Genomic DNA, 226,678 nt, shown 5'->3' on the forward strand with positions numbered 1-226,678 from the left:
ATCGGCTGATCGAGGAGCGGGGCAAGCAGGATTGGGATTCCGAATACGGCCGTTTCCCACGCCTGTTCCAGGACGCGCAGAGCATTCCCGGCCTGACCTGGCCGACGCTGACCTTCGAAGGCGAGATGTCGATTTATCTCGGCAAGCGCGAAGTGCGGCTGATGCAGCTTGGCGCCGGCCACACCTCCGGCGATATCGTCGCCTGGGTGCCGGACGCCGAAGTCATGTTTTCCGGCGACCTCATCGAGTATCACTCGGCCTGCTACTGTGGCGATGCACATTTGCGCGAATGGCCGTTGACGCTGAACGAGATCCGCAACTTCAATCCCAAGGCGATCGCGCCGGGCCGCGGCGATGCGCTGAAGGGCACTGCTACCGTGCGCGAAGCCATCGCGATGACGCGCGACTTCGTCACCTCGCTCTATGGCGCCGCCGAAATCTCGGTCGCCAAGGGCCGCACGCTGAAGGAATCGATGGCGGCGACGCGCGAGGTGATGGATCCGAAGTTCCACAGCTTCGCCATTTACGAGCACTGCCTGCCGTTCAACGTCTCGCGCGCCTATGACGAGGCGTCGGGGATCGACGATCCCGTGATCTGGACCGACAAACGCGACCAGGAAATGTGGGCGGCCCTGCAAGGAGGAGGGTAGTCATGAACATCAGTACCTCGCCTGATCAGATCGTCAGGAGCTCGGCGCAGGTGACGCCGGGCTACATGTCCGGCTTCGGCAACAGTTTCGAGACCGAGGCGCTGCCCGGCGCGCTGCCGATCGGGCGCAACTCGCCGCAGCGCTGCGCTTACGGGCTTTACGCCGAGCAGCTCTCGGGCTCGCCCTTCACCGCGCCGCGCGGCGCCAATGAGCGTTCCTGGCTCTATCGCATCCGCCCTTCGGTGAAGCATTCCGGCCGCTTCGAGAAGGTCGATGCCGGCCTGTGGCGCTCGGCGCCGTGCCACGAATATGATCTGCCGATCGCCCAGCTGCGCTGGGATCCGACGCCGCTGCCGAAGGAGGAGGTCACCTTCCTTCAAGGCGTGCAGACCATGACCACGGCCGGCGATGTCAACACGCAGGCCGGCATGGCCGCGCATGTCTATCTCATCACCAAGTCGATGGTGGACCAGCACTTCTACAATGCCGACGGCGAATTGATGTTCGTGCTGCAGCAAGGAAACTTGCGCCTCGTCACCGAATTCGGCCGCATCGACGCCGAGCCAGGCGAGATCGTGGTGATCCCGCGCGGCGTCAAATTCCGCGTCGAGATCCCGAACGGTCCGGCGCGCGGCTATCTCTGCGAGAACTACGGCGGTGCCTTCACGCTGCCCGAGCGCGGGCCGATCGGCGCCAACTGCCTCGCCAACGCGCGCGACTTCCTGACGCCGGTCGCGAACTATGAGGACAAGGACATCCCGACCGAGCTCTACGTGAAATGGGGCGGCTCGCTGTTCAAGACCAATTTGCCACATTCGCCGATCGATGTCGCCGCCTGGCACGGCAATTACGCGCCCTACAAATACGATCTGCGCACCTTCTCTCCCGTCGGCGCGATCGGCTTCGATCACCCCGATCCATCGATCTTCACGGTGCTGACCTCGCCGTCGGAAACCGCAGGTACCGCGAATATCGACTTCGTGATCTTCCCCGAGCGCTGGATGGTGGCCGATAACACCTTCCGCCCGCCCTGGTATCACATGAACATCATGAGCGAGTTCATGGGCCTGATCTACGGCGTCTACGACGCCAAGCCGCAAGGCTTCGTCCCCGGCGGCATCTCCTTGCACAATTGCATGCTGCCGCACGGCCCCGACCGCGATGCCTTCGAGCACGCCAGCAATGGCGAATTGAAGCCGGTGAAGCTGACCGGCACCATGGCCTTCATGTTCGAAACCCGCTACCCGCAGCGCGTGACAGCGCATGCCGCGAAGTCCTCGACCTTGCAGGACGACTATGCGGATTGTTGGAAGGGCCTCGAGAAGCGGTTTGATCCGAATAGGCCGTAACTTTTCTCGCCGACCATCCTCCGTCATGCCCGGGCTTGTCCCGGGCATCCACGTGTTGAAGCAAAGAAAGATCGTGGATGGCCGGGACGAGCCCGGCCATGACGGTCGCAAGCTCGGAGAGCCATGTGCCCCACTCCAACGACCCCAGCCCCCGCTCCTTCATCGAGGTCGATCCCGCTTCCGACTTCCCGATCCAGAACCTGCCTTACGGCGTGTTCTCGACCGCGGCCAATCCGACGCCGCGGGTCGGCGTGGCGATCGGTAGCTACATCCTCGACCTCTGGGAGCTCGAGCAGGACTCGCGGCTCGATGTCGGCCCGCTCGGCGTGTTCTCCGGACCCTCGCTCAATTCCTTTATGGCACTCGGGCCAACGGTCTGGACGAAGACCCGCGCCAGAATCAGCGAATTGCTGCGTCATGATCATCCTGAGCTGCGCGACAACGAGGAATTACGCAAACAGGCGCTCGTGCCGATGCGCGATGCAAAGCTGCACATGCCGTTCGCGGTCTCCGGCTACACCGACTTCTACTCGTCGAAAGAGCACGCCACCAATGTCGGCGTGATGTTCCGTGGCAAGGACAATGCGCTGCAGCCGAACTGGCTGCACATGCCGATCGCCTATAACGGCCGCGCCTCCACCGTCGTGGTGTCAGGCACCAAAGTGAAGCGGCCGCGCGGGCAGCTGAAGCCGCCGAGCGTGGATGTGCCGAGCTTTGCGCCGTGCAAGCGGCTCGATTTCGAGCTGGAGATGGGCGTGGTGATCGGCCAGCCGTCGCCGATGGGCGGCATGCTCACCGAAGCTCAGGCCGAGGAGATGATCTTCGGCTTCGTGCTGCTCAACGACTGGAGCGCGCGCGACATCCAGCAATGGGAATATGTGCCGCTCGGCCCGTTCCTCGCCAAGGCATTCGCGACCTCGATCAGCCCGTGGGTGGTGACGCGCGAGGCGCTGGAGCCGTTCCGGCTCAACGGGCCGGAGCAGGAGCCGGCGCCGCTGGATTATCTGAAGCAGAGCCGGCCGCAGAACTACGATATCGCGCTCGACGTGTCCTTGCGCGCGGCCGGCGCCAACGCGCCCGCCAGCATCAGCCGCACCAGCTTCAAATACATGTACTGGTCCTCGGTGCAGCAGCTGATGCACCACGCCTCCTCGGGCTGCGCCATGAATGTCGGGGATCTCTTAGGCAGCGGCACCATTTCCGGCCCTGAGAAGAACCAGCGCGGCAGTCTCTTGGAGATCAGCTGGAACGGCACCGAACCGGTCGAGTTGCCTGGCGGCATCAAGCGGTCGTTCCTGGAAGACGGCGACAGTCTCGTGATGCGCGGCTGGTGCCAGGGCAACGGTTATCGCGTCGGTTTCGGCGAGGTCGAAGGCACGATTCTGCCGGCGGAGTAGGCTCCGCCGTTGCCACGACCTCCGTCATTGCGAGGAGCAAAGCGACGAAGCAATCCAGACTGTCAACGCGACGACAGTCTGGATTGCTTCGCTGCGCTCGCAATGACGGCGCGGAGAGAGCCTACCGCCTCTCCGGCGGCACGTCGCGCACCCGCGCGCAATGCGCGGCGACGTCCTCCCGGCTGTACTTCAGATGCACCCGCTTGTCGGACGGCGCCTGCTTGCTCGTGCACACGCCTAGCCGCCATTCCTGCGCCGGCCGGATCGGGCGCGGCGCAAAGCCGCCGCCGCAGTTCGGGCAGACGTTGAAGAGCTTTGTCTCGACGCACTCCGCGCAGAACGTGCATTCGTAGGAGCAGATCCGCGCATTCGTGGCCTCAGGCGGCAGGTCGCAATCGCAATATTCGCAGTTCGGTCGAAGCTGCAGGGCCATGGTCGAATCTCCCGGACTAGCCGGATCATCGCAGAGAGCGCGCGAAGGGCGAATGGCGGAATTCCCTCGATTTCAGCCAGCCTTCAAATCCTTCAGCGGCAGCTTCGAGCTTTCCTTCAGACGATCTAGCACGATCGAGGAGCGCACATGCGCCACGCTCGGATGCGGCATCAGGACGTCATTGACGAGATTGGAGAGCCCCTTGAGGTCGCGCAGCACGGCTTTCAGCACGTAATCGGCATCGCCCGTCAGCGAATAGGCCTCCTGGATCTCGTCGATCCGGTTCACCAGCGCGCGAAACCGCTTTGAATTATCCGGCGAGTGGGTCGCAAGCCCGACCTGGATGAAGGCGATGACGCCGAAGCCGAGCGCCTCGCTGGAGAGATCGGCATGATAGCCCGCGATCACCTTCTCCTCCTCCAGCCGCATCCGCCGCCGCGAGCATTGCGAGGCCGAGAGCCCTGCCAGTTCGGCGAGCTCCTGGTTGGTGAGGCGGCCGTCATCCTGGAGCGCGCCCAGGATCTTGAGGTCGAAGGCATCCACCGGAATCATGCGCATTTTGTCCAATTGGTGCACGGATCGTGCATAGGATAGCAAAAACGCGTCTCGTTTGCACGCCCATTGCGCGCTCCATGAAGGATAGTTCTTGCCAGCAGCAACCGCCAATGGGTCCGTTTCCGCACGATGCACCGCCGGCCACGATCACATCAGACAATCCGATGGGCACCGACGGGTTCGAGTTCGTGGAATATGCGCATCCCGATCCGCAACAGCTGCACGGTCTGTTCAAGCTGATGGGCTATGCGCCCGTCGCGCGCCACCGGACCAAGAAGATCACGGTCTATCGCCAGGGCGACATCAACTATCTCGTCAACGAGGAGTCCGGCACCCACGGCACTGAGTTCGTCGCCGCACACGGTCCGTGTGCGCCGTCGATGGCGTTCCGCGTGGTCGATGCCAAGGCGGCCTATGACCGCGCGATCGCGCTCGGCGCCGAGCCGGCCGATGTGTCCTCCGCGCAGAAGACGCTCGACGTGCCCGCGATCAAGGGCATCGGCGGCAGCCTGCTTTATCTGGTCGATCGCTACGGCGCCAAGGGCTCGGCCTATGAGGCCGAGTTCGAATGGCTGGGCGCGCGCGATCCCAAGCCGGTCGGCGCCGGCCTGTTCTATCTCGATCATCTCACCCACAACGTCCATCGTGGCCGCATGGATGTCTGGGCCGGCTTCTACGAAAAACTCTTCAACTTCCGCCAGATCCGCTTCTTCGACATCGAAGGCCGTGCCTCCGGCCTGTTCTCGCGCGCGCTGACCAGCCCCGACGGCAAGATCCGGATTCCGATCAACGAGGACGCCGGCGATTCCGGCCAGATCGAGGAATATCTGAAGACCTATCGCGGCGAAGGCATCCAGCACATCGCCTGCGGCTGTCGCGATATCTATCGCACGATCGAGGGCCTGCGCGCGGCCGGCTTGCCCTTCATGCCGTCGCCGCCACAGACCTATTTCGAGCGGATCGATGCGCGCCTGCCCGGGCACGGCGAGGACCTCGCGCGCCTGCAGAAGAACGGCATCCTGATCGACGGCGAAGGCGTGGTCGACGGCGGCCAGACCAAGGTGCTGCTGCAGATCTTCTCGGCCAACGCGATCGGCCCGATCTTCTTCGAATTCATCCAGCGCAAGGGCGACGACGGTTTCGGCGAGGGCAATTTCAAGGCCCTGTTCGAGTCGATCGAGGAAGACCAGATCCGCCGCGGGGTGTTGAAGGTGGAGACGGCGGCGTAGGGCTGCTTTCGGCCACACTGCAGCGTCAAACACAATTGTCGTCCCGGACAAGCGAGCGCTGATCCGAGACCCATACCCCCAGGGAGAAGTTGCGGCGCGAACTGGCAACCGCGAGTCTTCGTCAAACCACTTCCTGTGGTTATGGGTCCCGGGCTCGCGCTTCGCGCGCCCCGGGACGACAGCGGAATTTGAGGCGACAGCGTTCGTCTACCGCCCCGCCCACGCCTTCATCACCGCCCCGATCTCCGCCGCTTCCGGCTCGCGCGCCGCGGACGGCGTGCGTGAGAAGCGCGGCGCCGGTGCCGGCTGCTTCACGCCGTGGCGCTCGATGAAGACGTTGCGGGCGACCATGTGCGGATGCGCGGTCGCCTCCGACATGGTCAGAACGGGCGCGAAGCAGATGTCGGTGCCTTCCATGATCCTGCACCAGTCCTCGCGCGTCTTGCTCTTGAACACGGCCTTCAGCTTTTGCTTCAGCGCGGGCCAGGCCTTGGGGTCCATCTGCGCGTCGAAATCGGCATCAGTCAGGCCGGCATGCTGGCGCAGCAGCGCGTAGAACTGTGGCTCGATCGAGCCGATCGAGACGAAATGGCCGCAGGCGCATTCATAGACGCCGTAGAAGTGAGCGCCGCCGTCGAGGAAATTCCGGTTGCGGCCCTCGGTCCAGCGTCCCAGCGTCTTCATGTCGAAGAAGAACGACATGAGTGAGGCCGCGCCGTCGCACATTGCGGCGTCGACCACCTGGCCCTTGCCGGACCTTGAGGCCTCCAACAATGCTGCGAGCACGCCGACGACGAGATAGAGCGCGCCGCCGCCGAAATCGCCGACCAGGTTGAGCGGCGGCACCGGCGCCTCGTCGGTGCCGATGGCGGCCAGCGCGCCGGTGATGGAGATGTAGTTGATGTCATGGCCCGCGGCATTGGCCAGCGGCCCTTCCTGGCCCCAGCCGGTCATCCGGCCATAGACAAGCTTTGGATTGCGCGCGAGCACGACGTCGGGACCGAGCCCGAGCCGCTCCATCACGCCGGGCCGAAAGCCCTCGACCAAAGCGTCGGCGCTGGCGAGCAAATCGAGCACCTGCGCGATCGCCGCCTTGTCCTTGAGGTCGAGTTCGATCAGCTTGCGGCCGCGGCCGGCCACCGACTTCATGCTCTTCTTCGCGCCGACACGGTCAAGCGTGACGACATCGGCGCCCATGTCGGCCAGCATCATGCAGGCGAACGGGCCGGGTCCGATCCCGGCGAATTCGACGACGCGGAAGCCCGCGAGCGGGCCGGAGCTGCGGACGGACGGGTCTTCTGATTTTTCCTGGGCTGCTTTGTCGAGCACGTTGTTGTTTCCTCGGGTCGCGGGCGCGTGCCTGATGTCAGGCCTTCGCCTTCCGACTTTCCTCTCTGGGCGAGTTAATTGGCTGATTAACTCTTCTCGCCTTCACGCCAGCGAGGCAAGCGCTTTTCATGCATGGAGGCATCAAAAAAGCGGCGCGCATTGCTGCGCGCCGCCGAAGAATTGTGTTGAGTCGCTAGAGAAGGATCTTAGCCCGCAGCCGTCACCGCGCGCTGCGCCATCACCTTGACGAGGTTGGCGCGGTACTCCGCCGTGCCGTGGATGTCGGCCAATAGTCCGCTCGCGGGAATGCTGACGCTGTCGAGCGCCGACGGCGACCAGTTCGCCTTCAGCGCGGCTTCGATCGCGCCAACCCGCATCACGCCGCTCTGCGAGGCGCCGGTCGCGGCGACGCGGATCTCGCCAGACTTCGTCTGCGCGACGAAGACGGCGGTCAGCGCGAAGCGCGAGGCCGGATGCCGCATCTTGGCGTAGCCCGCCTTGGCCGGAACCGGGAACGACACGGCGGTGACGATCTCGCCGTCTTCAAGCGCCGTCGTGAACAGGCCCTTGAAGAAATCCTCCGCCGCGATCGACCGCTTGTTGGTCTTCACGGTGGCGCTGAGCGCGAGCAGGGCGGCCGGATAGTCCGCGGCGGGATCGTTGTTGGCGATCGAGCCGCCGATCGTGCCGCGATAGCGCACGGCAGGATCGCCGATCAGCGACGCCATATAGGCGAGCGCGGGGATCGCCTTCTTGGCGACGTCGCTGGTCGCAACGTCGTGGTGCGGCGTGGCGGCCTTGATGGTCAGCGTGTCGCCGGAGGCCTCGACGCCGATCAGCTCCTTAATCCTGGCGAGGTCGATCACGTCGGACGGCCCGGCAAGGCGCTGCTTCATGACCGGCAGCAGCGTCTGGCCGCCGGAGAGGAATTTCGCCTCGCTGCTCTTGCCGAACAGGCTGGCGGCCTCATCCACCGAGGAAGCGCGATGATAAGTGGTCTGGTACATCTTCGGTCCTCCCTCTTTAAGCCGCGTGGATCGTGCGCCACACCCGGTCAGGGGTTGCGGGCATTTCCAGATTGTTCTTGCCGATCGCGTCCGTGATCGCGTTGATCACGGCCGCGGAGGCGCCGATCGCGCCGGCCTCACCGCAACCCTTGATGCCCAAGGGATTGCCCGGGCACAGCGTCGTGGTGTGGGAGAGGTTGAAGGATGGCACGTCGTCGGCGCGCGGCATGGCGTAGTCCATGAACGAGGCCGTGACCGGCTGGCCGTTGGCGTCGTAGACCGCGTGCTCGAGCAGGGCTTGCCCGATGCCTTGAACCAGGCCGCCATGGACCTGGCCCTCGACGATCATCGGGTTGATCAGCCGGCCGAAATCATCGGCCGCGACGAAGTTGACGAAGGAGGTCTTGCCCGTACCGGGGTCGACCTCGAGCTCGCAGATATAGGCGCCGGCCGGGAAGGTGAAGTTGGTCGGGTCGTAGAAGGCGCTTTCCTTCAGGCCCGGCTCCATCCCCTCAGGCAGATTGTGCGCGGTGTAGGCCGCGAGCGCTACCATCGGCAGCGCAATCGCCTTGTCGGTGCCCGTCACCTTGAACTCGCCGTTCTCGATGACGATGTCGGCTTCGGAGGCTTCCAGCGCATGCGCGGCGATCTTCTTGGCCTTGGATTCCATCTTCTCCATGGCCTTCAGGATCGCGGTGAGGCCGACGGCCGCCGAACGCGAGCCGTAGGTGCCCATGCCGAACTGCACCTTGTCGGTGTCGCCATGGACGATCGAGACCTGGCTGATGGGAACGCCGAGGCGATCCGCAACGAGCTGGCAGAACGTCGTCTCGTGGCCCTGGCCGTGGCTGTGCGAGCCCGTGAGGATCTCGATGGTGCCGACCGGATTGACGCGCACCTCCGCGGATTCCCACAGGCCGACGCCGGCACCCAGGCTGCCGACCGCCTTCGACGGCGCGATGCCGCAGGCTTCGATGTAGCAGGACACGCCGATGCCGCGCAGCTTGCCGTCGGCTTTCGCCTTGGCCTTGCGCGCGGGGAAGCCGGCATAGTCGATCGCCTTCATGGCGGCGTCGAGCGAGGCATTAAAGTCGCCGGTGTCATAAGCCATGATCACGGGCGTCTGGTGCGGGAACTGGGTGATGAAGTTGGTCCGGCGAAGCTGCGCCGGATCGACTTTCAATTGCCGCGCCGCCGTCTCCATCAGACGTTCGATCAGATAGCTCGCCTCGGGGCGGCCCGCGCCGCGATAGGCATCGACAGGCGTGGTGTTGGTGTAGACACCGACCACCTCGGCATGGATCGCCGGGATGTTGTACTGGCCCGACAGCAGCGTCGCGTAGAGATAGGTCGGTACCGACGACGAGAACAGCGACATATAGGCGCCGAAATTGGCGTAGGTCTTCACCTTCAGTCCGGTGATCTTGTTGTTGGCGTCGAACGCCATCTCGGCATGGGTGACGTGGTCACGACCATGCGCGTCGGTGAGGAAGGCTTCGGTGCGGTCGCCGGTCCATTTCACGGGACGGCCCACCTTCTTCGAGGCCCACAGCGCCACCATCTCTTCCGGATAGATGAAGATCTTGGAGCCGAAGCCGCCGCCGACGTCGGGGGCGATCACGCGCAGCTTGTGCTCGGGGGCGATGTTGTAGAACGCCGACAGCACGAGGCGGGCGACGTGCGGGTTCTGCGAGGTCGTGTAGAGCGTGAAATGCTCTTCGGCCGCGTCATAATCGGCGATCGCCGCGCGCGGCTCCATCGCGTTCGGGGCGAGGCGGTTGTTGGTGACGTCGAGCTTGACGACATTGGCGGCCTTGGCGAAGGCCGCATCGGTCGCGCCCTCGTCGCCGATCACCCAGTCATAGACCTGGTTGCCGGGCGCTTCGGGGTGAAGCTGCGGCGCGCCTGATTTGATGGCGGCGTGGACGTCGGCGACCGCGGGAAGTTCTTCGTAGTCGACGACGACGGCTTCCGCCGCGTCACGCGCCAGGTTCTTGCTGTCGGCAATCACGACCGCGACGGCCTGACCGACGAAGCGCACCGTCTCCGGCGCCATCGCGGGCCATGCGCCCATCTTCATCGGGCTGCCGTCCTTGGAGGTGATGGCCCAGCCGCAGATCAGGTTGCCGACCTTGTCGTCGACGAGCTGCTGGCCGGTGAGGACTGCGACCACGCCCGGCATTTTCAGCGCAGCGGACGAATCGATCTTCTTCACCTTGGCGTGCGCATGCGGGCTGCGGATGAAATGGGCGTGGGTCATGCCCACCAGTTTGATGTCGTCAACGTACCGGCCCTTGCCGGTAATGAATCGCTTGTCTTCCTTGCGCACGACGCGCGCGCCGATGCCTTCAACACCCATGTCTGGTCCTCCCGACCGGAAATTTCCTTGACCGCGCTTTCCCACGAAAGCAGCGGCGGTGGTTGTTCTTTCGAGGCGAGCCGCTACTCGGCCGCCTGCGAGACCTTCATGCGTCCGGCTGCATCCAGCACGGCCTTGACGATGTTGTGATAGCCGGTGCAGCGGCAGATGTTGCCTTCGAGCTCGTGACGCACGGTCGCCTCGTCGAGCTGGCCGCCGTGGCGCTGCACGATGCCGATGGCCGACATGATCATGCCCGGCGTGCAATAGCCGCACTGCAGGCCGTGATTGTCGCGGAAGGCGGCCTGCATCGGGTGCAGCTCGTCGCCCTTGGCGATGCCTTCGATGGTGGTGACGTTGGCCCCGTCGGCCTGGCCGGCCAGCATGGTGCAGGATTTCACCGCCCTGCCGTCGACGTGCACGACGCAGGCGCCGCACTGGCTGGTGTCACAGCCGACATGGGTTCCGGTGAGGTTGAGGTGATCCCGCAGCAAATGGACCAGCAGCGTGCGGTCCTCGACGTCAACAGCAACGGCCTTGCCGTTCACTGTCAGTTTGACTGTAGACACGGTGTAGTCCTCCCGAATGTTTGTCGTTATTCCAATTAGAGACAGCGCGAACGGAACTTTGCAACTGGGATTTTCGTGGCCATGCGTCATGGAAAGGTCATCGTGGCGGCCGCCGCTGATGCGCGATTCGGTCACAATGTTTCGTGCCGCCGCCGATGTGGCGCGACCTCGCAGAGAGCATTGTAAAAAGATAGAAGCTGCGTCTGTGAGGCCGCGTGCTCGACCTGATCATCGCGCGAAGCGCCTGCCTTGTCGCGTCCTATGTGGCGCCCGGCCGCACGTCGGTTTCTCCCCTGGATGCCTGTTCGTTGCGCAAATAGGAGCACGCGCCCCTGCCGTTGTAATCGCGATCTTGGTAGTAGGCGGCTGCGGATTAAGTCATTGATTTCATTTGCGGCAATGCAGCGATCCTCTGCCGGTACGGTGTCGTTGGGCGAGCCAGGTCAGCCCCGTACTTTCGGATATTGCGATTTCTCAAGGCGGCCGGACCTCAGCAGGACTAGTACTTACTGGCAATTGATCGCAGCCGAGCGCGCCCTTAGGCGAGCCTGACAAGCAACAGCGAAAATGGGGTGGAAGCGATGCAGATGAACGACAGTCAGCGTATTCCGGCGTCCCAGGCCATTGTGTGGGCTGCGCTCAACGACCCGGACATTCTCAGGCGCTGCATTCCCGGCTGCCAATCTCTCGAGATGACGTCGCCGACGGAGATGGTTGCGACAGTGGTGCTGAAGGTCGGCCCGGTGAAGGCGACGTTCAGCGGCAAGGTGACGCTCGCCGATATCGATGCGCCCAACGGCTACCGCATCATCGGCGAAGGTGCCGGCGGCGTTGCGGGTTTTGCCAAGGGCGGCGCGACGGTCAGGCTGGAAGAAGAATCTCCCGGCGTCACCATCCTGCGCTACGAGGCGGACGCGCAGATCGGCGGCAAGCTCGCGCAGCTCGGCTCTCGCCTGATCGATTCGACGTCGCGAAAGCTGGCCGCGAATTTCTTCGAAAGCTTCGCCGCATTGGTAGCGCCATCATCGTGATTGCTGCGCAGCATCACTGATCGCGACGATACAACATCGCCACAAACTCACCTGTCGTCCCGGACAAGCGTAGGGTTATCGCGTTTGAGAGCAGATTCCCTGCGGCGCATCCTTCGAGACGCCCGCCTTTGGCGGGCCCTCAGGATGAGGGCGGAGTGCGTGGCAGTTGTTTTAGCGAGTACCATTGCTGTTTAGCCTCATCCTGAGGAGACCGCGAAGCGGTCGTCTCGAAGGACGAGGCGTGCGCACAGGAAGGCGATGCCGTCGTGCACCGCTTGGTGCGTTTTGCACTGTAGATCTAGGCAAAGACGCAAGCATCGACAACGAGATGCGCGACGAAACTTGCCGGTGATTTGCACTACTACCTTCCGCCTATACTAAGCCAGAAGCGACGATGTTGTAATTCCAAACGATGGTTCGCAGACAAACTGCGCATCGCGAGTGCATCTCGCTCGGGCGCTCAATGCGGCGCGCACAACAACATCGGAGGGAATACATGACCTTTGGAACGAAGGGCTTCTTGGCTGGCATTTCGATGATTGCGATGCTGGCTGCCGCGACATCCACCGTTCGCGCCAACGACTCGGTGATCAAGGCGCAATCCGACCAGAACCAGTGGGCCGTCACCGGTCACGACTACGGCAACACCCGTTTCAGCCCCCTCAAGCAAATCAATACCGAGAACGCCGGCAAGCTGACGCTGGCTTATTCGTTCTCGCTGGCCTCGCTGCGTTCGAACGAGTCCTCGCCGATCGTCGTCGGCAACACGCTCTACGTTTCGAGCTCCTGGGGCCCGAAATATGTCTACGCGCTCGACGCCGCCACGGGGCAGCGCAAATGGACCTATGAGCCCGATATTCCCGACGACGTGCTGCAATTCGCCTGCTGCGACGTGAACAATCGCGGCGTCTCCTATGCCGACGGCAAGATCTTCGTCGGCCGCCTCGACGGCAAGCTGACGGCGCTGGATGCGGCGACCGGCAAGGCGCTGTGGACCTCGAAGGTGGTCGACTACAAGCAGGGCTCGGTCATCACCTCGCCGCCGCTCGTGGTGCGCGACAAGGTCATCACCGGCTTTGGCGGCGGCGAGTACGGCGCCCGCGGCGCGCTGCTGGCCTTCGACATCAACACCGGCAAGCAGGTGTGGCAGACCTACACCGTTCCCAACCCGGATGAGCCCGGCGGCGACAGCTGGAAGGGCGATACCGCCCAGCATGGCGGCGGCGCAGCCTGGCTGGTCGGCTCCTACGATCCGAAGAGCGACACGGTCTATTGGGGCACCAGCAATCCCGGCCCGTGGAACACCGCGGTGCGTTCGACCGGCGACGGCAATTTCGGCAAGCTGACCAATCTCTACACGGCTTCGACCCTCGCGCTCGATCCCAACACCGGCAAGATCAAGTGGCACATCCAGACCACGCCGGCCGATGCATGGGATTATGACGGCGTCAACGAAGCCGTGCTCGCCGACCTCAAGATCGGCGGAAGCACCGTGCCGGCTCTGATGAAGGCGGATCGCAACGGCTACTTCTTCGTCGCCAATCGCGAGACCGGCAAGGTGCTCTCGGCCGAGAAGTACGTCTTCTCGAACTGGGCCAAGAAGTGGGACGTCAACACCATGCGGGCGGAAGAGGATCCGGACAAGCGTCCGGGCCCGAACCATCCGGCCAAGGACATCTGCCCGAACCTGATCGGCGGCAAGAACTGGCAACCGATGTCGTTCAACCCGCAGACCGGCCTCGTCTACATCCCGTCGAACAATGTCTGCATGGACTGGTCGGTCGGCGATGTCTCCTACAAGCGCGGCGTGTTCTATCTCGGCGCCGAATTCCCGACCAAGGAAGGTCCCGGCGGCTTCCTCGGCGAACTCATGGCCTGGGATCCGGTCGCTCAGAAGAAGGTCTGGTCGATCAAGGAAGACCTGCCTTTCAACGGCGGCACGCTGACCACCGGCGGCGGCCTGGTGTTCTCCGGCAACCTTCACGGCGACTTCCGCGCCATCGATGCGAAGAATGGCAAGGTGCTCTGGAGCAGGAATCTCGGCTCCGGCATTGGCGCCGGACCGGTGACCTATGAGGTCGGCGGTAAGCAGTATGTCGCCATCGTCGTCGGTCGCACGGCCTCGATCCCTGCGTTCCTGGGCGATATTGGCAAGAAGATGACGGCCGCTGCGCCCGAGGGCGGTTCTCTCTTCGTGTTCTCCGTCCAGTGACCACTCGCGCGCGTATCCATGAGGTGACGGATACGCGCGCGTTTTTTTAAAGACGAGAGTTGCGGCATCGGCCGATGCCTCGTGCCGCAACGCTTGATCCAAACAATTCCCAACTGCGGGAGATGAGGATGCGCCGGAATCATCTTGGAATCGGCAACAGCCGAAATCGCGCCATCGCCGGACTTGTTGCGTGCGCCGCTGCGATGATCGCTCCCCTCGCTCACGCGGACGAGGTGCAGCCGTTCCGCCTCTGCGCCGATCCTACCAACCTGCCGTTCTCGAGCGACAGCCCCTCGCAGCCGGGGTTCTATGTCGAGATCGGACAGGCGCTGGCGCAGGCGCTCGGCCGTCCCATCGCCTTTGACTGGTACAAATCCTATTTCGGCAAGCGGACCGTGCGCGTCACGCTGCTCGGCAAGCAATGCGACGCCATGATCGGACTGCCGCGCTCCGAGGATTTCATGGGACCGGCCGTGATCTTCTCCAACACCTTCGCAAAGGAGGGTTATGCGCTGGTGGCGGCGAAGGGACAGGCGATCGGCGGCATCGACGGCCTCAAGGGCAAGCGCGTCGCGGTGCAGTTCGCCAGCACGCCGCAAAACCTGCTCGCGAGCCGCGACGATGTCCAGAAGGTGACCGTGCTGTCGCCGGAGGAGGGCATGCAGGCGCTCGAGCAGGGCAAGGTGGACGTCGCCTTCATCTGGGGACCTGTCGCCGGCTGGCTGAACAAGACCAGCTACAATGATCGCTATCAGATTCAGCTGACCGAAGGCGAAGGTCTGTCATGGGATGCCGCCATCGGATTTGCGAAGACGTCGACCGAGCTCCGGGATCGTGTCGATGCCGTCTTGCCGCAGCTTGAGAAGACGATCGGCAAGCTTGCGGTGAAGTACGGCTTGCCGACAGGGCAGCCGGTGCGCTTCGGCGCGGCCCGGGCAGCGCCGGCGGGAACAACGACGGGGACGGGAACGGGGCCCGCCGTGGTGCAGATCGCCAACGTGGTGGCGACCGAGACCAAGGGCGATGCGTCTGCGCCAAATGCGGAGGCCGTCGGGGCAGGCAAGGAGATCTTCAACGGCACCTGCGCGCATTGTCACGGTCCCGACGCGATCCAGAGCGAGCGGAAGATCGACCTCCGGCTCCTGCGTCACCGCTACGGCGACGACATGCGCGACACGTTCTGGAAGACCGTGCATGAAGGCCGGCCGTCCAAGGGCATGCCGGCCTGGAAGGAAGTGTTCACCGACGAACAGTTCGACAGCATCTATTCCTTCTTGCTGACGGTTCAGGCCGAATCGAACGACTGAACGGCCTTGACCTGACGGGAGCGAGAAGATGTGCTAGCGTCGAGGCGGCATCATCCCGGGCGGGGGCAGCATGGATGTGTTGCTTCCGCTCCTGCGGTCGATGCCCGTGCCGTGCAGTCTCGCGCGGTGGAGTCTTGTACGGTGGACTCTTGGGAAGGCGCCATGACCAGCTTCCTGATCATCGATGATCATCCGCTGTTTCGCGAGGCGCTCGGCAATGCGGTGCGTCTGGCCTTGCCGGAGGCGCGGATCCTCGAGGCGATGTCGATCGAGGACGCCCTGCATATCCTCTCGGCCGAACAGGGTATCGACCTCGCGCTGCTCGACCTCTCACTGCCGGATGCGACCGGATTCTCCGGCTTCCTCCGCCTGCGTGAGACCCATCCGCGCCTGCCTGTCGCCATCGTGTCAAGCGAGGAGGACCAGCACGTGGTCCGCGAAGCGCTGGCGCTGGGCGCCGCGGGGTACCTGCCCAAGTCGACCTCCAAGCGCGAACTGGCGCAGTCGATCGAGGGCGTGCTCAGCGGATCGGTGTCGGTGCCGAAGGATTTTGTCGTCGCACCGCACCGACGACGGGCCGATGGCAACAAGGCGCTCGAGGTCAAGTTGCGCGAGCTCACGGGGCAGCAGCTTCGCGTGCTCGACCTGCTGCGTCGCGGTTTTCCGAACCGGCAGATCGCCCAGGAGCTTCGGCTCGCGGAATCCACGGTCAAGGCGCACATCACCGAGATCCTGCGCAAGCTCGGCCTGTTCAGCCGGAACAAGGCAATCGTCGAGATCGGCAAGATGGACCTGCCCGATCCCAAGAGCCGACCCAATGCGCGCGTCGATCGCGGGAGGCCGCAATAATACGGCACGTCGTCTTGACCTGGATCCATTTGACCTAGATCAATCTGGTTCGCTCTGGCTCGGACATGCTTTATATACGTCAGCGCAGGCAACGATCTGGGAATGGTCCAACGTGACACGATTTCTCATTGTCGAAGATCATCCGCTGTTTCGCGAAGCCCTGGAAGGCGCCCTGCAACTGGCGACGCCCGAGGCTGTCATCCTGCAGGCCACCTCGATTGACGGCGCGCTCGGCCTGCTGTCGTCGACAGACGGAATTGACCTCGTCCTTCTCGACCTTTCGATGCCGGGGACGACAGGCCTGTCGGGGATCATCCGCATCAGGAAGGCGTTTCCGCGGATTCCGGTCATCATCGTATCCGGGTACCAGGATCCGCAAATCATCGGCAGCGCATTATCGCTCGGCGTATCCGGCTACATCCTCAAATCCTCTTCGAAACGAGAGCTTGCGCAGGCGATCAGTGAGGTCTTGCGCGGCTCGATCTGCCTGCCGGATGCGTATCGCGGTTTGGCGCGGCCACCGCGGTCCGGAGGCCCCGCCCAGGAGCTGTTGAAGCGCCTGCACGACCTGACGTCGCAGCAATTGCGCGTCCTGGAAATGCTCCAGCGTGGCCTTCAGAACAAGCAGATCGCCTATGAGCTGAAGATTTCGGAGACCACCGTGAAGGTCCACGTCTCCGACATCCTGCGCAAGCTCAACGTGATGAGCCGCACCAAAGCCATCGTCGAAATGTCCAGAATTGATTTCGTGACGCTGGCAGCCGAGGGCTCCGCGTCAAGGCGCGAGTGTGCCCAGTCGGATCAGCCTTGAGGTGAGTCTTCCGCAGCCACGTCGCGCCAACCGAGGTGCTCGTTGGTTAAGACTATCCTTGAGGGATCATTGGCCTGGCGGAATGTAAGATATTACCCCTACTGTGCATGGGGTTGTTTTCGATATCAGCTCAGCAGGAACGACAGCAGCGCCCGCATCTCGGCGGGCTTGATCGGCTTCTTCAGCACCTCGAGGCCGACGAGGCTCGCCTCCTTCGCGGCTTGTTCGGAATAGTCGGCCGTAATGATCATGGCGGGGGTGTCGAGCTTCAGATGCTCCCGGACGTCGGCAATGGCGGACAAGCCGCTCTCGCGGTGATCGAGGTGGAGATCGGCGATGATCGCATCCGGCGCGCCGCCGAGCTCGCTGAGGCGCACCAATGCGTCCGCGGTCGACCGCGTCGTCGCGACGTCGCAGCCCCATCCCTCCAGCAGGGCGGCCATCGCTTCCGCGCCGTTCGGATCGTTCTCGATCAGCAGGATCTTGGCGCCTTCGAGTCCGCCACAGTGCCGCTCCGCGAGTTTGACCTCGTGCACCTCGCCACTGGCTTCGGTGAGGTCGGCTGACGCCAGCTCCAGGGTGAAGGTCGATCCCCGGCCGACCCGCGACGACAGCCGTACCTCGTGTCCCAGCACGGTTGCGAAACGGCGGACGATGGACAGGCCGAGCCCGAAACCAGCCTGGTCGGTGGCGCTCGCTTCGCCGCGCTGGAACTCGCGGAAGATCGCTTCCTGCTGCGCCTTCGCAATTCCCGGCCCGGTGTCGGAGACCTGGATGCAGATGTGGTCGCCTCGCGGCCGGCACCCCATGATGACGCCGCCGCTGCGGGTATAGCGAATCGCATTCGCCAGCAGGTTCTGCAGGATCCTGCGCAGCATCATGGCGTCGGAAAACACCGCGAGCGAGGAAGGACGAATGCGCAAGGAAAGACCTTGCCTCCAGACGGCCGGCTCGAACTCGTTTCGCAGCTGGTCGAACAGGGGGGCGAGCGTAATCGGCCGCACGTCGGGCCGAAGAGCGCCCGCATCGAGCTTTGCGATCTCCAGCAGCGAGCGCAGCAGATCTTCCAGCGTCACCAGCGAGCGGTCGACCTGATCGATAAGAACGCCCGCTTCCTGCGATTCCATCATCTCGGTCAGTGCCGACAGCGTCAGGCGTGCCGCGTTGAGGGGCTGCAACAAATCGTGGGTGACGGAGATCAGCACCGAGGATTTCAGCGAGCTTGCGGCCTCGGCCTGCTGCTTGGCGCGGTAGAGACCCTGATTGGCGCGCTCGACCGAATGCAGCGCCTCGCGCAGCTGATGGGTCCGGTCGCGCACCTTGTGATCGAGCGCGATGGCGGTCTCGAACAATGAAAAGGCGTTGAGCTGCTGGTCCATCGAGCGTTCGACGCGCGACATCAGCGCGGCATTGATCTTCTTCAGCTTCGCGGCTTCGCGCTGGAGCTGCTCGACGGTTTGAGTGTCCTGCCAGCTCTCCGTCACGCCGGGCGCCTTCCGATCGCAACGCCGGTGAAGGTCTGGTTCACGTGCATGGAGCCGAACTGTTCGCCATAGGTGTGGAATCCGACGACGCGGTTCTGCCGGTACAGCTCGGACATGTCGCGCGCGAGCTGATGCTGCTCGGCATCCAGCCGGCGGAGCAGGCATTCGAAACCGATATAGAGCGAGACGTCTCCGATCTGGTCGCGGATCTCGGCGAAGGTCTCGTGCGTCGCACCGACCAGACTTTTCGACGAGGCCGCCGTCAGCACCATGCCCTCGTCGATCGCGCAGAAGAAATGCAGGGAGCCGTCCGGCTCGACCCGCTGGATCGATCGCGCGTAATAGGAGCCGCCGACGCGCACCAGGACCGGATGGGATGCGAAGGAGAACGGGTCGAGCTTGGCGTCCATGATCCCGACCACGCGCGAATATTCCTTGGCCGCCGGCTCGGCATTCAGCTCCCTGACCGTTCGATTTTCGATGTCGGCCTCCGTGACCACCATCTTCTGCGCCCGCGGCTCGAAATTGTCGCATTTGAAGACCCGGAACGGCAGCGACGTGCTCAGGAGGATCAGCAGGGCGGCGTTGGTGTGGGCCTTACCGTCGAAGAACACGAAGGTCCTTTCGAAGCGCATTCCGTCGCCCGCGGACCCGCCGACCACAGGGATGTCGTCGAGCGAGGCATAGAGCGCGGACATCACCGCCTCTTCGCGGCGGCACAGGCCGTCGATCAAGACCAGGCCGAAGGGACTGCCGCGATCGATTTGCGGGCTCGCCCGCAGCAGCTCGTGCCGCAGCTCGCCGCCGATCCTGCGGCCGTCCTCTACCTGGAAGCTGTCGAGGTTGAGAATGGGCCGCACCGCGGCCGAGAAGTCCGCGCGGCTGAAGGCGAGAGCCACGACGCTGTTCTCGTCCCAGCCGTCAGGGGCAAGCTCGCCCGCGGTGGTGCAGCCGCAGACCTGGGTCTCGTCGAATTGCCGGGTGATCTCGGCGACGAAATGATGGGGGTCGTAACGCGGAGAGAGAAAGACCAGGATCAGTGCCAGCTCGTCGGACGGGAGCTGGGCCGCAAGCTCGGCCACGGCTTCATCGACGGTCGCCGCCTTCGATTTGGCAACGGCAACACCAGACGCTCCGTCAAACCGAAACTCGGTTTGCCCCACTCCGCTTCTCCCTCGAGGACTAGCTTGGTCTAACGCCAAGTGCGTGATTATTGCCCGACAAGTGCCGCAAGAATAAGGCGTTTTCCGTTTAGCCGCAACACGCGAGGTCGCCGGGGGCCGCTCTCGCTGCTCGGAGATTCTCCGCTCCAGCATGCAGATCGGAAGAATTTACCGCCCTTTATCGATTGTGCCTTAGTTTTGCGCATCCAGGTCTGGGGGCGGGGCGCCTCCCGATCGCGGCTGAAGACTAAAATGGGGGTTTGGGAATGTCCGGGCGTACCGCGTCGCCATCCAAGCGCAGCATATTTCCGACACTCCGGTTCCGCGCCAAGATCATCCTCGGTTTTGCCGCTGTGCTGGTGATCTCCGCCGGCAGCATGGCGTTTGCCTATTTCGGCTTCGAGCGAGTCTCATCCGGTGTCGGGTCCTATCGCAGCAGCGTCTCGGAGGCCGATCTCGCCCGTAACATCGACCGCGAATTGCTCGCCTACCGGTCGGCTGTCAAATACTTCGTCGTCACCGGCAAGGAAGACGACGCCAAGGCGGCGCTCGACGCCGAAGCCAGTCTGAAAAACGCCATCGAGCAGGCCGTCAAGAGTGCGAAGACAGCGCCTCGGCAGGACAGCCTCAACAAGCTCGCCAAGGAGTTTTCGAATTTTTCCGCGACCTTCGCCAAGGTCCTCAAAGCCAAGCGTGACAGCACGCTGTTGGTGCAGAACCAGCTCTCGCGCCAGGCCAATCTGCTGAAGTACAAGCTCGACGACATCGGTAACAACGCCTCCGACGCCGAGGCGCAGGCGATCGAGTTCGGCACCAAGCAGGTCAATGCCCAGTTCCAGACCGCAAGCGCGGCCGCGACCAATTTCGTGCTGACGTCGGACCAATCGATCGCAAGCAGTGCGCTGGCGCGGCTGAAATTCGTCGAGAACTCGCTCGGCGCGGTCTATTCCATGGACGACAAGATCGTCGCCGGCCTGAAGGACGCCAAGACCATCCTCGCCGCCTATCGCGATGCGCTCGAGAAGCTGATCGCCAACGCCAAGCTGGTCGACGAGCTCGTCACCGAGATGAGCGGCTCGGCCGGTGCGATCCTTCAGGGCGCCTCCGCCATGAAGGCGGATCTGGTTGCCGAGCAGCAGCGGCTGGATTTGGAATCGGAGGCGACCATCGGGAAGACCGAGCAATTGGTGCTGATGCTCGCCGTCGGCGGCACGCTGTTAGGTGCGGTCCTCGCCTTCCTGCTCGGCACCGGCATCTCGCGGCCGATGATTGCGATGTGCAAGGCGATGCGGGAGCTCGCCTCGGGCAATTTCGACGTCGTGCTGCCGGGTCTCGGGCGGAAGGACGAGATCGGCGAGATGGCCGGCGCGGTCGAGGAGTTCAAGGTTCAGGCGATCGCCAAGGCCGAACGCGATGCCGCCGCCAGCGAAGCCCAGAACAAGGAGCAGGCCGCGTCGCGGCGCTCGGAGCTGATCCGCTTTGCCGATGATTTCGAGGCGGCGGTCGGTGCTATCGTGTCGAACGTGTCGGCCTCGGCCGTCCAGCTCGAATCCTCGGCGTCCACGCTGACCCGCACCGCCGAGACCACGCAGACCCTGTCCAGCCAGGTCGCCGGCGTGTCCGAGCAAGCCTCGAACAACATGCAGTCGGTCGCGACCGCGACGGAGGAGCTGTCGGCCTCGGTCGAGGAGATCGGCCGCCAGGTCCGCGACTCCAACCGCATCGCCGAGGCCGCCGTGGTCCAGGCCAAGGAGACCGACGGCCGCATCGGAAAGCTCTCGCACGCCGCCCAGCAGATCGGCGAGGTGGTCAAGCTGATCACGGCGATCGCCGAGCAGACCAATCTCCTGGCGCTGAACGCCACGATCGAGGCGGCGCGCGCGGGTGAAGCCGGCCGCGGCTTTGCGGTCGTCGCGAGCGAGGTTAAGTCTCTGGCGAGCCAGACCGCGAAAGCCACCGACGAGATTTCCTCGCACATTGCGGGCATGCAGGGCGCGACGGCGGAGTCGGTCGTCGCGATCAAGGAGATCGGTGCGACCATCGGCAAGATCTCGTCGATCTCGACCTCGATTGCGAGCGCCGTCGAGCAGCAGGGTGCGGCGACGCAGGAGATCGCCCGCAGCGTTCAGAACGTTGCCCAGGGCACCCAGACCGCGGCGACCGACATTGGCCAGGTCAACCGCGGCGCCGCTGAGACCGGCTCGGCCTCGGAAGAAGTGCTACACTCGGCCAAGACGCTGTCGTCCGAAAGCAGCCGCCTGCGCGCTGAGCTCGACCGCTTCATGGCAAACATCCGGGCGGCTTAACAAGGCTTACGCCGCTCCACATTCCATGGTCGTCCCGGCGAAGGGAGAGAGCGGGCTTTAAATCTCCCGCCTCACCTCGCCGCGGGTTGCGGCGTCACAAATTTACCACAGCTTATTCTTTGCCCCTTACCGTGCATGTGAGTCGGGGAGCGGGCTGCTCTCGGGCTGCGCCTGGTTTTCCGCGAATGGAATGGGGTGGGGCAATGTCCGTCAAGTCGAAGCCGAGCTCTTTGAGGCTCTTCACTTTGCGTTTTAGTGCAAAAATCATTCTCGGCTTTGTGGCGGTGCTCGCCATCCTCGCCGTCAGCATGGCGTTCGCCTATTTCGGCTTCGAGCGAATTGCGGGTGCCGTCGCCTCCTATCGGGCCAGCGTGGCGGAAGCAGACCTGGCGCGAACCATCGATCGCGAATTGATTGGCTATCAGGGGCTGACCCGGGCTTACACGCTGACGGGAGCTGCGGACGATGAGACCGCGGCAAAGGCGGCCGAAGCGAATCTGAAGGCGGCGATTGCGAAGTCGATGTCCGCCACGACAGGCGCAGCGCGCCGCGAGGAGGTCGGCAAGCTGGAAGCCGAGTTCCAGCGCTTCACAAAGGTGTTCAGCGAGATCATCACGCTGACCCGCGAGAACAACAAGATCGCAACCGATGAGCTGAACAGCGTCGGCAACAAGATCCGCTTCAAGTTCGACGACCTCGCTGATACTGCGGCGCTGGCCGGTCTGAACTCGGTCCAGACCACGGCCAAGGACATCACCTCGCAATATCTCGCGGTCTCCACCTCGGTCAGCGCTTTCGTCGCCAAGCCGGAGCCGAAGACGGCCGATGGCGTCGTCGCCCGCATCAAATTCCTGGAGACGTTGCTGGTCTCGATCTACGCCAACGACCAGAAGATCACCGACCGTGTCACCGAGATCGGCAATCTGCTGAAGCAGTATCGTGCGTCCTTTGCGAAGCTGTCGGAGAATGTGAAGGTCATCGTCAAGCTGAACGGCGAGATGACCAAGACGGCTGCGTCCATCCTCAAGCTCTCGGGCGAGTTGCGGTCGGATCTGTCGGCCGATCAGCAGCGTATCGAGGAGAGTGCGAATGTGACGATTGGGGAAACCGAGCGGCTGATGCTGATGCTGGCGCTGGGTGGTCTTGCCGTCGGCGCCGCGCTGGCTCTGATGCTCGGCAATGGCATCTCGCGGCCGATGATTGCGATGTGCAAGGCGATGCGGGAGCTTGCCTCCGGCAATTTCGACGTCGTGCTGCCGGGCCTTGGGCGCAAGGACGAGATCGGCGAGATGGCCGGCGCGGTCGAGGAGTTCAAGGTCCAGGCCGTTGCCAAGGCCGAGCGCGATGCCGCTGCCAGCGAAGCCCAGAACAGGGAGCAGGCGGCAAGTCGCCGCGGCGAGCTGATCCGCTTTGCCGATGATTTTGAAAGCGCTGTTGGTGCGATCGTGTCCAACGTCTCGGCTTCCGCCGTGCAGCTTGAATCCTCAGCGTCCACACTGACCCGCACCGCCGAGACCACGCAGACCCTGTCCAGCCAGGTCGCCGGCGTGTCCGAGCAAGCCTCGAGCAACATGCAGTCGGTTGCGACCGCGACCGAAGAGCTGTCGGCCTCGGTCGAGGAGATCGGCCGCCAGGTCCGCGACTCCAACCGCATTGCCGAGGCCGCAGTGGTGCAGGCCAAGGAGACCGATGGCCGTATCGGAAAGCTCTCGCACGCCGCCCAGCAGATCGGCGAGGTGGTCAAGCTGATCACGGCGATCGCCGAGCAGACCAATCTCCTGGCGCTGAACGCCACGATCGAGGCGGCGCGCGCGGGTGAAGCCGGCCGCGGCTTTGCGGTCGTCGCGAGCGAGGTTAAGTCTCTGGCGAGCCAGACCGCGAAAGCCACCGACGAGATTTCCTCGCACATTGCGGGCATGCAGGGCGCGACGGCGGAGTCGGTCGTCGCGATCAAGGAGATCGGTGCGACCATCGGCAAGATCTCGTCGATCTCGACCTCGATTGCGAGCGCCGTCGAGCAGCAAGGTGCTGCGACCCAGGAGATCGCCCGCAGCGTTCAGAATGTTGCCCAGGGCACCCAGACCGCGGCGACCGATATCGGCCAGGTCAACCGCGGCGCCGCTGAGACCGGTTCGGCCTCGGAAGAGGTGCTACACTCGGCCAAGACGCTGTCGTCCGAAAGCACCCGCCTGCGCGCCGAGCTCGACCGCTTCATGGCGAATATCAGGGCGGCGTAGCGTCCGCCGCGGCTTAGACGCTCCGTTGGCGCCTCATACTCTCTGGTCGCCCTCGCGAAGGCGGGGACCCATAACTCCAGGGAGCAGTTGGGTGCGACAGGGCAACTCCGAGTCTTCGTTCAACCCCGTCCTGTGGTTATGGATCCCGGATCAACGCTTCGCTTGTCCGGGATGACAGCGGAGTAAGGAGTGCGCACCTTACTCCTTCCCAAATGCGCGCCTTAGTTCCACCTTCGCCTTTTCCAGCCGCGTGCGCTGTGTCTTTGGCAACGTCTTGCCGGCGCGGTTGATGTAGAAGGTCAGCATCGACAGCGCGGAGCGATAAGCGCCGCTCTTGCGGCGCGCGCTGTGCTCGGCCGAGCGCTTCAGCGAGGCTGCGATCCGCTTCGGGCTGGTGAGCTTGAAGACACCGCGCTTGAGGTCAAGCGCGTCGCTCTCCTTTGTCACACGCTGCGACCAGCGCTTTGGCGCGGCGCGCTTGTTGCTTTTGCGCGCGATGCTGCGTCGCGCGCTGGTCTTCTTGCGTGCGCCGGTTTTGCGCGAATGTGTCGTCTTTCTGACCTGAGCCATGCGTCAACTCCTTGCGGCTCCAGCGAAAACGGTCGGTATTTGCCGACGTTCCTAAGGGAACCGGCCCTTCGCGCGAGCGTTGTCGCAGGGTGGCAGGCGGAACGCCGCACCCCCAAAAGACCCAGCAACACGATGGAATTGCAGCAGAGCCCAGCGCTGAATTACGGACCTGCGATTTCGGCGGCGGCCGTGACCGATCGCATTGTCGAAACCAGCATTCCCGCGCGGCTCGACGCGCTGCCCTGGAGCGGCTTTCACACCCGCGTCGTGCTGGCGCTCGGCATTACCTGGATCCTTGATGGACTCGAAGTGACGCTCGCCGGCGCGCTCTCGGGCGCGCTGAAGCAGAGCCCGACGCTGCATTTCTCCAATCTCGATCTCGGCGTCGCGAACTCCGCCTATCTTGCGGGCGCCGTGCTCGGCGCGCTCGGATTCGGCTGGCTGACTGACCGCATCGGCCGAAAGAAGCTGTTCTTCATTACGCTGGCGCTCTATCTGTCGGCCACCGCGGCGACCGCTTTGTCGTGGGACATCGCAAGCTACGCGCTGTTTCGCTTCCTGACCGGCGCCGGCATCGGCGGCGAATACACCGCGATCAACTCGACCATACAGGAGCTGGTGCCGGCGCGCTACCGCGGCTGGACCGATCTCGTCATCAACGGCAGCTTCTGGATCGGCGCGGCGATGGGCGCGGTCGCAGCCATCGTGCTGCTCGATCCTGCCTCGGTGGGGCCCGATCTCGGCTGGCGTCTCGCCTATCTCATCGGCGCGACCATCGGCCTCGTCGTGCTGTTGATGCGGATGTGGATCCCGGAAAGCCCGCGCTGGCTGATGATCCATGGCCGCCCCGACCAGGCGCACGAGATCGTCGACGGCATCGAGCGCTCGGTGATCGGGCACGATCAGGAGACAAGCCGCGAGAGTTTCCCCAAGATGCGGCTGAAGATGCGCGATCACACGCCGATCGGCGAGGTCGTGAATACCCTCTTCTCGGCTTATCGTCAGCGTGCGCTGGTCGGCCTCGTGCTGATGGTGGCGCAGGCGTTCTTCTACAACGCGATCTTCTTCACTTTCGCGCTGGTGCTGACCGATTTCTACGGCATCAGCGCCGATCATGTCGGCTGGTATCTGTTGCCGTTCGCCGCCGGCAACTTCCTCGGCCCTTTGCTGCTCGGCCGTCTGTTCGACACCCTCGGCCGCCGCGCCATGATCATGTTCACCTATGGCATCTCCGGGCTGCTGCTGGCGCTTTCGGGCTATCTATTCTCGATCGGCGTGCTGAGCGCGCAGGGGCAGACCATCGCCTGGATGGTGATCTTCTTCTTCGCCTCGCCCGCTGCAAGCGCCGCCTATCTCACAGTGAGCGAGACCTTCCCGCTCGAGGTCCGTGCGCTGGCGATCGCGGTATTCTATGCGGTCGGCACCGGCATCGGCGGCGTCGTCGGTCCTGCGCTGTTCGGCGCGCTCATCGATACGGGGTCACGCGCCAGCGTGTTCGCCGGCTACCTGCTGGGATCCTTCCTGATGATTGCGGCTGCGATCGTGGCGTGGCGCTATGCCATCTCCGCGGAACGAAAATCGCTCGAACAAATCGCGCGGCCGCTCGCTTCCATGGAGTAGACTATGAAATCGGAACTCGCCGAACTGGATCAGAAGCGTCCCATGCTCGATGATGAAGCGCCCGATGCTGTACCGGTGCCACATGCGCTCGTCCCGCATCTCAACGAGACTGCGATCCTGCTCGACATCGACGGCACGCTGCTCGACCTGATGCCGACGCCGCGCGAGGTGTGGGTGCCGCCGGGTCTTTCGGAGACGCTGAACCGGCTGACGGAGCGGACGTCGGGTGCGCTGGCCATGGTCAGCGGTCGCTCGCTCAACGACATCGACCTGATCTTTGCACCCGATGTGTTTCGCGCCGTCGCAGGGCACGGTGCGGAGATGCGCCTCTCGGTAGGAAACGAGGCCGACGACGTCCACGCGCCGCCGATGGACAAGGAGCTGAAGCGGCGGCTGGCCGCGATCGCAAAGCTCAGCCCCGGGATTCTGCTCGAGGACAAGGGCTATTCCCTGGCGCTGCACTATCGCCTCGCACCGCACGCGGAGAAGGCGATCTACGAGGCGGTCTCGCTGATCCGGGCCGATCTGCCCAATGCGCCGATCGAGGTCTTGCCTGGGAAGTTCGTCTGCGAGATCAAGCATTCCGGTTTCACCAAGGCAACCGGCGTACGCCAGCTGATGAATCATGAGCCCTTCAAGGGGCGTCGTCCCATCTTCATCGGCGACGATGTCACCGATGAAACCGTGTTCGCGATCATGCCCGACATGAACGGCCTTTCTTTCTCGGTCGGTCGCCGTGCGATCGGCGTCAACGGCCATTTCGACGCGCCGAACGATGTACGCGCGTTCCTTGCGCGCCTGCTCGACGATACAAGGTTGGAATAAGGCACGGTCACCTCGGAGCCACATTGTCGTCAGCGTCCGCTGCCTGGCCGACGCCAATGATGTTGCGCGAAGCTGACGCCAACGCTCTTTTTCTTGAACGAAATCCCGGGGTTCCCTCTCAAGAAAACTGGTTCCAACGCACGCGCCCGACTTTGGTTTCATTTCGTGGAAATGATGACCGGAACCATATTGATGAACGGCAGTTAAACGGGGTGGAATGAACAGGAGGGGACGACCTGTGAATTTAGTCGTCGTTTCAAATCGAGTTGCGCGCGGTAAACCCAATGAGCCCATGACGGGCGGTCTCGCTGCGGCGTTGCTTCCCGTGGTGGAGCATTCGGGGGCTATCTGGGTGGGCTCCTCCGGCCGCGTGCGCGACGGTCATCAGAAGGAACCTTTCGCAGAGATCGAAGCGCTTGGCTCGGGCGCGATCGCAACGCTGGATCTGCCGGCTGCGCATTACGGCGGCTACTACGAAGGCTTTGCCAATTCGGCGCTGTGGCCGGCATTGCATTCGCGCAGCGATTTGATCCGCGTTTCGCGTGAGGACTATGTCAGCTATCGCGAGGTCAACGCGTTCATGGCGCGTGCCTTGATGCGATTCCGCAAGGCCAAGACGGCGTTCTGGGTGCAGGATTATCATTTCCTCGCGCTCGGCGCTGAGCTGCGCGATCTCGGCGTCGATGATCCCATCGGCTTCTTCCTGCACACGCCTTGGCCGGTCGCTGCGGTGATGCAGGGCGTGCCCAATCATCGCGAGTTGATCACGGCGATGCTGGCTTACGATCTGCTCGGCTTCCAGACGGAGGCGGATTGCCAGAACTTCCTCGGCTATGCCGGCGGCGAACTCGGCCTCATCATCGAGGATGGCATCGTGTTTTCGCAGCACGGCCGCACCCGCTGCGAAGTGTTTCCGATCGGCGTCGACGCAGAGAAGTTTGCGGCCTATGCCGCGAAATCGGCCTCGCATCCCGACGTCTCGCGCCTGCGCCGCAGTCTGAACGGCGAGCGGCTCGCGATTGGCGTCGACCGGCTCGACTATTCCAAGGGTCTGGTCAATCGTATCAGCGCGTTCGACCGGCTCTGGACCGAGCAGCCGCAATTCGCGCGCAGCATCTCGCTGCTCCAGATCGCCAACCCCTCGCGCGGCGGCATCGAGGCCTACGGCAATCTCCAGAACGAGGTCGCGCGCCTCGTCACCGACGTGAACGGCCGCCATGGCGAGGTCGACTGGACGCCGATCCGCTATCTCAACAAGGGTTTTAGCCAGACCGTGCTTGCGGGCCTCTATCGCACCGCGCAGGTCGGCGTGGTGACACCGTTGCACGACGGCATGAATCTCGTCGCCAAGGAGTACGTCGCCGCGCAAAACCCGGCCGATCCCGGCGTGCTGGTGCTGTCGAAATTCGCTGGTGCCGCCAACGAGCTCGACACGGCGCTGCTGGTCAATCCGCATGACATCGACGGCATCGCCCGCGCGATCGCGATTGCCGCCGCGATGCCGCTCACCGAGCGCAAGATGCGCTGGGACGCGATGATGAAGACGCTGCGCGGTCACACCATCCAGCAATGGTCGTCGGATTTCGTCGCCGAGCTGGAGAAGTGCCGCACCGAGAAGGTCGTCGCCGCCCCGCTCGCGGCGCAGCCGCCGCAGGCGTTGCGCTGGCTGAAGTCGGCGATTTCAGGAGTGCGACTGATCTGAGAGGGGCCTATTCCCTCTCCCCGTTCGCTCGGGGGAGGAGCCTCAATAGCAATACGAGACCCCATCCAGGATCGCGCATTGCCGCTTGTTCGGCGCATTCGGATCATCCATCGGCACCACGCCCTTGCCCTGGCCGACGAACACGCCGGGCCCGATATGCACCGAGCTCTTGTTGCCGATGGTCACGCTTTGATGTGGCGTCGAACTGGAGCGCGTCCCGTCCGGCCAGAGGATGGTATCACCCGACAGCACCCCGCGACGGCCGTCGTCGCAGGTCACATCGACGCCCTGGCGCGTGCAGGCCTGGGCCTGGGCGGGCGCGGTAAAGCCGGCGCCAAGGGGCAAAATCAGGCTCAGTGTGGCGATCGTCTTGCGGATGGTCATGGCGTCCCCGGTGATGTTTGGTGTCTTCGGGTGAATCGTCGCGCCAAACCCGTTTCCGGTTCAGCCAATTGCGGCTCCGGACGGCTTCGGTATACGAGAGATTTCCTTTTAAATACAATACGTTGCGGAAAATTCGTCCGATTTCCCAGCGATCCCTTGCAAAATCACCGGCGCCCCTTCAAGAGAGGGCGCTCCGGAGAGATGGCCGAGTGGCTTAAGGCGCACGCTTGGAAAGCGTGTGTGCGGGAAACCGTACCGTGGGTTCGAATCCCACTCTCTCCGCCAGCCCTCAAGATCTGGATTTACAAAAGTTTAGGGCTCGCCGAGGCGCTGTACACATCGGCGTAGTCAATGGCGTCCTATCTATGGCTGCCGGGGGCTTGCTGGTATTTCCAGCTGCGGCCGGGCTTGCTATTAGCTTCCTGCCTCGGCTGGAAGGTCGTGAGGCGGTCTGCCGCCCTGCGAACAGCAATGTGCGCGGGCTTGTGGTGACGAGAACTGATTAGAGACCACGTCGTGACAGGCCGACCGACTCACTTCCTTGCTCAGACGCTCCAGCAAGCCATGCTGGCGTTGCGGGCGAAGCAATTCGGCCAGGCGAAGCAGCTGGCCAGCGAGGTTCTGAAATCGAACCGGACGGACCGCAATGCGGTCCTCATCCTCGCACACGCCCTGATCGGGCAAGATCACGCGGATGAAGCGGTTGGACCGCTGGAACGGGCCGCGCGACGTACCGGGGATGCGGAAATCGAGACTTTGCTTGGCGCGGCACTTTGCGCCGCGAGGCGGCAGGCGGACGGCATCCTTCAGTTGCGCCGAACCGTCGCCCGGCGGCCTTGTTATCTCCCGGCTTTCCAGGAGCTGGCGGGGCAGCTCGCCAAGGCGGGACATCTCGATGAAGCAATCAGCATTATTGAGGAAGGCCTCGCGCTGGCGCCCGATAGCATAGAGCTGACCCTCGATCTCGGACGTTTGTGGATCCAGAACCATGACAGCGCAAGGGCACGCGCGGCGCTGGTGCGCGCACGCGACGCCGCTCCAGGACGGCCGGACGTCTTGACTGAGCTCGGTCGGGTTCTGATCATTGACGGAGACTATTCCAGCGCCGCTGAGGCGTATCGGCATGCACTGGCCCTACGTCCTGACGACCTGCTTTCGCGCGCCAATCTCGCAACATGCCTGCTCGAGATGGGGGACCGCAACCGCGGCGAAGCGGCGCTGCGCTCCATCCTGCGCGGCCGACCCCAGATGCTGGGCCGTGTCGCCTTCACGCTCGCCACAACGTCTCACGGCCGCTTCTTCTTCCGACCGAGCGAGGCCGCGAGCTTCCTGGAGAGAAACGAGAGCTAGACCCTGAACTGCCGTCGGTACAAATCCGGCTCGCGTCGGAGTGTGTCCTGCAACTCATGCATCCGGCGTGTGTCTTCCGCGGTGAAGGCTGACACCTCGCTTGTCCAACTCTCCCGCCTAACAGGAATGCACTGGGCTATCGGCGTTCCCTTCGGAAGCACGCCGTGGAAGTTCGTATCATGCCAGTTCGCGGGAAAATGGATCCAGTTGTCGATGTAACGGTCACAATCGACGATACCGCTGAGCGTCGTGAAAGGCAGGTCGAACCGGTTGATGGGGTGCGTGAAGTAGAGCGCGTAGCCTGCCGGGGCTTCAATCGTCCAGAGATTGTGGAACTTGACAACGAAGCGATCTTCGTCGAACAGCGGCGTGCCCGTAACCTGGCCAGGATCATGGAAGCTAATCGGCGAGCGTGGAAAATTGATCTCGCCTGTCGGCAAGTCGTTGTCCCATGTAATCTGGCCATCCTCCACCCGCAAATCGCAGATCAGCGGAATGAGAAAGCCGCTTGTCATAGCGTCGACGAAGGGTGGACAGCGCTTTACGGTCTGCTCTTCCTGGAGATTTAGCGCGCTGAAGGCCTTTGTCGGCATCGCTTTGAGCCAGCCGGGAAGGCCGAGGCTCGCGGGAACAGGATTCGGCAGCAAACCTTCAAGCGCCCGGGGGCAGCGGAATTTTATTGTCAGCTTATCTTCGGACATCGTGCGAGGTTATCCTCCCTCCTCTTATTGGGCTAGCAAACTCCCACTCTGGAACGAATGATACCAGAGTGCGCGCTGAGCGTCTTGCTTCAAACCTTTGGGCGCAATGGCGATCTCCGCCTCCTCGGCGATGTCTGGTTGTGGCCATCGCGACCTTGCTGCGGTTGCGCAAAGGCGGGCGGTATTAGGTCGAAGCGGACATCGCGAACGGCCTATAAGTACCCGTCTGAAGTTTCGAGTAGTTGAGCTCCGGCCGGCTGCTGCGTTGCTCTCCTGCCGGCGCATTCTGCTTCGGACCCTAAGGCCGGCGGCGTCGACCCTGCTTTTGCTGCCTACACTTTTCGTCGGCGTGAGCGGAGCCCACTCGTTTTAGGGGCGTGCCGCCCCAAGCCGTCGAGGCAACCCTTCGGGCGAGAACGCGCGAGCCGTCTAGTCGCTCCCGCTCCGGCCTCGCGGTTTCCGACCTGGTGACGGCTTTCCCTCGCTCATTGCCAAAGGCAAGGTACGGGAACGGGGTTCGTTACCACTCTCTCCAACGCCAAGGTCCGGGTTCTAGTCCGTTCTAGTCCCCACACTTGTCCAGATCTGCCAGCTCCAGTCCAGATGCTGTCGCTTTCATCACGATAGAGCCGCCGGTCGTCCCACCACTCGTTCCTTCATCCCTTTTGCCGGGCCGGTTGTCCCTCGATCCTTGTCCATCCGAATGACTCGATCATTGTGCCGCTCAACCGGTCGGAAAAATTCCGTCGGTCAAGCGACATCCTGACGAAGATCAACTGCAGGGGCGTGGGGCCAGATGGAAAAGCGATACATCTCCCAAATTGGACGAGGCGCCATGATCGTGCTCGCCACAGTCGTCGCCGCGTATTCCTTGCGATACTACGGCGCGCTGGGAAACGTGTGGGTCAGTATCGATCCAAAGATCAAGGCGGTCATATTGCAGGCGCCACTACCAGCTCTGATCCATATGCTCATCGCCCCTGTCGCATTGACCCTCGGTCCGCTCCAGTTTTACCCGGGGCTACGCGAGCGCCATCCGACGTGGCATCGATGGTCAGGTCGGCTTTACGTCCTGGCGTGCGTGACGGGTGGAGCAGGCGCGTTGGCTACGGCACTGTTTGCTTCGGGCGGATGGGTCGCGGGTCTCGGCTTCGGACTTCTCGCTTTATTGTGGGTCGGAACGACCACGGCTGCCTGGATCTCGGCAGTACGGAGAAAGTTTGAGTGGCACCGGCTGCTCATGCGGTTCAGCTATGCGATGACCTTCGGAGCCGTTGTCCTTCGCTTGCAGATTCCAGTCGGCTATCTGTTGGGCTATGACAGCTACTCCAGCATGTCGCCGGTTCTGGCGTTTACTTCGTGGATACCCAATGTCCTAATCGTCGCGCTGTATTCGATGCAAGAAGCGCGGTGGCGTTCTCAGTCATCGGGGCCTGCGTCCGCTTATGAGCCTACGGTCTAGTCCAATGTTTCCCGGTAGGACCAGACGGCCGCTGCGATCACGCACAGTGTGAACAGCGCGATCGGCCAAAGCTCCGGCGCGATCGTAGTCGCGCCGTTGCCCTTGAGCAGCACGCCGCGCACGATGCGGATGGCATGGGTCGTCGGAAAAATCTCGCCCAGCCATTGCGCCCATCGTGGCATGCCCTGAAACGGAAACATGAACCCGGACAGCATGAAGGACGGCAGCAGTGTGAATTGCGCAAGCTGCTGTGCCTGCATCTGACTCGTGGCGATCGTCGAAAAGGTCAGCCCAAGCGCAAGATTGCTGGCGATGAACAGGCCCAGGGCAAGCAACAGCAGCACGACCGAGCCGCGGATCGGGAGCTGGAACGCGAGCGAGGAGATGACAAGGATCAACAGCGCCTGGACGTAGCCGATAACGACGTAGGGAACGATCTTGGCAATCATGATTTCGATCGGCCGCACGGGCATAGCCATCAGGTTCTCCATCGTGCCGCGCTCGCGCTCCCGTGTGATGGAAAGCGTCGTAATCAGCAGCGTTGACATGGTCAGCACGATGCAGATCAATCCCGGCACGACGTTGAGAACCGTGAGCTGCTCCGGATTGTAGCGGGCGTGCACCACGAACTGGAACGGCGGCGCCGTCGTCGGAGTTTGACGGATCGACGGCAGGTCGCGATTGATGTCGCTGACGACGGCCGAAAGCGCTGCGGTTGCATTGCCGATGGCGGTCGGATCAGTCGCGTCGGCGTCGATCAGGATCTGCGGTTCTTCTCCGCGATCGACTGAACGGTCGAAGTTTGCCGGCACGTTGATCGTGAACAGGGCTTCGCCAGTCGCGAGCGCCCGTTCGGCCTGGGCTTCGGACGAGAACAGCTTGACATCGTAGTAGCCGGTGTTCTGCAGCGCGGTAACGATCGTCCGTTCGTATTTCGACGGCTCGGCGAGCAGGAGCCCGGTCGGCAAATGCTTCGGGTTGGTGTTGATGGCGTATCCGAACAGGAAGAGCTGCATGATCGGCAGCGCGATGATCAGACGCAACGTCATGCGATCCCGCCGCACCTGAATCCATTCCTTGCCCAGCAGGGAATAAAGCCGCTTGAGGGAGAAGTTGCTCATTGAGCCGCCTCCCTGACCGCAAGTTGGTGGATGAAGACATCCTCCAGGCGCGGCTCGGCGTCGTGCCAGTCGAAGGCCGGGAAGGCGCGCGCGGCCTGTTCCAGCGCTGCGCGGTCGACGCCAGCAACCCGCAAGGCACGCCCGAATACTGCGGCGGCTTCGACACCCCTCATGCGCCGGATGCGGCGCGCGACCTCGTCGATGCCTTCGCCCATGGTCTCGAAGACGACAATTCCCGAGCTGCGGACGACGTCATCTGCAGTGCCATGCACCACGATGCGACCGTCCGCGAGATAGACGATGCGGTTGCAGCGTTCGGCTTCGTCCATGTAGTGGGTGGAAACCAGGACCGTCAGGCCTTCGCCGGCCATGTCATGAATGAGGTCCCAGAACTCGCGGCGTGCATTGGCGTCGACACCGGCCGTGGGTTCGTCCAGCAGCAGCAATTTGGGCCGATGCAGCACGCAAGCCGCGAGCGCGAGCCGCTGTTTCCAGCCGCCGGACAAGTATCCGGCGAGCTGGCTCTCGTAGCCCGCAAGGCCCATCCGCTTGATGATGGTATCAACCGCTTGATCGCCGTCAGCCATCTCGTAGACGCCGGCGCCCAGTTCCAGATTCTCCCTGACGGTCAGGTCCTCGTAATAGGAGAATTTCTGGGTCATGTAGCCGGTCTGGCGACGGATGGCCGGTCCGTCCTTGCGGATATCGAGCCCAAGGCAGGTGCCGGCCCCGCTATCTGGAATAAGAAGGCCACACAGCAACCGAATGGTCGTGGTCTTGCCGCTGCCATTGGCCCCGAGGAAACCGCAGATCTCGCCTTGCGCGACCTGGAGCGTCAGCCCGTCGACCACATGGCGCGCGCCAAAACTCTTGTGCAGATCGTGGACATCGATGATGGCGTCGGTCATGGCTGCGCTCCCTCCGCCGCAAGCGAGACCGAGACGGGCTGGCCGGGATTGAACAGCGCTGCTTCTCCAGGGCTCGGCCGCGCCTCGATCAGGTAGACGAGCTTGGCGCGGCTCTCCTCGCTGTAGATCACCGGCGGGGTATATTCGGCCTGCGGCGAGACAAACGAGATGGTCGCAGCGATGCCCGGCCGGCATCCGTCGCAATCGAGCCTGACCGGGTCGCCGCGATGAATGCGCCCGAGCTCGACCTCGGGTACAAAAAAGCGCACGAAAATATTGCCGGGCGGCAATAGCGAGACCACCGGTGCGCCGGCGCCCATGGTTTCGCCGGGACGCGCCAGCACATCGGCCACGCGGCCCGCCACCGGTGAGCTCACGTCGCGCTGCGACAGCCGCCACTCTGCCATTTCGAGCGCGGCCTGGGCCGCTTCGACGCCAGCGCGTTGCGCCTTGATCTCTCCCGCGCGGCCCATCGGTGCGCGGGCCTGCGCCAGCGCCGCCTCCATCGCGGCGACGCGTGCGGTCGCCGACCTGAAGTCCGCCCGACGTTGATCCAGCGTCTGCATCGTGACGGCACCATCCTTGACCAGCGTCAGGGCCCGTTCGAGATCGACCTTGGTGCGCTCAACGGTCGCGCGCGCGTCGGTAAGATTGGCTTCCGCCTGATCGATCTCGGTCGGCTTGCTCTCCGATTCGAGATTGGCGAGTTGGTCCTTGGCTTGCTGGAGTTGCCGCGCAGCCTGGTCGCGCGCTGCGCGATCCGCCGTTTCGTCCTGCGCAAACAGCTTTGTCCCGACCTCGACCTCGCCGCCGCGGACGACGTTCACGGCGGTCAGGAGCCCCTGCTGGGTCGGGCCGATCTTGACGTAATCGGCCTCTGCGTAGCCTTGCCAGGCGGTGCGCGCCGGGGCTCGCGGATAGTAGACGGCGGCAATCCCAATCGCGGCGGCCATCGAGACGACAGCCAATATGATCGTTCGACCGCGCATCGGCATCACTTCGAACTCTTTGCAACGAAACGGATGCGTTGCATTATAGTCCGAAACTGTGATATGGCAAGTCCGGTGGCACGGCTGAGATGACAGAGATCGCAGAATTCAAACGTGGCCCTGGTGGGCGCCCGACGCGCGAGGAAGCCGAACGACGGCTTGGAACCTTGCTGGCAACCGCGATGCGGCTGTTTCTGGAACGCGGTTTCGAGGCGGTATCGGTCGAAGAAATCGCCAAGCAGGCGGGCGTCGCGAAGCGCTTCATTTACGCACGCTATGGCGACAAGGCCGAGCTGTTCATCGCTGCCGTTGAGCAAAGCTTCGTCGGCAGGCTGGAAGATACCTTGCACGGCATCGAGCCGTCGCGCCATGGCGTGGAACGCGGCCTGTATGAATTCGGGCAGAAGCTGATCGCGATGGCGATGCAGCCGGAGGCGATCGCGTTGCATCGTCTTTTCGTCTCGTCTGCGCCGCAATTCCCGGAGGTGGCGAAACGCTTTGTCGAACGCAACCGGGAACGCGCGTTCGCCTTGGTCGGACACGTCCTGCGGTTTTATGCCGACCGCGGCGATATCGAGCTTCGGCAGCCGCAGCTGATGATGGAGCAGTTTTTCATTTCTGTGATCGGCATTCCGCAACGCCTTGCGCTGCTCGGCATGCGCGAGAGCGCCGAGGACGAGGACCAGCGGCTGCGCTTGGCCATCCGCCTGTTCGTCAACGGTTGTCGGCCCTCGGGTAACAAAGCTTAGTTTCCCTGTTTCTGCGCTCTGCACCCGTTTGGCGCTGGCATTGTTGGGGCGACATTCCGAACGTCATACCCCCCGCGTCTCAATTATAGAACCGAGCATCCCATTCCTGGAGCTGGACAGGAATCTGGAAATCCCTTGAGTTTTTCCGCAACCGGATTTGTGCGGAGGGCAAAAGGGTGACGAACGCAGCGCAAGCAAATTCGCAAGCAAGCGTCGGCGAAGGATGCGGCTCCGGCGTCGTCGACATCAAGGCGCGCCCCGGGAGCACGTCCATTGAACGCGCATCGAGATCGGCCTGGATCGCGATCGCGCTCAGTTTCGTCGCGGTGCTGCTCGACGGGCTTGATACCAGTTCGATCGGCGTCGCGGCTCCCGCGATCGCAGTCCACTTCACAGTGCCGCCGGCAGCGCTCACGCCTGCCTTTGTGCTGACGAGCGTCGGCGCGGTTCTCGGCTATCTGGCGTCGGGGCCGCTATCCAGCCGCTGGCAGCCGCGTCCTGTCCTGATCGCAAGCGTGGCGGCGTTCGGCGCCCTCTCGCTGGCAACGCCGCTTGCGAGTTCGGTAGGGCAGCTTGCGGCGCTGCGCCTGATCACGGCGATCGGACTCGGCGTAGCCTTGCCATCGGCGATTGCCATTGCGACGTCGCAATGTCCGCCAAGACTGAAGGAGACGGCTGCCGTCATTGTCGGGACCGGGCTCGCAGCCGGCGGCATCCTGGGCGGTGTGCTGGGCGCGGTCCTGACCGCGCATCTGGGTTGGCAGTCGATCTTCATTATCGGCGGTGCCCTGCCGCTCGCGCTCTCGCTCGTCCTCCAGCTCTGGTTGCCGAGGCCAACCGCCGCGCGCGATCTGGTGCTGGCGAATCAACGCGACATGCGCCCGGGCGGTCTCAGGCTGATCGGAGATCTGCTCGGCACTGGTCCCGCGACGAGGACCATCAGTCTCTGGATATTCTCCTTCCTGATCTTTGCCGACGGTTATGCGCTGGTGTTTTGGCTGCCGACGCTGCTCATCAAGTTCGGTTTCTCGCCTGAATACGCCCAGCTTGGCATCAGCTTCTTCAGCGCCGGCGGGCTGGTCACCAACATCCTTGTGATGCTGCTCGTGAGCCGGCTTCCGATTGCGCGTATCCTGTTGTCGACGGTGGTCCTTGGGGTCATCTCTGCGGCGGGGCTTGCGACGCACGATATGATCCCGGTCGGCGTGTGGTTGCTGATTGCCGGAACGGGCGCGGGTTTGATCTCATGCAGTGTCGGTCAGTCCGCTCTCGCGGTAGCGATCTATCCCGAAGCGCTTCGCACCCATGGGGTCGGCTTCTCGGCTGCCGCCGGCCGCACCGGATCGATCGTTGGGCCCGCAGTCGCAGGCTTGCTGGTCTCGATGGGCGTGGCGCCGAAGGCGATCGTGCTTGCGGCTACAATTCCTGCGCTGCTTGCGATCCTTGCGCTGCTTCCGCACTTGCGGACGGCGACGCGGGCATGATGCAGCGTTGGGTTCGGGAAGAGCGTTGTTGGAGACGGGAATGACTGCTGTGGAGCATGTTGAGCTGGAAACGCCGTTTGGTCGGCTGCGCGGCGCGAGATCGGAGGGCGTGACGGCGTTTCGGAGAGTTCCGTATGCGGAAGCGCCCGTCGGCCGGTTGCGCTTTGAGATGCCGTCAGCGGTGCCGCGTTGGGCAGGTGTTCGCGATGCCATCGCGTCCGGGACGGTTCCTCCGCAAAATCCATCGCGTCTCGATATGGTGATGGGGACCTACGACGTCGAGCAAAGCGAGGATTGTCTCCATCTGGATATCTGGACCAGTCATACGACGGGAGATAACGCGCCGGTCCTGGTCTTCATTCATGGCGGCGCCTTCATGACCGGAGGCGGATCGCTGCCTTGCTACGACGGAGCCATTCTTGCGAAGGAGAACGGTCTCGTCGTCGTCAACGTCTCCTATCGGCTCGGCATTCTCGGCTTCTTCCCGCACCCCGGCCTTGGCGGACTGAACCTCGGCCTGCACGACCAGGTCGCTGCGCTGCGCTGGATCGCGCAGGCCATCGGCGCGTTCGGCGGAGATCCGCAGCGGATCACGGTGATCGGCCAATCGGCCGGCGCGTTCAGCATCGCGGCCTTTGCCGGTACCGAGGCCGGATCGAGTCTGTTTCAACGGGCGATCCTGATGAGTGCGCCTGTCGGCATCAAGCTGCGTACGGTCGAACAGTCGCGACCGGTCGCAAATGCGATCCTCGATGTCCTCGGGATCGCCGCCGACGAGGTCGACAAGCTGCGAACGATCCCGATCGATCGCGCCCTCGAGGGCTTGCGCGCGCTGCAAAGGCGGCCACCGGCGAGCCCGGGAGACATCACGCCGCCCTTCATGCCGGTTCTGGATGATGCGCTCGTGCAATGCGATCCCATCGAATCCATTCGCATGGGCGGAGCGCGCTGGTGCGACATGATGATCGGGGTGACGCGCGAGGAATATGCCGCGTTCTCGATCTCCAATCCCTCGCTCGACGATTTGTCCGAGGAAGCACTGGAGGACTTGATTCGATCCCACGGTGAAGGTGACGCAAGCGCGACGCTGGAAAGGCTGCGTTCCGCACGCGTGCCCGCGACACCTCGCATGCTCCTGGGCGACTTTTACAGCGAGCGGATGTTTACGCGGCAGAGTCTGGAGATCGCCGCTATCCAGTCCAGCCTCGGTCGAAAGGTGTTCACCTATTTGTTCGACTGGCAGGCGCCCGTTCCTGGACTGGGTGCCTGCCATTGTATCGATCTTCCGTTCGTGTTCGGCAATTTCGACGCCTGGCAAGGGGCTGCGATGGTCAAAGGTGCGGACCGGCGCGAGGTGCAGGACCTGAGCCGGCTCTTCAGAGGCTCGATCGCCGCGTTTGCGGCTGCAGGGGACCCGAACGCTCGCGGTCTCCCCCAATGGCCCGCTTACACAGCGGATCAAACGGTCCTGCATTTTGATCGTCGCATCGCCCCATCGCGTTACATCGCCTGACGGGTGATTATCGCGCCAGGAACGGCCGCGAGGCCTCTCAACGCTTGACCGAACTGTGCCCGCGCTTCCTGGAAGCGCGTTGCGATTTGGGCTTTGCGGCCGGCGTCGAACCCGATTGGTGCCGACCATCGGATGACCGCAGCCTGTCCTGAAGAAATTTGGCGAGACCGGTGAGGAATAACTTGCCGGCGACTGTCAGAGACCGGCGCGAGGGATAGAGCGCATAGAATGTCACCGGTGGCGGTGACCAGTCGGGAAGCGGCAGAACGAGCCTGCCATCGAGCAGATCGGCGTCGCACATCGGCATCGGCAGTCGCGCGAGGCCGAGGCCGCGCAGCGCGGCCTGGCGAATGATGTTGAGGTTGTTGGCGGAAAAGGTGAGCTTGAGGTTGATCTCGGTCGTCTCATCGTTCGCGCCGAGCAGCCGCCAACGCGCCATGAAGCCATCGGCGCCCCAGCCGATGCCCCGCAGACCCTCGAGGTCGGCGGGTCTTGTGCATGGGCCGATGCGCGCCATCAAGTCGGGTGCCGCGACCAGCCGGTAAGGCGTTGTCGCGAGTTTCTGGCAGATCAATTCGGAATCCGCCAGATCCTCGCGCACGGGATGGATCGCGAGGTCGTAGTGATCGATCTTCGGGTCGAACGTTCCCTTGGTGTTGTCCAGAGTGAGGCGCACATCCGGATACGTCTCGGCAAACTGGATGGCGAAATCGGTGACCAGAATCTCGGAGAGGACAGCGGGGCAGGAGATGCGCAGCATGCCGGACGGCCGGTTGGTACGGTCCTCGGCGAGCGCCTTGATGGCGACCAGCTCTTCCCTGATCTTCTGGCCGCGCTCGTAGATCGAGAGGCCGATTTCAGTCGGCGAAAAGTTTCGCGGGCCGCGATGGACGAGATGGACGCCGAGCTGGCTTTCGAGGTCACCGATTCTTCTGCTGAGGCTCGACTTCGGAATACCGGTCTTGCGGCTCGCAGCCGACAGGCTGCCGGCCTCGATGATTTCGACAAGGAGCGTCAGGTCATCGACTGTTCCCATAGGTGATCCCCCGCGGAGGCCTCAGACAGGAAGCCCTGTTTCGATGAGACGATCGAAAGCGCTCTTCCGTCATCGGCAGCGCTTCAGCCAAGCGCAGCATCGTTCCAATCCTGGAACGTGACTGTACCGATTGCCGGACTTTTTGTCCCGCGTCCACTGCCTATGCTGTTTCACCGAATTGAACGGGGCGGTTCGAGGGGGAAACGCGCCGGACTGCAACGGTCTGGAGTGTCTTCGACCGAGCGTAGAGAACATTGGAGGGGGAAATGAAGCGTCATATACAGCCGATATTGATCGCACTGGCCTTTGCGTCGTTCGGAAACGCGGCGGCTGTTGCGGAGGATTTGCCTGTCAAGGCCAAACCGTTGCCGTCCAGTCAGCCGTTCTTTTCGTTGATCGATGACCGCGTCACCTTCTCGTATATCCCCAAGGCGACGGATCCCGGCGTGTTCTCCAGGAATCCGGATGGGTCGCTCAACAGCACGACCGCGATGCAGGTCTATTCGTTCACGCATTTCGACATCTGGCGGTACGGCACGAACTTCCTGAACATCTCGATGTTCAAGGCGGACCATAACGATCCCGCCAGCCCCTGCACGAACGCGGGCGTTGTCTTCAATCCAGCCACCGGTGTCGCAACGCCCGCCAATTGCGCGGGTGCACTCGTCTTCACCGGCCAGAGCCGTTCGACATTTGGCTGGAATGAGATTTTCGACACCAAGGCTTTCACGGTCGGTCCGCTCCGCAACATCTCCTTCGAGGTAGGTTTCGACCTGAGCTCGTCGAACTACTATCGGGCCGCGGCCGCGCAGGCCGTCTCGGCCGGTCTGCAATTCCAGTTCGATCTTCCCTATAAGGGCTACGTCAACGTCGCGCCGCTCGCGACCTGGATCTACATGGCGCACATGGGCTTCCTGCAGTGCGGCGGCGGCTTTGCTCCTCCGGTGCCCGGCGTGAGCTGTCTTCCGGACGGCAATCGACGGTATCAGCCGACCTGGGCGATCGAGACGAATTACTACATGGATCTCGGCTTCCTGCCCGTGAGCGTGCGCTATTTCTCCATCAGCGGTCGCGCGCAGTTGCTTGGCGCGCTCGGCCCGGAGAACAGCCCGCTGCCCTATAATCCGCTGCCCGTTGCGGCGCCGGCCAATTCCATGACGAAGGTCTCCCTCAACTCCGAGCCGATCCGTCTGACCTTCGACGCCTCCAAGGCGATGTGGGGGCCGAAATTCTCGCACTATGTCGATGTCTGGGTGGCCTACCGCTACTGGCAGAACAAATACGGTCTCGATCACAATGTCAGCAAGCTCTGCACGACATCGCCGGGAGTGCGCAACAACACCTGCACTGAATCGAGCTTGTACAGCGGCATTACCATGAAGTTCTAGCTTCGCTTGCCGCCAGCAAGTCAATGATGCCGCCTGACGCGCGGCATCATGACAATTCAGGAGACGCCGAGTGGCTGCAGATGCCGAGGTCGCCCTGGTGATGCAAGCTACCGAGGGTCGCGCGCCATGCAGATTCGCACCTGTACAGGGTCGCGCGTCCTTCGTAACTTTCGCCACGTAATGTCAGGAGATGGGACGTGGCGAAGAAGACTGCAAAGAAGAAAAACGTTTCGAACAAGTCTGCGAGGACCTCGGGCAAGAAGAGCCAGGTCCGTAAGGCGGCCGTCGCCAGGACGACAATGCCGCCGGCGCGAAAATCAGCCGGATCGCGCCGCCCCAAGGGGCCGGCCTGGCAATGGTCGGCGGTGGAGACTGCGGCTGCAATCCGCTCCGGCGCAATCTCGGCGGTGGAGACCGTCGAGGCGCATCTGGCGCGAATGCATGCCGTCAATCCCCGGCTAAACGCGGTTGTCGTCGACCTCGGGGAGGAAGCACTGAAGACGGCCCATGCGGCGGACAAGCAGCGCGCCAGGGGCGGTGAACTCGGTCCCCTGCACGGCGTGCCCGTGACCATCAAGGAGAACGTCGACTACGAGGGCCGGCCGAATTTCAACGGCGTTCCCGCCAACAAGCATCTCATCGCGCCGTCGGATTCGCCTGTGGTCCGCAACCTGAAGAAATCCGGCGCGATCGTCATCGGCCTCACCAACACGCCGGAATTCTCGTTTCGCGGCTTCACCGACAATCCGCTGCATGGCCTGACGCTCAATCCCTGGGACCCTGATATTACCTGCGGCGGCTCCTCGGGCGGTGCGGGGTCGGCGGTCGCCGCCGGCATCGGCACGATCGCGCATGGCAATGACATCGGCGGCTCGCTGCGCTGGCCGGCACATTGCAATGGCGTCGCCACCATCAAGCCGACGCAGGGACGTATTCCCGCCTTCAACGCCAGCGCGACGGCGGAGCGGCCGATGCTGGCACATCTGATGTCGGCGCAGGGGCCGCTCGCCCGCCACGTCGCCGACGTCCGGCTGGCGCTTGAAGTCATGAGCCAGCGCGATCCGCGCGATCCCTGGTGGGTCCCTGCGCCGCTGACCGGCCCGAAGCCGAAGGGGCCGATCAAGGTCGCGCTGGCCAAGATTCCGCAAGACATGACGGTCGATCCGGCGGTCAGGGCGGCCCTTCGCCAGGCCGCCGATCATCTCGAGCGTTCCGGCTATCGCGTCAGCGAGGTCGAGGTGCCCGACATCAACGGCGTTTGGCAGACCTGGTGCGACATCATCACCAACGAGACCGTGGTGATGCAGGAAGCCGCCATGCTGGAGGTCACATCCGAGGATTTTCACAAGGCGTGGAGCGGCATGAAGGCCAAGGCCAACGTGCTCGATCTCAAGGCCTGGATGCAGGCGACGGCGGCGCGCAACGGTCACATCCGCGCCTGGCAATTGTTCTTCGAGCAGTACCCGGTGGTGCTGGCGCCGACCACGGTAAAGCCGACGCCGGGTCCGCGCGAGGACACCGTCAGCGCTGCGCGCGTGCAGGAAGTCTTCTGGGGCGAGATCCGCTTCATCTCCGCGATCAACGTGCTGGGCCTGCCCGGCGCCGTTGTCCCCGTGGCCGTGCATGACGGCAAGCCGATCGGCGTGCAGCTGATCGCGGGCCGCTACCGTGAGGATCTCGCGCTGGACGCTGCTGCTGCGATCGAAAAGCGCGTCGGCGTGCTGGCCCACCGGTTGTGGGAAACGATGGTCTGAGGCTGCTCTCGGGGCTCCGCGCGCCGGCGCGAAGCCCCGATGATGCATGGGATCAATTCGTCAGATGCGAGGCGGCGATCGCCTTCTGAAACAACGCATTCAGCGCGTCGCTGATGCTCGAATCGCTGGAGACTTCGTAATAATATCCGGAGGTCGCGCAGGACTGCATCGTGGTCCCGATCGAGCTGCGCCATGGCGCGATGTAGGTGTTGTACCAGCCGTTGTTGGTGATCGCGAGATAGGTCGTGTAGAGCACCGCGATCTTGACGCCGCGCGCCTTGATGGTGTCGCAGATCGTCGTCGTCAGCGGCTCCTGGCATCGTCCTGGCGAGATCACGGTTTTGCTGCAGCTCGAGGGATAGTAGTAGTCGGCAACACCGTCAGAGACGAAGAATAGCCACTTCTGCGGCGAGGAGGAGGAGCCATCGCCGGGCGTGGGGATCGTCGTATTCATCGACGACAGGATGCCGTCGAAGTCGGTGCACATGTCACTGTTGTAGTTGGTGTAGGGGATCGTCATCAGGTCGACGGCGGAAACCGCGGTCTTCACCGAGGACAGGCTCGACGTCAGGGCCGATATCGTGGTCAGTCCGATCGAGCTGCAATCGCTGCCCATGGTGTAGACCGCCATCCGGTACTGGTTGCTGACGAGCTGGCTGGCGGTGGCGGTGTCGGTCAGCGACTGCGTCGCGTCGCGCACCAGGTCGATTCGCATCTTGATCCCGAGATTCTTCGCGATCGAGTAATAGCTGTTGGTCTGGACGGTCTTCTTCGAACTCGAAGTATAGATGTCGTGACAGGCGAAGGCGCAACTGTCGGAGGTGGCGTTCTGCAGCGCTGTCATACCCGTCGTGGTCGCGGCCAGCCCCTGCGACGGCGAGTTGTCGAGCAGCACGTAGAAGTCGATGTAGGCCGGCAGGGAAGCCGCGGCGGTCGAAGTGGCCGAAATTCCCATGGTCTTGTAGCCGAGAATCCCCATGAAGTACGTCGGCACAGTCGCCGTCGCCGTTCCCGTGGCGGTTCGGGTCGTGACGCTGTCGACGACGTTGATGGTTATGGAGCTGGAGCTCATGCCCAGCGCGGACATCTGGCCGTTGAACGTGTTCAGCGCATCGCTCTGCGCTGCCGAGGTGCTCCTGGTGATCTCGCTCTTGGCGGTCGCGACCAGCACGGCGGTGTCGAGCGCAGCGGCGAGCTTCGCTCTTGCCCGCGCAGCCAGGGAATAGTCGACGGCGGCGCCGACGAAGGACAGCAACGGTAGCAGCGCGAGAGCGAAGATGACGGCGATATTGCCACGGCGATCGAAGAAGAAACGCGCGAGCAGGCGATGAGTATTCCCGGTGGTAACGATCAAACGAGCCTATCCTTGAGCGAAAAACAACGCGCAAGTCTAGTCGAATGGAACTTACGCAACGGTTGATCGCGATGTGAGTAAGCGTGTCCCTGCGTTGCTGGCGATGTCGACGCTGCATCGAGAGTCCTATGAAAATAGGTGTTTTGTGCAACAACGTCGCTGATCTCCGTAGAACTCCGGAGGACGATGTTTGGCGCGCCGCATCTGCTCTCGAGTGCGCGGATGCCGCGCTGCGCGATGGTGCATCAACTTGCAGTAAGTAGGACGCGCTGAATGAACTGCGCGATCGTTGTTCTTTCCGCGGAAGATGATGCCCGCCTCTTCCATTGGAAAGCAGAGCGATCGCATTTGCGGTGTCGCCGGGCCAGTGCGTCGAAGCGTCCGCTTCCGGCGCGCTCGTGACGGATTCCAGGCGCAGCGCTGCGGCTTAGCTTTATCCTAAGACGGCGGTTGCTGCGAAAACGCGACCCGACGGTGGACCCACTGTTGTCTCAATGGATGAGGCACGCATCAGCGCAGGGTGAAGGGACCCGCGACCGCCGGTTCGGAGCGGATCAACTCATTAATCCAATTTAACTCAAATTTTGGCCAATTCACCAACAACCATTAGGGTTACTTCCTCGATCTCTAAGCGAATTATTGTCCGCTTTACCGCCCGCCTCTAACAGAGGGACGGCGGACAACGCACATGCCTCGTACAGGCCAATAAGTGCGGCCCGCGTCCCACGCGGAGGTGGTACGATGCGCAACGAGACGATCGCTATTCACGCCGGCTACGAGCCCGAAGCCACCACGCACGCGGTTGCCGTGCCGATCTACCAGACCGCAGCCTACGCCTTCGACAGCGCTGATCATGGCGCAGCGCTCTTCAATCTCGAGGCCGAGGGTTTCCGCTACAGCCGCATCGCCAATCCGACCAGCGCCGTGCTGGAGAAGCGCATCGCCCAGCTCGAAGGCGGCGTCGGCGCACTTGCTGTTGCAACCGGCCAGGCCGCGCTGCATTTCGCTTTCGTCAACGTCGCCGACCACGGCGGCAATATCGTCTCCGTGCCGCAGCTCTACGGCACCACGCACACGCTGCTCTCCCATATCCTGCCGCGGCAGGGCATCACCGGACGCTTTGCCGAGAGCGACGCGCCTGATGCGGTCGCAAGGCTGATCGACGAGAACACCCGCGCGGTGTTCGCCGAGACGATCGGCAATCCCGCCGGCAATGTCTGCGACATCGAGGCGCTGGCGAAGATCGCGCATGTGCATGGGGTGCCGCTGATCGTTGACAATACGGTCGCGACACCCATTCTGCTCAAGCCGTTCGACTACGGCGCCGACATCGCAGTGCATTCGCTGACCAAGTTTTTGGGCGGTCACGGCACCACGCTCGGCGGCGCCATCGTCGATTCCGGAAACTTTCCCTGGGCCAAATACGCCGACCGCTTCCCGGCCTATAACAAGCCGGACGCCTCCTACCACGGCCTCGTCTATGCCGAGCGCTTTGGCCGGACCGCCTATATCGAGCGCGCGCGCAGCGTCTATCAGCGCACCATGGGTTCGGTGCTGTCGCCGTTCAATGCGTTCCTGCTGCTTCAGGGCATCGAGACCGTAGCGCTGCGCATGGAGCGCCACGTCGAGAATGCCCGCAAGGTCGCCGAATTCCTTCGGACCGATCCACGTGTCGCCTGGGTCAACTACACCGGATTTCCGGACAGCCCCTATTATCCGCTGGTCCAGAAATATCTCGACGGCAATGCGTCCTCGCTGTTCACCTTCGGCATCAAAGGCGGCATGGAGGCCGGCAAGACCTTCTATGACGCGCTGAAGCTGATCACGCGTCTCGTCAACATCGGTGACGCCAAGTCGCTGGCCTGCCATCCGGCTTCGACCACGCATCGGCAGATGTCGGCGGAGCAGCAGCGCACAGCCGGCGTGCTGCCGGAGACCATCCGCCTCTCGATCGGTATCGAGCATGCCGCCGATATCATCGAAGACATCGATCAGGCGCTGGAAAAAGCCTGTCCGGCCGCGCGTCTTCAGGCCGCGGAGTAGGCAATCGGACAGATGAGCGTCTTGATCGCCAGGGATCAAGGTATCGCGAGCCCGGCGCTGGTGCCCGCCGAGGGCGACCCCGCGCGCGATCATGCCGGCGCCGAGTTGACCATCGGTCTGATCAATAACATGCCGGATACGGCGCTGAAGGCGACCGAACGGCAGTTCATGAAGCTGCTGCAGGCCGCCGCGGGACCGCGCCGCATCCGCTTCCATTGCTTTTCGCTGCCGTCGGTGAAACGCTCGCCGGAAGCGAAGTGGCATGTGGAGAGCGAATATTCCGATCTCTCCGATCTCAGGCGGCAGTCATTCGACGGGCTGATCGTGACCGGCGCCGAGCCGGTGGCGCCCGAGCTCGATCAGGAACCATACTGGCGCGACCTCACCGAGCTGATCGACTGGGCCAAGGTCAACACCCGCTCGACGATCTGGTCATGTCTCGCTGCCCATGCGGCAGTGCTGCACCTCGACCATGTCGAACGACAGCGCCTTCCGGCCAAATGTCACGGCATCTTCGATTGCGAGGCTGTGAACCGCGATTCGCTGACGCGCGACGCGCCTGCACCGCTCAAGATCTCGCATTCGCGACTGAACGAAGTCACCGAGCGCGATCTCGCGCAAGCGGGTTATCAGGTGCTGACCCGGTCGGCTCGGGCCGGTGTCGACGTCTTCACGCGGCAATATGCCAGTCGCTTCGTGTTCTTCCAGGGTCATCCCGAATATGACGCGCTCTCCCTCCAGCGCGAATATCTGCGCGACATCGGTCGCTACCTCGCGCACGAGCGCGAGGTCTATCCGGCTCTCCCCGTGAGCTATTTTGACGCGGCGACGGAGGAGAAGCTCGCTCGTTTCGAGAAGCGGGCGAGGCACCAGCGTCATCCGGCGCTGACCAACGATCTGCCTGCGCTGACCTTGCGCGCCGATATCGCCGCAGGCACCGCCGCCGCGGCGCTTTTCCGCAATTGGCTGCAACATCTTGGGGCGGATACGGATGCTCCGCTGCTCGCGCGCTAATCGAGAACCCCAGGGTTCCCCGTTAGGATTACCCTGGTGTTAAGCTTGCCTCGGACCACGCGCAAATGTTTCTGTAGAGAAACGTGGAATCACAGGGAATGCACCCTTGCTGCCGGACCTCAACGGACGCTTGAGCAATCGACTGGCCCGGCATTTCCACGCCGCGCCGCATCGCTTGCCGACGCATGCGCCGATGGTCAGCTTTACCTTCGATGATGCGCCGGACAGTGCAGCAGGCGAGGGCGCTGCGCTGTTGGAAGCGCATGACGGGCGCGGCACGTTCTATATCGCCGGCAGCCTGATCGATCAGCCTGGAGACCACTGGCACGGCCTGTCGAACGACGCGATCATTCGGCTGCATCGCGCTGGTCACGAGATCGGTTGCCATACGTTTTCGCATCTGCGCGCAGTCGACCTTGATGAGAGCGCGATGGCGCGCGAGATCGAGCGGAACCGCAGCTATTTTCTTGGCGTCGATTCCTCGATCCGGCTTGAAAATTTCGCCTACCCCTATGGCCTTGCCTCGGTCTGGCGCAAACCGCAGCTCGCGCAAAACTTCCGCTCGTCGCGCGGTATCCTTCCTGGCGTCAACCGCGACGTCATCGATCTCCAGTTCCTGCGCGCCTCGCCGCTGGTCGATTGCGAGATTGATACTGATGGTATCGACCGCTATTTCGACGAGGCCGTCACAAGCGGGGGCTGGCTGATCTTCTATGGCCACGACGTCGTCGATGCGCCCAGCCCCTATGGCTGCACGCCGGCCCTGCTGCGCCACGCGCTGCAGGCGGCGGAGAAGCGCAACATGCCGGTCGTGACGGTCGCCGAAGCCTTGCGCCGGATCGGAGCGTAAGTGTTCTCTTCCTTCTTCCCTTGTGCGAGAAGGTGGCGCGAAGCGCCAGATGAGGGGTATGTCTCTGCAAGACGATCCCTCATCGATTTCCGCGGATAGAAACCCCTCACCCGTCTCGCCGCTGCGCGGCGATCCACCCTCTCCCTCAAGGGAAGAGGGGAAGGCGCCGCTTTGCCCCGCAAACAGTCTTGCCACGCCCGCGCCGCCGTGCGACTGGCGTTGGGACGAATCCAGCAACCCCCGACTCGCCCATGTCCGCCCCCTCCACCGCTCCGCTGCCAGCGCCGGCCGATGGCCGCGACGCGCTGTCGGTGCTGCATTCGGTGTTCGGTCTGCCGGGCTTTCGCGGCGCGCAGGGCGAGATCGTCAGGCACGTCACCGAGGGCGGCAATTGCCTGGTGCTGATGCCGACCGGCGGCGGCAAGTCGCTGTGCTATCAGTTGCCGTCGTTACTGCGCGAAGGCTGTGGCATCGTGGTCTCTCCCCTGATCGCGCTGATGCGCGACCAGGTCGCCGGCCTGATCGAAGCCGGTGTCAACGCCGCCGCGCTGAACTCGTCGCTGTCGTTCCAGGAAGCGTCCGAGATCGAGCGGCGCCTGATCGCGGGCGATCTTGACCTGCTCTATGTCGCGCCGGAACGGCTGGTGACGCCGCGCTGCCTGTTGATGTTGGCGCAGGCCAAGGTGGCGCTGTTTGCGATCGACGAGGCGCATTGCGTCTCGCAATGGGGGCACGACTTCCGTCCGGAATATGTCGGCCTCTCCGTCATCGCCGAGCGCTTTCCCGACGTGCCGCGCATCGCGCTGACTGCGACCGCGGATGAGCTGACGCGGAAAGAGATCGTCCAGCGGCTGCGGCTTGCAGACAGCCCGCAATTCGTCTCCAGCTTCGACCGGCCCAATATACGTTACGAAATTGTCGACAAGCGCAATGCAGTGTCGCAGCTGAAGGAGTTCATCCGGGAGCGCCATACCGGTGATGCCGGCGTGGTCTATTGCCTGTCCCGCAATCGCGTGGAGGAAGTTGCTGCCGCGCTCGACGAAGCCGGCATTACGGCGCTGCCCTATCATGCCGGGCTCGACGGCAGCGTGCGCTCGCGCAACCAGGACCGTTTCCTCAACGAGGACGGCATCGTCATCGTCGCGACCATCGCTTTCGGCATGGGCATCGACAAGCCCGACGTCCGCTTCGTTGCCCATCTCGACCTGCCCAAGAGCATCGAGGCCTATTATCAGGAGACCGGGCGCGCCGGGCGTGACGGCAAGCCGTCGGCCGCCTGGATGGCCTACGGCCTCTCCGACATCGTGCAGCAACGCCGGATGATCGACGAGTCCAGCGGCTCCGACGATTTCAAGCGGGTGTCGATCGGCAAGCTGGATGCGCTGGTTGGCCTCGCCGAGACCGCGCAGTGTCGGCGCAGGCGACTGCTCGCCTATTTCGGCGAGATGGTGACAACAGAGAATTGCGGCAATTGCGACAACTGCCTGACGCCGCCCAAGATGCGCGACGGCAAGGTGCTGGCGCAGAAGCTGCTGTCCTGCGTCTATCGCACCGGACAGCGTTTCGGCGCGATGCACCTGATCGACGTGCTGATCGGCCGCCTGACCGACAAGGTGACGCAGTTCGGCCACGACAAGCTGTCGGTGTTCGGCATCGGGCGCGAGCTCAACGAGAAGCAATGGCGCACCGTGCTACGGCAGCTGGTGGCCATGGGGCATTTGCAGGCCGACAGCGAAGCCTTCGGTGCAATGAAGCTGACCGAGACTGCGCGGAGCGTGCTGCGCGGTGAGACCGAAGTGTGGCTGCGTGAGGAAGCGCCTGGCACGCGCGTCCGCGCAAGTCGTGCCAAGTCGCGCCGCGGCGATCTCGCGCCGGCTGCCAGCGCCCCGCAGGGCGATGTCGATCCCGAATTGCGCGCGCGGCTACGCTCGTGGCGCTCGGATGTGGCGCGCCAGCGCGGCGTGCCGGCCTATGTCGTGCTGCACGATGCCACCATTGACGGCATCGTGCGGGCCTGGCCGACCACGCTCGACGAATTGCGCAATGTCCCCGGGATCGGCGACAAGAAGCTCGAGCACTACGGCGAAGAGCTGTTGCAGATCGTCATGACGCGGTAGGGGGAAGCCCATCTGTCCCATCATCCCGGACAAGCGCGCCTCAGCGCGCGCAGATTCGGGATCCATAACCACAGGTCGATGTGGTTATGGCAGGCTGGTCACCACGAGTTCTTCGCCAAGCGCAATCCTGTGGTTATGGGTCCCGGGTCTGCGCTGCCGCTTGCCCGGGACGACAGCGGTGTATGACGCGGTGAAGCCGGCCTGGCTAGCCGTTCCGGAAGGCGTAACCGTAGCCGTTCAGCGCCGGCGCGCCGCCGAGATGGGCGTAGAGGACCTTTGCGCCCTTCTCGAAATAGCCCTTCTTGGTCAGGTCGATCAGGCCCTGCATCGATTTGCCTTCATAGACAGGGTCGGTGATCATCGCCTCGAGCCGTGCGGTGAGGCGGATCGCTTCCTTGGTCTCTTCCGACGGCACGCCATAGGCGGGGTAGGCGTAGTCCTCGATCAGCACGACATCGTCTGCAACGATGTCCTTGCCGAGCTCGACCAGCTTGGCGGTGTTCTGGGCGATCGAGAGCACCTGCGCCTTGGTCTGTTCAGGGGTGAACGATCCATCGATGCCGATCACCTTTCGCGCGCGACCGTCGGCGGCGAAGCCGACCAGCATGCCGGCATGAGTCGAGCCGGTGACGGTGCAGACGACGATGTAGTCGAACTTGAAGCCGAGCTCTTTCTCCTGCTTGCGCACCTCTTCGGCGAAGCCGACATAACCGAGGCCACCGAATTTGTGCACGGACGCGCCGGCGGGAATAGCGTAAGGCTTGCCGCCCGCAGCCTTCACTTCCTCGACCGCCTGCTCCCAGCTCTTGCGGATGCCGATGTCGAAGCCGTCGTCCACCAGGCGCACATCGGCGCCCATGATGCGCGACAGCATGATGTTGCCGACGCGGTCATAGACGGCGTCCTCGTGCGGCACCCAAGCTTCCTGCACCAGGCGGCACTTCATGCCGATCTTGGCGGCGACGGCGGCGATCATGCGGGTGTGGTTGGACTGCACGCCGCCGATCGACACCAGCGTGTCGGCGTTCGAGGCGATCGCGTCGGGAATGATGTATTCGAGCTTGCGCAGCTTGTTGCCGCCATAGGCGAGGCCGGAATTGCAGTCCTCGCGCTTGGCGTAGATCTCGACATTGCCGCCGAGATGCTTCGACAACCGCTCCAGCTTCTCGATGGGCGTCGGGCCGAAGGTGAGCGGATAGCGCGGAAATTTGTCCAGGTTCATGGGGGCATCCCTGATGGCGTTGCGTCTGGGATATGGCTAGCATTGCGCCGCAAAAAGGTGCTCTCGAATATCGCGCCAATATTGCGCCTTATCTTGCATGAATCGGTAATTTTGCTAGGATTCCTTCCAGTATTCGCCAAATTTACGGAAGCTTCTTTCATGTCCGCTCGGCTCGACCGTGTCGACCTCAAGATGTTGAGATTGCTGCAAAATAACGGCCGGCTCAGCAATGCCGAGCTGGCCGAAACGGTCGCGATCAGCCCTGCCACCTGTCATCGCCGCACCCAGCGCCTGTTCGAGGACGGCTTTATCGCTGCGGTCCGCGCCATGGTGGCGCCGAAGAAGGTGGCCAAGGGCACGCTGGTGATGGTCGGCGTGGTGCTCGACCGCTCGACGCCTGAGAGCTTTGCCATCTTCGAGCAGGCAATCGCCAAGCTGAAATTCGTGCTCGACTGCCACCTCGTCGCCGGCGATTTCGACTATTTCCTGAAGATCCGCGTCGGCGACATGGAGGATTTCAACCGCATCCATGGCGAGCAACTGATCGCGCTGCCCGGTGTCCGCCAGACCCGCACCTTCTTCGTGATGAAGGAAGTCGTGGACAACGCGCCGCTGGAGTTTTGAGCCGCTTCACGATGCCTGTTTGACGACGCCCTCTGCGATCTGCTCACGCCCGGTATCCTCCGGCCGCATCGCGATCACCGCGATCAGCCCAAGGCCGACGCCGATCATGACATAGAAGATTGGCGCCAGAGGAGAGCCGGTGAGAGCAATCAGCCAGGTCACGAAGAACTGGGCAAAGCCGCCGAAGATCAGCACCGCAACGTTGTTGACGATCGCGAGCGCTGTCGAACGGACCCGGATCGGGAACAGCTCGACCAGCGTGGTGCAGTAGACGCCGAGGAAGAACGCACTGAAGAAGCCGATCACGACCTGGCACACCAGGAGCTTTGCGACCGACGGATCGGAGATCACCCAGGCATAGAGCGGATAGAGCGAGACGAAATAGCCGATGAGCGAGGCCAGTAGCAGCGGCTTGCGCGGGTAGCGGTCGGAGACGGCGCCGGCGAGGGGAACGACAACGACCATCACGATCGCTGCGATCATCTGGACCAGAAAGCTCTGCATCAATGGCAGTTTCAAGACCTCCTTGGCATAGGTCACGGTGTAGCCGAAGGTGACGTAGAACGAGACCGCGCTTGCGACCACCATGCCCATTCCGATCAGGAAGTTGCGGCCGGGATGTCTGAGCGCGGCAATGAACTGGTCCTTGTGCACGGTTGCCATGTTGCGTCGGGAAGCTTCGGGTTCGATGACGCTGGCGCGCATGTAGAGCAGGATCGGAACGATCACGAGGCCGACGAAGAACGGTATACGCCAGGCACCGGCCGCGAGCTGCTCCTGCGTGAACGTCAGCGTCAGGATGGCGCCGAGCACTGCGCCCAATACATTTGCCATCAGCTGTCCCGCAATCTGCCAGGAGCCGTAGAGGCCGGTGCGGCCCGGAGGCGCCGCCTCGATCAGATAGGCGGTCGAGGTGCCGAACTCGCCGCCGACGGAAAAGCCCTGGAGCAACCGCGCCAGCAGCACGATCAGCGGCGCGGCGACGCCCGCCGTCGCGTAGGTCGGGGTCAGCGCGAGCAGCGCGACCGAGAGCGCCATGATGCCCATGCCGAGCGTCATCGCGGCCTTCCGCCCCTTGTGATCGCCGAAATAGCCGAGCACGAGCCCGCCGACCGGACGCATGAAGAAGCCCGTGCCGAACAGCGCGGTGGTGAGCAGCAGAGCATTGACCTCGCTGCCCGGTACTTTCGGGTCGACTGGAAAGAACAGGTTCTTGATGACCGGTGTCATCAGCGCGAAGACCGTGAAGTCGTACCATTCCATCGCGTTGCCGGCGATCGCCGCCACAATGGCCTTTCTGTTCCTCTGCATCTCGCGCTTGCCTGTCCGTTTGCTGAATTACCCGGCGTGGTGATGAGCGGCGTCCGCGTCGATCCATTCGTCGCCGATGATCTCGGGCGTGGCGAACGCCTTGAGATTGGCGAAGTGGATCTCCCGGTCTTCGACAAAGAGGCTGCGGACGATGCCGCGCGCGAGTCGGTCGGCTCCCTCGCTGATCGCGGGGATATCGCCGGAAAGCTTTCCGTGGCTCAGCGTCGCCGGATAATTGAAACAGTGGAGTCGCGAGAGCGCCGGGCAGGCGCCCGGCACCTTCTCCTGGAACTGGAACGTGTCGCCGAGATCCGGCGAGCTCTCGAGCTCGGCATTGTCCATGCCCGCCGGCGCCGCAAAGCGATCGCGCCAGAAACGGATGTGGGGCGCGAACTCGGCGAGCTCGGGCCGCAGCGCGAGGTCGACCTTGAAGCCGGTGCCGAAGATGATGAAGTCGGTCGCGTAACGGCCCTTGGGCGTCGTCACGACGAGGTGGTCGCCGTCAACGGCGAGATCCTCGATCGGGCTTGCGAGATGGAAATGCGCCTGCGGATAGGCGGAGACGCGCAGCACGCTCCGGCGCGGCGGCGGCGTCTGCGCGTTCAGCGTGTGATCGAGGAAGCGCCATTTCCAGGCATCGGTGAGACCGGCGAAGCCGTGGACGACACCCTGACTGCCGATGCCGGTGAACTTGTTGATGCGCGGAATGTCGCCGCGACGGATGAAGAGGTCGAGCCGCGCAGCGCCGCTCTCGAGCGCCACCGCCGCATTGTCCATCGCGGATGCGCCCGCGCCGACCACGGCGACGCGCTTGCCGCAAAGACTTTCGAAGCGGATCGCATCGGAGGAATGCGCCCAGAAGCGCCGGTCGATGCGGTTCGCAAGCGGTGGCACGTAGGCGCCGCCAAGGCCGTCGCGCCCCGTCGCCAGCACGACATGGCGCGCCAGGATCTTTCGCGGGCCGTCGCGCCCACTGACATCGAGCTCGAACAATTGGTCCGCTCGCGGATGGATGCGCGCGACCGCGGTCTCGTTGCGAACCGGCAGGTCGAGCACCTTGCGGTACCAGATGAGGTAATCCATCCACATCGTGCGCGGGGCACGATCGAGCGCCTTCCAGGCCTCGCGGCCGTGTTGCGCTTCGTAGAATGCGCGGAAGGTCAGCGCCGGTAGTCCCATCGCCGGCCCGGTCAATTCCTTCGGCGACCGCAGCGTGCGCATCCGCGCGTAGGTAACCCATGGCCCCTCTTCGCCGGCCCGCGCCCGGTCGAGCACGAGATGGTTGTCGACGCCGAGCCGCTTCAGCATGGCTGAGGCGACGAGGCCGGCCATGCCGGCGCCGATGATCACGACGTCGATGACGGTCCTGTCGTCCACCACGCGACGCGGCACCCAGGATTTGGCAGGCAATTCCAGCCAGGAGAGGTCCTGCTTGAGGCGCTGCTCGAGCGCCGCGAGGCCGGCTGGAATTGGCGTCATCGTCGTCATGAATTGGCTTTCTCGAATTCGTCGGCCGCCCCGTCGGGGTCGAGGCTTGCGGCCGCGCCGCTGTGCAGCTTGGCGCCGGGCATCAGCGTCACCGCGGCGCGCAGTGCGCCGTTGACGGCCGCGACCGTCGGCGTCAGCTCGCGTCCGGTCGGAGAGAGTGCGGCAAACAGAAAGGGAATGGCGACGTCGAGACGCCGGGTGACGACGCCTTCCACCGGAAGGCTCGACGTCAGCACCGGTTCGACGATGGCGATGCCGAGCGACTGCTTGGCCATCGCGATGGCCGTCATCGACGAATTGGTGTCGATGACTTCCGCCGGCACCACGGCCACGCGCTCCAGCGCCTCGTCCACCCGGCGGCGAAGCCGGTAGGGGTTGGCCATCGTCAGCAGGCGGCCGCCGCCAATATCCTTCAGGCGGATCACCTTCTTCTTGGCGAGGGGATGATCCATCGCGAGGCATGCGACGCATGGCACTTCGCAGACCCACTGCACGTCGAGGCCGGGATGCTGAACCGGCAGGCTGGCGAGCCCAAAATCCACCGATTGCGACAGCACCGATTGCACGACATTCTCGGCCGAGAGCGCCTGCACATGCACCTGGCTCGGCAACAGCTCCCGCTCCAACGACGCCAGCGCCGCCGGCACGAAGCCCGCCGCCAGCGCCGGAATCGCGGCGAGGCTGAGCACGGGCAGGGCGCCGGCGCCGATCGCATTGGCCCGCTGCCGGATGTGTTTCAGGCCCATCAGGAGCCGCTCGACCTCAGCGTGAAACAGCACGCCCTTCGGCGTCGGGCTGATGCGCGGACCGTTGCGGGAGAACAGGGGATAGCCGACCTCGGCCTCGAGGTCCTGGATCTGCCGTGTGACGACCGGCTGCGAGCGCCCGAGCAGCCGCGCAGCCCCGGTGATGCTGCCGGCCGACATCACCGCCGCGAAGGCTTCGAGAAGCCGGATGTCGATGACGTCACTGTTCATGGCCGGCCTGCCTGCATTATTCGAATATAGAATGAACAATATTTCTTGATGCGCAAGTCGAATTATGAGAGATTTTTGCCATGCCAACGGAACGAGCCCCTTTCCGCGACCAGAACTCGACCGGGCCGGCCTACAGGCGCGGCTGGGTCGACGAGGCGGTGGCGGCAATCGAGGCGGACCAGTGCCGCACTGCGGACACGCATCTGATCCGCCTGATCGTGCCGGCGCTCTCGGGCATCGACATCTACCTGAAGGATGAATCGACCCATCCGACCGGCAGCCTGAAGCATCGGCTGGCGCGCTCGTTGTTTCTCTACGCGCTCTGCAACGGTCATATCCGCGAGGGCACGCCCGTGGTCGAGGCGTCGTCCGGCTCCACGGCGGTGTCGGAAGCCTACTTCGCGCAGATGATCGGCGTGCTGTTCTATGCGGTGATGCCACGCACGACATCGGCGGAGAAGGTCGCTGCGATCGAGCACTATGGCGGCCACTGCCACCTGATCGACGACGGCCGGGCGCTCTATGCCGAGGCGGCCGCGCTCGCCGCGCGGCTGGGCGGTCATTACATGGATCAGTTCACCTTTGCCGAACGCGCGACCGACTGGCGCGGCAACAACAACATCGCCGAGTCGATCTTCACCCAGCTCAAGGGCGAGCTTCATCCCGTGCCGGAATGGATCGTGATGGGCGCCGGGACCGGCGGCACTTCGGCGACGATTGGGCGTTACCTGCGCTACCGGCAATATCCAACGCGGCTCTGCGTCGCCGATGTCGAGCATTCCGCCTTCTTCGATTGCTTTCGCCACCAGGACTGCACGCAAGTCTGCGAGCGGCCGTCCCTGATCGAAGGGGTGGGCCGGCCGCGCTGCGAGCCCTCCTTCGTGCCCGGCGTGGTCGACCGCATGATGAAGATCCCGGACGCCGCGACGATCGCGGCAATGAACGTGTTGTCGCGCCGGCTGCGCCGCCCCGTCGGAGGTTCCACCGGCACCAACTTCCTCGCACTGTGCCGGCTCGCGGCGGAGATGCGACGGGAGCACATGACCGGGTCGCTCGTGACGCTGATCTGCGATTCCGGCGAGCGCTACCGGCAGACCTATTACGAGCCCGCCTGGTTGAATGCGCGCGGCCTCGACCCGGCGCCCGTGGAAGCCGCGCTGTCGTTGTTTCTCGCCACCGGCGAGCCGCCGACGCTCGCGGTCGAAGATGTCGCAAATCCGCAAAGCGCCAGGAGTATTGCGTGACGTTGATCGAAAGCATTGCCGGGGTCGCCGCGGACTCCCGGCTCGGCCAGGCATTGACGACGCGTGCCGAGATCCTGCGCCTGAGCGAAGCCGCGCATGACGCCGTGCTGGTGCCGCGTGAGCCCGGCGGCCTGAGCCACGGTCTGCGGGCCGCGCTCGCGGCGCGGATGTGCCGGCACCTCGACGATGCCGAGCTGACCGCGCATTACGAATCCTATCTGGCGCATTCGAGCGACATAGACCTCGCCGGTCTGGCTCATCCCGGCGGCGTCTGCGGCGATCCCGCACGTGACGCCATGGCGCGTCACGCCGATCTTCTGACGCTCGCGCCACGTAAGGCGATGCGACAGGACATCGATACGTTGAGGCAGGCCGGTATCGGAGATGCCGACATCGTGCGCCTGTCCGAGCTGGCAGCGTTCGTGAATTATCAGTTGCGCGTCGTCGCGGGCCTGAGGCTGCTGAAAGACGGTGAAGTCCGATGAGCGACGTCGTCCACGCCTTCACCACCACCGTCCCGACCTGGTCGCCTTATGTCAAGCCGGTCGAGTTCGCATCGGCAACGCCGGAGCAACTCGCGGCCATGAAGGTGACGCCGTCGAACAAGGGCGTCTCTCCTTACGTGCTCACGCTGGCACACGACCCCGAATCGCTCGCGATACGCTCACCCCTGTTCAATCTGATCATGTACGGCAAGGATGGCCTGTCTCCGGCCGAGCGTGAGCTCGGCGCGCTCAGCGCCTCCGTGGTGAATCATTGCGTCTATTGCGCCGCCGTGCACGCCTCGCGCTTCATCGGCCACTGCGGGCGCCATGATGTCGTCGAGGAGATATTTGCCGGCGAGCGTGAGGCGCAACTCGAAGCACGCCAGCAGGCGCTGTTCGATTTCGCCGCAAAGCTATCGACGACACCAATCGAGGCGTCGGCCGATGAAGAGCTTGCGCTCGCCGAGGCCGGATTGAGCCCGCTCGAGCAACTCGACCTCGTGCTGTCGGCTGCGATCTTCGGCTGGGCCAACCGGCTGATGCACACGCTGGGCGAGCCGCTGGCGCGTCCGGAGTCACCGTAGCTGGCTAGACCGGACGGCCTCCCCACCCGGTCGTCACAGCAACTTCACTTGCCATGCGTTCCGACCCGGGCGACGGTGGCCCCTTCTCAACGAGGAGACCTTCCGTGCGACTTCCCATTCTCGATCCGAAGCAGCTGACCGACGAACAGAAGCCGCTCTATGCCGACATGCAAGCGGGCATCAAGGACCACTTCAAGGGCTTTGTGAACATGCGCGACGACGGCGCGCTGCTCGGTCCCTGGAATCCCTGGATCCGCGAGCCGCGCTTCGGCAAGCCGGTGTGGGAGCTGGTCAAGGCGATCGCGTCGAATCCGCTGCTGCCGGCGCCGGTCCGCGAGGTGGCGATCCTGGTCACCGGCTCGCATTTCCGCTCCGGCTATGAGCTCTATGCCCATGTGCTGGTCGCCGAGCAGCGCGGCCTGTCCGACGAGAAGCTCGCGACCATCGTCGCCGGCCAGCGGCCGGTCGACCTCACCAAGCAGGAGGCGGTCGCCTACGACATGGCGTCTGCGCTGGTCAGCGGCGGGGTGTTGCCCGAATTGACCTGGCGCGCCGCAGTGAAGGAGTTCGGCGAACACGGCGCGGCCGAGTTGTCCTATCTCGTCGGCGTCTATTGCATGGTCTCGGTCACACTCAACACCTTCGACGTTCCGGTGCCGGATTAGACGCCGGTTCGGGATTCACTCCGCCGCCTTGCTTGCCGGCGGCGGAGATGCGAAGGCGATGCAGCGATTGCGGCCTTCGGCCTTGGCCTTGTAGAGCGCCTGGTCGGCCGCGCCCATCAGCGCGTCGATGCCGGACATGCTGACTGTGGCCTCCGCGATGCCGATGCTCGCGGTCAGGCCGAACTGGATTTTGCCGGCCAGGATCTGCGTGCTCATCACGCGCTTGCGGATGCGTTCGGCCACCGTCCTTGCACGCGACAGGCTGGTCTCGGGCAGGAGCACCGCAAATTCTTCGCCGCCGAGGCGGCCGACGATATCCGACTTGCGCTTTCCATCGAGGCACGCAGCCGCAACCGCCTTGATCGCGGCGTCGCCCACCGCGTGGCCATAGCGATCGTTGACGGACTTGAAATGGTCGATGTCGAGCATCAATACCGAGACGGAGCGATAGTAGCGCTGAAAGCGGCTCCATTCCGCATCGAGGCTGTCGAGGAAGTGGCGGCGGTTGTAGAGGCCGGTAAGCGGATCGGTGGTGGCGAGCGTCTCCAGCATCACCGCTTTTTGCGTCAGATCGGTGATGTCGACATAGGTCAGCATGCGGCCGCCATTCGACATGGTGGTGCAATGCGCCCTGATGCGTCTTCCGTCCGGCGTTTCGAGGTCGCGCACGTGATCGCCGGCCTTGACCTCCTCGACGCGCCGTGCAGGAAATTTCGCGAGCTCACTGTTCGGAAGGTTGGGCGCGCTGGCGCGGTGCAGGCGTCGCACCAGCGACGAATAGGCCGGCCGGACCGCAGCCTCCTCTTCGCCGACCTCCCAGAACCGCCGCATCCGCCGGTTCATGAAGGTGGCGTTCAAGTCTGAGTCGAGCAGGAGAACGCCGTCCTGAACATTCTCCAGGGCGTCCCGCAGCAGCTTCAGCTCGTCCGAGGTACGCACAATGTCGGTGACCGGCGTATAGGTCAGCATGCGCCCGCCGTCCGGCAATGGCGTGCATTGGACGCGCACGACGTCGCCATTGGTTTGGCGCACATCGACGGGGATCGGATCGCCAGCCTCGATCACGCGGACACGTTCCATCACATGGGCCTCGAGGTCGGGGTCCGGCACCTCATAGGCCCCGATGTCGCGCCCATGATGAAGCAGCGTGAGAATGGACGGATTGCTGTCGGCGACCTGGTCAGGCAAGTGCCACATCTGGCGAAACGACCGGTTGATGAGGCGCGCCCTGAGATTGGCATCGAGCAGCACGATTCCGGTCGGCACGTGATCAAGGGCTGCGCGCAGCGCCAGCATCTGGGCGCGCATCAGCGCATCGGATGAGCGCCCCTCGTCGCTGGCAGGACGATCGATGGCGTCCGGCTGCTCGAAGGCAACCCCGACCTGACGGTCCGATCGCCAGATCACCCGGCAACTCAGGACATCGCGTCCCTGAAGCCTGAGCTGGAACCGGTCGGGAACGCCGAGGCCGCTCTCCATTTCGAGCGTCGCAGCCTCCTCGGAAAGCCGGCGTACGACGCAGTCGATCGACGACTGGCCGAAATTGAAGAAGATCTTCCCGGCAAGGAACGTTCGTTCCGTGACCAAGCGGGACATTCGCAGCCTCCAGTGCGAAAATACAAAGCAAAAAGCCGAATGAGTGTCGCGCAAGGTTACTTGCGGCAATGTAACGCGTTCGACGTTTTCCGATGAGCAGGATTAACGACTGGTTGACGCGGTGTTTACAAAAGTCCACCGCGCCCCACGGTTAGTTGCGCACGGCGTAAAGCGGCGTCCTCAGCGTCACCTGATAGGACGGCTTCGGCATCCATGCGATTTGCGCGGTGATGCCGAACAGGCGGTTGTCATTGTCGTCCATGCGATCGAGGTCGAGCCGCAGGATCGGTTGGGTGAAGGATTCCGCTAGCGTCCGGCCCGCAAGCTGCGCGCCGCCGAAAGACTGCACTCCGAGGCGGCCGATGAACTTCCAGTTGCTCGGCCATTGGTAATAGCCGCCGGCATAAAGGATCGTGTTCGGCCGGATGCTGGCGAATGGGCTCGCGATCATGGTGTAGGTGTATTGCATGCCGGCAAGCCAGCCGCGCGTCTCGTCCTCGTCGAGCGCGTAGTCGAACTCCAGGATGTTGTTGAACGAGTTGGTCATGCCAGGCTCGTTCGGGACCGACTGCGTCACGGTCGATTGCAACGTGATGGTCGGGATCTTGCCGCCGTTCTGCTGATGGAGATCGGCCTGCATCCCGATGTTCCAGCTGGTGATGTCGAAGGTCGACCAGCCGCCGCCGAGGTCTGTGGTCGAGCCCGACACCCCGCCATAGAGCGAGACGCGATCGCTGACGTCGACAGTCAGCGGCAGGTCGACCGCAATCGATTTCGCAGCCGAAAATCCGTTCGGCAGCGCCGTGCCCCGTCGAGCCGCCAGCGCCTCGAACGCCGCCGACAACGACGTGTTGCCAAAGCCGAGCCCGAGTGTGCCCGCGGGAATCGTGGCATAGATCGTGCGCAGATCGAGGTAGATGTTCGGGACAACAGGCTTTGCCGGCGCTTCCTCATCGGCGGCGAAGGCGGCGCCTGCCGATATCGTCAGGCAAAGCAATCCTGTCGCAACAGCGCGCCAAGCCGTAACATGCAATGGCCTGCGATGTGACAAGTGACAATCCGATGCGTGGCGTGTGACGACAACGGATTACTAGATGGAACGCGTTCGCGGGTGTGGTCAAGTGGGATCCCAGGCGAGGAACGCGATGGATGCGCGCAGTTGCCCTGTCGTGGCCGCACCGGCTTGCTCTCCCGCAAGTGGAGAGGCGAGAATGTGCGTTACTTCTCCACCGCGCGTCTGACCTGCTCGCCGATCTGCGACAGCACAAGCTGCGCCTGCGGCAGGATCGCGCCCATGGCGTGGAAATTGTGAACCATGCCGTCGTGGCAGACGTGCTCGACCACAACGCCCGCGGCGAGCAGCTTGCGGGCATAGGCATTGCCTTCGTCGCGCATCGGGTCGAATTCGGCGGTGTGGATGATCGCGGTCGGCAGGCCGGCGAGCCGTGTCGCGCGCAAGGGCGAGATGCGGGGATCGGCGGCATCCAGTCCTTCGGGCAGGTAGTCGGACAGATCGGCCTCGATCGTGGCGCGGTCGATCAGATGACCTTCGGCGAACGCTTCGCGCGAGGGTGAGACCTCCTCGAAATCGAGCACCGGGCAGATCAGGCATTGCGCGACAATGGACAGGCCAGCGCTCTGCGTCGCCTCCTGGCACACGATCGCGGCCAGCGTGGCTCCGGCAGAATCGCCGCCGATCACCAGCCGTTCGGCATCGATGCCGAGCGTTTCAGCTTCCCGCGCGACCCATTCCGTCGCTGCGATCGCATCATCGACGGCAGCAGGATACTTGTGCTCGGGCGCGAGGCGGTAGTCGACCGACACGACGCGGCAGCCGGTCGCATGCGCCAGCGCCGCCGCGATGCGGTCATGCGTCGCAATGCTGCCGGCCACCAGTCCGCCGCCATGAAAGAACACGAAGCCCGGCACGCGTTCGCCGGCGGAGGCGGGCGAATAGAGGCGGTAGGGCAGCTCTCCGCCCGGACCGGGCAACATGCCGTCGGAGGCCGTCACATCGGGCGCTTCGGCGCGTGCGAACTGCATCAGCTTCGCCAGCGATTGCCGCCGTACCTCGACGCTTGGCCGGGTCCGTGCCTGAGGTGCAGCCGCAGCCACCATGGTCAACAAGCGCTTTGCGAGCGGATCGAGCGGCATGGGAAACTCCGGGACGTGCGCGGCACTATAGCCGGTTTGGTCGCGTTGTTGTCTTATCCTCTGCGGAGGGAGAGGGGTGCTTTGCCGCAGCAAATCGTTTAGAAATTGGGGCAATAGTGCCCGGATATTTTTCGAGGGAGGCCCTGATATGGCCGAGATCAAGAAGCCGATCGAATATTCGCCGAGCTGGACCTTCTTCGAGGGCAAATGGCACGACGGCAATGTTCCGATCATGGGGCCGCGCACGCATGGGGCCTGGCTCGGCTCGGTGGTGTTCGACGGCGCCCGCGCGTTCGAAGGCGTCGCGCCCGATCTCGATCGACACATCGCCCGCGCCAATCAGTCCGCGATCAATTTCGGCCTGAAGCCAGTGGTCGATGCCGGCACCTGGCTCACGCTCGCGAACGAAGGCATTGCGCGCTTCGCCGCGAATGCCGAGCTCTATATCCGTCCAATGTACTGGGCGCAGAACGGGTTGGGCGGCGGCGTGCTGTTTGATCCCGAGACCACCAATTGGTGCCTGTGCATCTACGAGGCGCCGATGCCGAAACCAACGGGCAATGCGATCACGCTGTCGCCGTTCCGCAGGCCCACCGCCGAATGCGCGCCGGTCGATGCGAAAGCGGCCTGTCTCTACCCGAACAATTCGCGCGCCCTTGCCGAAGCCGCCTCGCGCGGCTTCCAGAACGCGCTGATGCTCGACCTGCTCGGCAACGTTGCCGAGTTCGGCAATTCCAACGTGTTCATGGCCAAGGACGGTGTCGTCTTCACGCCGGCGCCGAACGGCACTTTCCTCAACGGGATCACGCGCCAGCGCGTGATCAGCCTGCTCCGCGGCGACGGCGTTGCCGTGGTCGAGACGACCCTGCGCTATCAGGACTTTCTTGCCGCCGACGAGATTTTCTCGACCGGCAATTTTGCCAAGGTCGCGCCGGTGATTCGTATCGACGAGCGGGAGCTACAGCCGGGTCCCTTCTACACCAAGGCGCGCAAGCTCTATTGGGAGTTTGCGCATGCGGTGAAGCTGGCGGCGTAGGCGCGCCCGCCAATCAACCCGCTGTCATCGCCCGCGAAGGCGGGCGATCCAGTATTCCAGAGACGTTGATTGTCGACCGAGAAGCTGAGGCGTACTGGATGCCCCGCCTTCGCGCGGCATGACACCTGCTTCTAACGGCTTCTCCTAAACCGGCTGTACTGAAACGCCTGCGTCGAATGCCACGGCGTCTGATGCAGCTCGCTTCGCGTCTCGACCAGCTCGAAGTCCGGCCCCAACTCCGCCGAAAGGCTCGTGCTGTCGTGCCGCTGCACTGGCAGGCCGCTGCATTTCTCCGGGCCGTCGGGCGCGAACGTCGCGATGATCACTTGGCCGCCTGGCGCGACCGCCGACCGCAGGCGCTCGATGTAGGCGGCTCGGTTGTGCGGATCGGTCAGAAAGTGAAACGCAGCGCGATCGTGCCAGACATCATAGGTCTTCACAGGCCGCCATGTCGTGGCGTCGGCAACGATCCAGTCGACCGTCGAGGCGGCGGTGCCGATTCGCTGCTTCGTTGCGTCGAGCGCGTTGGCGGAGAGGTCCAGCACGGTGAGATTGCGGTATCCGTCCTGCAGGAGCGCGTCCACCAGCCGCGACGCGCCGCCGCCGACGTCGATGATGGCGGCGTCATGATTCGAACTGGCCGCACGAATCATGCCGAGCGAGATCGCTGGGCTTTCCTGAAACCAGCTGACCTCGGTCTCGCCCTTGGTGGCGTAGACGTTCTGCCAGTGCGGGGTGCGGTCGGACATGGAAGCTCCGGCCTTGGCCGGATGGCCGCGCGGCTGACGGCGCCGCGATCAATTGGTCGTTGGCGCGCCCGCCGCATGCGGGCGCGCTGGTGCGTGCGAGAGACTACTCGTCCTTCTTGGACATCCGCTCGAGGCGTTCCTGCATGTCCTTCATCTGCTGGCGCAGATCGTCGATGTTGGTGTCCTTGGGCGCCTCGGCATTCGCGTCGGGCTCAGGCTCCGGAGTCGCCGAGCGTGCCGGCGAGGCGAAGGGCTTGAACATCGAGAAGGTCTGCTGGAACAGCTCCATGTTGCGGCGGACCTGCTCCTCCAGCGGGGCAAAAGGCGTGCCGGACAGCGTATTGGCGATCTGCTTGCGGAACTTCTCCTGCTCCTGGGTCAGGGTCGCGATCGACTGTTCCAGATATTTTGGCACCACCATCTGCATGCTGTCGCCGTAGAAGCGGATCAGCTGGCGCAGGAAGGTGGTCGGCAAGAGGTTCTGGCCGGCCTTGTTCTCCTGCTCGAAAATGATCTGGGCAAGCACGGAGCGGGTGATGTCGTCGCCGGTCTTGGCGTCGTAAACCAGGAAATCTTCGCCGTCCTTGACCATGGCGGCGAGATCTTCGAGCGTCACATAGGTGCTCGTTCCGGTGTTATAGAGCCGGCGGTTCGCGTATTTCTTGATCGTGGTGGGTTGGTCTGATTTCGCCATGGGCTCTCACTTGCAAGCGCGGAGAACAGGAACCTGCAGGGCTATGCCGCAGGGCGGGAAGAGTACGCAACGCAACAAAATAAGCATTTTCAAGGGGCTCACGCTACCGTTTTGTGCGGCACGGTTAATCGCGGAGCAAAATCCTGCTTGCGAAAGCGCCAAGAACGCTATTTTGAATGCGCTGCGGCATGAATTCGGTCCCCGGCCGATTGACATGCCTCAACGACGTTAACAGGATGGCTGACGAGACTGGCGAACGCTTTTCCAGCCCGCCCGCCCCCAATAGAACCTCAAGCCTCAGGAGATGCCCATGTCAGACGATGTCGTCATCGTCAGCGCCGCCCGCACCCCGGTCGGAAGCTTCAACGGAGCCTTCGCGACCCTTCCCGCCCATGATCTCGGTGCCGTCGCCATTAAGGCCGCACTGGAGCGCGGGGGCATCGAGCCCGGCCGGGTCTCGGAAGTCATCATGGGCCAGATCTTGACCGCAGGTCAGGGGCAAAACCCGGCCCGCCAGGCCTCGATCATCGCCGGCATCCCCGTGGACAGCCCGGCCTGGGGTGTCAACCAACTCTGCGGCTCGGGACTGCGCGCGGTCGCGCTCGGCTATCAGGCGCTGGTCAACGGCGATTCCGACATCGTGGTCGCTGGTGGGCAGGAGTCCATGAGCATGGCGCAGCACGCCCAGCACCTGCGCGGCGGCGTCAAGATGGGCAGTCTCGAATTCGTTGACACCATGATCAAGGACGGCCTGTGGGACGCCTTCAACGGCTACCACATGGGCAACACCGCCGAGAACGTGGCCAAGCAATTCCAGATCACCCGCGCCCAGCAGGACGAGTTCGCGGTCGCCTCGCAGAACAAGGCGGAGGCCGCACAGAAGGCCGGCAAGTTCAAGGACGAGATCGTTCCGGTCACCGTCAAGAGCCGCAAGGGTGACGTGGTGATCGACACCGACGAATATCCGCGCCACGGCGCAACCATCGACGCGATGGGCAAGCTTCGGCCGGCCTTCGAGAAGGACGGCACGGTGACGGCCGGCAACGCATCCGGCATCAATGATGGCGCAGCCGCCGTCGTGTTGATGACCGCGAAGCAGGCGGCCAAGGAAGGCAAGAAGCCGCTCGCCCGAATCGTGTCCTGGGCGCATGCCGGCGTCGATCCGAAGATCATGGGTACCGGCCCGATCCCGGCTTCGCGTTTGGCGTTGAAGAAGGCCGGCTGGAACGTCGGCGATCTCGATCTGATCGAGGCCAACGAGGCCTTCGCGGCGCAGGCCTGCGCCGTTAACAAGGACCTCGGCTGGGACACCTCCAAGGTCAACGTCAACGGCGGCGCGATCGCGATCGGCCATCCGATCGGTGCTTCCGGCGCGCGCGTGCTGGTGACGCTGCTGCACGAGATGCAGAAGCGCGATTCGAAGAAGGGCCTCGCCACGCTGTGCATCGGCGGCGGCATGGGTATCGCGATGTGTCTGGCGCGCGACTGAGCTTACACTTGACTGACGGGTGCGCTGCACACGTTGGTGAGTGCGTTGCACGCGATTAAAAAGGCAGCGGTTGCAAATCAAATATTCTTCGCAACCGCGCAAGCCTCGACTAAATACAAACGCCCGGCTGAACGCCGGGCGTTTTGTTCTTGATGTCCGTCAAACCAACCGCATAATCCACCGTTAAAAACGATCACTTCAGAAACGTCCGAAGAGTCCAAGGGAAGGAATACGACATGGCACGTGTTGCATTGGTCACGGGTGGTACGCGCGGCATTGGTGCTGCGATCAGCAAGGCGCTGAAAGCGGCTGGCTACAAGGTCGCGGCGAGTTATGCCGGCAACGATGCGGCGGCGGAGAAGTTCAAGGCCGAGACCGGCATCGCCGTCTACAAATGGGACGTCAGCAGCTTCGATGCCTGCGCCGAGGGCGTGAAGAAGGTCGAAGCCGACCTCGGCCCGATCGAGGTGCTCGTCAACAATGCCGGCATCACCCGCGACACCGCCTTCCACAAGATGACGCTCGAGCAATGGAACGCGGTCATCAGCACCAATCTCGGCTCGCTGTTCAACATGACGCGCCAGGTGATCGAGGGCATGCGCGCGCGCAAGTTCGGCCGCATCATCTCGATCTCGTCGATCAACGGCCAGAAGGGCCAGTTCGGCCAGGTCAATTATTCCGCGGCGAAAGCCGGCGACATCGGCTTCACCAAGGCGCTTGCGCTCGAGAACGCCAAGGGCGGCATCACCGTCAATGCGATCTGCCCGGGTTACATCAACACTGAAATGGTGCAGGCCGTGCCGAAGGACGTCCTGGAGAAGAGCGTGATCCCGCAGATCCCGGCCGCCCGGCTTGGCGAGCCCGAGGAGATCGCGCGGGCGGTCGTGTTCCTGGCGGCCGACGAGGCCGGCTTCATCACGGGATCGACGATGACCATCAATGGCGGCCAGTATCTCGCCTGACGGGGCATCAAGCCTGTAGCGCCAGGCACGACAAGGCGATAGTGAAGACGCAAATGCCCGGCCTCGCGCCGGGCATAAGCGTCCTCGGAAGCCTTTTGATTCATGACCCCGCGCACCGCCACACTGATCGGATTGACCGCGATTCTGATGTGGTCGCTGCTGTCAGTAATGACGGTGGCGACCGGCAAGATTCCGGCGTTCCAGCTCGCGGCCATGACGTTTGCGATCGGCGGTCTCGTTGGGCTCCTGACCTGGATCGGCCGCGGTGATGCCGCGAAAAGCCTGCGCCAGCCGCTGGCCGTGTGGGTCGTCGGCGTCGGCGGTCTGTTCGGCTATCACGCGCTCTATTTCCTCGCATTGCGTTTCGCGCCGCCGGCCGAGGCCGGTCTTCTCAATTACATGTGGCCGCTGCTGATCGTGCTGTTCTCGTCGTTCCTGCCGGGCGAGCGGCTTGCCGTGCATCACATCATCGGCGCCGTGCTTGGCCTGGTGGGCACCGTGCTATTGTTCGCCGGCAATACCTCGGGCTTTGCGCCGGGTGCGGTGCCGGGATTGATCGCGGCCTTCATCGCCGCCTTCGTGTGGGCGACCTATTCGGTGCTGTCGCGGCGGTTGAAGGCCGTTCCGACCGATGCGGTCGCAGGCTTCTGCCTCGCCACATCGGTGCTCGCCGCGCTGATGCATGGTGCGCTGGAAGCCACGGTGTGGCCCGAGACGCTGCTGCAATGGCTCGCCGTGATCGGGCTCGGCATCGGCCCTGTCGGTGCGGCCTTCTACGCCTGGGACATCGGCATGAAGCGCGGCGACATCCGCGTGCTCGGCGCCGCATCTTACGCGACGCCGCTATTGTCGACCGGCTTCCTCATCGCCGCGGGCTTTGCCAAAGCCAGCGCCAACATCGCCATCGCCGCGATCCTGATCGCCGGCGGTGGCCTGATCGCGGCCAAGGACATGGTGCTGCGAAAGCGCTGACGGTCCGACTACGGCTCCCAGCCTTTCGGCGCGAGCTCGAATTTTGCAAACTCGAAGGCCGGCGCCACGGTGCAGCCGACCAGCGTCCACTCGCCTGACGTCTCCGCCATTTGCCAGGCATCCGCCGGCACGATCGCCTGCGGCCGTTCGCCGCTCGCAAGGTCAGTGCCGAGCCGCACCTCGTGCTGGGAGCAGCCGTCGTGGGCGATGCGTAGCGTCAGCGGGCTGCCGGCGTAATAATGCCAGGTCTCGACCGCGTCGATGCGGTGCCAGTGCGAGCGCTCGCCGCGCGCGAGCAGGAAATAGATGAGAGTTGAGCGCGAACGGCCATTGGCGTCCGTGGTCTGGTCGCGAAAGGTCTCGCGGTAGTGCCCGCCTTCGGGATGGGGTCTGAGTTCAAGGCGCGCGATGATCTCGGCTGCGGTCGGCATCGATCCCCGTCAGGACTTGGTCTTCAGCACTTGGTCTTCAGGATTTGATCTTCAGGATTTGTTCTTGCGCTCGCGCAGCTCACCGAAGACTGCGGCGGCATCCGCACCCTTCATGTGTAGCCTGGCTGCGACCGCTGGTTCATCGGCGCGCAGGAACACGTTTGCTCGCTTCTCATCACCAAGCAGTGAGGGAATGGTCGGTTTGTTCTCGGCCCGCAGCTTCGCAACCTCGGCCGCACGCGCCTGCAGCGCCGCATTGTCGGGCTCGACGGTGAGCGCGAACTTGACGTTGGACGCGGTGTATTCGTGGCCGCAATAGAGCTTGAAGTCGTCGGGCAGGGCTCGCAGCTTCAAAAGCGAGTCCCACATCATCGGATAGTTGCCTTCGAACACGCGGCCGCAGCCGATCGAGAACAGCGTATCGGCGGCAAACAGCGTCTTCTCGGTATCGAACACGTAGGAGATGTGGTCGAGCGTGTGGCCTGGTGTCTCCAGCACGCGCCCGAGCAGCGTGCCGATCTTGATCACGTCGCCGTTGGCGACGCGCAAATCGACGTTGGCGATCTTCGTCGTCTTGTCATGGGGCGCGATGACGCGGCAATTGTATTTCTGCTTGAGCTCGGCGACCCCGCCGACATGATCGCCATGATGATGGGTGATCAGGATGTCGGTGAGCTGCCAGCCCTCGCGCTCCAGCGCGTTGATGATCGGACCGGCCTCGGGCGCGTCGATCGAGGCGGTTGCCTTGGTTTCCACATCGTGGATCAGATAACCGAAATTGTCGTTTAAACAGGTGAAAGTACGAATTTCGGCGGCCATGACTTCTCCATCGCGCTCAGCCCCGCCAGACAAATATGGCGTTAACGTTGCGCAGGCAATGCAATATTGGGCGCGCGGCTGCGCCCCGGCGCATGTTACATTGCCGTCATGACCATCGATGTCGTCGACCTCAGAGAATTCTATTCCCGCCGCCTCGGCATCGTGGCGCGGCAGATGATCAATCGCGGCATCAGGGAACGCTGGCCGGGCGCCGAGGGCCAGCGCGTGCTCGGTGTCGGCTACCCGACGCCCTATCTCGGGCTGTTCCGCGAGGACGCGGAGCGCTGCATCGCCTTCATGCCGGCAGCCCAGGGTGTGTTGAAATGGCCGACGGGGCGGCCCGCGCTGGCCGCGCTGGTCGACGAATTCTCACTGCCGCTTCCCGAGGCCGCGGTGGACCGCATCCTGCTGGTCCATGCACTCGAGATGTCGGATGATCCGGCCGCACTGCTGCGTGAGGTCTGGCGGGTGCTGTCGCCGTCCGGCCGCGTCATCGCCGTGATCCCGAACCGGCGCGGGGTATGGACGCGCAGCGACAACACGCCGTTCGGCCACGGTCGTCCCTATTCCCGCTCGCAGATCACCGACCTGTTGCGCCAGACCTGGTTCACGCCGACCGCCTGGGGCGAGGCGTTGTTCATGCCCCCCTACGCGGGACGTTGGGTGCTGAAATCGGCGCAGATGTGGGAGCGCGCCGGAGCGGCGCTGTCGCTGCCGTTCGCGGGCGTCCACATCGTCGAAGCGACCAAGCAGGTCTATCGCGCGATCCCCGCCAAGCGCGAACGGGCGCGGCTGATTCCCTCGTTGAAGCCGGTGCTGGTGCCGTCATCGACGACGGTGACGCGGGCCTGAAAACAAATCGTCCCGGCAAAGCCGGGACGATGCAGTCCATGAAGATCAGATTTGGTGCGGCTTACTCGCCGGGGGCGAGATCGTCGCTGGTCGCGGCCGGAGCTGCCTCGCGCTCGGGGCGCGGGCCGCCATGCGGCCGGCGGCGCCGTCGCGGATAACGCTCGCCACCGCCGCTGTTGCCGCCCTCGAAGCCGCCCGGCGCACCGTTCGTCTGCGGCTGAGCGCCGGTGATGAAGGAGGGCAGGCGATCGACGTTGCCGGCGTCGCCGACGACAGGCTGCGGCTGGTTCTGCGGTTGCGGCTGCTGATGATATTGCGGCTGCGGACGATGGTCGCGTTCGCGATGCTCGCGCGGCTGCTGTTGCTCGCGCTGATAGGGCTGCTGATTGTCGCGGTTGTCGCGCTGCTGATAGTCACGCTGGTGATGATCGCGCTGGCCGTCGCGGTCGCGCATGAACGGCTGCTGCTGTTGCGGTGGCTGCGGCACGAAGCCCGGCTCCTGGCCGAAGGCCGAGAAGTTCTCGCCGTCGTCGTCGCCATCGTCGCTGCTGGTGCTGATGGGCTCGTCACCGCGCGGCTGCTGGTTCTGCCGGAACTGTTCCTGGGCCGCCGCGATCAGGCGGAAATAATGCTCGGCATGCTGGTAGTAGTTTTCGGCGGCAACCGGGTCGCCCGAAGAGCGCGCGTCCCGCGCAAGCTGAAGGTATTTTTCGGCAATGTGCGAGGCCGTGCCGCGGATCTTGATGTCGGGACCGTTCGATTCGTAGACCCGGGTCATCGGGTTCTGGCCGCGGCGGTTGTTGTTATTGTTGTTGTTGTTGCGGTTGCGCATCCGCTGCTTGTTCTGACCGTTTCTCATGTCCTGCCTTTAATTCCAGCCCTAAAGGTTGCACGCATTACTGATTGCTAGGAGTGACCTCATGACAGCGGTTCACAGGCCTCGCGCGCACCGCGCAAGAGCGGGTTGAACCCTGCCAATGTTCGTCGACCGTCGCGTTCAACAAAGACGCGTTCCCCACCCGCCAGCATTCATTGCCAGCGAACCCATTCATATCGCCTGCCGAAACAAGCCCAGCTTTCTTGCGTAAGTCTTCAAGCGCAATATCAGGCTTTCGTTCACGTTGCGGTCGGAGAGCAGCGCAGCTCCACTGGCCATCGCGCTCAACAGGACCTGCGGCTTGGAACCTATAATCAGTAAAGCTCTCGCCCGAGAGCCCGGCTTTCGCCCGTAGGTCTACGGGGCCGGCACCGATGTGTTGACCGGAACGTAGTCGTTCCCACGGGATATTCCAAGAGGTTTTTTAGAGCTCAATCCGGCTTTTATGGGGGCATTTTTCGGGCCGAGACGGCCCTGGGAATGCCCCCCAAGTCGGCCTTGGGCGGCCTCTCGATCGATAACGCGGCGGCTGCCATCAAGGTTTCAATATCTTTCGCCTGGCCCTGTCCGGCCTCGACGACCAGTGCGCCACCGGGCACGAGCCGTTCGGCCGCTTGCGGGATCAGGACGCGGTAGGCGTCGTAGCCGTCATTGCCGCCGTCGAGCGCCAGATGCGGATCGTGCTCGCGCACCTCGATGCTCAGCTTCGGGATTTCCCCGGCGGGAATATAGGGCGGGTTCGACACGATCAGATCGAACGGGCCGTGGAGCGCCGCCGCGTAGGAGCAGGCGACAAAGCCAGCGCGGTCGGCAAGGCCGAGGGCGGCGGCGTTGCCCCTGGCGGTATGAAGCGCGGTCAGGCTGAGATCGGTACCGACGCCAAATGCATCGGGAATCTCGTGCAGCAGCGCGAGCAGGATGGCACCGGATCCGGTGCCGATATCGGCGATGCGCGGGCGCCGTCCCGCGATCGGGCGCTCGCGAAAAATCTCCAGTGCGAGCTCGACCACGGTCTCGGTATCGGGGCGCGGCACCAGCGTCGCCTCGGAGAGGCGAAATGGCAGGCCCCAAAATTCCCGCACGCCGAGAATGCGGGCGACCGGCTCATGCGCGAGCCGTCGCTGCGCATAGCCTTCGAGCCGCGTAGCCTCCTCGGGCGTGAGACGCCGCGTCGCCTGCGTGATCAGGCCAGTCAGATCGAGCCCCAGCGCGGCGCCAACGAGCAGCCGCGCATCAAGGGCCGGCTGTTCGAGGCTGGCCGCTTGCAGCCGCGCCGCAAGCGCGCGCCGCGCGCTCTCGATGCTATGCCCGGAATCGAAACCTGTCGCCAAGGGAGCCATCCTGCCTGGCATCGTGGATAGATCGGCGGCCTTGCTTGCGTCAACGAAAAGGAGCGCGTTTGATCGTGCTTGGCAGCGGAGGAAGGATCGCGTGAGTGCTCAACCGAAGCGGGCGACCGAGCGTAAGGCGTCCGCGACATCCTCGAAGGACGGCGCGATGCGCGAGGCCGACTATGCGGCGCTGGCGCAATTCCGCTACCAGCTCCGCACCTTCCTGGCCTTCAGCGAGACGGCAGCCCAAAACGCGGGATTGACGCCGCAGCAGCATCAGGCGCTGCTGGCGATCAAGGGACTGGCCGATCCCGGCGGCGCCAGCGTCGGCGACATCGCGGGCTTTCTCCTGATCCGGCACCACACCGCCGTCGAGCTTGTCGATCGCATGGCGAAACTGAAGCTGATCGGCCGGGAGGCCGATCCGGAAGATGCGCGCCGCGTCCTGGTCAAGCTGACGGCCAAGGGCGAGCAGAAGCTGCGCTCACTCTCGCGCATCCATTTGGATGAGCTGGGTGCTGCCGCGCCGGCCCTGGCCAAGATCCTGCGATCGTTCAAAGCCAGGGCGCGCTGACGTCCGAAGTTTAGGCCGCGGCTCCCTGCGCGGCAAGCTGGGCGGCCTGGTGCTCGGTGGTGAGCGCATCGGTGAGTTCGCCGAGCGCTTCGCCTGCGATCACCTGCGGCAGCTTGTAGAGCGTCAGGTTGATGCGATGGTCGGTGACGCGTCCTTGCGGAAAATTATAGGTGCGGATGCGCTCGCTGCGGTCGCCGGAACCGACTTTCTCCTTGCGATCGGCCGAGCGCGCGGCTTCCAGTCGCTGCCGCTCGGCATCGTAGATGCGCGAGCGCAGGATGTTCATGGCCGATGCGCGATTCTTGTGCTGCGAGCGGCTGTCCTGCATCATCACCACGATCCCGGTCGGAATGTGGGTGATTCGAATCGCCGATTCCGTCTTGTTGACGTGCTGACCGCCGGCGCCTCCTGCGCGCATGGTCTCGATGCGCAGATCCTCGTTCTTGATGTCGACGTCGACGTCCTCGACCTCGGGCAGCACGGCAACGGTAGCCGCCGACGTGTGGATGCGCCCCTGCGTCTCGGTGTCGGGCACGCGCTGCACGCGGTGCACGCCGGACTCGAACTTCAGCTTGGAGAATGCGCCGCGGCCCTGCACCTCCGCGATGATTTCCTTGTAGCCGCCGACGGTCCCTTCGCTCGCCGAGATCACCTCGACCTTCCAGCCCTGCAAGGCGGCAAAGCGCTCATACATCCGGAACAGATCGCCGGCGAACAGCGAGGCCTCGTCGCCGCCGGTGCCAGCGCGGATTTCCAGCACCACGTTGCGGTCGTCCATGGCGTCCTTGGGCAAGAGCGCGATGCGGATCTTCTGGACCAGTTCCTCGATCCTCGGATTGAGTTCGTCGCGCTCGGCCTCCGCCATGCTGCGCATCTCGGCATCGGTCGCGGGATCGGCGATCAGCGCTTCGGTGTCGGCGAGCTCCTTGACCGCAGACCGATACGTCTTCACGGCCTCGATCAAGGGGGTGATTTCGGCGAGCTCGCGCGTCACCTGCACGTAGCGCTCGGAGGAGAGCTGCCCCAGCGATTCGGCTTCGAGCGAAGCGTGATGCGCGAGCAGAAGGTCCAGTTTGGCTTCGGGGAGTGACGACATGGATTCAGTCTCAAATGGCGGAGGGAAACGAGGCGGCGATGGCGAGCGGCAGGCCCGCTACAACGCCAGGCCTTCGGCCTCGGCAAATTCCGTCAGCTTCTGCCGGATCGAGACGCTGCCGCTCGGCGCATCCAGGAGCGGCCCGAGCATCGCGGCGGCCTTCTTGACGTCGAGGTCGATCACCATCGCCTTGACCGGGCCGAGCGCGGTCGCCGACAACGACAGCGAGCGATAGCCCATCGCGAGCAGCGCGAGCGCGCCGATCGGCTTCGAGGCCATCTCGCCGCAGAGCGACAGCGATTTCTTCGCGGCCTGCGTCTTTTGCGCGATGTCGCGCAGCGCCCGCAGGATCGGCGTCGACATGGTGTCGAAGCGCTCGGAGACCTTGGCGTTGCCGCGGTCGACCGCGAACAGGAACTGGAACAGATCGTTGGAGCCGACCGAGATGAAGTCGACCTTCTTCAGGAGTTCGTCGAGCTGGTAGAGCAGCGCCGGCACCTCGACCATGGTGCCGATGTCGATGCGCTCCGGCAGCGTGTGGCCATGCTGGCGCAGATATGTCAGCTCGCGCTCGACCAGCGCCTTGGCTGAATCGAACTCGGCGACCTCCGAAATCATCGGGAACATGATGCGCAGCGCACGGCCGCCGCCGGCACGCAAGAGCGCGCGGATCTGGCCGCGCAGCAGGCCGGGACGGTCGAGCCCGAGCCGAATCGCGCGCCAGCCGAGCGCGGGATTTTCCTCGATCACCGTCTCCATATAGGGCAGGGCCTTGTCGCCGCCGATGTCGAGGGTGCGGAAGGTCACGGGCTTGGGGCCCGCGGCATCCAGCACGGCGCGGTAGAGGGCGAGCTGGTCGCTGGTGCGCGGCAGGCTCTGGCCGACCATGAATTGCAGCTCGGTGCGGAACAGGCCGATGCCGGCGCTGCCGGTGTCGTCGATATGGGGCAGGTCGATGGCGAGGCCTGCATTGATCAAGAGCTCGACCTTCTCGCCGTCCTTGGTGACGCAGGGCCGGTCGCGCAGCGCCAGATATTGCGCCTGGCGGCGGGCGCGGAAGCGCACCCGCTCGGCATAGGCCGCTTCGATTTCCTGCGAGGGGCGCACATAGATCGCACCCGAGGTGCCGTCGACGATGATGGCATCGCCGGGGTCGGCAATGCCGGGTGCATTCGGCACCTCGCCGACGGCGGGAATGCCGAGCGCGCGCGCCACGATCGAGACGTGGGAATTGGCGGTGCCTTCCTCCAGCACGATGCCGCGCAGGCGCTTGCGGTCGTAGTCGAGCAGCGCCGCCGGGCCCATCGCGCGCGCGATGACGATGGCATTGTCGGGCATCTGCTCGCGCGAGGGCGCGTGGTCCTGGCCGACCAGCTGCCGCATCAGGCGGTAGCCGAGATCTTCGAGATCGTGCAACCGGTCGCGCAAGTAAGGATCGGTCACGCGCAGCATGCGGGCGCGGGTGTCGGACTGGACGCGCTCCACGGCGGCTTCCGCCGTGAGGCCGGTGGCGACCGCCTCGTGCAGCTTGTGCGACCAGCCCTGGTCGTTGGCGAACATGCGATAGGCTTCCAGCACGTCGCGATGCTCGCCGCCCTCGGCGACGTCGCCGCGCTCCAGCATGCGGTCGAGATCCGAGCGCAGCTTGGCGAGCGCGGCGTCGAGCCGCTTGATCTCCTTTGGCAGGTCCTCGGCGATGTAGTCCTTGATGACCACGCGCGGCTCGTGCAGCACGACATGGCCGAGCGCGATGCCTTCCGAGAGGATCGCGCCGGCCTTCTGCGTGGAATGGCGCGCGGCCGGCTCGAGGCCGGGCTGCGCCAGCGCGGACAATTCGCCTGACGCAATCAGCTCCGCCAGCACCATGGCGGTGGTCTGCAGCGCCTCGAGCTCCTCCTCGACATAGGTGCGCTTGGCGCGGTTCTGCACCACCAGCACGCCGAGCGTGTTGCCGGCGCGCAGGATCGGCACGCCGAGGAAGGAATGGTAGATCTCTTCGCCGGTCTCCGGGCGGAACGAGAAGGCCGGGTGGCTTTGGGCGTCGTTCAGATTGAGCGGCGTCGCCTCGCTGGCGACGAGGCCGACCAGGCCTTCATGGGCACTCAGCACGGTATGGTGAACGGCCTCGCGGTTGAGGCCTTCGGTGGCGTAGAGCTCGAGGGTGTTGTCGATGCGCAGCACATAGACCGAGCACACCTCGGCCACCATGTTGGCGGCGATCAGCACCACGATCTTGTCCAGCCGCTCCTGGGCCGAGACCTGCTCCGCCATGGTTTCGCGGAGCCGTCTCAACAAGACGCGGGGACCTCCCGACGCGCTCCGCATGAACCGTCAATCTCCTCCGTCTGCCCGGCCCGGCGATATTGGCCGGCGGCTGGCCCAAAATTCCAGAAAAACAATCAAATTGTTTGTCCGGCGCAGGCGCAAACCCAAATCTTCCTGAGATTTAGGACTTGCGCCGAATCAGCGCCGCCTGAACTGGGACACAGTCTGCGGCAGCCCACCCTGTTCGCCGTATAGCGAATTGAGGCTTGTTTTGCCAAGCAAAACGCCTGCCAAACGCGAAGGTGTTTACACCTTCGCGTTTGCTGCGACCGCTAAGAGAAAATTAGTGCAGGCATGATCCGGAAAAGTGCGAACCGGTTTTCCGGACCGTGCTTGAGCTTCAGGCCTGATCGAGGCCGTAGAGCGTGTGCAGCGTGCGCACCGCAAGCTCGGTATAGGCGGTGTCGATCAAAACCGAGAACTTGATCTCGGAGGTTGTGATGGCCCGGATGTTGATATTCCGTCCGGCGAGGGCCGAAAACGCCTGGGCGGCGACGCCGGCATGGCTGCGCATGCCGCTTCCGATCACCGAGATCTTGGCGACGTCGGTCGCGGTATCCAGCCGTGCATACCCGATCTTGGCCTTGGCGCCGGTAATGGTGTCCTTGGCCCTGACATAGTCGGCGGCCGGCACCGTGAAGGTCAGGTCGGTGGTCTTGCCGTCCTCGGACACGTTCTGAACGATCATGTCGACGTTGATATTGGCCTCCGCCAGCGGGCCGAAGATCGACGCGGCAACGCCGGGCTTGTCCTCGATCTGGCGTACCGAGATCTGGGCCTCGTCCTTCGAAAAGGCGATGCCGGTGACGACGTGATTTTCCATGATCTCCTCCTCGCCGCAGATCAGGGTGCCGGGCGGCTGGTTGGCATGCGGGTCGATATCCTCGGGCTTGTCGAAGCTCGAGCGGACGAAGATCGGCATGTTGTGGACCATGCCGAGTTCCACCGAGCGGACCTGGAGCACCTTGGCGCCCTGGGAGGCCAGTTCCAGCATGTCTTCGAACGCGATCTTGTCGAGCCGCTTGGCCTTCGGCACGATTCGCGGGTCGGTGGTGTAGACGCCGTCGACGTCGGTGTAGATGTCGCAGCGATCGGCCTTGACGGCGGCAGCGACCGCCACGGCGGAGGTGTCGGAGCCGCCGCGGCCGAGCGTGGTGATGCGGCCCGTCCTGGGATCGATGCCCTGGAAGCCGGCGATGACCGCGACCTCCTTGCGATCCTTGAACCGGGAGATGATCTCGCTGCCGTCGATGTCCTCGATCCGGGCCGAGGCATGGGCGTCGCTGGTCTTGATCGGGATCTGCCAGCCCTGCCAGGAGCGGGCCTGGATGCCCATGCTCTGGAGCACGATGGCCAAAAGGCCCGAGGTCACCTGCTCGCCGGAGGCGACGACGGCGTCGTATTCGCGCGCGTCGTGCATCGGCGAGGCCTCGGTGCACCAGGCCACCAGTTCGTTGGTCTTGCCCGACATCGCCGAGACGACCACAGCCACTTCATGGCCGGCGTCGACCTCACGCTTCACATGGCGTGCGACGTTGCGGATGCGTTCGATGTTGGCGACGGACGTGCCGCCGAATTTCATCACGAGACGGCTCATGACGACGCGTGCATTCCCTCTTGAGGATCAGTATGGTGACCCGCGCCGGACGGATGCCCTGGGGGATACCGACCGCGCGTATACAGAGGGGCGGGGCCGGGGGCAAGCGGGTTCCTGCACCGGCCAATCCAGGCAATGGGTTATCAGAGGTTATGGCGCGCTATATTGACGAAATCCTGCAGCCCGGCGAGCGGGTGCTGTATTCGACCAATGCGCACTGGATCTTCTATTTCCCGGCCATTCTGGCCTGGATCGTGGCGATCGCCCTGTTCGCGGTCTCCCGCCAGAGCGACATCTACAGCATCATGATCCTCAGCCTGTTCGGCTCCGGCCTGGTGGCGCTGGCGGCCCTGTACTGGACCGTGAAGGGCTGGTTCCATCGCTTCACCACCGAGACCGACGTCACCAACCTGCGGGTGGTGCACAAGACCGGGTTCATCAAGCGCCGCACCTTCGAAATGGCGCTGGACAAGGTCGAGAGCGTCGACGTCGACCAGACCATACTTGGACGAATTCTCAACTACGGCGACGTGACCATTCGCGGTGTCGGCGAGGGAATCGAGACGATCAAGACTATCGCCTCGCCGCTGGCCTTCCGTAGTTCGATCACCACGCGGTAGGACCGCGCCTGACCATGAGCATGCAGCAAGATACTTCCGCATCACCAAGTCCCCCGCAGGGCTCGACCGTCGACGCCGCCGAGATCGCGAAATTCTCAAAACTCTCGGCCGAGTGGTGGGACCCCAAGGGCAAGATGGCGCCGCTGCACCGGATCAATCCGCTGCGGCTCGGCTATATCCGTGACGCCGCCTGCCGCAAGTTCGAGCGCAACGTGCGCAGCCTCAACTGCCTCGGTGGTCTGCGCGTGCTCGACATCGGCTGCGGCGCCGGCCTGCTCTGCGAGCCGCTCTCGCGCTTGGGCGCGCAGGTCATCGGCGTCGACCCGTCGGCCAGCAACATCGCCGCGGCGAAGCTGCATGCCGCCAAGAGCCATTTGTCGATCGACTATCGCTGCACCACGGTGGAGGAGATCGACCCGCGCGAGCGCTTCGACATCGTGCTGGCGATGGAGGTGGTCGAGCACGTCGTCGATGTCGGCATCTTCCTCAAGCGCTGCGCCTCGATGCTGAAACCGAACGGCCTGATGGTGGTGTCCACGCTCAACCGCAATTGGAAGAGCTTCGCGCTCGCCATCGTCGGCGCCGAATACGTCCTGCGCTGGCTGCCGCGCGGCACCCACGAATGGAACAAGTTCGTCACGCCGGACGAACTGACCAAATATCTCCTCGACAACCGCCTCGTCATCACCGAGCAGACCGGCGTCGTTTACTCCCCCTTCGCCGACAAATGGACGCTCTCGTCCGATATGGACGTGAACTACATGGTGGTGGCGGAAGGGATGGTGTGAGCTGAAGTGAGTGAGGTGCGAGTTCGTGCCCCTCGAACGGTGTCGTCCCTGCGAACGCAGGGACCCATAACCACAGGCCCTGGTTGCTAGCTGAGACAGGGGCCCGAGCATGTACTACGTCTACATCCTCGCCAGCCGCCATCACGGAACGCTCTATATCGGCGTCACTAACTCGCTGCAGAAGCGGCTGGACCAGCACCGCGCCGGCAAAGGCTCGGAGTTCGTCAAGCGATACGGAGTATATCGGCTCGTCTACGCCGAATCCTTCGAGCGGGCGGAAGAGGCGATTGCCTGCGAAAAGCAGCTCAAACGCTGGAAGCGCGATTGGAAGATCGAGTTGATCGAGCGTGACAATCCGGAATGGCGCGATTTGAGCGATCTGCTGGTTTGACTCCCTGGCGCTGCCAAGCAAACGCTGTCGTCCCTGCGAACGCAGGGACCATACCGCGGAATCTATCGGGTGGACGGAAGGTGTTTGATGCGTGGGTTGGCCGCCTTCGCAAAACTGCTCCCTGGGATTATGGGTCCCTGCGTTCGCAGGGACGACAGCTTGCTTGTCGCGAGAGCATCGCACCCATGACGTCCATGTAGTTGACCAGCGAGTCTGTTCCCGTCACCCTCACAAACTGCCTCCCTAACTCCACCCCACCCCATGTTCACCGTCACCAGCCTCTGGATTCCATTCACCGTCGTCGCTGCGCTCGGCCAGGTCGCGCGCAATGCGATGCAGCGGTCGCTGACGAAGCCGCTGGGGACGTGGGGCGCGACCAATATCCGCTTTCTGTTCGGCTTTCCCTTCTCGCTGCTGTTTCTGGGGTTGGTGCTGGTCGCGACCGGCGACCATATCGGCATGCCGCCGTCGGTGTTCTGGCCGTGGCTGCTGTTGGGGGCGCTCAGCCAGATCGTTGCGACCGGCCTGATGCTGCTGGCGATGAACGACCGCTCTTTCGTGGTGACGACGGCCTATCTGAAAACGGAGGCGATCCAGACCGCGATCTTCGGCTTCGTCTTTCTCGGCGATCACCTGACCTGGCTGAAGGTGCTGGCGATCGTGATCGCGACCGTCGGCGTCGTCATCACCGCGCTGCGTCCGGGCGGCGAGAAGAGCTTTGCGGAGATGAAGCCGACCATCACCGGCCTCGTCGCTGCGGCGGCGTTCGCGCTGTCGGCTGTTGGCTTCCGCGGCGCGATCATCAACGTTCCCGGCGTATCCTTCGTGACTGCGGCCTCGTTCACGCTGGTGCTTGGGTTGTTCGTGCAGACGCTGGTGCTGACCATCTATTTGCTGTGGCGTGCGCCAAAGGTGCTTCAATCGATTCTGGGGCTATGGAAGCCGTCTCTGCTCGCCGGCTTCATGGGCGCCTTCGCCTCGCAATTCTGGTTCCTGGCGTTCGCGCTGACGGCCGCTGCCAATGTTCGCACCCTCGCTTTGATCGAGGTGCTGTTCGCGCAGGGCGTGGCGTATTACTCGTTCAAGCAGCCGATCGCGCTTCGCGAGATCATCGGCATCGCGCTGATCGTGGTGGGCGTGGCGGTGCTGGTGGGGGTGTAGCCAAGTCCCTCAACCGCCGTCATGCCCGGGCTTGTCCCGGGCATCCACGTTCTTCGTTGTCACAGGAAGGAAAGGCGTGGATGGCCGGGACAAGCCCGGCCATGACGAAGACAGCAACGCCTAATTCCTGTCTTCCGGCAGTGTCGGCAACGGCGACACTTCGATACCTTCCTCGATCAGCGATTTTGCCTCGTCCGGCGAGGCCTCGCCGTAGATCGGGCGGTGCTCCTTGTCGCCGTAATGCATCGCGCGGGCTTCGGTCGCGAAGCGCTCGCCGACATTGTCGGCGTTCTTGACGATGTGGTCGCGCAGCTCCTTCAGCTTGGCGCGCAGCTCGCGCTCCTGCGCCATCATCAGCGAGGTCGGTCCGGACGGTGCAGCCTCGGGCGCGGTGGCCGCGACAGGCTCTGCCGGCGGCGTTGCACGTCCCTTCTTGCCGACGATGCGCGGCGCCATGATCGCCTTGTCGACCTTGGCCGAGCCGCAGATCGGACAGGTCACGAGCTTGCGCTTCACCTGCGAATCATAGGCCGACGAGCTCTGAAACCAGCTCTCGAACTCGTGGTTGCGGTCGCAGTGAAGCGCGTAGCGGATCATGCCGAGCCCCGCACCAGGTGCAGATGATCCGGCCCGGCCTTTGAATCGGAGACGCCGAAGCGGCGGCCGTGCTGGAGCGAGGGGATCGCGCGGCGCGCCGTCTCGACCTTGGCCGGATCGATCTTGGCCATGATGATGCCGGGCTCGACATCGCCCTCGGCGAGGATCTCGCCCCAGGGGTCGATGATCAGCGAGTGACCATAGGTCTCGCGCTTGTTCTCGTGGGTGCCGGCCTGGGCAGCTGCGAAGATGAAGCAGCCGGTCTCGATCGCACGCGACCGCAGCAGGATGTGCCAGTGCGCTTCGCCGGTCTTGCGGGTGAAGGCCGACGGCACGGTGATGAAAGAGGCGCCGCTTTCGGCGAGCGCGCGGTAGAGCGCCGGGAAGCGCACGTCGTAGCAGATCGTGAGGCCGACGCGGCCCCAGGGCAGGTCGGAGATCACGGCGGTCTCGCCCGGCTGGTAATTGGCGGATTCGCGATAGCTCTCGCCGTCCGGCAGCTCGATGTCGAACATGTGGATCTTGTCGTAGCTCGCGAGCACATCGCCCTCGGGCCCGATCAGGAAGGAGCGGTTGACCGCCTTTTCAGGCGAGAAGCGCAGTGCCAGCGAGCCGACATGGAGGTGGATCTTCAACTCCGCTGCGAGGGCGCGATAGGCCTTCAGCGAAGTGTCGTCCTCCTCGCTCTGGAGATGCTCGAACAGCGCCTTGCGGTTCAGCTGCATCATGTTGCTGACTTCGGGCGTCTGCACATAGTCCGCGCCGTTGGCGGCCGCTTCCCGGATGAGTTTCGTCGCCTGAGCGAGGCTGGGCCCCGGCATCAGGCCGGTGCGCATCTGCACCATGGCGGCGGTGAAGGTCCTGTCCTCGCTCATGAGACCGCCTTGACGCTTTCGAGCAGGCCGTCGAGCTTGCCCTCGCGATCGAGCGCATAAAGATCGTCGCAGCCGCCGACATGGGCTCCGCCGATCCAGATCTGCGGGAAGGTCGAGCCTTGGCCGGCGCGGTCGTACATCTCCTCGCGCCAGGACGGGTTCTTGGCGACGTCGAATTCCGTGAAGGTCGCCTTCTTGCGGGTCAGAAGCGACCTGGCAGCGGAACAATAGCCGCATCCCGGCCTGGTATAGATCTCGACAGCAGCGGTCATGGTATCAAGCGCTCTCATGTCACGAATTTATTGAATTATATGGGGGTTTACCTGATCTCGACAACCCGGGCAAAGACCAGCACGTCGACCTGGGCGGCCTTGGCGCGCAGCAGGGCACGTGCGCAGGCATCCAAAGTGGCACCCGATGTCAGGACATCGTCGACCAGGACGATACGCTGGCCCTGGATTTCGGCCTGACGGTCGGGGGATACCTGGAATGCGCCCTGTACATTGGTGGCGCGCTGGGCCCGCGACAGGCCGATCTGCTGCTTGGTGGCGCGCACCCGGCGCAGCACCTCAGCTCTCACCTTCACCCCGCTCTGGCGCGCGATGATGTGCGCCAGCGCGCCGGACTGGTTGTAGCGCCTCCGCCAGGCCCGCCGCCAATGCAGAGGCACCGGCACCAGCATGTCGGCGCCCGCCAGCAGCTCGCCGCCCGCGCGCGCCATCCAGCGGCCCATGGCGGGCGCCAGATCCGTGCGGTCCTGGTATTTCAGCGCATGCACCAGCGTGCGCGCGACGTCGTCGTAGCGTACGGCCGCGCGCGCCCGCATATAGGCCGGCGGGCTCGCGATGGCCTCCATCGACAGCATGTCGGGGCCGGGGTCGTAGACGAAGGGAATGCCAAGCCGCGGGCAGTAAGGCCGCTCGATGAAGGACAGCTTTGCCCAGCACGTCGCGCACACTCCCTCGCCATCGACTGGTTCGCGGCAGGCCACGCACAAGGTCGGCAGCGCGATGTCGAGCGCGAGTTTTGCCACGCGCGACACGACGTGGCGGCCGACGGTCCACACCGTGCGCAGCGGTGCAGTGATGGAGCGGGAAGGGGCGGCGTCGGCTTCCATGAGGGAAGGGTAGCGCTATGGGGACAACCGCTCAAGCCACGCTCTCGTGCCCCGGACGCGGCGCAGCGCCTCTTTGGCGGTGCGCCGCTGAGCCGGGGCCCATCTCTCCGCATCGTACTGTGTTGCTTTCTGGGTCCCGGCTCAGCGGAGCGTCACTGCGTGCCGCTCTGCGTCCGGGACACGAGAGAGATTGCAATCGCCTGTATGATCGGCGTAACCAGCGGCATGGCTCAGCCTCCGCAAACCCCGCCCGCATTGTTCGATCGTGTCTTGCTGCATGCGCGGCAGCAGCGCGCGCAGACGCAAGATCCGGTCTCTTTCCTGCTCGACCGGGTCGCCGAAGACATGGCCGACCGGCTGGCCGCGGTGATGCGGGAGTTTCACGCGCCGGCCGATCTCTGGACGCCAGGTGAGGGGCTCGCGGGGCTTCGCGCGCGGCTGCCGTCCATTCAACGGATCGCGCTCGATGCTGCAGGTTCGGAAAAATTGCCGTTCGCGCCGGAGAGTCTCGATCTCGTCGTCTCGGCGCTGGCGCTGCAATTCGTCAACGATCTGCCGGGCGTGCTCGCGCAAATCCGTCGCGCGCTGAAGCCGGACGGGTTGCTGCTCGCCGCCATGATCGGTGGCGACAGCCTGACGGAGCTGCGCCAATCCTTTGCCGCAGCGGAAGCTGAATGCGAGGGCGGCGTGTCGCCGCGCGTCGCGCCGTTCGCCGATCTGCGCGACATCGGCGCGCTGTTGCAGCGGGCGGGCTTTGCGCTGCCGGTCACTGACGTCGACCGCGTCGTGGTGCGTTATTCCAGCGCATTCGTCTTGATGCAGGATCTCCGCCGCATGGGCGCGGCCAACGTGCTGATCGAACGGCGCCGCACGCCGAGCCGGCGCGCGACATTGCTGCGCATGGCCGAAATCTACGCCGAGCGCTTCGCCGATGCCGACGGCCGCATCCGTGCGACGTTCGACATCATCTGGCTCTCAGGCTGGGCGCCGCATGCCAGCCAGCAGCAGCCGCTGAAGCCGGGTTCGGCGAAAGCGAGCCTGGCTGAAGCGGTGAAGAAGGCGGGGGAGGGGTGATCTGTGTCCCGGACGCGGTGCGGCACCATAAGCGCGTTTACGCGCGTCTTCGACGCGCCACGGTGACGCTCCGCAGCGCCGGGACCCAGCTCTGTTGCTAACATGGGCCCCGGCTCTGCAGCGCACCGCGGAAGACGCGCTGCGCTGCGTCCGAGGCAAGCAAGCCTCACATCAGCAAATCAATCAAATGCGGGATCAGCGGAATGTCCGCAGGCGGCATCGGGTAGTCGCGCAGCTTGTTGGCGCGGACCCAGGCGAGGGTCTGGCCTTCGCGCGGCGTGACCTGGCCTTCCCAGCGACGGCAGATGTAGAGCGGCATCAACAGATGAAAGGTCTCGTAGCCGTAGCTCGCAAAGGTGAGCGGCGCGAGGCACGGTTCGGCGACGGTGATGCCGAGCTCCTCGTTGAGCTCGCGGATCAGGCTCTGCTCGGGCCGTTCGCCGGGTTCGAGCTTGCCGCCGGGAAATTCCCAGAGGCCAGCCAGCGTCTTGCCTTCGGGGCGCTGCGCGATCAGGACGCGCTTGTCGGTGTCGACGAGCGCGCACGCCACCACCAGGGTCAGTTTCAAATCGGCCATGCGTGATTGTCGTTCGGTGAATATTGTCCGTAACCGTCTGTTAACCTCGTTATGGCCCCCGTTTCTACGGTCTCCATAAGTCATATTTAATCGACGGTTCCTAGGGTGGGAACTCCTAAAAACCCTTCCAGGACCAAGCTATGCGCGCTGCGCTTCGCACTCTCACTCGCCGGTTCGTCCGCGACAACAGCGGCAACATCGCGGTGATCTTTGCAATTGCCTGCGTCCCGCTGATCACCGTGATCGGCTGTGCCATCGACTATTCCCGCGCCACCCAGACGCGGTCCAAGCTGCAGGCCGCGGCCGATGCAGCCAGCGTCGGCTCGATCGCCAAGGCCTCGGCGGCCTTCGCGGCGGCGGGCTCGATGACGTCGGACGGCCCGATTCCCGCCGGGGCGACCGATGCTCAGAACATCTTCGATGCCAACCGCGCCAATTTGACCGGCTACACGCTCAACAGCGTCACGCCGACCGTGGTCAAGAGCGGCTCGACCGTCACCTCGACCGTGACGTACAGCGCCAACATCAACACGATGTTCCTTGGCCTGATCGGCAAGAGCGGGCTGACCGTGACCGGCACGTCGACCTCGACGGTCAACATGCCCCTCTATGTCGATTTCTATCTGCTGCTGGACAATTCACCGTCGATGGGGGTGGCGGCGACACCGACGGACGTCACCAAGATGGTCAACAATACGTCGGACAAATGCGCCTTCGCCTGCCACGATCTCTCGACTTCGAACAATTACTACAATCTCGCCAAGACGCTCGGGGTGACGACGCGGATCGACGTGCTGCGCCAGGCGACCCAGAACCTGATGGACACGGCGGCTGCGACCGAAACCTATTCGAATCAATTCCGCATGGCGATCTACGATTTCGGTGCGTCGTCGGCGACCATCGGCCTGCGAGCATTGTTCTCGCTGTCCTCTAGCCTGTCGAGCGCCAAGTCTGCGGCTGGCGCAATCGACTTGATGGGCGTCTACGGCAACAACGATGCCTACACCGCCGACAAGGATACCCAGTTCAGCAATGTATTCCCGGCGATCAACACGGCGATCTCGTCGCCGGGCGCGGGCACGTCGGCGGCGCCGATGAAGTATCTGTTCTTCGTATCCGACGGCGTTGCCGACGAAAGCAACACCGCCTGCCTCAAGACGATGTACAACTCAACATTCGGCAACATCTCGCCACGTTGCCAGTCGCCGCTCAATCCCGCACTCTGCAAGACGTTGAAGGACCGCGGCGTCAAGGTCGCGGTGCTCTACACCACTTATCTGCAGCTGCCGACCAACACCTGGTACATGGCCTGGATCGACCCGTTCAACAAGGGGCCGTACGGGCCCTCGCCGAACAGCGAGATCGCGCAGAACATGCAGGCTTGCGCCTCGCCCGGGCTCTATTTCGAGGTCAGTCCCACCCAGGGCATCTCGGACGCGATGAACGCGCTGTTCAAGAAGGCCGTCGCCGACGCGCGGATTGCCAGCTGAGACCCGACGCGCGTCGTGCCGGGGGCGAAGCGGCGTATCGCCCCCGAATGACGGCCTGAACTACGACCTGTAATCCCCGTTGATCGCGACATACTCCTTGGTGAGGTCGCAGGTCAGCACGCGGTCGCGGCCCTTGCCGAGGCCGAGCGAGACCTTGATCGCGATCTCCGGGGCCTTCATCGCCTCCGACACCTGCGCTTCGTCATAGGATGGATCGCGCGCGCCGCTCTTGGCGACGCGGATGCCGTTGAAGGAGATCGACAGCTTGTCGCGATCGGCCGGTTCGCCGGCCTTGCCGACCGCCATCACCACGCGGCCCCAATTGGCGTCCTCGCCGGCGATCGCGGTCTTCACCAGCGGCGAGTTGGCGATCGACATCGCGATCTTGCGCGCCGAGGCCTTGGTCTTGGCACCCTCGACGGTGATCTCGACCAGCTTGCGCGCGCCTTCGCCGTCGCGGGCGACCTGCTCGGAGAGATTGGCGAGGATCTGGTTGAACGCCTTGACGAAGGCCTTCAGGCGCGGATCGCTGGCGCGGCTGATCTTCGGTGCACCGTGTTCGGCGGCAGCGCCCGTCGCGAACGCCAGCAGCGTGTCCGAGGTCGAGGTGTCGCCGTCGATCGTGACCGCATTGAAGGTATCCTCGACACCGGCCTTGAGCAGGGCCTGCAGCGCAGCCGGCGCGATCGGGGCGTCGGTGAAGATGAAGGACAGCATCGTCGCCATATCGGGGGCGATCATGCCGGCACCTTTGGCCATGCCGTTGATGGTGACCTTGGCCTTGCCCAGCTTCACGGTCGCGGTCGCAACCTTGGGGAAGGTGTCGGTGGTCATGATCGCTTTCGCTGCGGCGAGGTAATCGCCGGCTTCCGCTGATGCGGCGAGACGGCCGAGCACGCCGTCGAACTTGGTCGCATCCAGCGGCTCGCCGATCACGCCGGTCGAGGCCAGGAAGATCTCGCTCTCGCTGCAGCCGACCGCCTTGGCCGCGATCTTCGCGGTTAGCGCGGTGGAGGCGCGGCCGGTCTTGCCGGTGAAGGCATTGGCATTGCCGGAATTGACCACCAGCGCGCGCGCCTTGCCGCCCTTCAGCTTGGCGCGGCACCATTCCACCGGGGCGGACGGGCACTTCGACTTGGTGAAGACGCCGGCGACCGCAGTGCCCTTGTCCATGATCGCCAGCAGCACGTCGGTGCGGTTCTTGTAGCGGATGCCGGCCTCGGCCGTCGCAAGACGGACGCCCGCGATCACGGGCATATCAGGAACATTCTTCGGGGCGAGCGGGGAGACTGATGAGGACATCGCGGGGGCGCCTTGGTGAGGTCTGGATATGCAGATGCCCGGCCCCTCTTTGCGGGGCCGGGCATCAGGTAGGCTTAAATACTCTTCGCGTCACCGAAGTGACAGCGAATTCTTACTTCTTGGCGGGAGGCGCCATTTTGCTGTCGGCGGGCTTCGCATCGGCAGGCTTCGCATCGGCAGGCTTGGCCGCGTCAGCCGGCTTGGCGTCCTTGGACGCGTCCGCCTGGTCCATGCGCTCGACCTTCGCGTCGGCGCGGAGCTTGGCGACGTAGTCGGCCTGGGCCTTGCGGGTGACGTACTGCTCGATCTGGGCCTTGACCTGCTCGAAGTCGGGCGCCTTGCGGTTGCGCTTTTCCTCGACCTTGATGACATGCCAGCCGAACTGGGACTTCACGGGGTCGGAGATCTTGCCCGGCTCCAGCGCGAATGCGACGGCCGAGAATTCCGGCACCATCTGTTCCTTGGTGAAGAAGCCAAGGTCGCCGCCGTCGGCGGAGCCCGGATCCTTGGACTTCTTCTTGGCGAGTTCGGCGAAATCGGCGCCCTTGTCGAGCTCGGCCTTCACCGCCTTGGCCTCGTCCTCGGTCTCGACCAGGATGTGACGGGCCCGCACTTCCTGCTCGCCGGAGATCTGCTTGGCGGCCTCTTCATAGACCTTCTTCATGGCATCCGGGGTCGTGGCGGCCTTGCCCTCGTTGGCGAGCAGGCTGTCCATCAGCAGGCGGTTGCGGGCGAACGCCATCCGCTTCTTGAACTCGTCGCCATCGGCGACCTTCTTGTCCTCGGCGGCCTTGGCCACGATCTTCATGTCGATCAGGAACGACAGGACGTTCTCGTCCTTGGTCGCCGGATCCATCTGGGCAAGGCTTGGTCCGAGCTCTTCCTCGGCCATGGTGACGTCGCTCTTCTTGATTTCAGCGCCATTGACCTTGGCCAGAACGGGATCGTCGGCCGCCCGGAGCGGGCCCGCGAAGGCCAGGGTCAGCGCCAGGGCGAGGCTGCCAGCCAGGGCGGACGCATGGCGGAAACGCAGGCCGGTGGTTACCGGGAACGAGGTGGTCATGGAAAATCCTTTTGTTGAAGCAGGGGGCTGCTCGAGCGGGGCGGACACTCGCCCAATTCAGGGGGGCTTGGCAACGCGAAAAGTCTGTCAAAATGATGAATTAGCCGCAATGCGCCCGCCGTTGACAAGGCCCTGACCGGGCCATATCTCTGCGCGGTCGCGACCATGGCGATGGCGTTTATTTTGCTGCGTTTTTGGCCGTTGAACCCAAACTAGCCCAATTCCCACCCATATGGCGGATGACCCCCCGATAGTCCGGGCTCTGGCGCCATAAGGCGTCACGGTGAGTTGATTGGCCGGAGGGTGACAACTTCTTGGCTGCAACGCGGTTAAATCGCGAACACAGGAACTAGGCATGATCGGCGCGCTCGCCCGCAAGTTTTTCGGCTCCGCCAACGACCGGCGGGTGAAGGGATATCAGTCCCGCATCAACGCGATCAACGCACTGGAACCGGAGCTCGCCAAACTCTCCGACGAGGCGCTCAAGGCCCGCACCGCCGAGTTCAAGAAGCAGCTCGCCGAGGGCAAGACCCTGGACGACCTCCTGGTCCCGGCCTTCGCCACCGTGCGCGAGGCCGCCAAGCGCACGCTCGGCCAGCGCCATTTCGACGTCCAGCTGATCGGCGGCATGGTGCTGCATGAGGGCGACATCGCCGAGATGAAGACCGGCGAAGGCAAGACGCTGGTCGCAACGCTTGCGGTCTATCTCAACGCGCTCGCCGGCAAGGGCGTCCACGTCGTCACCGTCAACGATTACCTCGCCCGCCGCGACTCCGGCTGGATGGGTCAGATCTACGGCTTCCTCGGCATGACCACGGGCGTGATCGTCCATGGCCTCGACGATGCCGAGCGCAAGGCCGCCTATGCCTGCGACATCACCTACGGCACCAACAACGAATACGGCTTCGACTATCTGCGCGACAACATGAAGTACCGGCTCGAGGACATGGTCCAGCGGCCGCACTTCTTCGCCATCGTCGACGAAGTCGACTCCATCCTGATCGACGAAGCGCGCACGCCGCTGATCATCTCGGGCCCGCTCGACGACCGCTCGGACTTCTACAACACCATCGACTCTTTCCTACCCAAGCTCGACAAGACCGATTACGAGGTCGACGAGAAGCAGCGCACCGTGACGCTGACCGAAGGCGGCATGGAGAAGATCGAGACGCTCTTGCGCGACGCCGGCCAGCTCAAGGGCGAATCGCTCTACGACGTCGAGAACGTCTCCGTCGTGCACCACATCAACCAGGCGCTGCGCGCTCACACGCTGTTCACCCGCGACAAGGACTACATCGTCCGCGACGACGAGGTCGTCATCATCGACGAGTTCACGGGACGCATGATGCCGGGCCGGCGCTATTCGGAAGGCCTGCACCAGGCGCTGGAAGCGAAAGAGCACGTCCAGGTTCAGCCCGAGAACCAGACGCTGGCCTCGATCACCTTCCAGAACTACTTCCGCATGTACGAGAAGCTCGCCGGCATGACCGGTACGGCCGCGACCGAAGCGGACGAGCTGTTCGACATCTACAAGCTCGAGGTCGTGGAGATCCCGACCAATCTGTCGATCGCGCGTCTGGACGAGGACGACGAGGTCTACCGGACCCAGAAGGAAAAATACCAGGCGATCCTCGCCGAGATCGAACGTGCCAACGCCCGGTTGCAGCCGGTGCTGGTCGGCACCGCGTCGATTGAGAAGTCGGAAGTACTCGCCGAGTTCTTGAAGCAGAACGGCTACAAGCAGATCGACTTCGGCAAGGAGAACGCGCTCGACAAGCTCTATGCTGCCGCGCGCGCCGGCAAGCCGGCAAAGCTGTTCGCGGTGCTGAACGCGCGCTTCCACGAGCAGGAAGCCTATATCGTCGCCGAGGCCGGCGTGCCCGGCGCGATCACGATCGCGACCAACATGGCCGGCCGCGGTACCGACATCAAGCTCGGCGGCTCGCTGGAGATGCGCATCCAACAGGAGGCCGCCGGCATCGAGGACGAGGCCGAGAAGGCCAAGAAGATCGAGCAGATCAAGGCCGACATCGCGCATTTCCGCGACATCGTGCTGAAGGCCGAGGAGACCATCGAGGTCGAGCCGGCCAAGGGCTCAAAGCCCGCCAAGACCGTGAACAAGCCGGGTGGCCTCTACATCATCGGCTCGGAGCGGCACGAATCCCGCCGCATCGACAACCAGCTCCGCGGCCGTTCCGGCCGTCAGGGCGATCCCGGCCGCTCGAAGTTCTTCCTGTCGCTGGAAGACGATCTGATGCGCATCTTCGGCTCGGACCGTCTCGACAGCATGCTGCAGCGTCTCGGCCTGCAAGAGGGCGAGGCGATCATCCATCCCTGGATCAACAAGGCGCTCGAGAAGGCGCAGCAGAAGGTCGAAGCCCGCAACTTCGACATCCGCAAGAATTTGCTCAAGTTCGACAACGTCCAGAACGACCAGCGCAAGGTGATCTTCGACCAGCGCGTCGACCTGATGAAAGACGAGAGCGTCGCCGAGACCGTCACCGACATGCGCCACGCCTTCATCGACGATCTCGTCGCCAAGCACGTCCCCGAGCATGCCTATGCCGAGCAATGGGACGTCGCCGGCCTGAAGGACGAATTGAAGCGCGTGCTCGACCTCGACCTGCCGGTCGACGGCTGGGCCAAGGAAGAGGGCATCGCCGACGAGGAGCTGCTCAAGCGCATCGAGACCCGCGCCGACGAGCACATGGCGGCCAAGGTCGCGCAATGGGGCCCCGACGTGATGCGTTACGTCGAGAAGACCATCCTGTTGCAGACGCTCGACCATCTCTGGCGCGAGCATCTGATCATGCTCGACCATCTGCGCCAGGTCATCGGCCTGCGCGGCTATGGCCAGCGCGATCCGCTGCAGGAGTACAAGACTGAGGCCTTCAACCTCTTCCAGGAGATGAGCGCTCATCTGCGCGAGGCCGTCACGGCGCAGCTGATGCGCGTCGAGATCGTCCCGCCGGAGCAGGAAGCCCCGGTGCTGCCGCAGATGGAAGCGCACAAGCTCAACCCGGATACCGGCGAAGACGAAATGGCCATCGCCAGCGTCTCGCTGGCCCCGCAGGCCACCGACGCCGCGCTGCGCGACCCGAAGAATCCCGCCAGCTGGGGCAAGGTCGGCCGCAACGAGGATTGCCCCTGCGGAAGCGGCAAGAAGTTCAAGCACTGCCACGGGCGGTACGCTTAAGGCTTGGATGAGTTTTTGAGGCGCGACGTTGGCGCCTCATTCTCCCCTGTCGTCCCGGCGAACGCCGGGACCCATACCGCGTGGTCTATCGATGGCGCGCAGTCGTCGTATCGCGTGAGACACCGCAACTACTAATCTTCGAAACAATCACACCCTGTGGTTATGGGTCCCGGCGTTCGCCGGGACGACAGTCTTTGTTGAGCTGCATCGCGAGCCTTGCGATACGCGTCAATTCGAGCTGTCGATCAAGCTCTCCAGCAGCCGCTTCAGTTCGCTTGTCGACTTGTCGCCGTAGCTCTCCAGGATGTGCTCTTCCTGGTCCACCGCGAGCGAGTTGAGCTTCTTGCACAACACCTTGCCGCGGTCGGAGATGAACATCAGAACCTTGCGGCGGTCGTTGGGGTCCTGCACGCGATAGACCAGCGTGTCGGAGACCATGCGGTCGATCATCTTGGTCAGCGTCGGATGGTTGAGCAGCACGGCTTCCGCAAGCTCGCCCATCGAATGGCCGTCGCCGTCCGACAGCACTTTCAGGATGCGCCATTGCTCGACGGGAACTCCTTCCTTGCTCAGCCGCAGTTCCAGCTGCCGGTTGATCTCGCGGTTGGCTTGCGCGAGCAGGTAAGCGAGGTGTTCGGTGATGGGAGCGTTCGATTTTGCCACGGCTAAGACTTCGTCTTGACCCAAATGAGTGAATGTCTTGCAATCAATGCTGCATCTATATGCACTTCAATTGTTGAATATTCAATATTTTCAAATTAGGATGATTGCCCAACAAAAGGGCGGATGCCGCGGCCGCCTGCTCAATGTGCTTTCAGGTCTGGTGCCAGACAGGAGTTGGCGTGCACGCGACGGTAAACTTCCCGGCTCACGGCGGTCCGGCGTTGCCGCCGTCCCTGCTGTTCAGGAATCTGTCGTCATCGGCGGCTGACGGTACGTTGTTGCCGAGCGATCACGCGCTCTTCAAGCGGCGTGGCCCGAACAAGCTGCGCATCGGGGGCTTCATCTGCTGCTCCGGCTCGCCCGGGATCTGGGGGCCCTGCGCCACCAATAGCGCGCAGCTCGCGGTCGCCGAGATCAACAAGCGTGGCGGCATTCTCGGCCGCGAAATCGAGCTATCGATCTACGATGCCGGCGGGCCGCTCGACGAGGTGCTGAACCGTGCCGAGCAGGCGATCGCCTTCGACGAGGTCGATCTGATCCTGGGCCTGCACACCAGCGCGGTCCGCGTCGCCCTGCGGGACATCACCACGCGGCATTGCATCCCCTACATCTACACGCCGGTCTATGAAGGCGGCGAGCGCACGCCGGGCGTGATGGCGATCGGCGAGACGCCGCGCTGGCAGAGCCGGCCCTCAATCCACTGGCTCGCCGACGTCAAGAAGGCGCAGCGCTGGTACCTGATCGGCAGCGATTATGTCTGGCCCTGGCAGTCGCACCGGGCCGTGAAGCGCTACATCAAGGAAACCGGCGGCCATGTCGTCGGCGAGGAGTTCGTTCCCTTAGGCGAGGACAATCACGAGCCGCATCTGGCGCGCATCCGCGCCGCGCGGCCCGACGTGGTGCTGATCTCGCTGATCGGCACCGACAGCAGCACCTTCAATCGCGCCTTCGGCGAATGCGGCCTGGGAGCCACCACGCTGCGGCTTGCCGGCGCCATGGACGACACCGTGCTGCTCGGCATCGGCGCCGACAACAGCGAGAACATGTTCTGCGCCTCCGGCTATTTCACCGGCACCGGCACGCGCGCCAATGACGACTTCCAGAGCCGCTATCGCGCGATGTTCGGACCGAATGCGCCGCCGATCGGCTCGGTCGGGCAGTCCAGCTACGAGGGCCTGCGCTTTCTCGAAGCAGTCGCCAACAAGGCCGGCACATTGGCGATCGGGCCGATGCTCAAAGCCGGCCGCAACATCGTCTACAGCGGCGCGCGCGGATCGGTCACCGTTCGCGATGGGCGCGCGCGAATGTCGATGCATCTCGCCGAGGCCGACGGTCTCGACTTCAAGCTGATCAAGCCGATCTGACCCCGCGCGGCAATCCGCCGGGGAGGCTTTTGCAAAATAATACTTGAAAAGGAAAATATTTCCGTTTTGAATGTTTCGGCGAGCTCGCCGGTGCGGTGCGTCGCGCCGGGGCGGCCACGCCCACGTTCGTTTCAAGAAACTTCAGGAGAGCGCCGTGACAGTTGTCCTTCCCACGCCAGCCCAGCTTCGCAGCGTCGCCGAGCAATGCGGCCTTTCGCTGACCGATGACGACGTCGCCTCGTTCCGCGGCCTGATGCAGGGTTCGATCGAGGCCTACAATCTCGTCGCCGCCATGCCCGACGAGGTGCCCGAGGTGAAATACCCGCGCACGCCGGGCTACCGGCCCTCAGCCGAAGAGAACCCCCGCAACGCCTGGTATCGCAAGTCGACGGTGAAGGGCGCCGCCAGCGGCAAGCTCAAGGGCAAGACGGTTGCGCTCAAGGACAACATCATGCTGGCCGGCGTGCCCATGACCAACGGCTCATCGACGCTGGAAGGCTATGTGCCCGATTTCGACGCCACCATCGTCACGCGCATGCTGGATGCCGGCGCCGAGATCAAGGGCAAGGTGCATTGCGAGCATTTCTGCCTGTCCGGTGGCAGCCACACCGGCTCCTACGGGCCGGTGCACAATCCGCACAAGATGGGCTACTCGGCCGGTGGTTCGTCGTCGGGCTCGGGCGTCGTGGTCGCGCTCGGCGAGGTCGACATGGCGATCGGCGGAGATCAGGGCGGCTCGATCCGCATGCCGTCCTCGTTCTGCGGCATCTATGGCATGAAGCCGACCTGGGGCCTCGTGCCCTACACTGGCATCATGCCGATCGAGATCTATGTCGATCATACCGGCCCGATGACCGCGACCGTCGCCGACAACGCGCTGCTGCTCGAAGTGCTCGCCGGCGATGACGGCTACGATCCCCGCATCAAGGCGCCGAAGGTCGAGGAATACACCAAGGCGCTCGGCCAGGGCGTCAAGGGCATGAAGATCGGCATCCTCAAGGAAGGCTTCGAGCAGCCGGGCGCGGAGGCCGCGGTGAATGAAAGCGTGCGCGAAGCGACGAAACGCTTCAAGGATCTCGGCGCCAGCGTCGAGACGGTGTCGATCCCGATGCATCTCCTCGGCGGCGCGATCTGGACCCCCATCGGCACCGAAGGTCTGACCCAGACCATGATGTTTGGCGACGGCTACGGGCTCAGCCGTGGCGATCTCTATTCGACCTCGCTGATGGATTTCCATCGCGGCTGGCGCCGGCAGGCCGACTCGCTGTCCGAGACCACGAAGCTGTTCATGATGCTCGGCACCTACATCAACAACAATTTCGGCCCACGTTTCTATGGCAAGGCGCTCAACATTTCGCGACGGCTCACCGCGGCCTACGACAAGGCCTTTGCGGATTATGACCTGCTGCTGATGCCGACCACGCCGATGAAGGCAACCAAGCTGCCGGAGCCCAATGCCAGCCGCGAAGACTACGTCGCCCGCGCGCTTGAGATGATCTCCAACACCGCGCCGTTCGACATCACCCATCATCCCGCGATGTCGCTGCCCTGCGGCATGGTCGACGGCCTGCCGGTCGGCCTGATGCTGGTCGGCCGCATGTTCGCGGAATCCACCATCTACCGTGCCGCGCACGCCTTCGAGCAGATCGGCGACTGGAAGAAGATGTGAGGGGCGCGCTGGTGCAGGCGGGTTGCAGAGCGAAGTGGATGCCGGTTCGCGTCAAGAAAACGCGTCAAAATAAGAACCAAACGTATGGCTAACGCATTCGTCGCGGCGTTCGAAATCCTGAGCTTTGGCGCGATCATCGTCCTAATCGTGCTGGGGCTCGGGATCATTGCCAGCATGATGGGCATCTTCAACTTCGCGCAGGGCGAGTTCGTCCTGCTCGGGGCCTACATCACCTATCTCGCTTACGCCAAGGGCCTGCCGATCTGGGCCGGCATGGTCGCCGCGCCCTTCCTGGTCGGCGCCCTCGGCTTCGTGCTGGAGGCGCTGATCATCCGCCGCTTCTATGCCGCGCCTGTTGTCGCCATGCTCGGCACCTACGCGCTCGGCCTGATCATCCGCGAATCCGTGCGCGGGCTGATCGGCGGCTTCTATCTCACCGTGCCCGAGCCGATCGGCGGTTCGATCGATATCGGCACCATGCACATCTCGGCGTGGCGCTTCACCATCATTGTCATCACGCTCCTGGTGATGGCGGGCTGCTATCTCTTGCTGTCGCGCACCAGCTTCGGCCTGCGCATGCGCGCCACGCTGGAGAATCCGTCGCTGGCGCGGGCGTCAGGCATTTCCACGCCTCTGATGTACGGCGCCACCTTTGCCTTCGGGTCGGCGTTGGCCGGCCTTGCCGGCGCGCTGATCGTGCCGGTGTTCAGCCTCTATGCCGATCTCGGCATCCGCTTCCTGATCCAGGGCTTTGTCGCCGTGATGGTCGGCGGTGTCGGCTCCTTCATCGGCCCGGTCGCCGGTGCCGGCGTCATCGGCACGCTCAGCGCCGCGCTGCCGTGGATCATGGCGCCGGTGGTTGCCGATGTCCTCGTCTTCGTCCTCGCCATTGCCTTCATCAAATTCCGCCCGCAGGGCCTCGTCGCTGGAAAAGGGGTTTAGTCATATGTTCGATCGTCAGCTCTCTCGCCGCCGCTTTCTGTCCAATTTCGCCTTCGCCTCCGGCGCGGTCGCGACCGGAGTCGGCAGCTGGGTGATCCCGGCACCCTGGGCCAACGCGGCGGAAGCCCCGATCAAGGTCGGTATCGCGACCGATCTCACCGGCCCGATCGCCTATGCCGGCAACGCCGACGCAAACGTTGCCAAAATGGTCATCAAGGAGATCAACAATGCCGGCGGCCTGCTAGGCCGGCCGCTGGAGCTCTATATCGAGGACACCGCCTCGAACGAATCCGTCGCGGTCGGCAACGTGCGCAAGCTGATCCAGCGTGACAAGGTCGACATGGTGCTGGGAGGCATCACCTCGTCGATGCGCAACGCGATCAAGGACCCGATCGTGGCACGCGGCAAGACGCTCTATATCTATCCGCAGCTCTACGAAGGCAAGGAGTGCACGCCCTATCTGTTCTGCACCGGCCCGACGCCCGCGCAGCAATGCGACGAGTTCATTCCCTGGCTGATCAAGAACGGCGGCAAGAAATTCGCGCTGCCGAGCGCCAACTATGTCTGGCCGCACACGCTCAACGTCTACGCCCGCAAGGTGATCGAATCCAACGGCGGTGAGGTCGTGTTCGAGGAATACTATCCGCTCGATCAGATCGACTTCTCCTCGACCGTCAACCGCATCATCTCCAACAAGGTCGACGTCGTCTTCAATACGGTCATCCCGCCCGGCGTCGGCCCGTTCTTCAAGCAGCTCTATGAAGCCGGTTTCCTCAAGAACGGCGGTCGTCTGGCCTGCGTCTACTACGACGAGAACACGCTCAACATCAATCAGGCGAACGAGATCGAGGGCCTTGCGAGCTGCCTCGATTACTTCAAGGTCCTGACCAAGGAGAACCCGTTCGACGCAAAAATCCAGGCGGCCTACGAGAAGGATTTCCCGGGCAACTTCCTGTTCGCCGCCGGCAGTGCCGCGACCGGCACCTATCGCGGCCTCAAGCTGTGGGAAGCCGCCGTGAAGGAAGCCGGCAAGATCGATCGCGAATCGGTCGCCGCCGCGCTCGACCATGCCAAGATCGCCGAAGGTCCCGGTGGACCTGCCGAGATGGTGCCGGGCAAGCGGCACTGCAAGATGAAGATGTACACGGCCGTGGCCAAGGGCGGGAATTACGAGATTGTCGGACGCAGCGACGGTCTCGTCGATCCCAAGGAATGCTAAGATCGCATGTCGAAGTCGATGAGCGCAGTGAAACAGGCGATCTCCGCCGAACTCGACGGGGACACGGACGTCGGAATGACGGAACGCGTAGCGGCGACACAGGCTGTCGCGGGACGTAAAGTCCTGCCGATCGTGGAGGGCGTGGTGCTCGTCGCCGCGCTCATCGCGCCGCTGGTGCTGCAGGACTACCTGACGGTGTTCGCGACGCGCGTGATCATCCTCGCGCTGTTCGCGCTGTCATTTGATCTGGTCTGGGGCTACGCCGGCATCATGAGTTTCGGTCAGGCCCTGTTCTTCGGTTCGGCCGGCTACGGCGTGGCGCTGCTCGCGCGCGACCTCGATATCACCAACATCTTCCTGGTGCTGCCGGCGGGCACGCTGATCGGTCTCGCCGTTTCGCTTCTGCTCGGCGGCTTTCTGCTGCTGGGCCGCCATCCCTCCAGCGTGATCTTTGTCTCGCTCGGCACCTTGACCGGCTCCTATGCCGCCGATCGCCTGGCGCGCGGCTGGTATTATCTCGGCGGCCAGAACGGCATTCCCTCGATCGCGCCGATGACATCGGGCGGTTACGAGTTCTCGGAAGGGCCGGCGTTCTATTATCTCGTGCTTTGCATCCTCGTCGTCGTCTATCTGCTCTGCCGCTTCCTGGTGCGCTCGCAGTTCGGGCTCGCGCTCGCAGGCTTGCGCGAGAACGAGCAGCGCATTGCCTTCTTCGGCTACAAGGCGCAGCATTTGAAAGCGATCATCTTCGCGATCGGCGGTGCCATCGCCGGACTTGCCGGCAGCCTCTATGCCTTCCACGAAGGTTTTGTCTGGCCCAACATGGTCGGCGTCGTCGTCTCGACGCAGGTCGTGCTCTATGTGCTGTTCGGCGGCTCCGGCACGCTGATCGGCGCCGTCATCGGCACGGTGATCGTCGAGGGCGTCAGCTTCTGGCTGTCGGACAACTACCGCGATATCTGGCCGATCATTCTGGGGCTGTTGCTGCTGCTGGTGATCCTGTTCCGGCCGCTCGGCCTGATCAGCTTTGTCCTCGGCGAGCGCGAGCGGGTCGGCAGCTTCGGTGCCAAATCCAGGGAGAAGCGCAATGCCGCTCCTTGAAGCCGCGGACATTTCGAAGATCTTCGGCAAGCTCACTGCGCTCGACGGCGCCGCGCTCACCGTCGGCGAGAACGAGTTTCACGGCCTGATCGGCCCAAACGGCTCCGGCAAGAGCACGCTGATGAAGTGTATCGCCGGCGCGGAAGTTCCGACGCAGGGCAAGGTGAGCTTCGTCAACACCGACATCACCGCGTTCACGCCGACTGAGCGGGCGCGGGCCGGCATGAGCCTGAAGTTCCAGATCACCTCAGTGCTGCCCTCGCTGACGCTCTACGATAACATCCTGCTCGCGCTGCAGGCGCAGTCCTCGCTGCTCGATCTCGTGTTCTCGCGCACGAGGAGCGCGCTGCATGATCAGGTCATGACCATGCTGACGCAATTTCGTCTTGCGAACCGCGCCTTCGATGCGGCCGCCGCGCTGTCGCACGGCCAGCAGCAATGGTTGGAGATCGCGATGGCACTGGCGGGCAAACCAAAACTATTGCTGCTCGACGAGCCGACAGGCGGCATGAGTCTTGAGGAGCGCCGCGTCACCGGCGAGTTGCTCCAGCCGATCAAACAACATTGCTCGCTCGTCATCGTCGAGCACGACCTCGATTTCATCCGCGACATCTGCGATCGTCTGACCGTGCTGGACCAGGGCAAGGTGCTGGCGTCGGGCACGGTATCCGAGATCCAGGCCAACACATCCGTTCAGGAGATCTATCTGCGCCGTGCCTGAATTTTTGGACATCAAGCATCTCGACGCCGGCTATGGCCGCAGCCAGGTCCTGTTCGACGTCAACCTCGGCATCCCCTGGCGTGGCGGCGTCGCCGTGCTCGGGCGTAACGGCGCCGGCAAGACCACGCTGATGAAGACCATCGTCGGCGAGCTGCCGGCGTGGAAGGGCGAGCTCGGCTTCGACGGCCGCGACATCAGCCGTCGCCGGCCGGAGGAGCGCGTCCGCGCCGGCATCGGCTATGTGCCGCAGGAGCACTCGGTGTTCGCGCGCCTGTCGGTGCGCGACAATCTCGCGGTCGGCTCGCTCTTCAACAAGGATGCCACCGCGGTCGATCGCGTGCTGACGATCTTCCCGAAGCTCGGTCAGCGCCTCGACCAGCCCGCCGGCACGCTCTCCGGCGGCGAGCGCAAGATGCTCGCCATCGGCCGCGCCATGCTGGGCGATCCCAAGCTGCTGCTGCTGGACGAGCCGACCGAGGGCGTCTGGATCGGTGTGATCGAGGAGATCACCGAGCGCTTGATCGAGCTGGCGAAGACGATCGCCGTCATCATCGTCGAGCAGCATCTCGATCTCGCGCTCCGCGTCGCCGACTACGCCTACGTGCTCGACCGAGGCCGCGTCGCCCTGCAAGGCGAGGCGGGCGAGGTGAGGGGCAATCCCGAACTGATGCGATATCTGGCGCCGTAGGGATCGGGGCAGCTGCTAGCTTTCAGATTCCTCGTAACGCCCCCGCTGCTAGTCCCGTCATCCTGAGGCGCGAGTGACGCGATGCGGAGCATCGCGCCGGGAGCCTCGAAGGATGCACGGTCGAGCTGGCAGCCGGGCCGTCGCCCTTCGAGGCGCGCCGAAGAGGCGAGCACCTCAGGGTGACGGGGAGAGATTGTCGATCGAGGAGAGTCCTAGGCCCGCCTACTTCACCGCCGAGAACCGGTTGTCGAACGAGCTCGACGAGACCACCGGTGCAGCACCCGCCATTTGCGTATCCTTGCTCCCGGCGTCGGCCTGCGCGTTGCCCGACACCGACGGCTTGAGCGGCGCGCGCGTCTGTGTCTCGGGCTGCTTCGGCTCGGCGGGTTTGGCCGATGCGACGGACTTGGTCTTGGACGCATCATAGCCGGGCACGAACCGCGTCACAGCCGCCTTCAGTCGGGAAGCCGCGGTGGGCGGCGTCGTGGGCGCGGTGGTTGGGGCGACAGATGCGGTTGCTTGCGGCGGCGGCGTGGTCGCGGTCGTGTCCGCCGTGCCAAGGCCCATCTTGCGGCCGAGATTGGAGAAGAAGCCGCCGGACTTTTCGGAGGCTTGCGCCGAAGCGACGCGGGTGTTGGCCGCGGGTGCGGCAACGACAGGCTCTTCCTTCGGCGCGGCGGCGACCGCTTCGAGATTCGGCTTCGGCGGGTTGACGGTGCCGGGGATGGTGCCCGGCGCCTTCGACATCGCCAGCATCTGCAGCGTGGTGCCTTCGGCGCTCTCCGACAGGCCGGTCGAGCCTTCCGGAATCTTCGCGGCGAAGATCTTGTTCATGCCGCCGTCGATGCCGGTGTTCATGCGCGCGACCGGCGTGCCCTTGGCGACGAGCTTGGCGTACTCGGCCTCGTCGCGCTGCTCCTTCTCGCGCACGGCGCTGGCGATGTCCTCGGGGACGATATAGGCGGGGCATTTCGCCGAGGCGTCGAACACGGGATCGCGCTTGGCGTCGGGCGCCTTCGCCGCGTCGAACACGTACTTCTTCTCGCAGAAATCGACCTTCGGCTCCTGCCGCGTCACCTCGAAATGATCATAGCCTTCCTTGATCATCTTCCAGAAGGCCATGTTCGGATTGTTGCGGTGCTTGGCCATGTTCACCGGCGTCATCCGGAAAGGATAGGCCTGGAACTGGAACGCCTTTTGACCGCCGAAGAAGGACTCGCGGCCGAGCGAATAGATCTCCGCGATCTGCTCGTCCGTCATCGCGTAGCAGCCGCGCGAGGAGCAATCGCCGTGCACCATCAGCTGCGAGCCGGTGCGGCCCAGAGCGCGGTCGAACGCGTTGGGGAAGCCGGTGTTGAACGAGAGGTAATAGGCCGACTGCGGATTCATCTGGCTCGGATTGATCGAGTAGAATCCTTCCGGCGCCTGGCGGTCGCCTTCGCGCACCTTCGGACCGAGGTCGCCCGACCAGCGGCAGATCGGATAGGTCTTGAGCAGCGCGAATTGGCCGCTGCGGGTCTGCTTCCAGATTTCGAGCTCGGCTTCCTGCTTGAACAGGCGGATCAGGATCGGCGAATTCAGATCCATGTCCTTTTCGCCCATCGCGGCGACGAGTTTCGGCGGGACCGGCTGGTTGGCCTTGGCATTGGTCGCCAGCGACACCTGATCGGTATCGCAGCCGGCGAGCACAATGCTGGCGGCAAGCGCAACCGAAGCCAAGAGCGCGCGAGCAAGCGAACGAGAATTCAAGATGGACCCCACAACGTGCCGGGCGGAAGCGCGAACCCCGATTTGTGGAGCTTGGCCTGACCGGACAGCCGGACTTTTTCAGACCAAGCCCCAGCGCTTATGCCCTGAAGCCATTGATTAAAATTCTAACCTCCGCCCTTTGAGGTCGCAACCCGACCGGGGATCACGAGCCCGTTGGCGCGGCAGCGTGGTCAACAGAGACTTAAACTGGGCCGGAACTTGGACTTTGCAGCGGAACCAGTACTGAGATCGCCGATTTGGGCAAAAAAAGGGTTAACGCGGGGTTACTACCCTCTCTCTTCACCTCCCCCGCTTGCGGGGGAGGTCGGGAGGGGCTCGCGCCGCATTGGGAGTGTCGCGAGAGGAGACACCCTCTCCCCGACCCTCCCCCGCAGGCGGGGGAGGGAGCACACCGCCGATGCGGACCCGGAATCGGGGCGAATCAGCCCAGCTTCCGGCCGATATCGAGGAATTTCTGCCGGCGCTGCTTGCGGATGGCGTCGCCGTCCATGCCGCGGAGCTCGTCAAAGGCCTTGGCGATGGCGTCCCCGGTGGTGGCGATCATGGCGGCGGGGTCGCGATGGGCGCCGCCGACCGGCTCCTTCAGGATGGCGTCGATCACCCCGAAGCGCAGCATGTCCTGGGCGGTGATCTTCATGTTGTTGGCGGCTTCCTGCGCCTTGGAGCCGTCGCGCCACAGGATGGAGGAGGCGGCTTCCGGCGAGATGACGCTGTAGATTGCGTGCTCCAGCATCAAGACCTTGTTGGCGGTGGTGATGGCGATGGCGCCGCCCGACATGCCCTCGCCGGTGATGATGGCAACGTTCGGCACCGTCAGTGCCATGCAGGCATCGGTCGAGCGCGCGATGGCTTCAGCCTGGCCGCGCTCCTCGGCGCCGATGCCGGGATAGGCGCCGGCGGAATCGGCGAGCGACAGCACCGGCAGGCCGAACCGCTCGGCCATCTCCATCAGCCGCACGCATTTGCGGTAGCCCTCGGGGCGCGCCATGCCGAAATTGTGCTTGATGCGGCTCTCGGTGGAATCGCCCTTTTCCTGGCCCATCACGCAGATGGCCTCGCCGCGGAAGCGGCCGAAGCCCGCGACCAGCGCCTCGTCCTCGCCGAACTTGCGGTCGCCGGCGAGCGGGGTGAATTCGGTGATCAGGCCCTTGATGAAGTCGTTGAAATGCGGCCGTTGCGGGTGCCGCGCGACCAACGTCTTCTGCCACGGCGTCAGGTTCAGATAGAGGTCGGCCAGCGCTTGCGCCGCCTTGTCCTCGATCCGGCCGATCTCCTCGGCGATGTCGGTGCCGGAGGCAGCCAGCGTCCTGAGCTCGTCGACCTTGGAGTCGAGCTCGGCGACGGGCTTTTCGAAGTCGAGATAGCTGCGCATCTGGTCTGGCATCGTTTCAATATAGGGGGACGGGACGACGAGGCGAAGCGGGGTTGGCTTCAGTCAAAGAAGTGTAGCTTCTTCAAGAGGTTGACCTGTGCGCTCCCGGGAGCGCGGCAAATCACTGACAAGGCCCCGGCTCTTTCTGCGGAGATGTGGCGGAAGTCAAGGCGGTTTCGCCCGCCGCCACACGGCGGTGGTTACTTCTCCGCCAGCGGGTGCAGGTCGCGCACCAGGCTCTTCAGCCGCTCCTCGACCACATGGGTGTAGATCTGCGTGGTCGAGATGTCGGTATGGCCGAGCAGGGTCTGCACGATGCGCAAATCGGCGCCGTTGTGCAGAAGGTGGCTGGCAAAGGCGTGCCGCAGCACGTGCGGAGAGACCAGGCGCGCCTGCAGCCCCGAGGCGACCGCGAGCTCCTTGAGGTCGCGGGCAAAATGCTGCCGCGTCAGATGCCCGCTCTCGCCGAACGACGGAAACAGCCATTTGGAGGCGGCGAGGCTGCCCTTCTTCTCGCCTTTCGCGGCTTCCGTCGCGGCGAGATAATCCGCCATCGCTTGGCGCGAGGCCTCGTTCAGCGGCACCAGGCGCTCCTTGTCGCCCTTGCCGCGCACCACGATCATGCGGGCGTCGCGCTTGGCCGCCGAGCGCGGCAGCGACATCAGCTCGGAGACGCGCAGGCCCGTGGCGTAGAGCACCTCGAGCAGGCAATAGAGCCGCAAGGCCCGCAGCCGCTGCGATGGCGAGGCATCCGCCGCCTCGCTCATCTCCTTGGCGCGGCGGAGCATGCGATCGACATCCGAGATCGACAGCACCTTTGGCAGGCCGCGGCCGCGCTTCGGACCGGAGAGGATCGCCGCGGGATCTTCGGTTCGAATGCGCTCGTTGAGCAGAAAGCGGAACAGGTGCCGCATCGCCGACAGCCGCCGCGCGACGCTGGAGGATTTGAAGCCGCGCGCATCGAGATCGGCGAGATAGTCGCGCAGGACTTGTGTCTCGGCGTCCGTAAAGCTGTGGCCGCCGCGGCCGAGAAACTCGGAGAAATCGGTGAGGTCGCGCCTGTAAGCATCGAGCGTGTTGGCGCCGGCGCCCTGTTCCGCCGCGAGCATGTCGAGGAACAGGCCGGTGAGCTTGGCGTCTGAGGGCTTGCTGGCGGGGGATTTGCGCATGCCCGTCAGGCTAGCTCCTATTTCTTGAGAAATTTATCCGGCGGGATCGTCACCGTCATTTCTCGCGGCTTCGGATTGACGAAATTGGCCAGCGCGAACACCACGCCATAGACGATGCCGGCGATCACGGCGACGACCGTCAGGAAGCGGAACAGGCTGGGCATCGGGCAAGGTCTCGGCGAGGGTCTTGAACAGGCAAATTAACCAATGAAATCATCCAACATGTTCGCCGGGTCATAGCAAGAGTCCTCTGGCGAGGGCCCCGAGGGGGTCGTATAGGTGGCCGGGATGCCGCCTTTGGCGGCAGATTGAGCGAGATCCAATGCCCGACGCCGCGCTGCCTGCACAACCGAACCCCGAGGCCGACATCCTGTCGGCGCTGGGGACGCGTTCGATCGTGCTCGTCGGCATGATGGGCGTCGGCAAATCGACCATCGGCCGCCGCATGGCTCTCAGGCTCAAGCTGCCCTTTGTCGATGCCGACACCGAGATCGAGGCCGCGGCCGGCATGACCATACCGGAGATTTTCGAGCGCCACGGCGAGCCGCATTTCCGCGATGGCGAGGCGCGGGTGATCGCGCGCCTGCTGGACGGTGGGCCGGTGGTGCTGGCGACCGGCGGCGGTGCCTATATGCGCGAGGATACCCGCGCCCGCATCGCGGCCAAGGCGATCTCGATCTGGCTCAGGGCGGATCACGACGTCATCATGCGCCGGGTGCGACGCCGCGCCGACCGGCCACTGCTCAAGACCGCCGATCCCGAAGGAACCGTGACGCGCCTGCTCACCGAGCGCGAGCCGATCTACAGCCATGCCGATCTCACCATCGCCTCGCGCGATGTGCCGCACGACAAGATCGTCGAGGAGTGCATCGAGACGCTGCATGCCTATCTCTGCGGTCAACAGACCGCCCAACCACCTGCCGACGTCGCGAGTGCCGTACGATGACCGCGCCTCTGAAACATTCCGATCCTGTCAATGTCGAGGTCGCGCTGGAGAATCGCGCCTACGACATCGTCATCGGCCGCGGCGTGCTGGCCTCGCTCGGCGAGCGGGTCGCGGCGTTGCGCCCCGGCGTGCGCACGGCCATCGTCACCGACCGCACCGTCGCCAAATACTGGCTCGAGCCGACGGAAGCCTCGCTTGCCGCCACCGGCATTCCGACCTCGCGCGTCGTCGTTGAGGAAGGCGAGATTTCGAAAACCTATGCCGGCCTTGAAAAGGTCAGCGAAGCCCTGATCGCCGCCAAGATCGAGCGCAACGATCTCGTCATCGCGCTCGGCGGCGGCGTCGTCGGCGATCTCGCCGGCTTTGCTGCCGCGATCCTGCGCCGCGGCGTCGATTTCGTGCAGGTGCCGACCTCGCTGCTGGCGCAGGTCGATTCATCCGTCGGCGGCAAGACCGGCATCAACTCGCCGCAGGGCAAGAACCTGCTCGGCGCTTTCCACCAGCCGGTGCTCGTCATCGCCGACACCGCCGTGCTCGATACGCTGTCGCCGCGGCAATTCCGCGCCGGCTATGCCGAGGTCGCCAAATATGGCGTGCTCGGCGACGAGGCCTTCTTCACCTGGCTGGAGAAGAACCACGCCGATATCTTCAAGGGCGGCGCCGCTCGCGAGCATGCGATCGCGACCTCCTGCCGCGCCAAGGCCGGCGTGGTCTCGCGCGACGAGCGCGAGACCGGCGAGCGCGCGCTGCTCAATCTCGGCCACACCTTCGGCCACGCGCTGGAAGCCGCGACCGGTTTCTCCGACCGCCTGTTCCACGGTGAGGGCGTCGCCATCGGCATGACGCTCGCGGCGCAATTTTCCGCAAAGCTCGGCATGATCGGCGAGGCCGATGCGGCCCGCGTCGAGCATCACCTCATCGAAGCCGGACTTCCGACGCGCCTGCAGGACATCGCCGGTTTCGCCCAGGAGGGCCTTGCGGATGCCGACGCGCTGATGGCGCTGATGGCGCAGGACAAGAAGGTTAAGCGCGGCAAGCTCACCTTCATTCTGCTGGAAGCCGTGGGGCGCGCAGTCATCGCCAAGGACGTCGAGCCGACGCCGGTGCGCGACTTCCTGAAGGACAAGCTCGCCTGCAAGGCGTGATACGTTGTTGAGTGCTGCATGGACTGGCTCGGCTTCACCATCGTCATCATCTGCCTGCTGGTCTCGGGCTTCTTCGCCGCGAGCGAGACCGCGCTGACCGGCGCCTCGCGCGCCAGCATGCTCAGGCTCTCCAAGCAGGGTAATCGCGACGCCGACGTGGTCTCGCAGCTGCTCGACATGCGCGAGCGCCTGATCGGCGCGCTGCTGCTCGGCAACAACATCGCCAATATCACCGCCTCGGCGCTCGCAACCTCCATCTTCACCGGCTGGTTCGGCGATGTCGGCGTGCTCTATGCCACCGGCGTCATGACGGCGCTGGTCGTGATCTTCGCCGAGGTGCTGCCCAAGACCATCGCCATCAACGCGCCGGACCGTATGGCGCTTGCGGTCGCGCGCCCGATGCGGCTGACCATGTATGTGCTGGGGCCGCTGCTGCGGGTGGTGGAAGTCATCGTGCGTCTGTTGATGCGCGGCTTCGGCCTCGCCGGCGAGCACCAGGCGATCCTGTCGCCGACCGAACGCCTGCGCGGTGCGGTCGACCTGTTGCACCACGAGGGCAAGGTCGAGAAGCAGGACCGCGACATGCTCGGTGGCCTCTTGGATTTGCGCGAGCTCCAGGTCTCCGACGTCATGATCCATCGCACCGAGATGATGATGATCAACGCCGACATGCCGCCGGACGATCTGGTGCGCGAGGTGCTGGCGACCGAATACACCCGCATTCCGCTTTGGCGCGAGAAGCCGGAAAACATCATCGGCGTGCTCCACGCCAAGGACCTCCTCCGCGCGATCCGCGCCTCCGACGGCGACACCTCGCGCATCGACGTCTCCACCATCGCGTTGCCGCCCTGGTTCGTGCCGGAGATGCGGCCGCTAGCCGAGCAGCTCAAGGCGTTCCGCCGCCGCAAGACCCATTTCGCGCTCGTGGTCGACGAGTATGGCGAAGTTGAAGGTCTCGTGACGCTGGAAGACATTCTGGAGGAGATCGTCGGCGACATCTCCGACGAGCACGATGTCGTGGTTGCGGGCGTGCGCGCCCAGCCTGACGGCTCGGTCGTGGTCGACGGCTCCGTGCCGATCCGCGACCTCAACCGCGCCATGGACTGGCGCCTGCCTGATGAAGAGGCAACCACGGTCGCCGGCCTCGTCATTCACGAGGCGCGCTCGATCCCCGACCGCGGCCAGAGCTTTACGTTCCACGGCTTCCGCTTTCGCGTCCTCCGCCGCGAACGCAACCGCATCACCGCACTCCGTATTTCTCCGGTCACGCGCGAGGCGGAGCTGGAAGAGGCGAAGCCGAGAAGGGCCGGGAAATCGTTTTGATTTTCTCTTTACCCTCCCCTGGAGGGGGAGGGTAAGCGAAGGTCACCCTTCCCCCGGCGCCAGCGCGTGGATCGCCAGCGCGTGCACGCCGCCGGAAAGTTCCGCGGCCAGCGCCGCATTTATCATGCGGTGACGGTCGACCCGGCTCTTCCCTTTGAAGGCCTGAGACACGATATAAACACGGAAGTGCGTCTCGCCGCTTGGCCGATGGCCGGCGTGACCCTCATGCAAATGTGACTCGTCGACGACTTGCAGGCTTTCCGGTGTGAAAGCTTCCCGCAACTTGTTGCTGATAGTGTCTTTCATAACCATGAGTGCCATTAAGGGACGCGATCGCACCCCGTCAACTGCATAGGCCGCCCCTTGGGGCGGCCGTTCTAAGAACGCCGAAGTAAAACTTCGGCTACCGGTGGTCAGCTAATTGCAATGTCAAGACTTGAAGGTTTTTGCATTGCGTAGTCAAAGTCAGCCATGCCGATCGATTCATCAAAGTTCTTCGACTCCATCCGCGTCAAGCCGCGCGGCAAGCAGCCGGAAGCGAAGCCGCGCGAGACCGTGGTCGCTTGCGAATGGACCGGCTGCCAGAACAAGGGCAGCCACCGCGCGCCGAAGGGGCGCGAGAATTCGCGCGAGTACTGGCACTTCTGCCTCGACCATGTGCGCGAGTACAACCAGAACTACAATTTCTTCTCCGGCATGAATGCCGAAGCCGTCGCGCGCTATCAGAAGGATGCGCTGACCGGCCATCGCCCGACCTGGAAGATGGGCGCCAATGGCGGCAAGAAGGGTGCGGAAGCCGAGATCGACATGGCGTCCGATCCGTTCAGCATGTTCTCGGAGATCAACGGCCGCGCCAGCTGGCGGAAAGGCCCCGAGGCCGAGCCCAAGGCGGAAACGCGCAAGGTCATGAATGCCGAGCGCAAGGCGCTCCAGGTGATGGGCCTCGGCCCGAACTCGACGCTCGCCGACGTCAAGAGCAAGTACAAGGCGCTGGTCAAGCAGCATCACCCCGACGCCAACGGCGGCGACCGCTCCACCGAGGATCGCCTGATCGAGATCATCAAGGCGTATAATTATCTGAAGACCGTGGTGCGGGAGGCCTGAGGGCTTCTTGCCTCAGTTGTAGCCAAACTCCCGGTGTCGTCCCGGACAAGCGCAGCCTTGGCAACGCGTAGCGTTGTCCAGGGCGGAGCGCAGATCCGGGACCCATACGCCGCAGCAACAGTTTGGCGAAGACAGGCAATGACCAGCTCGCGAAAAAACTGCTGCTGCGGCGTATGGGTCCCGGCCCCCCCGCGCGCAATTGCGCGTTAGGCCGGGACGACAGCAGAGTTTTGGATCCGCTGTCGTGTCTCATCCGGGCGACTTCCTCACCCCTTCGGCATCGCCCCCACATAGGACGAGCTCGGCCGGATCAGTCGTCCCGTCCGCTGCTGCTCGCGTGCATGCGCGGTCCACCCGGCGCTGCGGGCTACCGCGAAGATCGGCGTGAAAGCCTGCCTTGGAATCGCCAGCGCATCGAGCAGGATCGCGGTGAAGAACTCGACATTGGTCTCCAGCGGCCGTTCCGGATTCTTCTTGCGAAGCGCTGCGCGGATATAGGCCTCGACCTCGCCGGCAAAGGGCAGATCGGTGCCGTTGGAGGCGAGTGCCTCGACCGCGGTCTTGAGCACGTCGGCGCGCGGATCGCGCACGCGATAGACGCGGTGACCGAAGCCCATCATCCGCTCACCGCGGGCGAGCGCCGCATCGACCCAGGGCTGGATGCGCTCGCGCGAGCCGATCGCATCCAGCATTTCCAGCACCGGCTCCGGCGCGCCGCCATGCAGCGGGCCCGTGAGCGCACAATAGCCGGCGGTGACGGCCGCGAACAGGTCGGCCTGCGTCGAGGCCACCACGCGCGCGGTGAAAGTCGAGGCGTTCATGCCGTGATCGCTGGCGGTGACGAGATAGGCGTCGAGTGCGGTGACCTCGCGTGCCGCGGGCGAGCGTCCGTGCAGCATGCGAAGTGTATCGGCCGCGTGGCTCATGGTCGGATCAGGCGCGACCGGGTCGAACCCTTTTGTGCGACGGACCAGTGCGCCCGCGATCACTGGAAACGCGCCGACGATGGTCGCCTCGTGCTCCAGCCCGTGCTCGGCGCGTAAGCCTGCCACGGCCGCGCGAAAACCGTCGACGATGCCCATGCCTTGCGTCGCTGCCAGCAGCTGGGGCAGTCGCGCAAAGGCGCGTTCGCGCGCCGCGCCCAGGCTCGCCCGGACATTGGCTTCGCTGAGCGTGGTCTGGCTGGCGCCGTTCCAGAGCCGGGCGGTGACGCCCTCGAAGCTCGACGTGGCGGCCAGTCGGCCGACATGCTCGCCGGCGATGATCAATTCGCCGCGCTCGCCGTCGACATGGCTCAGCACCGTCTCGGCCGCGGGAACGCCGTCCAGCCCGATCTGACTTTTGGTGAGGTGGATGTTCATGGTCCAAATCTCCCTTTGCACTGCACCAGAGGAAATTCGGACGTCTCGACAGATTGATCAATCTTGATTACATAAATCAATATGAAAAATTCTGATGGCCTCTACCTCTCCGCCCGGGAAGCCGCAGCCGAGCTCGCGATCTCACCGGCCACGCTCTACGCCTATGTCAGCCGCGGCCTGATCCGCTCCGAGCCAACGCCGGACTCGCGCAAGAACCGTTATCGCGCCGAGGACGTCCGTGCCCTGAAGGAGCGCCGCGTGCCGTCGCCGGAGCCGCGCGGCTTGCGCAGCTTCGACGCCGATCTGCCCGTCATGGACACCGAGATCTCGACCATCACCGAGGAGGGGGCGATCTATCGCGGCGTCAACTGCGTCGATCTCGCCGAGAACGACACGCTGGAGCACGCCGCGACGCTGCTGTGGGACGTCGCCGACGTCGACCCCTTCGCTCCGGACAACCAGCCAAAAGTCTCCGACGAGATGCGCGCGATTGCGCAAGCTGCGCGGCGCGCGGCGCCGATCGACCGGGCCATCGCCGTGCTTGCGCTGGCAACCAGCGCCGATTCCCGCGCCTTCACCCGCGCCCCCGATGGCCGCGCGCTGGTCGGCGCGCGCATCGTCCGGCTCCTCGTCGCCACGATGCTGAATTCCGAGCCGTCGGCCGAGCCGCTGCATCATCAGATCGCGCGCGCCTGGGCGCCCGATAACAAGCACGCCCCCGATCTGATCCGGCGCCTGCTGGTGTTGCTGGCCGACCATGAACTGAACGCCTCGACCTTCACCGCGCGTTGCGCGGCCTCGACCGGACTCAGTCTTTACGACGCCGTCATCGCCGGACTTGCCGCGCTGAAAGGGCCGAAGCACGGCGGCGCCGGCGTGCTGGCCTCGCAGCTCGTCAAGACGCTGATCGACCGCGACGTCGAGCCGATGGTGCGCGAGCGCGTTGCGCTGGGCGAACGTTTCCCCGGCTTCGGCCATGGCGTCTACAAGCGCGGCGATCCCCGCGCGCAATCGCTGTTGAACGCCCTGGCCCGCGCCGGCGCGCCGCGCAAATTCACCAAAGAGGTGCCGGAGCGGATCGCGGAGGCGACCGGCGAGTTCGTCAACATCGACTATGTCCTCGCCGTGCTCGTCCACGCGTTGCGCCTGCCTGCAGGCAGCGAGCTCGCGCTGTTCGCCATGGCCCGCAGCGTCGGCTGGATCGCGCATGCCAGCGAGCAACTGCAGTTCGGCAAGCTGATCCGGCCGCGGGCAAGATATGTGGGACCGGCGCCGGGGCGGAGGGCGGGAGCGGGCGGCTAGCACAAATGTTTCCGCCGTCGTCGTGGCTTTCGCCAGGACGACGGTTACGCCCGCGGCTTCGCCTCCGCCACCACGCCGTTCTGCCGCCGGCGATAGAGCCAGATGCCGAAGCCGCCGATGATCGCTACCGCCGTCACGGTCAAAATCCACATGTGCTTGTAGGGATGCCCATGGTGCGGCAGCCCGGCATATTGATGTAGGGCCGATACCGCCAGCACGCCCGGCAGCACATGGGCCGGCGCCCAGACCAGGATGGCCGGAATGTTGACCGCGTAGAATTTCGCTGGGGCCATGTCGAGCGCACCGGCGGTCACAGGCACGAAGGCGCGGATCGGCGGCACGAAGCGGGCGAAGAACACGGCCCAGGTGCCGAAGCGGTGGAAGAAGCTCTCGCTCTCCTCGACCACGCGCGGATAATTGGTCAGCGGCCAGGTGTTGAGGATCTTGCGCTGCTGCCGGTGCCCGAGCCAGAAGGCCGAGCCGTCGCCGAGCACGGCGCCGATGGCGGCCGCCAGCAGCACCCATTGCAGTTTCAGGTCCCCGCCGGGAACCAGCGCGCTCAGCGCCAGGATGATGGTCGAGCCGGGGATGACCGACCCCACCACCGGGACCGCCTCGAGCAGCGCCGCCAGGAACAGGGTCAGATAGGCCAGCCACGCATGGACTGAAACGAAGGATATCAGGGGGTCAAGGAAGGACGTCACGTGGTCTCTGTAGCGGGCTGGGGCATTCGGGTTCAGACCCTACATAAGTAAGGACAGCCGCCGAAAGTGCCATCCGCTTGGGCAGGTGGCTATCCGGGGCGAAATTTGGGCGAGATTTGCAGGGCAGCCTTCCCAAAATCGCGTTCCTTGCCTATCTAAATGAAAAGACAACGGAACTTTGATTGGGGCGCGGGCTTCTGCCGGCCGGTCGTCTCTGATAGGTTCGCAGCCGCACCCAGCCGCAGCCAACGTGCAAATAACTGGTCTCGGGACCGCCCGGGGCCTCGGAGGATTGATGACGACCGCCGCCATGTCCAAAGTTGAGGAAGTTTCCGGTTTGCCCGACATGAAGGTGTCGGTGCGCCAGGTGTTCGGGATCGACAGCGATCTCGAAGTGCCGGCCTATTCCGAAGTCGATCCTCACGTCCCTGAAGTCGATTCCGACTACCGTTTCGACCGCGCCACCACGCTCGCCATTCTCGCCGGCTTCGCCAAGAACCGCCGCGTCATGGTCACCGGCTATCACGGCACCGGCAAATCCACCCATATCGAACAGGTCGCCGCCCGCCTGAACTGGCCCTGCGTGCGCGTCAACCTCGACAGCCACATCAGCCGTATCGACCTCGTCGGCAAGGACTCCATCGTGGTCCGCGACGGCAAGCAGGTCACCGAATTCCGTGACGGCATCCTGCCCTGGGCGTTGCAGCACAACGTCGCGCTGGTGTTCGACGAATACGATGCCGGCCGCCCCGACGTGATGTTCGTGATCCAGCGCGTGCTGGAAGTCTCCGGACGCCTGACGCTGCTCGACCAGAACAAGGTCATCAAGCCGCACCCGGCATTCCGCCTGTTTGCGACCGCCAATACGGTCGGTCTCGGCGACACTTCGGGCCTCTATCACGGCACCCAGCAGATCAACCAGGGCCAGATGGACCGCTGGTCGATCGTCACCACGCTGAACTATCTCAGCCACGACGAGGAAGTGGAGATCGTGCTGGCTAAGGCCAAGCACTATCGCACCCCCGAAGGCCGCGACATCGTCAACAAGATGGTGCGCCTTGCCGATCTCACCCGCAACGCCTTCGCCAATGGCGATCTGTCGACGGTGATGAGCCCGCGCACGGTGATCACCTGGGCCGAAAACTCCGATATCTTCGGTGATATCGGCTTCGCCTTCCGCGTCACCTTCCTCAACAAGTGCGACGAGCTCGAGCGTCCCCTGGTCGCCGAGTTCTACCAGCGCTGCTTCAACGCGGAGCTGCCGGAATCGGCGGTCAACGTGGCGCTGAGCTGATATCTCTCGCGGCATGTCGTCACGGCCTTGTGCGCAATTGCGCACTGGAGCCGGGACCCATACCGCGAGGTCTCTCGATGAAGCGACGCTGATAGTTTTCCCTGACGCACCAACCGTCGGTGGCTATGGGTCCCGGCCTTCGCCGGGACGACGGTGAGATCGAGATGAGCACCACCTCCAACTCCAAGTTCCGCAACAGCAAGGAAGCGCCGACCGAGCCGTTCAAGCGCTCGGTGGCGTCCTGCCTGAAGGCGATCGCCAAGTCGCCCGAGCTCGATGTGAGCTTCGCCGCCGAACGCCCGGGCCTCGCGCCGGGCAAGGCGCGGCTGCCCGAGCCGGCGCGGAAGATGACCAAGCGCGATGCGGCGATCGTGCGCGGCCACGCCGATTCCATCGCGCTTAAGATCGCCTGTCACGATCCCAAGGTTCACCGCAAGCTGATGCCCGGCAATCCGCAGGCGCGTGGCGTATTCGAGGCGGTGGAGCAGGCGAGGGTCGAGGCGATCGGCGCGCGCCGCATGGCGGGCGTTGCCAAGAATCTCACCGCGATGCTCGACGACCATTTCCATCGCGGCAAGTTCGACGAGATCACCGACCGCGCCGATGCGCCGCTCGCCGACGCGCTGGCGATGCTGGTGCGCGAGCGCCTCACCGGCATGGCGCCGCCGGCAGCCGCCAAGAAGATGGTCGATCTCTGGCGTCCCATCCTCGAAGACAAGATCGGCAAGCGGCTCGACCGGCTCGACGGCGTGGTCGAGGACCAGACCAAGTTCGGCGACGCCGTGCATGATTTGCTGACCGCGCTCGAACTCGGCGACGAGCGCAGCGCCGACAGCGAGGACAACGACGACAACGACGAGAACCAGGACGGCGACAACGATCAGTCCGGTGCCGAGGGCTCGCCCGATTCCGACGCCGCGCAGGAGATGAGCGCCGACCAGGCGCAGGCTTCAAGCGAGGAGATGAGCGAGAGCGCGATGGAAAGCGCGCAGGCCTCGACCTCCGACACCTTCGACGACGGCGAGCTCGGCGACGACGAGACGCCGGGCGAGGCGACGCGCCCGAACCAGCACGGCAAGAACGAGCCGCGCGGGCCGGAATATCACGCCTTCGCGCCGAAATTCGACGAGGTCATCGCCGCCGAGGACCTCTGCGACCATGACGAGCTGGAGCGCCTGCGCGCCTATCTCGACAAGCAGCTCGCGCATCTTCAAGGAATCGTCGCCCGCCTCGCCAACCGCCTGCAGCGCCGTCTGATGGCGCAGCAGAACCGCGCCTGGGAGTTCGACCTCGAAGAGGGCATCCTCGATCCCGCGCGCCTGTCGCGCGTCGTCACCGATCCCTATCATCCGCTGTCCTTCATGCACGAGAAGGAGGCGACATTCCGCGACACGGTCGTCACGCTGCTGCTCGACAATTCCGGCTCGATGCGTGGGCGGCCGATTACGGTCGCCGCCACCTGCGCCGACATTCTCGCCCGCACGCTGGAGCGTTGCGGCGTCAAGGTCGAGATCCTCGGCTTCACCACGCGGGCCTGGAAGGGCGGGCAATCGCGCGAGGCGTGGCTTGCCGCCGGCAAGCCGGCCAATCCCGGCCGCCTCAACGATCTGCGCCACATCATCTACAAGTCCGCCGACGCCCCCTGGCGCCGTGCGCGGAAAAACCTTGGCCTGATGATGCGCGAGGGCCTCCTCAAGGAGAACATCGACGGCGAGGCGCTGGACTGGGCGCACAAGCGCCTGCTCGGCCGGCCGGAGCAGCGCAAGATCCTGATGATGATCTCGGACGGCGCGCCGGTCGACGATTCCACGCTGTCGGTCAATCCCGGTAATTATCTCGAGCGGCATCTGCGCCACCTCATCGAGGAGATCGAAACCCGCTCGCCGGTCGAGCTGATCGCGATCGGCATCGGCCATGACGTGACGCGCTATTATCGCCGCGCCGTGACGATCGTGGACGCCGAGGAGCTCGGCGGCGCCATCACCGAGAAGCTCGCTGAACTCTTCAGCGAGACCAACACCGCTCCGTCACAGCCGGCCGGTCGCCCGCGACGCAAATTGCATTCGTGAGCACACATCAATCCCGCCGCTCCTTCTTAGGCCACGCGGCGGCGGGATTTTCCACTCTCGCTCTGTCTCGTTCCGCGCTGGCGCAGGCGACGCCCAAGCCGGCGCAGCCAGATCAAAGGCCGGCGCAGCCTGAGCATACCGTCACCGCGCCGGTCAGCATCGAGGTCAATGCGCGGCAGATTCCGTTCTTCCAGCCGCGCGACCGCACGCGCGAGCGCTTCGGCTCGTTGCAATATCGCAGCGGCCTCGTCCTGACCTCGCCGCATCGCGGCTTCGGCGGCCTCTCAGGTTTCCGCTTCCTCGACGACAAGGGCGAGCGCTTCCTCGCGCTGTCGGATCAGGGCACCTGGTTCACCGGCCGCATCCGCTACAGCGGTGGCAAGATGGCCGGGCTCGACGACGTCGAGGCGGCGCCGATCCTGAACAGCGAGGGACGGCCGATCACGGAAAAGCGGCTCTGGTACGACACCGAGTCGCTCGCGCGCGACGGCTCGCTTCTTTATGTCGGGCTCGAACGCGTCAACCAGATCATGCGCTTCGATTTCGCGCGCGGCGGCACCCGCGCCCGCGGCGAGGTGGTGCCGACGCCGCCAGCGATGCGCAAGCTGCCCTACAACAAGGGGCTGGAAGCGCTGGTGTTCGTGCCGAAGGACATGAAGGGCCAGCCGCTCGCGGGCACACTGATCGCAATGTCGGAAGGCGGTATCGACGCCGACGGCAATCTGATCGGCTTCCTGATCGGCGGCCCCTTGCCGGGCCGGTTCAGCATCAAGCGCACCGACGAGCAGTTCATCAGCGATGCCGTGCTGCTGCCCACGGGCGAGATCTTGATTCTCGAGCGCAAATTCTCCTGGTTCACCGGCATCAACATCCGCATCCGGGCAATCCCGCTCAAATCGATCGCGCCGGGCGCGGTGGTCGATGGCCCCGTATTGTTCGAGGCCGATCTTGGCCACGAGGTCGACAACATGGAAGGCATCGACGCCCATGTCACGGCGGAGGGCGAAACCGTGCTGACCATGGTGTCGGACGATAATTTCTCCATGCTCCAGCGCACCCTGCTGCTGCAATTCACGCTGGTGGAGTAATCCTCCGCTGTCGTCCTGGCGAAAGCCAGGACCCATTACCACACGCGCCAGTTTGGCGAAGATTCGTCGTTCGGTACGCCTGCCGTCCGCAATCGAAAGACCTCGCGGTATGGGTCCTGGCTTTCGCCAGGACGACCGTTGAGATGAACTGATGCCTAGCGACGCGCGACCAAGCATCATGCAACTCCGCCGCGTCATCCTCGCGATCGCCATCACGCTGTCCGCCTTGTCCCAGGCGCACGCCACGGTCGAGCACACCTATGAGAAGGGCGAGTACGGCATCGTCGCGGGCGGCTGGGCGCCGAACAAGCACCTCGCCATCGCCGTGCATGGCGAGGGTGAGGGCGCACATGATAAATTCCACGCTTATCTGATGTCGGAGCCCAGCCATGTCAGGCTGGACGTGCTCGATGATATCAGCCACGAGAACAATCTCGACACCGCGCCCGACGCCTATTACGCCAGCTGGTCGCCGAACTCGCACTATGTCGCGGTCGCCTTCCGCACCGAGCGTCACATCATGACGCTGAACATCTATGCGATCGAGGGCATCCACGCGCGGCTGATCGAAACGCCCGACCTGTTTCGCAAGGCGGTCGGCCGCACCGTCGTGGTCAAGTCCGACGGCGACATGCGCACCTCAGTCGCCACCGTGAAATGGCGTGGACCGCGCAGCTACGATCTCAACGACTACCGTCTGTTCGTCGAGAGCGACAGGACGCTGGCCGACAAGCTCGATGATCTCGGCAGCCTGAGCAAGATGGACGACGGCCGCTACACGATCGAGTTCTCCGCCCACGCCACCATCACGCTCGGGCGCAGCAACCGCAACCACATCGGCAAGCTGCGGCGCGGGGTGTTCGAGCAGTAGCGGCCTTTCCTGTCAGATCGTGCCTCAATCGCTCCCGTCGTCCCGGACAAGCGCGCCTTAAGCGCGCGCAGATCCGGGACCCATACGCCGCAGCAAGAGTTTGACGAAGACTCGGAGTGACCTGTCTTCGCTAAACGCCCCCCTGTGGTTATGGGTCCCCGCCTTCGCGGGGACGACGGCGGAAATTGACGCGCCACCACGCGCCAGCCCTCACCCGCAATGCATCCCCGGCGCGCGGCCATGCTCCCCGCGCACCTCGCAATTTGCCGTCCGCCCACTAAACTTCATGCAATTGCTTCCATTCCTCCATTCGCCGGAATCCCCTGCATGAGCGCCCTGTTTTCTCCGATCAAGCTGCGCGGCCTGACCTTGAAGAACCGCGTGGTGGTGTCGCCGATGTGCCAGTATTCGGCCGAGGACGGCGTGCCCACCGACTGGCATTTCACCCACATCAACAATCTTGCGCTGTCGGGCGCGGCGATGTTCTGCATCGAGGCGACGCATGTCGAGGCGATCGGGCGCATCACGCCGGGCTGTCTCGGGCTCTACAGCGATGCCTCTGAAGCCGCGCTGAAGCAGATCCTCACCTCGGTGCGCAAGCATTCACACACCGCGATCGCGATGCAACTCGCTCATGCCGGCCGCAAGGCCTCCAGCGCGCGGCCCTGGGACGGCGGCCAGCTCATTCCAATAAGCGAAGGCGGCTGGCAGACCGTGGCGCCCTCGGCGATCCCGCACAAGGAGGGCGAGGCCGCGCCGCTGGCGCTGGATCGCGCCGGTTTGACGCGCATCCGCGACGCCTTCGTCGATGCCGCCAGGCGCGCGGAGCGCATCGGCATCGACGCCATCGAGCTGCACGGCGCGCACGGCTATCTGCTGCATGAGTTCCTGTCGCCGCTCTCCAACAGGCGCACCGACGAGTATGGCGGTAGCTTGCAAAACCGCATGCGCTTTCCGCTCGAAGTCTACGACGCCGTGCGCGCGGTGTTTCCGGAACACAAGCCGATCGGCATGCGGGTGTCCTCGACCGACTGGGTCGAGGGCGGCTGGGACCTGGCGCAGACCATCGAATTGGCCAGGGCGTTGAAGGCGCGCGGCATCGATTGGATCGATGCCTCCTCCGGCGGCGTCTCGCCGCTGCAGAAGATCGCGCTCGGCCCCGGCTATCAGGTGCGGTTCGCCGACGCCATCAAGCGCGAGACCGGCCTTCCGACCATGGCGGTGGGCCTGATCACGGAAGCCGCGCAGGCCGAAGAGATCGTGGCATCCGGCAAGGCCGACATGGTCGCGCTCGCCCGCGGCATGCTCTACGACCCCCGCTGGGGCTGGCATGCCGCCGCCGAGCTCGGCGGCGAAGTCGAGGCCCCGCCGCAATACTGGCGCTCGCAGCCGGCGACGCAAAAGGCGCTGTTCGGCAAGACCAGTTTCGGCGCGCGCTAACCCTTCACCTCTTCCCGCTTGCGGGGAGAGGGAGTTAAAGAGCGCCTCACGCATCCGTAACTCCCCCTAGCTTCCAACCGTCGCAAAACGGGCCTAACCTCCGGAAAAGCTCAACGGCGCGCGAGGCTCGCAATGCGGTACCGTGTTCGCAAGACTGCCCATGTGCTGGAACGGATCGGCCTTGCGATGGCGGGCGCCGCCTGCGGGCTGTTCGTCGGCGCCTATGTCGGATCGGCGTTCGCCGTGCTCACCACGCAGGGCTTTCTGTTGCTGATGATGCTGCTCGGCGTGGTCGGCTTTTATCTGGGCATCGACACGCCGCAGCTTCCCTTCGACGAGGCCCACAGCCATATCGACGCCGCGGAGCTGCTCAGCTCCGCCGGCACGCTCTGCGCCACGCTGACCGCGCTCGTCTCCGTCGCCGTCATCGTGCTCCGCCTCGAGCCGCACGACGCGCTGACCTGGCTGGTGTTCGTGGCCTGGATCGCCGGCGTCGCCATGCAGATCGTCGCCGGCGCAAAGGCGCGGATGCGGAAGGTGTGAGGGAGCTGTTGTCAGAGAATGATCGCGCCGCATCATCGGTGCGTTCCCTCCCCCCTTGTGGGGGAGGGCTAGGGAGAGGGGTACCACACGACGAGCTTTCGCGAGTCAAGCGAGGCTTGCTTGCGGCCTGTCGCACGTAGCCAACACCGTTTGCTGGGCTACCCCCCTCCCTGACCCTCCCCCACAAGGGGGGAGGGAACAGAGCGAGCGAACCGCGAACTCTTAAGGCCCTAAAACACCACGCCCACCCGCGTGCCGCGCTTCCAGGCGATGCGGCAGCGCTTCCTGGTGTTGACGTGCAATAGCTCGAAGCGATCGGGGATCTTCACCTGCCCGCCGAGATCGACGCAGGCCCCGCCGGGCGAATAGTCGATCAGCGTGCAGGGAATTACCGGCGCACGCGGGTCGGTGATGATCTTGGCCTGGCGGGACACCAGGCCCGCCGGCTTTACGCGGGCAAATCTGCGCGGATATTGCGGCACGTCTCCTCCACTCCGCTGGTCTTTTTCTTGCGGTCGGATTGCCATTCTGCCGGCGAAGGTGATGCGATCACGCTAAAGCGGGCCTGAGAATTTTAATGAAAAGTAGCGGCGATCGGAGAAAGCGGCGGTATCGGGGTGCCCACCCTCCCCTGGAGGGGTCCGGGACGAGCGTAGCTCGCCCGTGGGTCGGCTCACATTGAGCGTAGCGAAATGTGAGACGGGGTGGGGTGACAGTATCTCTGCGTCTGACAGTGCCCGAGAGGAGAGATCACCCCACCCCGCTCGCGCTTCGCGCGATCGACCCTCCCCCTCCAGGGGAGGGTAAGAGGAGCTCACCCCGTGACGATCTCCCCCGCCATCTCGCCCGCCACCTCGCCCGGCGGCACCGGCATCGGCACCGTCACGTAATCCTTCGGCATGTTCACCGGCCGATAGTCCGGCTCCACCGCCATGCGCTTGAGCACGCTTTCATGCACATGAGCGCCTTCGGGGATGACGCGCGGCTCGCAATCGGGGATGTAGAAACCCGCCACCACCTTTCTATCAGGCCATTCCTTGTACTTTGCGCTCTTCGGCAGGAATTCCAGCACGCGCCAGAGTGCATTCATCGAATCGTGCAGGCGCCCCGCCTTGCCGGTATAGGCGGGCTCGACGTATTTGAACGGCGAGTTCTTGCGCTGGACGCCCCAGGCGAGCTGCTTCACCGTGCTGGGGTTGAAGTTCAGCCCCGCCTTGGTCGCCTCCTCGATCATCCAGATCAGCGGATATTTCGACTCCGCGCTTTCCACCTCCGGATAGCCGCCGCCGACGTCGCAATGCACGCCGGCGAACCACACCTGCAGGATGTCCTGCGCCTCCTTCTTGTGATCGGGCACGAAGCGGTTGCTCCAGTACTCCTGCGGCTCCTCATACTCTTTCAGGCGGAACATGCAGCGCCGCTCGTCGATCGCGATCGCCTGGCGGAAGATCTGGACGCTGGGATTGCGCAGCGTGAAGGCCAGCTCTTCCAGGCTCGGCACGTAGAAGAAGCGGTCGCGCCGCGGCACGATCACGCTCGCCACCGTGTCCCAGACGCCGATGAAGTGGATGGTCGGCCAGCGCGACGAGGTGATGCGGGCGAACTGCGCGGCGAGGTCGAAAATGTCCTTCGGCACCGGCCCGTCCTCGTCGAAGCCGCCGTCCTTGAGATCCTCGATGTCGTTGCCGCGCCCGAGCCCGGAATATTGCTTGTAGGCGACAAGGCCGCTCCCAGCGAGGTTCGCCTGCTCCGGCGAGATCAGTCCGACCTTCTGGATCAGCCCCGCCAGCACGCGAACCGTGTAGGCCCCGCGCGAAAAACCGAACAGATAGATCTTGTCGCCGGGCGCATAATGCTCGACCAGGAAGCAATAGGCCGCCAGCACGTTGTCATCGAGCCCGTAGCCGGTGGCGAGCCCCAGCACCAGCTTGATGTTGGACTTCCACCTGTTCCAGGTCGACGGCTCCGTCACCGTGCCGACCCCAGGATCGTAAAACACCATCTGCCGCGGCTGCGTCTTCTCGGTCTTGCGCAGACAGCGATAGAGCTTCAGGACGTTGGAGATGTTCTCCGAAATCTCGTTGCCGGTGCCGTCGCAGCAGATGACGAGGTTTTTCGGGTCGGGTTTGGCTGAGTGCTCCACGGGATGCGCCTCCGGGTGATGCTACCGGGGCGAGTATAGCAAACAAGCGCGACGGCGAGGAGACGGCGGTCTTCTTACCCTCCCCTGGAGGGGGAGGGTCGATCGCGCGCAGCGCGAGCGGGGTGGGGTGATCTCTCCACACGGGCAGTGCTTCCGTGGAGAGACTGTCACCCCACCCCGTCTCACATTCCGCTAGCGCTGCATGTGAGCCGACCCACGGGCGAGCTACGCTCGTCCGGGACCCCTCCAGGGGAGGGTAAGCGCGCGATGCCGCCTCTACTTCTTCTTCCCCGGCCCGAAATCCGGCTGCCACGCCGCGTCCTTGCGGCTTGGTGCCGCCGCGATCACCTTGGCTTTTTCCTTCTTCGGCTTCTTGGCTTCACGATTGCTGCGCTGCTGTCCCTTGGCCATGATTTCGTCTCCTCCAAAAGGTTTCGAATGAACTTGGCTCGACCGATGGCAACATGCATCCCGCGCGGCGCGCGGGCGCATATGAGACGTACGCCTGCATCCCGCCAATAGCGAGAACTAAAACGCCGCGTGCGACGCGGTGACGATAGCGCTGGCTATTGCCGCGCAAGAAGCGCATGGTCGTGATCGCCGGCGTCGGTTTGGGGCCGCTCTCGCAGCAAGGCAGGCGTGCATGACCATCCGGTCGCGGCGGGAAACCGTCACGTTCAGGCATCCGTTCCGCATCCACGGCATCGAGCGCATGCTGCCGGCGGGCGCCTATCAGGTGATCGCCGACGAGGAGACGATCGACGCCGAGACCTTCTCGGCCTGGCGCCGTGTCGGCACGTCGATCATCGTGCCCGTGGAAGGTGTGCTCGGCTCGGTGGAGATGTTGTCGATCCGCGCGATCGATCTTGCGGACGCGATGGCGTCCGACGCTGGAATCGCCAATGACTGACCAGCCCGTCGATCTCGACAAGCATCGCGGCATGGCCGCGCAGAAGGCCACCGATTTGCGCCGCACGCTGGCCGAGGTCGAGAACCATGTCCGTGAGCTGCGCGAGCGCGAGGCCGATCTCGAACACCGCATGATGACGGTGCCATCAGCCTCCTGGCTGGAGGCCGCGGTGAAGGCGCGCTACCTCCTCAACCTCTACGCCGCAAGCCTGCCTGCCGAGGACACCCGCCACCGCGCCCTGGTCACCGCGCTGCTCGACGATTTCGCGAGACTGGGCGGGGATAGCTGAGCGATGGCGCGCGGGCGCATCCCGCGGTGCTCCGAGCGCGGAAAGCAGGTGCACCCGAAAACAGGTGCGTGCATTTGAGAACAGGTGCGCGAATTGAAAACAGGTGTCGTCCTGGCGAACGCCAGGACCCATAGCCACCGAGCTGAGTTGTTGTGGGTGCCAGTAGCCATAGCGTGCTTGAACAATAGTCGACCGGGGTAATCGCGACGAGCGCAGGGCGCTCGCGCGGAGGTCCTGGCGTTCGCCAGGACGACGTCGCGCAATCATCGCGTCGCAAAGCAACCGTAACAGGAGTCCCCCATGCCCCTCACCAGCGGCCGCTTCATCGGCCACGAACAGGACCGCGGCATCGTCCAGTTCTCGATGCAGGACGGGCCGAAGGAAATCCCCTGCGCGATCTCGACCTCCGCCATGGACGATCTCGAACGCGGCCCGCAAACCCGCCCCGACCAGCGCGAAGCCCAGTTCACCCGCCTGCGCGACCGCATCGAAACCCGCGCCGCCAGCAAGTACCGCGCCTGCGAATTCGAAGGCACCCCGCCGGGCATCGTGCTGCGGAGCATTGATTTTCGGGGGTAGGGGGCGGGCCGCTTACGAGGCTGCGAATGCTTCGTGATAAAGCCCGTAGCCGGTGGCGAGCCCCAGCACCAGCTTGATGTTGGCCTTCCACCTGTTCCAGGTCGACGGCTCCGTCACCGTGCCGACCCCGGTATCGCAGGACACCATCCGCCGTGGCTGCGTCTTCTCGGTTTTGCGCAAGGACCGATAGAGCTTCAGGACGTTGGAGATGTTCTCCGAAATCTCGTTGCCGGTGCCGTCACAGCAGACGACGAGGTTTTTTGGGGTGGGGTTGGCCGAGTGCTCCACGGGATGCGCCTCCGGGTGATGCTACCGGGGCGAGTATAGCGGGAAATAGGCAGCAAGTAAGCGCTGCATGCGTTCGCGACCCACATAGCCTCGGCCTTAAATCGACATTTGAACAGTCGGATTCCGACAAACCTCTGCGTTGATTCCAATGTCTGTCGCTGCCCCACAGAGTCTGATGCCGATGCATAGAGGCGGTGGACAATCGTAGATTGCAGTGGCATTAGCGGTGAGGATTGCTAATCAATTTACGTGAGCAAGGAGGCTGTGGGATGGCGATAACATCCGTTTCAGCAGAAAATATTTCTAAGGCGATGGATCGTTTCGACGGAGAACTCCGGGCTACTCCGGTTTGGGCGGGCTGGGAGACTAATCAGGCGCACAGATATGGTATAGAGCACGACGGTAAGCTCTACCCAGTTAAGCAGATCATTTCGATGGCTACCGGGACCCCTTCGGCAAACTTCGGCGGTGGGACCGAGGCTAACAATTACTTGCAGACCCGCGGCTTCAAGGTTGTTCCGCTTCGGGGGGCGGACGCGTCGGGAGTATTTCTTCTCAACGGTGAGGATTCGCTTCTTCCATTGCTGCCTGCCTCTTTTGCTAAGGAAGACGACTTCCAGCGACTGCTGTCCAAATTTCCGCAGCTTCTTGTCGGTGACCAAGTTGACCCACAGAACCCGCGCCGATGGATCTTGGTGGGAAGGGAGCTCTCAATTTCCACTGGTGAGGCTGGAGCTTCGCTCTGGTCGATCGATCACGTATTTCTAGACCAGGATGGCATCCCCACTCTAGTAGAGCTTAAACGGCAAAGTGATAGCCGAATTAGGCGTGAAGTCGTGGGACAGATGTTGGACTATGCAGCGAGCTGCGTCACATACTGGTCCGTCGATACACTCTGGTCAGCACTTGATAGGACCCGCAAAGAAGCTGGACAAACCGTGGAGGCTGCGCTCAACGAACTGCTAGGACCGGAAGGCGACGCCGACGAGTTCTGGCAACGAGTGAAAACGAACCTCCAAGCGAAACGTATCCGGCTGTTGTTTGTGGCCGATTTTATTCCCTTCGAACTCAGGCGAATCGTCGAGTTCCTGAATGAGCAGATGGATGCGGTTGAGGTATTGGCGATCGAACTTAGGCAGTTCGAAAGTGATGAACTCAAGGTGTTAGTACCGCGGGTGTACGGTCAAACCCAAGAGACCGCGACCAAGCGAGGCAGCATCGGTCCACGCTGGGATGAGGGCCGCCTGTTTGACAAGCTCGAGGCGACCGTCGGCGCTAAAGAAATGCAGATTGCAAAGCAAATCTACGAGTGGATGCGAAAGGGTGGGACACGAAACATTATCTTCGGTACCGGTAAAGAGAATGGCTCCGTCTATCCCTCCTTCAAGCCTGGCGGAGTGACCATCAATCCTGTGTACCTTTCGTCTGACGGCAAGGTCTACATTCAGTTTGGCTCATTAGAGAATAAGCCCGTCTTCGGGCCGATTGAAAAACGTCGGGAGTTGATGCGACGTCTGAATGAAATCGAGAACGTTCGCCTAACTGACGCCGATTTGACGAAATATCCGAATGTTCCCCTTAGTATTATCGGAGATGATCCGCTCGGCTCGACGAAGATCATCGCTGCGCTTACCTGGATGGAAGAACAGGTTCAACAATTTTCGGGCTGAATGCGGAGCTGACGACGACTCCGACACCTCAAGGCATCGCGTGGCTAGGCTTTGAACTCGTAGCCGGTGGCGAGCCCAGCACCAGCTTGATGTTGGCTTTCCACCTGTTCCAGGTCGATAGCTCCGTCACGGTGCCGACCCCGGGATCGTAAAACACCATCTGCCGCGGCTGCGTCTTCTCGGTCTTGCGCAGGCAGCGATAGAGCTTCAGGACGTTGGAGATGTTCTCCGAAATCTCGTTGCCGGTGCCGTCACAGCAGATGACGAGGTTTTTAGGGTCGCGGTTGGCCGAGTGCTCCACGGGATGCGCCTCCGGGTGATGCTACCGAGGCGAGTATAGCGGAAAATGGTCCTCAAGTGAGCCAAAATAGCTCTCGTCGAACGTGACGGTGCGGTTGGTATTGTCTTTCACGCTAAATCTCTTGCATGATAGCTTGCGACTTCAAAGCTAATCATCTCGCACTTTAAGAGCCGACCGATGAATGAGCTGTCTCCAGAAGCAAGCAAATTCATTACGAAGCTGTACGACGCGCGAGGTGCAACGCTATTAGCGTTTGCCCAGGTCGAATGGTTTTTAGCCAAGCTGATAGTCGAGGCTGCCAGTTTCGAGCAATATCAAGCCTTGGATCTGTCTTTCTCGCACGACGCTGGCAAGCGAGCGGAGAGGTTGAAAACGATCTTGAATGTCGATGGTCCTTTTAGCCCCTACGCAGATGAGCTACGAACGGAGATCGGCCAAGTCATGAGCTATGAGGAGCTACGCAACTTCTCAGCTCATGGGATGCTTATTCGGCCTGATCCGAATGACACGTCGCTATCATCCCCAATTCATCTTCGTATGTTCCAAATGTTCAAAGGTGGTCAGTTAGTCGAACTAAAGAAAGATACGACTCTCAAGGCATACACGGACGACCAAGAGGCCTTAGCTGCCGCCGCCAATAGATTCATGACGACCGTCAAGGCAATCTGGAAAGACTTGAATTTAAAGGAGTTGGAGGCAAGTTAGGCCGTCCGCCGGAGTATTCATCTTGGCAGAGATCACTCATCTCACAATCGTCGACTCGAAGTGATTACGAAGCCATAGTCTCTGCGGCACCCGTATCATCAGGGTCCTTGCCGAGTATTTTCCGCCGGACCTCGGCGACAATGATTTTCGGAATGTCCATTCCGTCGAATTGATCATTATGCTCTTCGATCCATTTTCTTGCTTGATCTCGATCGAGATTATCCAAAGCGATCTTTTCATGAATCTCTACGGCAGCCATCCGAGAAAGCCCAAGTTCTATCAATGATACGAGAGTCTCAGTAGAAACCCCGAATTCCAAGGCGAGGCCTACGTCCATTTCATTTGAAATCAAATCGCTTCGCCCGATTTCGTGCAAGTGAAGCTTCAGCACCTCCATGTATGCGGAGATATATTTGGGCGCTCTAAATCGAGCGGTCTGCTCGATCAGCTCCATAGTATTTCGAATTAGTTTAGGCAGTTGAAATGGCCGTTTATGCCTCTGGTGATAAGCTATTCGTGCTCTGATGATAGCCGAGAGGGAATAACCCTTGAGCCACTCAAGTACGACGAGGGCGTGTAGCGGAACTAGAGTCGGGGGCTGAAAAGCGGGATATAGATGATCGTTGATGATCCCCATAATCTTGGTCATTCGGTCGTAAGAATCTTTGCTCTCGGGCGGCGCAGGCAGAAGGTCCTCCACGTCATGTGAGGAGGATCTGAAATAGTTCAGTAATTTCTGCATCCCAACAGAGGAGACGCCCGAATGACGGCCCGCTATCGTTGCAGAAAGGGACAAATTTGAAGCGAGATGAGCGAGCAGGCTATCAACAACAGCTATAAACGCTTGATCGTGACGCTTTGTGAACGGGGCGCCTAGAATGGACCCTTCTCGAAGGCGCAGCGCAAGCAGATAAGCACAGACCTGTTCGAGTTGAGAAAATTCGCTCAGATCGCTCGCGCTCCGATCCCATCGTGAGCTGATAAAGTCCAAGAGTTGCTGACCCGAGCGAAATACGTTGTCCGTTTCGCGTTCAATTGGATATCGCCGGCGCTCTGGGACGCCGTCGGGCCAAGCGATGAGGTCGTCGGGATCGACGCAAACTATGTTTCCCTGAAACTCGTTTCCCCAGCGCCCTGCTCTTCCTGCTAGGTTCCAAAAATCGTGCGCCTCCATCGGCTTCCCTACACCCTTGCGTGGTCCACGAACGACAATGGTTCGACACGATAGATTGACGCCTTCGATCAGGGTGGACGTGCAAACGAGAAATCGTATCTTTCCTTTGCGAAATAGTCTTTCGATCTCTTCGCGGAGCAAGGACGGCATATTGCCATAGTGAAACGCGACGCCCTTCCGCGCCAGAGGAGCGAGTTGGTACGATTCATGAACCCCGCGTCGTGCCAGGTCGGCTAAGGCGAGCAATTCTGAATCGTTCTCGTTTGGCGGCCCGTCAATCAATTGGCTTAATAAAAGGGCGATTTCTTCGGCCTCAGCTGCTCCATTTGCGTAAACGAGCGTGCCCCCTTTCGAGCCGATGGAGGCTGCAATCAGCGCAAGCTTCTTTCGAAGGGATGTAGGGCGGGCTTGTAATGTGATTGAGCCAATTTGGAGATGCGCATCCTTCGATTGCCGCAGTTCGAGAGACCATTCCGTAGTTCTTCTTGGGCGCTGCGTCGCCAAAATTACGTTCTGAAGAACAGTTGGAACGTCACTGTCGACGGCTTCTTTTTTTGTACTGGCCGGCGCGTCTTCGAGTAGAGCCTCTGGATTTTGTGTAGCTGGACTAATAAATACTATCTTGATGTTGGCGTTGCTTCGGCTGGCACGCTCTAGCGCATCTTGCAACACGACGCCGCGCAAGCGGTCGCCTACTTTATGTGCTTCATCTGCTACGAGGAGATCTATTCTTACGTCGTCATTGAGGGCGTTTGCTAAGAGATGTAGTCGCTCTTGAGTTAGAACATAGATGAGTTTCTTGCTGGCTTTCGCCGCGTCGGCGTACTTGGTAGCGAGAGGGAGTGAGGTAACATCGACGTCACCAATGGACATGCGCTTGATCAACAAGTTCAGATTGTCATCGATCTCGCTGACCAGCGCGCGTGTGGGTGCTAGATAGACCGCGACGCTGGCGCCTCCGGTCTTCATCTCGTCAATGAGCCATTGCAGGACTAGGAATGTTTTTCCTGATGCTGTCGGAGCAGAAACAGATACCCAGCTCTGCGGGGTGCGCGCCCGATTCCAAAAATTCTGCTGGAAGGGATTGACTTGGAGCCATTCCCCCGAGTGTTCAATCAAAATGGAGTTGTTAAGTTCTCGAGTAAAAGCCTCAAGCCTGGCCGAAGCACCAAGTCGCCCATTTAGATCGGGCTCCACGAGGTGCCGTTGAAGTGCGAGTCTTGCGGCTTGGTAGTTTGATAACTTTTGGAGAAGGATGACACCGGCATCATGCACTTCCGTTGTGTTTGGTAGGCTCACCGCGGCGGTAGCAATTCTGAGAGCTGCCTCAATGAATGTCCTGTCTGCGGATCGAGCGAGTAAGCTTCCAGCCAGGAGAAGGCGCTCCCAATCCAGATGCTCCAGTCTAGCCGACAGGCCGACCTCTGGCGGCAATCCGGTTAACTCGGATGCAACTGTAGCTTTTGTTACAATTTCCAAATCCTCTCGGATCGCTTCCGACAGGAGCCACTGTTGCAGCTCGGGCGGCTTCATTACTTCTTACCCAATGCACTAAGGAAGGCATCTCTGAAGGCGGAGGCAGACGGCATAGGCACGCAGAGAAACTCAATCTCAAAGTTTGCGAGCTTCTCCTTGGAAATTCGATTTCCGATTTGCTTGCTCCATTTTGTGAGAGCTGCTTTGGCGGACGCGGCAATCTCATCCGCGGCAACGGCGGTATCTTCGTTTGGATAGAAGTCGGCGTCGAAGCCCACCAACGCGACTCCGCAATACTGAACGCGGTTCGAGAGGGGGGATGTTTTGTCGAAGTACCGACGAAATGCTCGGGTCAAAGCCTCGTCGTTGAGGTCCGCTTTATCGCTTAGAAGTAGGAGGTCGCGCTCGCGCCCAGCATGTTCTACGTCAGGCTCCAAGAGAAATGGAGACAAGCTGTTGAGGCAGTCTCTTATGGCTTCGGAGGCGTCGCCATAAATTTTGGACTCGCCCCAATATAGCTTGATCACGCCCTCGGGCGTTACACGAGCGTAAACTCCGTCGGCGCCGTGATAGTGCATAGAAGTATCTGTCTTAAGATCCATCTTGCACAGTACTTGGGGCATCTTGAGGAAGCGTTCAGACAGCAGATAGAGCAGCATCTCGCCGCCTTCCCCTGTTTGTGCGAGATGAGTAAATAGGTTGAGCGCCTCGTGATAGAGATGGATTACGGCTCCTGACGAATGGTACTTGGAATCGCGCGCTCGGGCGGCTTGCATCTTATTTTTGGGAATGGCGTAATCGGCGAGCATCGCCCGCATGAATTCTGCCAGCCTCCCAATCTTAATTCGGCCATTGGCGTCCACCGTGAGGCAATGGCAGTGCAATTTGACTTTGCAGTCTTGAAGCGTGACGTCTCGCTCAACGAGGCGCAAATGAACGTCTAATTCGTCCGGATCACCGGCGAGAATTTCCTGCAGTAGTTCCGGTGTAAGGTCGGTCAGCCGTTCGCCCCCCAGCGAATATGTTTGTCACAAACATAGCGGAACGGAATGCGAGCGGACAACTGTTATGCAACTACCAATAGGTCTAACAAAAACGGCCGGATCTTTCGATCCGGCCGCAACGCAAAACGCTACTGGCTAAGCCTACGCCACGCGACGCAACTTAGCCCCCGCCCAACTCAAAAAATCTTAGCTGGCCTTCTTGGCCGGCGCGGTGTCGCCGACCTTCTTCTCGATGGCGCGCTTCAGCTCGACGACGCGGGGCGACAGGGTGTCGGCCTTGGCCTTGAGCAGATAGGCATCGAGGCCGCCATTGTGGTCGACGCTCTTCACCGCGTTGGTGGAGACGCGCAGGCGCACGTTGCGGCCCAGCGCTTCCGAGATGAAGGTCACGTTGACCAGGTTCGGCAGGAAGCGGCGCTTGGTCTTGATGTTGGAGTGGCTGACCTTGTGGCCGACGAGGGGGCCCTTGGCCGTCAGTTCGCAGCGGCGAGACATGGCATAATCCTTAACTCTGAACCCCCAATGATTGCGGCCGCCATTCGGGGCGCCACGGGGGCAAATTCTCTGTCCTTGCAGGGAGCGGGCGGACGTATAGGGGGAGTGGGGCGGGTAGTCAAGGATTTGGGGCGGGGATCGTGCTCCGGAATAGATGTCATCGCCCGCGAAGGCGGGCGATCCAGTATTCCAGAGGCCGGCGTTTGAGAGCCTGATCTTACCACATCCGCCCCGGCGTACTGGATGCCCCGGTCAAGCCGGGGCATGACAGCGGAGCAAGCGGGGGTATGACAGCGGGATGGGTGGGGAGAGGTATCGGAGCCCGGAGCGAGGCCGCGGGCCAATCACCAAAACGGCAATGTTTAAAACGCCTTACCATCACATAAAGGGCGCAATCGCCACTGATGAGTCCAGTGAGTTCCGAGCCTTGGCCGCCTTTATGCATTGCTTACGGCCGCAACAGGCTTAAGTAACAACCGCTCGCTTCCCGATTGGATCGTCTCGTGCACACGTCCCCCCTCATTCCGCCCCGGCCGCGCGCGGCCGGCCGGCTGGCGCTGGCCGCTTTTGGTGGCCTGCTGCTGGTGTGGGCGGCGGAGCCGGCGGCGGCGCAGGGCAAGCTCGAGGCGCAGTATGAGGCGAGCCTGGCCGGCATTCCGGTCGGCCGCGGCGCCTGGAACATCGATATCCAGGACGACGTGTTCTCGGCCGCGGCCTCCGGCGGCACCACCGGCATCCTGAAATCCTTCGCGGGCGGGTCCGGCACCGGCGCCAGCCAAGGGCGCATCGTCAATGGCGCGCTGGTCGCTTCGGCTTACCAGGCCTCCACCACCACCTCGAAGAAGACCGAAGAGATCCACATCACCCTCGACAAGGGCAATGTGAAGGAGTTCGGCATCATTCCCGAGCCACCGGTCGATCCTGATCGCATCGTCGTCACCGAGGCGCATCGCCGCGGCGTGTTCGATCCGATGACGGCCTCGCTGGTGCGGGTGCCTGGAAACGGCGATCCCTTGTCGCCCGAGGCCTGCCACGGCTCAGCGCCCGTGTTCGACGGCCGCATGCGCTACGAACTCAAGCTCGATTTCAAGCGCATGGAGACCGTGAAGGCGGAGAAGGGGTACAAGGGCCCGGTCGTGGTCTGCGCGCTCTATTTCGTGCCCGTCGCCGGCTACATCCCCGACCGCCCCGTGATCAAATACCTCGCCGCCCAGCGCAACATCGAGATCGCGTTCGCGCCGGTCGCGGGCACGCGCATCCTGGTTCCCTTCTGGCTCAAGGTTCCGACGCCGCTGGGCCCGGCGATGCTGGAAGCCACCAGCTTCATCACCACCGCCCAGCCGCCGCGCGTGGCGAAGACGCAGTAGGGCCCGGGGCCACGGAGGCCACGCCCTTCTCTGCCAGACCGTCACCCTGAGGTGGCCGCCCCTTCGGCGGCCCTCGAAGGGCGACAGCCCGCCTGTTCCCGCGAGCGCAACCCAGCCGCCACATCCGGGCCGTGCACCCTTCGAGGCTCCCGGTACGGTGCTTCGCACCGCGCCACTCGCACCTCAGGATGACGGATGGGCGAGATTCGGCTGGAAACCGGTGCCTCTCAGCGACATCAATGACTTACCTACTGTGCATGGGGTTGTTTTCAGGTCATGGCGCAAGGCGCCGCCATTCCCGGAATCCATTTGACTCCCCGGCGATTCTGATTCGACTCCGCGCCGTCCCCAATTTTAAGGAACACGCCACCAAATCGTCGCTTGTACGACGTCACAAAACTTCATCTAGTGCGCACGCAAAACGAGTCCCACGACACCTTGCGTGAACGTAACAGGACTCAACAGGGAGTCAGCGATTCGGCCGCGATTCGTTCTAGAGTCGTTCCGAAGCTTAAGAGATGCGGGAAAAGCGTCGCAAATTGAGACAGTTGCGCGAGGTTTGGGGAAGCGTCACCGCGTCCTCCGTTGTCATGCCCCGGCTTGACCGGGGCATCCAGTACGCCGAGGCCTCTCGGCTCAGCCACGGACGCCTCGGCGTACTAGATCGCCCGGTCAAGCCGGGCGATGACAGTTGTGCGTGTGGTGAGCGCTCGGCATGCCATTGCCCCCATCAGGCCCTGACAATCGCCTCATTAGCCATTACCTAATCACCTAGACATGGCCTTTCCTCCTTCCCCCTTTGCTTCCGAGCGCGCGCCGGGTAGCGGCGTCACTGCGGTGCTCGGGCCGACCAACACCGGCAAGACCCATCTCGCCATCGAACGGATGCTCGCGCATTCCTCAGGGCTGATCGGCCTGCCGCTGCGCCTGCTCGCGCGCGAGGTCTATAACAAGATCGTCGCGCGCGTCGGCCCTGAAGCGGTCGCGCTGGTGACGGGCGAGGAGAAGATCAAGCCGAAGTCGCCGCGCTATTGGGTGTCGACCGTCGAGGCGATGCCGCGCGACCTCGATGTCTCCTTCCTCGCCGTCGACGAGATCCAGATCGCCTCCGACCTCGAGCGCGGCCACGTCTTCACCGACCGCATCCTCAACCGTCGCGGCCGCGACGAGACGTTGCTGCTAGGCGCCGCCACGATGCGCCCGATCATCGAGCGGCTGTTGCCGGGCGTGTCCATGATCACGCGTCCCCGCCTGTCTAGCCTCGAATTCGCCGGCGACCGCAAGATCACGCGCCAGCCGCGCCGCACCGCGATCGTCGCGTTCTCGGCCGACGAGGTCTACGCCATCGCCGAGCTGATTCGCCGCCAGCATGGCGGCGCGGCCGTGGTGCTGGGCTCGCTCTCGCCCCGCACGCGCAATGCGCAGGTCGAGATGTTCCAGAACGGCGACGTCGATTATCTCGTCGCCACCGACGCCGTCGGCATGGGCCTCAATCTCGACGTCGACCACGTCGCCTTTGCGTCCGACCGCAAGTTCGACGGCTATCAGTTCCGCCGCCTGACGCCGGCCGAGTTCGCGCAAGTCGCGGGCCGCGCCGGCCGCGCCACGCGCAACGGCACGTTCGGCACCACGGGCCGCTGCGCCCCCTTCGAGCCCGAGCTCGTGAACGCGCTGCAGAACCACATCTTCGATCCCGTGAAGATGCTGCAATGGCGCAATTCGAAGCTGGATTTCTCCTCCCTCGGTGCGCTCCAGGTCTCGCTGAACCTGGCCCCCGGCCACGACACCTTGACGCGGGCGCCGATCGCCGAAGACATGCGCGTGCTCGACCACGCCGCCCGCGACGTCGAGGTGCGCGATATCGCGCATGGCAAGGCCGCGGTGGAACGGCTGTGGGAGGCTTGCCAGGTCCCCGATTACCGAAAGCTGTCGCCGGCGGCCCATGCCGAGCTGGTGACGACGCTCTACGGCTTCCTGATGCGGAAGGGTTGCATCCCCGATGCCTGGTTTGCCGCCCAGGTCGACCAGTCCGACCGTATCGACGGCGACATCGACACGCTGTCGGCCCGGATCGCACAGATCCGCACCTGGACCTTCGTCGCCAACCGCCCGGACTGGCTGAAAGACCCCGATCGCTGGCAGGGGATCACGCGGGAGGTCGAAAATAAATTGTCGGATGCGCTCCACGAACGCTTGACTGAGCGTTTCGTTGATCGCCGGACCAGTGTATTGATGCGCCGCCTGCGGGAGAACACGAGCTTGAATACGGAAATCGGCAAGACCGGCGAAGTCATCGTCGAAGGCCATGTCATCGGCCGCCTCGACGGCTTCACCTTTGCACCGGATGCGGCGGAAGCCGGCTCCGATGCGAAAGCCTTGCAGGCTGCCGCGCAAGCGGTGCTCGCCGGCGAGATCAACGCGCGCGCCGAAAAACTGGGCAACGCGCCGGACGATCAGTTCGTGCTGACCTCGGAAGGCACCATCCGCTGGACCGGCGATGCCGTGGCGCGGCTGTCCGCCGCAGAGGATGCGCTGCATCCGCGCATTCGCATCATCTCGGACGAGCGCCTGACGGGCGGCCCGCGCGAGAAGGTGCAGGCGCGGCTCGACCTCTGGCTCAAGACGCATATCGAGAAGCTGCTCGGGCCGATGTTCGAGCTGTCGAAGGCCGAGGACGTCACCGGCATTGCCCGCGGCATCGCCTATCAGCTGGTCGAGGCGCTCGGCGTGCTCGAGCGTCCGAAGATCGCGAGCGAGCTGAAGGATCTCGACCAGCCCTCGCGCGCGACCTTGCGCAAATACGGCGTGCGCTTCGGCGCCTATCACATCTATTTCCCCGGCATCCTGAAGCCCGCCGCGCGCGCGCTCGCCGCGCTGTTGTGGGCGCTGAAGCAGGACAATGTCGATCTGTCGGCACTGTCGGGCGCGCAGCATCTGGCCTCATCCGGCCGCACCTCGTTCCCGGTCGACAAGAGCCTGCCGCGCGATGCCTATCGCGTGCTCGGCTACAAGCAGGCCGGCGAGCGCGCCGTGCGCGTCGACATCCTGGAGCGCCTCGCCGATCTGATCCGTCCGGCGCTGGCCTGGCGCGAGAATTCGCCGGGCGAAAAGCCGGCCGGCGCGTTCGATGGCCGCGGCTTCGTGGTGACGCAGGCGATGACGTCGCTCACCGGCTCGGCCGGCGAAGATTTTGCCTCGGTGCTGCGTGCGCTCGGCTATCGCATGGAGAAGCGTGCGCCGCTGCCGCCGAAGCCGGTGGCTGTTGCTGAGACGCCGGCTGCGGAAGCGTCCGCCGAGACGCCCGCGGCCGAAGAGGCCGCAGCGCCCGCGGACGCCGCAATCGAAGCCGTCACCGTCGAAGACGCGCCCGGCATGGAGCAGCCCGATCAGGCAGCGCCCGAAGAGCCTGCGCTCGAAGCCTTGCCTGAAGCGCCGGTCACGCCGGAAGACGCGCCTGGTATCGCGCCGCCGGCCGAAGAAGCTGCTGCGCCCGTCGAGGCTGCTCTTGAAGCCGCTGCTGCCGAAATCGCCGCAGTGGAAGCCGCTGCATCGCCGGATGCTGCCGCGCCCGTCGAAGCCGCGCCGACTGAAGTTACTGCCGCGCCTGCAGAGCCCGAGCTCGTCGAAGTCTGGCGCCCCGGCGGCCGTCACGAGGACCGCAAGCCTCGCCACGAGCGTCATCGTCATCAGCGTCACCACAATCAGCGGCCGCAGGCCGGTGCTGAAGCTGGCGCTACATCCGGTGTAGCGAGCGCCGCGCCCGGCGAAGCCGCCGAAGGCGCGAAGCCGGGTCATCGTCACGGCGGTGGTCATCGCCGCGACCGCGATGCCGGTCGGGATTTCCGCAAGCCGCGCGAAGGCGGCGAGGGCGGTGAGCGCCGCGACGATCGCAATCGCAGCTTCCAAGGTAGAGAACAGGGCAAGGACCGCGACAAGGATCGCGATCGCAACCGCGACAACAAGAAGTTCGGCGGCGATCGTGACCATCGCGGCCGCGATCGCGACAAGGGTCGCGATCGCAGGGATCGCGAGTCCGGTCCGTCGCTGCGTCCCTACGCATCCAGCGCGAATCCGCGCGAGCGCGATCGTCCGGCGGACCCGAACTCGCCGTTCGCAAAGCTCGCCGCGCTGAAAGAGCAACTCGCCGGTCGGAAGGAGTGATCCCACGACCACCGAGCGGCAGCGTTTGGATAAATGGCTGTGGCACGCGCGGGTGGTGAAGGCGCGCACCTCGGCGGCTGAGCTGGTGGAGTCCGGCCACGTCCGTATCAACGGCACCCGCGAAAAATCGCCGGGCCATGCGATCAAGATTGGTGATGTCATCACCGTCGCACTCGATCGTACCGTGCGCGTGCTGAAGGTCACCGGGTTCAACGAGCGCCGCGGCGATGCCGCCTCGGCCCGCGTGCTCTTTGAGGAGCTCGGCGACGTAAAGCGCAATTAATTGCGCTTGGTATTCATTTCTTGGTCGATCAAACGCACAAAGCCGTCATGATCGGGCCTCCCCGACCTTGCGGCGCCGGGCCATCCGCGCTAGGCAAGCCGCGACTTTTAAAAGAGCTTTTCGGAGCGTTGGATGACTTACGTCGTCACTGAAAACTGCATCAAGTGCAAGTACACCGACTGCGTCGAGGTCTGCCCGGTCGATTGTTTCTACGAGGGTGAGAACATGCTGGTCATCCACCCGGATGAGTGCATCGATTGTGGCGTGTGTGAGCCGGAATGCCCTGCCGATGCCATCAAGCCGGACACGGAACCGGGCCTGGAAAAGTGGCTCGAGGTCAATGCCGAATACGCCAAGAGCTGGCCGAACATCACCCAGAAGAAAGAATCACCTGAGGACGCGAAGGAATTCGACGGGATGGAAGGCAAGTTCGCGAAATATTTTTCTCCGAACCCCGGCTCCGGCGACTAATCCGCGCCCAAACTTAACCCTAATACCGTCGTCGCCGCTGAAAACCAGCCCTCAAGACCCCTAAATCATTGATTTTTGCGGGAAATGTGCTATATTGAGCACATTAAGCCGAACCCCGTCAGCCCCGTTGGCCCTTCTGGGTTCCCGTGAAACCAAATGTCGAACAGGGGCGTGGCAGTTTCCGCGCGCAGGCTGTGTCACAGAAAACGCGTAAAAAGAGTACTTCAGCGAGGGCTTCCCATAAGGAGGCCAAAAAAGTCGCCGCGGCCAGCCGTAGCGCATCCAAGGGTCGGACCGCGACTAAGGGGCCGGCTGCAAAGTCCTCGAAGAACAAAAGAAGCGCAATGCCTAACAAGACTGCCAAACCGGCCGCGAAAGCGACCGTTGCCAAGCCTGCTGCTGCAAAGCCCGCTGCTGTTAAGGCTCACGCTGCCAAGCCCGTTGCTCCGAAGGCTCCCGTTGCTGCCGCCCCTGCCAAGGCCCCCGTTGCCGCTGCCAAGCCGGCTGTGAAGCCCGCTGCTGCGCCGAAGGTCGAGGAAAAGAAGGTCGTGACCCAGCGCCAGGGCTTCAAGGCCAACGAATTCGTCGTCTATCCCGCTCACGGCGTCGGCCAGATCCTGGCCATCGAGGAGCAGGAGATCGCCGGCGCGAAGCTCGAGCTGTTCGTCATCAACTTCATCAAGGACAAGATGACGCTGCGCGTTCCGACCGCCAAGGTCGCCAATGTCGGCATGCGCAAGCTGTCCGAGCCGGCGCTGGTCAAGAAGGCGCTCGAGACGCTCAAGGGCCGCGCCCGCGTCAAGCGCACCATGTGGTCGCGCCGTGCCCAGGAATACGAAGCGAAGATCAACTCGGGCGACATCGTCGCGATCGCGGAAGTCGTGCGCGACCTCTATCGCTCGGAGTCGCAGCCGGAGCAGTCCTACTCCGAACGCCAGCTCTATGAAGCGGCGCTCGATCGCCTGTCCCGCGAGATCGCGGTGGTCCAGCACTCGACCGAGACCGAAGCGGTCAAGGAGATCGAGGCCCAGCTCGCCAAGAGCCCGCGTCGCGCCAATGCCAAGGCGGAAGCCGCCGATGGCGAAGCCGAGACGGACGCCGACAGCGATACCGACGATACCGATGGCGACGACACCACCGTCGCCGACGAGGCCGCGTAAGCGTCTCGCCGCGTTGAACGCAACAGATCAAAAGCCCGGCCGTTGGCCGGGCTTTTTGTTTGGGCGCGTGATCCAACGGTGGCCGAGCCTCGCCTTGGTCACGCGCACGGCTGGGTCCAGATCGCGATCGGCCGCTCGAGCCCGCGGATCGCTTGGGGCTCGCGGGCGATCAACGATGCAAATGCTTCGGCTGTGCTACCGAGCTCCAGTTTGGCGCGACTGACGAGATCGTCGCTTGCTACCAGCGCGCAGTCGAGCGTGCGCGTCAGCCCCTCCAGTCGGCTTGCGGCATTGACGGTCGCACCGATCACGGCGAATTCCAGACAGGTGCGCCCGATATCGCCGAGCACCACCGGTCCGTAATGCAGGCCGAAGCTGACGCGCATCGGCGGCTCACCGGATGCCGTTCGCTGCGCGCTCCACCGGTCCGCTGCCGCGATCATGGCCTGGGCACAGCGCAACGCGTTGCTGGCGTCGCGCGGGCCTGAGAAGGGCGTGCCGAATGTCGCCATCAATCCATCGCCGAGATATTTGTCCAGCGTGCCCTCGTGACGGAAAACCTCCTGCTCCATCAATCCGTGAAATTCGCGCAACGTCCGCACCACTTCGTCCGGAGAGCGCACATCGGCAAAGGCGGTGAAGCCGACGATGTCCACGAACAGCACCGCGATGTCCTGGGTGCGCACCTGCTTCAACGGCTCGTCGTGCTTCGATAATTCCGTGACGACATTGGGTGAGAAGTAGCGCGCGAGGTTGCCGCGCTCCCGCTCCACCGCGGCGTGTCTGATCAATAGATCATTGCTGCGGCGAACCGCGAGCGCCAGCGTTATGGCCACGATCAGGAAGACGACGATTTCCTGGATGCGGAGGCCGAAGCCGATCGCAGTGGGTGAGATCAGCGCGAGCAGCCTGTGATCGCTGCTGACCGCCTCTGCAATGCGGGCGGTCAGCGCGGGATCGCGATCAGGTTGCCACCACACCCAGGCCACGCCGATCGCCCAGAGCGCTGCCGTCCATGTTCCGACCGCGACCACGGTTCGCCAGGAATAGGCCAGCGTGGCGCCCGCGAGCAGCACGAAGAAGTAGATGAAGTTGCCGAAATGGTATTGCATCGCCACCGGCCAGTGCGTCGTCCCGAAGGGGTTCGGGACGACAATGACGAATGTGAGCAGCGCCAGATCGCAGAACAGAAGCGCCAATTCCGATCGCGAGACGCCGACCCGTCCGACCCTGACCTGAGCCCAGCCGATCAGTGCGAACAGGGTGAGCAACGCCACGTAATAGAGCTGGTCCCATGCCGGGTTGATGGCAAGCAGCAGGCAGGCGATGACGGCCAGCGCGACATAGCGCGCCCGTACGGCAAGTTGCAGGCCCTCCCGCTTGCCGGCCTCGAGCGCTACCTGCGCAAACTGAACGGTTTCGGTATCACGCTGGCTGCGCGTACGCGACAGCGCGGCGGACGAGCCGAGGCGCTCGACGAGCATTGTCACGGGGCGGTCTCCTCGCTTGGGCCGTTGCAGCACGGCGGCCGTCAGCCACCGCATCGGGCAGTCTAGTGATGCAAGGCCGCGAGGTCATCAGCCCGAGCGAGTGTTTTGTTGCGCACGCGGCGAACCGCTTACTTGACCGGTCGCTTCTCGAGCTTCCGCGCCAACGTGCGCCGATGCATGCCCAGCCGCCTCGCTGCTTCCGAGATGTTGAAATCGGTCTCGATCAGGGTCTGGTGGATGCGCTCCCATTCGAGCGTCTTGATCGAGGTTGGCCGCACGTCCAGCGCGACGTCGGCGTTGCCTTCGGCCTTGTTGAAGGCGGCTTCGATGTCGTCGGTGTTGGAGGGTTTTGCGAGATAGTGGCAGGCACCCAGCTTGATGGCCTCGACTGCCGTCGAGATGCTGGCAAAGCCTGTCAGCACAACGATCAGCATCTCCTCATCGTGGGTATGCAGCAGTTCGACGCAGGCAAGGCCCGAGGCGCCGCCGAGCTTGAGGTCGACCACGGCGTAGCCGAAGGATCTGTCCTCCAGGACCTTCCGGACGTCTTCGATCGATGCGGCGAGCACGACCTCGTAGCCGCGGCGTTCGAACGAGCGCTTCAGGGTGCGCGCAAAACCTTCGTCGTCTTCAACGACGATGAGCGAACGGTCAGGCGTCAAAGCTGTCTCCGATCGCGAGCGTGGCGAGAGGCAGCGTCAGGCGGACGGTAGCACCGCGCTTCCTGTGGTTCTCGGCGGTGACGCTGCCGCCCAGCTTGCGCACCACGTTGACCACCAGGAACAGGCCGAGCCCGCCGCCGGCGCGGTCCTTGCTCGACTGATAGGGTTTGCCGAGCTGCGCCAGCATTTCCGGCGCGAAGCCCGGGCCGCGGTCGCTGATCGAGAGCACCAGATTGTCGCCTTCGCGCTCGGCGAGCAGCTCGACCCACTCGCGCGAGACTTCATAGGCATTGTCGAGCACGTTGAAGATGACCTGCTTCAGCGCGATATCGGAGACGATCGCGACGTCCTCGCCAAAGGTGTTGACGAAATAGAGCGTCCGCGCCGAGCGGGCATCGCGCCACTCCTCGACCAGCGCGGTGACGAAGGCGGTCACCGTCGTCGGCGAGGATCCTTCGCCGCGTGCCTCGCCGGCCGACACCAGAATGCCTGTTACGATACTCTTGCAGCGCTGCAGCGAGGTCTCCATCTCCGTGAGGTCTTCGGCAAGCTCCTGATCGGCGACAAGATCGGGCATGCGGCGCCAGTCGCTGAGGATGACGGAAAGCGAGGCAAGTGGCGTGCCGAGCTCGTGCGCGGCGCCGGAGGCGAGCAGGCCCATGCGGACGATGTGATCCTGCTCGGCGGCGTGCTGGCGCAGAGCCGCCAGATGCGCATCGCGTTGGCGCAAATTCCTGTTAATGCGGGTGACGAACACGACGAGAAGAACAGCGTTGAGCACGAACCCCAGCAGCATGCCCGCGACCGTGAGGCTGTAAGTCTCGCTGATCGGGTTTGGCGGCAGATCGAGCGGGCGGTAGGCCAGCGTCAGCCAGAGGAAGCTCGCGCAACTGAGCGCCACCAGCGACCAGGTCGAGCGTGCATCGAGCAGCACCGCGCCGAGCGTGACCTGCAGCAGGAATAGCGAGGTGAAGGGATTGGTGGCGCCGCCGCTGAGGTAAAGCTGCGCGGTCAGCGCGGCGACGTCGAGCATCAAGGCGACCAGTAGCTCATTGTTGGTGATCGCGGCGCGATGGCGCACCCAGACCAGGCTCGAGACGTTGAGCAATACCAGCGCGCCGATCACCGCGCCCATCCGCTCCAAGGGCAGCGGAATGCCGAGCCCAAAATGCACGCCGCCGATCGTCACGATCTGGCCGACCACGGCGATCCAGCGCAGCTGGATCAGCAGCGCCATGTTCTTGCGGTTGGTCTCGTCGTCGGTGGGGGCAGCGCCGATCAGCTCGCTGCGCGCGTCCGCCTGCGATTGCAGCGTGACGGCCAGCTCGCCCAAATTAGTCCCGTCGTCAGGTCGGTTCGACGATCGTTCCAGCATCTGATCCCGTCCTGCGGGCGGAGGCGTCTGGGCCGCCGGCCGGTTCGTGGACGAAGCCGTTCAAGGCTTTCTTGCGGCGGAACAGCCCGCCGCGGAATGTGACGAAAAGTCTGCCAGCCAGCATGAAAGCCAGGGCAAACCACGTCAGCGCGTAGATCAGGTGGTTATTGGGAAAGCGGACCACGGTCAATCCGCCGATGGGAGCGCCAGCGGATTGTGATCCGGCGTCGGCATCGATGAAGAAGGGCGCCACATTCTGGAGATCGCGGGCCTCCGCAATCGCGGCGACATCCCGCGAATACCAGCGGTTGTGCTGGGGCACGTTGTCCCTGAGGAATCCGCCTTTCGGCTCGGTGATGCGCAAAAGTCCGCTCACCGCGACCGGGCCGTCCGGATTGCCGTCCTGGCGCGTCGATGGGTCGCGCCGCTCCGATGGTACCAAGCCGCGGTTGATCAGGACGGTGGTGCCGTCGCTGCGCAGAAGCGGCGTCAGCACCCAATAGCCGGGGCCTTCCTCGGTGACAGCCTGAACAAGCGTCTCGCGGTCATGCAGGAAGCGGCCGGAGACGCCGACATGCCGGTATTCGTCGCTTGCGGCGGTGATCGCCGGCCACGACGCCCTCGGGGGAATGGGCTGCGCAGGGGCATGAATGCGCTGCTCGACCCGGTCGATCAGCGCCAGCTTCCAGGTGCGGCGCTCGACCTGCCAGACGCCGAGGGACATCAAAACGACGAAAGCGATGAGCGAGAGGACCGTGAGCCACAGGGACGGACGCTCAGCCCTTGTGGGGCTGCGCGGTTCGTTATCCCCAGGTCTCACGGGATCGCTCACTTCATTCCCGTCATCTCGTGGATCGGCATCATGTTGCTGTTGAGGTGGTTCATCACCCACAGCGAACCGGACAGCGCGATCACCACCATCACGATGGTGAAGATCAGCGCCATCATGCTCCAGCCGTTCTCAGACTTCGGGCTCATGTGCAGGAAGTAGATCATGTGCACGACGATCTGCACGATCGCGAATGCCATGATGACGAGCGCGGTGATCTGCTTGCTCGGCAGCGTGCCGCTCATCACCAGCCAGAATGGGATCGCGGTGAGCACCACCGAGAGTACGAAACCGAGCATGTAGCCCGAGAACGTGCTGTGGGCGTGGCCGTCGTCGTGGTGATGGTCGCCTGCGTGCGCGGCGTGGGTATCGGTGCTCATCGCAGAACTCCCAGGAGATAGACGAAGGTGAAGACGCCGATCCAGACCACATCGAGGAAGTGCCAGAACATCGACAGGCACATCAGGCGGCGGCGGTTGGCCTCGATCAGGCCGAAGCGCCAGACCTGCACCATCAGCGTCACCAGCCAGATCAGGCCGCAGGATACGTGCAGGCCGTGGGTGCCGACCAGGGTGAAGAAGGCGGACAGGAAGGCGCTGCGCTGGGGCGTCGCGCCCTCATGGATCATGTGGGCGAACTCGGTGAGCTCGATGCCGATGAAGGCCGCGCCGAACAGGCCGGTGATCAGGAGCCACATCTGCGTCTGCGCGATCTTGTTCTGCTGCATCGTCAGCATGGCAAAACCGTAGGTGATCGACGACAGCAGCAGCATCGAGGTGTTCACCGCGACCAGGTTGAGGTCGAACAAATCCTTCGGTGCGGGCCCGGCGGCGTAGTTGGCGCCGAGCACGCCGAAGGCGGCGAACAGCATCGCGAAGATGAGACAGTCGCTCATCAGGTAGATCCAGAAGCCGAGCGAGGTGCTGTAGCCTTCCGGATGCGGATGTTCGTCGGCGAGATAGAAGACCGGCTCGCCGGTTTGGGTGGGATTGACAGCGACAGTCATTTACTTGGCTCCGGCGAGCAGTTTGGTGCGCGCATCCTCGGCCCGGATGACATCGTCAGCCGGAATGTCGAAGTCGCGGTGATAGTTGAAAGTGTGGCCGATCCCGACGGCGAGCATCGCGATGAAGCTCAACGCGGCCAGCCACCACATGTACCAGATCAGACCAAAACCCATCGCGGTGGCGAAGCCGGCGAGGATGATGCCGGTGCCGGTGCTGCTCGGCATGTGGATCGGCCTGAACCCGGTCAGCGGGCGCTGATAGCCGCGCTTCTTCATGTCCCACCATGCGTCATTGTCGTGAACGACGGGGGTGAAGGCGAAGTTGTAGTCCGGCGGCGGCGAGGACGTTGCCCATTCCAGCGTGCGCGCGTCCCAGAGATCGCCGGTGACGTCCTTGAGCTGCTCGCGCTTGAGGAAGGAGACCGCGAACTGCATCAGCATCGAGAGAATGCCGAGGAAGACGAGGACGGCACCGATTGCGGCGATGACGAACCAGATCTGGAGCGAGGGGTCGTCGAACACGCGCAGGCGGCGGGTCACGCCCATCAAGCCGAGTACGTAGAGCGGCATGAAGGCCATGTAGAAGCCGGTGACCCAGAACCAGAACGACATCTTGCCCCAGAACGGATCGAGCCTGAAGCCGAACGCCTTCGGGAACCAGTAGTTGATGCCGGCGAATGCTCCGAACACCACGCCGCCGATGATCACATTGTGGAAGTGCGCGATCAGGAACAGGCTGTTGTGCAGGACGAAGTCGGCGGGCGGCACCGCGAGCAGCACGCCGGTCATGCCGCCGATCACGAAAGTCAGCATGAAGGCGATCGTCCACATCATCGGCAGCTCGTAGCGGATGCGGCCGCGATACATCGTGAACAGCCAGTTGAACATCTTCGCGCCCGTCGGGATCGAGATGATCATCGTGGTGATGCCGAAGAACGAGTTGACGCTGGCGCCCGAGCCCATCGTGAAGAAGTGGTGCAGCCACACCAGGTACGACAGGATGGTGATGACGACCGTGGCGTAGACCATCGAGGTGTAGCCGAACAGCCGCTTGCCGGAGAAGGTCGAGGTGACCTCCGAGAAGATGCCGAAGGCGGGGAGAACCAGGATGTAGACTTCAGGATGTCCCCAGATCCAGATCAGGTTCACGTACATCATCGGGCTGCCGCCGAAATCGTTCGTGAAGAAGTTGGTGCCGACGTAGCGATCGAGCGAGAGCAGCGCGAGCACGACGGTCAGGACCGGGAAGGAGGCGACGATCAGGATGTTGGTGCAGAGCGAGGTCCAGGTGAACACCGGCATCCGCATCATGGTCATGCCGGGGCAGCGCAGCTTGACGATGGTGCAGATCAGGTTGATGCCCGATAGCGTCGTTCCGACGCCGGCGACCTGCAATCCCCATATGTAATAGTCGACGCCGACGTCTGGACTGTAGCCGATGTTGGACAGCGGCGGATAAGCCAGCCAGCCGGTGCGGGCGAATTCGCCGATGAACAGCGAGAGCATCACCAACACCGCGCCGCCGACCGTCATCCAGAAGCTGAAATTGTTCAGGAACGGGAACGACACGTCGCGGGCGCCGATCTGCAGCGGCACCACGAAGTTCATCAGGCCCGTCACCAGCGGCATCGCCACGAAGAAGATCATGATGACGCCGTGGGCGGTGAAGACCTGATCGTAGTGATGGGCGGGCAGGAAGCCTTCCGAGCCGTTGAATGCCATCGCCTGTTGCGCGCGCATCATGAGGGCATCGGCGAAGCCCCGCAGCAGCATCACGATGCCGAGGATCATGTACATGACGCCGATGCGCTTGTGGTCCACGCTGGTGAACCATTCGCGCCAGAGATAGCCCCAGAGACGGAAGTAGGTCAGGCCGGCGAGCAGCGTGATGCCGCCGAGCGCGACGACCGCGAAGGTGCCGACGAGGATCGGCTCGTGCAGCGGCAGCGAATCGATGCCGAGCCGGCCGAAGATGAGCTTGAGAAGATCAGGAGACATGCGAGCTCTCTTTAGGAGTCTGACTTCAGGGAGTCTGACTTGGGACGTTGTCCGAGGAAGAAGGACGGGGACTTCAGCGGCGCGAAGGTCGGCCGCTTCAGGCCGGCGCCGAGAAGCGGCGCGGTGTCGAGCGGCGCCTTGATCGACGCCGTGGTCTGGCCTTGCGGCGCATCCGGCGTACAGGTGCCGGCGACGAAAACAGGCTCGGGACCGAGGGCGGTGCCGCGGCGGGCGTACTTGTCGTAGGAGAGCGGCAGGGTGTTGTTCAGGCCCTCATGGCCGTTGCCGCCCTTGGCGTCGATCGCCATCATCTCGCTCTGGCACATCTTGCCGGTCTCGACGCACATGTTGAGGATCAGGCGGTAGAGATCGGAGTCGACCGTGCCCCAGCGGCGCACCGGCTCGTTCTCGCTGGGCTTTTCGAGCTGGAGATATTCGCCGCGGCCGAGCGAGCCGCCGGCCGATTTGGCCTGCGCGACCCAGGCGTCAAAGCCCTTGTCGTCGAGGCCCTGGAAGTTGAAGTGCATGCCGGAGAAGCCGGCACCGCTGTAGTTGGCGGAGAAGCCTTTGTAGGTGCCGGCGTGGTTCACGACCGCGTGGAGCTTCGTCTCCATGCCCGGCATCGCATAGATCTGGCCGGCGAGCGCGGGGATGTAGAACGAGTTCATCACCGAGGAGGCGGTGATACGGAAGTTGATCGGACGATCGACGGGAGCCGCCAGATCGTTGACGGTGGCGATGCCGTAGTCCGGATAGATAAAGAGCCACTTCCAATCGAGCGCGACGACATCGACCTCGAGCGGTGCCTTGGACTGGTCGATCGTGCGGTCGGCATGGATGCGGCCGAGCGTGCGATAGGGGTCGAGCAGGTGGGTGCCCATCCAGGTCAGCGCGCCCAGGCAGACGATGATCAAGAGCGGCGCCGACCAGATCACCAGTTCGAGCTTGGTCGAGTGATCCCAATCCGGCTCGTAGCGCGCCGATTTGTTGGACTGGCGGTAGCGCCAGGCGAACAGCACCGTCAGCGCCATCACGGGGACGACGATCAAAAGCATCAGGACGGTGGAGATGATGACGAGGTCGCGCTGTTGCGCTGCGATATCGCCGGCAGGCGCCAGCACGACGTAATTGCAGCCGCTAAGCGCAGCCACCAGAGGTAGCAGCGCCAGGATCTTGAGACGGGACACGGGCCGAGCCTTATGAGAATGAGTTTCCTTTGCGGGGCCAATGGGTAGCTGCGGCGCAGCAATCCGGACATTGGACAATTTGTCCAATGTTGCAGTGCGGGATGGTGGGTCAAACAAGGCCAGATTGCCTGGCGTCCCGCCGGGCGGTCGGCTTTGGTTTTCAGGACGTTAAGGGCACACGCATGGCGACGGCACAGACCCCCGCAATGGCAGACATCCACTCGGGCGAGCATGGCCACGACCAGGCCAGTCCCGGCGAGATCGCCATCGGCGTCATCATCGGCCGCACCTCGGAATTCTTCGACTTCTTCGTCTACGCGATCGCCTCGGTGATCGTGTTCCCGCGCCTCGTGTTTCCGTTCACGAGCGAGCTGACCGGCACCCTCTATTCCTTCATGATCTTCGCGCTGGCCTTCGTTGCCCGGCCGATCGGGACCGTCATTTTCATGACGGTCGACCGCGAATACGGCAAGACGGCCAAGCTGGTCTCGGCGCTGTTCCTGCTCGGCACCGCCACCGTGGCGCTCGCCTTCCTGCCCGGCTATTCCGAGATCGGCGCTGCCGCGATCTGGCTGCTGGCGCTGGCGCGTCTCGCACAGGGTCTGGCCTGGGGCGGCGCCTGGGATGGCATGGCCTCGCTGCTGGCGCTGAACGCGCCGGCCTCGCAGCGTGGCTGGTATGCGATGGTGCCGCAACTCGGTGCACCGCTCGGCCTGATCGTGGCGAGCGCGCTGTTCGCCTATTTCGCCGGCAACCTCTCGGCGGAGGATTTCTTCGACTGGGGCTGGCGCTATCCGTTCTTCGTCGCCTTCGCCATCAACGTCGTGGCGCTGTTCGCGCGCCTGCGCATGGTGACCACAGAGGAATACGCCTCGCTGTTCGAGACTCGCGAATTGCAGCCCTCGCGCATCTCCGACACCGTTGCCCGCGAAGGCCACAACATCATGCTCGGCGCGTTTGCGCCGCTGGCGAGCTTCGCGCTGTTCCACATGGTCACGGTGTTTCCGCTGTCCTGGGTGTTCCTGTTCACCCGCGAAAGCCCGGTGCGCTTCTTGATCATCGAGATCGTCGCCGCCGTGTTCGGCGTCGCCGCGATCGTGGTCTCCGGGATCATCGCCGACCGGGTCGGCCGCAAGTCGCTGCTGATGGGATCGGCGATCGCGATTGCGATCTACAGCGGCTTTGCTCCGCAGCTGCTCGATGCCGGCGCGTTTGGCGAGACCATCTACATGGTGATCGGATTCATCCTGCTCGGCCTCTCCTTCGGCCAGTCCTCGGGCGCCATCGCCTCGAACTTCAAGCAGATGTACCGCTACACGGCTTCTGCCCTGACCTCGGACATGGCCTGGCTGTTCGGCGCCGGCTTCGCGCCGCTGGTCGCGCTGCTGCTCGCGACCAATCTCGGGGTCATCGCCTCGGGTGCCTACCTGCTCTCGGGCGCGTTCTGGACCCTGCTCGCGCTCTGGCTCAGCGGCCAGCGCGAGGCGGGCGACATGGACGCGGGTAAATCTTCGAACTGACGGGAATAAAATTCGGCCGGGACGATCCTGTTTGCTGCCGCAAACAGGAGATCACATGAACGTTCGGTCGAATTCCGTCCTCCCGCGATGCACGATAAGCCTCGCCGCCGTCGCGATTGCGCTTCTGTGCGCAGCCGGGCCCGCCGGCGCGACCGGCAATGCCGCGCGCGGCCAGACGCTCTACAAGGGGTGCGCCGACTGCCACTCGATCAACGAGAACGGCGTCGGTCCGATGCACAAGGGTGTGGTCGGGCGCAAGGCGGGCAGCGTTCCCGGCTATGACTACTCGCCCGATCTGAAGAACTCGGGGATCGTCTGGACCGAGGAAAACCTCGACAAATGGCTGACCGGGCCGCAAGCCATGGTGCCGGAAACCAAGATGTTCTTCGATGTGCCGGACGCGCAGGATCGCGCCGATATCATCGCGTATTTGAAAGAGAAGGCCAAGTAGAGCGGCGGAGCAGATCTCGTAGGGTGGGCAAAGCGAAGCGTGCCCACCATCTGTCGCCATCATTGATGGATCGTGGGCACGGCGCGTTGCGCCTTTGCCCACCCTACGGCACTGTCTTCGTCGTTGAAATCCCAAGTCCGCTCAACGCACGTCAATCCGTCACGATCTTCACGCGGTCGCGCACCTTTACCTGTGCGGTGCGATCGAGGCCGTTCAGTACACGAAATCGCTCGGTGGGATGATCGACGCCGGCCATGCGGTGGGACAGCGATTCCACGGTGTCGCCGGGCTGCACGGTGATGACCTTGATGCGCAGCGGGCGCGCGGCCTGGATCTCTTCGAGTGTCAGGCGGCGGAATGAATTGACGGTCTCGCGTGCATTGCGCTCGCTCTCGGTCGATTTCTGCCGTGTGGCGAAGATGAAGCGATAGACATCGCTGCCGAAGCGCAGCGCATAGACCTTGAACTGCCACTGGTCGCCCTTGGCGGTCGCGGACGCAGCCGGGAAACCGTTGATGCTGAGGTCCTCGGTGGATGCCTTCTCGACACCCTCCATCCAGCCGGAATTGAGATAGTCGCCGAGCGACTGCTCGGCCGGCACGCGCACGACGTCGAAACGCATCGCCTGCGAGCCGCCCTCGCGCACGCCGATCACAGCCTGTGCGGTGTTGTCGAGCGTGAAATTATCGGGCGCTTGGAAGGTGAAGCCGAGCTTCGGATGCAGGAATCTGCGGCCGCGGACAAAGCCTTCGCTTGGGTCCTCGCCATAGACGAGGTTATCGATCGCGGCGAGATAGCTCTCGCGGTCGCGCTCGCCGCCCTCAGGCGCCGTATATTGCCGCGCGATCGTCTGCGCGTTCTGCACTCGTTCGGGCGTTGCCGGATGCGACGACGTGAAATCCTGCGCGCGCGGGTCGAGCGAGTTCTTGCCGGCTTTGAGCTCGGCATTGCGCTCCATCGCCGAGAGGAACCGCGCCGCACCATAGGGATCGAAATGCGCTTTGGCGGAGATGGCGACGCCGATGCCGTCAGCCTCGAATTCCTGGTTGCGCGAAAAGCTCGCCATGGTGAGCTTGGTCTTGGCGAGCGCGAGCGCGGTGAGATCGGGGTCGTTGCTCATGTCGGTGACGACGCGCGTCACGATCGCCGCCTGGCGGGCCTGATCCTCGCGCATCGCGGCGTGCTTGGACAGCACATGCGCCATCTCGTGGCTGAGCACCGAGGACAATTCCGACGTATCGCTCGCAAGCGCAAGCAGCCCGCGCGTGACATAGAGCTGGCCGTTCGGAAGCGCGAAGGCGTTTACCGCGCCAGAATTGAGGATGGTAACCTTGTAGCCCTGGTCGGGGTGATCGGACGCTGCAACCAGCCGGTCGACCGTCTTGCTGACCAGTGATTCGAGCTTGGGGTCGTCATAGGTGCCGCCATAGCTCGCCAGGATGCGCTCGTGTTCCTTCTCCGTGGCGGGGGTCTGGGCGACCGCCGGCTTGGGTTTGGGCATCGCGACGGTCGGTGGGGCCGCAGCGGTCTGGAACCGGCCCATGTCGCCGCAACCGGCCAGCGCGGTACCCAGCGCAAGGCAAAGCACGGCCGGCGCAGCCCGCAGGCGGCGGCCATCACCTCGTCCGTGCCGTTCTAGCACCCCATTCACGTCGCTTAACCCGTGTGCCTGGCCCTTGTTTAGGGCCTTACCCCTGTCGGCTCGCTTGCGCCCAGCAACTCGACTTGTCCCACGAGGCGCACATCGATACGCGGCCCCATCGTCCCCTCAACCCAGCCCCTGACGCGAACTCGCTTATTTTCCAGGGACTTAACGGTCATCCCGGCGCTTTCGAACGCCGGCAGATTGCGCTTTGAAATAGTCGCGGCAAAGCCGCGTGTCCAGCTTCGTCCGAAGTTGAGGTAGGTCATTGCCCCAGCTTGCCGGACCGACAGGACTTTGCCCTCGACCACCATAAAGCGCCCAATCCCGGCCAAAATATCGTCCGGACTTTCCGCGTTTTTTATGGCCGACGGGTCAGCCCAACTGCCCTTTTTTTGGCGCCGTGCCTCGGCCTCCGACGCCATCAGGGCGGTCGCGCAGTCCCTGTCGGCGATCTCGGCCGAGACGAGGGCATCGCCCTGGGCGAGCAGGATGGCCTGCACGGAGGTGTCGCTGTCCCCGATGAACACCAATGCGCCCTGGCGACCGTAGCGATCCGGCGTGTCATCGGTGCCGCGCAAGGTTATCTCGCGACCGGTGAGCAGCGTGGTCAGAGCCTGCTTCGTCGTTGCTGTCGCCTCGATCCCGGTGAGGCGGACTTCGCGGCCATCGTCGAGACGGACGCTGCGCGCATCGACGACCGCGGCGAAGCGACCGTCGCCCTGAGCCTCGAACTGGCACGGTGTCGCGTTCGCCGCGTGACCTGCGACGAGAAATAATCCGACGATGAGTTGAAGCCGTTGCGTCACATGACCCGGAGAGGTTGCGTTTCGCGTTGATGTTAACCCAAGCGCTTTGAGGCGCGAAGAGACTTCCTCGCACTCCGTCATTGCGAGCGCAGCGAAGCAATCCAGAGTATTTCCACGGAGGGATTCTGGATTGCTTCGCTGCGCTCGCAATGACGTGGCGACATCCATACGTCTTTCCGCTTTGCGGAAAACACGTGCGGCAATCGTGCTCTCGTGACGCACCTGCGCTTGCTGCGCTCTTGCGCATGCGGCATGATCGGGAGAATAGCAATAATGAAGCCGCCATCAGAGACAGGCAATCAAGGGAGGTTGATTTCCATGAAGCATATTTTGTCGGGCATTTTTGCCGCAGCGTTTGCCCTCAGCGCGAGCGCCGCGCAGACCCAGGACAAGCCTCCCCTGAAGATCGGCGGCATCCTCGACATGTCGAGCCTTTATGCCGATATCACCGGCCCCGGCAGCGAGACCGCCGCCAAGATGGCGGTGGAAGATTTCGGCGGCGAGGTGCTGGGACGCAAGATCGAGGTGCTGGCGGCTGACCATCAGAACAAGGCTGACCTTGCCGCCAACATCGCGCGCGACATGCTCGACAATCAGGGCGTCGAGATGATCTATGACGTCGCGGCCTCCGCCACCGCGCTCGCCGCGGGTGAGATCGCGAAGGCGCGTAACAAGATCATCATGTTCAACGGTCCGGGCTCGATCCGTCTCTCCAACGAAGCTTGCGGTCCCACCACCATCCACTACGTGTTCGACACTTACGGCCAGGCCAACGTCACCGGCCTTGCGGCCGTGAAGTCGGGTCTCGACACCTGGTTCTTTCTCACCGCCGACTATGCCTTCGGCCAGGACCTGGAGAAGGACACCAGTGCGGTCGTGACCAAGACCGGCGGCAAGGTGCTCGGCAGCGTGCGCCATCCGCTCAACACGTCCGATTTCTCCTCCTTCCTGCTGCAGGCGCAGGCCTCGAAGGCGAAGGTGATCGGGCTTGCCAATGCCGGCGGCGACACCGTCAATGCCATCAAGCAGTCGGCCGAGTTCGGCATCATGAAAGGCGGCCAGAAGGTTTCGCCGCTGCTGGCCTTTGTCACCGACATCGACTCGATCGGGCTTGAGACCGCGCAGGGCTTGCTGCTGGCCGAAGCCTTCTACTGGGATATGAACGACGAGACGCGCGCTTTCTCGAAGCGCTTTCAGGAGCGCGTCAAGCGGCCGCCGACCTCGGCACAGGCCGGCGTCTATTCTTCCGTCACGCATTATCTGAAGGCGGTGAAGGCGGCGGGCACGACCGATGCGGCCGCGGTGATGAAGGTGATGAAGGAGACGCCGATCAACGACTTCTTCGCTCACAACGGCAAGATCCGCGAGGACGGCCGCATGGTGCATGACATGTACCTGTTCGAGGTGAAGAAGCCGTCGGAGTCCAAGGGCCGCTGGGACGACTACAAGCTGCTCGCCACCGTGCCCGGCAGCGAGGCGTTCCAGTCGCTGGAGCAGTCGCGCTGCCCGCTGGTCAAAAAGTAAGCGCCGTCATTGCGAGCGAAGCGAAGCAATCCACAGATGCTTCGGTAGAGGCGGTCTGGATTGCTTCGTCGCTTCGCTCCTCGCAATGACGATGTGGTGATAGCCCGATCAAACAACAACAGAGGAAACGTCCCATGAACGACATGGTCCTGCAAAAGCTCGAAGGCGGGCTGCTCACCATCACCATGAACCGCCCCGAGCGGAAGAACGCGCTCAACCCCGAGATGGTCGCTGGCCTCGTCGAGGCGGCGCGGCGCGCGGCCGACGATCCCGAGGTGCGGGCGGTGTTGTTCAAGGGCGCGGGCGGTTCGTTCTGCGTCGGCGGTGACGTCAAGTCGATGGCCGCCGGCCGCGCACCATTGCCATTCGAACAGAAGCTTGCGAACCTTCGCCGCGGCATGGAGGTCTCGCGCATCCTGCACCAGATGCCGAAACCGGTGGTGGCGCAGCTCGATGGTGCCGCGGCCGGCGCCGGCCTGTCGATGGCGCTGTCCTGCGATCTCCGCATCGCCAGCGAGTCCTGCAAGATCACGACCGCTTTCGCCAAGGTCGGATTCTCCGGCGACTACGGCGGCACCTATTTCCTGACCCAGCTGCTCGGCAGCGCGCGGGCGCGCGAGCTCTATCTGATGTCGCCGGTGCTGACCGCGAAGGAAGCGCATGCGATCGGCATGGTGACCAAGGTCGTGCCCGACGCCGAGATCGACGCTGCCGCGCACGAGGTCGCGCTGTCGCTGGCACAAGGTCCCTCGATCGCGCTCGGCTTCATCAAGCGCAACATCAACAATGCAGAGCATCTGCCCCTCGAGGACTGCTTCGACGGCGAGGCGATCCATCACACCCGCTGTGGCGACACCGACGATCACAAGGAGGCGGCGAAAGCTTTCGTCGAGAAGCGCAAGCCCGCCTTCAGGGGCGCATGATGACGGCGTCCTATATGCGGCTGCGGCAGATTTGTCTCGTCGCACCGCACCTTGAGCCCGTCACCTCCGATATCACCGAGATCATGGGCCTTTCCGTCTGCTATCGCGACGGCAATGTCGCCAAATACGGCCTGGAGAATGCACTGCTGCCGGTCGATACGATCCTGCTGGAGGTCGTCGCGCCGTTCAAGGACGGCACCACCGCTGGCCGCTTCATCGAGAAGACCGGCGGCCGCGGCGGCTACATGGCGATCTTCTGCTGCAATGATCCGGACGAACGCGGCCGCCATGCGAATGCGATGGGCGTGCGCACGGCGAACGTGATCGACCACGCGCCCTATCATGGCGTTCAGCTCCACCCCCGCGACTGCCGCGCCGCCTTCATCGAGTTCAACCACACCGAAGGCAGCGACGACATTCTGGGCGCGTACCCGCCGGCCGGTCCCAACTGGCAAAGCTTCATCCGCAAGGATGTGACGCTGGCGCTCACGGCCGTGGAGATGCAGAGCCCGGATCCTCAGGGACTGGCGGCGCATTGGGGCAAGATCATCGGGGTGGCGCCGAATGACGAGACTGAATTGAAGCTGCCTAATGCGACTTTCCGGTTCGTCAAGGGCGCGAACGAGGTCATGAGCGCGCTGGAGTTTCGGGTCGCTGACGTGGCCCAGGTGCTGCATGCCGCCAAGGCGAAGGGGCTCGCGGTTGCGGGTAACGAGTTTCTGCTCGGCGGGGTGACGTTCCGCGTCAGTTGATTCTCTATTCGTGATCCGTCACCCTGAGGTGCTCGCCTCTTCGGCGAGCCTCGAAGGGCGACGGCCACTAGCCGGGCCGTTCATCCTTCGAGGCTCCCGATGGGCCGCTTTGCGCCCCATCACTCGCACCTCAGGATGACGGGGCGAGAGGCGCGGAACGGCTCTACGAAGAAGGAGACACTCAACATGACGCATCCGCTCGACAGCTTCTTCTCACCCGCAAGCATCGCGCTGATCGGCGCCTCGCGCGATCACGAGAAGATCCCGGGCCGGCTGCTGTCGATGCTTCGCAAGAACGAATATCCCGGGAAGATCTATCCGGTGAACCCGAACTACGCCGATATCGACGGGCTCACCTGTTACAAGTCGATCACTGAGATTGCAGCACCGATCGACCTCGCCGTCATCACCATCCCGGCGCGTGCCGTGTTGCCTGCGCTCGAGCAGTGCGCCGCCGCCGGCTTCAAGAACGCGGTCATCATTTCCTCCGGCTTTGCGGAGGAGGGCGGCGACAGCGCGGTGATGCAGGATGCGATCGCGGCGCTGGCGAAACGCACCGGCATGCGGATTTCCGGGCCGAATGCCGAGGGCTTTTTCAGTCAGGTGCAGCGTGTCGCGGCGACGTTCAGTCCGGCCGTGGATGTCAAGCCGGGCGTGGTCCCGCTTATCGCAACGACACGGCGGATCGGTATTGTCGCGCAGAGCGGCGGCATCGGTTTTGCCTATTACCATCGCGCCAAGGCGCTCGGCATCGCCGTGAGCTACGTCGTCAGTGCGGGCAACGAATCCGATCTCGGCGCTGGCGAGTTTCTGGATTACATGGTGCAGGACGCCTCGACCGACGTGATCCTGCTGTTCATCGAAGGCATCCGCGACGTCGACAAATTCCTGGCCGCTGCGCTGCGCGCCGCCGAGCTCAGGAAGCCGGTCATCGTCACCAAGGTCGGCCGCTCCGGTGCCGGGATGCGCGCGGCTGCCTCGCACACCGCGAACATGGCCGGCTGGTCGGCGGCTTATGACGCGGTGTTCGCGAAATATGGCTTCATCGTCTCCAACGATCTCGACGAGGCGCTGACGATCGCGGCGGTGCTTGTTAGCAATCCCTTGCCGAAAGGCGATCGGGTCGCAGTGGTGACAGTGTCGGGCGGGGCGGGCATCTGGGGTGCGGATGCTGTGGCACTGCAGGGCTTGCGGGTGCCGGAGCTCTCCGAGCCCATCCAGGCGGGAATCAAGGCGTTGATGCCGTCCTACGGCACGGCGCGCAATCCGATTGACGTCACCGCTCAGGGCGTGACGTCAGGCGGCCTGCAGAAGAGCGTCGATCTGCTCACGGTTTCGGGCGAGGTCGATGCGATCCTGGTCGTGCTGTCGCTGTCGAGCGACGTACGCAAGCCGTTCAAGGAAGAAGAGTTGGCGCCGGCGCTGGCAGCGCAGCACAAACCGGTGGTGTTCTATTCCTATACGGTGCCGTCGGATTTCGCGCGGCGCGAGCTTGCAAAATCCGGGGTCGTGGTGTTGTCGGGCCTCACCCATGTCGGCGTCGCGATGCGACGGATCGTCGACTATGCGAAGTTCAGCCTGCCGAAGCCGCCAGACGAGACCCGGCTGCCTGCGCGGGATCTCTCGGCGCATCTGACCTCGCCAGTCCTGTCCGAGACCGATAGCAAGGCTTTGCTTCGTGCAGCCGGCATTGCGCTGCCCGACGAAGTTCTGGTGCCAGAAAAGAGCGAGCTGGACGCGGCTGTCGCCCGCGTCGGCTTTCCGCTGGCGATGAAGATCCAGTCGCCCGATATCGCCCACAAGAGCGAGGTCGGCGGTGTACGTATCAACATCACCACCAAGGGCGAGGTGTTCCTGGCGTTCGAGGCGCTGCTCAACAATGCGCGCAAGCATCGGCCGGAGGCCGCCATTCAGGGCGTGCTGGTTGGGCCGATGGCGAAGAAAGGCGTCGAGATCATCGTGGGCACGATGACGGATCAGACATTCGGGCCGATGGTGATGGTCGGGTTCGGCGGTATCACCACGGAGCTGTTTCGCGACGTTATCTATCGTCCTGCGCCCGTGAGTGCGGATGAAGCCGGCGCGATGCTGGCGGCGCTGAAAGCCGCGCCGCTGCTGATCGGATTTCGCGGAGCGGCGAAAGCGGATGTGTCGGCGCTTGCGCAGTTGATTGCGGATATCTCGCTGCTCGCGGCGCGTCATGCAGGAGAGATCGAGGAGATCGAGCTCAACCCGGTGCTGGTGCACCCGGAAGGGCTTGGTGTGACGATCGTGGATGCGCTGGTGGTGGGGCGGAAATAAGCAAAAACACCTCTGTCATCCCGGGGCGCGAAGCGAACCCGGGATCCATAACCACAGGGAGTGGTTTGGCGACGACTCGGAGTGAACAGCTCGCCCTACCGCATCTCCCTGTGGTTATGGGTCTCCGCCGTCGCGGGGACGACAGGAGAGATCGCCAAGGTGTCGGCCGAACGCGGCCGCGCTCACCGTCCTTTGAAATTCGCCACGCGCCGTTCTTCCGTTGCCTTCACGCCTTCCTTGAAATCTTCCGTGGCGCGCAGGCGGGTCTGCTCGGCGAGTTCGTGATTGGTCGCGGCCATCACGCGGTCGGCGAGGCCGGCGCGCATCGTGGCGCGGGTGGAGAGCAGCCCGAGCGGGGAGCATTCGGCGATCTCGCTTGCGAGCTTCATCGCGGCTGATTTGACCTGATCCTGTGGCACCAGCTCGTTGGCGAGGCCCCATTTATAGGCCTCTTCGCCGGTGACGCGACGGCTGGTGTAGAACATCAGCTCGGCGTTGTTCTTGCCGATCAGCTCGGGGAGCGTCGTCGTCAGGCCGAAGCCGGGGTGAAAGCCGAGCTTGGTAAAATTCGCGGAGAAGCGGGCCTCAGGGCAGGTGACGCGGAAGTCGGCCGACACGGCAAGCCCGAGGCCGCCGCCGATGGCCGCGCCCTGCACGGCGGCGACGATCGGCTTCTTGGCGCGGAAGATGCGCACGGCCTGGATGTAGAGATGGTTGATCGGGCCGAGGCTGTCGGCCGGGTCGCCTTTTGCTCGTTTTTCGGCCTCCTGCGCTTCCTGTGCCTGCCGTGCGGGATCGCCGAAATTGGCGCCGGCGCAGAACGCCTTGCCTTGCGCGGACAACACGGAGGCCCGGATCTCGATGTCGCGGTCGAACTCGTCGAGTGCATCCGCGATCTGGTTGATCAGCGAGATGTCGAAGAAGTTGAGCGGCGGGCGGCGGATCTCGATGCTGCCGACGTGTCCGAGCTTCTCGACGCCGATATCTTTGTAGGTGGTCATATTGCCTCCAATGTCTCAGTAGCGAAGAACCACCTCTCCCAGAGGGAGAGGTCGATTTGCGCCAGCAAATCGGGTGAGGGGATCAGCTCTATCGTGAGACTGTAACCCCTCACCCGGCGCTACGCGCCGACCTCTCCCGCGGGAGAGGTGAACGGAGCGCGAGGCCAGGGTTGCGATCCCATTTAGCGCAGCCCAAGGCCGCGCGCGATGATGCCGCGCAGCACCTCGGTGGTGCCGCCCTGGATGGTAAGTTTCGGTGCGGTCTTGATGGCGAAGTCGAGCTGCCGCTCCAACGTCTCGCGGTTGCTCGCGGTCTCCTCGACGAAGGCGGCGAGATCGCGCACGCGGTGCGGAAGCTGCTGCTCCCAGACGGTGCCGATGTCCTTCACGATCGAGGCCTCGACCACCGGCTCCTTGCCGGCCTGCAGCATGCCTGCGACCGAGACCGACATGCGGCGCATGGTATGGAGCTGTGCGACGAGGCGGCCGATGCCTTCGGCGCTACGCGTATCCGGGTTGGCGCCGACGGCGCGCACGAGCTCGGTCAGCACGTAGTAGGTTTCGAGGAAACGCTCGGGGCCCGAGCGCTCATAGGCAAGTTCCGATGTCGCCTGCTTCCAGGCGCCGTCGACCTCGCCGAGCACGTGATCGTCGGGCACGAAGAAGTCGGTGAACACGACCTCGTTGAACTCGTATTGCCCCGTGATCTGGCCGATCGGGTTCACCTTGATGCCGGGCTGCTTCATCTTGACCAGAAATTGAGTCAGCCCGTGGCGGCGGTTTTCCTTGGTCGGGGGCGAGGTCCGGAAGATCGCGATCATGTAGTCGGCGATGTGGGCCGACGAGGTCCAGATCTTGGTGCCGTTGATGAGATAGCCGCCGTCGGTCTTGGTCGCGCGCGTCTTCGCGGCGAACAGGTCCGAGCCGGAATTCGGCTCGCTCATGCCGATGGCAAAGCAGATCTCGCCGCGGCAGATGCGCGGCAGGATGTCCATCTTGATGTGCTCAGGCGCGTATTTCAGCAGCACCGGGCCGCTCTGGCGGTCGGCGACGAAGAAGCGCCGCGTCGGCGCGTTGGCGACGCGCATCTCTTCGGTCACGACGTAACGTTCGAGGAAGGAACGCTCCTGGCCACCATATTTTTTTGGCCAGGTCATGCCGATCCAGCCGCGCTCGCCGACACGGCGACAGAATTCCGGTACGTCGGTGTCTTCGCGGTTAGGCTTGAACGGGTTGAAGGTGCCGCGAGCCATCTCCTCGGCGAGGAATGCGCGGACTTCCTTGCGCAGTTGCTCGCATTTCTCGGGCAGGCGGATCGGGTCGAAACGAAGCGCTGCGGTCATGTGTTCTCATTCCTTCTCAGCGTGAGGCGACCAGCGGCCACAATTGATCGGCCCCTCTGACAGCGACGAGCTTGCCGAGTTCGACGGCCCAGTAGCTCTCCGAGCCGAAATCGTCACGCCAGGCCAGCGCCCGCAGCGAATAGCGGTGCAGGATGTGCTCGATGGTGAAGCCGATCGCGCCGTGAACCTGATGCGCGATGCCGCCGCCTTTTTCCGCAGCTTCCGCGCACCGGATCTTTGCCGCGGCGGCTTCGAGATAGACCTCGTCGTCGAACTTCTTCGCGTTTGCGATGGCATCGGCGGCAGAAGTCGCGGCGGCGAGAGCGGCCGCGGATTCGCCGGCGAGGCGAGCGAGATTGTGCTGCACCGCCTGGAATTTCGAGATCTTCTTTTCGAAGGCGATGCGCTCGTTGGAATAGCGCACGGAGATGTCGAGCATGGATTCCAGCGCGCCCGCGATCTGCAGGCTGCGCGCGACGCCGCCCATCAGCATCAAGGTGGTCTGGTCGACGCCATCAGGCGCGGCCTTGACGGCGACGGGCTGGGCCTTGTCCAGCGTCACGGTATCGCTGTGGTCATAGCCGACATTGAGCCCGGATTCGATCCGGCCCTTGCTCGCATCGACCAGCGCGATCGAGACGCCGTCCTTGCCATGCGCCAGCACCGCAAAATGCTTCGCCGCCTTGGCAAAAGGCACGCCGCGGCAGCGGCCGGAGAGTGCGCCGTCGGCATCAACAGTGATACGATCCTTTGGAGAGGCCGGCACTACCGTCATCTCGCCTTCGGGCGAGGCGATCCTGGCCTGTGCCAGCAGCCAGCCGGCCAGCATGGTCTCGGCCAAGGGAACCGCGACGGCGAAGCGGCCGGCGGCGTTCAGCAACGCAAAGCCGTCGGCCAGGCTCGCGCCGGAGCCCCCAAGATCGTCCGGCACCCAGGACAAGGGCAAGCCGGCTTCGCTCAGCGCCTGCCACAGCGGCGCCTGCCACGAACCCTTCTTGTCGTTGTTGATGGTTTGCGGATCGGCGAGATCGGCGAAGATTTTTTCCGCGGTCTCGACGACGATATTGTCACTCTCCGCCACAGCGCTCCCCGTGTTTTGCCATTGGCGCGTCCTGCCCAAAGGCCGGCGCGCAGGTTCTTCTTGCGCCCGATGATCTGAAAAAGCCATGGCCCTGACAAGCGTTGATCGCAGGTCAACCTGCGGCGCCGGCATGGGCGATAAGCTAATTCCGCTTAGCGGAGTTTGCTCGATTTGCAGGGCGGAGCAAACTCGCTAAACAGGGCGCCAGCAATTTACAGAGGGAAGGAAATCCGGATGGCCAAGGACAGTTTGTGCGCAATCGTGACGGGGTCCGCATCCGGCCTCGGTGCTGCGACCGCGGAAATTCTCGCGAGCAGCAGAGCGCGGCTCGTCATCAACTATTCCTCGAGCCAGAAGGAAGCGGAAGCCACCGCAGAGCTCTGCCGCAAGGCCGGCGCGGCTGAAGTCCTGGTCGTGCAGGGCGACGTCTCGAAGGATGACGATTGCCGCAGGATTGTTGCGGCCGCGAACGGCTGGGGCAAGCTCGACATCCTCGTCAACAATGCCGGCACCACCAAGCATGTCGCCCATGCCGATCTCGACGGATTGTCGGCGGAGGATTTTCAGCGGGTCTACGCCGTCAACACCATCGGCCCGTTCCAGATGGTGCGCGCGGCGCGCAGCCTGCTCGAGGCCGGGTCGAAGGCGTCGGGGCGGCCGTCCGCCGTGGTGAACGTGTCGTCCGTCGCCGGCCTCAGCGGCGTTGGCTCGTCGATCGCTTACGCCGCCAGCAAAGGCGCGCTCAACACCATGACCCTGTCGCTGTCGCGCGCGCTGGCGCCGCTGATCCGCGTCAACACGGTCTGCCCCGGCTATATCGACACGCCCTGGTTCACCAAAGGCCGCGGCGAGGCCGGTGCCAAGCAGGTGCGCGACAGTGTGATCGCGAAGGTGCCGTTGAAAGTCGCGTCCTCAGCCGAGGACATCGCGCAACTGGTCTGCTTCCTGGCGATGCCGGCCTCCAGCAACATGACCGGCGAGGTCGTGCGCATGGATGCCGGGATGCATTTGATTACGTGAGACCTGACACGCTCTCTCCGCGTCATGGCCGGGCTTGACCCGGCCATCCACGTAAGGCCGCGCGGATCGAAGACGTGGATGCCCGGGTCAAGCCCGGGCATGACGATGAGGAGGTAGCGCGCTCTCGTCGTCGTTAGCGCGTTTGAGCTCTACCCCTTGATCACGCCGCTCGCGACCAGCCGGTGCCAGATGAACAGCACCACCACCGCGCCGATCGTGGCCATGATGAATCCGGCGCCCTGATCAGGGCCGTAATGGCCGATGGCCTGGCCGACGAAGGTGGCCAGAAACGCGCCGGCAATGCCGAGAATGGTGGTGAGGATGAAGCCGCTCGGGTTGTTCGGCCCCGGCGCCAGAAAGCGCGCGATGAGGCCGGCAACGAAGCCGACAATGATGATCCACAACAGGCCGCCCATGCTCATGTCAGTGCTCCCCTTGCCTGATACGCGTCGATTCAGTTGCGGTTAAACTCGTCCCGAGAGCTCGTTCTCGGTCGGCAGCCGCCCGTCCGGCGTCAGATGATCGACCACCTGTGGCAAATACTGGCTGAGACCGGAGAGCAGCTCGTCGCGCGACAGGCCACTCTGCGCGGACAGGCTGTCGATCTGGTCGGCCCCGAGCGCATTGGCGAGATCGCCGGGGGCAATCGGCTTGTTCTCGCCCTTGCCGACCCAGGAGTTCGTGGTGTCCCCGTGGCCGCTCTGCTGCAGCTGGTTGAGCAGATCGCCAAGGCCACCGCTGAGCACGCTGCCGGCGGCACCGCCCGCGAGCAGGCCGCCGAGGCCGCCCTTGAGCACGTCACTCAGACCGCCGCCTGTGCCTGCATTCACCGGCGGAGGTGCGGGGGCCGGTGATGGCTGCGGCGCGGAGCCGGACTGAGGTGCGGTAAAATGCTTGAATGCCTTCCACACGAGCAGGCCGAGGATTGCCATGGTCATCGGCGACATGCCGCCGGAGGATTGTTGCGAGCTCGGGGTGCTCGGGCCGCGGGGACCGTTCTGCATGCCGTTGAGGACGTCGACTAGACCCATGGTGCTCTCCTTTGGCGTTCTCGTCGGCGCGCCCTCGCCGGTGACAAGCCCCGCGGCAAAAACATATGGGGCGCTCATGACGGTTACAAGGCAGATGCGGCCCCGGCTGTGATGGGCAGCCGGTCTCGCCTCTGTTCTTTGCCTCTGCTATCGAAAGCGGGTCGTTGAGGGAGCAATTCAGGTGGTGCGGGATCGATCGATCGTGGTGGCCGGCGCCGGCGCCATCGGCTGTTTTGTCGGAGGCCAGCTGGCGGCCGCCGGTCGTCGTGTCGCCCTTCTGGTGCGACCGCGGGTGAAGACCGAGATCGAGCGGTTCGGCCTGCGGCTCACGGATTTTGACGGCTCCGAGAACAGGCTGGATGCGGGCCGGCTCGCGCTGTCGGAGGATCCTGCCATCTTCCACAGTGCCGGCATCGTGCTGGTGACGGTGAAGAGCGCCGACACGGCCGGTGTCGCGGACCAGATCGGGCAGCACGCGCCGCAGGACGCCGTGATTGTGTCGCTGCAGAATGGTATCGGCAATGTTGCCGTGTTGCAGGAGCGGCTTGGGGGCCGGCGCGTGCTCGCGGGCATGGTGCCGTTCAATGTGGTGGCCATGGGCGAGGGGCGCTTCCACCGTTCGACCTCGGGCGACATCATTGTTGGCGAGGATGCCGACAACACGGCTGCCGCGCTGTCGGTGCCGGGTCTTGCCATGCGCGCCAGCCGCGACATTGCCGGCGTGCAATGGGGCAAGCTGATCATCAATCTGAACAATGCGCTCAGCGCGCTGTCCGACATGCCGCTTGCGGCGCAATTGGCAGACCGCGACTGGCGGAGACTGTTCGCCGACCAGATGGCCGAAGGCCTAGCCGCGCTGAAGGCGGCCGGCATCGCGCCGGTTTCGGCAACGCCGATCCCGCTGAACTGGACGCCGACCTTGCTGAGACTGCCCGACATGATCTTCAACGTGATCCTGGCGCGTACGATGAAGATCGATCCGGAGGCGCGTTCCTCGATGTGGCAGGATCTGAAGCAGGGCCGCAGGACCGAGATCGACTACCTCCAGGGCGCAGTCATCGCTCTGGCCGAGCAAAACAACGTCGCCGTGCCGCTGATGCGCCGCATTGTTGCGCTGATCAAGCAGGCGGAGATCGACAAAAAGGGTCCGCCGGGGCTCTCGCCTCGGCAGATCCGCGGTGCGGCTTGAGAACAAGGGAGAGGCGCAATGAAGCGTTGTTTGATGATCGGACTAGCGCTGGCCGCGCTCTGCGGCGGCGCCACCCTCGCCGAGGCCCGGCCGCCGACCGTCATGAATTCCCCGGGCTATGACGCGCGCCTGCAAGAGAGCCGCAAGGCGCTTGGTAATTCACCGACGGCAACAACACCCGCGACTGCTCCGGTGACGGCACCGAAGCATCGAAAGAAGAAGCAACCACATTGAAGCCGCACCCTCCGCCGTCGTCCCGGACAAGCGTAAGCGCAGATCCGGGACCCATAGCCACAGGAGGAAGTTTGACGAAGACTTGTAGTTGGCAGCTCGTGCCATAACCGCTGCCTGGGGCTATGGGTCCCGGATCAGCGCTCCGCTTCGCCACGCTTGTCCGGGACGACAGCAGAGTGCGTGGCCTTCGCTTACCCCTTCTTCGCCGGCTTGCCCGGCGTCGGGCTGAACAGCTTCTTCAGATCACTCAAGCCTTCCGACAGGCGCGGCCATTCGCAGGAGAACGAGCCCTTGGTGCAGGCGGCGCTCTTCGGTCGCGCGCCGACGGGCTGCTGGACCTTCGGCCGCTCGACCGGAACGGGGACCCGCTCGACCTCGGTTCGCAGCACGACCTGCTGCAGCTGCTGCGCCTGTTGCTCCTGCTGCTCGCGCTGCTGGCGCGCCATGGCCTGGGCCGCTTCGTTGCTGCGGCGCTGATCGGCGAGATAGGCTGTGTAGGATTCGTCGATCTTCTTCTGCTCCTCCGGAGTCGGATTGGGACCTGCGATGTCGAAGGTGCGGTCCTGGAGGAAGTCGTAATAGGTGTAGCCGCCACCCGGCTTGCGCCGGCCGGCGAATTTTGCGTTGCAGTCCGCCAGGGCTGCAGTCTTTTCCGCCTTGGTTGCGGATTTCTCGGCGGCGTCGGCGCATTCCTCGAAGTCGACGGGCGCGCGCTTCCACCATTGCGCATGGGCATGCGACGGGATCAGCAGAAAAATTCCTGCTGCGGCAACAAGAAATGGCGCCGCGCGACGCGATGCAGCTACGTCAGACATTCTACGAGAGCATTCCTTGCAAAACTCAACCCCACCCGACTCGAGCCAGATTTTTGCTCCATTATCGCCAACTTGTCACCCATGGAACCCGGCAATTTCATGACTGGGTTGCTGACATTTTTTGCTTGACGTGGCGCGGTAGTCACAGCCGCGCGAGGTGCGACGCGCTTCGAATTTTATCGATTTGAATGTGAGAGGAAATATTCGTCATGAGGGCGCTGAGCTGCATGGCCGCCTGCGCAATGCCGACGACTATTCCATCTCGGCCCACGCCGCGCAGGTCGCAGCCGGTGATGACGGCAAGAGCAAAGCTCATGCAGCGCGCGCTGAACCGAACGCCTTGAAGGCCCAGCTTTGGCTGTTACACTTCGCCTCGTGAGCGCCTCCCCCTGAGGCGACACCAAGAAGAAGTGGAAACGCCTGATGCTGCTGCCCCTGTCCGATGTGCCGCGCTGGTACGCCGAGCGCAAGCCCGAAGGCACGATCGCCGTCCAGCATGGGCAGGACAAGCTGACCTGGGACCAGCTTGAGCGCGGCGCCAACAGGCGCGCGCGGGCCTTTGCAGCCAAGGGCGTCAGGCCCGGCGATTTCGTCGCGATCGGCTTGCCCAACGGCAACGCATTTTTCGAGACCTCCTTTGCGGTGTGGAAATGCGGTGCGACGCCGACCTCGCTGTCATGGCGGTTGCCGCGCGGCGAAGCCGCGGCTGTGCTAGAGATCCTGAAGCCGGCGCTGGTGGTCGGCGGCGAGCCCGACTGGAATGCGCCGAACCGGTTGCCCGCGGATTTTGTGCCGGATGGATGTTCCGACGAGCAGATCGATCCGCCGGTGGCGCGCTACTGGAAGGCCATGACATCAGGCGGCTCGACCGGCCGCCCAAAGGTGATCCTCGACCACCATCCGGCGGTCATCGACACGGTCGCGCCACTGCCGCTCAACATGCCCTTCGGAGCCTCGCTGCTCAATCCGGGCCCGCTCTATCACAACGCCCCCTTCATTGTGTCGCATTACGCGCTGTTCGGCGGCGGCAAGCTCACCGGCCTCGTCAAGTTCGACGCCGAGGAGACGTTGCGGCAGATCGAGCGCGAGCGCGTGCAATGGGTCAATTTCGTGCCGACGATGATGCATCGGATCTGGGCGCTGCCCGATGACGTTCGCAATTTCTACGACGTGTCGAGCCTGCAGACCGTGTTTCACATGGCAGCCCCCATGCCGCCCTGGCTGAAGGAGAACTGGATCGCCTGGCTTGGGCCGGAGAGGGTCTGGGAGCTCTATGGCGGCACCGAGCGGCAGGGCGCCTGCATCATATCAGGCACCGAATGGCTGACGCACAAGGGTTCGGTCGGCAGGATCGGCGACATGGCGAAGCTCCGCATCATCGGCGAGGACGGCAACGACGTCGCGCCGGGCGAGACCGGCGAGATCTATTTCCTCAACAATGATGGCAAGGATGTCACCTATCACTATCTCGGCGCCGAGCCGAAGCGTCGCACTGATGGCTGGGAATCGCTCGGCGATATCGGCAGGCTCGACGCCGAAGGCTATCTCTATCTCGGCGACCGTCTCGCCGACATGGTGCTGCGCGGCGGCGCCAACATCTATCCGGCCGAGGTCGAAGCTTCAGTCTCCGAATGCCCAGGCGTGCGCTCCTGCGTGGTGGTGGGCCTGCCTGATCCGGAACTGGGCCAGCGCGTGCATGCCATCATCGAGCCGGAGCCCGGCGCCGACCGAAAGGCGATTGCGGATGGCATGGCGGACTTCCTGAAAGACAGACTCAGCCGCTACAAGCATCCCGAGAGCTTCGAGTTCGTCGACGAACCGCCGCGTGACGATTCCGGAAAGGTTCGCCGCACGCTGTTGCGCGACGAGCGCGCGGCGTGGATGAAAGAAGGACGTGCGTTTCGCGTCATTCCGGCGAAGGCGCGGGCGTACGCCGAGTAGGACGTCACAGAAGGACCGAACTTCATGCCGATTGCCATCGCAGCCAGCAGCGTGCCGAAACCGCCTGCCGATATCATCGAGGGTTTCAGGAATGCGCCGAGTGGCGCAAAGCCGAGGGCTACGTGATCGATGGCGCGATCCGCGACGTCGCGGCCTTCGCCGGCGACGCCTTTCCGTGCTTTGCCCGCGCGGTGATCCATCGCGGCCCCTACAAGAACGGTCCCGGCGAGATCAACGTGCCTGTGACAGTCAGCGGCAGCGTGATCTCGCCCGGCGACATCGTGGTGGGCGATGAGGACGGCGTGGTGTCGTTTCCCGCCGCTGGCGCCGCAGCGTTGCTGGAAGCCGTGCGTGTCCAGATCAAGCGCGAAGACGAGACGCTGAAGGCGATCCGGGAGGGGCGCTACCAGGGCGCTTACGGGAAGTGCTGATCGACCGCTTGTTGTTCAGCGAAGGGCTTCCGATTCGGCCCTCGCTTTGATATGTACAGCTCCAGGCAACCTGCCTCATCGGCGGGTTCCGCGGTCCCGTAGCTCAGCCGGATAGAGCGGCGGTTTCCTAAACCGTAGGTCGCATGTTCGAGTCATGCCGGGATCGCCAATTTTCACCTAATCGAGCGATGAAGAGACGCGCAGGGATCACCGGCCAGCCTTGAGTTGGACGTCAGGCCGATCGGCGCTCTTCTGACTGGCGGATGGGGCAGCCGCTCGCTTTCGTCCAGGCCATGTCTGAACTCCCGGCAGGAGCCGTTCGAAGGTGATGAAATGAAGAACAAGCCAGATAAGTATGCTCCGCAACACACTTGCAGCGCGTCCCCCCAAGACGAAAAGCATCTGGTGATCGTTGGCATCAAGTGGGAAGAGTGCCGCGAACCGACCGACCGCAACAGCTTGTGCAAAGGTTGAGAAGCTAAATGGTCGGATGAGCCGACCCTGGTTCCGGGCGATGACCTGCTCCGCTGCATAGACGCCCGAAACTGCCGCCGCCAATGCAGATGCGCGAAACGGCGCGCCCGTCGGTCCATTCGGGTGCGCACTGTCGCCGACGGCGAGAATCGCGGGATGAGATACCGACCTCAAATCGGTTCCGACGACTACGCGATCTTGAGCATCAACCTCCAGCCCCGCCTGCGTCGCAATCGGGGGAGCACGCATTCCTGCCGCCCAGATGCATATGTCGAAAGGAAAGCGCCGCCCGCTGGCGGTATTCACCACATTGCTCTCAATCTCAATGACGCGTTCGTTGTCGACAAGCTCGACGCCCAATCTTGTCAGGTCGCGTCTGACGACGGATTGAACCTTGGCGCTGCTGAAATCGCCAGCGCTCGTGAGGCTCAATAGCGTCACGCTCATGTTGGGCCATGTCGATTTGGCTTCGCCCGCAGCCTCGACGGAAAGCGGTCCGCCGCCAACAGCAAGTACGCGCGCGGAGCATCCAGCAAGTGCATGGAGCGCGGCTCGCAGCGCAGCGGCAGACCGCGGGTCCTCACCCGGATCAAGGCGAAAGGCATGCTGTAGCGCGCCAGGGGCATTGTCGGTGTCGACATGTGAACCCAGCGCGTAGATCAGTTGCTCGAAGGCAATAGTGCGCGGTGAACCGTCCTCTTCGATCGTGACCATGTTCCGCACGGGGTCGAGCGACAGCACGCGGGCGCGTATGAACTGGACGTTGGTGCGGCGCAGATATCTTGAAAGGGACGCGATCCGCGGTTTTACCGGAGCGACCATCGACTCCTGCAGTCGAACACGCTCGACGAACTGCTCACTACCGTTCACCAGTGCAACGCGAAGCCCGAGCCGGCGTCGACCCAGTCGAAGAGCCGCCATCATACCAGCGTATCCAGCCCCCAGAACCACGACATCGTAGACTTCTTGACTTGAACCGAGTGATGGCGACATCGATGACTTCCTCTGCACGCGCACTTTCTGTTTGGAGAAGAGGCTAGGCGTAGCGCGACGCGGCCATGGCGAGCGCTGCGACCGCGAGAAGAGCAGCCGCGCTACGGTAGCCCGTGGCCAATTGCGATCGCGCCCTTGCAGCATCGCCCGAGCACGTCCGCAGCCTCCGCAACGCGTTACGAATGATTGTTATTTGAATGACGAGCGCGACGATTGCCGCCACGGCGCCTGCGCCCAAAAGCTGCTCTGTGGGTCCAAAGGAACCCTCGTGCAACGCTTTCCAAAGGTAAGCACCTGACAGCAATGCCACGGCAGCCGCGCCCAACTGCGGAGTGAACAGTTGCTGACCATCATTCCCCGTCATCCGAGCGCATGCGAAGGTCGAGCCGGCCCAGAACGTGGCAGCGAGAACGTGGAGCGAAATGGCTATAACCAGAACTGGCTGCATAGGGATTCGACCTTTTGCACGAAGCTATTTGGATATACATAATGTATATTGAAATTCAAGAGGCGGAGCGTGCCTAAGCGTGCGTATGTCAGCGTGGCGCGAGCCCAGGCCGCCGCGGCGAAGCGGGACCAGGTCATTCAAGCCGCCGCACGGTTCCTTCGCGAGGAGGACAGCATCACCACCTTTTCGCTCGACGCAGTCGCAAAAGCGGCAAACGTGACGCGCTTGACGGTCTACAACCAATTCGGCTCAAGGCGCGGGCTGCTCGAAGCAGTCTTTGATGACATCGCCCGCCGGGGAGGGCTCGCACGCTTGGAGGACGCCGCTGCCCATTCCGACCCGGAAAAGGGGCTTGAGATGATGGTTCGGATCTTCTGCGAATTTTGGGGCAGCGACCCAGCTGTGGCGCGTCTTCATGACGCCATGGCGATTGATCAGGAGTTTGCCCAAGCACTCGTGGCGCGGAACGAGCGTCGGCGGCCCCTCATTGGAGAATTGATTGCACGAATAGCTGCCGAAGACATGCCGACGACCGCCAAGCGCGACGTTGTCGATCTGATTTACGTCCTTACCAGCTGCGCCACCTTTCGGATGCTCTCGGGAGCGAGATCTGCTGTCGAGATCTGCGCCTTGCTCACAAACGCCACGAAGGCAGCGGTGGCCAAGATCAAGTGAAGGGCATACAAGCCGGCAGGTTGAATCCCGTCGTGAAAATCGACGAGCCAAACCAGCTAAGTCAGTCGCAGTCGACGCTTTCCGATGGAAAATTGTACGCCGTCATTCACCCGGACCTGATGGTCACTGATCGCGGCCGATTTGCTTCGCTGTTGTGAAAATTGCTAACAGAGGCGGCCGGGCTGGAAGTGCACCCTTCAGCCCGGCCCATGTTTGCCTGATCCGGAGACGACGATGCCTTTCGATTTGATCCTGCGCGGCGGGCGTGTGATCGACCCCTCGCAGAAGCTCGACGCCGTGACGGATGTGGCATTTTCGGGCGGCAAGGTCGCCGCCGTCGGCTCAGGGCTCAAGGCGGATCCTGGCACTCAAGTTCGCGACGTCTCGAATCACATCGTGACCCCCGGGCTGATCGATCTCCACACCCATGTCTATTGGGGCGGCACCTCGCTCGGTATCGATGCCGAGGAGTTCTGCCGCACCTCCGGCGTCACCACCTCGGTCGACACCGGCAGCGCCGGCCCCGGAAATTTCGCCGGCTTCCGCAAGCACGTGATCGAGCCGAGCCAGGTCCGCATCCTCGCCTATCTGCACGTCTCCCATGCCGGCATCTTCGGTTTCTCGCACCGGATCATGGTCGGCGAGAGCGAGGAATTGCGGCTGATGAATCCGGTCGAGGCAGCCAAGGTCGCCGATGCCAACCGCGAAGTCATCGTCGGGATCAAGGTGCGCGTCGGGCTGCACTCCTCGGGCACGTCAGGGGCGGTGCCGCTCGATATCGCGCTTCAAGTTGCCGACGAGGTCGGCATGCCCCTGATGGCGCATATCGACCACCCGCCGCCGACCTATGAAGAGGTGCTGGCGCGCCTTCGTCCCGGCGATGTGCTGACGCACGCATTCCGTCCTTTCCCGAATTCGCCGGCGACCGCGCAGGGCACGGTGAAGAAGGCGGTGCTGGACGCGCGCGAGCGTGGCGTGCTGTTCGACATCGGCCACGGCAAGGGCTCGTTCGCGTTCAAGACCGCACGTGCGATGCTCGCCAACGGTTTCTATCCGGACACCATCTCCTCCGATATCCACCAGCTCTGCATCGACGGCCCGGCCTTCGACCAGGTGACGACCATGTCGAAATTCCTCTGCATGGGCGTGTCGCTGCCGGACGTGATCAAGGCGTCGACCGAGAATGCCGCGATGGCACTTCGGCGGCCCGAACTCGGCAGCCTCAAGCCCGGCAGCGTCGGCGATGCCACGCTGATCTCGGTGAAGGAAGGCCAGTTCGACTATGAGGACGTCGTTGGTGAGCACCTGATCGGCGACAAGAAGATCGTTTCCGAAGGTGTCATCATCGGCGGCCGCTGGTGGCACCCGACGTAGCGCTTCGTCATTCGTTTGTGGTCGTCCCGGCCCCCCGTGCGCAATTGCGCACTAGGCCAGGACGACACCGAATGTGTGGTCGAGCCGCTCTCCAAGCGGGTCCAGCACCCTACTCTTTCTTCTCGACATTCCAGAACATCGGCGTCGCCGGGCCGTCGATCACGCCGGTGACCGATTTGCGCCATGCGCTCGGCGCCTGGAACTGGCCAAGCGGAACATAGATGACCTGATCGTAGGCTTCCTTCTGCACCTCGAGCGCGATCTTCTTGCTCTCCTCGGGCGAGGTCGCGCGGGCAAAGGCGTCGCGCAGCTGCTCGAGCTTGGCGTCTTCGGACCAACCGTACCAGCCGCCACTCGTGCCCTTGCCGCCCATCGGGACGTTAACCAGTGGATTCAAGGAGTCGGCCGCGCCCTGGTAGGTGAAGAACATGTTCCAGCCGCCTTCCTTCGGCGACTTCTGGTTGGCGCGGCGAGTGACCACGGTCTGCCAGTCCATCGCCTGAAGGTCGACCTTGAAACCGGCCTCGCGCAACAGCTGCGCGACCACGACCGGCTGCGCCTTCAGCAGGATCTGATCGGTCGGCGCCAGGATCACCACGGGCGTGCCGTCATAGCCGGACTCGGCCAACGCCTTCTTGGCGTCGGCCATGCCGTTGCCCTTGATCAGGGTCTCGCCGCCGGCATCGCTGCCCAGCGGCGTATCGCAGATGAAGAACGCGCCGCACAGCTTGTAGTATTTGGGATTGCCGATCTGCGCGTCGAGCACGTCCTTCTGGTTGATCGCGAGCATCGCGGCGCGGCGGATTTTCACATTGTCGAACGGCGGATGCAGGAAGTTCATTCGGCCGAACGACTGAAAGCCGAACTTGTTCAGGATGGAAACAGTGATGTCCGGATTGGATTCGAGCGCGGGCAGCATATCGAACGGCGGCGTTTCGACGAAATCGACATCGCCGGATTGAAGCGCGTTGAGCGCGGTCTGCGCGTCCGGCATCGTGATCCACTCGACGCGGTCGACTTTGACCACCTTGCCGCCCGATGTCCATTCGGCCGGCTCCTTGCGCGGCACATAGTCGGTGTTCTTTTCATAGACAGCTTTCACGCCAGGCTGGAATTCGGCAGCCACGAACTTGAATGGGCCGGAGCCGATCTGCTCCGGAATCTGCTGGGTGATCGGGGTCTCTGCCAACCGCTTCGGCATCATGAAGGCGACAACGGCCGACGGCTTGGCGATCGTCTCCAGCACGAGGCCATAGGGCTCCTTCAGCCTGAGGACGATCGTTTTGGCATCCGCGGCCTCAATGCCTGCCGTGAAGTCCATCAGCTTGCGCGCCATGCCGTCGACGCTCGCGCCCCAGCGCTTCAGCGAGGCAACGCAATCTTCCGCCGTCACCGGCGCTCCGTCATGCCACTTCAGGCCGCTGCGCAAGGTGAAGGTGTAAGTTAGCTTGTCCGCGGACACTGTCCAGTCCGCCATCTGCGGCCGCACCTTGAAGCTGGAATCGATGCCGACCAGCGTGTCGTAAACCATGTAGCCATGGTCGCGGGTGATGATGGCCGTCGTGAAGCCGGGGTCGGTGACGCGAAGGTCCGACTGCATCACCGCGGTCAGGGTCGTCTTCCCGGTCGCAGCCGATGCAGCCGACGTCCATGCCGCGGTAAGTGCCGATGGTGCGACAGCTGCAAGCTGAAGCAGTTTCCGCCGCGAGACGTGAGCCATTCGCAATTCTCCCGGTGAAAGCGAGACGGGTCGGCGGCTGCCGATGACGGGCAGCGTATGGCGGGGAGCCGCACGTGACAAGCAGGGATGCTTCCGCCGATCTGAATTCGTTGGCGATCGGGCAGGGGCTGTGCCGCCGAGACCGGCGGTGCAGCAATCTTTGAAAGTCGCTTCGCTTTTGACGGATGCGCAAGGCCAGTCGCGTCCCGCCTGCATGACCGCCTTGTCTCGGAGATCCCGCAATGGCGGCTCTTGCGATCCTCCATCGCCTTCGACTGGGGCTTTTCGGACCTCTCCCATTTCGCTCGAGGGTTCAAGCAGCGCTTCGGCTGCCGCCCGCGCGATTGGCGGGTGCGGTGAGGGAGGTGGGTGAGGGGAGGCTTGCGGCAATGCCGCAGCCCCGATCTTCGCCGGGACGACAGTGTTTTTGTGGAAGCCAAACTGCTTCAAACGCCATTCGCTTGAAGCAGAACTACAGTGACCTCGCGATCAAGAGCTTCATGATTTCGTTGGTGCCGCCATAGATCTTCTGGATGCGGGAATCGATGAAGATGCGCGAGATCGGGTATTCCTGCATGTAGCCATAGCCGCCAAACAGCTGGAGGCATTCGTCAGCGGTCTGCACCTGCTTGTCCGAACACCAATATTTCGCCATCGACGCGGTGACGGTGTCGAGGTCCTTCGCCACCAGGCGCTCGATGCACCAGTCGACGAAGACGCGCGCGATCATCGCTTCGGTCTTGCGCTCGGCAAGCGTGAAGGCGGTGTTCTGGAAGTCCATCAGCGGCTTGCCGAACGCTTTCCGCTCCTTGGTGTATTCGGTGGTCAGCCGGACCGCGCGCTCCATCGAGGCGACGGCGCCGACCGCGAGCGCGAGGCGCTCCTGCGGCAATTGCTGCATCAGCTGGACAAAGCCCTGGCCCTCGTCCTTGCCGAGCAGGTTTTCCGGCGGCACGGTGACGTTATCGAAGAACAGTTCCGACGTGTCGGAGGCGTGCAGGCCGATCTTGTCGAGGTTGCGCCCGCGCTTGTAGCCTTCGGCACCCTCGGTCTCGACCACGATCAGTGAGATCCCCTTAGCGCCTGCCTCGCCGGTGCGCGCGACCACGACGACGAGATCGGCGGCCTGGCCGTTGGTAATGAACGTCTTCTGGCCATTGATGACGTAGGAATTGCCCTGCTTCTTCGCGGTGGTCTTGACGGCCTGCAGGTCCGAGCCGGTGCCGGGCTCGGTCATGGCGATTGCGCCGACCATCTCTCCGCTCGCCATCTTCGGCAGCCAGCGCTTCTTCTGCTCCTCAGAGCCGTAATTGAGGATGTAATGGGCGACGATGGCGCTGTGCACGGAGACGCCCGTCGTCAGCTCCGGTACCGTGCTTTCGAGATCGTCCAGCACTGCCGCGTCATAAGCAAAGCTCGCACCCAGCCCGCCATATTCCTCCGGCACGCTCGCGAGCAGTGCGCCCATCTCGCCGAGCCCGCGCCAGGCGAAGCGGTCGACCATCTTCTGCTCGCGCCATTTCTCCGCGTGCGGCGCCAGGTCCTTGGCGAGATACTTCCGGAACTGGTCGCGGAAGACGTCGAGCTCTTCGGTCATCCAGGAGGAGCGGTAGGACATGGCGGCCTCGGTCATTGATGGCGATGTGCCCGCCCAGCCCTGCCACAAGGCCAGATGCGGGCGCAAGCCCGCCGCCTTGCTACGCCTGCCGAAGCCGTCAATGATTGTGTCTTGAGGCTGCGCCTGGACGATGCCCTATCCCGCCTGCGCGGTCTTGCCACCGTCGACGACGAACTGGGCGCCCGTCGTGTAGGGGTGATCATCCGAGGCGAGCACCAGCGCGAAGGCTGCGATCTCCTCCGGCCTCGCCACGCGTTGCATCCCCGGCACATGGCTTTTGGCCCATTGCGCGATGGCGATGTGCCAGGCTGCGTCGGGAAGATTTTCCATGCCGGCAAGCCTGCGGATGAACGGCGTGTCCGTGGTGCCGGGGATCAGGGTGTTGATGCGGATGCCATGCTGGGCATATTCGAGCGCGGCGGCCTGGACCATGCCGACAAGCCCGCGCTTGGCCGCGGAATAGGCCGAGCGCTTCGCCGTCGTGGCGATGGCGTTGGATGACGATGTGACGACGATCGATCCACCCTTCTCCAGCATGTGCGGAATCTGGTACTTCATCGACAGGAACACGCCGCGCAGGTCGGTGTTGATCACGTCGTCGAATTCGGCGGCGCTGTACTGATGCAGCGGCTTTTCGATAGAGATGCCCGCGTTGTTGAAAGCCACGTCGAGCCGGCCATGAAGATCGATCGTCTTGTCGACCAGGGCCTTGACCTCGGCTTCGTTGCGGACGTCGGCCCGGACGAACGCCGCGGTGCCGCCGCCCGCCTTGATCTCGTCTTCCACCTGAGCCCCGCGCTCGACATTGCGGCCGCAGAACACCACCTTGCCGCCTTCGGCGGCGAACATCAGCGCGGCGGCGCGGCCGATGCCGGAGGTACCGCCTGTTACGATGACGACCTTGTCGGTGAAGCGCTGGCGGCCGCTCGGCTTCTGCTGGGGCAGGGCCGCGCCCTGACTGAGCGCCACGCCGCCGACGAGGCCGCTGAGGGCACTCGTCAGCATGCCCAGCACGGCTCCGCCGACCAGATGGCGCCGTTTCATCGGGGAGGTCGCGGTGCTATGCTCCGTTTCGGTCATTTCGAACTCCCGGCTGGTCAATCTAAACAGTGTTAAGATAGATAGACCCCAATCTGAACAGTGTCAAGTTTGCGCATGACGAAACCGATCGCGCCCGCGCGCGCCAAGCCGAGCCGCAAGGTTCCGAAGCCGGAAGCCGGCTATCATCATGGTGAGCTTCAGGAAGCCCTGATCGCGGCGAGCGAAGCCATTCTCGCCGAGCACGGCGCCGAGGGGTTCACCTTGCGCGAGGCCGCCCGCCGCGCCGGCGTGTCCCCGGCCGCGCCGTCGCATCATTTCGGCAATGCACAGGGTCTTTTGACCGAGGTGGCGATCCGCGGCTATGAGGCGCTCGCCGGCGCGCTGCGTGATGCGGCATCCCGCAAGCAGGGCGCGCGCGAACAGCTCCATGCCCAGGGCCTCGCTTATGTCGAATTCGCGCTGAAGCACCCCGGCCGCTTCCAGATGATGTTTGCCAACAAGCGCCTCGTTGCCGACGATCCGCGTCTCGCCCAGGCGAGTAGGGCGGCCGGCCGCGAGTTCGAGATCATCATCGCCGAGCTTGTCGGTGGGACGCCGCGGCAGGCGAAGACCGCGGCTGCGGCGGCCTGGTCCACCGTTCACGGCTTTGCCAAGCTTGCCCTCGAAGACAAATTCGGTTCAGGAAAGAGCGAGGCCGGATACCGCGAGATCATGACGACGCTCAATCACGTCCTGAACTATCTCTGGCCGGTGAATAGCGCGCGGCGCCAAAATGCAGATCGCGGGGTGAATGGGTCATGACGGCCAAGGCGACGGAGCTTAAGCTCGACATCGAACGCATCGGCACGGTCTCCGCGATCCTGATGCAGCCGGACAATGCGCGCGCCTGCTACGTCCTGGCGCACGGCGCCGGGACAGACATGCGGCATGCGTCGATGGAGAAGATTGCGGTGGGCCTCGCAGAGCGAGGCATCGCGACGCTCCGCTTCAATTTTCCCTACACGGAAAGCAAGCAGGGGCGTCCCGACCAGCCGGCGGTCGCACATGCAACCATCCGCGCGGCGGTTAAGGAGGCGGCGCGGCTGTGCCCGGGATTGAAGCTCGTCGCCGGCGGAAAGTCGTTCGGCGGCCGCATGACCTCCCAGGCGCAATCGAAGGCGGCTTTGCCTGGTGTCGGGGGGCTCGCCTTCCTCGGCTTTCCCCTGCATGCCGACAAGAAGCCCTCGACCGAGCGCGCCGAGCATCTCGCGCATGTCGAGATCCCCATGCTGTTCCTGCAAGGCACGCGCGATGGGCTGGCCGATCTCGGCCTGCTCAGGCCGGTCGTTGCAGCGCTCGGGGCGAAGGCGACGCTGCATGAGATCGAAGGCGGCGATCACTCTTTCGCAGTGCTGAAGAAGTCCGGCCGGACCAATGACGAGGCGCTCAGCGAGGTGCTCGACACGCTCGCGACTTGGATTGATCAACTTGCCTGAAGGTCAGGCAGAGTAGAGTCCCTTGTCGCGCGCCTTCTGGATCGCGAGCGCGGCGATCAGGTCGAGCGTCGGCGTCGACAGGCCGGCGGTGCGCGCGAAGGCGGCGGGCGCCTTGACCAGCACGTCGATCTCCATAGCGCGGCCGAGCTCATAGTCCTGCAGCAGGGATGGCTTGTGGTTGGGAGCAGGACCACTTCGCGTGACGCGCTTGACCTCGGGGATGAAGTGCTGGGCGATGTCATTGGCCTCGTTCAGCATGCGCGGGATGACCTCGGCGAAAGCAGGATCGTCGCGCACGCCGCGCGCGGTCTGGCCGGTGAGCAGGCACAGCACCGACAGCGACATGTTGGTCAGCAGCTTTGACCAGATCGCCTCGCGGATCTCCGCGACCGGCGGCGATTCCAGCCGCGCGTCGTTGAAGACGCCGCGGAGTTTTGTGATGCGCTCGCAATTGCGGTCGTCGCATTCGCCGATCAGGAGGCGGTTGCGGTCCGGCGTCAGGTTCTGCACCACGCCCGGCGCGATCACCTCATTGGAGGAGAAGACGACACCACCGACGATGCGCTCTTTCGGGATGCAGGCGCGCAGGCGGCCGCCTGGATCGAGGAACGAAATGTCCGGCGGCGTCGGGTGCCGCGGCGGCAGGCCGATGCCGTACCACCAGGGAATGCCGTTCTGGGCGAACACGATGGCGGTATTGTCTTGCAGCAGCGGCTTGATGCTTGAGACCAGTCCGGTCAGCGCGGTGGCCTTCAGCGTCGAGATCACCACGTCCTGCGGGCCGAGCTGGGCCGGATCGCCAGAGGCGTTCACCTTGGCGGAAACCTCGGAATCGCCGACGCGCAGCTTGAGGCCATTGGCGCGCGCCGCCTCCAGATGCGCGCCCCGCATCACGCATGAGACCTCGTGGCCGGCGCGCGCGAGCCTGACCGCGATATGGCTGCCGACGGCGCCCGTGCCGAAAATGCAGATGCGCATGTCTGTATCCCGTCCCAAGTCCCTGGTGCGATCAGGTACAGCATGACACAAGCCGCCATGCGATGGACGCGACCGCCCCACGCTGGAAAGATATGGATCGGGGTGTGTAGCCTCGGCCATAGTGCGCGCCATCAGAATAACCGGAGGATCGCCGATGACTGCCAGCCCCGTCCTGTGGACCCTTGATGAGCGTGGGGTTGCGACCGTCACGTTGAACCGGCCGGAGGTCAACAACGCCTATGACGGCGCCCTGATCGCGGGCGTGCTCGCCGCCATGGACGAACTGGCTAAGAAGCCGAATCTTCGCGTCGTCGTACTCAAGGGCAATGGCAAGCATTTCCAGGCCGGCGCCGACCTCAAATGGATCAACGGCGTGCGGCCGCAATCGCCTGACGCCAACGAGGCGGCGTCCCGGGCGACGTTCGAGGCCGTGCAGCGGCTCAACACGCTGCCGATCCCGACCGTCGCCCTGGTGCAGGGCGGCTGCTTCGGCGGCGGCACCGGCGTAATCGCGGCCTGCGATGTCGTGATCGCCGCCGACAACGCCCTGTTCTCCATCACCGAGGTGCGCTGGGGCCTGACCGCCGCGATCATCATTCCGCAGCTCTGCGATGCCATTGGTATACGGCAGGTCCGCCGTTACGCGCTGACAGGCGAACGCTTCGGCGCCGAGGACGCCCGCCGCATCGGCCTCGTGCACGAAGTGGTGCCGCTCGCCGATCTCGAAGCCGCGGGCACGAAGGTGGTCGAGCAGCTGCTCGCCAACGGCCCGGAAGCCTTGGCTGAGACCAAGCGGCTGGCGCTGGAAAGTTCGTTCGGCGGGATGGCGGTGGACGACGCGGCGTATACGCGGCTCGTGCAGCTGCATTCGCTCAAGCGCCAGAGCGCGGAAGCGGAGGAGGGGCTGGCCTCGTTCGCCGAGAAGCGGGCGGCGAAGTGGGGCAGCGGGAAGGGCTGAGCGTCAGCAGCCGCGGCAGATGCCGTGGATGCTGCGATAGACGGCCTCGTCGTCCTGCCGCATCTGGCGCAGCGATTCGAGTGTCTTGCTCTCGTCGGTTGCCACCGGCGTAGGCTTGTTGCGCTTCGCTGCTAGCTCTTCCTCCTGCCGCTTGTAACATGCTTCGCGATCAGGCTTGGCCTGGATGAAGCGGCAGTTCTGCTCGATAGCTGCGGCGGGGGCGGTAGAGATCGCGAGGGCGGTCAGGGTGGCGAGAGCGAATTTCAAAAGGTTCGAATCCATGGCTGCCTTTCAATGGCGGCCTTCTCTCAGGTCCGTTCGGCAAGAGCAACCGCGATGTTGAGACACGCGCGCGACCCGGCCTATAGCGACGGCGCGAGCGACGTTTTCAGCAGGGCCAGCAGTGCCTGCACCGCGGCCGCATTGCGTCGGCGTTCGGGAATGGCGGCTTTCACCCACAATTCCGGAATCGGAAACTCGCGCAGCACCGGCTTCAGCGCGCCGTTGTGCAAGGCGTCCGCCACGAGATAGTGCGAGATCAGCGTGATGCCGTTGCCGGCGATCGCGCTGCGCGCCAGCACGTGCCCCTCGTTGGAGGAGAGCAATGGGCTGACCTGGATGCTGATGCGGCCGCGCGGCCCGTCGAAGATCCATTCGGGACCGGTCGGCATGAAGCTGAGGCAGCGATGCTCGACGAGGTCGCGCGGGTGCTTCGGCGTGCCGTGCGTCTTCAAATAGGCCGGCGAGGCGCAGAGCAATCGTTTCAACGGTACCAGTGGCTCGTCGACCACACCGCCGAAGGAGTGCGGGAAGGCGCCGATCGCGATGTCAAAGCCTTCGGTAACAGGATCGACCGGACGGTCGATCAGCACGATATCGAGTTTCAGCCGCGGGTTCTGGGTCTGGAACGCACTGAAGGCATCGGCGAGCCTTGCCACCGTCAGCGAGGTCGGCGCCTTGATGCGGAGATGATCGACGAGGTCGTGGCCTTTCTCGCCCATGCGCGAAAGCAGGTCGGTGGCGTCGGTGACGACGCCGCGGGCGCGATGCACGTAGCGCTGGCCGGCGTCGGTGAGCCGCAATTGCCGGGTCGAGCGATGAAACAGCGGCGTGCCGATTCGCGCCTCGAGCTGCGTGACGCGCTTGGCCACGACCGAGGTCGAGACGTTGAGCTTTCGCGCCGCGGCGGAGAAGCCGGCCGCATCGGCCGTGGCGAGGAATGCCTGCAGGTTCACCAGAATGTCCATCTCGACCTTTCGCGATTCGAGAAAGCTGATCGCATATTTTGGTGGATTGTAGCTCGTCGCGAGTTAATTCATAGTCGTCCCCAAGCAAAGGATTTTTGGGAAGGGACGCGCCATGCGGGCTACGACGATCGAAGAACCAGCGCGCCAGGTGCCGCTTTACGGTGAATATGAAGTCGTCGTGCTCGGCGGGGGCCCCGCTGGCATCGTCGCGGCGGCGTCAGCAGCGCGCGCAGGGCGCAAGACGCTGCTGATCGAGCGTTACGGCTTTCTCGGCGGCATGGGCACCGCGGCCGGCGTCACCAATTTCTGCGGCCTGCATGGCAATGTCTACGGCGAAGCGGTCCGGCTGGTACAGGGCATGGCATCCGATCTGCTGGCGCGGATCGACCGTCTGAACGGCCTGAACGCGCCGCATCTGATCCTCGGCAAGGTTTTTGCGCAGGCCTATGACACCGCGGCCTACAAGATCGCGGCGGACGAATTGCTGGCCAGCCACAAGGTGCACATCCTCTTCCACGCGCTCGGCGCCGGCGTCGTGATGGCCGATGACCGCCGGATCGACGCGCTGATGGTCGAGACCAAGGCCGGCCGGCAGGCGGTGCGCGCGGACATCTTCATCGATTGCTCCGGCGACGGCGACCTCGCGGTTTGGGCCGGTGCGCCGTTCGAAATCGGCGACGAACACGGCCATCCGCTTTACCCATCGATGATGCTCCGTCTCAACGGCATCGATCCCGCAAGGGCGGGCGATGCCTGGCGAACCATCCCGCAGTTGATGGAAGCGGCGACTGCAGCCGGTACCCACAAATTCCCGCGCAAAAGCGCGATCGTGCGGCCGCAGAAATCCGGCATCGAGTGGCGGGTGAATTTTACGCAAGTCGCGCGCGAGGACGGCCACGCCATCAATGGTGTCGAGCCCGACGATCTCACCCGCGGCGAGATCGAGGGCCGCAAGCAGGCGCTCGCCGCCTTCGAGTTTCTCCGCACCGTCCCGGGCTTTGAAAAATCCTACATCGTCGACCTGCCGCCGCAACTTGGCATTCGCGAGACCCGCCGCATCAAGGGCGGCTATCAGCTCAGTGGCAAGGATGTGCTCGGCTGCGCCTCGTTCGAGGACTCCATCGGCGTCAATGGCTGGCCGATCGAGGCTCATGTCCCGGGCGATGTCGTCTTCACCTTCCCGCCGATCCCGGAATCGCGCGGCTATAACGAGCTGCCCTACCGGATGCTGGTGCCCGAAGCCGTCGACAACCTCCTGGTCGCCGGCCGCTGTGCCTCCATGACCCATGAGGGCCAGTCGGCGGCACGGGTGTCCGGTGCCTGTTTCGTGATGGGCGAGGCGGCCGGTTCCGCCGCGGCCCTGGCGCTCTCCGGAAACCGGATCCCGCGTGACATCCCCATTGAAAAATTGCAGGAAACGTTGAAACAACAGGGCGCCTTCATCGGGCGGGATCAGCCCGTGCTAAAGGGCCTGTAACGGACTGCAAAAAAGAGAATTATTGGAGGAAGCGGGATGATCGGGATTGCGCGGGTCGCGGCACTTAGCCTTTTGGCTATGATGGCGATGGGCACGGCTAGAGCCGAGGATGCGCTGAAGGCGAAGGTCGGCGTGCTCCGCCTGTCGTCTTCCGCGCCCGTCTTCATCGCGCAGGACAAGGGCTATTTCCGCGACGCCGGCCTCGACATCGAGCTGAAGTTTTTCGACGCGGCGCAGCCGATCGCGGTCGCGACCACCTCGGGCGACGTCGATTTCGGTGTCACCGCCTTCACCGCGGGCCTCTACAATCTCGCCGGCAAGGGTGTGCTGAAGGTGATCGGCGGCATGAGCCGCGAGAAGGCCGGCTATCCCCTGATCGGCTATTTCGCCAGCAACAATGCCTACGCGGCTGGTCTTAAGACGCCAAAGGATCTTGCCGGCAAGCGCATCGCGATGACGCAGGTCGGCTCATCATTCCACTATTCTCTCGGCCTGCTCGCCGACAAATATGGCTTCAAGCTGTCCGAGGTGAAGATCGTGCCGCTGCAATCGCTGTCGAACGCAGCCGCCGCGCTCAAGGGCGAGACCGTCGATGCCGCGCTGCTGCCGATCTCGACCGCGCGCAAGCTGATGGACGACGGCGGAGCGAAGTTTTTGGGCTGGGTCGGCGACGAGACGCCGTGGCAGCTGGGCGCGGTGTTCGCTTCGCCAAAGACGCTGGCCAACAAGGTGCTGGTGACCAAATTCCTCGGCGTGCTCGCGAAAGCCGATCGCGAATATCACGACGTGATTCTCGCTTCGATGAAGGACGGCAAAGCTCCGATCAACGAGCAGACAAAACCGCTGCTGGAGATCATTGCGAAGTATACGAACCTTCCGGTCGAGCAGGTGGTCGGCAATTGCGCCTATATCGACCCCGACGGCAAGCTCGACGTCAAGAACGTCGACAACCAGATCAAATGGCTGCAGGAGCAGGGCTTTGCCGACAAAGGCTATGATGCGGATGCGATCATCGCCAAGGAATATGTGAAGGCGGATTGATGCGGCGAACAGCACTCTCTCCCCGTCATCCTGAGGTGCTCGCAAAGCGAGCCTCGAAGGATGCATGGCCCGGATGCGGCGAGGCTGTCACCCTTCGAGGCCTCCGCTTCGCTCCGGCGCCTCAGGGTGACGGATCACGATATAGGCCGTGACATGGACCTGATCGCCAACCACATCTCCCACCATTTCGGCGATCTTGCCGTGCTCGACGACGTCTCCTTCACGGTGAGTGCCGGTGAAGTGGTGGCGATCGTGGGTCCCTCCGGCTGTGGCAAGAGCACGTTGCTGTCGATCCTCGGCGGGCTGCTACAGCCGACCTCGGGCGCGCCCGAACTGCGCGGGGCGCCGCCGGCGGACAGTCTCAACCCGCTCACTTTCGTGTTCCAGGATTTTGCGTTGCTGCCCTGGGCGACGGTCGAGCAGAACGTCGAATTTCCGTTGCTGCACACGCAGCTCTCGGCAACGGAACGCCACGCGCTGGTCGAGGATGCGCTGCGCCGTACCGGGTTGACTGATTTCCGCCAGACCTATCCGAAGCAGCTCTCCGGCGGCATGCGCCAGCGCGTCGGCATTTCGCGCGCGCTTGCGGTGAGGCCTGCGATCCTGCTGATGGACGAGCCGCTGTCGGCGCTGGATTCGCAGACGCGCGAGCTCTTGATGGAAGATTTCGTCCGGCTGCTCGCCGATGGCGGCATGGGCGCGGTCTATGTCACGCACAATCTCGAAGAAGCGGCACGGCTTGCCGATCGCATCGTGGTGCTGTCGCGGCGGCCCGGACGGATCCGCGAGGTCGTGACGGTGCCGATGACGCGCGCCGAGCGCGGCGAAGCGGCGGCGCGTGAACAGCTGCTGGCGCTGCAGAACCAGATCTGGTCGCTGATCCGCAACGAGGCGATCGATGCCGAGCGCGAGGTGCAGCATGCTTGATCGCGCCGGGACATCCGCGAAGGACGAAACGACGCGGCGCGTCCGCTTCCGCGGCGCGGGCTTCGTACCCGCCTCGAGCCGATTCGGCGGCTGGATTGCGCTCGCCCTCGTCATCGCGATCTGGCAGGCGGCTGGTAGCGCAAAGCTCGTCAATCCATTGTTCTTGCCGGCCCCATCGGCGATCGTGCGCGCGATCTATGAGCTCGCGATGTCGGGTGCGCTCTGGCAGCATCTCTCGGCCTCGCTGCTGCGCATCGGCGTCGGCTGGCTGCTGGGAACAGTGGCCGGCGTCGTGGTCGGCTTTGCCATCGGCCTGTCGCGACTGGCGCGCAGCGTCGGCATCACCTTCATTTCGGCGCTGTTCCCGATTCCGAAGATCGCGCTGCTGCCGCTCTTGATCCTCTGGCTTGGCATCGGCGAAGAGCCCAAGATCGCGACCATTGCGCTCGGGGTGTTCTTCTCGACCGCGATCTCGGTCTATAGCGGCGTCGACGCGGTGCCGCGCAATCTGATCCGCATGGCGCAGAGCTTCAACGTTCCCTTCGCCACCATCGTGCGCAAGGTGATCTGGCCGGGCGCGCTGCCCGCGATCCTTGCCGGCTTCCGCATCACGGCATCCGTGGCGCTGCTGCTCGTCGTCAGCGCCGAGATGATCGGCGCGCAATACGGCATCGGTGCCTTCGTGCTGCAGGCCGGCAATCTGATGCAGACCGATCAGCTGCTCGCGGGCGTGGTGATCCTGTCGGTGTTCGGGCTTGCGGTGGGAAAGGTGATCGGTTGGCTGGAGACGCGGCTGTTGCACTGGCGGTGAATTGTCGTCCCGGCGCAGGCCGGGACCCACACCGCGTGATCTATCGAGAGATCTCGGTATTCGTACCGACGAACGAATAACTCCAAGTCTTCGCCAAACTACTCCCTGGGGTTATGGGTCCCGGCCTGCGCCGGGACGACAGCGAGTATTTGCCCAGCAGCACACCTCACGCGTTGCCGCGATCCTCGCGGAACAGGTCCAGCTTCTGCTGCACCGGTCGGTCCGAGAAGCTGAACAGCACGGCGTCCTCGTCCGCCTCGTGCGTCACCCATTGCCAGCTCGGCACCACGAACAGGTCGCGCGGCCCCCATTCGAACACGGCATCGCCGATGCGGCTGCGACCGCGTCCTTCAATCGGGCAGAACACCGTCGCATCCGTCGCACGATAGCGTGCAGTTTTAAAACCCTTCGGGAGCAGCTGGATGAACGTCCCGATGGTCGGCATGGCGAAATCGCCGGTCTCGGGATTGCTGAATTTCAGCTTCAACCCGTGACAGGCGTCCCACTCCTGGCTCGTCCTGGCCTTCTCCAGTGCCTCGCGGGTGTGGGCATAGGGATAACTGAAGATCGGTGAGGTCTTGGACGAGCGTTTCACATCGACCGGCAGCAGGTTGTGGCCGTAGCGCGCAAAGCTGTCGCCGGCGGGTTTTGTGATCTTCTGCTGGTCTTCCTTCGAGCCTTCCGCAAAGGAGCAGTCGAAGAACTGCACCAGCGGAATGTCGAGACCATCGAGCCAGAACATCGGCTCATTGGTCTCGTTGGAATGATCGTGCCACGTCATCGAGGGCGTGATGATGAAGTCGCCGGGTTCCATCGCGGTGCGCTCTCCGTCGACCGCAGTATGGGCGCCCCTGCCTTCGAGCACGAAGCGCAGTGCCGACTGACTGTGCCGGTGCGCGGGCGCGACATCGCCTGGCACGACCATCTGCACGCCGGCGTAGAGCGAGGTGGTGATCTTGGACTGGCCGCGCAGGCCCGGGTTCTCCAGCACCAGCACGCGTCGCTCGGCCTCCTTGGCTGTGATGAGCTTGCCGGCTTCCGTCATGTAGTCGCGGATGACGTCGAATTTCCACAGATGCGGCCGGCAGGCGCTCTTCGGCTCCGGCGTGATCAGATCGCTCATCACCGTCCACAGCGCGGTGAGATTCTCGCCGTCGATCTTCCTGTAGAACGCCTCGCGTTCGGGCGTCTTGGTTACGGCTTCCATGGTTGCTGCTCCCGATCGTCTTGTTGATTGACAGTATACTTACAATCTGGGTAGCGTCAACGTCACGAACGACATACAAGACTGTCATTCCGGGGCGCGCCACTCGGCGCGAGCCCGGAATCCATAACCACGATCGGGAGAATGGATTCCGGGCTCTCGCTTCGCGAGCCCCGGAATGACAGAAAGTAAAAGGGAGGATTCCGATGAAGCTGCATGGCTATTTCCGCTCCAGCGCCGCCTACCGCGTGCGAATTGCGCTGAATCTCAAGGGCCTCGGCGCCGAGCATCTGACGCATCATCTTCGCAAGGGCGAGCAATGCGCCCCCAGCTATCTCGCCATCAATCCGCAGGGCCTCGTACCGGCTCTGGAAAACGATACGGGCGCGGTGCTGACCCAGTCAGTCGCCATCATCGAATGGCTCGACGAAACCCACCCCAATCCGCCGCTGCTGCCGAAGGATCCGCTGCGGCGCGCCAAGGTGAGGGCGTTCGCGCTGGCGATCGCCTGCGACACCCATCCCGTGCAGAACCTGAAGGTGCTGGTGCGGCTGCGCGAGCTTGGCCTTGCCGAGGATAAAGTCCAGGAATGGGCGGCGTGGGTCAACCGCGAGGGCCTGTCGGCCTGCGAGACGCTGGTCAAGGATGAGCCGGGGCCGTTCTGCTTTGGCGATGCGCCGACGCTCGCCGATCTCTGTCTGGTGCCGCAACTGGCCAATGCGCGCCGTTTCGGTGTCGATGTCTCGGCCTATCCGCGCCTGCTGGAGGCCGAGGCCGCAGCCAAGGCTTTGGCCGCCTTCGCCGACGCTGCGCCGGAGAAGCAGCCCGATGCCGAGTAAGCCTCTTCCTCCGATCACGATGGAGGCGGTCTATGCCGCGCCGGGTTATCTGTTCCGGCGCATGCAGCAGATTGCGGTCTCGATCTTCATGGAAGAGTGCAAGGCGTTCGATCTCACGCCAGTGCAATATGCGGCGCTGATCGCGATTCACACCCATCCCGGCATCGATGCGACGCGGCTGTCGGCGGTGATCGCTTTCGACCGCTCCACGCTCGGCAGCGTGATCGAGCGGCTCCTGGCCAAGGGCTATGTCGAGCGCAAGCCGGCGCCGGAGGACAAGCGGATCAAGCTGCTCTATTTGACCAAGCCGGGCGCTGCGATCCTGCGCGAGATCATCCCCGCGGTCGAGCGCGCCCAGGCGCGCATGCTGGAGCCGCTGAAGCCCGCCGATCGCAAGGCGTTGCTGGCGCTGATGTCGCAGTTCGTCGATCTCAACAACGAAGCCTCGCGCGTGCCGCTGCGGGCCGAGGATGCGCTGGAGCATCTGGGCAAGGCGGGGTGAGGACGTGACTGGGCGATGCCGTCGCCTCTTGTTCAGCCGTCGTCCCCGCCTTCGCGGGGACGACACCTATCGTGCAGCGCGGCCCTCGCCTCACATCTTCAGCAACGCCTGTCGATCGATCTTCCCGGTCCCCGTCTTCGGCAACTCGTCGATGAAGATCACCTCGCGCGGATATTTGTACGGCAGCAGCTTGCTCTTGACGTAATCCTGCAGACGCCGCGTCGCCTCGCTCTGATCCGTCGTGCGGTTGTTCATCACCACCACTGCTTTTAGCGTCATGCGCCGATCCGGCAGCTCGGCGGCGAACACGGCGCATTCGCGGATCTCGGGATGGTCGGCGAGGCACAGCTCGACTTCGAGCGGGTAGACCCATTGGCCGGAGATCTTGATGAGGTCGTCGGCGCGGCCGCGGAAGAAGTGAAATCCGTCGCTGTCGCGGATGAAGCGGTCGCCGGTGTAGATCCACCCCTCCTCGCGAATGCTCTTGGCGGATTTGTCCGGCCTGTTCCAGTATAGCGGCGTGTTGGAATCGCCGCGCACCCACAAGATGCCTTCCTCGTTGTCGCCGACGTCGCGGCCGTCCTTGTCGCGTAGCGCGACCTCATAGCCGGGTACGCGCAGGCCCGCGGCGCCCAGCTTCTTCCGCTCGGGGCGGTTGGAGAGATAGATGTGCAGCACCTCGGTCGAGCCGAGTCCCTCGACGATTTCGAGCCCCGTGAGCGTCTTCCAGCCGTTGAATACCTCGGCCGAGAGCACTTCGGCGGCGGACAGCGCCATGCGCAGCGACGAGAAGTCCGTCTGTTGCGCGCCCTCGGCCTTGGTCAGCGAGGTGTAGAGTGTCGGCAGGCCGAAGAAGACCGTCGGCTTGTACTGCTCGATCGCGGCAAAGATCGCCGCCGGCTTCGGCTGGCCGGGCAGTAGCAACGTCGCAGCGCCTGAAGCGAACGGGAAGGTGACGGAGTTGCCAAAACCGTAGGCGAAGAAGATCTTCGGCACGGAGAAGCAGATGTCGTCCGGCGTCAGCTTCAGCACGTTCTGCGCAAAGGCGAGCTCGCTATAGGGCATGTCGTGCTGGAGATGCACGATGCCCTTGGGTCGGCCGGTCGATCCGGAGGAATACATCCAGAACGCCATCTCGTTGCGATGCGTCGGCGCTTCGGTCAGTTCGGCCGGAAATGGCGAGAGCCAGTCCGCGGCCGCCACCGCTACCGGCGCGGCGTGATCACCCACCGCGCCATTGACCACGATCAGCGTGCGCAGCTCCGTGTCCTTGCAGGCCTCGGCATTGAAGCGCGCACAGAACTCGGCATCCGCCACCGCAACCGTGGCGCCGGAATCGGCGAGATAGAATTGCAGCAGGTCCGGCGGCGTCAGCGTGTTGATCAACAGCGGCACGAAGCCGGCGCGCACGGCACCAAAGAAGGCGGCAGGATAGGCGGGCGTGTCGTCGAGGAACAGCAGCACGCGGTCGCCGCGCTTCAGCCCGAGGGAAGCGAATCCATTGCCCCAGCGACAAGCTTCCGCACAGAGCTCGGCATAGGTCCGCGAGCCGGCTGGACCGACGAGCGCGAGCTTGTTGCCGCGGCCACGGGCGAGATTGTCGAACAGCACGCGGCTGGCATTGTAGATGTCCGGAATGGCAAAGCCGATCTCGCGTGCCCCCGGACTGTCCGCGGGCACCCGGTCATGGATCTGATTGCTCATGCCCTGGCCTCGCCTGCCGCGTCTCCGCCGTTCTTCTCGGCCTCGTAGCGGGCCATGAAGGCCGGCGACATCGCGCGCAGGCGTGCATCGTCGATGCGGCCGGATCGGGTGATGTAGCTGTAGGCAAAGTCCATCAAGCCGAGCTGCATGTGCTGGGCAAAGTGCTCGTACCAGAACGCGCTGGTGCGCGCGGCATTGACGAGCTTTTGCACCACCGGCTTGCGCGCGGCCTGGTAGCGATGCAGCGCGGTCGACAGATGCGCATCCGATTCCAGCGCCTTGACCAGGGAGATCGCATCCTCGATGGCGAGCCGCGTGCCCGAGCCGATCGAGAAATGCGCCGAGTGCAGGGCGTCGCCGATCAGCACCATGTTCTTGAACGACCAATGCTCGTTCCAGACCCAGGGAAAGTTGCGCCAGATCGACTTGTTGGAGACGAGGCAATGGCCGCCAAGCGTGTCGGCGAACACTTCCTCGCAGACGCCCTTGGACTGCTCGACGTCCTTGTAGGCGAAGCCATAAGCCTGCCAGGTCGCGTGATCGCATTCGACCAGGAAGGTGCTCATGTTCGGCGAGTACCGGTAGTGATGGGCGTTGAAGGCGCCGCGGTCGGTCTTTACGAAAGTCTGCGACAGCGTGTCGAAGCGCTTCGAGGTGCCGTACCAGACGAACTTGTTGGAGGAGTAGGACAGGGAGGTGCCGAAATCCCCCTCATAGGCGCGGCGCACCAGTGAGTTCAAACCATCGGCGGCGACGATCAGGTCGTGGCCATTGAGTTGGTCGATCGCCTGGATCTGGGTGTCGAAGCGCGGGGTGACGCCGACATCGAGCGCGCGCTGCTGCAGGAATCGCAGCAGCTCGAGCCGGCCGATCGAGGAGAAGCCGACACCGTCGATGGCGACGCTGTCGCCATGCAGGTTCAGCGTGATGTTCTCCCAACTCTCCATGTGCGGCGCGATCGCGTCGACCGTCTCGGGGTCGTCGGCGCGCAAGAATTCCAGGGCCTGGTCGGAAAACACAACGCCAAAGCCCCAGGTCGCATCGGCCGGGTTCTGTTCGAACAGGTCGACTTGATCCTCGGGGTGACGCTTCTTCCAGAGATAGGCGAAGTAGAGCCCACCGGGCCCCCCACCGATCACGGCGATTTGCAACGTCTGCCCTCCCGAATTGACAGTATACTTACTATCTCAGGGTAGACTAATAAGCTTCGGCCGCCCGCGCCAGCGGAACTATCGATCAGGCGAGGTGCGCCGCAGCACAGCCGCGGGCACCCGCTTGGCGCATGCCCGATACCGTCAGCCGCGAATCATAGCCAAACCGCGCCCGATTGGCCACACGCGCGTCAGACGCAGCGTTTCACATAGACCCCGTTTACGAGCACCCTGGTGCAGTGGACCACCGGCTTGCGGACCACGACGGCCCCGTTCGGTCCGGCGCAGCCGGCGCGGTAGACACCGCGGGCGCACACGACCGCATTGGCGTCGGACGTCGCGAAGGTCATGGTCGCCGCGAAAGCGAAGAGCGCGGAAGCGATGAGCAGGAATGCACGCATGTCTTTCTCCCGGTCTTGTCGTGATTGAAATCGGCCGTCGGCAAGGGTTAGTCGCAACGGGGGCGCGAAAATTCATTTACGCCCGCCGCAAGATCGATATGCGCCGTCTACCGCGCCGCGAACGGCGCAAGAACGTCCTTGCAGGCGGTCGACAGCGAAGCCGCATTGCTGGCAATGCACTGCACGATGCGACCGCCGCCGGGCGCGATACCGGCGCAGAGTGAGCGGATATCGGCGCCGCAGGCGGAGCGCACGATGAACAGCTCTTCGCGCGGTCGCAGCGGGCGCAGAACGATCACGGCGGGTGCAACCGCCGGAGCGGCCCCAGCAGCCGGTGCGGCACCAGAAGCTGGCGCGGCAGTCGCCGGTGCGCCGCCGCCACCGGCCGCAGCGGTCACCGCCTTCTCGCAAGCCGCCGACAGCTTGGCCTTGTTCTTCTCCAGGCATTCGAGCGCGGGCGCGCCGCCGGGCGGCACGCTGGCGCAGACCTTGGGATAATCGGCGCGGCACGCGCTCTTGACCGCTGCAACCTGCGCACTGCCCGGTTTTGCCGCGGCGGCTTTCGGAGCGGCGCTGGCGGCCGGCTTCGCTGCGGGCTCGGCCGCGGGCGCTGCTTCGGTCTTTGCGGGTTCGGGCTTGGCAGGTTCGGATTTGGCCGGTTCAGATTTGGCTGGGGCCGCTTCGGTCTTTGGCGCCGCAGCAGGCTCGACCGCGCGAACCGCCGTCTGGCATCCCGCCGACAGGCTCGACATGTGGCTCTGCAAACATTGATACGCCTCCACCCCGCCGGGCGTCACGCTCGCGCAGTGCGCCATGAAATCCGAACGGCATGCGGAGCGGATGGCGCTCTTCTGCGCCTCGGTCGGCGCTTGCGCGAATGCGCTTGTTGCAGTTGCGAAGAGTGCGGCGGCGAGCAATGCGTGACGCGCGGATGCATATTTCAATGTGTTGAACATTTGAGTGAATCCCTGCCCTGTCGGTAACGCCGACGCTTTATTAAAAGTGATGCAAACAAATCGTCACGGACGTTGCGGCGTGCGGCGTCCTTGGCCGCCGTCGCCACTACCGCAAGTAGATCATACGCGCGGAATTGCGGCGTAACCAGAGCATGATCCCGAAAACTGCGCAGCGGTTTTCCCTCGCGACACACGCGGAACGCGTTTGCGCGGAGATCATGCTCAAACAAAAACCTGAAGCGCGATGATGACCCATTCCGATCTCATCGCGCTTTAGGTCGTCACAGCCTGATCATCCGCTTGCCGCGGTTCTCGCCGGCGAGCAATCCGATCAGCGCCTTCGGCGTGTTCTGCAATCCGTCGATGATGTCTTCCTGCACCTTCAGCTTGCCGGATTTGACCCAGGCCTGGAGGTCGGCGAGCGCGCGCTGGCTCTCCTTCATGTAGTCCATCACGATGAAGCCCTGCATGACGAGCCGCTTCACCACGATCAGGCCGGGCACGCCGCGCGGGCCGTGCGCCGACGGCGTCCCGTCATATTGCGAGATCGCGCCGCAGCAGGCGATGCGGCCGTAATTGTTCATCTGCGGCAGGCAGGCTTCCAGAATATCGCCGCCGACATTGTCGAAATAGACGTCGATGCCCTTTGGCGCGGCCGCGCGCAGCGCCTTGAACACCGCGCCGTCCTTGTAGTCGACGGCGGCATCGAAGCCGAGTTCGGAGGTCAGCCAGTTGCATTTGTCGGCGCCGCCGGCGATACCGATGACGCGGCATCCCTTGATCTTGGCGATCTGTCCGACGATCGAGCCGACCGAGCCCGCAGCCGCTGAGACCACAACCGTCTCGCCTTCCCTCGGCTTGCCGACCTCGAGCAGGCCGAAATAGGCGGTGAGGCCGGCGATGCCGAACACGCTGAGCAGATGCGTCATCGGCTCCAGCTTCGGCATTTTGGTCAAATGCTTTGCCGGCACTGCTGCAAGCTCCTGCCAGCCGGTGTCACCGAACACGATGTCGCCGGGCGCAAGCCCCTCGGCCTTCGAGCTCACGACCTCGGCGATGGCGCCGCCGGCCATCACGCTGTTGGCCTCGACCGCCGAACGATAGGTCGCGCCATGCATCCAGGCGCGGTTGGCGGCGTCGAGCGAGATGTAGCGCACGCGCAGCAAGGCCTCGCCGTCCTTAGGTTCCGGCACGGCGCTCTCCACCATCTTGAAATGCTCGGGACCAAGCTTGCCGCTGGGTTTTTCCACCAGAAGAATTTGGCGATTGATGTTGGTGATCATGGCATTCTCCCCTTCGTTGCTTGGCGATTATTGATGCAGCTGCCGCAAAGGAAACGTGCAGTCTGCATCGTTGTGCGCTGCACGAAAGCTAGATCGCGGCGTTCCATTGCACAACGGGAACATCCGGCCAACGTGTTCACACGCAAAGCGTGTTGCGTCGCTCCGACATCTGCGACATCATGAAGCGCCGGTGTACGTGGGGGTAAGCAATGTCGAACAGGTTTACGCAATACATTCTGGCGGCGATGGTGCTGGGCATCATCATGGGCTCGGCGATCTATAATTTCCTGCCCGATACCCGCGCCGAGTGGGCTTCCGCCATCAACCTGATCGCCATGATGTTCCTGCGCCTGATCAAGATGATCATCGCGCCGCTGGTGTTCGCGACCCTGGTCGGCGGCATCGCGCATATGGGCTCGGGCGCCAAGCTCGGCCGCATCTTCGCCAAGACCATGGGCTGGTTCATCAGCGCCTCCTTCGTCTCGCTGCTGCTTGGCCTGATCATGGTCAATCTGCTGCAGCCCGGCGCGAATTTCCCGGGCACTCTGCCTGCAGCGGGGCAATCGACCGGCCTGCCGGTCTCGGCCTTCTCGATCGAGAAATTCCTGACCCATCTGATCCCGACCTCGATCGCGGACGCGATGGCGCAGAACGAGATCCTGCAGATCGTGATCTTCGCCGTGTTCTTCTCGGTGGCGATGGGGGCGATGCCCGAGCGCTCCAAGCCGATCCTGGCGCTGATCGACGACGTCAGCCACATCATGCTGAAGGTGACGAGCTATGTGATGCTGTTCGCGCCGCTCGCGGTGTGGGCCGCGATCACCGCGACTGTTGCCAAGAACGGTCTCCTGGTGCTCTGGAAGCTGATCGTGTTCATGGGCGGCTTCTATCTCTCGCTATTCATCCTCTGGGGCATCCTGGTGATCGTCGGCTTCATCGCGATCGGTCCGCGTTACAGCCATCTGTTGCGGTTGATCCGTGAGCCGCTGATGATCGCATTCTCCACCGCGAGCTCGGAAGCGGCTTACCCGAAGACGCTGGAAGGCCTCAACCGCTTCGGCGCTTCGTCGCGAATCTCGAGCTTCGTGCTGCCGCTCGGCTATTCCTTCAACCTCGACGGCACGATGATGTACTGCACCTTCGCCAGTATTTTCATCGCGCAGAGCTACCACATCGACATGCCGCTCGGCACCCAGCTCGCGCTGCTCGCGACCTTGATGATCACCTCGAAGGGCGTCGCCGGCGTGCCGCGCGCCTCCCTCGTCGTGATCGCCTCGACGCTGGCGCAGTTCAACATCCCCGAGGCGGGTCTGTTGATGATCATGGGCATCGACACCTTCCTTGACATGGGTCGTAGCGCCACCAACGTGATCGGCAACACGCTGGCGACCTCGGTCGTGGCGAAGTGGGAAGGCGAGCTTGGCCCCGAGCATGCGATGGGACCGGGCGACGTCGTGCCTGGCGACATGGTGCCGGGCGAGGTGCCTGCGATGGCCGGCCATTGACGGGAGTGCGTCATGCGCCCTTTGACGGCGATTTCGAGCGGCCTGTTGCTGGCAGCGTGCCTGCTGGCAACGGACGCTTTCGCCCAGACCGGCGGCAGCGAAGGGCTCAGCCCGACGCTGTCAGCCATCAAGAACTCGCACACGGTGCGGCTCGGCTACCGCGAGAGCTCGCCGCCCTTCTCCTTCCTTGACCAGGCGAACAGGCCGATCGGCTACAGCCTCGAACTCTGCGAGGCGATCGTCGAGGAGATCGGCGTCGAAGTCGATGATCCCAATCTGAAGATCGACTACGTCAAGGTCACCTCGGACGACCGCATCGACGCGGTGCTCCAGAACAAGATCGATCTCGAATGCGGTTCGACCACGGCCAATTCCGAGCGCGGTAAGCGCGTCGCGTTCTCGCCGCTGATGTTCGTGGCCGGCACCAAGCTGATGGTGCCGAAGGCCTCCAGCGTGCAGTCGCTGACCGATTTGAAGGGCAAGACCATCGTGGTGACGAAGGGCACCACCAACGAGCAGGCCATCCAGGCGGCCGACAAGAAGCTTTCGCTGGGCCTGACCATCGCCGTCGGCGCTGACCACGATCAGTCGTACCAGATGCTGGTCGACGGCAAGGCCGACGCCTTCGCGACCGACGACATTCTGCTCTCGGGCCTGATCGTGCGCCACAAGGCGCAGGACAAGTTCCGCGTCACCGGCGACTACCTGTCCTACGATCCCTACGGCATCATGTTCCGCAAGGGCGAGCCGCAATTGTCGGCCGTGGTCGACCGCGCCTTCCGCAAGCTCGGCTCCAACCACGATCTCGTGCCGCTCTACAACAAATGGTTCATGGCGCGGATGCCGACCGGCGAACGGATGAACGTGCCGATCTCGCTGCAACTGGAAGAAGCCTTCAAGGCGATGGACGATTCCGCCAGCGCGAATAATTAGCGGCGTTTCGCGTAGGGGCAGCAGTGTGAATTCCGTCATCCTGAGGTGCGAGGCCCGCGATGCGAATGCATCACGGGTCTAGCCTCGAAGGATGAACGGCCGCGCTGCTGCCGCCGGGCAGTCGCCCTTCGAGGGCCGCTGAAGAAGCGGCCGCCTCAGGGTGACGGTGATGGATTGGTGCTCGCGGAGGCATCCCCAAACACCCGATCCAGCGCCGCGTCATAGGTCGCCTGCACCAGCTCCGGATGCAGTTTTGCCAGCGCCTCCATCATCACGCCGGAATTGATTTCCAGCACGCGCCAAGTGCCATCCACGCGCATCACGTCGATCGAGGCAAAGCGGATGCCGATGGCACGCGCGGCATCGATGGCGAGCTTCACGCAAGCCGTTCGATTCTCGCCATCCTCCAGCAACACCGGCTTGGCGCCGGCATCCAGATTATGTCGCCAATCGTGGCCACGCTGCTTGCTGTAGACGACGAAGGGCGCATCATCGAGCAGCACCACGCGGACCTCTTCCTCGATCGCGACATAGGGCGAGATCACCAGCCCGGTGCTCATCGAGAAGACCTCGTCCACCGCGTGGTCGAGCTCCGCCTCGGTCGTCACCTTGGACACCGAGCGCCCCGACGTCCCTTCATTCGGCTTCACCACCACGCCTTGCGGATTGTCGCGCAGCAGGCCCAGCATGGCCTCCCGCCAGGCGGCATCGACGACATTCCGGCCCAGCTTAGGGTTGAGGAAGAGGTGATGGGCAATACAGGGCACGCCCGCCATCTCCAGCACCTCGGAGGTCGCCGACTTGTCGTTGGCGAGCCGGTGCGCGATCGCGCTGTTCAGCCCGATGTCGTAGCCGAAGGCGAAGCGGCTGATCTCGCCACGGCGCATCACGATCAGCCAGCCGCCGGCGCGCACCTCCAGCCGGATGCCATGACGTGCACAATAGTGCCGTATCGCCGTTACGAAGATCCGTTCACGAGGGGGCATTGTCGAACCATTTTGCCGGATCGCCGACGAATGTGTCGCGGCTTTGCGACATCCTTAATGACTTTTTCGCGAGGCCCGACGGAAATTAAGTACTGTTCCGTCAGCCATTTGAGCAAAGAAATTGCCGCAACGCGGCATGGAAGAGAAAATCGTTAATTCTTTAGTGTTTTCAAGCCGAAATGCACCTTTGATCGGCGTCAATTGCATGCCGTTTCGGGTTGATTATTGGTCTCAATGGCGTAGATCACACACGCGAAATCCTCCGCCATGGCAATGGTGTCCGCCCCGTTTTCAGGGCCGGGCAGTGCTTTTGCCCGAAAACCGCAAGACATTCGGAATATCGAAAATCATGAGCGCGTTTTACCGAGAGAAGGTCCTGTCCGTCCAGCACTGGACCGACACGTTGTTCAGCTTCCGCGCCACGCGCGATTCAGGCTTCCGCTTCCAGAACGGCCAGTTCGCCATGATCGGCCTCGAGGTCGATGGCCGTCCACTCCTGCGCGCCTACAGCATGGCCAGCGCCAATCACGAGGAAGAGCTCGAATTCTTCTCGATCAAGGTGCAGGACGGTCCGCTGACCTCTCGCCTGCAGAAGATCAAGGAAGGCGACACCATCCTGGTCGGTCGCAAGGCGACCGGCACGCTGATCACCGACAACCTCATCCCCGGCAAGCGGCTGCTCCTGCTCTCGACCGGCACCGGCCTTGCGCCGTTCGCCAGCCTGATCAAGGACCCCGAGGTCTACGAGCAGTTCGAGAGCATCGTTTTGGTGCACGGCTGCCGCCAGGTCTCCGAGCTCGCCTATGGCGAGAAGCTGGTCGCGAATTTGCGCGAGGACGAGCTGTTCGGTGAGCTGCTCGCGGACAAGCTGATCTATTATCCGACCGTGACCCGCGAGCCGTTCCGCAATCGCGGCCGCATCACCGACCTGATCAACTCCGAACAGATCTTCAACGACATCGGACAGTCGCCCCTCGACATCGAGACCGACCGCATCATGATGTGCGGCAGCCCGGCGATGCTCGAAGAGCTGAAGGTGATGTTCGAGGGTCGCGATTTCATTGAGGGCTCCGGCAACAAGCCCGGCCATTTCGTGATCGAGAAGGCGTTCGTCGAGCGCTAAGCGTCGCTCGAAGAAGGTGGCTTAGTCGCGCGCCGCACTCAACTCGTCGTCCCGGACAAGCGCGCCGCAAGCGCGCGCCGATCCGGGGCCCATAGCCACAGGGCGTGGTTATGCGACGCCCCGGTGTGACAGCTCCCCCAGCCTCAAAATTCTGTGGTTATGGATCCCGGGTCTGCGCTTACGCTTGCCAGGGATGACAGCTTGGTTGTGGCGCGGAGTGGCCTCTCCGATCGTGCCCCGTCTGCTGCTCCCGCCCGTCTCTGCTGCAGTGCAGCACCCTAACCTCTCGGCTGATTGATTTATCCCAGCCGAATTCGCTAGCCTGAAACAAGCGCTGCGTCATATCCGTATGACAGGTGCGGGCGTATCGTACCGCCTGATGCTGGCGAGAGGGTGGGAATCGTGGCCGACAACAACAAGACGCAGGAATCACCCAAGCGCCTGCCGCTGGCGGAAGAGGGGATCGCCGAAATCCTGCTGCTGCCGTTCTCGCCGCGCTTCATCGTGCTGACGATGTGCGCGGTCGTCACGGCGCTGCTGGTCGGCATCGGCATCGCCGATCGCAAGATCTTCGACATCCTGCTGGTCCCGATCTGCATCTTCGGCGCCCTGACGCTGCTCGGCGTCCGCGACCTCATGCAGAAGAGTCACGCGGTGTTGCGCAACTACCCGATTGCGGCGCATATCCGCTTCCTGCTCGAAGAGATCCGCCCGGAGATGCGGCAGTATTTCTTCGAGAGCGAGAAGGACGGCATGCCGTTCTCCCGCGATACCCGCGCGGTGGTCTATCAGCGCGCCAAGATGCAGCTCGACAAGCGTCCGTTCGGCACCCAGGAGGACGTCTATCGCGAAGGTTACGAGTGGATGCATCACTCGGTGTCGCCGAAGGCGCATGCCGCGGAGAAGTTTCGCGTCACCGTCGGCGGGCCGGATTGTGCAAAACCCTATTCGGCCTCGGTGTTCAACATCTCGGCGATGAGTTTTGGCGCGCTCAGTCCGAACGCAGTGCGGGCGCTCAACGCCGGCGCCAAGAAGGGCGGCTTTGCCCACGACACGGGCGAGGGCGGCTTCAGCCCCTATCACAAGGAGATGGGCGGCGACATCATCTGGGAGATCGGCTCGGGTTATTTCGGCTGCCGCCATCTCGACGGCTCCTTCGATCCGGAGGCGTTCGCGCGCGTTGCGAGCCAGGATCAGATCAAGATGGTCGAGCTCAAGATCAGCCAGGGTGCCAAGCCCGGCCATGGCGGCGTGCTGCCGGCGGCGAAGGTCTCCGAGGAGATCTCGAAAATCCGCGGCGTGGCGATGGGCGAGGACTGCATCTCGCCGGCCTCGCACCGGGCCTTCTCGACGCCAACAGGCATGATGCAGTTCATCGCCGAGATGCGAAAGCTGTCCGGCGGCAAGCCCGCCGGCTTCAAGCTCTGCATCGGCCATCCCTGGGAGTTTCTGGCGATCTGCAAGGCGATGCTTCAGACCGGCATCTATCCTGACTTCATCGTCGTGGACGGCAACGAGGGCGGCACCGGTGCCGCGCCGCTGGAGTTCATGGACCATCTGGGCATGCCGATGCGCGAAGGCGTCAATTTCGTCCACAACGCGCTGATCGGCATCAACGCGCGCGATCGCATCAAGATCGGCGCGTCAGGCAAGATCGCCACCGCCTTCGACATGGCGCGCGCCATGGCGATCGGCGCCGACTATTGCAATTCGGCGCGCGGCTTCATGTTCTCGCTTGGCTGTATCCAGTCGTTGAGCTGTCACACCGACCGCTGCCCGACCGGGGTCGCGACCCAGGACCCGACGCGGGCGCGCGCGCTCTACGTGCCGCTCAAGATCGATCGCGTGCACAATTATCACCATGCGACGCTGCACTCGCTGACCGAGCTGATCGCCGCGGCAGGCCTGGAGCACCCGCAGGAGCTGCGCCCGATCCACTTCAGCCAGCGGACGTCGACGACCAAGGTGCAGTCCTTCGCGCAGCTCTACCCGGCGCTGCGCCCGGGCGAGCTGCTCGAAGGCACCGAGGATCCGCGGTTCCGAGACGCCTGGCGGATGGCGCGCGCGGAGACGTTCCAGCCGGCGCTGTAGAGTTCTCCGCTTGATAGCCCCCCGCGTCCTATCGCGGCGCAAAATCATCGGGAGCCGATAGCGTTTTAACCTCTGTGTCAGCTTCAGGTGTAAAGTGGTCCAATGGACGAAGAACGGCGTAACAAGGCCAGGCATCGCGTATTGAAGGCTGGAACCATCGAGTTCGGCGGCGGCGCGATCGACTGCACTGTCCGCAATTTCTCCGACACCGGCGCCGCCCTCGACGTCACCAGCCCGGTCGGCATTCCCGAGCATTTCACCCTGAACATCAAGGCGGAGGGTGTGCACCTGCCCTGCACCGTGGTGTGGCGCAAGGAGAAGCGGATCGGGGTGCGGTTCGGGTGACAGTGGTGCGCGTTTGATGCGAGTGCGAGCCTCAAACTAAACTGTCGTCCCGGCGAAGGCCGCGACCCATACCGCGTAATCTATCGAGAGTGCGCAGGTCGCAGTACCGCGCAACTACCAATCTTCGTCATACCCAATTCTGTGGTTATGGGTCCCGGCCTTCGCCGAGACGACGCGTGGAGAGATTGGTGCGCGTGGCACTTTAGCCCGTCTCTACCTCACCCAGCCGCTTCGCCAAGATCTTGTCGATCCTGCGGCCGTCGAGATCGAGCACCTCGATATGCCAGCCGGCAAAATCGAAGGCGTCACCGATATTGGGCAGCGCGTTGAATTGCTGCAGCACCAGACCGGCTACCGTGTTGTAGCGGTGATGCGGCGGCAGCTCGATGCTGAGCAGATCGCCGAACTCATCGACCGGCATCCAGCCCGAGATGAGGAGAGAGTCGTCCGCGCGCCTGACATAGGCCGGCTCCGGCGGGCCTTCCTCGGAGTGGAAGGCGCCGACAATCGATTCCAGAATGTCGGCTGCCGTCACCACGCCCTCGAAGGCGCCGTACTCGTCGTGGACGAGGCCGATATGTACCGGCGCCGCCTTCAGGATCGCGAGCACGTCGCGCGCGTCCGCAGACGCCGGAATGATCGGCGTCTCGCGCACCAATGCACGCAAATCGGGAGTGCGCTCACGCATATAGGCGACAAGCAGATCCTTGGCCTGGAGCACGCCGATCGGCTTGTCGCGGTCGCCGTCGCACACGGGAAAGCGCGAATGCGGACTCTTTGCGATCAGCGTCTGGATCGCTTCCCGGTCGTCGTTGAGATCGATCTCGTCAACCTCGGTGCGCGGTGTCATCACGGCGCCGACCGGTCGGTCGCCAAGCCGCATCACGCCTGCGATCATCTCCCTCTCGCCGGGCTCGAGCACGCCCGCACTTTCGGCTTCATGGACCAGATGATGGATCTCGTCCTCCGACACCTTCTCCTCGGCCTTGCCGCCGCGGCCGAGCAGCGTGAGGATCAGCTTGCCGGAGACGTCGAGCAGAAACACCAGCGGCAGGGAGACGCGCGCCAGCACGTGCATCGCGGGCGCGACCTTGACCGCGATGCTCTCGGGATCGCGCAGCGCCACCTGCTTCGGCACCAGCTCGCCGACGATCAGCGTTGCGTAGGTGATGATGGTGACGACGATGCCGACGCCGACGATGTCGGCAATGCCCGAGGACACGCCGAGCTCGACCAGCCATTGCGTCAGCCGTTGCCCGAGCGTGGCGCCCGAAAATGCGCCCGAGAGCACGCCGACCAGTGTGATGCCGATCTGCACCGTCGAGAGGAATTTTCCGGGATCGGCGGCCAGCATCAGCGCGCGCTCCGCGCCACGCACGCCCTTGGCGGCCAGCAGCGACAGCCGGGCCGGGCGCGACGAGACCACGGCGAGCTCCGACATGGACAAAAGGCCGTTGATGACGATCAGGACGACGACGATGACGAGTTCGACGGAGAGCATTGACGTTCCGGGATAAGCGAGTATGGCCGCGGATCGCAGCACCCGCATTGATATAGGTATTTTGCGAGGAAGTGCCGCTAATCCTGTCGCATCGCCATCGCAAGGGAACCTGGGCTCCGGCGGGAGGGACCCGCGGCGTCCTGACACTCCGCGGAACTACGGACCGTTGCTTAACGGGCTCTTAGTGGCCGCCAGTTAGGTTTTCCGACAATTTGCAGAAGTGTAGTCGGGGACCTGAGGATGCGGATTGGGAAGCTTTTTGCGCTGTCGATGCTGACGGTGACGGTTTTCGCCGTCGTGCTTGGCGCGGAGGTGCTGATACCCCAGACGCGCATCTTCATCGACCGCTCCGACGCGATCAAGAGGGTCGATGCGTTCGGCGCCATCCTGATGGTCAGCCAGCAGGTCGCCGGCCTTCGCGCCCCCTATATTTCCCCCATCTTTCAGGAGGGAGCGGCGACGCAGGCTCAGACCGATGCTGCCACCAAGGCCTCGAAAGCGGCCGAAGCCTCGTTCGAGAGCGCAAGGCGCACCCTCATGGTGCTGGACGACGGCGCGGTGATGGCCGAAAACCTCGACCGTGCCGCACGGCGGCTGAAGGAAGTCTCCACGGCTGCAGATCGTGCGATGAGCGTTCCTCTCGCCACGCGCGACAGCGCAGTCATCAAGGGGTTCCTGCCTGGTGTTGCCGAAGTCATCGCCAACATCGAACCGATCATGAACCGGCTGGAGGGAAAGGTCGTCAATGGCGATTCCTCGCTTGCGGCGCTCCTGAGCCTGGCGCGAACGGCGCAGGATCTCCGCGTCTCGGCCGGAAGCCGCGCCGCTACGTTGTCGCCGGCGCTGAGCGCACGGCGTCCGCTGGTGCCGGCTGAATTTTCGCTGATGGATCGCATGCAAGGGCGTGTGGAGGCCGATCGCGAACGCATCGCGGCCGGCATCGAGCAGCTCGGTCATCCGCCGCGCATCGCCGCCGCGTTCAAGGCGGCGACGGACTCCTACTTTGGAAAAGCCGCGCTCATCGTCGACAAAGAGATGCCCGCGGCGCGCGCCGACGGCAAGTACGACGTCACGGCCGATGAGTTGGCGACCGTGATCGTGCCCGCCATCCAGATGTTCTATGGCGTGCGCGACGCCGCGCTGGCGGAAGCGTCCGAGCGCGCCTCGGCCGCGCGTGATGGTGCGCTGGCGATGCTCGCGCTCGCGGGTGTTGCCGTGCTGGCGCTGCTCGGCACGCTCGGCGGCGTGACCATGATGCTACGCCGCCGCGTTGTGACGCCGCTGGCAAGACTCGCGGACGTGATCGGCACGCTCGCCGCCGGCCAGCACGAGGTCGAGATTCCGGCAACGGGCCGTGACGACGAGATTGGCCAGGTCGCCGGCTCGCTGCAGCATTTCAAGGATTCGCTGCTCGCCCAGAAATCCGCCGATGCAGCGGCCACGATCGAGGCCGAGGCGAAGCTCAAGCGCAGCCAGCGCATGGACCAGATCGCGCGCGAATTCGAGGCCATGATCGGCGACGTCATCAATACCGTGTCGTCGGCGTCCTCGGAACTGGAGGTCTCGGCGGGGACGCTGACGAGCGCCGCCGATCAATCGGAAAAGGTCACTGCGACCGTTGCGGCCGCCTCCGAACAGGCGTCCACCAACGTACAGACCGTCGCCGCGGCGGCGGAGGAAATGGCGTCCTCGGTCGACGAGATCAGCCGCCAGGTCCAGGACTCCGCGCGCATCGCCAACGAGGCGGTGCAGCAGGCGGGGCGGACCAACGATCATGTCGGCGAGCTCGCCAAGGCTGCCGGGCGGATCGGAGACGTCGTCGAGCTCATCAGCCAGATCGCGGGCCAGACCAATCTTCTGGCGTTGAACGCCACCATCGAGGCGGCGCGCGCCGGTGAGGCGGGCCGCGGCTTCGCCGTCGTCGCCTCCGAGGTCAAGGCGCTTGCCGAGCAGACCGCCAAGGCCACCGGCGAGATCAGCCAGCAGATTGCGGGAATCCAGTCGGCGACGGAAGAGTCCGTCGGCGCCATCAAGGCGATCGGCGACACCATCACCCGCATGTCCGAGATTGCCTCTGCGATCGCTTCGGCGGTCGAGGAGCAGGGTGCGGCGACGCGGGAGATTTCCCGCAACGTGCAGCAGGCGGCGCGCGGCACTCAGCAGGTTTCCGCCAGCATCGTCGACGTGCAGCACGGCGCGAGCCAGACCGGATCGGCTTCTGCCAACGTGCTGGCGTCAGCCAAATCGCTGTCCGGCGAAAGCACCCGGCTCAAGGCCGAAGTCGGCAAATTCCTGGACGCGATCCGCGCTGCATAGGGGACCGCGCTCAGAATTCGCCGTGCAGGCGCCCTGAGAAAACCGACACCGGCCCGCGATCGGCGTTGTAGGCGGGATTGACGATGAGCTGATAGTCGGCCGTGAACGTCAGCGCCTTGTTCAATGCGTAGGCGTAATAGGTCTCCAACACGCGCTCCTTCCTGTAGTTGAGCGCGCCGTCGCCGATCAGCGGACCGAGACCGCCGGCCGCAATGAAGTCGCGATGGTCCTGCGACAGGGCGTTGACGGCGCCGGCGATGCCAACGACGTCGTCTGGCCTGCCCCACTTCGTGCCCTTGACCGAGACGCCGCCGGACAGGCTGCGGTCGATGTCGGTGAAGGCCATGATCTCGTTGCGACCGTCGTTCCAGCTCCAGCGGCCGAACACGCCGAAGTCCTCGCTGATGGCCTGTTCGAGATTGAGCGCATAGCCGTATTTGATGCGGCCAGTGCGGGTCTGGGTGATGTCGACGCCGAAGGCGGGGTTGTCCAGCGTCTCGCGATAGCTGCCGGCATAGGCGCTGTTGACGAATCCGAGCGTGCGCAGCTTGCCAGGTTGGCCGAACAGCGAATAGCGCGTCTCGAGCTCCACGACATATTCGCCGCGGCGACCGACATTCATGTCGAAATTGCTCGAGTTGGAGACGGCGCCCATCAGGAAGTAGCCGGCGCGCAGCGCCCATTGCTTCCGGTTGAGCTCGGCGGTGGCGCCATAGTCGAGACCGAGCTTGTCGGCGGCATAGTCGAAGGCGCCCGAGGCCCAGATCGACCAGTTCATGAAATCCTTGCGCGGATCGTGCGCGTAGGAATTGCCGTCGAACACGTCGACGACGGAGAACTTGCCGACCTGCAAGGTCAAGCGCGAGACGTCGACCTTGCTCGCGAGCTGAAGCTGGCCGCTGTCGAGCTGCTCCTGCTCGCCGCCGAAGCCGAAGGTCTGGCGCACGAACAGCCGCGAGGCGTTGAAATGCGGATAGGGGAAGCCGGACTTCTGTGCTTCGCCGTTGGGGAAACCTGCCGCGCCCGTGGTGTTGTTGAAGCCAAAACCCTGGAGCAGCTCCGGATTGAAATAGACCTCGCCGCCGTCCCAGAGACGCGCATTGAGATAGAGCGAGTTGCTCCAGGTCTCCTGCAGATCCGGCGACGTGGTGAGGCTGTTCGGCCCGGTGTAGGGCGCGTTGAAAGACGGATGTCCCTGCGGCAGGAAGGTTGACTGGCCGTGGATTTCCCAGCGGCTCGATTCGGTGTCGGTGACGTCGGACTTCGGATTGTAGGTCGGCACGCCGGGCCAATCGATCTTGCGATTGAGGCCAACCCGCAGGCTCTGGAAATCCATCGACGACGAATACTGGCCGCCCGAAGGGAAGGTGACGTTGGCGTTCTCGAACTTGCTGTAGAGATATTCGAGCCGCGCGCTCCAGTGCGGCGCGAAGGCATATTCGACGCCGCCACCGGCAGTCCAGCCGAAGCGGGTATTCAGCACCTTCTCCTCGTTGCCGCCCGTGGGCGTCGAAAGGAAACGCTCGCCGGTAAACGCTGCGCCGCCGGTCGCATAGAGCAGCCAGTTGCCGGTGGCATAGCCGAGGCGGGCGCGCAGGCTCGCGACATAGTCCCAGCGTTCCTCCGCGCTCGACAGCACGGTCGTCGTCGATGACACGACGTGGTTGGACGGCAGATAGTTTGGAAAGGAGATGTCGCCTTCAACGCCGAGCAGAAGCCCCGAGTTGAGGCGCCAATTGTAGCCGGCCTGAACGCCGCCGGTCGCGCCGGTGAAGACGTTGTTATCGGTTGCAACCAGGGGATCGGTCAGTGTCGCCGAGGACGTGCCACGGGTGACGCCGACATGTGCGCCGATATAGAGACCCGTCCAGTCGTAAACCGCCTTCAGTGCCGGCGCTTTCAGGGGCAGGTCGGCTGCGTCAGCGGCGCCGGGAAGAGCCAGCACGCCCGTGGCGATGACCGCCGCCGCGCGCAGCAAATGGTGTCGGTGACCTCTTAACGTCAAAACTTACGCCCCCACGCGCGATATACCCCGCCGCCCGACATCCCTGCCAATTCGCGGCGCTCCTGTCATCAGGTTCGGTTGGATCGGCCGATCCGGCGAGATGATCGCGATGAGACGCGATGTCGTCCGAAGTCCCTGCATCTATTGCGAAGCTTATTGCAAGTAATTCGCAATAGCAATTAATGCGGGGCATCGCCGAAGATGGTTCGCATCCTTGTGTGACGGGACTGCAACAAATTTCCGTCCTTCAAGAATGGATGACCCCGCCCGGGGGGACAACCGGGCGGGGTCGGGGGCACGACACGGGGTGGATGAGGCGCCCGTGTCGGACGCAGGATCCACGTGAGATCGGCCTCAGAACCTCAGATCAGTAGCAAGTACGGACGTTGCCGATGAACTGGCCGTAGGCGTTGTACTGGGCGACCCAGCCGCAGCGGTGATAGCCGTAGTAATAGGGCTGGTTGCTGGCAGCGATCGCAGTGCCGACGATGGCGGCGGTGGCGATGCCGGCGCCGACACCCCAGCCCCAGCCGAGCGGCTTGGCCTGAGCGGCCGACGTCGTGGAAGCGACGCCAGCGGTGACAGTGAGGGCGGCGAGGGTGACGGCAACAATCTTGGTCTTGATCGACATCTGAAATTCCATCCGGGTTGAGGCGGTCCGTTGTGGTCCGCGTGCCAATTGGACGGAGGCTGGCCAAAACCGGTTCGAACGCGCTCGGAGCAGCCCCGCAGGGCGGCCTTTTCCCGAGCGATTTCAGTTGGATGCAGGCTAGCCAAGCGGGCCCTTGGCCAGTCTGCTCACGTCGAAGTTATCGACCTCGGTCAGCAGCTCGCAAAAGGCGCGGGCGCCCTGATCGATCAGTTGCTCGCCTTTCGCAGCGACCGCGAGCGTCGCATTGCCGACGGCGCCGCTGGCGTTGAGATCCTGCGCCTGCCAGGCAAAGGGTGCGGGGCGCTGCGTCGAGAGCCAGCGATATTGCTTTTCCATCGCGACGCTGCTCGCCGGAAAATCCGCGATCGCATCCTTGCGCACCTGCCCGGGATAGCGCGCCAGCATGATCGAGGTCTCGACCGCACCACCGTGAATGCCGTGACGCACTTCATCTGCCGGGAACAGTTTTTCCGCCGCCGACAGGCGCGACCACGACGTCGTCACCACGAACAGTTTTTGATGCGCGCGAAGATCCTGCGCCACCAGCATCATCGCCGCGCTGTTGCCGCCATGGCTGGTGATGATGACAAGCTTCTTCACGCCGCGTCGCGCGATGTCCTCACCGATGCCGGTCCAGCGCTTCAGCGCCATTTCGGTCGGCAGCGTCTGCGTGCCCGGATAGTCGATATGCTCGGTGGAAATGCCCACGGGTTCAACGGGCAGGAACGTCACCGGGGCGGCCGCGGGCAGCACCTCTCGCGTGCGTGCAAGGTAGGCCTCGGCGATCAGCACGTCGGTCTCAACAGGCAAATGCGGGCCATGCTGCTCGGTCGCGGCCAGCGGCAGCACCGCGATCCAGCGCGATAGGTCCGCGGCAGCGGCATCGGCCCAGCGGATTTCGGACCAGTCGCGGGAAGGCGTCATCGAGGTTTCTTTGCCCGAATTTGTCACGTAGTTTGGGGTATCAGGGGACGCGGGCCCGGCTGGCCAGCGTCCCCTGATATCTTGCGGTTCTATCGCGTTGTTTTCACATCGGCCAGACCAGATCGACGGAGTGCATTCATGAGCCCATCCCATCTGCGGCGCGCGTTGACGGCGGGCTTGCTGGCCACTGTCGTGTCTGTTCTGCCGGCCCGCGCGGAAACCCTGGACAAGGTCACCTTCGGAACCAACTGGGTCGCCGAGGCGGAGCATGGTGGCTTCTTCCAGGCGGTCGCCGACGGCACCTACAAAAAGTACGGCCTCGACGTCACCATCGTCCCCGGCGGTCCGAACGAGAACAACCGGATGCTGCTGATCGCCGGCAAGATCGATTTCTTCATGGCCGCGAACACGCTGATGTCGTTCGACGCGGTCGCCAACAACGTCCCCGTGGTGACGATCGCCGCGGTCTTCCAGAAAGACCCGCAGGTGATGCTGACGCAGCCGGATGCGAAGGTCACCAAGATCGAGGATCTCAAGCCGCTGACGCTGTTCGTCTCCAAGGAGGGCATGACCAGCTATTTCCAGTGGCTGAAGTCCGAATACGGCTTCAGCGAGAAGAACGTGCGGCCCTATAATTTCAATCCGCAGCCCTTCATCGCCAACCCCAAGAGCGCGATGCAGGGCTACGTCACCTCCGAACCCTTCGCCGTCGAGAAAGCAGCCGGCTTCAAGCCCAACGTCATCCTGCTCGCCGATGCCGGCTTCAACACCTATTCGACCTTGATCGAGACCCGCCGTGAGCTGGTCGAGAAGAAGGCGGACCTGGTGCAGCGCTTCGTCGATGCCTCCATGATCGGCTGGTACAATTACATCTACGGCGACAATTCCGCCGGTAATGCCATGATCAAGAAGCTCAATCCTGAAATGACCGACGACCTGCTCGCCTATTCCGTCGCCAAGATGAAGGAATACGGCATCGTCGATTCCGGCGACTCCTTGAAGAACGGCATCGGGGCGATGACCGATGACCGCTATACCTCCTTCTTCAACAAGATGGTGAAGGCCGGCGTCGTGAAGGGCGATCTCGACTTCCGCAAGTCCTACACGCTGCGCTTCGTCAACAAGGGTGTCGGCGTCGAACTGCGTCCCAATAAGCCGTAACACCAGCGTTGATGTCGTCAGCCAAACCTCCATCCACGGTCGAGGCCAGCCTGACGGCGCTCGCCGTCAGCCTGCGCGGCGTGACGAAGGTCTATGACAACGGCGTCGTGGCGCTCGGTCCCTTCGATCTCGCGGTGCGCAAGGGCGAGTTCATCTCGCTGCTCGGCCCCTCCGGCTGCGGCAAGTCGACGGCATTGAGGCTGATTGCGGGGCTCGGCGCAGCGTCATCAGGCACGGTGCGGACGGCTCGTCACGAGGGCGAGGCGCAGCCGGGCCACGGGATCGGATTCGTGTTCCAGGAGCCGACCCTGATGCCCTGGATCAGCGTGCGCGAGAACGTGCGGCTGCCGCTGAAGCTTGGCGGCATCCCGAAGAGCCAAGGGCGGGCGCGGGCCGATGCGGCGCTCGCCAGCGTCGGGCTCGCCGATTTCGCCGACGCCTTTCCGCGTGAGCTGTCCGGCGGCATGAAGATGCGGGTGTCGCTGGCGCGCGCGCTGGTCACCGATCCCGATATCCTGCTGATGGATGAGCCGTTCGCCGCGCTCGACGAGATCACGCGCTTTCGTCTCAACAATGATCTGCTCGCGTTGTGGCGCAGCCTCGGCAAGACCGTCATCTTCGTCACCCATTCGGTGTTCGAATCCGTCTATCTGTCGCAGCGCGTCGTGGTCATGACGGCTCGACCCGGCCGCATCCAGGCCGACATCCGGATCGAGACCGTGGAGCCGCGCGGCGAGGAGTTTCGCACCTCGGCGGCCTATTCCGATTATTGCCGGCGCGTGTCGGCCGCACTGGCGCCGTCTTACTCAGGTCAGTCGACGCTATGAACGGGCAGGCTGTCGTCACCGCAAGACCTTCCGGCGCGCAGCGCGCGCTGCGCTTCATGCTGCCTGTGGTCGTGTTCGCGGCCGGCCTTGCCGCCTGGGAGCTGGTCGTTCGTTTCAGGGAGATTCCGCCTTACGTGCTGCCGGCACCGTCTGTGATTGTCCTGACGCTGATCAAGGACTGGGCGGTGCTGTCGCAATCGCTCGCCACCACGCTGCTGACGACCCTCGAAGGCTTTGTTGCCGCCAGTATCGGCGGCATCGCGCTGGCGCTGCTGTTCAACCAGTCGAAATGGGTCGAATATTCGCTGTTCCCTTATGCCGTCGTGCTCCAGGTGACACCTGTCATCGCGATCGCGCCGCTTCTCCTGATCTATCTGGAGCAGCAGACGGCTGTCGTCGTCTGCGCCTTCATCGTCGCCTTCTTCCCGGTGCTGTCGAACACCACGCTCGGGCTGAACTCCGTCGACCGCAATCTCGCCGGCCTGTTTCAGCTCTACGACGCCTCGCCACAGCAAGCCCTGCGCTTTCTGAAGCTGCCCGCGGCGCTGCCTTATATCCTCGGCGGCCTGCGTATTGCCGGCGGCCTGTCGCTGATCGGCGCGGTCGTGGCTGAGATCGCGGCGGGAACGGCGGGCGCCGGTTCGGGCCTTGCCTACAGGATCGCCGAGTCAGGCTATCGATTGAACATACCCCGCATGTTCGCAGCGCTGCTGCTGCTGTCGCTGGCCGGGATTGTCATCTATGGGGTGCTGGCGCTAATTTCCCACCTCGTTTTACGGCGCTGGCACGAGAGCGCGCTTGGAAAGGAAAACTGATGTCTACCGGTTCGATTTCGTCCGACAAGATCGACCTTTTGATCTATGGGCCGGTGCGGCCGATCCTCGAGAACGGGTTTTCCGATCATTTCGTCGTGCACAAGGCCGAGACGCGCGGCGATCTCGAGCGGCTGACGCCTGCGATCCGCGAGAAGATCCGCGGTGTCGCCGTGACCTATCACACGGTGCGCGCCGACAAGGATTCGCTGTCGCAATTGCCCAAGATCGAGATGGTGGCGAGCTTCGGCGTCGGCTACGACCATATCGACGCCAAATACGCAGCCGAGCACAACATCATCGTCACCAACACGCCTGACGTGCTGACCGAGGAAGTCGCCGACGTCGCGATGGGCCTTCTGATCTCGACTCTGCGCGAGTTCGTCAAGGCCGACCGCTACGTCCGCTCCGGGCTCTGGCAGACCCAGAACTATCCGCTCAGCGTCGGCTCGCTGCGCGACCGCAAGGTCGGCATCGTCGGCATGGGCCGCATCGGTCAGGCGATCGCGCGCCGGCTCGATGCCTCGCTGGTGCCCGTGGTCTACCACTCCCGCAATCCGTCCAAGGACGTCTCCTACAAGCACTATCCTGATTTGATCGAGATGGCGAAGGCGGTGGACACGCTCATGGTGATCGTCCCCGGCGGCGCCAGCACGAACAAGATGATCAATGCCGAGGTGCTGAAGGCGCTCGGTCCGCGCGGCGTTCTCATCAACGTCGCGCGTGGCTCGGTGGTCGACGAGCCCGCGCTGGTCCAGGCGCTGAAATCAGGCACCATCCTCGCTGCCGGCCTCGACGTGTTCGCGGCCGAGCCCAACGTGCCCGATGAGCTCAAATCCATGCAGAACGTCGTGCTGCTGCCGCATATCGGCTCGGCCTCGGTGGTCACGCGCAACGCCATGGACCAGCTCGTGGTCGACAACCTCAAGTCCTGGTTCTCGGGCAAGGCGCCGCTGACGCCGGTTGTCGAGACGCCGTTCAAGGGGCGCTGATGAACATTCTTCGGGTCGTTGCATTCGCCGTCGCGGCCTGGATGGCCGCGATCGGCATCGCGCATGCGCAGGATGCGACGACCTTGAAGAAGGAGATGGTCGGGCAGTGGGAGCTCTCGACCACCGAACGCAGCAAGACCTGCGTCGTCACGATGAAGGGTGACGCGACGGCCCAGGGATTCAAGCTCGAGCTGGAGCCGGCCTGCAGGGCCGCGCTGCCCTTCACCAAGGATATCGTGGCCTGGAGCATCAAGGGCCTCGACATCGTCCGCCTGCAGGATGCGACCGGTGAATCCGTGATCGACTTCACCGAGGTCGAGGCCGGCATCTTCGAAGGCCTGCGGCAGGGCGAGGGCGTCTACATCCTGCAGGACCTCGCCGCCGCCCGCTCGATGGCCAAGTCGATGGACCAGATGATCGGCGACTGGGCGATGGTCCGCGGCAATGGCCAGCCGATCTGCGGATTGACCCTGACCAACACGGAAGCCGACCAGGACAATTTCCAGGTCTTCCTCAAGCCGAAATGCGATGCGGCCATCGCCCAGTTCAACCCGACGCAATGGCGGCTCGAGCGCGGCCAGATCGTCCTGATGTCGAAATCCGGCGAGGTCTGGCAGTTCGAGGCCGACGACAACGCGCAATGGCGGCGGGTTCCCGATACGGCCGATCCACTGATCATGCTCCGCCAATAGACCGCCCGGTTCCAGCAATTTCTCCCGGGCTCGATTTTTTCTGACGTCATGTCGATCCGGCCCCGGCTGGATCGTCATCCCAGTAGCGAGCTGATCGCGGCCGAACCGGCCGCGTCTCGCCCTATCAGGAGTTTTGCATGCGCTTCATGTACATCGTCACCTCCAGCCAGCCGATGAAAGGCCCGACTCCTGCGCTGATGGAGGCTATGCAGAGGATTTCCGAGCGGGAAATCAAGGCCGGCCGGATGATCGACAATGGCGGCTTGATGCCGCTCGCGACCGGCGCGCGGGTGCGGATCATCGACGGCGAGCTGAGCGTCGTCGATGGCCCCTTCATCGAGGCCAAGGAAGTGGTCGGCGGCTACGCCATTTTCGAGCTGCGCGACAAGGCGGAGGCCCTGGCCATGGCCAAGGAGTTCATGCAGCTGCACCTCGATCACATGCCGGGCTGGGACGGCACCTGCGAATTGCGGGCCTTCGCCACGCCGGGCGTCGACGGCGCCTGCGATGTCAATGCCAAGTCAGGCGCAGTCGCCCACGCCTGATGGACAGCGTCGCGCATGACGGTCGGCGGCGATGACGGACGCCGACATCGATCAAGCCATCCGTGCCACGATTTTGGCGACCTGGCGCGTCGCGCAGCCGCGGCTGATCGCGACGCTGTCGCGGATGCTGCGCGACGTGCCGCTTGCGGAAGAGCTGACCCAGGATGCGCTGGTCGCTGCGCTCGAAGCGTGGCCCGGCATCGGCGTGCCCGACAATCCCGGCGCCTGGCTGATGACGACGGCGAGGCGCCGCGCGCTCGATCATCTGCGCCGCGGCAAGATGCTTGGCGACAAGCACGACATGCTGGCGCGGGACCTGTTGCAGGAGCAGGAAACGGTGCCTGATTTCGAGACGGCGCTCGATGATGACATCGGCGATGAGTTGCTGCGGCTGATCTTCACCGCCTGTCATCCGATCCTGTCGCGCGAGGCGCGTACGGCGCTGGCGCTGCGCATGATCTGCGGCTTGACGACGTCCGAGATCGCGCGCGCCTATCTCGTGCCTGAGACCACCATCTCCCAACGCATCGTCCGCGCCAAGCGGACGCTGTCGAATTCCGGTCTCGCCTATGAGACGCCTGCTGGCGAGGCGCTGTCGGAGCGTCTCGCCTCGGTGCTGGAAGTCGTCTACCTCATCTTCAACGAAGGCTATCTCGCTGCACGCGGCGAGGAATGGCTGCGGCCGCAGCTTTGCGACGAGGCGCTGCGCATGGGCCGCGTGCTCGCGGGCCTTGCGCCTGATGAGCCCGAGGTTCACGGCCTCGTCGCCTTGATGGATTTGAATGCCTCGCGGGCCCGCGCGCGCACCGATGCGAATGGTGATCCCATTCTGCTGATGGATCAGGATCGCTCGCTCTGGGATTGGCTGCAGATCCGCAATGGCCTGCGCGCGCTCGGACGTGCCGGCGAGCTCGGCGGCGCCGGCGGGTTTTATGCGCTCCAGGCTGCGATTGCGGCGTGTCACGCCAGAGCAGAGTCGCCAGCAGGCACCGACTGGCGGCGCATTGCGCAGCTTTATGCCGAGCTCGCGCAGCTGGTGCGCTCCCCGGTCATCGAGCTCAATCGCGCGGTCGCGGTCGGGATGGCCTCTGGACCGCAAGCCGGCCTCGACGTGCTGGACGCGGTCGCCGGCGAGCCGGCGCTGGCGGCCTATCATCATCATCAGGCGGTTCGCGGCGACCTTCTGCAAAAGCTCGGCCGGCTCGCGGAGGCGCGGCAGGCGTTCGAAGCCGCCGCGCATCTTGCGACCAACGGGCGCGAACGCGCGCTGATGCAGCGCCGCGCCGCAGCCCTCGACGCTCGGAATATCTAAAGCGGAATGGCTTTAGGTTGAATCGATTGCCGCGAGGTCGGTGCACCTCTCCCGCTTGCGGGAGAGGTCGGCGCAACGCGCCGGGTGAGGGTTCTTTCCTCTTGGGGGTTCTCGATTGCGGAGACACCCTCTCCCCAACCCTCTCCGCAAGCGGGAGAGGGAGCGCACCTCTGTCGTCGCGATCAAACCTCATTTTATCGTGCTTTAGGTCGTCGGCTTGGGCGGCGGCGCGGTGCCTTGCGCCCATTTTTCCAGCTTGCCGAGCACGCCCCAGGCGGTGAGCGCCAGCGAGATGGGAAGCGCGAACTGGCTCAGGCCCGGGACCGCCGAGGCGATCGTTCCGAACAGTCCGGCGAGGCCGCCGGCGTTGGGGCTTGCGGTCACGGCGGAGAGCAGTGCGGTGATGAGCGAGCCCGCGATGCCAAGCGCGGTCTTCTTGCCGTCAAGCATCTTGCCGATGGTTTCGCCGAGCGCGCCGTTGACCTGGCCGAGCACGGGCTTGCTGTCCTTGTTGAGCAGGACGCCGAGCAGGTCGAGCACCGGCTTCAACTGGTCGACGGGCGTGGCGGGACCGGTCGGAGTGGCGGGGCCGGGCATGGGTGTCGTCTTGTTGACGAGAGAGAGCAGCTGTTCGAGCAGATTGATCGGATCGTTGCTGACTGTTGTCGCTCCGCCGGAGGCCGCGCCACCGGAGGGCACGCCTGCTTGGGACGCACCGGCGCCCTGCAGCAATTGTGCGAGGCTTTCAAGGCGCATCAGGATCTGGGACAGATCCACGTTTGGGGTCTGGATCGGTTGCACGCCGGCGCGTGTGATGGCGGCGATCGTGGTCCCGTCGAGCAGGCCGGTGTCCGGGAGCCCGTTCCGCTGCTGAAATGCCGAGACCGCGGCCTTGGTCTTCGGTCCGCTGATGCCGTCTTCGTCGAGCGGCGGATTGGCGCCGAGCTTGTTGAGGGTCTGCTGCATCAGCAGGACCGACGCTGCCGCGTCCTCGTCTGGCTCCGAACGAGGGACGATGGACGGGCTGTCGCCGATCGTGACGGAGGAATCGAGCGCCATCATCGCGTGCAGGATGACCGCGGTGCCAAGCTGGGTATCGACATGGTTAGGGTCGAAGACGTGGTCCGCGACGAATTTGCCTCCTCTCGCTTCGGTCGGTCCATAGAGGGTCGAGCCGCCGTACAGATAGGGCGAATTGACGCCCTTGGCGTGATAGCCGAGGCCGTTGAAGCATTCGAGCCGGTATAGCATGCGCGCGATGCACCAGTCCTGCGCGCCGACGAAGTTCTGGATCCTCAGCGCATCCACGGCGCCGTCGACGAACGAGGCAAACGGGCCGCGGCCTTTCGGGACCAGGCATGTCGCCCGACGCAGCGGCTCGCCGTTGCCGAGATATGTGTCGAAATCGAAATTGGATTCGCGATAGTGGCACAGCGCGACGAAGGGCCAGGGCACGCCGGTCAGTTGTTCGACCTGCTGGTAGGTCGCCTTGCCGTTGATCGCCTTGCGTGCCGTCGCGTTGGCCTCGCCAAGGCGTGAGGGCCGGATCTGGAGATTGGCCCAGTTCTTCTCGTACTCACTCTTCAGGCTCTCGTATGACACCATCTCCCGCTCCCGCGAATTGATAAAATTATCGGTTCGTTGTGAAAATCAGGCGTGAGCTGCGTGCCATCGTCTGCGGGCACGGGCTCTGGGCGTGGTCCGGTAGTAAATGTGGCAGGCCATCGCTACAGCGTGTGTGAAATGGCTTACAGGTGCGACGCGAAAGATTGCGATCAATGGACGCAATATCCGGCAACATGCGCCAGGGCAGCGATCGCTGCGGCGCGTTCCGGAACCGGCCGGTCGGCCGTCCGTTAGCAACAGAGACGGTCAGGTTCAGGAATCCTGCAATGGCCAAGCGCGTCCTCGCGATCGGCATCGAACCCGGCAACGCGGATTACAGCGCGTTCCCGCAGCTCTCGCCGGCGCTCGTGCGCAGCTATATCGAAGCGCAGCTGCTGCGCCTGCGCGGCCTCGGCTACGAGGTCACGAGTTGCCTGATCGATCTCGATGCGGCCGCCGAGGCTGCCGTCACGGCGGCGCTGCGCGAGGAGCGCTTCGACTGCATCGTCATCGGTGCCGGCCTGCGCGAACCGAAGGAGCGGCTGCTGCTGTTCGAGAAGTTGCTCAACCTCGTTCACCGCCTGGCGCCACAGGCCGCGATCTGCTTCAACACGACGCCCGCCGACACCGCGGAATCCGTGCAGCGCTGGATCGAACCGTAGCCGCGGCAAGCGCTTTTTGCTGTAGTGGAGCGGTGATGTTGCATGGTAATTGTCGTGCAACCAAGCCTAGAGTGCCACGTCGCCCGGATTCCCCCGATGTTCAGAGCTGTCGCCATTGTCGTTCTCGCCTTTGCCTTGTCCGCCTGCGATCTGGTGACCGCCGTGAAAGATGGAATGCGGGAAGCCGGGGCGGTGGAAAGTGATCTCGCGCAGTCGACCGGCGTCAGGCCGCATGTTGGCTTCAACTGGTCCAATGGACGCCTGACCTCGGTGACCGTACTGTTTCCGAAGCTCTATGACGCCAAGCCCCTCGCGGACCTTGCCGGCCTCGTGCGGGCGGCGGTGACCAAGGAATTCAAGCAGACGCCCGAGGCGATAGTGCTCTCCTTTACCCTGGACAAAGGGCCCTCGATCTAAACGTCGCCACCGCAGGATGGCAGCCGTCGCGGTAGGCTTCCTCCGGCGCGAGGGGCGGGGACATGCCTGGCTCAAGCGATTATTCTGGCCCGTGATCGTCCCAGGCGCTATGACTGGCCCGATCAGATGGAGGATTCGGAATGCTTCGACGCCTTGGAATTGCAGCGTGTTTCTCGGTTGCGATGGCTATCCCGGTCCATGACGCGATGGCGCAGGATGCGATCGGCGGTGCCATCGTCGGCGGCGTTGGCGGTGCGATCCTCGGCGGCGCCATTGGCGGCAGCCGGGGCGCCGCGGTCGGCGCCATCGTCGGCGCGGGTACGGGCGCCGCGATCGCCGCCGAAGGCGAGCGTCGCCGCTCAGGTTACTACGCCTATCAGCGCGGCTGCTACATGCAGCGTCCCGACGGCTATTATGTCCGCGTCCATCCGCGCTATTGCTACTGAGCTGCCATGCGGCGCGGGCCTGGCCCGCGCAATCAGCTTCGTGCCGCCGGTGCTTCCGGCATGATCTGCCGCAGCGGCTCGGGGGAGATCGATATCTGGCCGGTGAACGGACGGTCGTGCGCCGCGATCAGCAGCACCGAGGTGGCGACGCCGGTCGCGAACAGGCCCATCGCGATCGCCGATCCCAGCCGATTGTCGCAATGAACGAAGCCGATCACCAGCAGTTCGCACAGGGCCTGGAGATAGAGGCACCACCATTTGACTGCATTCACCGAGGCGAGGCTGACGATGATGCGCTGGCGTCGCGCGTCCAGCGCCTGCTGCAGCGCGGCGAGGATCTCGCGCTGCGTGGTCTCCTGCGCCCGGCCCTGGGGCGTCATGGTGACGATGAACTGCAGGGCTTCCGCGAGCGCTGACGGCGTCGCCTTCAGCGAAGCCTCCTGATGCGCCATGTCAGGCCATTCCACCGTGATGGCCTCGCCGACATAGTCACGCACCAGTCCGCGCAGCCTGGCTTCCTGCTCCGCCGGCAGACCGGCGGCAAGCAGCACGGCGCTTCGCAGCGCGCTGGCCTCCCGGCTCACCGCGGCGCCGGCGCGGTCGCTGTCACTCCAGACCTGCGCCGCGGTAAAGGCGACGAAGAGGCCGAAAACGACGCCAAGCACCGGCAGCATGCCCGGCGAGATCGCCTTCAGCGACGCCGCGCGCTCCTTCGTCGCGATCCGCGCGACGGCGACGAACACCGCCGCAGCCAGAAGATAGGTGAACCCGAAGATCACCAGCGCCATCAAGGGCACCGGCAGATTGTGCAACCAATCGCTCATGCTGTTCCTGCTACGTGATTCGTAGATTGAAATCAGCCGCGTCGGGCGCGGGGCGCGCGCCTATTTCGCCAGCAATGTCCCGGGAGCAGGTGCCCTCGCGTGTGACTAGTTGTCGGTAAGCAGAGCAAACCGACGCCGGTCGGTCCGCTCGCGCGCCAGCTGTCCAGCCGCCGCGCAAAGGTCGGGCGCATAGAGCTGGCAATTTTCTCGCTTCGCGATTCCCTGGTCGATCAGATCCAGGAGTCGTGCAGGCGCAATGTCAGGCGAAGCGGCGATGCGTCCGGTGACGACGTGCTTTTCCATTTTCTCGTGATCGGCGTGATTGATGTCGGGATTGCGCCAGCAATTTGCGCACATGATCTTCATGCTCTCCGAGTGGGAATAGATGACGCTATCGCCTTCCAGCTCTTCGCTCATGTCGGCCAATTGCCGTGCCGTCTGCTGCGTGCCCGCGAAATCGAAAAACCGGTAGTTTCGGCGCAGAAGCGTTGCCAGATGGGGGAAGACGGGTATCTGCTGCTCACCATAGGTGTGATAGGTAATGGGAGCGCCATCCATGAGGATCACGTCGCCGTAGTCGACGCCGAGTTTGCGATAGAGCACGCTGCGGACAATGCCATGGCACGGACTTAGCCGTTCGATCCATACCGTCTCCTCATCGCCCGGGTCATCAAGGTCTGCCGCCCGCTCGGCAAGGGGGCGTTCGGCGAGCCTCACCTTGCAGCCAAAATATTCGCCCTCCGGCAATCCAAACCGCCCAAGCTCGATTTTCTGTCCCATCCGCTTCCACACGTCCAAAGCCGTCTCGGCGTTGCCGGCGCCGGTGGCGCAGATTCCAAGGTTCCATTCGTAGCTGTCGATAACCTCCTGCGAGAGACCTACGGCAGCACGATTGGCCGTTACGCCTTCGGCAAATCTGCCGCGCGTCTTGTAGAAGAGCCCCAGATTGTAATGGTACGCGCTCTTGCGCGGATTGATCTCGGTGAGCTTCCGGAGACTACCCTCGGCGATCGTATCCCGCTGGCGTGCCATCATGCGCGCCGCCGTTGCCAGCCCGCGCAATATCTCTTCCTGCTCCGCCTTCCCTTCGTAGGGTCCCGCCAAACGGTCCAGCTTTTCGACCATCGTCCGAAATATTGGATGTGCCGGCGCCGCGGCGTTCAGATCATCGATGTCGCGGACGGCTTCGAGGCATAAGCCGAGTTCCGACAGAATAGCCGTATCGTGATCGTAAGCGTCGGCTATCTCTGAAATCACGTCTGCGGCCTCTTCCCTTGCGAGGCTTCGTTCGCCGACAATCCATGATAGCGCCTTGGCCGCCTCGGTCTGGTGCCGCTGGGCCATTCGAAGCGGTTGTATTTTCTGCGATGCCGCCTGCTGGCGGCCCGCCTGTCCCTCTGCGACGGCGTCTCGTACAATCGCGGCGATCTCGTCGGAAGAGAGAACCGGGCTGGGGCCGTTCAACATGATCGTCTCCGTGCAGGTCCGCCCCGGACTCATTAACGTCGACTTACCACGGGCAAAGCGGAAGCTCCCACCTTGGGCGTGATCGGCAGCTCGTGATCCATTCCGGACGTTTAGCGCTCATCACACAACCAGCATAGCGCATCAGGATCACGGTGCGCATCTGAGACGGCCAAAATCTTCCGGCAATTTTTGATCGAAATCAAAAATGATAAACGCCACCCGCCTAATATGGCCATGCGTAGTCCCCCACTACGCACCAAATGCCCCCACCAGGCCGCTGGCTTCCCCAAGGCCAGCGGCTTTGTATTTAGCCCGCGGGCATGGAAAACACTGGATCTTCAACACAATTGTGATCGCGGCTGGCGTGATCATCGTCGTCCTAGCCGCGATCTTGGTTTTCTAACCTAAGGTCGCCTCAGCAATTGCTTTCTGCGCCGTATGCAAAACACCTCCGGGCAGATACTTGGGCCTGAGCGAATTTACGCTCGATCAAATTCAGCCGGTCGCGGTCTCCATAAACATTGTACGTTGAGGAGGCAAAGCCATGCTGGTGAATAAGCTGGCCGGTCCCGCCGCAAGTGCAAAGAGCCTAGGCAGACCGCCTGGTGAATCTATATCAGCCGCATGCCGCGCAGGCTCGCATGCCCGTTCTTGCCGACAATGATGTGGTCGTGCACGGCAATCCCCAGCGGCTTGGCGATGTCGATGATCGCTTTCGTCATCTGGATGTCGGCCTGCGAAGGCGAGGGATCGCCTGAGGGGTGGTTGTGCACCAGGATCAGCGCGGTCGCTGACAGCTCCAGCGCGCGCTTGATCACCTCGCGCGGATAGACCGGTGTGTGGTCGACGGTGCCGGTCTGCTGCACCTCGTCGGCGATGAGCTGGTTGCGCTTGTCGAGGAACAGCAGGCGGAACTGCTCCTTGTCGGCGAAGGCCATGCTGGTGCGGCAATAGGCGATCACCTCGTTCCAGGACGACAGCGCGTTGCGGCTGTTGACCTCGCCCTTGGCGACGCGGTGCGCGGCGGCCGCAATCAGCTTGAGCTGGTTGATCGCGGCCTCGCCGACACCGTCGATCTCGCGTAGGCGCGCCACCGGCGCGTGGACGACCTCGGCGAACGAGCCGAAGGCTTTGATCAGCGTCTTCGCCAGCGGCTTGGTGTCGCGCCGCGGCAGCGCCGGAAACAGCGCCATCTCCAAGAGCTCGTAATCGCTGAGCGCGTCCGCGCCGGCGCTGTAGAAGCGCTCGCGCAGCCGCTCGCGATGGCCGAGATAATGCGGCGTGTCGTCGGCCTTGCTGTTGTCGGCATCAGGCTTGGCGGGCATCGCCGGACAGCATTGCCGGGGATCGCCGCTTTTGCAACCGTCAATTGCGGCGGGCCGGGCAGCAATCAGCGCTGTGGTTTCGGTTCGCGTCGCACCGGCGGTGGCAGCGTGACCGCAATCACGCCAGCGATGATGAGCGCCATCGCGGCCAGAATCGACCAGGTAAAGCGCTCGCCGAGCAGGGTGGTGCCGAGCATCACCGCGAATCCCGCCCGCAGATAACTCCCGCTGGTGGTGCCGAGTGGCCCGAGTGTACGGATCAGCCGGAAATAGATCGCCATCGCGAGCGCGGTGCAGACGATCGCGAGCGCAACGACAGCCGCGATCGCCTCCGCCGGTGGCAGCGCCAGCCGCCATGGTCGCTCGAGGATAGCGGCCGCAGGCAGCATCAGGATTGCGGCGCAGCTCATCGCGCCTGCGGCCGTGACGATTGCAGGGAGCTTGACGAAGCGTTGTCCCCATATCGGCGCGATTGCGTAACAAAGGCTCGCGCCGAGCACGGCCGCCTGCGCCAGCGGCGCGGCCGTGCCGATGCCGGACAGCGCATCGATACCGACGGTCACGGCAACCCCTGCGAGGCCGAGACCGACGCCGGCGATCTTCCGGCCGCTGATGGCCTGTCGTCCGCGCCCGGTCACCAGGGCGATCGCGAGCACGAACATCGGTGGTGTCGCATTGAGCACGCCGGCAAGGCCGCTGGTGATATGGGCTTCGCCCCAACTGATCAGGGTGAATGGCAGCGCGCATTGCAGCAGCCCTTGCACGAAGAAGGCGGCCCAGACCGATCCCTGGCGCGGAAGGGAATATCCCTGGGCATTCGCGATGAAGAGGAGGAGACCTGCCGCGAGCGTCACGCGCATCGCCACCATCGTAAATGGCGGAACCGAGGAAATTGCCACCTTGATCAGCGTGAACGAGCTGCCCCAGATCAGCGACAGCAGCAGCAAGAGAGCAATCTCGCGGACTGGGGTGGTCCGCTCCAATATTCCCTGCTCGGCCTGTGCGCTCATGCGATGTGCTCCCGGATTTGCCAGCACCATGATCCGGAAGCGCCGCCGCGGGCTGGCCGAATTCGGACCTCATCGTCCGATCGAGTCCGATTTCAGCTACTCCGCGGGCCTGATCGAAATTATTGTCGCGGCATGACGACGGCCCCGGCGCAACGGCAAATGCTGCCACCGCATCTCGACTGGGAGACCTGCGACCGGGCGCGGCTGGCACGGGCCCGCGCGTTCGATGGCCTGTTCTTCTCTGGCGTTCGGTCGACGCGGATTTATTGCCGCCCGGTCTGTCCGGTTCGTCCCGCGCGCTCGGAGAACGTCACCTTCTACCCGACGGCCGCCGCCGCCGAGCGCGCCGGCTTTCGCCCATGCCTGCGCTGCCGGCCGGAAACCGCGCCGGGCTCGCCGGCCTGGCTGGGCACGGCCACCACCGTGGCGCGCGGGATGCGGCTGATCGAGGGCGGCTTTCTGGATCGAGCCACCATGGCAGAGCTCGCCGAGGCTCTTGGCATCGGGCCGCGCCACCTGCTGCGCCTGTTCCTGCGCCATGCCGGCGCCAGTCCGAGCGAGATTGCTGCGACCCGGCGCGTGCAGGAAGCCAAGCGCCTGATCGACCAGACCGACATGACCCTCGCGGAAATCGCCTTCGCCGCCGGCTTTGGCAGCGTGCGCCGTTTCAACGACGCATTTGCCGCGACCTACAAGCGGCCGCCGTCATCGTTCCGCCGGCGGCGATAGGCCAGGCGACAAGATCACCCGATCTGCTTCTCGCCGTGCCGCTCCGACAGCGTGAAGATCTCGACACCCGTCGCAGTCACGCCGACCGAGTGCTCGAACTGTGCCGACAGCGAGCGGTCGCGGGTCACCGCGGTCCAGCCATCGGACAGGATCTTCACATGCGGCTTGCCGAGATTGATCATCGGCTCGATGGTGAAGAACATGCCGGGCTTGAGCTGCACGCCTTCGCCGGGCCGGCCGATATGGATGATGTTCGGCTCGTCGTGGAACATGCGCCCGAGGCCATGGCCGCAGAAATCGCGCACCACGCTCATGCCCTGCGGCTCGACGAAGCTCTGGATGGCGTGGCCGATGTCGCCGGTGGTGGCGCCGGGCTTCACCGCGGCGATGCCGCGCATCATCGCTTCATAGGTCACCTCGATCAGCCGCTCGGCCTTGCGCGCGATCGGGCCGATCGCATACATCCGGCTGGAATCGCCGTACCAGCCGTCGACGATGAAGGTCACGTCGATGTTGACGATGTCGCCTTCCTTCAGCGGCCGGTCGCCCGGCATGCCGTGGCAGACCACGTGGTTGAGCGAGGTGCAGGTCGAGTAGCGATAGCCGCGATACATCAGCGTCGCCGGATAGGCGCCATGGCTGAAGGCGAAGTTGCGGACGAATTCGTCGATGCGGTCGGTCGGCACGCCGGGGCCGACGATGTCGGTGAGCTCGTCGAGGCACTTTGCGACCAAAGCACCCGCCTTGCGCATGCCGGCAAAGGCGGCCGGCCCATGCAGCTTGATCTGTCCGGTCTTGCGCAGGGAGGTATCGGTGGCTTCGACGTAGCTCATGCGGATATTGTCTCTGGGCTTGAGAGCCCGGTTTCGGTGTGGGCGGAAAGGCTTGATTTCAGGCCCTAATTTAGTGATTGCCGGCCCCCGTGCAAGCTTGGCCGGAGCGTTTTCGAGCGAAGTGGATAGCGGTTCGCGTGAAGAAAACGCGTCAAAAACAAGAGTCCTCCCCGCCAGACGCCCGAAAGCGGCTCAATTCGGGACTTCTACGGTGGTTTCGACCGGCAGCGCACCGCCGCGGATGCGGATTTCGCGGACGGGATAGGGAACCCGGATGCCCTCGCGCTTGAAAGCGTCCCACAGCGCCAGCATCACGTCGCTCTTGACGTTGTCCATGCCGTCGGGGTCCGCAAGCCAGAAGGTCAGCGAGAACTTCATGCCGGCTTCGGCGAACTCGGTCAGGATGCAGTTCGGCGGCTTGGCCTTCTGGGCTCGCGGATGGGTGGCTGCGGTGTCGATCGCGAGCTTGCAGACCAGCTTTGGGTCGGCGTCGTAATTGGTGCCGAAGGGAATCTTCACCAGCGTGTTCTTGTCGGTATAGGTCCAGTTGACGACCTTCTGCGTCACCAGATCCTCGTTCGGCACCAGGAATTCGCGGCCGTCGCCGGCGGCGACCGAAATATAGCGCGTCTTCATCGCGCTGATGCGGCCGGTGTTGTCGCCGATGGTGACGAGGTCGCCGGGCTTCACCGATTTGTCGGCGAGCAGGATGATGCCGGAGATGAAATTGGCGACGATCTTCTGCAGGCCGATACCGATACCGACGCCGACCGCGCCGGAGAACACCGCAAGCGCGGACAGATCGATGCCGACAGTGCCGAGCGCAATGACAATTGCGACGGCAAGGAGCCCGATGCGGATGATCTTGATCAGCAGCACCTGGACCGACGGCGTCAGATCGGTGGTCGAATTGATCTTGCTCTCGGCGAAATTGCTGGCGATGTTGGTGAGCCAGAGCGCGAAGATCAGCAGCGCGCCGGCCTTCAGCACCAAAAGCGGCGTCAGCCGGAGGCCGCCGAGCACGATGGCGTAGGAATCGAGCAAATCGACCGTGGCCTCGAGCTGGCCGAGAATGGACAGCGCAGCGACGAACCAGGCCGCAACCGACACCAGCCTGACGAAGAAGGCATTGCGCAGCACCGAGGTCAGCAGCCGGATCGCGAGCCAGGCGAGGCCGAGCTTGGCGGCGACCATCAAGAGATAGCTGCGGCTCGGCCAGGTCGCGTGATACATCACCAGGCGGAAGACGATCACGAGCAGGGTGAAGACCGCCGTCGAGCCGCTGGCGACCATCACCCGGGCGAAGTGCCGAAGCGGCAGCGGCCAGCGCATCGCGACCGACGTCATGTCGACGCGGTTGCGAATTGTGGCCTCCGCGGCATAGGCGATCCCGGCCGCCGTCAGGATGAGGCCGAATTGCAGGTAGAACCAGGGCGAGGCGATTTCCGCCCCGACGCTGCGCGCGGTGGTCTGCACGAACTCCATGATGTCTTTGAGGTCCATGTCCATCGGGAGGGTCTCGTCGCAGGCGGGAGGGATGATTCGAAAGCGCCGCAGAATCCCACAAAGGACGCGGCCGGGCCATCGATACACCGCGAAGTGAAGCGCGTTAAGGCCGCAAAATACGGGCAGATTGCCGCGAGGAGCGAAAATGGGTTGGCGCGCCGGGGCGGCGACGATAAGGATGCAATTCCAGCGATTTGTACCCGGAAGGTGGATGGCCTCCCTCGACTCCTTCAGCATCGCCATTCTGCTCGGCGCCGTCCTGGTGATGGCCGGTATCCTGTCGAGCCTGCTCGCGTTGCGCTTCGGGGCGCCGTTGCTGCTGGTCTTCCTTGCGATCGGTATGCTGGCGGGTGATGCAGGTCCCGGCCAGCTGCAGTTCAACGACGTCGGCACCACCTATCTGGTCGGCTCGGTGGCGCTCGCGCTGATCCTGTTCGACGGCGGGCTGAAGACGCGCTTTGCCAGCATCCGCACCGTGCTCGCGCCCTCATTGATGCTGGCGACCGTCGGCGTGCTCTTGACGGCGCTGATCACGGCGCCATTCGCGAAATTCGCGCTCGACCTCAACTGGACGGAGTCGCTTTTGGTCGGGGCGGTGGTCGCCTCGACCGACGCGGCTGCCGTGTTCCTCTTGGTGCACACCCAGGGCCTGCGCCTGCGCCCGCGCGTCGGTGCGACGCTGGAAGCGGAATCCGGCACCAACGATCCCTTCGCGATCTTCCTGACCCTGATGCTGGTCGAATACATCTCGCTGGGCTCCAGCACGCCAGGCCATGTGGTGATGGAGTTCGTCCAGGAGGCGGTGCTGGGCGCCGTCGTCGGCGTGATCGGCGGACGCCTCGTCGTCATCGGACTCAACAAGGTCGCGCTGCCGCAAGGCCTGCACGCGCCGTTCGTCACCACGGCCGCGCTCGTGATCTTCGGTGGCTCGCAGATCATGCATGCGTCCGGCTTCCTCGCCGTCTATCTCGCCGGCATCATCATCGGCAACCGGCCGACGCGCGCGCATAATTCGGTGGTGGCGTTCCTGGACGCCGCGACCTGGCTGGCGCAGATCGTGATGTTCGTGCTGCTGGGCCTGTTGGTGTCGCCGAGCCGGCTCGGCTCCAGCGTGCTGCCGGCGATCGCAGTCGCCTTCGTCCTGATGCTGGTGGCCCGGCCGATCGCCGTATTCGTGTGCCTCGCCCCATTCCGCTTCAACTGGCGCGAAAAGATATTCATCGCCTGGACCGGCCTGCGCGGCGCCGTCGCGATCTTCCTGGCGTCGATCCCGATGCTGGTCGGCCTGTCGAAGGCCTATCTCTATTTCGACGTCGCCTT

The 226,678-nt window shown here is 63.8% G+C and carries 206 protein-coding genes, 2 tRNA genes and 4 pseudogenes (2 of these 212 running past the window's edge); 114 read left to right on the forward strand and 98 right to left on the reverse strand.

Annotation, left to right across the window (positions count from 1 at the left end):
* The 3 genes from XH89_RS02635 to fahA all read left to right on the forward strand — a co-directional run.
* Positions 1-650, forward strand: the 3' portion of a protein-coding gene (locus XH89_RS02635) for an MBL fold metallo-hydrolase (RefSeq protein WP_194465592.1). The gene continues 307 nt to the left of window position 1, outside the view; the window shows 650 of its 957 coding nt (coding positions 308-957); the start codon falls outside the window, past its left edge; it ends in the stop codon at positions 648-650.
* A 2-nt stretch (positions 651-652) separates the two neighbouring features.
* Complete coding sequence (hmgA, locus tag XH89_RS02640; RefSeq protein ID WP_194465593.1) at positions 653-1,999, forward strand: homogentisate 1,2-dioxygenase; 1,347 nt, start codon at positions 653-655, stop codon at positions 1,997-1,999.
* 125 nt (positions 2,000-2,124) lie between these two features.
* On the forward strand, positions 2,125-3,396 hold the full coding sequence (gene fahA / locus XH89_RS02645) for a fumarylacetoacetase (RefSeq protein ID WP_194468346.1): 1,272 nt from the start codon (positions 2,125-2,127) through the stop codon (positions 3,394-3,396).
* Positions 3,397-3,517: 121 nt separating this feature from the next.
* Here fahA and XH89_RS02650 read toward each other — a convergent pair whose 3' ends face one another.
* Together XH89_RS02650 and XH89_RS02655 are read right to left on the reverse strand one after the other, a co-directional pair.
* Positions 3,518-3,829 carry a DUF1272 domain-containing protein gene (locus XH89_RS02650; RefSeq protein ID WP_194465594.1) on the reverse strand — a complete coding sequence of 104 codons (312 nt, stop codon included), beginning with the start codon at positions 3,827-3,829 and terminating at the stop codon, positions 3,518-3,520.
* Between the two features lie 72 nt (positions 3,830-3,901).
* Positions 3,902-4,381 (reverse strand): Lrp/AsnC family transcriptional regulator, encoded by a 480-nt coding sequence (locus XH89_RS02655; protein WP_194465595.1) that lies wholly within the window; start codon positions 4,379-4,381, stop codon positions 3,902-3,904.
* A 113-nt stretch (positions 4,382-4,494) separates the two neighbouring features.
* On the opposite strand from XH89_RS02655, the gene hppD reads away from it, so the two are divergent.
* Positions 4,495-5,613: a 4-hydroxyphenylpyruvate dioxygenase gene (hppD, locus tag XH89_RS02660; RefSeq protein ID WP_194465596.1), complete on the forward strand. Its 1,119-nt coding sequence runs from the start codon at positions 4,495-4,497 to the stop codon at positions 5,611-5,613.
* 207 nt (positions 5,614-5,820) lie between these two features.
* On the opposite strand, the gene XH89_RS02665 is transcribed toward hppD, so the two are convergent.
* The 4 genes from XH89_RS02665 to XH89_RS02680 all read right to left on the reverse strand — a co-directional run bounded on the left by XH89_RS02665 (position 5,821) and on the right by XH89_RS02680 (position 10,877).
* Positions 5,821-6,942, reverse strand: a complete 1,122-nt coding sequence (locus XH89_RS02665) for a CaiB/BaiF CoA-transferase family protein (RefSeq protein WP_194465597.1) — start codon at positions 6,940-6,942, stop codon at positions 5,821-5,823.
* A 206-nt stretch (positions 6,943-7,148) separates the two neighbouring features.
* Positions 7,149-7,949, reverse strand: a complete 801-nt coding sequence (locus XH89_RS02670) for a xanthine dehydrogenase family protein subunit M (protein WP_194465598.1) — start codon at positions 7,947-7,949, stop codon at positions 7,149-7,151.
* Between the two features lie 16 nt (positions 7,950-7,965).
* A complete protein-coding gene (locus XH89_RS02675; RefSeq protein WP_194465599.1) occupies positions 7,966-10,308 on the reverse strand; it encodes a xanthine dehydrogenase family protein molybdopterin-binding subunit in 2,343 nt (780 codons plus the stop codon).
* A gap of 83 nt (positions 10,309-10,391) precedes the next feature.
* Positions 10,392-10,877: a (2Fe-2S)-binding protein gene (locus XH89_RS02680; protein ID WP_194465600.1), complete on the reverse strand. Its 486-nt coding sequence runs from the start codon at positions 10,875-10,877 to the stop codon at positions 10,392-10,394.
* A gap of 581 nt (positions 10,878-11,458) precedes the next feature.
* On the opposite strand from XH89_RS02680, the gene XH89_RS02685 reads away from it, so the two are divergent.
* The 5 genes from XH89_RS02685 to XH89_RS02705 all read left to right on the forward strand — a co-directional run bounded on the left by XH89_RS02685 (position 11,459) and on the right by XH89_RS02705 (position 17,087).
* Positions 11,459-11,908: a carbon monoxide dehydrogenase subunit G gene (locus XH89_RS02685; protein WP_194468347.1), complete on the forward strand. Its 450-nt coding sequence runs from the start codon at positions 11,459-11,461 to the stop codon at positions 11,906-11,908.
* Positions 11,909-12,404: 496 nt separating this feature from the next.
* The gene (locus tag XH89_RS02690) at positions 12,405-14,120 is read left to right on the forward strand and encodes a PQQ-dependent methanol/ethanol family dehydrogenase (protein ID WP_246767720.1); all 1,716 of its coding nucleotides are present in this window, start codon (positions 12,405-12,407) and stop codon (positions 14,118-14,120) included.
* A 122-nt stretch (positions 14,121-14,242) separates the two neighbouring features.
* Positions 14,243-15,427, forward strand: coding sequence for a c-type cytochrome (locus tag XH89_RS02695; protein WP_194465601.1), 1,185 nt, complete (start codon positions 14,243-14,245; stop codon positions 15,425-15,427).
* A gap of 162 nt (positions 15,428-15,589) precedes the next feature.
* Positions 15,590-16,276 (forward strand): response regulator transcription factor, encoded by a 687-nt coding sequence (locus XH89_RS02700; protein WP_194465602.1) that lies wholly within the window; start codon positions 15,590-15,592, stop codon positions 16,274-16,276.
* Between the two features lie 112 nt (positions 16,277-16,388).
* The gene (locus XH89_RS02705; RefSeq protein WP_194468349.1) at positions 16,389-17,087 is read left to right on the forward strand and encodes a response regulator transcription factor; all 699 of its coding nucleotides are present in this window, start codon (positions 16,389-16,391) and stop codon (positions 17,085-17,087) included.
* A 125-nt stretch (positions 17,088-17,212) separates the two neighbouring features.
* On the opposite strand, the gene XH89_RS02710 is transcribed toward XH89_RS02705, so the two are convergent.
* Both XH89_RS02710 and XH89_RS02715 read right to left on the reverse strand, forming a co-directional pair.
* The gene (locus tag XH89_RS02710; protein ID WP_194465603.1) at positions 17,213-18,571 is read right to left on the reverse strand and encodes a hybrid sensor histidine kinase/response regulator; all 1,359 of its coding nucleotides are present in this window, start codon (positions 18,569-18,571) and stop codon (positions 17,213-17,215) included.
* Positions 18,568-19,734, reverse strand: coding sequence for an FIST N-terminal domain-containing protein (locus XH89_RS02715; protein WP_194465604.1), 1,167 nt, complete (start codon positions 19,732-19,734; stop codon positions 18,568-18,570). Before XH89_RS02715 ends, XH89_RS02710 begins: the two co-directional genes overlap by 4 nt.
* Before the next feature lie 266 nt (positions 19,735-20,000).
* Between XH89_RS02715 and XH89_RS02720 the strand changes: the two genes are divergently transcribed.
* Both XH89_RS02720 and XH89_RS02725 read left to right on the forward strand, forming a co-directional pair.
* Positions 20,001-22,040, forward strand: a complete 2,040-nt coding sequence (locus XH89_RS02720) for a methyl-accepting chemotaxis protein (RefSeq protein WP_194465605.1) — start codon at positions 20,001-20,003, stop codon at positions 22,038-22,040.
* A 203-nt stretch (positions 22,041-22,243) separates the two neighbouring features.
* The gene (locus XH89_RS02725) at positions 22,244-24,277 is read left to right on the forward strand and encodes a methyl-accepting chemotaxis protein (protein WP_194465606.1); all 2,034 of its coding nucleotides are present in this window, start codon (positions 22,244-22,246) and stop codon (positions 24,275-24,277) included.
* A 198-nt stretch (positions 24,278-24,475) separates the two neighbouring features.
* On the opposite strand, the gene XH89_RS02730 is transcribed toward XH89_RS02725, so the two are convergent.
* Positions 24,476-24,847 carry a DUF3175 domain-containing protein gene (locus XH89_RS02730; RefSeq protein ID WP_194465607.1) on the reverse strand — a complete coding sequence of 124 codons (372 nt, stop codon included), beginning with the start codon at positions 24,845-24,847 and terminating at the stop codon, positions 24,476-24,478.
* A gap of 132 nt (positions 24,848-24,979) precedes the next feature.
* Between XH89_RS02730 and XH89_RS02735 the strand changes: the two genes are divergently transcribed.
* The 3 genes from XH89_RS02735 (at position 24,980) to XH89_RS02745 (ending at position 28,994) form a co-directional block, all read left to right on the forward strand.
* Positions 24,980-26,467 carry an MFS transporter gene (locus XH89_RS02735; protein WP_194465608.1) on the forward strand — a complete coding sequence of 496 codons (1,488 nt, stop codon included), beginning with the start codon at positions 24,980-24,982 and terminating at the stop codon, positions 26,465-26,467.
* A 3-nt stretch (positions 26,468-26,470) separates the two neighbouring features.
* Positions 26,471-27,292, forward strand: a complete 822-nt coding sequence (gene otsB, locus XH89_RS02740; protein WP_194465609.1) for a trehalose-phosphatase — start codon at positions 26,471-26,473, stop codon at positions 27,290-27,292.
* A gap of 238 nt (positions 27,293-27,530) precedes the next feature.
* On the forward strand, positions 27,531-28,994 hold the full coding sequence (locus XH89_RS02745) for a trehalose-6-phosphate synthase (protein WP_194465610.1): 1,464 nt from the start codon (positions 27,531-27,533) through the stop codon (positions 28,992-28,994).
* Between the two features lie 42 nt (positions 28,995-29,036).
* Here XH89_RS02745 and XH89_RS02750 read toward each other — a convergent pair whose 3' ends face one another.
* The gene (locus XH89_RS02750) at positions 29,037-29,378 is read right to left on the reverse strand and encodes a hypothetical protein (RefSeq protein WP_194465611.1); all 342 of its coding nucleotides are present in this window, start codon (positions 29,376-29,378) and stop codon (positions 29,037-29,039) included.
* Between the two features lie 195 nt (positions 29,379-29,573).
* On the opposite strand from XH89_RS02750, the gene XH89_RS02755 reads away from it, so the two are divergent.
* Together XH89_RS02755 and XH89_RS02760 are read left to right on the forward strand one after the other, a co-directional pair.
* Positions 29,574-29,663, forward strand: a tRNA-Ser gene (locus tag XH89_RS02755).
* Between the two features lie 279 nt (positions 29,664-29,942).
* The gene (locus XH89_RS02760) at positions 29,943-30,728 is read left to right on the forward strand and encodes a tetratricopeptide repeat protein (protein ID WP_194468350.1); all 786 of its coding nucleotides are present in this window, start codon (positions 29,943-29,945) and stop codon (positions 30,726-30,728) included.
* Here XH89_RS02760 and XH89_RS02765 read toward each other — a convergent pair.
* Positions 30,725-31,429, reverse strand: a complete 705-nt coding sequence (locus tag XH89_RS02765) for a DUF6065 family protein (protein WP_194465612.1) — start codon at positions 31,427-31,429, stop codon at positions 30,725-30,727. The genes XH89_RS02760 and XH89_RS02765 overlap by 4 nt on opposite strands.
* Positions 31,430-32,264: 835 nt before the next feature.
* Between XH89_RS02765 and XH89_RS02770 the strand changes: the two genes are divergently transcribed.
* A complete protein-coding gene (locus XH89_RS02770) occupies positions 32,265-32,891 on the forward strand; it encodes a DUF2306 domain-containing protein (RefSeq protein ID WP_194465613.1) in 627 nt (208 codons plus the stop codon).
* Here the strand turns inward: XH89_RS02770 and XH89_RS02775 are convergent.
* Genes XH89_RS02775 through XH89_RS02785 form a run of 3 tightly spaced genes read right to left on the reverse strand, consistent with a single transcriptional unit; the run spans position 32,888 to position 35,915 of the window.
* Positions 32,888-34,012, reverse strand: a complete 1,125-nt coding sequence (locus tag XH89_RS02775; RefSeq protein WP_194465614.1) for an ABC transporter permease — start codon at positions 34,010-34,012, stop codon at positions 32,888-32,890. The genes XH89_RS02770 and XH89_RS02775 overlap by 4 nt on opposite strands.
* Complete coding sequence (locus XH89_RS02780) at positions 34,009-34,920, reverse strand: ABC transporter ATP-binding protein (protein WP_194465615.1); 912 nt, start codon at positions 34,918-34,920, stop codon at positions 34,009-34,011. Before XH89_RS02780 ends, XH89_RS02775 begins: the two co-directional genes overlap by 4 nt.
* Complete coding sequence (locus XH89_RS02785) at positions 34,917-35,915, reverse strand: HlyD family secretion protein (RefSeq protein ID WP_194465616.1); 999 nt, start codon at positions 35,913-35,915, stop codon at positions 34,917-34,919. Before XH89_RS02785 ends, XH89_RS02780 begins: the two co-directional genes overlap by 4 nt.
* 176 nt (positions 35,916-36,091) lie before the next feature.
* On the opposite strand from XH89_RS02785, the gene XH89_RS02790 reads away from it, so the two are divergent.
* The 3 genes from XH89_RS02790 to XH89_RS02800 all read left to right on the forward strand — a co-directional run bounded on the left by XH89_RS02790 (position 36,092) and on the right by XH89_RS02800 (position 39,655).
* Positions 36,092-36,658 (forward strand): TetR/AcrR family transcriptional regulator, encoded by a 567-nt coding sequence (locus XH89_RS02790; RefSeq protein ID WP_194465617.1) that lies wholly within the window; start codon positions 36,092-36,094, stop codon positions 36,656-36,658.
* A 176-nt stretch (positions 36,659-36,834) separates the two neighbouring features.
* Entirely contained in the window at positions 36,835-38,142 is a 1,308-nt protein-coding gene (locus tag XH89_RS02795; protein WP_194465618.1) for an MFS transporter, read from the forward strand.
* Between the two features lie 40 nt (positions 38,143-38,182).
* Positions 38,183-39,655, forward strand: coding sequence for a carboxylesterase/lipase family protein (locus XH89_RS02800; RefSeq protein ID WP_194465619.1), 1,473 nt, complete (start codon positions 38,183-38,185; stop codon positions 39,653-39,655).
* Positions 39,656-39,692: 37 nt separating this feature from the next.
* Here the strand turns inward: XH89_RS02800 and XH89_RS02805 are convergent, their stop codons facing one another.
* The gene (locus XH89_RS02805; RefSeq protein WP_194465620.1) at positions 39,693-40,691 is read right to left on the reverse strand and encodes a LysR substrate-binding domain-containing protein; all 999 of its coding nucleotides are present in this window, start codon (positions 40,689-40,691) and stop codon (positions 39,693-39,695) included.
* A 266-nt stretch (positions 40,692-40,957) separates the two neighbouring features.
* On the opposite strand from XH89_RS02805, the gene XH89_RS02810 reads away from it, so the two are divergent.
* Together XH89_RS02810 and XH89_RS02815 are read left to right on the forward strand one after the other, a co-directional pair.
* Positions 40,958-42,079: a hypothetical protein gene (locus tag XH89_RS02810; RefSeq protein ID WP_194465621.1), complete on the forward strand. Its 1,122-nt coding sequence runs from the start codon at positions 40,958-40,960 to the stop codon at positions 42,077-42,079.
* A gap of 197 nt (positions 42,080-42,276) precedes the next feature.
* Positions 42,277-43,833 carry an amidase family protein gene (locus XH89_RS02815; protein ID WP_194465622.1) on the forward strand — a complete coding sequence of 519 codons (1,557 nt, stop codon included), beginning with the start codon at positions 42,277-42,279 and terminating at the stop codon, positions 43,831-43,833.
* Between the two features lie 52 nt (positions 43,834-43,885).
* Here XH89_RS02815 and XH89_RS02820 read toward each other — a convergent pair whose 3' ends face one another.
* Positions 43,886-45,187, reverse strand: a complete 1,302-nt coding sequence (locus XH89_RS02820) for a TadE/TadG family type IV pilus assembly protein (RefSeq protein ID WP_194465623.1) — start codon at positions 45,185-45,187, stop codon at positions 43,886-43,888.
* Between the two features lie 741 nt (positions 45,188-45,928).
* Here XH89_RS02820 and XH89_RS02825 point away from each other — a divergent pair.
* From XH89_RS02825 to recQ, 4 genes are all read left to right on the forward strand, one after another.
* On the forward strand, positions 45,929-47,230 hold the full coding sequence (locus XH89_RS02825) for an O-acetylhomoserine aminocarboxypropyltransferase/cysteine synthase family protein (RefSeq protein WP_194465624.1): 1,302 nt from the start codon (positions 45,929-45,931) through the stop codon (positions 47,228-47,230).
* Positions 47,231-47,242: 12 nt separating this feature from the next.
* Complete coding sequence (locus XH89_RS02830) at positions 47,243-48,244, forward strand: homoserine O-succinyltransferase (RefSeq protein WP_194465625.1); 1,002 nt, start codon at positions 47,243-47,245, stop codon at positions 48,242-48,244.
* A 130-nt stretch (positions 48,245-48,374) separates the two neighbouring features.
* Positions 48,375-49,094, forward strand: coding sequence for a polysaccharide deacetylase family protein (locus XH89_RS02835; RefSeq protein WP_194465626.1), 720 nt, complete (start codon positions 48,375-48,377; stop codon positions 49,092-49,094).
* 251 nt (positions 49,095-49,345) lie between these two features.
* Positions 49,346-51,211: a DNA helicase RecQ gene (gene recQ, locus XH89_RS02840; RefSeq protein ID WP_194465627.1), complete on the forward strand. Its 1,866-nt coding sequence runs from the start codon at positions 49,346-49,348 to the stop codon at positions 51,209-51,211.
* A 205-nt stretch (positions 51,212-51,416) separates the two neighbouring features.
* Here recQ and XH89_RS02845 read toward each other — a convergent pair whose 3' ends face one another.
* Positions 51,417-52,433, reverse strand: a complete 1,017-nt coding sequence (locus XH89_RS02845) for a 1-aminocyclopropane-1-carboxylate deaminase (RefSeq protein WP_194465628.1) — start codon at positions 52,431-52,433, stop codon at positions 51,417-51,419.
* A gap of 159 nt (positions 52,434-52,592) precedes the next feature.
* On the opposite strand from XH89_RS02845, the gene XH89_RS02850 reads away from it, so the two are divergent.
* Positions 52,593-53,057, forward strand: coding sequence for an Lrp/AsnC family transcriptional regulator (locus XH89_RS02850; protein WP_194465629.1), 465 nt, complete (start codon positions 52,593-52,595; stop codon positions 53,055-53,057).
* Between the two features lie 6 nt (positions 53,058-53,063).
* Here the strand turns inward: XH89_RS02850 and XH89_RS02855 are convergent, their stop codons facing one another.
* The 3 genes from XH89_RS02855 to XH89_RS02865 are packed head-to-tail and all read right to left on the reverse strand — an operon-like array spanning position 53,064 to position 56,833.
* Complete coding sequence (locus XH89_RS02855) at positions 53,064-54,368, reverse strand: citrate-proton symporter (protein WP_194465630.1); 1,305 nt, start codon at positions 54,366-54,368, stop codon at positions 53,064-53,066.
* 27 nt (positions 54,369-54,395) lie between these two features.
* Positions 54,396-55,856, reverse strand: coding sequence for an NAD(P)-binding domain-containing protein (locus XH89_RS02860; RefSeq protein WP_194465631.1), 1,461 nt, complete (start codon positions 55,854-55,856; stop codon positions 54,396-54,398).
* Positions 55,853-56,833 (reverse strand): LysR family transcriptional regulator, encoded by a 981-nt coding sequence (locus XH89_RS02865; protein WP_194465632.1) that lies wholly within the window; start codon positions 56,831-56,833, stop codon positions 55,853-55,855. The genes XH89_RS02860 and XH89_RS02865 overlap by 4 nt, the downstream gene beginning before the upstream one ends.
* Positions 56,834-56,913: 80 nt before the next feature.
* Here XH89_RS02865 and XH89_RS02870 point away from each other — a divergent pair, with 80 nt between their 5' ends.
* From XH89_RS02870 to XH89_RS02885, 4 genes are all read left to right on the forward strand, one after another.
* On the forward strand, positions 56,914-58,077 hold the full coding sequence (locus XH89_RS02870) for a PLP-dependent cysteine synthase family protein (protein ID WP_194465633.1): 1,164 nt from the start codon (positions 56,914-56,916) through the stop codon (positions 58,075-58,077).
* On the forward strand, positions 58,074-58,562 hold the full coding sequence (locus tag XH89_RS02875; RefSeq protein WP_194465634.1) for a CMD domain-containing protein: 489 nt from the start codon (positions 58,074-58,076) through the stop codon (positions 58,560-58,562). The genes XH89_RS02870 and XH89_RS02875 overlap by 4 nt, the downstream gene beginning before the upstream one ends.
* Entirely contained in the window at positions 58,559-59,146 is a 588-nt protein-coding gene (locus XH89_RS02880) for a peroxidase-related enzyme (protein ID WP_194465635.1), read from the forward strand. Before XH89_RS02875 ends, XH89_RS02880 begins: the two co-directional genes overlap by 4 nt.
* Before the next feature lie 104 nt (positions 59,147-59,250).
* Positions 59,251-59,811, forward strand: coding sequence for a carboxymuconolactone decarboxylase family protein (locus XH89_RS02885; RefSeq protein ID WP_194465636.1), 561 nt, complete (start codon positions 59,251-59,253; stop codon positions 59,809-59,811).
* 15 nt (positions 59,812-59,826) lie between these two features.
* On the opposite strand, the gene XH89_RS02890 is transcribed toward XH89_RS02885, so the two are convergent.
* The 3 genes from XH89_RS02890 to XH89_RS02900 form a co-directional block, all read right to left on the reverse strand.
* Positions 59,827-61,407, reverse strand: coding sequence for a sensor domain-containing diguanylate cyclase (locus XH89_RS02890; RefSeq protein ID WP_194465637.1), 1,581 nt, complete (start codon positions 61,405-61,407; stop codon positions 59,827-59,829).
* Between the two features lie 151 nt (positions 61,408-61,558).
* Positions 61,559-62,458, reverse strand: a complete 900-nt coding sequence (locus tag XH89_RS02895; protein WP_194465638.1) for a hypothetical protein — start codon at positions 62,456-62,458, stop codon at positions 61,559-61,561.
* 167 nt (positions 62,459-62,625) lie between these two features.
* Positions 62,626-63,561, reverse strand: coding sequence for an alpha/beta hydrolase (locus XH89_RS02900; RefSeq protein ID WP_194465639.1), 936 nt, complete (start codon positions 63,559-63,561; stop codon positions 62,626-62,628).
* 148 nt (positions 63,562-63,709) lie between these two features.
* On the opposite strand from XH89_RS02900, the gene XH89_RS02905 reads away from it, so the two are divergent.
* Positions 63,710-64,597, forward strand: coding sequence for a branched-chain amino acid aminotransferase (locus XH89_RS02905; protein WP_194465640.1), 888 nt, complete (start codon positions 63,710-63,712; stop codon positions 64,595-64,597).
* A gap of 131 nt (positions 64,598-64,728) precedes the next feature.
* Here the strand turns inward: XH89_RS02905 and XH89_RS02910 are convergent, their stop codons facing one another.
* Both XH89_RS02910 and phaR read right to left on the reverse strand, forming a co-directional pair.
* Positions 64,729-65,346, reverse strand: a complete 618-nt coding sequence (locus XH89_RS02910; RefSeq protein WP_194465641.1) for a trans-aconitate 2-methyltransferase — start codon at positions 65,344-65,346, stop codon at positions 64,729-64,731.
* 103 nt (positions 65,347-65,449) lie between these two features.
* Entirely contained in the window at positions 65,450-66,040 is a 591-nt protein-coding gene (gene phaR, locus XH89_RS02915) for a polyhydroxyalkanoate synthesis repressor PhaR (RefSeq protein ID WP_194465642.1), read from the reverse strand.
* A 310-nt stretch (positions 66,041-66,350) separates the two neighbouring features.
* Here phaR and XH89_RS02920 point away from each other — a divergent pair, with 310 nt between their 5' ends.
* From XH89_RS02920 to XH89_RS02930, 3 genes are all read left to right on the forward strand, one after another.
* Positions 66,351-67,529, forward strand: a complete 1,179-nt coding sequence (locus XH89_RS02920) for an acetyl-CoA C-acetyltransferase (protein WP_194465643.1) — start codon at positions 66,351-66,353, stop codon at positions 67,527-67,529.
* 236 nt (positions 67,530-67,765) lie between these two features.
* A complete protein-coding gene (gene phbB / locus XH89_RS02925; protein ID WP_194465644.1) occupies positions 67,766-68,491 on the forward strand; it encodes an acetoacetyl-CoA reductase in 726 nt (241 codons plus the stop codon).
* A gap of 102 nt (positions 68,492-68,593) precedes the next feature.
* Complete coding sequence (locus tag XH89_RS02930; protein WP_194465645.1) at positions 68,594-69,463, forward strand: DMT family transporter; 870 nt, start codon at positions 68,594-68,596, stop codon at positions 69,461-69,463.
* Positions 69,464-69,471: 8 nt separating this feature from the next.
* Here the strand turns inward: XH89_RS02930 and XH89_RS02935 are convergent, their stop codons facing one another.
* Positions 69,472-69,894, reverse strand: coding sequence for a cupin domain-containing protein (locus XH89_RS02935; RefSeq protein WP_194465646.1), 423 nt, complete (start codon positions 69,892-69,894; stop codon positions 69,472-69,474).
* Positions 69,895-69,945: 51 nt separating this feature from the next.
* Positions 69,946-70,713: a hydroxyacylglutathione hydrolase gene (gloB, locus tag XH89_RS02940; protein ID WP_194465647.1), complete on the reverse strand. Its 768-nt coding sequence runs from the start codon at positions 70,711-70,713 to the stop codon at positions 69,946-69,948.
* A 108-nt stretch (positions 70,714-70,821) separates the two neighbouring features.
* Between gloB and XH89_RS02945 the strand changes: the two genes are divergently transcribed.
* Positions 70,822-71,565, forward strand: a complete 744-nt coding sequence (locus XH89_RS02945) for a methyltransferase domain-containing protein (RefSeq protein WP_194465648.1) — start codon at positions 70,822-70,824, stop codon at positions 71,563-71,565.
* A 61-nt stretch (positions 71,566-71,626) separates the two neighbouring features.
* Here XH89_RS02945 and XH89_RS02950 read toward each other — a convergent pair whose 3' ends face one another.
* Both XH89_RS02950 and prmC read right to left on the reverse strand, forming a co-directional pair.
* Positions 71,627-72,424 (reverse strand): DUF4167 domain-containing protein, encoded by a 798-nt coding sequence (locus XH89_RS02950; protein ID WP_194465649.1) that lies wholly within the window; start codon positions 72,422-72,424, stop codon positions 71,627-71,629.
* 461 nt (positions 72,425-72,885) lie between these two features.
* Positions 72,886-73,782 (reverse strand): peptide chain release factor N(5)-glutamine methyltransferase, encoded by an 897-nt coding sequence (prmC, locus tag XH89_RS02955; RefSeq protein WP_194465650.1) that lies wholly within the window; start codon positions 73,780-73,782, stop codon positions 72,886-72,888.
* A gap of 157 nt (positions 73,783-73,939) precedes the next feature.
* Here prmC and XH89_RS02960 point away from each other — a divergent pair, with 157 nt between their 5' ends.
* On the forward strand, positions 73,940-74,347 hold the full coding sequence (locus XH89_RS02960) for a MarR family winged helix-turn-helix transcriptional regulator (protein WP_246767928.1): 408 nt from the start codon (positions 73,940-73,942) through the stop codon (positions 74,345-74,347).
* A gap of 10 nt (positions 74,348-74,357) precedes the next feature.
* Here the strand turns inward: XH89_RS02960 and prfA are convergent, their stop codons facing one another.
* From prfA to XH89_RS02975, 3 genes are all read right to left on the reverse strand, one after another.
* Positions 74,358-75,443, reverse strand: a complete 1,086-nt coding sequence (prfA, locus tag XH89_RS02965) for a peptide chain release factor 1 (protein WP_194465652.1) — start codon at positions 75,441-75,443, stop codon at positions 74,358-74,360.
* A gap of 57 nt (positions 75,444-75,500) precedes the next feature.
* The gene (ptsP, locus tag XH89_RS02970) at positions 75,501-77,768 is read right to left on the reverse strand and encodes a phosphoenolpyruvate--protein phosphotransferase (protein WP_194465653.1); all 2,268 of its coding nucleotides are present in this window, start codon (positions 77,766-77,768) and stop codon (positions 75,501-75,503) included.
* A gap of 340 nt (positions 77,769-78,108) precedes the next feature.
* Positions 78,109-79,365, reverse strand: a complete 1,257-nt coding sequence (locus XH89_RS02975; protein WP_194465654.1) for an aspartate kinase — start codon at positions 79,363-79,365, stop codon at positions 78,109-78,111.
* A 152-nt stretch (positions 79,366-79,517) separates the two neighbouring features.
* Between XH89_RS02975 and XH89_RS02980 the strand changes: the two genes are divergently transcribed.
* The 4 genes from XH89_RS02980 to XH89_RS02995 all read left to right on the forward strand — a co-directional run bounded on the left by XH89_RS02980 (position 79,518) and on the right by XH89_RS02995 (position 82,325).
* Positions 79,518-79,985, forward strand: a complete 468-nt coding sequence (locus tag XH89_RS02980) for a PH domain-containing protein (RefSeq protein WP_194465655.1) — start codon at positions 79,518-79,520, stop codon at positions 79,983-79,985.
* Between the two features lie 14 nt (positions 79,986-79,999).
* Positions 80,000-80,773: a bifunctional 2-polyprenyl-6-hydroxyphenol methylase/3-demethylubiquinol 3-O-methyltransferase UbiG gene (gene ubiG / locus XH89_RS02985; RefSeq protein ID WP_194465656.1), complete on the forward strand. Its 774-nt coding sequence runs from the start codon at positions 80,000-80,002 to the stop codon at positions 80,771-80,773.
* A gap of 109 nt (positions 80,774-80,882) precedes the next feature.
* Complete coding sequence (locus XH89_RS02990; RefSeq protein WP_194465657.1) at positions 80,883-81,164, forward strand: GIY-YIG nuclease family protein; 282 nt, start codon at positions 80,883-80,885, stop codon at positions 81,162-81,164.
* 261 nt (positions 81,165-81,425) lie between these two features.
* Positions 81,426-82,325, forward strand: coding sequence for an EamA family transporter (locus XH89_RS02995; RefSeq protein WP_194465658.1), 900 nt, complete (start codon positions 81,426-81,428; stop codon positions 82,323-82,325).
* 120 nt (positions 82,326-82,445) lie between these two features.
* On the opposite strand, the gene XH89_RS03000 is transcribed toward XH89_RS02995, so the two are convergent.
* Genes XH89_RS03000 through XH89_RS03015 form a run of 4 tightly spaced genes read right to left on the reverse strand, consistent with a single transcriptional unit; the run spans position 82,446 to position 84,914 of the window.
* Positions 82,446-82,922 carry a DUF1178 family protein gene (locus tag XH89_RS03000; protein WP_194465659.1) on the reverse strand — a complete coding sequence of 159 codons (477 nt, stop codon included), beginning with the start codon at positions 82,920-82,922 and terminating at the stop codon, positions 82,446-82,448.
* Positions 82,919-83,797: a carbon-nitrogen hydrolase family protein gene (locus XH89_RS03005; RefSeq protein ID WP_194465660.1), complete on the reverse strand. Its 879-nt coding sequence runs from the start codon at positions 83,795-83,797 to the stop codon at positions 82,919-82,921. Before XH89_RS03005 ends, XH89_RS03000 begins: the two co-directional genes overlap by 4 nt.
* On the reverse strand, positions 83,794-84,069 hold the full coding sequence (gene grxC, locus XH89_RS03010) for a glutaredoxin 3 (RefSeq protein ID WP_194465661.1): 276 nt from the start codon (positions 84,067-84,069) through the stop codon (positions 83,794-83,796). The genes XH89_RS03005 and grxC overlap by 4 nt, the downstream gene beginning before the upstream one ends.
* Before the next feature lie 47 nt (positions 84,070-84,116).
* Positions 84,117-84,914, reverse strand: a complete 798-nt coding sequence (locus XH89_RS03015) for a ComF family protein (RefSeq protein ID WP_194465662.1) — start codon at positions 84,912-84,914, stop codon at positions 84,117-84,119.
* 204 nt (positions 84,915-85,118) lie between these two features.
* On the opposite strand from XH89_RS03015, the gene XH89_RS03020 reads away from it, so the two are divergent.
* Entirely contained in the window at positions 85,119-85,988 is an 870-nt protein-coding gene (locus XH89_RS03020) for a methyltransferase domain-containing protein (RefSeq protein WP_194465663.1), read from the forward strand.
* 166 nt (positions 85,989-86,154) lie between these two features.
* Here the strand turns inward: XH89_RS03020 and mutT are convergent, their stop codons facing one another.
* A complete protein-coding gene (mutT, locus tag XH89_RS03025; RefSeq protein WP_194465664.1) occupies positions 86,155-86,565 on the reverse strand; it encodes an 8-oxo-dGTP diphosphatase MutT in 411 nt (136 codons plus the stop codon).
* Positions 86,566-86,705: 140 nt separating this feature from the next.
* On the opposite strand from mutT, the gene XH89_RS03030 reads away from it, so the two are divergent.
* Positions 86,706-88,055, forward strand: a complete 1,350-nt coding sequence (locus XH89_RS03030; RefSeq protein ID WP_194465665.1) for a TadE/TadG family type IV pilus assembly protein — start codon at positions 86,706-86,708, stop codon at positions 88,053-88,055.
* A gap of 60 nt (positions 88,056-88,115) precedes the next feature.
* Here XH89_RS03030 and argJ read toward each other — a convergent pair whose 3' ends face one another.
* Together argJ and XH89_RS03040 are read right to left on the reverse strand one after the other, a co-directional pair.
* Positions 88,116-89,357: a bifunctional glutamate N-acetyltransferase/amino-acid acetyltransferase ArgJ gene (gene argJ, locus XH89_RS03035; protein WP_194465666.1), complete on the reverse strand. Its 1,242-nt coding sequence runs from the start codon at positions 89,355-89,357 to the stop codon at positions 88,116-88,118.
* Positions 89,358-89,469: 112 nt separating this feature from the next.
* Positions 89,470-90,420, reverse strand: coding sequence for a peptidylprolyl isomerase (locus XH89_RS03040; RefSeq protein WP_194465667.1), 951 nt, complete (start codon positions 90,418-90,420; stop codon positions 89,470-89,472).
* Between the two features lie 355 nt (positions 90,421-90,775).
* Between XH89_RS03040 and secA the strand changes: the two genes are divergently transcribed.
* Complete coding sequence (gene secA / locus XH89_RS03045; RefSeq protein WP_194465668.1) at positions 90,776-93,616, forward strand: preprotein translocase subunit SecA; 2,841 nt, start codon at positions 90,776-90,778, stop codon at positions 93,614-93,616.
* Between the two features lie 228 nt (positions 93,617-93,844).
* Here the strand turns inward: secA and XH89_RS03050 are convergent, their stop codons facing one another.
* Positions 93,845-94,279, reverse strand: a complete 435-nt coding sequence (locus XH89_RS03050; protein WP_194465669.1) for a MarR family winged helix-turn-helix transcriptional regulator — start codon at positions 94,277-94,279, stop codon at positions 93,845-93,847.
* 179 nt (positions 94,280-94,458) lie between these two features.
* Between XH89_RS03050 and XH89_RS03055 the strand changes: the two genes are divergently transcribed.
* The 7 genes from XH89_RS03055 (at position 94,459) to XH89_RS03085 (ending at position 101,983) form a co-directional block, all read left to right on the forward strand.
* A complete protein-coding gene (locus tag XH89_RS03055; protein WP_246767721.1) occupies positions 94,459-95,643 on the forward strand; it encodes a substrate-binding domain-containing protein in 1,185 nt (394 codons plus the stop codon).
* 154 nt (positions 95,644-95,797) lie between these two features.
* On the forward strand, positions 95,798-97,312 hold the full coding sequence (locus XH89_RS03060; protein WP_194465670.1) for an amidase: 1,515 nt from the start codon (positions 95,798-95,800) through the stop codon (positions 97,310-97,312).
* A gap of 84 nt (positions 97,313-97,396) precedes the next feature.
* Positions 97,397-98,254: a branched-chain amino acid ABC transporter permease gene (locus XH89_RS03065; protein ID WP_194465671.1), complete on the forward strand. Its 858-nt coding sequence runs from the start codon at positions 97,397-97,399 to the stop codon at positions 98,252-98,254.
* 4 nt (positions 98,255-98,258) lie between these two features.
* Positions 98,259-99,473 (forward strand): substrate-binding protein, encoded by a 1,215-nt coding sequence (locus tag XH89_RS03070; protein ID WP_194465672.1) that lies wholly within the window; start codon positions 98,259-98,261, stop codon positions 99,471-99,473.
* A gap of 6 nt (positions 99,474-99,479) precedes the next feature.
* On the forward strand, positions 99,480-100,574 hold the full coding sequence (locus XH89_RS03075) for a branched-chain amino acid ABC transporter permease (RefSeq protein WP_194465673.1): 1,095 nt from the start codon (positions 99,480-99,482) through the stop codon (positions 100,572-100,574).
* Positions 100,561-101,295, forward strand: a complete 735-nt coding sequence (locus XH89_RS03080) for an ABC transporter ATP-binding protein (protein ID WP_194465674.1) — start codon at positions 100,561-100,563, stop codon at positions 101,293-101,295. Before XH89_RS03075 ends, XH89_RS03080 begins: the two co-directional genes overlap by 14 nt.
* On the forward strand, positions 101,288-101,983 hold the full coding sequence (locus XH89_RS03085; protein WP_194465675.1) for an ABC transporter ATP-binding protein: 696 nt from the start codon (positions 101,288-101,290) through the stop codon (positions 101,981-101,983). The genes XH89_RS03080 and XH89_RS03085 overlap by 8 nt, the downstream gene beginning before the upstream one ends.
* 222 nt (positions 101,984-102,205) lie before the next feature.
* Here the strand turns inward: XH89_RS03085 and XH89_RS03090 are convergent, their stop codons facing one another.
* The 4 genes from XH89_RS03090 to XH89_RS03105 all read right to left on the reverse strand — a co-directional run bounded on the left by XH89_RS03090 (position 102,206) and on the right by XH89_RS03105 (position 106,458).
* Complete coding sequence (locus XH89_RS03090) at positions 102,206-103,732, reverse strand: murein L,D-transpeptidase family protein (protein ID WP_246767722.1); 1,527 nt, start codon at positions 103,730-103,732, stop codon at positions 102,206-102,208.
* Between the two features lie 442 nt (positions 103,733-104,174).
* On the reverse strand, positions 104,175-105,137 hold the full coding sequence (locus tag XH89_RS03095; protein ID WP_194465677.1) for an acetyl-CoA carboxylase carboxyltransferase subunit alpha: 963 nt from the start codon (positions 105,135-105,137) through the stop codon (positions 104,175-104,177).
* A 188-nt stretch (positions 105,138-105,325) separates the two neighbouring features.
* Positions 105,326-106,294: a site-specific tyrosine recombinase XerD gene (gene xerD / locus XH89_RS03100; protein ID WP_194465678.1), complete on the reverse strand. Its 969-nt coding sequence runs from the start codon at positions 106,292-106,294 to the stop codon at positions 105,326-105,328.
* A gap of 17 nt (positions 106,295-106,311) precedes the next feature.
* Entirely contained in the window at positions 106,312-106,458 is a 147-nt protein-coding gene (locus XH89_RS03105; protein ID WP_035669499.1) for a hypothetical protein, read from the reverse strand.
* Between the two features lie 158 nt (positions 106,459-106,616).
* On the opposite strand from XH89_RS03105, the gene XH89_RS03110 reads away from it, so the two are divergent.
* From XH89_RS03110 to XH89_RS03120, 3 genes are read left to right on the forward strand one after another with little or no spacing between them, the layout of a single operon-like run.
* The gene (locus XH89_RS03110; protein ID WP_194465679.1) at positions 106,617-107,240 is read left to right on the forward strand and encodes a shikimate kinase; all 624 of its coding nucleotides are present in this window, start codon (positions 106,617-106,619) and stop codon (positions 107,238-107,240) included.
* Positions 107,237-108,385 (forward strand): 3-dehydroquinate synthase, encoded by a 1,149-nt coding sequence (gene aroB / locus XH89_RS03115; protein WP_194465680.1) that lies wholly within the window; start codon positions 107,237-107,239, stop codon positions 108,383-108,385. Before XH89_RS03110 ends, aroB begins: the two co-directional genes overlap by 4 nt.
* An 18-nt stretch (positions 108,386-108,403) precedes the next feature.
* A complete protein-coding gene (locus tag XH89_RS03120; RefSeq protein ID WP_194465681.1) occupies positions 108,404-109,708 on the forward strand; it encodes an HlyC/CorC family transporter in 1,305 nt (434 codons plus the stop codon).
* Between the two features lie 42 nt (positions 109,709-109,750).
* Here XH89_RS03120 and XH89_RS03125 read toward each other — a convergent pair whose 3' ends face one another.
* On the reverse strand, positions 109,751-110,020 hold the full coding sequence (locus XH89_RS03125) for a BolA family protein (protein WP_371825244.1): 270 nt from the start codon (positions 110,018-110,020) through the stop codon (positions 109,751-109,753).
* 159 nt (positions 110,021-110,179) lie between these two features.
* Here XH89_RS03125 and XH89_RS03130 point away from each other — a divergent pair, with 159 nt between their 5' ends.
* Entirely contained in the window at positions 110,180-110,812 is a 633-nt protein-coding gene (locus XH89_RS03130) for a J domain-containing protein (RefSeq protein ID WP_194465683.1), read from the forward strand.
* Between the two features lie 266 nt (positions 110,813-111,078).
* On the opposite strand, the gene XH89_RS03135 is transcribed toward XH89_RS03130, so the two are convergent.
* On the reverse strand, positions 111,079-112,173 hold the full coding sequence (locus XH89_RS03135; RefSeq protein WP_194465684.1) for a citrate synthase/methylcitrate synthase: 1,095 nt from the start codon (positions 112,171-112,173) through the stop codon (positions 111,079-111,081).
* Between the two features lie 81 nt (positions 112,174-112,254).
* On the opposite strand from XH89_RS03135, the gene XH89_RS03140 reads away from it, so the two are divergent.
* On the forward strand, positions 112,255-113,475 hold the full coding sequence (locus XH89_RS03140) for a citrate synthase family protein (RefSeq protein WP_194465685.1): 1,221 nt from the start codon (positions 112,255-112,257) through the stop codon (positions 113,473-113,475).
* Between the two features lie 44 nt (positions 113,476-113,519).
* Here XH89_RS03140 and XH89_RS03145 read toward each other — a convergent pair whose 3' ends face one another.
* Positions 113,520-114,179, reverse strand: coding sequence for a DedA family protein (locus XH89_RS03145; RefSeq protein WP_194465686.1), 660 nt, complete (start codon positions 114,177-114,179; stop codon positions 113,520-113,522).
* A 310-nt stretch (positions 114,180-114,489) separates the two neighbouring features.
* Between XH89_RS03145 and cobS the strand changes: the two genes are divergently transcribed.
* From cobS to XH89_RS03175, 6 genes are all read left to right on the forward strand, one after another.
* On the forward strand, positions 114,490-115,473 hold the full coding sequence (cobS, locus tag XH89_RS03150) for a cobaltochelatase subunit CobS (protein ID WP_371825193.1): 984 nt from the start codon (positions 114,490-114,492) through the stop codon (positions 115,471-115,473).
* Between the two features lie 164 nt (positions 115,474-115,637).
* Positions 115,638-117,542 carry a cobaltochelatase subunit CobT gene (gene cobT / locus XH89_RS03155; RefSeq protein ID WP_194465688.1) on the forward strand — a complete coding sequence of 635 codons (1,905 nt, stop codon included), beginning with the start codon at positions 115,638-115,640 and terminating at the stop codon, positions 117,540-117,542.
* Positions 117,539-118,630 (forward strand): esterase-like activity of phytase family protein, encoded by a 1,092-nt coding sequence (locus tag XH89_RS03160; protein WP_194465689.1) that lies wholly within the window; start codon positions 117,539-117,541, stop codon positions 118,628-118,630. The genes cobT and XH89_RS03160 overlap by 4 nt, the downstream gene beginning before the upstream one ends.
* A 178-nt stretch (positions 118,631-118,808) precedes the next feature.
* A complete protein-coding gene (locus XH89_RS03165; RefSeq protein ID WP_194465690.1) occupies positions 118,809-119,501 on the forward strand; it encodes a hypothetical protein in 693 nt (230 codons plus the stop codon).
* A 327-nt stretch (positions 119,502-119,828) separates the two neighbouring features.
* A complete protein-coding gene (locus tag XH89_RS03170) occupies positions 119,829-120,941 on the forward strand; it encodes an NADH:flavin oxidoreductase/NADH oxidase (RefSeq protein WP_194465691.1) in 1,113 nt (370 codons plus the stop codon).
* Positions 120,942-121,073: 132 nt separating this feature from the next.
* Entirely contained in the window at positions 121,074-121,484 is a 411-nt protein-coding gene (locus tag XH89_RS03175; RefSeq protein ID WP_194465692.1) for a hypothetical protein, read from the forward strand.
* A 230-nt stretch (positions 121,485-121,714) separates the two neighbouring features.
* Here XH89_RS03175 and XH89_RS03180 read toward each other — a convergent pair whose 3' ends face one another.
* From XH89_RS03180 to XH89_RS41810, 3 genes are all read right to left on the reverse strand, one after another.
* Entirely contained in the window at positions 121,715-122,011 is a 297-nt protein-coding gene (locus XH89_RS03180) for a PilZ domain-containing protein (protein WP_194465693.1), read from the reverse strand.
* A 287-nt stretch (positions 122,012-122,298) separates the two neighbouring features.
* Positions 122,299-123,627 (reverse strand): DUF2235 domain-containing protein, encoded by a 1,329-nt coding sequence (locus XH89_RS03185; RefSeq protein WP_194465694.1) that lies wholly within the window; start codon positions 123,625-123,627, stop codon positions 122,299-122,301.
* A gap of 276 nt (positions 123,628-123,903) precedes the next feature.
* Positions 123,904-124,038 carry a hypothetical protein gene (locus XH89_RS41810; RefSeq protein ID WP_256440043.1) on the reverse strand — a complete coding sequence of 45 codons (135 nt, stop codon included), beginning with the start codon at positions 124,036-124,038 and terminating at the stop codon, positions 123,904-123,906.
* Positions 124,039-124,270: 232 nt separating this feature from the next.
* On the opposite strand from XH89_RS41810, the gene XH89_RS03190 reads away from it, so the two are divergent.
* From XH89_RS03190 to XH89_RS03200, 3 genes are all read left to right on the forward strand, one after another.
* A complete protein-coding gene (locus XH89_RS03190; protein WP_194465695.1) occupies positions 124,271-124,537 on the forward strand; it encodes a hypothetical protein in 267 nt (88 codons plus the stop codon).
* Positions 124,530-124,826, forward strand: a complete 297-nt coding sequence (locus tag XH89_RS03195; RefSeq protein ID WP_194465696.1) for a hypothetical protein — start codon at positions 124,530-124,532, stop codon at positions 124,824-124,826. The genes XH89_RS03190 and XH89_RS03195 overlap by 8 nt, the downstream gene beginning before the upstream one ends.
* A gap of 300 nt (positions 124,827-125,126) precedes the next feature.
* Complete coding sequence (locus XH89_RS03200; protein ID WP_194465697.1) at positions 125,127-125,405, forward strand: DUF1488 family protein; 279 nt, start codon at positions 125,127-125,129, stop codon at positions 125,403-125,405.
* Between the two features lie 18 nt (positions 125,406-125,423).
* Here XH89_RS03200 and XH89_RS03205 read toward each other — a convergent pair.
* Positions 125,424-125,693 (reverse strand): annotated as a pseudogene (locus XH89_RS03205) (DUF2235 domain-containing protein); the annotation flags it as partial.
* A gap of 269 nt (positions 125,694-125,962) precedes the next feature.
* On the opposite strand from XH89_RS03205, the gene XH89_RS03210 reads away from it, so the two are divergent.
* Entirely contained in the window at positions 125,963-127,363 is a 1,401-nt protein-coding gene (locus XH89_RS03210; protein WP_194465698.1) for a hypothetical protein, read from the forward strand.
* A gap of 73 nt (positions 127,364-127,436) precedes the next feature.
* On the opposite strand, the pseudogene XH89_RS03215 reads toward XH89_RS03210, so the two are convergent.
* Positions 127,437-127,664, reverse strand: a pseudogene (locus XH89_RS03215) (DUF2235 domain-containing protein); the annotation flags it as partial.
* Positions 127,665-127,841: 177 nt separating this feature from the next.
* On the opposite strand from XH89_RS03215, the gene XH89_RS03220 reads away from it, so the two are divergent.
* The gene (locus XH89_RS03220) at positions 127,842-128,369 is read left to right on the forward strand and encodes a hypothetical protein (RefSeq protein ID WP_194465699.1); all 528 of its coding nucleotides are present in this window, start codon (positions 127,842-127,844) and stop codon (positions 128,367-128,369) included.
* Positions 128,370-128,433: 64 nt separating this feature from the next.
* Here the strand turns inward: XH89_RS03220 and XH89_RS03225 are convergent, their stop codons facing one another.
* The 3 genes from XH89_RS03225 to rpmB all read right to left on the reverse strand — a co-directional run bounded on the left by XH89_RS03225 (position 128,434) and on the right by rpmB (position 132,518).
* Positions 128,434-131,076, reverse strand: coding sequence for a DEAD/DEAH box helicase (locus tag XH89_RS03225; RefSeq protein ID WP_194465700.1), 2,643 nt, complete (start codon positions 131,074-131,076; stop codon positions 128,434-128,436).
* The gene (locus tag XH89_RS03230) at positions 131,076-131,837 is read right to left on the reverse strand and encodes a DUF1837 domain-containing protein (protein WP_246767724.1); all 762 of its coding nucleotides are present in this window, start codon (positions 131,835-131,837) and stop codon (positions 131,076-131,078) included. Before XH89_RS03230 ends, XH89_RS03225 begins: the two co-directional genes overlap by 1 nt.
* A gap of 372 nt (positions 131,838-132,209) precedes the next feature.
* A complete protein-coding gene (gene rpmB, locus XH89_RS03235; RefSeq protein WP_194465701.1) occupies positions 132,210-132,518 on the reverse strand; it encodes a 50S ribosomal protein L28 in 309 nt (102 codons plus the stop codon).
* A 557-nt stretch (positions 132,519-133,075) separates the two neighbouring features.
* Between rpmB and XH89_RS03240 the strand changes: the two genes are divergently transcribed.
* The 5 genes from XH89_RS03240 to XH89_RS03260 all read left to right on the forward strand — a co-directional run bounded on the left by XH89_RS03240 (position 133,076) and on the right by XH89_RS03260 (position 139,960).
* Positions 133,076-133,885 carry a DUF3108 domain-containing protein gene (locus tag XH89_RS03240; protein ID WP_194468353.1) on the forward strand — a complete coding sequence of 270 codons (810 nt, stop codon included), beginning with the start codon at positions 133,076-133,078 and terminating at the stop codon, positions 133,883-133,885.
* Positions 133,886-134,662: 777 nt separating this feature from the next.
* Positions 134,663-138,046, forward strand: coding sequence for a helicase-related protein (locus tag XH89_RS03245; RefSeq protein WP_194465702.1), 3,384 nt, complete (start codon positions 134,663-134,665; stop codon positions 138,044-138,046).
* A 52-nt stretch (positions 138,047-138,098) separates the two neighbouring features.
* Positions 138,099-138,329, forward strand: a complete 231-nt coding sequence (locus XH89_RS03250) for a S4 domain-containing protein (protein ID WP_246767929.1) — start codon at positions 138,099-138,101, stop codon at positions 138,327-138,329.
* Positions 138,330-138,461: 132 nt separating this feature from the next.
* On the forward strand, positions 138,462-138,800 hold the full coding sequence (fdxA, locus tag XH89_RS03255) for a ferredoxin FdxA (protein ID WP_194465704.1): 339 nt from the start codon (positions 138,462-138,464) through the stop codon (positions 138,798-138,800).
* Positions 138,801-139,144: 344 nt separating this feature from the next.
* The gene (locus XH89_RS03260; protein ID WP_194465705.1) at positions 139,145-139,960 is read left to right on the forward strand and encodes a CarD family transcriptional regulator; all 816 of its coding nucleotides are present in this window, start codon (positions 139,145-139,147) and stop codon (positions 139,958-139,960) included.
* Between the two features lie 98 nt (positions 139,961-140,058).
* On the opposite strand, the gene XH89_RS03265 is transcribed toward XH89_RS03260, so the two are convergent.
* The 8 genes from XH89_RS03265 to cyoA form a co-directional block, all read right to left on the reverse strand.
* Complete coding sequence (locus XH89_RS03265) at positions 140,059-141,444, reverse strand: adenylate/guanylate cyclase domain-containing protein (RefSeq protein WP_246767930.1); 1,386 nt, start codon at positions 141,442-141,444, stop codon at positions 140,059-140,061.
* Positions 141,445-141,578: 134 nt separating this feature from the next.
* Positions 141,579-142,112 (reverse strand): response regulator transcription factor, encoded by a 534-nt coding sequence (locus tag XH89_RS03270; RefSeq protein ID WP_194465707.1) that lies wholly within the window; start codon positions 142,110-142,112, stop codon positions 141,579-141,581.
* A complete protein-coding gene (locus XH89_RS03275; protein WP_194465708.1) occupies positions 142,102-143,487 on the reverse strand; it encodes an ATP-binding protein in 1,386 nt (461 codons plus the stop codon). Before XH89_RS03275 ends, XH89_RS03270 begins: the two co-directional genes overlap by 11 nt.
* A complete protein-coding gene (locus XH89_RS03280) occupies positions 143,459-144,211 on the reverse strand; it encodes an SURF1 family protein (RefSeq protein ID WP_371825194.1) in 753 nt (250 codons plus the stop codon). The genes XH89_RS03275 and XH89_RS03280 overlap by 29 nt, the downstream gene beginning before the upstream one ends.
* A 104-nt stretch (positions 144,212-144,315) precedes the next feature.
* Positions 144,316-144,696 (reverse strand): cytochrome o ubiquinol oxidase subunit IV, encoded by a 381-nt coding sequence (gene cyoD / locus XH89_RS03285; RefSeq protein WP_194465710.1) that lies wholly within the window; start codon positions 144,694-144,696, stop codon positions 144,316-144,318.
* The gene (gene cyoC, locus XH89_RS03290; protein WP_057747468.1) at positions 144,693-145,322 is read right to left on the reverse strand and encodes a cytochrome o ubiquinol oxidase subunit III; all 630 of its coding nucleotides are present in this window, start codon (positions 145,320-145,322) and stop codon (positions 144,693-144,695) included. The genes cyoD and cyoC overlap by 4 nt, the downstream gene beginning before the upstream one ends.
* Positions 145,323-147,320: a cytochrome o ubiquinol oxidase subunit I gene (gene cyoB / locus XH89_RS03295; RefSeq protein WP_194465711.1), complete on the reverse strand. Its 1,998-nt coding sequence runs from the start codon at positions 147,318-147,320 to the stop codon at positions 145,323-145,325. It lies immediately after the preceding gene.
* An 11-nt stretch (positions 147,321-147,331) separates the two neighbouring features.
* Entirely contained in the window at positions 147,332-148,507 is a 1,176-nt protein-coding gene (gene cyoA, locus XH89_RS03300) for a ubiquinol oxidase subunit II (RefSeq protein WP_194465712.1), read from the reverse strand.
* Between the two features lie 182 nt (positions 148,508-148,689).
* On the opposite strand from cyoA, the gene XH89_RS03305 reads away from it, so the two are divergent.
* Both XH89_RS03305 and XH89_RS03310 read left to right on the forward strand, forming a co-directional pair.
* Entirely contained in the window at positions 148,690-150,027 is a 1,338-nt protein-coding gene (locus XH89_RS03305; protein ID WP_194465713.1) for an MFS transporter, read from the forward strand.
* Between the two features lie 55 nt (positions 150,028-150,082).
* A complete protein-coding gene (locus XH89_RS03310) occupies positions 150,083-150,478 on the forward strand; it encodes a cytochrome c family protein (protein WP_194465714.1) in 396 nt (131 codons plus the stop codon).
* Positions 150,479-150,629: 151 nt separating this feature from the next.
* Here the strand turns inward: XH89_RS03310 and XH89_RS03315 are convergent, their stop codons facing one another.
* Complete coding sequence (locus XH89_RS03315; RefSeq protein WP_246767931.1) at positions 150,630-152,021, reverse strand: M48 family metalloprotease; 1,392 nt, start codon at positions 152,019-152,021, stop codon at positions 150,630-150,632.
* Positions 152,022-152,158: 137 nt separating this feature from the next.
* Positions 152,159-153,010, reverse strand: a complete 852-nt coding sequence (locus XH89_RS03320) for a thermonuclease family protein (RefSeq protein ID WP_194468355.1) — start codon at positions 153,008-153,010, stop codon at positions 152,159-152,161.
* 237 nt (positions 153,011-153,247) lie between these two features.
* Here XH89_RS03320 and XH89_RS03325 point away from each other — a divergent pair, with 237 nt between their 5' ends.
* The 4 genes from XH89_RS03325 to XH89_RS03340 all read left to right on the forward strand — a co-directional run bounded on the left by XH89_RS03325 (position 153,248) and on the right by XH89_RS03340 (position 158,429).
* Positions 153,248-154,453, forward strand: a complete 1,206-nt coding sequence (locus XH89_RS03325; protein ID WP_194465715.1) for an ABC transporter substrate-binding protein — start codon at positions 153,248-153,250, stop codon at positions 154,451-154,453.
* Positions 154,454-154,587: 134 nt separating this feature from the next.
* Positions 154,588-155,376, forward strand: a complete 789-nt coding sequence (locus XH89_RS03330; protein WP_194465716.1) for an enoyl-CoA hydratase — start codon at positions 154,588-154,590, stop codon at positions 155,374-155,376.
* Positions 155,373-156,128 (forward strand): hypothetical protein, encoded by a 756-nt coding sequence (locus XH89_RS03335; protein ID WP_194465717.1) that lies wholly within the window; start codon positions 155,373-155,375, stop codon positions 156,126-156,128. The genes XH89_RS03330 and XH89_RS03335 overlap by 4 nt, the downstream gene beginning before the upstream one ends.
* Positions 156,129-156,314: 186 nt before the next feature.
* Entirely contained in the window at positions 156,315-158,429 is a 2,115-nt protein-coding gene (locus tag XH89_RS03340; RefSeq protein WP_194465718.1) for an acetate--CoA ligase family protein, read from the forward strand.
* 182 nt (positions 158,430-158,611) lie between these two features.
* Here XH89_RS03340 and XH89_RS03345 read toward each other — a convergent pair whose 3' ends face one another.
* The 3 genes from XH89_RS03345 to XH89_RS03355 form a co-directional block, all read right to left on the reverse strand.
* Complete coding sequence (locus XH89_RS03345) at positions 158,612-159,430, reverse strand: enoyl-CoA hydratase/isomerase family protein (RefSeq protein ID WP_194465719.1); 819 nt, start codon at positions 159,428-159,430, stop codon at positions 158,612-158,614.
* Positions 159,431-159,612: 182 nt separating this feature from the next.
* A complete protein-coding gene (locus XH89_RS03350) occupies positions 159,613-160,773 on the reverse strand; it encodes an acyl-CoA dehydrogenase family protein (protein ID WP_194465720.1) in 1,161 nt (386 codons plus the stop codon).
* A 16-nt stretch (positions 160,774-160,789) separates the two neighbouring features.
* Positions 160,790-161,854 (reverse strand): acyl-CoA dehydrogenase family protein, encoded by a 1,065-nt coding sequence (locus XH89_RS03355; RefSeq protein WP_194465721.1) that lies wholly within the window; start codon positions 161,852-161,854, stop codon positions 160,790-160,792.
* A 234-nt stretch (positions 161,855-162,088) separates the two neighbouring features.
* On the opposite strand from XH89_RS03355, the gene XH89_RS03360 reads away from it, so the two are divergent.
* Positions 162,089-162,874, forward strand: coding sequence for an SDR family NAD(P)-dependent oxidoreductase (locus tag XH89_RS03360; protein WP_194465722.1), 786 nt, complete (start codon positions 162,089-162,091; stop codon positions 162,872-162,874).
* Positions 162,875-163,023: 149 nt separating this feature from the next.
* Here the strand turns inward: XH89_RS03360 and XH89_RS03365 are convergent, their stop codons facing one another.
* Positions 163,024-163,296: a GlsB/YeaQ/YmgE family stress response membrane protein gene (locus XH89_RS03365; protein WP_194465723.1), complete on the reverse strand. Its 273-nt coding sequence runs from the start codon at positions 163,294-163,296 to the stop codon at positions 163,024-163,026.
* A gap of 42 nt (positions 163,297-163,338) precedes the next feature.
* On the reverse strand, positions 163,339-163,905 hold the full coding sequence (locus tag XH89_RS03370) for a YidB family protein (RefSeq protein ID WP_194465724.1): 567 nt from the start codon (positions 163,903-163,905) through the stop codon (positions 163,339-163,341).
* A 181-nt stretch (positions 163,906-164,086) separates the two neighbouring features.
* On the opposite strand from XH89_RS03370, the gene XH89_RS03375 reads away from it, so the two are divergent.
* Positions 164,087-165,094, forward strand: coding sequence for a 2-dehydropantoate 2-reductase (locus XH89_RS03375; RefSeq protein WP_194465725.1), 1,008 nt, complete (start codon positions 164,087-164,089; stop codon positions 165,092-165,094).
* Positions 165,095-165,112: 18 nt separating this feature from the next.
* A complete protein-coding gene (locus XH89_RS03380; RefSeq protein WP_194465726.1) occupies positions 165,113-165,328 on the forward strand; it encodes a hypothetical protein in 216 nt (71 codons plus the stop codon).
* A gap of 191 nt (positions 165,329-165,519) precedes the next feature.
* Here XH89_RS03380 and XH89_RS03385 read toward each other — a convergent pair whose 3' ends face one another.
* The gene (locus XH89_RS03385) at positions 165,520-166,143 is read right to left on the reverse strand and encodes a hypothetical protein (protein ID WP_194465727.1); all 624 of its coding nucleotides are present in this window, start codon (positions 166,141-166,143) and stop codon (positions 165,520-165,522) included.
* Positions 166,144-166,285: 142 nt separating this feature from the next.
* Positions 166,286-166,459: a hypothetical protein gene (locus XH89_RS03390; protein WP_194465728.1), complete on the reverse strand. Its 174-nt coding sequence runs from the start codon at positions 166,457-166,459 to the stop codon at positions 166,286-166,288.
* Positions 166,460-166,566: 107 nt separating this feature from the next.
* On the opposite strand from XH89_RS03390, the gene XH89_RS03395 reads away from it, so the two are divergent.
* From XH89_RS03395 to XH89_RS03405, 3 genes and pseudogenes are all read left to right on the forward strand, one after another.
* Positions 166,567-168,084, forward strand: a complete 1,518-nt coding sequence (locus tag XH89_RS03395; protein ID WP_194465729.1) for an AMP-binding protein — start codon at positions 166,567-166,569, stop codon at positions 168,082-168,084.
* A 95-nt stretch (positions 168,085-168,179) separates the two neighbouring features.
* Positions 168,180-168,515 (forward strand): annotated as a pseudogene (locus tag XH89_RS03400) (RraA family protein); the annotation flags it as partial.
* A gap of 92 nt (positions 168,516-168,607) precedes the next feature.
* A tRNA-Arg gene (locus tag XH89_RS03405) sits at positions 168,608-168,684 on the forward strand.
* Positions 168,685-168,722: 38 nt separating this feature from the next.
* Here the strand turns inward: XH89_RS03405 and XH89_RS03410 are convergent.
* Together XH89_RS03410 and XH89_RS03415 are read right to left on the reverse strand one after the other, a co-directional pair.
* Positions 168,723-169,982, reverse strand: a complete 1,260-nt coding sequence (locus XH89_RS03410; protein WP_194465730.1) for an NAD(P)/FAD-dependent oxidoreductase — start codon at positions 169,980-169,982, stop codon at positions 168,723-168,725.
* Between the two features lie 43 nt (positions 169,983-170,025).
* Positions 170,026-170,430 (reverse strand): hypothetical protein, encoded by a 405-nt coding sequence (locus tag XH89_RS03415; protein ID WP_194465731.1) that lies wholly within the window; start codon positions 170,428-170,430, stop codon positions 170,026-170,028.
* A 69-nt stretch (positions 170,431-170,499) separates the two neighbouring features.
* Here XH89_RS03415 and XH89_RS03420 point away from each other — a divergent pair, with 69 nt between their 5' ends.
* Together XH89_RS03420 and XH89_RS03425 are read left to right on the forward strand one after the other, a co-directional pair.
* A complete protein-coding gene (locus tag XH89_RS03420) occupies positions 170,500-171,105 on the forward strand; it encodes a TetR/AcrR family transcriptional regulator (protein WP_194465732.1) in 606 nt (201 codons plus the stop codon).
* 234 nt (positions 171,106-171,339) lie between these two features.
* Positions 171,340-172,479 carry an amidohydrolase/deacetylase family metallohydrolase gene (locus XH89_RS03425; protein WP_194465733.1) on the forward strand — a complete coding sequence of 380 codons (1,140 nt, stop codon included), beginning with the start codon at positions 171,340-171,342 and terminating at the stop codon, positions 172,477-172,479.
* Positions 172,480-172,588: 109 nt separating this feature from the next.
* Here the strand turns inward: XH89_RS03425 and XH89_RS03430 are convergent, their stop codons facing one another.
* Positions 172,589-174,199 carry an ABC transporter substrate-binding protein gene (locus XH89_RS03430; RefSeq protein ID WP_194465734.1) on the reverse strand — a complete coding sequence of 537 codons (1,611 nt, stop codon included), beginning with the start codon at positions 174,197-174,199 and terminating at the stop codon, positions 172,589-172,591.
* A 261-nt stretch (positions 174,200-174,460) separates the two neighbouring features.
* On the opposite strand from XH89_RS03430, the pseudogene XH89_RS03435 reads away from it, so the two are divergent.
* Positions 174,461-174,559: pseudogene (locus XH89_RS03435) on the forward strand (helix-turn-helix domain-containing protein); the annotation flags it as partial.
* 112 nt (positions 174,560-174,671) lie between these two features.
* Here XH89_RS03435 and XH89_RS03440 read toward each other — a convergent pair.
* Together XH89_RS03440 and XH89_RS03445 are read right to left on the reverse strand one after the other, a co-directional pair.
* Positions 174,672-175,817 carry an acyl-CoA dehydrogenase family protein gene (locus tag XH89_RS03440; protein WP_194465735.1) on the reverse strand — a complete coding sequence of 382 codons (1,146 nt, stop codon included), beginning with the start codon at positions 175,815-175,817 and terminating at the stop codon, positions 174,672-174,674.
* A gap of 135 nt (positions 175,818-175,952) precedes the next feature.
* Entirely contained in the window at positions 175,953-176,897 is a 945-nt protein-coding gene (locus XH89_RS03445) for an SDR family NAD(P)-dependent oxidoreductase (protein WP_246767726.1), read from the reverse strand.
* A gap of 75 nt (positions 176,898-176,972) precedes the next feature.
* On the opposite strand from XH89_RS03445, the gene XH89_RS03450 reads away from it, so the two are divergent.
* Together XH89_RS03450 and XH89_RS03455 are read left to right on the forward strand one after the other, a co-directional pair.
* Positions 176,973-177,659, forward strand: coding sequence for a TetR/AcrR family transcriptional regulator (locus XH89_RS03450; RefSeq protein WP_194465736.1), 687 nt, complete (start codon positions 176,973-176,975; stop codon positions 177,657-177,659).
* Positions 177,656-178,333 carry an alpha/beta family hydrolase gene (locus XH89_RS03455; RefSeq protein WP_194465737.1) on the forward strand — a complete coding sequence of 226 codons (678 nt, stop codon included), beginning with the start codon at positions 177,656-177,658 and terminating at the stop codon, positions 178,331-178,333. Before XH89_RS03450 ends, XH89_RS03455 begins: the two co-directional genes overlap by 4 nt.
* A 3-nt stretch (positions 178,334-178,336) precedes the next feature.
* Here the strand turns inward: XH89_RS03455 and XH89_RS03460 are convergent, their stop codons facing one another.
* Positions 178,337-179,311: a ketopantoate reductase family protein gene (locus XH89_RS03460; protein WP_194465738.1), complete on the reverse strand. Its 975-nt coding sequence runs from the start codon at positions 179,309-179,311 to the stop codon at positions 178,337-178,339.
* A 154-nt stretch (positions 179,312-179,465) separates the two neighbouring features.
* Between XH89_RS03460 and XH89_RS03465 the strand changes: the two genes are divergently transcribed.
* Positions 179,466-180,269: an enoyl-CoA hydratase-related protein gene (locus XH89_RS03465; RefSeq protein WP_194465739.1), complete on the forward strand. Its 804-nt coding sequence runs from the start codon at positions 179,466-179,468 to the stop codon at positions 180,267-180,269.
* 3 nt (positions 180,270-180,272) lie between these two features.
* On the opposite strand, the gene XH89_RS03470 is transcribed toward XH89_RS03465, so the two are convergent.
* The gene (locus XH89_RS03470) at positions 180,273-180,551 is read right to left on the reverse strand and encodes a hypothetical protein (protein WP_194465740.1); all 279 of its coding nucleotides are present in this window, start codon (positions 180,549-180,551) and stop codon (positions 180,273-180,275) included.
* Between the two features lie 80 nt (positions 180,552-180,631).
* Positions 180,632-181,516, reverse strand: a complete 885-nt coding sequence (locus XH89_RS03475; RefSeq protein WP_194465741.1) for a LysR family transcriptional regulator — start codon at positions 181,514-181,516, stop codon at positions 180,632-180,634.
* A 112-nt stretch (positions 181,517-181,628) separates the two neighbouring features.
* Between XH89_RS03475 and XH89_RS03480 the strand changes: the two genes are divergently transcribed.
* From XH89_RS03480 to XH89_RS03495, 4 genes are all read left to right on the forward strand, one after another.
* Positions 181,629-182,993, forward strand: a complete 1,365-nt coding sequence (locus XH89_RS03480) for an FAD-dependent oxidoreductase (RefSeq protein ID WP_194465742.1) — start codon at positions 181,629-181,631, stop codon at positions 182,991-182,993.
* Between the two features lie 36 nt (positions 182,994-183,029).
* Positions 183,030-184,034: an ABC transporter substrate-binding protein gene (locus tag XH89_RS03485; protein ID WP_194465743.1), complete on the forward strand. Its 1,005-nt coding sequence runs from the start codon at positions 183,030-183,032 to the stop codon at positions 184,032-184,034.
* Positions 184,035-184,187: 153 nt separating this feature from the next.
* Positions 184,188-184,961 (forward strand): ABC transporter ATP-binding protein, encoded by a 774-nt coding sequence (locus XH89_RS03490; RefSeq protein WP_194465744.1) that lies wholly within the window; start codon positions 184,188-184,190, stop codon positions 184,959-184,961.
* Positions 184,954-185,772: an ABC transporter permease gene (locus XH89_RS03495; RefSeq protein ID WP_194465745.1), complete on the forward strand. Its 819-nt coding sequence runs from the start codon at positions 184,954-184,956 to the stop codon at positions 185,770-185,772. Before XH89_RS03490 ends, XH89_RS03495 begins: the two co-directional genes overlap by 8 nt.
* 166 nt (positions 185,773-185,938) lie before the next feature.
* Here the strand turns inward: XH89_RS03495 and gtdA are convergent, their stop codons facing one another.
* The gene (gtdA, locus tag XH89_RS03500; protein ID WP_194465746.1) at positions 185,939-186,979 is read right to left on the reverse strand and encodes a gentisate 1,2-dioxygenase; all 1,041 of its coding nucleotides are present in this window, start codon (positions 186,977-186,979) and stop codon (positions 185,939-185,941) included.
* A gap of 203 nt (positions 186,980-187,182) precedes the next feature.
* On the opposite strand from gtdA, the gene maiA reads away from it, so the two are divergent.
* Entirely contained in the window at positions 187,183-187,815 is a 633-nt protein-coding gene (maiA, locus tag XH89_RS03505; RefSeq protein WP_194465747.1) for a maleylacetoacetate isomerase, read from the forward strand.
* Positions 187,805-188,317, forward strand: coding sequence for a MarR family winged helix-turn-helix transcriptional regulator (locus XH89_RS03510; RefSeq protein WP_194465748.1), 513 nt, complete (start codon positions 187,805-187,807; stop codon positions 188,315-188,317). Before maiA ends, XH89_RS03510 begins: the two co-directional genes overlap by 11 nt.
* A 90-nt stretch (positions 188,318-188,407) precedes the next feature.
* Here the strand turns inward: XH89_RS03510 and XH89_RS03515 are convergent, their stop codons facing one another.
* The 5 genes from XH89_RS03515 to XH89_RS03535 all read right to left on the reverse strand — a co-directional run bounded on the left by XH89_RS03515 (position 188,408) and on the right by XH89_RS03535 (position 193,812).
* Positions 188,408-190,021, reverse strand: a complete 1,614-nt coding sequence (locus tag XH89_RS03515) for a benzoate-CoA ligase family protein (RefSeq protein ID WP_194465749.1) — start codon at positions 190,019-190,021, stop codon at positions 188,408-188,410.
* Positions 190,018-191,172: an FAD-dependent monooxygenase gene (locus tag XH89_RS03520; protein ID WP_194465750.1), complete on the reverse strand. Its 1,155-nt coding sequence runs from the start codon at positions 191,170-191,172 to the stop codon at positions 190,018-190,020. The genes XH89_RS03515 and XH89_RS03520 overlap by 4 nt, the downstream gene beginning before the upstream one ends.
* Positions 191,173-191,363: 191 nt before the next feature.
* Positions 191,364-191,573, reverse strand: a complete 210-nt coding sequence (locus XH89_RS03525) for a hypothetical protein (RefSeq protein ID WP_194465751.1) — start codon at positions 191,571-191,573, stop codon at positions 191,364-191,366.
* Positions 191,574-191,680: 107 nt separating this feature from the next.
* Positions 191,681-192,529, reverse strand: a complete 849-nt coding sequence (locus XH89_RS03530; protein ID WP_194465752.1) for a cysteine rich repeat-containing protein — start codon at positions 192,527-192,529, stop codon at positions 191,681-191,683.
* A gap of 281 nt (positions 192,530-192,810) precedes the next feature.
* Positions 192,811-193,812 carry an NADP-dependent oxidoreductase gene (locus XH89_RS03535; RefSeq protein WP_194465753.1) on the reverse strand — a complete coding sequence of 334 codons (1,002 nt, stop codon included), beginning with the start codon at positions 193,810-193,812 and terminating at the stop codon, positions 192,811-192,813.
* Between the two features lie 209 nt (positions 193,813-194,021).
* On the opposite strand from XH89_RS03535, the gene XH89_RS03540 reads away from it, so the two are divergent.
* Entirely contained in the window at positions 194,022-195,317 is a 1,296-nt protein-coding gene (locus tag XH89_RS03540) for a dicarboxylate/amino acid:cation symporter (RefSeq protein ID WP_194465754.1), read from the forward strand.
* A gap of 12 nt (positions 195,318-195,329) precedes the next feature.
* The gene (locus tag XH89_RS03545) at positions 195,330-196,250 is read left to right on the forward strand and encodes an amino acid ABC transporter substrate-binding protein (RefSeq protein WP_194465755.1); all 921 of its coding nucleotides are present in this window, start codon (positions 195,330-195,332) and stop codon (positions 196,248-196,250) included.
* 155 nt (positions 196,251-196,405) lie between these two features.
* Here the strand turns inward: XH89_RS03545 and XH89_RS03550 are convergent, their stop codons facing one another.
* Positions 196,406-197,236, reverse strand: a complete 831-nt coding sequence (locus XH89_RS03550; RefSeq protein WP_194465756.1) for a RimK family alpha-L-glutamate ligase — start codon at positions 197,234-197,236, stop codon at positions 196,406-196,408.
* A gap of 349 nt (positions 197,237-197,585) precedes the next feature.
* Here XH89_RS03550 and XH89_RS03555 point away from each other — a divergent pair, with 349 nt between their 5' ends.
* From XH89_RS03555 to XH89_RS03565, 3 genes are all read left to right on the forward strand, one after another.
* Positions 197,586-198,359 (forward strand): ferredoxin--NADP reductase, encoded by a 774-nt coding sequence (locus tag XH89_RS03555; RefSeq protein WP_194465757.1) that lies wholly within the window; start codon positions 197,586-197,588, stop codon positions 198,357-198,359.
* A 402-nt stretch (positions 198,360-198,761) separates the two neighbouring features.
* Positions 198,762-200,450 carry an FMN-binding glutamate synthase family protein gene (locus XH89_RS03560; RefSeq protein WP_371825195.1) on the forward strand — a complete coding sequence of 563 codons (1,689 nt, stop codon included), beginning with the start codon at positions 198,762-198,764 and terminating at the stop codon, positions 200,448-200,450.
* A gap of 102 nt (positions 200,451-200,552) precedes the next feature.
* On the forward strand, positions 200,553-200,795 hold the full coding sequence (locus XH89_RS03565) for a PilZ domain-containing protein (RefSeq protein ID WP_194465759.1): 243 nt from the start codon (positions 200,553-200,555) through the stop codon (positions 200,793-200,795).
* Between the two features lie 202 nt (positions 200,796-200,997).
* Here XH89_RS03565 and XH89_RS03570 read toward each other — a convergent pair whose 3' ends face one another.
* On the reverse strand, positions 200,998-202,296 hold the full coding sequence (locus tag XH89_RS03570; protein ID WP_194465760.1) for a hemolysin family protein: 1,299 nt from the start codon (positions 202,294-202,296) through the stop codon (positions 200,998-201,000).
* A gap of 240 nt (positions 202,297-202,536) precedes the next feature.
* On the opposite strand from XH89_RS03570, the gene XH89_RS03575 reads away from it, so the two are divergent.
* Positions 202,537-204,612, forward strand: coding sequence for a methyl-accepting chemotaxis protein (locus tag XH89_RS03575; RefSeq protein WP_194465761.1), 2,076 nt, complete (start codon positions 202,537-202,539; stop codon positions 204,610-204,612).
* 10 nt (positions 204,613-204,622) lie between these two features.
* Here the strand turns inward: XH89_RS03575 and XH89_RS03580 are convergent, their stop codons facing one another.
* From XH89_RS03580 to XH89_RS03590, 3 genes are all read right to left on the reverse strand, one after another.
* Positions 204,623-206,587 (reverse strand): carbohydrate porin, encoded by a 1,965-nt coding sequence (locus XH89_RS03580; protein ID WP_194468357.1) that lies wholly within the window; start codon positions 206,585-206,587, stop codon positions 204,623-204,625.
* 397 nt (positions 206,588-206,984) lie between these two features.
* Complete coding sequence (locus tag XH89_RS03585) at positions 206,985-207,248, reverse strand: hypothetical protein (RefSeq protein ID WP_194465762.1); 264 nt, start codon at positions 207,246-207,248, stop codon at positions 206,985-206,987.
* 138 nt (positions 207,249-207,386) lie between these two features.
* A complete protein-coding gene (locus tag XH89_RS03590) occupies positions 207,387-208,193 on the reverse strand; it encodes a creatininase family protein (protein WP_194465763.1) in 807 nt (268 codons plus the stop codon).
* A 138-nt stretch (positions 208,194-208,331) separates the two neighbouring features.
* Between XH89_RS03590 and XH89_RS03595 the strand changes: the two genes are divergently transcribed.
* From XH89_RS03595 to XH89_RS03625, 7 genes are all read left to right on the forward strand, one after another.
* On the forward strand, positions 208,332-209,354 hold the full coding sequence (locus XH89_RS03595) for an ABC transporter substrate-binding protein (protein ID WP_194465764.1): 1,023 nt from the start codon (positions 208,332-208,334) through the stop codon (positions 209,352-209,354).
* Positions 209,355-209,365: 11 nt separating this feature from the next.
* On the forward strand, positions 209,366-210,181 hold the full coding sequence (locus tag XH89_RS03600; protein WP_194465765.1) for an ABC transporter ATP-binding protein: 816 nt from the start codon (positions 209,366-209,368) through the stop codon (positions 210,179-210,181).
* On the forward strand, positions 210,178-210,996 hold the full coding sequence (locus XH89_RS03605; protein WP_194465766.1) for an ABC transporter permease: 819 nt from the start codon (positions 210,178-210,180) through the stop codon (positions 210,994-210,996). The genes XH89_RS03600 and XH89_RS03605 overlap by 4 nt, the downstream gene beginning before the upstream one ends.
* On the forward strand, positions 210,996-211,985 hold the full coding sequence (locus tag XH89_RS03610; RefSeq protein WP_194465767.1) for a 2-hydroxyacid dehydrogenase: 990 nt from the start codon (positions 210,996-210,998) through the stop codon (positions 211,983-211,985). Before XH89_RS03605 ends, XH89_RS03610 begins: the two co-directional genes overlap by 1 nt.
* Positions 211,985-212,677, forward strand: coding sequence for an AprI/Inh family metalloprotease inhibitor (locus tag XH89_RS03615; RefSeq protein ID WP_194465768.1), 693 nt, complete (start codon positions 211,985-211,987; stop codon positions 212,675-212,677). Before XH89_RS03610 ends, XH89_RS03615 begins: the two co-directional genes overlap by 1 nt.
* A gap of 137 nt (positions 212,678-212,814) precedes the next feature.
* The gene (locus XH89_RS03620) at positions 212,815-213,222 is read left to right on the forward strand and encodes a YciI family protein (protein WP_194465769.1); all 408 of its coding nucleotides are present in this window, start codon (positions 212,815-212,817) and stop codon (positions 213,220-213,222) included.
* Between the two features lie 31 nt (positions 213,223-213,253).
* Positions 213,254-214,534 carry an RNA polymerase sigma factor gene (locus XH89_RS03625; RefSeq protein ID WP_194465770.1) on the forward strand — a complete coding sequence of 427 codons (1,281 nt, stop codon included), beginning with the start codon at positions 213,254-213,256 and terminating at the stop codon, positions 214,532-214,534.
* A gap of 204 nt (positions 214,535-214,738) precedes the next feature.
* Here XH89_RS03625 and XH89_RS03630 read toward each other — a convergent pair whose 3' ends face one another.
* Positions 214,739-216,139: a peptidoglycan-binding protein gene (locus XH89_RS03630; RefSeq protein ID WP_194465771.1), complete on the reverse strand. Its 1,401-nt coding sequence runs from the start codon at positions 216,137-216,139 to the stop codon at positions 214,739-214,741.
* Between the two features lie 287 nt (positions 216,140-216,426).
* Between XH89_RS03630 and XH89_RS03635 the strand changes: the two genes are divergently transcribed.
* From XH89_RS03635 to XH89_RS03645, 3 genes are all read left to right on the forward strand, one after another.
* Positions 216,427-216,801: a hypothetical protein gene (locus XH89_RS03635; RefSeq protein ID WP_194465772.1), complete on the forward strand. Its 375-nt coding sequence runs from the start codon at positions 216,427-216,429 to the stop codon at positions 216,799-216,801.
* A gap of 96 nt (positions 216,802-216,897) precedes the next feature.
* On the forward strand, positions 216,898-217,218 hold the full coding sequence (locus tag XH89_RS03640; RefSeq protein WP_194465773.1) for a hypothetical protein: 321 nt from the start codon (positions 216,898-216,900) through the stop codon (positions 217,216-217,218).
* Between the two features lie 140 nt (positions 217,219-217,358).
* On the forward strand, positions 217,359-217,664 hold the full coding sequence (locus XH89_RS03645; protein WP_194465774.1) for a glycine zipper domain-containing protein: 306 nt from the start codon (positions 217,359-217,361) through the stop codon (positions 217,662-217,664).
* A gap of 32 nt (positions 217,665-217,696) precedes the next feature.
* Here the strand turns inward: XH89_RS03645 and XH89_RS03650 are convergent, their stop codons facing one another.
* The 4 genes from XH89_RS03650 to XH89_RS03665 form a co-directional block, all read right to left on the reverse strand.
* Positions 217,697-218,488, reverse strand: coding sequence for a DUF4239 domain-containing protein (locus XH89_RS03650; RefSeq protein ID WP_194465775.1), 792 nt, complete (start codon positions 218,486-218,488; stop codon positions 217,697-217,699).
* Positions 218,489-218,593: 105 nt separating this feature from the next.
* Positions 218,594-219,955, reverse strand: coding sequence for a prenyltransferase (locus XH89_RS03655; protein ID WP_194465776.1), 1,362 nt, complete (start codon positions 219,953-219,955; stop codon positions 218,594-218,596).
* Between the two features lie 611 nt (positions 219,956-220,566).
* On the reverse strand, positions 220,567-221,280 hold the full coding sequence (gene radC, locus XH89_RS03660; RefSeq protein WP_194465777.1) for a DNA repair protein RadC: 714 nt from the start codon (positions 221,278-221,280) through the stop codon (positions 220,567-220,569).
* 65 nt (positions 221,281-221,345) lie between these two features.
* Positions 221,346-222,290, reverse strand: coding sequence for a DMT family transporter (locus XH89_RS03665; RefSeq protein ID WP_194465778.1), 945 nt, complete (start codon positions 222,288-222,290; stop codon positions 221,346-221,348).
* A gap of 132 nt (positions 222,291-222,422) precedes the next feature.
* Between XH89_RS03665 and XH89_RS03670 the strand changes: the two genes are divergently transcribed.
* Positions 222,423-223,019, forward strand: a complete 597-nt coding sequence (locus tag XH89_RS03670; protein WP_194465779.1) for a bifunctional transcriptional activator/DNA repair enzyme AdaA — start codon at positions 222,423-222,425, stop codon at positions 223,017-223,019.
* A gap of 14 nt (positions 223,020-223,033) precedes the next feature.
* Here XH89_RS03670 and map read toward each other — a convergent pair whose 3' ends face one another.
* On the reverse strand, positions 223,034-223,852 hold the full coding sequence (gene map, locus XH89_RS03675) for a type I methionyl aminopeptidase (RefSeq protein ID WP_194465780.1): 819 nt from the start codon (positions 223,850-223,852) through the stop codon (positions 223,034-223,036).
* Between the two features lie 192 nt (positions 223,853-224,044).
* Entirely contained in the window at positions 224,045-225,361 is a 1,317-nt protein-coding gene (locus tag XH89_RS03680) for a mechanosensitive ion channel family protein (protein ID WP_194465781.1), read from the reverse strand.
* Between the two features lie 208 nt (positions 225,362-225,569).
* On the opposite strand from XH89_RS03680, the gene XH89_RS03685 reads away from it, so the two are divergent.
* Positions 225,570-226,678, forward strand: partial view of a potassium/proton antiporter gene (locus XH89_RS03685; RefSeq protein ID WP_194465782.1) — the 5' portion only. The gene runs 685 nt beyond the window's last position; 1,109 of the gene's 1,794 nt are visible here — the first part of the coding sequence; it begins with the start codon at positions 225,570-225,572; its stop codon lies off the right edge, out of view.

The sequence above is a fragment of the Bradyrhizobium sp. CCBAU 53340 genome (assembly GCF_015291645.1).
Taxonomy (GTDB): Bacteria; Pseudomonadota; Alphaproteobacteria; order Rhizobiales; family Xanthobacteraceae; genus Bradyrhizobium.

Excerpts from the sequence above, each read along its gene's own strand:
- hmgA (WP_194465593.1), top strand. The coding sequence starts at position 653 with ATGAACATCAGTACCTCGCCTGATCAGATCGTCAGGAGCTCGGCGCAG.
- XH89_RS02650 (WP_194465594.1), bottom strand. The coding sequence starts at position 3,829 with ATGGCCCTGCAGCTTCGACCGAACTGCGAATATTGCGATTGCGACCTG.
- XH89_RS02655 (WP_194465595.1), bottom strand. The coding sequence starts at position 4,381 with ATGATTCCGGTGGATGCCTTCGACCTCAAGATCCTGGGCGCGCTCCAG.
- hppD (WP_194465596.1), top strand. The coding sequence starts at position 4,495 with ATGGGTCCGTTTCCGCACGATGCACCGCCGGCCACGATCACATCAGAC.
- XH89_RS02670 (WP_194465598.1), bottom strand. The coding sequence starts at position 7,949 with ATGTACCAGACCACTTATCATCGCGCTTCCTCGGTGGATGAGGCCGCC.
- XH89_RS02675 (WP_194465599.1), bottom strand. The coding sequence starts at position 10,308 with ATGGGTGTTGAAGGCATCGGCGCGCGCGTCGTGCGCAAGGAAGACAAG.
- XH89_RS02685 (WP_194468347.1), top strand. The coding sequence starts at position 11,459 with ATGCAGATGAACGACAGTCAGCGTATTCCGGCGTCCCAGGCCATTGTG.
- XH89_RS02690 (WP_246767720.1), top strand. The coding sequence starts at position 12,405 with ATGACCTTTGGAACGAAGGGCTTCTTGGCTGGCATTTCGATGATTGCG.
- XH89_RS02695 (WP_194465601.1), top strand. The coding sequence starts at position 14,243 with ATGAGGATGCGCCGGAATCATCTTGGAATCGGCAACAGCCGAAATCGC.
- XH89_RS02700 (WP_194465602.1), top strand. The coding sequence starts at position 15,590 with ATGACCAGCTTCCTGATCATCGATGATCATCCGCTGTTTCGCGAGGCG.
- XH89_RS02720 (WP_194465605.1), top strand. The coding sequence starts at position 20,001 with ATGTCCGGGCGTACCGCGTCGCCATCCAAGCGCAGCATATTTCCGACA.
- XH89_RS02725 (WP_194465606.1), top strand. The coding sequence starts at position 22,244 with ATGTCCGTCAAGTCGAAGCCGAGCTCTTTGAGGCTCTTCACTTTGCGT.
- XH89_RS02730 (WP_194465607.1), bottom strand. The coding sequence starts at position 24,847 with ATGGCTCAGGTCAGAAAGACGACACATTCGCGCAAAACCGGCGCACGC.
- XH89_RS02735 (WP_194465608.1), top strand. The coding sequence starts at position 24,980 with ATGGAATTGCAGCAGAGCCCAGCGCTGAATTACGGACCTGCGATTTCG.
- otsB (WP_194465609.1), top strand. The coding sequence starts at position 26,471 with ATGAAATCGGAACTCGCCGAACTGGATCAGAAGCGTCCCATGCTCGAT.
- XH89_RS02750 (WP_194465611.1), bottom strand. The coding sequence starts at position 29,378 with ATGACCATCCGCAAGACGATCGCCACACTGAGCCTGATTTTGCCCCTT.
- XH89_RS02760 (WP_194468350.1), top strand. The coding sequence starts at position 29,943 with ATGCTGGCGTTGCGGGCGAAGCAATTCGGCCAGGCGAAGCAGCTGGCC.
- XH89_RS02765 (WP_194465612.1), bottom strand. The coding sequence starts at position 31,429 with ATGTCCGAAGATAAGCTGACAATAAAATTCCGCTGCCCCCGGGCGCTT.
- XH89_RS02770 (WP_194465613.1), top strand. The coding sequence starts at position 32,265 with ATGATCGTGCTCGCCACAGTCGTCGCCGCGTATTCCTTGCGATACTAC.
- XH89_RS02775 (WP_194465614.1), bottom strand. The coding sequence starts at position 34,012 with ATGAGCAACTTCTCCCTCAAGCGGCTTTATTCCCTGCTGGGCAAGGAA.
- XH89_RS02780 (WP_194465615.1), bottom strand. The coding sequence starts at position 34,920 with ATGACCGACGCCATCATCGATGTCCACGATCTGCACAAGAGTTTTGGC.
- XH89_RS02785 (WP_194465616.1), bottom strand. The coding sequence starts at position 35,915 with ATGCCGATGCGCGGTCGAACGATCATATTGGCTGTCGTCTCGATGGCC.
- XH89_RS02790 (WP_194465617.1), top strand. The coding sequence starts at position 36,092 with ATGCGGCTGTTTCTGGAACGCGGTTTCGAGGCGGTATCGGTCGAAGAA.
- XH89_RS02800 (WP_194465619.1), top strand. The coding sequence starts at position 38,183 with ATGACTGCTGTGGAGCATGTTGAGCTGGAAACGCCGTTTGGTCGGCTG.
- XH89_RS02805 (WP_194465620.1), bottom strand. The coding sequence starts at position 40,691 with ATGGGAACAGTCGATGACCTGACGCTCCTTGTCGAAATCATCGAGGCC.
- XH89_RS02810 (WP_194465621.1), top strand. The coding sequence starts at position 40,958 with ATGAAGCGTCATATACAGCCGATATTGATCGCACTGGCCTTTGCGTCG.
- XH89_RS02825 (WP_194465624.1), top strand. The coding sequence starts at position 45,929 with ATGCGCAACGAGACGATCGCTATTCACGCCGGCTACGAGCCCGAAGCC.
- XH89_RS02830 (WP_194465625.1), top strand. The coding sequence starts at position 47,243 with ATGAGCGTCTTGATCGCCAGGGATCAAGGTATCGCGAGCCCGGCGCTG.
- recQ (WP_194465627.1), top strand. The coding sequence starts at position 49,346 with ATGTCCGCCCCCTCCACCGCTCCGCTGCCAGCGCCGGCCGATGGCCGC.
- XH89_RS02845 (WP_194465628.1), bottom strand. The coding sequence starts at position 52,433 with ATGAACCTGGACAAATTTCCGCGCTATCCGCTCACCTTCGGCCCGACG.
- XH89_RS02850 (WP_194465629.1), top strand. The coding sequence starts at position 52,593 with ATGTCCGCTCGGCTCGACCGTGTCGACCTCAAGATGTTGAGATTGCTG.
- XH89_RS02855 (WP_194465630.1), bottom strand. The coding sequence starts at position 54,368 with ATGCAGAGGAACAGAAAGGCCATTGTGGCGGCGATCGCCGGCAACGCG.
- XH89_RS02860 (WP_194465631.1), bottom strand. The coding sequence starts at position 55,856 with ATGACGACGATGACGCCAATTCCAGCCGGCCTCGCGGCGCTCGAGCAG.
- XH89_RS02865 (WP_194465632.1), bottom strand. The coding sequence starts at position 56,833 with ATGAACAGTGACGTCATCGACATCCGGCTTCTCGAAGCCTTCGCGGCG.
- XH89_RS02870 (WP_194465633.1), top strand. The coding sequence starts at position 56,914 with ATGCCAACGGAACGAGCCCCTTTCCGCGACCAGAACTCGACCGGGCCG.
- XH89_RS02880 (WP_194465635.1), top strand. The coding sequence starts at position 58,559 with ATGAGCGACGTCGTCCACGCCTTCACCACCACCGTCCCGACCTGGTCG.
- XH89_RS02890 (WP_194465637.1), bottom strand. The coding sequence starts at position 61,407 with ATGTCCCGCTTGGTCACGGAACGAACGTTCCTTGCCGGGAAGATCTTC.
- XH89_RS02900 (WP_194465639.1), bottom strand. The coding sequence starts at position 63,561 with ATGCCGCTCGATCCGCTCGCAAAGCGCTTGTTGACCATGGTGGCTGCG.
- XH89_RS02905 (WP_194465640.1), top strand. The coding sequence starts at position 63,710 with ATGGCCGAGATCAAGAAGCCGATCGAATATTCGCCGAGCTGGACCTTC.
- XH89_RS02910 (WP_194465641.1), bottom strand. The coding sequence starts at position 65,346 with ATGTCCGACCGCACCCCGCACTGGCAGAACGTCTACGCCACCAAGGGC.
- phaR (WP_194465642.1), bottom strand. The coding sequence starts at position 66,040 with ATGGCGAAATCAGACCAACCCACCACGATCAAGAAATACGCGAACCGC.
- XH89_RS02920 (WP_194465643.1), top strand. The coding sequence starts at position 66,351 with ATGTCAGACGATGTCGTCATCGTCAGCGCCGCCCGCACCCCGGTCGGA.
- phbB (WP_194465644.1), top strand. The coding sequence starts at position 67,766 with ATGGCACGTGTTGCATTGGTCACGGGTGGTACGCGCGGCATTGGTGCT.
- XH89_RS02930 (WP_194465645.1), top strand. The coding sequence starts at position 68,594 with ATGACCCCGCGCACCGCCACACTGATCGGATTGACCGCGATTCTGATG.
- XH89_RS02935 (WP_194465646.1), bottom strand. The coding sequence starts at position 69,894 with ATGCCGACCGCAGCCGAGATCATCGCGCGCCTTGAACTCAGACCCCAT.
- gloB (WP_194465647.1), bottom strand. The coding sequence starts at position 70,713 with ATGGCCGCCGAAATTCGTACTTTCACCTGTTTAAACGACAATTTCGGT.
- XH89_RS02945 (WP_194465648.1), top strand. The coding sequence starts at position 70,822 with ATGACCATCGATGTCGTCGACCTCAGAGAATTCTATTCCCGCCGCCTC.
- XH89_RS02950 (WP_194465649.1), bottom strand. The coding sequence starts at position 72,424 with ATGAGAAACGGTCAGAACAAGCAGCGGATGCGCAACCGCAACAACAAC.
- prmC (WP_194465650.1), bottom strand. The coding sequence starts at position 73,782 with ATGGCTCCCTTGGCGACAGGTTTCGATTCCGGGCATAGCATCGAGAGC.
- XH89_RS02960 (WP_246767928.1), top strand. The coding sequence starts at position 73,940 with ATGCGCGAGGCCGACTATGCGGCGCTGGCGCAATTCCGCTACCAGCTC.
- prfA (WP_194465652.1), bottom strand. The coding sequence starts at position 75,443 with ATGTCGTCACTCCCCGAAGCCAAACTGGACCTTCTGCTCGCGCATCAC.
- ptsP (WP_194465653.1), bottom strand. The coding sequence starts at position 77,768 with ATGCGGAGCGCGTCGGGAGGTCCCCGCGTCTTGTTGAGACGGCTCCGC.
- XH89_RS02975 (WP_194465654.1), bottom strand. The coding sequence starts at position 79,365 with ATGAGCCGTCTCGTGATGAAATTCGGCGGCACGTCCGTCGCCAACATC.
- XH89_RS02980 (WP_194465655.1), top strand. The coding sequence starts at position 79,518 with ATGGCGCGCTATATTGACGAAATCCTGCAGCCCGGCGAGCGGGTGCTG.
- ubiG (WP_194465656.1), top strand. The coding sequence starts at position 80,000 with ATGAGCATGCAGCAAGATACTTCCGCATCACCAAGTCCCCCGCAGGGC.
- XH89_RS02990 (WP_194465657.1), top strand. The coding sequence starts at position 80,883 with ATGTACTACGTCTACATCCTCGCCAGCCGCCATCACGGAACGCTCTAT.
- XH89_RS02995 (WP_194465658.1), top strand. The coding sequence starts at position 81,426 with ATGTTCACCGTCACCAGCCTCTGGATTCCATTCACCGTCGTCGCTGCG.
- XH89_RS03000 (WP_194465659.1), bottom strand. The coding sequence starts at position 82,922 with ATGATCCGCTACGCGCTTCACTGCGACCGCAACCACGAGTTCGAGAGC.
- XH89_RS03005 (WP_194465660.1), bottom strand. The coding sequence starts at position 83,797 with ATGAGCGAGGACAGGACCTTCACCGCCGCCATGGTGCAGATGCGCACC.
- grxC (WP_194465661.1), bottom strand. The coding sequence starts at position 84,069 with ATGACCGCTGCTGTCGAGATCTATACCAGGCCGGGATGCGGCTATTGT.
- XH89_RS03015 (WP_194465662.1), bottom strand. The coding sequence starts at position 84,914 with ATGGAAGCCGACGCCGCCCCTTCCCGCTCCATCACTGCACCGCTGCGC.
- XH89_RS03020 (WP_194465663.1), top strand. The coding sequence starts at position 85,119 with ATGATCGGCGTAACCAGCGGCATGGCTCAGCCTCCGCAAACCCCGCCC.
- mutT (WP_194465664.1), bottom strand. The coding sequence starts at position 86,565 with ATGGCCGATTTGAAACTGACCCTGGTGGTGGCGTGCGCGCTCGTCGAC.
- XH89_RS03030 (WP_194465665.1), top strand. The coding sequence starts at position 86,706 with ATGCGCGCTGCGCTTCGCACTCTCACTCGCCGGTTCGTCCGCGACAAC.
- argJ (WP_194465666.1), bottom strand. The coding sequence starts at position 89,357 with ATGTCCTCATCAGTCTCCCCGCTCGCCCCGAAGAATGTTCCTGATATG.
- XH89_RS03040 (WP_194465667.1), bottom strand. The coding sequence starts at position 90,420 with ATGACCACCTCGTTCCCGGTAACCACCGGCCTGCGTTTCCGCCATGCG.
- secA (WP_194465668.1), top strand. The coding sequence starts at position 90,776 with ATGATCGGCGCGCTCGCCCGCAAGTTTTTCGGCTCCGCCAACGACCGG.
- XH89_RS03065 (WP_194465671.1), top strand. The coding sequence starts at position 97,397 with ATGGCTAACGCATTCGTCGCGGCGTTCGAAATCCTGAGCTTTGGCGCG.
- XH89_RS03070 (WP_194465672.1), top strand. The coding sequence starts at position 98,259 with ATGTTCGATCGTCAGCTCTCTCGCCGCCGCTTTCTGTCCAATTTCGCC.
- XH89_RS03075 (WP_194465673.1), top strand. The coding sequence starts at position 99,480 with ATGTCGAAGTCGATGAGCGCAGTGAAACAGGCGATCTCCGCCGAACTC.
- XH89_RS03080 (WP_194465674.1), top strand. The coding sequence starts at position 100,561 with ATGCCGCTCCTTGAAGCCGCGGACATTTCGAAGATCTTCGGCAAGCTC.
- XH89_RS03095 (WP_194465677.1), bottom strand. The coding sequence starts at position 105,137 with ATGCCAGACCAGATGCGCAGCTATCTCGACTTCGAAAAGCCCGTCGCC.
- xerD (WP_194465678.1), bottom strand. The coding sequence starts at position 106,294 with ATGCGCAAATCCCCCGCCAGCAAGCCCTCAGACGCCAAGCTCACCGGC.
- XH89_RS03105 (WP_035669499.1), bottom strand. The coding sequence starts at position 106,458 with ATGCCCAGCCTGTTCCGCTTCCTGACGGTCGTCGCCGTGATCGCCGGC.
- XH89_RS03110 (WP_194465679.1), top strand. The coding sequence starts at position 106,617 with ATGCCCGACGCCGCGCTGCCTGCACAACCGAACCCCGAGGCCGACATC.
- aroB (WP_194465680.1), top strand. The coding sequence starts at position 107,237 with ATGACCGCGCCTCTGAAACATTCCGATCCTGTCAATGTCGAGGTCGCG.
- XH89_RS03120 (WP_194465681.1), top strand. The coding sequence starts at position 108,404 with ATGGACTGGCTCGGCTTCACCATCGTCATCATCTGCCTGCTGGTCTCG.
- XH89_RS03125 (WP_371825244.1), bottom strand. The coding sequence starts at position 110,020 with ATGGTTATGAAAGACACTATCAGCAACAAGTTGCGGGAAGCTTTCACA.
- XH89_RS03130 (WP_194465683.1), top strand. The coding sequence starts at position 110,180 with ATGCCGATCGATTCATCAAAGTTCTTCGACTCCATCCGCGTCAAGCCG.
- XH89_RS03135 (WP_194465684.1), bottom strand. The coding sequence starts at position 112,173 with ATGAACATCCACCTCACCAAAAGTCAGATCGGGCTGGACGGCGTTCCC.
- XH89_RS03140 (WP_194465685.1), top strand. The coding sequence starts at position 112,255 with ATGAAAAATTCTGATGGCCTCTACCTCTCCGCCCGGGAAGCCGCAGCC.
- cobS (WP_371825193.1), top strand. The coding sequence starts at position 114,490 with ATGTCCAAAGTTGAGGAAGTTTCCGGTTTGCCCGACATGAAGGTGTCG.
- cobT (WP_194465688.1), top strand. The coding sequence starts at position 115,638 with ATGAGCACCACCTCCAACTCCAAGTTCCGCAACAGCAAGGAAGCGCCG.
- XH89_RS03165 (WP_194465690.1), top strand. The coding sequence starts at position 118,809 with ATGCAACTCCGCCGCGTCATCCTCGCGATCGCCATCACGCTGTCCGCC.
- XH89_RS03170 (WP_194465691.1), top strand. The coding sequence starts at position 119,829 with ATGAGCGCCCTGTTTTCTCCGATCAAGCTGCGCGGCCTGACCTTGAAG.
- XH89_RS03175 (WP_194465692.1), top strand. The coding sequence starts at position 121,074 with ATGCGGTACCGTGTTCGCAAGACTGCCCATGTGCTGGAACGGATCGGC.
- XH89_RS03180 (WP_194465693.1), bottom strand. The coding sequence starts at position 122,011 with ATGGCAATCCGACCGCAAGAAAAAGACCAGCGGAGTGGAGGAGACGTG.
- XH89_RS41810 (WP_256440043.1), bottom strand. The coding sequence starts at position 124,038 with ATGGCCAAGGGACAGCAGCGCAGCAATCGTGAAGCCAAGAAGCCGAAG.
- XH89_RS03190 (WP_194465695.1), top strand. The coding sequence starts at position 124,271 with ATGACCATCCGGTCGCGGCGGGAAACCGTCACGTTCAGGCATCCGTTC.
- XH89_RS03195 (WP_194465696.1), top strand. The coding sequence starts at position 124,530 with ATGACTGACCAGCCCGTCGATCTCGACAAGCATCGCGGCATGGCCGCG.
- XH89_RS03200 (WP_194465697.1), top strand. The coding sequence starts at position 125,127 with ATGCCCCTCACCAGCGGCCGCTTCATCGGCCACGAACAGGACCGCGGC.
- XH89_RS03210 (WP_194465698.1), top strand. The coding sequence starts at position 125,963 with ATGGCGATAACATCCGTTTCAGCAGAAAATATTTCTAAGGCGATGGAT.
- XH89_RS03220 (WP_194465699.1), top strand. The coding sequence starts at position 127,842 with ATGAATGAGCTGTCTCCAGAAGCAAGCAAATTCATTACGAAGCTGTAC.
- XH89_RS03225 (WP_194465700.1), bottom strand. The coding sequence starts at position 131,076 with ATGAAGCCGCCCGAGCTGCAACAGTGGCTCCTGTCGGAAGCGATCCGA.
- XH89_RS03230 (WP_246767724.1), bottom strand. The coding sequence starts at position 131,837 with ATGCGGGCGATGCTCGCCGATTACGCCATTCCCAAAAATAAGATGCAA.
- rpmB (WP_194465701.1), bottom strand. The coding sequence starts at position 132,518 with ATGTCTCGCCGCTGCGAACTGACGGCCAAGGGCCCCCTCGTCGGCCAC.
- XH89_RS03245 (WP_194465702.1), top strand. The coding sequence starts at position 134,663 with ATGGCCTTTCCTCCTTCCCCCTTTGCTTCCGAGCGCGCGCCGGGTAGC.
- fdxA (WP_194465704.1), top strand. The coding sequence starts at position 138,462 with ATGACTTACGTCGTCACTGAAAACTGCATCAAGTGCAAGTACACCGAC.
- XH89_RS03260 (WP_194465705.1), top strand. The coding sequence starts at position 139,145 with ATGCCTAACAAGACTGCCAAACCGGCCGCGAAAGCGACCGTTGCCAAG.
- XH89_RS03265 (WP_246767930.1), bottom strand. The coding sequence starts at position 141,444 with ATGCTCGTCGAGCGCCTCGGCTCGTCCGCCGCGCTGTCGCGTACGCGC.
- XH89_RS03275 (WP_194465708.1), bottom strand. The coding sequence starts at position 143,487 with ATGCTGGAACGATCGTCGAACCGACCTGACGACGGGACTAATTTGGGC.
- XH89_RS03280 (WP_371825194.1), bottom strand. The coding sequence starts at position 144,211 with ATGTCCCTCGGCGTCTGGCAGGTCGAGCGCCGCACCTGGAAGCTGGCG.
- cyoD (WP_194465710.1), bottom strand. The coding sequence starts at position 144,696 with ATGAGCACCGATACCCACGCCGCGCACGCAGGCGACCATCACCACGAC.
- cyoC (WP_057747468.1), bottom strand. The coding sequence starts at position 145,322 with ATGACTGTCGCTGTCAATCCCACCCAAACCGGCGAGCCGGTCTTCTAT.
- cyoB (WP_194465711.1), bottom strand. The coding sequence starts at position 147,320 with ATGTCTCCTGATCTTCTCAAGCTCATCTTCGGCCGGCTCGGCATCGAT.
- XH89_RS03305 (WP_194465713.1), top strand. The coding sequence starts at position 148,690 with ATGGCGACGGCACAGACCCCCGCAATGGCAGACATCCACTCGGGCGAG.
- XH89_RS03310 (WP_194465714.1), top strand. The coding sequence starts at position 150,083 with ATGAACGTTCGGTCGAATTCCGTCCTCCCGCGATGCACGATAAGCCTC.
- XH89_RS03315 (WP_246767931.1), bottom strand. The coding sequence starts at position 152,021 with ATGGGCCGGTTCCAGACCGCTGCGGCCCCACCGACCGTCGCGATGCCC.
- XH89_RS03320 (WP_194468355.1), bottom strand. The coding sequence starts at position 153,010 with ATGACGGAGTGCGAGGAAGTCTCTTCGCGCCTCAAAGCGCTTGGGTTA.
- XH89_RS03325 (WP_194465715.1), top strand. The coding sequence starts at position 153,248 with ATGAAGCATATTTTGTCGGGCATTTTTGCCGCAGCGTTTGCCCTCAGC.
- XH89_RS03330 (WP_194465716.1), top strand. The coding sequence starts at position 154,588 with ATGAACGACATGGTCCTGCAAAAGCTCGAAGGCGGGCTGCTCACCATC.
- XH89_RS03335 (WP_194465717.1), top strand. The coding sequence starts at position 155,373 with ATGATGACGGCGTCCTATATGCGGCTGCGGCAGATTTGTCTCGTCGCA.
- XH89_RS03340 (WP_194465718.1), top strand. The coding sequence starts at position 156,315 with ATGACGCATCCGCTCGACAGCTTCTTCTCACCCGCAAGCATCGCGCTG.
- XH89_RS03345 (WP_194465719.1), bottom strand. The coding sequence starts at position 159,430 with ATGACCACCTACAAAGATATCGGCGTCGAGAAGCTCGGACACGTCGGC.
- XH89_RS03350 (WP_194465720.1), bottom strand. The coding sequence starts at position 160,773 with ATGACCGCAGCGCTTCGTTTCGACCCGATCCGCCTGCCCGAGAAATGC.
- XH89_RS03360 (WP_194465722.1), top strand. The coding sequence starts at position 162,089 with ATGGCCAAGGACAGTTTGTGCGCAATCGTGACGGGGTCCGCATCCGGC.
- XH89_RS03365 (WP_194465723.1), bottom strand. The coding sequence starts at position 163,296 with ATGAGCATGGGCGGCCTGTTGTGGATCATCATTGTCGGCTTCGTTGCC.
- XH89_RS03370 (WP_194465724.1), bottom strand. The coding sequence starts at position 163,905 with ATGGGTCTAGTCGACGTCCTCAACGGCATGCAGAACGGTCCCCGCGGC.
- XH89_RS03380 (WP_194465726.1), top strand. The coding sequence starts at position 165,113 with ATGAAGCGTTGTTTGATGATCGGACTAGCGCTGGCCGCGCTCTGCGGC.
- XH89_RS03385 (WP_194465727.1), bottom strand. The coding sequence starts at position 166,143 with ATGTCTGACGTAGCTGCATCGCGTCGCGCGGCGCCATTTCTTGTTGCC.
- XH89_RS03390 (WP_194465728.1), bottom strand. The coding sequence starts at position 166,459 with ATGAGCTTTGCTCTTGCCGTCATCACCGGCTGCGACCTGCGCGGCGTG.
- XH89_RS03395 (WP_194465729.1), top strand. The coding sequence starts at position 166,567 with ATGCTGCTGCCCCTGTCCGATGTGCCGCGCTGGTACGCCGAGCGCAAG.
- XH89_RS03410 (WP_194465730.1), bottom strand. The coding sequence starts at position 169,982 with ATGTCGCCATCACTCGGTTCAAGTCAAGAAGTCTACGATGTCGTGGTT.
- XH89_RS03415 (WP_194465731.1), bottom strand. The coding sequence starts at position 170,430 with ATGCAGCCAGTTCTGGTTATAGCCATTTCGCTCCACGTTCTCGCTGCC.
- XH89_RS03425 (WP_194465733.1), top strand. The coding sequence starts at position 171,340 with ATGCCTTTCGATTTGATCCTGCGCGGCGGGCGTGTGATCGACCCCTCG.
- XH89_RS03430 (WP_194465734.1), bottom strand. The coding sequence starts at position 174,199 with ATGGCTCACGTCTCGCGGCGGAAACTGCTTCAGCTTGCAGCTGTCGCA.
- XH89_RS03440 (WP_194465735.1), bottom strand. The coding sequence starts at position 175,817 with ATGTCCTACCGCTCCTCCTGGATGACCGAAGAGCTCGACGTCTTCCGC.
- XH89_RS03445 (WP_246767726.1), bottom strand. The coding sequence starts at position 176,897 with ATGACCGAAACGGAGCATAGCACCGCGACCTCCCCGATGAAACGGCGC.
- XH89_RS03450 (WP_194465736.1), top strand. The coding sequence starts at position 176,973 with ATGACGAAACCGATCGCGCCCGCGCGCGCCAAGCCGAGCCGCAAGGTT.
- XH89_RS03455 (WP_194465737.1), top strand. The coding sequence starts at position 177,656 with ATGACGGCCAAGGCGACGGAGCTTAAGCTCGACATCGAACGCATCGGC.
- XH89_RS03460 (WP_194465738.1), bottom strand. The coding sequence starts at position 179,311 with ATGCGCATCTGCATTTTCGGCACGGGCGCCGTCGGCAGCCATATCGCG.
- XH89_RS03465 (WP_194465739.1), top strand. The coding sequence starts at position 179,466 with ATGACTGCCAGCCCCGTCCTGTGGACCCTTGATGAGCGTGGGGTTGCG.
- XH89_RS03470 (WP_194465740.1), bottom strand. The coding sequence starts at position 180,551 with ATGGATTCGAACCTTTTGAAATTCGCTCTCGCCACCCTGACCGCCCTC.
- XH89_RS03475 (WP_194465741.1), bottom strand. The coding sequence starts at position 181,516 with ATGGACATTCTGGTGAACCTGCAGGCATTCCTCGCCACGGCCGATGCG.
- XH89_RS03480 (WP_194465742.1), top strand. The coding sequence starts at position 181,629 with ATGCGGGCTACGACGATCGAAGAACCAGCGCGCCAGGTGCCGCTTTAC.
- XH89_RS03485 (WP_194465743.1), top strand. The coding sequence starts at position 183,030 with ATGATCGGGATTGCGCGGGTCGCGGCACTTAGCCTTTTGGCTATGATG.
- XH89_RS03490 (WP_194465744.1), top strand. The coding sequence starts at position 184,188 with ATGGACCTGATCGCCAACCACATCTCCCACCATTTCGGCGATCTTGCC.
- XH89_RS03495 (WP_194465745.1), top strand. The coding sequence starts at position 184,954 with ATGCTTGATCGCGCCGGGACATCCGCGAAGGACGAAACGACGCGGCGC.
- gtdA (WP_194465746.1), bottom strand. The coding sequence starts at position 186,979 with ATGGAAGCCGTAACCAAGACGCCCGAACGCGAGGCGTTCTACAGGAAG.
- maiA (WP_194465747.1), top strand. The coding sequence starts at position 187,183 with ATGAAGCTGCATGGCTATTTCCGCTCCAGCGCCGCCTACCGCGTGCGA.
- XH89_RS03510 (WP_194465748.1), top strand. The coding sequence starts at position 187,805 with ATGCCGAGTAAGCCTCTTCCTCCGATCACGATGGAGGCGGTCTATGCC.
- XH89_RS03515 (WP_194465749.1), bottom strand. The coding sequence starts at position 190,021 with ATGAGCAATCAGATCCATGACCGGGTGCCCGCGGACAGTCCGGGGGCA.
- XH89_RS03525 (WP_194465751.1), bottom strand. The coding sequence starts at position 191,573 with ATGCGTGCATTCCTGCTCATCGCTTCCGCGCTCTTCGCTTTCGCGGCG.
- XH89_RS03530 (WP_194465752.1), bottom strand. The coding sequence starts at position 192,529 with ATGTTCAACACATTGAAATATGCATCCGCGCGTCACGCATTGCTCGCC.
- XH89_RS03535 (WP_194465753.1), bottom strand. The coding sequence starts at position 193,812 with ATGATCACCAACATCAATCGCCAAATTCTTCTGGTGGAAAAACCCAGC.
- XH89_RS03540 (WP_194465754.1), top strand. The coding sequence starts at position 194,022 with ATGTCGAACAGGTTTACGCAATACATTCTGGCGGCGATGGTGCTGGGC.
- XH89_RS03545 (WP_194465755.1), top strand. The coding sequence starts at position 195,330 with ATGCGCCCTTTGACGGCGATTTCGAGCGGCCTGTTGCTGGCAGCGTGC.
- XH89_RS03550 (WP_194465756.1), bottom strand. The coding sequence starts at position 197,236 with ATGCCCCCTCGTGAACGGATCTTCGTAACGGCGATACGGCACTATTGT.
- XH89_RS03555 (WP_194465757.1), top strand. The coding sequence starts at position 197,586 with ATGAGCGCGTTTTACCGAGAGAAGGTCCTGTCCGTCCAGCACTGGACC.
- XH89_RS03565 (WP_194465759.1), top strand. The coding sequence starts at position 200,553 with ATGGACGAAGAACGGCGTAACAAGGCCAGGCATCGCGTATTGAAGGCT.
- XH89_RS03570 (WP_194465760.1), bottom strand. The coding sequence starts at position 202,296 with ATGCTCTCCGTCGAACTCGTCATCGTCGTCGTCCTGATCGTCATCAAC.
- XH89_RS03575 (WP_194465761.1), top strand. The coding sequence starts at position 202,537 with ATGCGGATTGGGAAGCTTTTTGCGCTGTCGATGCTGACGGTGACGGTT.
- XH89_RS03585 (WP_194465762.1), bottom strand. The coding sequence starts at position 207,248 with ATGTCGATCAAGACCAAGATTGTTGCCGTCACCCTCGCCGCCCTCACT.
- XH89_RS03590 (WP_194465763.1), bottom strand. The coding sequence starts at position 208,193 with ATGACGCCTTCCCGCGACTGGTCCGAAATCCGCTGGGCCGATGCCGCT.
- XH89_RS03595 (WP_194465764.1), top strand. The coding sequence starts at position 208,332 with ATGAGCCCATCCCATCTGCGGCGCGCGTTGACGGCGGGCTTGCTGGCC.
- XH89_RS03600 (WP_194465765.1), top strand. The coding sequence starts at position 209,366 with ATGTCGTCAGCCAAACCTCCATCCACGGTCGAGGCCAGCCTGACGGCG.
- XH89_RS03605 (WP_194465766.1), top strand. The coding sequence starts at position 210,178 with ATGAACGGGCAGGCTGTCGTCACCGCAAGACCTTCCGGCGCGCAGCGC.
- XH89_RS03610 (WP_194465767.1), top strand. The coding sequence starts at position 210,996 with ATGTCTACCGGTTCGATTTCGTCCGACAAGATCGACCTTTTGATCTAT.
- XH89_RS03615 (WP_194465768.1), top strand. The coding sequence starts at position 211,985 with ATGAACATTCTTCGGGTCGTTGCATTCGCCGTCGCGGCCTGGATGGCC.
- XH89_RS03620 (WP_194465769.1), top strand. The coding sequence starts at position 212,815 with ATGCGCTTCATGTACATCGTCACCTCCAGCCAGCCGATGAAAGGCCCG.
- XH89_RS03625 (WP_194465770.1), top strand. The coding sequence starts at position 213,254 with ATGACGGACGCCGACATCGATCAAGCCATCCGTGCCACGATTTTGGCG.
- XH89_RS03630 (WP_194465771.1), bottom strand. The coding sequence starts at position 216,139 with ATGGTGTCATACGAGAGCCTGAAGAGTGAGTACGAGAAGAACTGGGCC.
- XH89_RS03635 (WP_194465772.1), top strand. The coding sequence starts at position 216,427 with ATGGCCAAGCGCGTCCTCGCGATCGGCATCGAACCCGGCAACGCGGAT.
- XH89_RS03640 (WP_194465773.1), top strand. The coding sequence starts at position 216,898 with ATGTTCAGAGCTGTCGCCATTGTCGTTCTCGCCTTTGCCTTGTCCGCC.
- XH89_RS03645 (WP_194465774.1), top strand. The coding sequence starts at position 217,359 with ATGCTTCGACGCCTTGGAATTGCAGCGTGTTTCTCGGTTGCGATGGCT.
- XH89_RS03650 (WP_194465775.1), bottom strand. The coding sequence starts at position 218,488 with ATGAGCGATTGGTTGCACAATCTGCCGGTGCCCTTGATGGCGCTGGTG.
- XH89_RS03655 (WP_194465776.1), bottom strand. The coding sequence starts at position 219,955 with ATGTTGAACGGCCCCAGCCCGGTTCTCTCTTCCGACGAGATCGCCGCG.
- radC (WP_194465777.1), bottom strand. The coding sequence starts at position 221,280 with ATGCCCGCCAAGCCTGATGCCGACAACAGCAAGGCCGACGACACGCCG.
- XH89_RS03665 (WP_194465778.1), bottom strand. The coding sequence starts at position 222,290 with ATGAGCGCACAGGCCGAGCAGGGAATATTGGAGCGGACCACCCCAGTC.
- XH89_RS03670 (WP_194465779.1), top strand. The coding sequence starts at position 222,423 with ATGACGACGGCCCCGGCGCAACGGCAAATGCTGCCACCGCATCTCGAC.
- map (WP_194465780.1), bottom strand. The coding sequence starts at position 223,852 with ATGAGCTACGTCGAAGCCACCGATACCTCCCTGCGCAAGACCGGACAG.
- XH89_RS03680 (WP_194465781.1), bottom strand. The coding sequence starts at position 225,361 with ATGGACATGGACCTCAAAGACATCATGGAGTTCGTGCAGACCACCGCG.